Below are 230,686 nucleotides of genomic sequence, written 5' to 3' on the forward strand. Positions count from 1 at the left end.
TCTAGCTCAGCAACAATACCTAAAATGTTATAGTTGACGCCAACTTTATAATCGATATAGCTATCGTCTTCACCTGGCCCACCTGCAACTACAAGTAAAGAATCTTTGTTTTTGAGTTTGTTATAACCAACTGAAGCAAGTCCAGTAAATCCTGTATCTGCAATTGGTGCTGAATAACCAACGTTGAAATACCAGAACTCATCAGAGTGGCCCCAGTAATCATCTGAATAGCTTACGCCCACACTAAGTGCATCACCTTTAAACAAAGAGTCTGCAAACGTTAATTTTCCGTAAAATTCGGTGAAGTCGAAGCCAGTATCACCATTGTATGGGTTAGTAAATTTTGAGTCAGAACCAATATAGCCATAATGAATTACACCCACATCATACGTTGGTGCAAGCGTATCAGACAATTTTAATGTATTTGTATAACCTAAAGAGATATCGGTTTCAGTTGAAACGCCAGGTGTATTAAAGTCTACGCTTGACCCCCAAAGCGCAACATAAGCACCTGACTTATGAGAAAAGGTGAACCCACCTTGAATAGCTGGGTTATTTGACGATTGGGTAACACCACGGAAACGGTAGTCTGTGGTCGCTGCCACACTACCTGTTGCCGTGATTCCATAAAAAGATGGAGCATCTTCAGCCATAGCCATAGTTGACCCTGCTGCAAAGATACCAAGAGTTACTGCCTTAAGTGCAAATTTCATCATTTTGATCTCCCCCACAATGAACGCACGATTTATAGGAATTAAACAAATTGTGTTACTTGAGCTTTAGCAATTGCTGTGCCAAGTACGAATTTGCTATCAGTTCTCTTCATTAATTTTGAGATCAAACTCACTTTATTATAAAATTTCTGGGTAATTTTTATAAAAATATATCCATAAAAAACATAGCGATAAAATAAAATTCTTATGCGATAAAAAATACTAAACATACGAAAACCCCTTATCGGAAATTAATGAGCGAGGCGTGAAGTATTCATTTGTTGCACATAAATTTTCTATTTAATCTTAGAGGCGAGATATAAAAAGTATGTAAATTTCTGGAAGACAATGCTTGTAATGATCTGTGATTGCGCATTTCTACTCATTGGATTTGTTTATTTATTACTTGTTTAAAGTAGATGTACTATTTTGGGTCTTTTTTAAGCAATAATATGGATAAAAAGAGTAGTGCACAAAATACAAGCAATTTATTGCACTAAATTTGATCAATCTAAACATATTTTGTTATCCGCCTGTAGTGATCTATTTTTGTACATTCCATTTTTAAAATAACGTTATATAGTAACAATTTAAAGGGTATAAAAATAAAAGTGATGAAAAAAGAAACTTAAAATAAGATTAAAAAGTAAACATATCCAACAAAAAAGAGTAAAAAATGAACACAAGAATCAACTATTTTTTGAACTTTAAATACAAAATAAATGGTAAAAATCCACTAAAAATTAAATTACTTTTTTTATTTTAAACAATAGATTAAGTATAAAAGACGAATTATAAATTTATTAAACAACCCCTACCACATTAATCAAATCCTGCATAGCATATATAAAATAAAATGAACAAAAATATATCTTTTTTACAGATTACTTATACAATTGATGGAAATCCTAGGCCCTGAACAATAACAAGGCACAGGATTTATCGTTTTTATGAGGTTCTTTAAATATGCTAAAAGCACAAAAACTTACATTAGCAGTTCTCATTTCTGCGGCAATAATTTCCTCAGCTCAGGCAAGCGAGCAAAGTGAGGCAAAAGGATTTGTTGAAGATGCGAACGGTTCTATTCTCTTCCGTACAGGTTACATCAACCGTGACAAAAAACAGGGCGCAAAAGATACTAGCTCATTTGCTCAATCAGCAATTGTAAGTATTGATTCTGGCTTTACCCCTGGTATTATTGGTTTCGGTGTTGGCGCTGTGGGTGATGGTTCATTTAAGATCGGTGAAAATAAAAATGCCGGTAACCAAATGATCCCATTACATAATGATGGCTCCGCTTATGATCACTGGGCTCGTGGTGGTGGTAGCGTTAAAGCACGTTTCTCGAATACAACAGTACGTTACGGTACTCAAGTACTCGACCTACCTGTTCTTGCAAGTAATACTGGACGTATGGTTCCTGAATATTTTACAGGTACTTTATTAACTAGCCATGAAATCAAGAATCTTGAAGTTGTTGCTGGTAAATTTACTAAAAACCAAATGTCTGATCAAATCAATACCGATGCTGACGTAAATGGTAAGGGTCTTGATCGTGCAATTGTGTGGGGTGCTAAATACAAGTTTGATGATAATTTAAATGCATCTTACTATGGTTTAGACAGCAAGAATAAGCTTGATCGCCATTATGTAAATGTGAACTTTAAACAGCCATTGGCGAATGACAGTTCATTAACATATGATTTCAGCGGTTATCATACTAAGTTTGATGAAGGTGCTTTTACTTATTCTCAAACTACTGATGATCTATCTAATCGTCAAAATAACATTTGGGCTATCTCTACGGCTTATAATACGGGCCCACATAACATCATGGTTGCTTACCAACAAAACAGCGGTAATGTTGGTTATGACTATGGTCAAAATGCTGACGGCTTCCAAAGTATCTATTTGCCAAACTCTTACATGTCTGACTTCATCGGTAATGATGAAAAATCTGCACAAATCCAGTACAGTCTCGATTTTGGTAAATTAGGTGTATTACCTGGTCTAAACTGGACAACTGCATTTGTATATGGTTGGGACATCAAAGTTAAAAATGTAACTGATGATGCTCAAGAACGTGAGTTCTTTAACCAAGTGAAATACACAGTTCAAAGTGGTTTCGCTAAAGATGCAAGCCTCCGTATCCGTAACTCGTATTATCGTGCAAGCGACTCATACCAAGGTGCGTACATTGGTGATACCAATGAATGGCGTTTATTCCTTGATATTCCTGTGAAATTATTCTAATTCACAAATCTATCAAGCATAAAAAAACCTACGTCTGGTAACAGATGTAGGTTTTTTATTAAGCTCAAAATATCAATTGAGACATTCTGAGCTTATAAATTAAAGCTTATTTAGCAGCTTCAATTGCTTTTAATACTTCGGCTTTAGCAACATCAGCACCTTCCCAACCACTGATTTTTACCCACTTACCTGGTTCTAAATCTTTATAGTGACTGAAGAAATGCTCAACTTGGCTAATCAATAACGGAGGAAGATCTGTATATTCCTTCACGTCTTTATAAAGTGGAGATAATTTTTCGTGTGGAACAGCGATTAATTTCGCATCAATACCACCGTCATCTTCCATATTTAATTTGCCCACTGGACGGCAACGAATGACTGAACCAGCAGCAACAGGATGAGGAGTTACAACAAGTACGTCTAATGGGTCGCCATCTTCAGACAAAGTATTTGGAACATAACCATAGTTCGCTGGATAGAACATTGCTGTACCCATGAAACGGTCTACGAACAATGCATCAGAATCTTTATCGATTTCATATTTAATTGGTGCTGCATTTGCAGGAATTTCAATAATGACATAGATGTCATTTGGCGCATCTTTACCTGCTGGGATATTGCTGTAACTCATATCAATACTCTTTCGTTATGAAGTCAGATGTAAAATCCACTCGATTATAGCGTGGATATCATCAAAATGATGCCGATTATACAATGGGCACACGCGAAAGTTGATATGAATGATGACAGAATGACACTCAAGTCAGTTTAATCGTGACCACAAGTAAGAAGATTGGACACAATATAGATAAGAACCAAACAATCGAGCGCAAAGTTGCCCAATTACTTAAATAGCAAATACCATAAATAACTCTTAAAATAATATATGCCCAACCTAATCTCAGAATAAAATATTCCGGAACAACCATATATTCAGCCATTAAAATAGCAGTTAAGAATAAAGGTAGGCTTTCAAAGCTATTTTGTTGTACGGCATTAGCGCGAGCAGCAAGGCCTGTTGTTTTAGCCAAAAAAGCTCTTGGGTTTTGATTATCGACGGGCTGAAAACCACCTGTAAATTTTGCAATTACGGTAAATGCGTATGGCAGCAAACATGCCACTAAAATAATATAGATAATGCCGCTGATGCCCTGCATAGTGCCATCCATCACTGAAAATACTGTTGATCATGCTATCATAACATTGCGTTTTTACCTGAAATTTTATGCAATCACTTGTCATCACTGATTAATAGGGCCATGTATGCAACAACCTGATCAAAAAGAATTGTTTGAAGTCTTAGAGAAGCAAAAACAAAATCAACTTCAGGTAGACCGTATATTAAAAATCGTATTTCCTATTGTCGCTTTTTTATTGAGTGTGATTTGTGCAAATCTAAATTGGCAATCGACACTGGGCACCTTTATTATTTTAACAATTACTTTTATTGCAGTCGGTATTAAACGGCTTCCTTTATGGCATTGGTTAATTGTGATTACCCTATATTGCCTAGCAGATAATTATTTAAGTTATGGTCAGCTCGATTTAACTCATTTGCGTTTGCAATTGGGCACAATGCTAGTTTTTGTTGGGATGGTAGGAATTGGTCGTCCTTACATAGACCGCTGGTTTATGAAAAGCCACAACAAAATGTAAAAACAAAAAAAGCGCCCTAAGGCGCTTTTTTATTAACTTTTTAGGCTGGCTTACGTAAGTCCTTACGTAAGATTTTGCCTACGTTTGATTTAGGTAATTCATCCATAAACTCAACATAACGAGGGCGTTTATAACCTGTTAAGTTTTCTTTAGCAAAGTTCAAAATTTCTTCAGTCGTTAAGCTTTGATCTTTTTTCACGATAAAGAGTTTTGGCACTTCACCTGATTTTTCATCAGGAACACCAATTGCTGCAACTTCCAATACTTTTGGATGTTTAGCAATAACTTCTTCGATTTCGCTTGGATAAACGTTAAAGCCAGAAACCAAAATCATATCTTTTTTACGGTCTACAATTTTAGTATATCCACGGCTATCCATAACGCCGATATCACCGGTACGGAAGAAACCGTCTGCAGTCATGACTTTCGCAGTCTCATCAGGACGCTTCCAATAGCCTTTCATGACTTGAGGACCACGAATAGAGATTTCACCTTGCTCACCTAAGGCAACTTCTTTACCGTCATCATCTAAAATAGCAACTTCAGTTAAAGGTAACGGAATACCAATAGTGCCGCTAAATTCAGTAGATGCAGGAGGGTTTGCAGTCGCTACCGGAGAAGTCTCAGACAAACCATAACCTTCAATAATGGTTGTACCAGTAATCTTCTTCCACGCTTCTGCTGTAGAAGGTAGAACTGCCATACCACCGCCCATCGCCATTTTTAAATTGCTATGGTCAAGTTGTTTAAATTCTTCATTGTTTACTAAAGCATTAAATAATGTATTTACTGCTGGGAAGAATGATGGCTGATATTTACGTAATTCATTAATTACCGCTGGTAAATCACGTGGGTTCGGAATCAAGATATTTGCCTGACCTTTATACATACCGTACATCGCGCAAACCATGAACGCAAAAATATGATAAAGCGGTAATGCGCAAACAATACGGTCGCCTTTAGCACCATCATTTGCACCAAATTTACTTTGGAAGATACCATCACACTGTAAAAGGTTGGCAACCAAATTAAGATGTGTTAATTCCGCACCTTTTGAAACACCTGTAGTACCACCCGTATATTGAAGCACGGCAGTATCACTTAAAGTTAAATTTGGACGCTTATAATTACTCGGACTTACTTTATTTAATGCTGTATTAAATTTAACGTACCCTGGAATATTCCAAGCAGGAATTTGCTTACGTACTTTACGTAATACAAAATTTACTAATGTACCTTTAAGCGTACCAAGCATATCTCCTACTGTCGCAACTACAACATGCTTCACAGGAGTTTTACCTAAAATGCTTTGGTAAACACTGGCAAAGTTTTCGATAATCACGAGTACTTCTGAACCCGAGTCATTTAATTGATGCTCAAGCTCACGCGCAGTATAAAGTGGGTTTACATTCACTAATACTAAGCCTGCACGTAACACAGCTAATGCAACTACAGGATATTGCAATACGTTTGGCATCATCACTGCCACACGAGTTCCCTTTGCTAACCCCAAATTTTGCAAATAGGTCGCGAACTTACGGCTTGCAAGTTCCAACTCGTTAAATGACATCGCTTTATCCATAAAGATAAAGGCATCACGAGAACCAAATTTTTGGAAATTACTCTCAAAAATATCAACAAGAGAGGTATTTTCCGCAGGCAATGCTACTGTTTCTGGAATCCCTGTTTTTTGGTATTCTGCAAACCAAATCTTTTCCATAATGCCATTATCTCCGATTCGTAATCCTTAGTAATAACTGTTATTCAATGCCCCAGCTATTCTTTAGCTTCTTGGTGCCAGAACATATTTAAAACTTATTGGCACATTCATGACACTTTCGAACAAGATTATGAGACAGAAGTTTTGACAATTTGACCCTGTCAAATTTTTTGCATGGAGTACAAATTGCGTACTCCAAATTGCTGTCCTTTTAATCATTATCCAATACCAATAAGTTCAGTTCATTGCTTGAACTTATTGCCATATATAGCGTATTTATGTTGCCCGACGCTAGCTTTATCTCTGAATCAACAGTTTATTTGCTTTTTGATATCCACGTGGTAAGAGGTGCCCTTTTGAAGCTCGTTTACCCATGTATTTCTGTAGATCATCACCTTTTAGTTTTAGATGTTGTTGACCTGCAACCACCTGAATTATTTCATCTAAGTTCAGGGTTGTCATGGATAAAATCTGCTCTTTCGCTTCAAGTTGTATCAACTTATTACCTTTACCCTTATTTAAATTTGGCAGTTCTGATAAATCAATAATCAAGAGTCTACCTGCTGAGCTGAGTACAGCCAAATGTGTCATATTTTGGGCGGAGATTAATGGTAGAGCTTTTGATTTTTCAGGTACCGATAAGAAGCTTTTTCCTGCCTTGGCATTAGTATCTAACTGTTTGACTTGAGTTTTAAAACCATAACCTGATGAGCTAGCAGCAATAAGTTCTGACTCTTCATCATCTAAATAGACCTGAATAAACGCGACTCCACTTGCAGGAGCAAGCTTCGAACTTAATGGCTCGCCTAAGCCTCTTGCTGATGGCAGACTGCTAATAGGCAAGGCATAACTACGCCCTGTCTCATCGAGGAAATAAATTCGTTGATTAGTTTTTCCCACCGCATGACTTAAATATTGGTCACCAGCACGATAGTTTAAATTCTCTGCATCAACATCCGCACCTTTTGCAGCACGAATCCATCCCGCCTCAGATAAAACTACCGTTACTGCTTCAGCCGGCATTAAATCTTGTTCTCTAATTTGAATAGCTTCAGCACGTGCAACAATTGGAGAACGGCGTTCGTCGCCAAACTTTTTCGCATCTTCTTTTAATTCGCCAATAATCAGGTTTTTTAAAGATTCTGGGTTTTCTAATTGTTCACGAATAATCGCTGCTTTTGCTGAGAGCTCATCCTGTTCTTGACGGATTTCCATCTCCTCAAGTTTTGCTAAATGACGTAACTTGAGTTCTAAAATTGCTTCTGCCTGTATCTCATCAATTTTGAAATGGTCCATCAATACAGGTTTAGGCTGATCTTCTTCACGAATAATACGGATAACCGTATCAATATCGAGATAAGCAATTAAAAGGCCTGCCAAAATATGTAGACGTTTTTCAATTCGGTTTAAATGATATTCCAAACGGCGAGTAACCGTTTTTTTACGGATCTCAATCCACTCAAGCAAGATACGTCGAATAGACTTAACCTGAGGACGACCGTCTTCACCAATCATGTTTAAATTAACGCGATAGCTTGATTCTAAATCGGTAGTCGCAAATAAGTGGCTCATCACCGCTTCAGCATCAATACGGTTAGAACGAAGTACAATCACGAGTCGTGTTGGGTTTTCATGATCCGACTCGTCACGCACATCCACCACTAATGGTAGCTTCTTAGCCTGCATTTGGTCGGCAATTTGAGTGATCACCTTAGAACCCGATACTTGATACGGCAATTCGGTAATCACGATTTCATTTTTTTCGATGGTATAAACCGCTCGCATACGGTAACTACCACGTCCAGTCGTCTGGATTTTGAGTAATTCTTCTGGCGGAGTAATAATTTCAGCTTTTGTTGGTAAATCCGGCGCTGGAATATATTCAGCCAATTTCTCGTCTGATGTTTGCGGATTACGAATTAAGGCAATTGTTCCTTTAATCACTTCACGCAAATTATGTGGCGGAATATCAGTCGCCATACCAACCGCAATACCAGTTGTACCATTCAGCAGAATATTAGGAACTCGTGCTGGCAAGGTAATCGGTTCTTTTAATGAACCGTCAAAGTTATCTTGCCATTCACTCGTGCCTTGTCCTAACTCACTTAGTAATAACTCACTGTAGGCAGAAAGTTTTGCCTCAGTATAACGCATCGCAGCAAACGATTTAGGATCATCTGGCGAACCCCAGTTCCCTTGACCTTCAATTAAAGGATAGCGATAACTAAATGGCTGAGCCATCAACACCATGGCTTCATAACATGCTGAATCACCATGCGGATGATATTTACCTAGTACGTCACCTACAGTACGGGCCGATTTTTTTGGCTTACCACTACTTTTTAAGCCCAACTCGCTCATGGCGTAGACAATACGGCGCTGTACAGGTTTTAAGCCGTCACTGATATGCGGCAATGCACGGTCCATAATGACGTACATGGCATAATTCAGGTAAGCCTGTTCAGTAAATTCGGCTACAGAGCGGTTTTCTGTCGCTTGATGCGCAAGGCTGGTCATAGTCAGCTTATCTTCCAAATCAGTCGTTATTTTAAATGAGTCTTATGCTAAGTGGGCTATGTTACAGACACAAGAGGGACTCTGTCACCTGAGCGTCAAATTATGTCTCATCTCTCTATATTTTTAGTTACTTGCTATAAAGTTAGGCAAAACTAGAGGCCTATCGACTCTAGTCTTTTACCTTGTGTTTCTTCACCTAATATTAAAATTACAGCTGCAACCAAAAGTAAAACAATAGTAAACATTATAAAAACATGGCTAAACCCATTTTTGGAAACCATCATATGAGTGACGACTATTGGCGCCAAAATTCCACCTAAACGGCCCATTGCCGATGCCCAGCCCGAACCAAAAGCTCGAATGTTGGCTGGATATTGCTCTGGTGTATAGGTATATAACACTCCCCATGCACCCAAATTAAAGAAAGACATGAGACAACCCCAAAACATAATGCTATTTACACTATCGGCTTGTCCAAAGAAATATGCAGACAACGCACAAAAACCGATAAATGCAGCGAGTGTAATTTTTCTACCTAATCGCTCTACAAACCATGCCGCTGCCAAGTAGCCTGGTAGCTGCGCCAAAATCATAAGCAAAACATATTCAAAAGATTTAACGATGTCATAGCCCTGTTTCACTAATAAACTTGGCAGCCACGTAAAGATACCGTAGTAGGAATACACAATTCCAAACCAGATGAGCCAAAGCATTAAGCTTCTGCGAGCGAATTGACCACTCCAAAGTTGTTTAAAAGAGACTTTTTGTCGCATGGCTACAGGCACGACTTCAATATGGTGAACAATTTGAACGCCTGCTTGAGCTTCTAATTTTTGAACCAATGCATGTGCTTCTTCAACACGTCCACGGTTAATCAGGTAAGGTATCGATTCAGGGAGTTTTTTCCAAATTACTAAAATATAAATCAGTGGGAGGCCACCCATAAGAAATGCAATGTGCCAACCAAATTTAGGAATAATAAAATAAGAAATGAGTGCAGCAACTAACCAGCCCAAACCCCAAAAACTTTCGAGTAGGACGATAAAACGACCACGTACATGGGCAGGTATATATTCACTCACCAATGTCACTGCAACGGGTAACTGTCCACCAAGCCCAAGACCAACAATAAAACGGAAAATTAATAACCACTTCAAATCTGGAGCAAAAGCACATAAGGCAGTCGCAATACTATAGATGGCCATGGTAACTGCAAATATTGTCTTACGGCCAAAGCGATCTGCTAAAGCTCCTGAGCAAACAGCTCCAATAGCCATTCCTACAAAACCAATACTCACAATCCAACCGCTTTCGGCTGGTGTTAATGCCCAGTCTTTAACAAGCGTTGTCATGATAAAAGCAATGATACCGGTGTCCATCGCATCAAACATCCAACCTAAACCAACCACCCACAGTAATGTGTAGTGAAATTTGCCAATTGGAAGATTTTGTATACGTGAAACCAGATCCATAGGAAAAACTCTACTGGAAAAAATAAGTGAGCAAGACAATATATTTAATTGTTATATCATGCTCACATCGAATTCTGCATGATTAATGTTCGTCAGTTGAAGAAGCCGATTCTGCATCATCATCTTTATAAATAAATTTAGGCATTTCTAAGCCAAAATAGATTGCAATCAGACGTAAGGTAAAGCCAAAAATTAAAGTTGAAATAACGGTTAACTCTAGGCTTAATCCTAAATCCTGACAAACCCAGTAACAGATAACTGCCACAAAAGAGATACTCGCATAGAGTTCACGGCGGAAAACGAACGGGACATCGTTACATAAAATATCACGTAAAATACCGCCAGATACTCCAGTCAACACTCCAGCTACTGCCGATACGACAAAACCATGTCCCATTTGTAAGGCAATCTGGCAACCAATGATCGTAAAACCAATCAAGCCTAAAGCATCGAGCACCAAAAAGATGTTATGTAAATGACGCATCCATTTGGCAATAATAATCGTGACAAATGCAGCACAGCAGGTCAGAACCAAATATTCTGGATGTTTTACCCAAGTTAAAGGATAGTGACCAAGTAATACATCGCGCACAGAACCACCACCCAAAGCAGTTACACAGGCAATCAGTACGACACCGAACCAGTCCATACTCCGTCGACCAGCAGACAATGCTCCTGTCATAGCTTCTGCAGTAATCGCAATAATATAAATAACGGTGAGTAACATCGCCCTTTCCCTCAGGCCAAACAGTGGGCGTATTTTAAGATAAACTTACAGAAATTGTGCACAGCATTGCTTAAATTTTTTTCCTGAACCACATATACAAGGTTGTTTCATGGTGACCTGCATATCGACCGTTGGGTCGAGGAAAAACCATTTTTGCTGGTGATAAACAAAATGTGAAACCTCATGATGAATTTGGGCTTTTTGTCCATCATGATAATGAGCCTTGAATTCAACCTGTGCATGGGTTTTATCTAATTTTTCGTTGGCGTTAACCACCTCTAAACCCAACCACTGATTTTGTTTGCTCCACTCTGCGATAGCATCTTTATCAAGTGCTGTTTGCTGACCTAAAGCGGTCGTTTGCACAATATAATCAATTTGCTGTAATGCAAAAGCGCTATAACGTGAACGCATAAGCTGCTCTGCCGTTAGTGCTTTGGCTGTGCCTAAATGTAAAGGCTCACAACATTCTATATAGCGGCCTTTTCCACATGGACAAGTTTGTTGGGTCATTTGGTGTGTCTCAAATAAAAAATAGCTCAGAGTTGAGCTATTTTATGATGTTTCTAGACTTAAAACGTCATTTAATCTTTTGATTCATCTTGCTCGATAGAAACAATATGAACTTTCTCAATTTTATGACCTTCCATCGTAATCACTTCAAAGCGATAACCGTCTGCCTCAACAGCTTCACCATTTTCCGGTAAACGGCCTAAATGGAATAACAAGTAGCCCGATAAAGTTGAATACTGTTCACTTTCGTCAACGAGATCACGACCTAATAAAAGTGATACATGGCGAATATCAGTTGAGCCTTCAAGCATTAATGAACCATCTGCCAAGCTTTCAGCAGCAGCGTCTAACTCATCTTCATCTGGGAATTCACCAGCAATCGCTTCTAAAATATCAATTGGTGTTGCGATACCTTCGATGGAACCATATTCATTTAATACGATAGCCATTTGTAAAGGTGCTTGACGCAATTGCTCCATCACCATAAGCACTTGAGCATTTTCATGCACAATCACAGGTTCACGTAGATGCTTTTGGAAATCAATTACACCTGTCTCAATAAAGTTATTTAAAACTTTATGCGTAAGCGCGATACCTTCAATATTATCAAGCTCACCACGTGCAACGATCAAACGAGAATGTGTCATTGACATTAAACGTTCTTTTAAAACTTCAGGTTCATCGTTTAAGTCAATCCACTCAAGTTCAGGGCGTGGAGTCATAACAGATTTTACAGGACGCTCTGATAAACCAAGCACACCTTGTACAAGCACACTGTGATAAGCGCCATTTTCTTCGTCAAAAACTTCATCAGCAAAAGCTTGCGTCGCTAATACATCTTCTTTATCAGAAGATTGAGTATCTGAAGAACTACTATTTTTACTGCCTAACATACGTAAAACCGCAGAGGCAGTACGATAACGCAAGTCTGTAGTGGTAACTAGCTTTTCCTGATTGCGACGCATGCTCTGATTGATAACTTCTACCAAAACCGAGAAGCCAATTGCAGCATATAAATAGCCCTTCGGAATATGGAAACCAAAGCCTTCCACCACCAAAGAGAAACCGATCATCATCAAGAAGCCAAGACATAGAATGACAACTGTTGGATGTTTATTAACAAAGTCCATGAGTGGTTTTGATGCCCACAACATGATTCCGACAGCAATAACAACCGCAACCATCATCACTGACAGCTCTTTTACCATACCTACAGCTGTAATCACACTGTCTAACGAGAATACAGCATCAAGCACAACAATCTGGACAATAACCATCCAGAATGCAGCATGAACAGGATTATCTTCTTTATGGAGTTGTTTTCCTTCCATCCGTTCATGCAATTCCATGGTGCCTTTAAATAATAAGAACACACCACCGAATAACAAAATCAAATCACGACCAGAGAATGGATGATCAAAAATATGGAAGAGTGGTTCAGTCAGTGTCACGACCCAAGCAATCGAGGCTAAGAGTACAAGGCGCATTCCTAACGCGAGCACCAAACCAACTATACGTGCTTTAGCTCGTTGCTCTGGCGGCAATTTCTCAGCCAAAATCGCGATAAAAACGAGGTTATCGATCCCCAATACAATTTCAAGAACGATTAAAGTTGCTAAACCCACCCAAGCAGAGGGATCAGACATCCATTCAAAGATCATTGATCCTGCTCCTGTGTTGTTTGGATTTTATCTTTATTTGGCAACACAACAGGCGCGCCTATACAAAGGGGGGAAAATGTTTTTTTAAGACAAGAAATTAAAACGGAGCGACTACAACCACTACCCATATTTGTTCATATGTTGTTAAACGAATTTTTAGTATAGGCAAGATTTAACATAAATTCATCATTTTTATTTATTCATGACTAGCATTCACCAAACCCATACAAAACATGAATCTTTCTTATAAATCTGCTTATAAAGTTGTCATATCTTTTGCTTACTGTAGACAAGAAATATGAACGTGATAAGGTAAAAATAAAACAATGAATAGCGTATTAACAATGGCAGTAAATGATTCACCAATAACAGCTGTAAAAACAAAACAACCTCTTATTGCATTATATTGTGGTTCACGTGCAGGAAATAATCCAATCTACCGAGAAAAAGCAATTGAACTCGCTCATGGAATCGCTGAACAAGGCTTTGGATTAGTCTATGGCGGTGCCAGTATCGGTTTAATGGGACAAGTCGCAGAGAGCGTTCTCGCAAACGGCGGAGAAGCTGTCGGTGTGATCCCTGAATTTATGCTTGATTATGAAGTCGCACATGCAGGCCTAACTGAATTACATGTCGTAGAAACCATGCATGAACGTAAAGCCATGATGGCAGAACGTGCAAGTGCATTTATTGCGTTGCCGGGTGGTTTAGGAACATTTGAAGAAATATTGGAAATAGCCACTTGGGGCCAACTCAACCAACATCAAAAGCCCATGATTTTATATAACGTAAATGGCTTTTATAACGCACTTATTGCCCAATTAGACCATGCAGTTCAAGAAGGTTTCCTTCCCCTTCAACATCGAGCTAAATTAATTGTATGTGATGATGTTGATCAAATTTATAACGTCATTAAAAACTTAAAAATGCCAAAAAGATTTGTTGTCTAGTTGTCCACCTATTCTATTTAAAAAAGCGGTTCTGCCGCTTTTTTTGTTTTAACTATTTTCACCTCTACCTTCAAAAGAACTTAGATTTAGTAAAGGGGTATTCAACATTGGCTTACTTCTTTTAAATTCAATTTGTTTTACACTAGATCAAAACGTTAATTTTCAAATGTTATGAATGCCACGCCGACACACCAAGCTTTGCAACCCGAATATCGACTACTCGTTCTTTTGGTTTCTATTGGCTTTTTTATGCAGGCCTTGGACACAACCATTGTAAATACTGCTATTCCTGCGATGGCTCATCATCTAAATGAAGATCCTTTACGCATGCACAGCGTAGTGGTGGCCTATGTATTATCGGTTGCTGCCTGTATTCCTCTAAGTGGCTGGTTGGCAGACCGCTTTGGTGTCAGAAATATTTTCTTGTCGGCAATCGTAATTTTTACTCTGGCTTCTTTAGGTTGTGGTCTTTCTCAGAGTCTCAATCAGCTGTTATTTTTCCGGGTCATCCAAGGCATAGGCGGCGCCTTATTACTCCCTGTTGGCCGATTATCACTTTTAAAAATTATTCCTCGAACTCAGTTCTTAGCTGCGATGAGCTTAATGAGCCTTGCGGGTTTACTCGGGCCTTTGGCTGGTCCAACTTTGGGCGGATGGTTGGTTGAAGTTGCAACTTGGCACTGGATTTTTCTTATCAATATTCCTATGGGCATACTTGGCATATTAATGACACTAAAAGTCATGCCAAATGTAAAAGAACCTTCAGTCAAAACATTCGATTTGGGTGGCTTCATCTTATTAGTCGTGGCTATGATTGGATGGTCTTTAGGGATCGAACATCTAGCCTCACCTGAATATTCAAAATGGTTTAGTATTTCATTATTAGTCATCGGAATAATCGCAACACTATGGTATGCCTATCATTCACATACTCATCAAAATGCATTATTTCGTAGCCGACTCTTTAGAAACAAAATTTACGCAATTGGTATTTTAGGTAATTTCTTTGCCCGCTTTGGTGGTAACGCTTTACCTTTTGTTTTACCACTCATGCTACAAGTTGCTTTTGGTTTTGAACCATTTATTGCAGGTTTAATGATGATTCCCTTAGTCTTGGGCTCATTATTTTCAAAGCCAATTGTCAGGCCTATTATTCAAAAAATTGGCTACCGACGTTTTTTACTCATTAACACCACATTAGTTGGGCTGTGTATTGCCTCTTTTGCAATCATGACCGTCGATACTCCAACTTGGTTTAGAGCCTTGCACTTTTTCTTGTTTGGCACATTAAATTCACTGCAATTTGTTGGCATGAATACATTAACCTTGAAAGACTTACCTCAACAAGATGCGAGTAGCGGTAATAGTTTCTTGTCGATGATCATGATGCTATCAATGAGTATTGGTGTGGCGCTAGCAGGCACACTCATCAATATCTTTACTAATTATTATGGTGCAGACCACGTGACAACAGCGTTTCATGTCACTCTCATTTGTCTCGGTTGTATCAATGTCATTACTGCATTTATTTTCTGGCAAATTCCAAAGGATACGCCTGTATAAGCAGTTGCATTTTTAGCATGGTTTCTCGCTCGCGAATCACGCTATGATGACGACTTCAAATTTTAACGAGTTTTGAATGAGCAAACTGGCTAAAACTTTTTTCACATCACGGCACAATACCCTAATCGGAATTGGCTTAGCTTGTGTTATGGGAGTCTTAGCTTATTTTGGTCTGTTCTATCAACAAAAAGCTGTTGCGCAGGATTATCCGGTGCAAGGGTTCGATGTTTCTCATCATCAAGGTGATATTAACTGGAAAAAAATATCACCGGAAAAATTCCAATTCGTCTATTTAAAAGCGACTGAAGGCGGCGATTACAAAGATTCAAAATTTCAGGAAAATTGGCTCAAAGCACGTGAACATGGGTTTCATGTAGGCGCTTATCACTTTTATCGTCTATGCCGTGATGGTAAAACGCAAGCAGATAACTTTATTGCGGCTGTACCCAACAAAGCCGATGCCCTTCCTCCTGTTATCGATCTAGAATATGACGGTAACTGTATTAATGCGCACACCAAAGAACAATTACTTAAAGAAATAGGCATCATGCATGACCGCCTAAAACAGCATTATGGCAAACAGCCTATCTTTTATATTTCCAAAACTTTTTACCACATTGTATTAATAGGAAGTTTCCCTGATACACCGCTTTGGGTCAGAGATTACGAAGGAAAACCTGAGCTAAAAGACAAAAGAAAATGGCTCTTTTGGCAGCATAGTAATCAAGGTAAAATTGAAGGCATGACAAAACCAGTAGACTTAAATGTTTATAAGGGTTCAGTCAAAGAATGGCATCATTTTTTACAGCAGCAAGGCATCGTGAAAGCACAATAATATGCGCAAAATCATTCATATCGATATGGATGCCTTCTATGCATCGGTCGAATTGCGAGAGCGTCCTGATCTAAAGCATCTTCCCGTCGTTATTTCTTCGCATCATCCGCGAGCTGTGATTGCTGCTGCCTCCTACCCTGCCCGTGAATTTGGTTTGCGTTCTGCCATGTCGATGAGTCAGGCAAGAAAACTATGTCCTCAAGTTGTCATTATTGAACCAAATTTTGAAAAATACCGTACGGTTTCCGCTCAAATTCACTCGATCTTTCAGCAATATACGCTACTTATTGAACCTTTATCTTTGGATGAAGCTTATTTAGATGTCACTGAAAACCTAAAACAGATTGCGAGTGCAACTGAAGTTGCCATGCATATTCGGGAAGATATTTTTAGATTAACTGGGCTTACTGCATCGGCTGGTGTAGCACCAAATAAGTTTTTGGCAAAAATTGCTTCGGATTGGAACAAACCTAATGGTTTATGTGTAATCAAACCTTCGCAAGTTGCTACTTTTATTCAAGACCTTCCGCTTAAAAAGATTCCTGGTGTGGGCAAAGTCACTCAGGAAAAATTACAACAGCTTCAGCTACATACCTTAGGTGATTTACAGAAAATTGAAGAAGCTGTTTTGGTTCACCACTTCGGTAAATATGGACAACAACTCTATCTATATGCTCAGGGCATTGACCATAGACCTGTTCAAGCTGAAAGAGCTCGCCAACAAATTTCGAAAGAGACAACTTTTGACAGTGATTTTACTTTGGCTCAATGTCAGCCCTATTGGCAGGGATTAGCCGAAAAAGTGTGGCAAACACTAGAGAAAAAACAGCTCAATGCACGTGGTGTGAATATCAAACTTAAACTCAAGAATTTTCAGACTCTACAACATAGTAAAAGCTTTAAAAGACCGATCCAGTCGCTACAGGACTTAATCCAAGTTTTATTTTTATTATTAAATGAAATGCAGATTCCTGAACATTTTCAGTTTCGCTTAATTGGTATAGGAGTTTATCAATTACAAACCCAAGCGGATGACTTCCAGCTTAGCCTCTGGTAATTGACTACTTTTCACTCAAAAGAGCAACTTTTAAACAAAATAGACTCCCTTTTACTGAAACTTTAGAGTAACCTAATCCACGCATATTCATTACCCATGTATTTGCAACATGCCAAAGCAACCTTTACTTTCGGCATATCGTCCTGTGATTGGCGTGACGACCAAATCCGAATATTGCAGGGCTCTTCTGATACATGGCTTAGATATCCCTTCCTCACAATAATCTACTGAAATTCTTTTCTACTTGCTTGCACCGACCTAGCAACTCTTCATAAAATCAAAACTATTAAATAAAGCCACCTTAGAGCATTTTTATGACGGTAAAGCGTTTACACGTTACTTCACGCTATTGCGAAGTTGCGATTTCAGGTAATTTAGTACACCTAGCTGGGCAACTCGCCGATGATACAAGCGCAGATGTCACAGGGCAGACTCAACAAACTTTAAATAATATTGATCGTCTATTAGCAGAAGCTGGAACAGATAAAACCCATATCCTTTCTGTCATGATTTTCCTAAAAGATATTGAAAAAGATTATGCAGCTATGAATGCGGTTTGGGATGTATGGATTAGCGAAGGGAACCCACCAGCACGTACATGTGTAGAATCAAAACTCTATGCACCAGATGTACTTGTAGAAATGACGGTTGTTGCGGTACTTCCATAATTTTTATAATTATAAATCTATGTAAAATTGAGCAATATCTTGGGTGATATTGCTCAATTTTTTAGTAATTTTAAAATTTTGAATTTCAGCATTTTATTCAAATCTTCTTAAATGAGCTCTCAGATCAATTCTGCTAATGTCGAATTTTTAAGGCTTCACAAAAGCGTTTGACATTCTTTCTAGCTGGGGTGTCGCATGTAAAGTTGCTAATTCTGATTCAGGACTCAATAAGTCTCTTCTTAAGTCATGATAATCAGGCACACTACTATAATGAAGCACACGATAGCCAGCCAATTGTAATAGGCGACGCTCATATTGTTGATGCGCTCGACGTAAACCGTTTTCCCCTAGAACAACAACTACAACTACCTGATAATTTTGATCAAGCACAACAAAATCAGCTGACATATTTTGATATTTACGACGTGTATGCGCGTATTTTGTAGTTAAAAGTGCATCAAAAGATACATGCGCTAATACTGTAAATTTGGGCAAAACAGTTTGTAATCTGGTTAAGGTCATTTGCTCATGGCTAGTTAACACTGCACGGCGCTTTAAAGCACTATCATGTTGATGCCTTCGTGACAGACTTTTCACTGCCATAACAACAACTAAAAATAATAATAAGATCGTAATTAAATAATACATGGGCCTAATCCTTTAAGTTTTTTATAATGATTTTGCTAGATCACACTTTGTTTTAATTGATAACGACACAGCCGTTTTTTAAAAGGTTCACTTAGTAATTTCACTTGTAGTTATCAAGCTTGGCTTAAATTTAGCCACCCTCACAATATTTATAATCATAGAATCAATAACAATCAAGTGCAGCTCGTCAGATTTTGGCTATTTATCATTATTCGTTACGTTTTTTGTACTTTAAATCCTCAAAAATCTCATTATACGATTTAAATAGAGTCATAAAAAACAAAACAGGCTCTATTTAAGAGCCTGTTTTATCATTATCCACGAACTTTAGATTTAGGTTTACTTTTCCCACCAAACGGTCTTTTTTCTCCTGTTTCACGAGGAGGTAAACCATTATGTTGCGTTAGAACCTGTCCTTTTTGTGGACGCTTTTGATTCGAATGATTATTCGTTTGCTGATTATTTCGTTTAACCGAATCGCCTGCTGTAGACGAATTTTTCTTACGAGCAGACTTATATTCCCCTTCTGTGCCTTTTGGCTGATAAGTCGGAATTAAATGCTGCTTCGAATTACCAATTAAATCTGCGCGCCCCATCTCTTTTAGGGCCTCACGAAGTAATGGCCAGTTGTTTGGATCATGGTAACGCAAGAAAGCTTTATGCAGACGACGGCGTTTTTCACCTTTTACAATATCAACTTTTTCAGTATATCGAGCTACTTTAGCAAGCGGGTTTTTACCCGAATAATACATGGTTGTTGCAGTTGCCATTGGTGATGGATAGAAAGTCTGTACCTGATCAGCACGGAAACCGTTCTTTTTCAACCAAATTGCAAGGTGCATCATGTCATAATCTGAAGTACCCGGATGCGCAGCAATAAAGTAAGGAATTAAATATTGCTCTTTTCCTGCTTCTTTACTGAAACGGTCAAACATTTGCTTGAAACGATCATACGTACCAATACCTGGTTTCATCATTTTAGATAACGGGCCTTGTTCGGTATGTTCAGGAGCAATTTTTAAATAACCACCAACATGGTGTTGTACTAGCTCTTTGACATATTCAGGGTTGAGTACCGCAAGGTCATAGCGCAGACCAGAACCAATTAGAATCTTCTTCACACCTTTAATAGCGCGCGCTTTACGGTAAAGCTGCACTAATGGCGCGTGATCGGTATGTAAGTTTTGACAAACACCCGGATAAACACAAGAAGGTTTACGACAGTTTTTCTCAATTTCAGGATCTTTACAGTGCAAACGGTACATGTTTGCTGTTGGGCCACCTAAATCTGAAATAATGCCTGTGAAGTTTGGTGCTGTATCACGGATTTTTTCAATCTCACGTAAGATCGAATCTTCCGAACGGTTTTGAATAATACGCCCTTCATGTTCTGTAATTGAACAGAATGTACAACCACCAAAACAGCCACGCATAATGTTGACCGAGAATTTGATCATATCAAATGCAGGGAAACGCGCATCACCATAAGTAGGATGTGGCAAACGTGCATATGGAAGATCAAACACATAATCCATTTCCTCTGTAGTTAGAGGAATTGGAGGTGGGTTAATCCACACATCTCGTTCACCATGGCGTTGCACCAACGCACGAGCATTACCTGGATTAGTTTCAAGGTGCAAAATACGGTTTGCATGCGCGTAAAGCACGTGATCATTCGCCACTTCTTCAAAAGAAGGTAAACGAATTACCGCTAACTCGCGTGGAGGTAACTTGTGTTTAATTGCTTTTGACGGTGCTAGCTTTAATTGAACGATTTGAGTGTCGTCATCTAGTTTGTCGCCTTCACGCACAATCGGATTTGCAACAATCTCTTTTTGGAAATTTTGATACTGAGCTAAAGAGTTACCCTTTTCTTTTTCAACCTCACAGCCATCAATATCTTCTGTCATGACATATGGGTTAATAATTGGATCAACACGCCCAACCGTATCTACATCATTACTCGCAACTTCAACAAACTTTGCTTTTGATGCTTTGTTATGTTTATTAATAATAAATGCCGTACCACGAACATCAGTAATCTCGTGGATTTTTTCACCTTTCGCCAAACGATGCATCACATCAATAATGGCACGCTCACCATTACCGTACATGAGCAAATCGGCTTTTGAGTCCATCAAAATCGAACGACGGACTTTATCTGACCAATAATCGTAGTGTGCGATACGGCGTAAACTGCCTTCAATACCACCCAATAACACTGGTACGTCTGGGAATGCTTCTCGACAACGTTGGCAATAAACTGTTGCTGCGCGGTCAGGACGTTTATTCGGTTCATTGTTTGGAGAATATGCATCATCCGAACGAATTTTACGATCTGCCGTATAACGGTTAATCATCGAATCCATATTACCTGCGGTTACACCCCAAGCAATCGTTGGCTTACCTAAAACGCGGAAGCTTTCAACATTGGTCCAGTCTGGCTGCGCAATAATTCCGACACGGAAACCTTGTGCCTCAAGCACACGTCCAATCACACCCGATACAAATGATGGGTGGTCGATATAAGCATCACCACAGACTAAAATAAAGTCACACGCATCCCAGCCGAGTTGGTCCATTTCTTCTCGTGACATCGGCAAAAATGGCGCTGGTTCAAAACACGACGCCCAATATTTGTCGTAATCAAACAGCGCTTTGGGCGCAGTTTGCATGGTGTAGGCAGTAGACATGGCTTGCGAATCTCGGCTAGCAGATGAAGGAGAGACATCTAAAGATGAAAGCCGATCATTTTAACATGAATTTCATTCATTTTCCCTGTTTATAAAACATGCGAAAACAACGATATAGAAATTAATTTGATTAAACTTTACTCAATATTTTATTCTTGTAATAAATACGGCGGACCAAAATCCGCCGCAGTTTTAATTTTTATTTATAAAGCTTAGAACAAAGCTTTTGGCAAACGAATTTGAATAATCTCGTTATCGTCAGCCAGTTTTGCGTTACGTCCTGTCGAACCAGGGAAGTTATTATCATTGAAAACCGTCAACGTTGTACCGTTTTCAATAATTACATCTTCAATGGTTTCAAATGGGAAAGCAAAAACCTGTCCCGTACCAATATCACCCTCTCTAGCTACGCCATACAACATATTCGGGTTAGCAATTTTAATTAAATCAACCAAATCTTCACGGCCGACTAGCTGGCCTGACTCATTTAATTTGATACGAATTAATTTTTTATAGCCGCCTAAATTATTCTGAGTTGCATCACGTTCAATAATAATGCCTTCTTTATCATTAAAGAGTTGGAAGTCACCAATATTGGTTGCCTTACTATCTAACTGGAACCAATAATATTTTCCTGTATACGCTTTTTTCTTCACATCAAATTGAGAAATCAATAATTGTCTTTCTGTTTCTCGAATTGATTTAATTGGCTTTTCTATAAGAGGGTAAAGATACTGCCCATCTGGCGAAATCGCCATTCCTTCAAAACCACCACTTTGTTGAACTAGAGGTTCTACAAAATTAATTTGCGCTTTATTAAACTGATTTTGTGGTGAACGTAATTCTTGAGTCGGATTTAACGGATTTGGCAGAGCAATCGGTGCATCTAATAACACGCCATCTGCTGAGAAATGGAGTAAATATGGACCAAATTCATCTCCAATCCAGTAGGTCCCGTCACTAGTACGCTGCATCGACTCTGGGTCAAAATCAGCACCCGTTAATAAACGCTCAGGTGTATTACCATTGATGATATTAAATGGAATTAATTTATTCGGATCACGCAGTTGGATAAAGCTTTGTACAGTAACTTGGCTCGTGCCTTTAGCTTTAGTTTTGAAATCAGGCTTTATTTTATAAATACGAAGTAAAAAGTCTGCTGAATTATCTTGAGTTCCAAAACCATTATCGGCCATTGCCATATAACTGCCATCTTCATTTTTTAATGCAGCAGAAAACCCCTGTACAGGCTGACCTTTAAATGGAGGATAAATTCCATTTGCACCTTTTACATAGGCACCAGAGTCTGGACCAGCAGCATAAGTTTCTACAGGTAACTTAGCAAAAGAAATTAAGGTTGGTTCGGTAACGTTTTCAGAGGGTGAAGTTTGTTCTTGGTCGTTATCATCATTACATGCTGCCAATCCTAAACTGGCGCAGCATAATAATACTGCTAAAGTTTTTTTGCTCATGGTTTTATACAGTTGGTAAAAAATTAAGCAAATTTAATCAAGCTTATATGAAGTTTTTACTTCAAAAAGATGAAATCTTTATGGCGAAAATATGACAAGACTAACTATTTAATACAACCTCAAAAATTCGACCTCTTCGCTAAGAACTGATTAAAGTTTTGTTGGCTGATATTCTCCAGCAATTGCTGCTTTTAAAAATTTTTGGAAAGTTGGACATTCCATATGATTTTCAGCAGGACATACAGCAGCATGTTCTAATCCTTGGCTGATAAAATGCAATCGTTTTGCCATTTGCTCTAATTGTTCAGCTTTATCTTTTAATTTTTGCCGATCAAGTTCAGGCTTACCATCTTGTCCAAACATTGCAGCAATCTCATTTAAAGAAAAACCCGCAGCACGACCTAAAGAGATTAATGCCAATTGATCAATGACCTGCTTGCCATATTGTCGACGTAAGCCTTGCCGCCCTATCGATTTAATTAATCCCTTCTCTTCATAAAAGCGTAGCGTTGCAGTTGTGACTTTTGCCTTTTTAGCAACTTCACCGATATCCATAATAGCCTCTTGACTTCAAGTGAACTTGAACTTGCACAATAAATTTATCACGTTTCATACGTATAAAAGCAAGGTGTAAAAATGCATACCTCTACGTTGTTCTTTCAAGCTTTATGTCTTGGTATTGGTGCAACCGTCGTTATGGATATATGGCTATTAATATTAAAGATGTTCAAAATTCCGACCTTAAATTTTGCCTTCCTCGGCCGCTGGGTTGGTTGGATATTTCAAGGGAAACTCATCCATCAATCTATTGCAAAAAGCCCACAAATTAAGGGTGAATATTTATTGGGTTGGATTGCTCACTATAGTGTTGGGATTATCTTTGCATTGAGTTTTCTTTTCATTATTGGTTCAACTTGGCTTAGCCAACCTCATTTTTATTCAGCACTAATGTTTGGTGTAGTCACCGTCCTCATTCCATTTTTTATTATGCAACCTGCGATGGGTAGTGGCTTTGCTTCATCAAAAACACCCCATCCTTTTTTGAACTGTCTAAAAAGTTTAATGAACCATAGTGTTTTTGGTTGTGGCTTATATCTCACTGCAAAACTATTTCAAATTTAAATAAAAAGGAGACTGCTCATGAAGACTGTTGCCATCATTTACCATAGCCGCCAAGGTCATACGCAATTTATTGCTCAGCAAATTCAAACTGGTATTTTGAGCCATAAAAATATGAAAGCAGATTTACTCAATACTGAAGATATTATCAACAGCCCAGAAATTCTCATCCAATATGACGGCTTAATTTGGGGCTCCCCCACTTATTTAGGTGGTGTATCTTCCAAGTTAAAACAACTCATGGATGCAACTGGTCCATTATGGAAAAAACAAAGTTTTAAAGGAAAATTAGCGGCTGGATTTACCGTTTCATCTCTACCTGCTGGTGATAAACAATCCACACTAATTTCAATTTTTACCTTTTGTATGCAACATGGCATGTTATGGGTCGGTAATCCAATCATGCCTGAACAGCACCAAGGCATTCCTTATACGCAAGCAGCCAATCGTCTCGGTTCATGGTCAGGCTTAATGGCTCAAGCTGAACATGGCAGTAATGCAGATGGTTTTGATGAAGGAGATATTAAAACTGCTCAACAATTTGGAGAAAATTTTGCATTGACCTTAAATGCTTATCAAGGAATATAAGGCCATGAAAGCACAGAAACTTTTATTCCTCTTAATTTTATCAGGAATGATGTCTTTTATAGTTTCAGGTATTTCAACTTTCAAGGCTGTAGGGCTAAATCATCACTTTGTTTCATTATGGTTATCGGCTTGGATCATTGCATGGATATTAGCTTTCCCAAGTGTATTGATTTGTGCTCCTATAGCCCAGAAATTAGTCGACATCATATTTAAGAAAGTTGAAAAAATACGCCTGTAAGTTAAAACGTACAAAACTTGCGGTGATTTGCGGATATTCAGCTTTAGTATTTTTTCATAGTATATAAATCATAGAGAGACAGGATGTCTCATTGAAGAAGAATAAGAACGCAGGAAGCGGTAGTTGACAGGAGTTAGCTACATAAAGCTGAATACGAAGAAACCTCGACAGGATGTCGGGGTTTTTTCATTTTAATTATACAAAATTCTTACTTTCTAGATGTGCTGAGCAACAGAACTTATATTGATCCGATAAGTACGGCTGAATACCATCATTTCATTTGAAATTTGATTATTGGTTTTGTATTTTGCTTACCTCATCTTTAGCTCAAGATCATTTTGAACCATCAGAATTACACCGCCTTAGCCTCAAATTTTTTATTATTGCATTGATGACAATAATGACAGGGTGTACAAGCTTAGGGCCGAATAGTGGTTCATTTTCTTGGCGCTCAAATAAACTCTCGTCTGGCTTACAAAAAGCTTATTCTGTTCCAGCGAGCACAGCCAATCGGCTATCTCCAATGATTATTCAAAGTGCTGACCAATATAATGTCCCCCCTCTTTTACTCGCAGCAGTCATCAGGCAAGAGTCTAGTTACAATAGTAATGCTCGCTCTCCTACTGGCGCCGTCGGTTTAACTCAAATTATTCCAAGTTATTGGCAACAAACTTGTGCGGGGAATTTATATGATGAAACCACTAATATTCAATGTGGTGCTTATATCTTAAATCACTATTATCAGTCAGCTGATAGTTGGTTCAAGGCAACAGCTTATTATAATGTGGGACCAACTGGATATGAGCGAAGCTTCTGGACACGACACAAAGCAAAAAAATATGCTCGATCTGTGAAACGTCATCAGAAAACTTTAAAAAGTGCATTATAAATTAAGATCAAATAAAAAAAGCCCATCTATTAATGGGCTTTTTTACATAGTTAATTTTATTCGTCAAATAAACCTTCAAATAAAACAGAAGATAAATATCGTTCCCCGCTATCAGGAAGAATAACAACTATTGTTTTACCAGCGTTTTCAGGACGCTCTGCAATTTTAGCTGCAGCAGCCAAGGCAGCTCCACTTGAGATACCTACCAAAATACCTTCTTGAGTTGCACAGTTTCTCGCCCATTGAATTGCTTCTTCACTACTCACTGGTAAGACTTCATCAACCAAATCTAAATCAAGATTTTTTGGAATAAAGTTTGCACCAATCCCCTGAATTTTATGGGGTGCAGGCGTAATACTTTCACCATTTTTAGTTTGAGTAATAATTGGAGACTCAGCAGGTTCAACTGCTACTGAGTACAATGGCTTATTTTGGACCTGTTCAAAATAACGAGAAATACCCGTTATCGTACCTCCAGTACCTACGCCAGCAACTAAAATATCAACCTGCCCACCTGTTGCTTGCCAAATTTCTGGGCCAGTTGTGTCCACATGAATTTGTGGATTGGCTGGGTTTTCGAATTGTTGAGGTAAAAAATAAACATCTGGCTGCTCAGTTGCTAATCGTACCGCTTCATCAACCGCACCTTTCATCCCTTTCGCCGGTTCAGTTAGAACTAAATTAGCACCTAAAGCTTTTAATACTTTTCTGCGTTCAAGACTCATACTGGCTGGCATAGTCAAAGTAATTGGATAACCCTTCGCCGCCGCAACAAAAGCCAATGCAATCCCTGTATTACCACTAGTTGGTTCAACTATATGCATGCCTTCTTTCAACACACCTCTTTTTTCTGCATCTGCAATAAGTGCAGCCCCAATACGGCATTTCACAGAAAAGGCAGGATTACGACTTTCTACTTTCGCTAATACAGTTGCACCAGTTTTAATTAAACGGTTGATGCGAACTAAAGGAGTATTACCAATAGCTTCTGCATTATTTGAATAAACTGCGATACCTAAATTATTGGGTGTTGGGAATTGTTGATCGGTAGACATGTTATATCCTTATTAGACTTGATATGAATTTCTTCCATTATAATCATATAAAGAATTATAGGTATAAATTCCGCACATAAAGAAACACCCCCATTCGTTAGAACGGGGGTGTTTGGAATAATGAGCTGGCGATGACTTACTCTCACATGGGTAACCCCACACTACCATCAGCGCTAAGAGGTTTCACTTCTGAGTTCGGGAAGGGATCAGGTGGTTCACTCTTGCTATGGTCGCCAGCACAACTGGTATGGATACTTGCTTCGTTTTATTCACTGTGTGATACGTTGCGTTTTCCAAATCTTGACAGATGGGCTGATTGAATCTGATTTTTCGTTGTTCATTTTAGCTAGTAGTATAACTAAATCAAGTTGCTTTGCATGTTTATGAATCGATTGATGCTTCATATACAACTGCTTGGGTGTTGTATAGTCAAGCCTCACGAGCAATTAGTATTGGTCAGCTTCACATATCACTATGCTTCCACATCCAACCTATCAACGTCCTAGTCTCGAACGGCTCTTTAGAGGAATAAATTCCTAGGGAAATCTTATCTTGAGGTAGGCTTCCCGCTTAGATGCTTTCAGCGGTTATCCCTTCCGAACATAGCTACCCGGCGATGCGACTGGCGTCACAACCGGTACACCAGAGGTTCGTCCACTCTGGTCCTCTCGTACTAGGAGCAGATCCTCTCAAATTTCCAGCGCCCACGGTAGATAGGGACCGAACTGTCTCACGACGTTCTAAACCCAGCTCGCGTACCTCTTTAAATGGCGAACAGCCATACCCTTGGGACCTGCTTCAGCCCCAGGATGAGATGAGCCGACATCGAGGTGCCAAACACCGCCGTCGATATGAACTCTTGGGCGGTATCAGCCTGTTATCCCCAGAGTACCTTTTATCCGTTGAGCGATGGCCCTTCCATACAGAACCACCGGATCACTAAGACCTACTTTCGTACCTGCTCGACTTGTGGGTCTCGCAGTTAAGCGCGCTTTTGCCTTTATACTCTACGCGTGATTTCCGACCACGCTGAGCGCACCTTCGTACTCCTCCGTTACTCTTTAGGAGGAGACCGCCCCAGTCAAACTACCCACCAGACACGGTCCTCGTCCCGGATAACGGGACAGAGTTAGAACCTCAACATTACCAGGGTGGTATTTCAAGGACGGCTCCATTGGAACTAGCGTTCCAACTTCAAAGCCTCCCACCTATCCTACACAAGTAAGGTCAAAGTTCAGTGTCAAGCTGCAGTAAAGGTTCACGGGGTCTTTCCGTCTAGCCGCGGGTACACTGCATCTTCACAGCGATTTCGATTTCACTGAGCCTCTGCTGGAGACAGCGCCGCCATCATTATGCCATTCGTGCAGGTCGGAACTTACCCGACAAGGAATTTCGCTACCTTAGGACCGTTATAGTTACGGCCGCCGTTTACTGGGGCTTCGATCAAGAGCTTCGCTTACGCTAACCCCATCAATTAACCTTCCAGCACCGGGCAGGCATCACACCCTATACGTCCACTTTCGTGTTTGCAGAGTGCTATGTTTTTAATAAACAGTTGCAGCGGCCTGGTTTCTGCGGCTGTCGTCAGCTCAGGAAGCAAGTTCCATCACCAACAACAGCGTACCTTCTCCCGAAGTTACGGTACCATTTTGCCTAGTTCCTTCAGCAGAGTTCTCTCAAGCGCCTTGGTCTACTCGACCTGACCACCTGTGTCGGTTTCGGGTACGATTCCTGTGTAACTGAAGCTTAGAGACTTTTCCTGGAAGCATGGTATCAGCCACTTCACTGTACAAGTACAGCTTGCTATCGGATCTCAGTATAGAGTACCCCGGATTTGCCTAAGATACATACCTACATCCTTCCACCTGGACAACCAACGCCAGGCTGACTTAACCTTCTCCGTCCTCTCATCGCATTACACAGAAGTATTGGAATATTAACCAATTTCCCATCGACTACGCCTTTCGGCCTCGCCTTAGGGGTCGACTCACCCAGCCCCGATTAACGTTGGACTGGAACCCTTGGTCTTTCGGCGAACGGGTTTTTCACCCGTTTTGTCGTTACTCACGTCAGCATTCGCACTTCTGATACCTCCAGCATACTTCTCAATACACCTTCATCGGCTTACAGAACGCTCCCCTACCACTTGACTAATGTCAAATCCGCAGCTTCGGCACATAATTTTAGCCCCGTTACATCTTCCGCGCAGGCCGACTCGACTAGTGAGCTATTACGCTTTCTTTAAAGGGTGGCTGCTTCTAAGCCAACCTCCTAGCTGTCTATGCCTTCCCACATCGTTTCCCACTTAACTATGATTTTGGGGCCTTAGCTGGCGGTCTGGATTGTTTTCCTCTTGACTACGGACGTTAGCACCCGCAGTCTGTCTCCCGGATAGTACTCATAGGTATTCGGAGTTTGCATCGGTTTGGTAAGTCGGGATGACCCCCTAGCCGAAACAGTGCTCTACCCCCTATGGTATTCGTCCGAGGCGCTACCTAAATAGCTTTCGGGGAGAACCAGCTATCACCAGGCTTGATTAGCCTTTCACCCCTATCCACAAGTCATCCCCTGGCTTTTCAACGACAGTGGGTTCGGTCCTCCAGTTAGTGTTACCCAACCTTCAACCTGCTCATGGATAGATCGCCTGGTTTCGGGTCTATACCCAGCAACTAAACGCCCTATTAAGACTCGATTTCTCTACGGCTCCCCTATACGGTTAACCTCGCTACTGAATATAAGTCGCTGACCCATTATACAAAAGGTACGCAGTCACACCACGAAGGTGCTCCCACTGCTTGTATGCATGCGGTTTCAGGATCTATTTCACTCCCCTCACAGGGGTTCTTTTCGCCTTTCCCTCACGGTACTGGTTCACTATCGGTCAGTCAGGAGTATTTAGCCTTGGAGGATGGTCCCCCCATATTCAGACAAGGTTTCACGTGCCTCGCCCTACTCGTCATCATTATGTGTGCCCTTTCGTGTACGGGAATATCACCCTCTACGTTCGCACTTCCCAGAGCGTTCCACTAAAACACACATAACTTAATGGGCTGATCCCCGTTCGCTCGCCGCTACTGAGGGAATCTCAATTGATTTCTTTTCCTAAGGGTACTGAGATGTTTCACTTCCCCTCGTTCGCCTTGCAACACTATGTATTCATGTTGCAATACCTACCTTAAAGTAGGTGGGTTCCCCCATTCAGAAATCTCCGGATCAAAGGATATTTGCCGCCTCCCCGGAGCTTTTCGCAGGCTATCACGTCTTTCATCGCCTCTGACTGCCAAGGCATCCACCACATGCACTTAATTACTTGACTATACAACCCCAAACAGTCGTCAACACCTACAAGTGAGTGTTGTCCGTGCGATTCTTCATCGCTACTATCTGTTGTCTGTGTACTTAAACACTGTACAGCTTCAATCTAAATTCATATACCAAAACGCTTGATTCAGTTAATTTGCTAGTTCTCAATTCATCTAGATTAATTGCTTAATCTAAACTCTTGAGTGAACAATTTATTTCAGACTCAATTTTGCCAATCTGTTAATGAATAAACATGCCTTCGTCAGGTCATGCTTAATACCGTGATACTTAAATCACAGAAGTTAATAAACCAAGATCTAAATCTCTATTTACTAATTTCTGTAATCCGAACTTCTCTTAAGTTCTGGTGGAGACTAGGAGAGTCGAACTCCTGACCTCCTGCGTGCAAAGCAGGCGCTCTACCAACTAAGCTAAGTCCCCAGCTTACATCATCAGTCATGTATCTTTTATCTATAACTTCAACCAGTCAAAGTCATGGTGGGTCTGACAAGACTTGAACTTGTGACCCCACGCTTATCAAGCGTGTGCTCTAACCAACTGAGCTACAGACCCTCAGATACATCTATGAAGAACAACTTGTTGTGGATTCTTACCAATCGTCAATCTTTCGTTAAGGAGGTGATCCAGCCGCAGGTTCCCCTACGGCTACCTTGTTACGACTTCACCCCAGTCATCGGCCACACCGTGGTAACCGCCCTCTTTGCAGTTAGGCTAGCTACTTCTGGTGCAACAAACTCCCATGGTGTGACGGGCGGTGTGTACAAGGCCCGGGAACGTATTCACCGCGGCATTCTGATCCGCGATTACTAGCGATTCCGACTTCATGGAGTCGAGTTGCAGACTCCAATCCGGACTACGATCGGCTTTTTGAGATTAGCATCCTATCGCTAGGTAGCAACCCTTTGTACCGACCATTGTAGCACGTGTGTAGCCCTGGCCGTAAGGGCCATGATGACTTGACGTCGTCCCCGCCTTCCTCCAGTTTGTCACTGGCAGTATCCTTAAAGTTCCCGACATTACTCGCTGGCAAATAAGGAAAAGGGTTGCGCTCGTTGCGGGACTTAACCCAACATCTCACGACACGAGCTGACGACAGCCATGCAGCACCTGTATGTAAGTTCCCGAAGGCACCAATCCATCTCTGGAAAGTTCTTACTATGTCAAGGCCAGGTAAGGTTCTTCGCGTTGCATCGAATTAAACCACATGCTCCACCGCTTGTGCGGGCCCCCGTCAATTCATTTGAGTTTTAGTCTTGCGACCGTACTCCCCAGGCGGTCTACTTATCGCGTTAGCTGCGCCACTAAAGCCTCAAAGGCCCCAACGGCTAGTAGACATCGTTTACGGCATGGACTACCAGGGTATCTAATCCTGTTTGCTCCCCATGCTTTCGCACCTCAGCGTCAGTGTTAGGCCAGATGGCTGCCTTCGCCATCGGTATTCCTCCAGATCTCTACGCATTTCACCGCTACACCTGGAATTCTACCATCCTCTCCCACACTCTAGCTAACCAGTATCGAATGCAATTCCCAAGTTAAGCTCGGGGATTTCACATTTGACTTAATTAGCCGCCTACGCGCGCTTTACGCCCAGTAAATCCGATTAACGCTTGCACCCTCTGTATTACCGCGGCTGCTGGCACAGAGTTAGCCGGTGCTTATTCTGCGAGTAACGTCCACTATCTCTAGGTATTAACTAAAGTAGCCTCCTCCTCGCTTAAAGTGCTTTACAACCATAAGGCCTTCTTCACACACGCGGCATGGCTGGATCAGGCTTGCGCCCATTGTCCAATATTCCCCACTGCTGCCTCCCGTAGGAGTCTGGGCCGTGTCTCAGTCCCAGTGTGGCGGATCATCCTCTCAGACCCGCTACAGATCGTCGCCTTGGTAGGCCTTTACCCCACCAACTAGCTAATCCGACTTAGGCTCATCTATTAGCGCAAGGTCCGAAGATCCCCTGCTTTCTCCCGTAGGACGTATGCGGTATTAGCATTCCTTTCGAAATGTTGTCCCCCACTAATAGGCAGATTCCTAAGCATTACTCACCCGTCCGCCGCTAAGATCAGTAGCAAGCTACCTCTCTCCGCTCGACTTGCATGTGTTAAGCCTGCCGCCAGCGTTCAATCTGAGCCATGATCAAACTCTTCAGTTAAAATCATTTTGCACCTTATTAAAGACAAGGTGCCAATTCTGGCTCATCAATTACTGACTTAAATTTCGCTCAAATAAACTTCGAGTAATTTAAACCAATCAATTAATGAAAATTATTTCGATTAATCAATCAGTAAAAATCCACACAAGTTGTTCTTCAATTCTCTTAATGATCTTCTTCCTGGTTCGTCACCAGCAAGCTAGGTCGGCTATATTACTCTTAATCTCTTAAAAGTCAACAGGTAATTTCGATATTTTTAAAACTCATCTCTCAAACCAACTCACCATCAAATTCATCACTTAAAGCAATCAACTTAATCACAAGTAACTGTTTTTCAACAAGTTTCTATCTGCATCACCGCCGATGGATGTGCATTATAGACCATCTCATCCCCTTTGCAAGCGAAAATTAAAAATTAATGACTTGAGCGTTTACTTTTAAACCACAATATACATTAAGCTATTGTTTTATATTAATAATTATTTTATTTTTTTATTTTTGACTTAAATAAGCCAGTATCATGCTCGATAATTCTCGCTTAAGTTGTTGTTCTGAGATAAGAAAATTGTTCTGGCTTACATAACGCATCATCGTAAAAAGCGTACTATTAATAATTACAAAGGATTTATACTTTACCTGTTCGAAGTCCCACTGATGAGGATTTCTACTGAATGTATATAGCCCTACTTCAAAAAAATGCTTTTCTAAAATCTGAGCAGCTTGCGAATGACTATAGTCATGCCAGTGTTTCAGCACTTCTATAAAAAAACCATGATCGGCTTTTAATGCATTAAATCCCAACTCTATTGCTAAGGGAATGAGCAGTTCTAAAGGAATATTTCCCTGTCGCACAACTAATTCTTTAAGTTGTTGCCCCATCAATTCGCTTTTACGGCGCAATAGTTCTTCTATGATTTGATCTTTATTCTCAAAGTATTGGTAAATCGACCCAACACTTACGCCAGATTTCTCTGCAATTTTAGGCGTCGTCGTATGTAGTAATCCATACTGGGCGATACACTGCTGTGTCGCCTCTAAAATATGGTCAACAATAATTTTTGAACGCTTTTGCTGTGGGGCTTTTCTCATCGTTTTTTATTCGTTAAATGCGAATTGAATGCGAATAATTATTCATATTAGCCTATTTATTATTCAGTTCAATAAGTAAGTAACGATATGCAAATGATTAGCCCGACTCGACTTGCTTCTTTTAATGACATGCAAGACAGTAATTTCTTTACTCAGTTTTTAAATATCTGTTGCGGAAAACCTGTACAACCAAACTATAAAGAATATGTGTCTTTACAACATGCTCTTTGTGAAGGGGACGTTGAAATGGATAAGGTGATTGATTGGGTTATGGAAGATCCCAAAGGTCACCGAATGATTTTTGAGAAGATATTATTTCAAGGCCGCGATAACCTATCTGAGCCGCTACCTACTGAGTTAGAAAATTTCTTTAATTACATTGAGCAAAAGCCTGAATGGTTAGATCAGCGTCAAATTGATGAGGCTGTTAAATTTACTCATCATTTAGGAATAAATAATGGTTTTATTCTTAGAGATTTATCCTTAATGGCGGGATATTTATATCCGGGGTTTAATCAGCCACTAATTTTAACGGGTGCATTAAAGAAACAAGCGGGTACTCGTTTAGCAGAAACCACAAAATGGTGGGTTGATATTACTGAACCTCAAGGACTTGACCGTCTAAGTTCAGGTTTTACGTCAACGATTTATGTTCGCTTTATTCATGCACTCGTTCGCCGACAATTAAAAAAGTCTGATCGTTGGGATAGTGAGGTTTGGGGAATTCCTCTTAATCAATTTGATTTAGCAATGACTAATTTGGCTTTTAGCAGTGTAGTTTTACTTGGTATTAGAGCTTTAGGTGTATGGCCGACCAAACAAAAAGCCAAGAGTTTTTTACATTTTTGGCGTTATATTGGCTGGTTAATGGGTATTGATGAAAAATGGCTTATTCAATCTGAATCTGAGGGTTGGAGGTTACTTTACTGGATGCAGTTTGCTCACCCTCGCTCCGATCACAGCAGTGTTGAGTTAGGATCAAGCTTATCCAAAGAGCCTTTTGAGAGAAAATATCTGCATTTACGCCCTCTGCAGCAGAAGCTTGCTTATCGACAACATTTAGAACTTACCCAATTTTTTATTGGCAAGAAGAGAATGAAACTACTCGGATTGCCTCAGCAGTCTGCCTCATGGTTTGCTTATTATCTAATTGTGCGTAATTCACTACTTTATAATGGTGCAAAGCTTTCACCAAAAGTTGAAAAGTTTTTATCTAAATCAGGCCGTAATATACAAAAACTTGGCTTAACGCTTTATCAGAATCAAGGTAAGGCAAAAACCTTAGCGAGTATGCATCAATAACTTTTAAAACTTAAAAACAAAAATGGAAGCCCGTTAATTAGACTTCCATTTTCAAATATTAAGGAACTTATTGAGCTGATGAACTGTGCATTTCAGCGTGATTCATTTGCTCGTGTGACTCCGTCATCTGCTTCTTTTTTTGACTTGGCATGTAGTCAGGCTCATTATTGATGGCCAAGTAAAAAATAATCATAAACAATACACTCAAGATAGAAGCCACAATAAGTAACTTCCATCCCCACCAAGACTGTTCAGGTGATAATTTATCAGTCATTTCATTTCTCTCTTTAAATTAATATTTTCAGTTCATTCGCTACGGCTTATTAAAACTTCATGCTCATACGAACCCAGTAATTTCTTCCGATATTGTTGAACTGCTCTTCGCTCGCAAATCCAAACCCTGCACTACCTGCTTTATTTAAGTGTTCGGTATAGGTCTTATCTAATACGTTATCGATGCCAACAGAGACATCGATATCTTTACGAAGGTTGTAACTTCCGTTTAGAGAAAGAGTCGAGAAACCTTTACTTGGTTTTAAGTCATATCCTACGATATTACCCTGATGTAGACTCACGCGGTTTTGCTCAGCAACCGCTCGCCACAACAGACCAAAATTATATTTGTCGGCCACATAGCGAATATTTAAGCGACCTTCTAAAGGTGAAATTTGAGGTAGTGGTTTGTCATCTGTGGTGTTTTTACCCCATGCATACATCGCACTCAAATCTGCCTGAATACGGTCAGTGAATTGATATCCAATACCCGCTTCCGCACCTGCGATGGTTGCATCGACATTCTTGGCACCCGCAGTAATATCATGACTCATCTCATGCGCACCCATTCCTGTACTTGGGTGATGGTGATAACTCATTAAAATGTAGTCATCTACTAAACCTGCATAAGCAGAAGCCCATGTGTTTAAAGCGCCATGTTGTTGCTGGAAGCCCATATCCAACTGTAATGTTTTCTCAGGATTCACACCGTTAAAAGTATTGGTTGAGCCCGAATTACCATGTTTAGGCGAGAAAAGTTCCCAATAATCAGGCATACGCTCTACATAACCTAAACCAATATAGCTTTTTAGGTCATGCTCAGGATGTTGATTTTCCCAACGGACAAATGCACTCGGTAAAGTCTTTTCAAGTTTAGTATTAAAGCCTTTTGTTTGAGAATCAGCGCGCTCATCTTCAACTGTGACGCGATCTAAACGTGCACCTGCAACCATTTTGTTGAAATCGTTCCATTGATAGCCGAGTTCGCCAAAAGCACCGTATGATTGAAAACGCATATCTTGACGATATGGAATATTCATAGAAGGCATTGTTGGCGATGACATGCTACCGCCATGTTTATTAAACTGAGAGTCAACGCCTGTGATCAAACTCCATTTATTCCATTCAGAAGTCATTGCCAAACGTGAGTTTAATGTGCGGCGTGTCACTTGCATTGCCATTGGATTCGGCATCAGCATGGTCATACCACCATGATTCATTTCAACTAATGGCGGTGTGCGCAAACTAAAGTTATCCATAATATGGTCGTTATAGCTGTAGTTCACCTGCCCTTCAATTTTCTTAATGACGTCAGTGATATTTTTCTTTTCAAACCGCAGACCTAAGCTTTCTCGCGCAAATTGAGATCCATCCATTGAACGTCCAGCATAAAGCGATTCACCATCAGATTTTCCACCAGTGAGTTCGACCCACGTGTTTTCATCTGGAGTAAAGCCAAGTGCTACATCAGCATTCCACTTTTTCCATGCTGACGGCACGGTATTGCCGTCACCATCTTGATAACTATTCGATTCTGAACGATTGGCATTTAAACGGATATATTTCTTTTCATCACCAATTGCCGCCTCAACGTTATGGTCAATACGTCCATATGAACCTAATAAGACACTTGCTTGCCCACGATAAGGTTTTTCAGAGGTAAGTTTCTCAGGCTGACGTTCAAAAAGGATTGTTGCTGCCGAACCTGTATTGGCATATTGAACCGTTTGTGGACCTTTAATCACAGAAATACGATCATAACTTTCTGGTGAAATATAAGAAGTTGGAGCATCCATACGGTTTGGACAAGCACCTAAGTTCTCAGTTCCATCTGTCAAAATTTTGATGCGTGACCCAAACATACCTCGGAATGTCACATCACCATTCGTTCCCCCACTTTGTATTGAGTTAAAACCCATAATACTTTGTAGATAGTCTGCACCATCTGTAGCAGGCACTGGCTGAATCGGTTGCTTTGGGTCTGCATGTACAATCAAGCCATTTGCATCGTTGCCTTGTTGTGCTGTAACAACAATAGGTGCTAATGAGTGAAGCGCTTTGGTATCGGCATCATTTTTTTCTGAATTAGCAAAAACTAGCCCCGAATGAGAGACAGCAAGCATCGCAACCCATAAAGGTTGTAGTAAAAATTTAGAATGTGGCATTTTTATACGCTCTAAAACATAAATAAAGTGATATCGAAGTCAGTTAAGACCCCAACAAAAAATTGCTTTTATTTATGCAAATAGAGGTGGTGCACGCCCTTGCGGGAGTAGAAAAAGTCGCTGTAGTACAAAGTAGATATGTCTAAATGCTTGTTGATAAGCGACTAAGCGGACTTGTATGCGGACTAAAACTTCTTTTACGCCAAATTCAGGTGGCAAAACCAGATTGGCATAGACGGTACAATATTGACACTGGTGATTTGCATCATGATGATCATGTTGCCCAGAGCCTTGTGCCTGTTCAATATGATGTTCATGATGTGAATGCATGGCATGTGACATGGTTTCCATCTGTGCTTTAGGTTTAAGCAAAGCGAGGGTAATAGTTTCACAGACCGGAGCAATTTGATACTGCTTCGGTAATAGCGGCTGTAGAAATACCGCGACCTGTAAAAATACTGCTGCACATGCAAGCAGTAAACCACTACGAAAAACCAAAAATCACATCCACACTACATTAATGTTTCAAGAATAGAAATTTTTAACGTTTTACTGCAACTTTTTCACGCTCACGTTGACGAACAACTTTTTCGACTTTTTCTCGAGCACGCTGACGTTTAAGTGGCGACAAATAATCCACAAATAATTTGCCATTTAAGTGATCCATTTCATGTTGGATACAAACAGCGAGAAGTCCATCAGCTTCTAACTCAAATGCTTGACCTTCAAGGCTAATTGCCTCAATTTTCACACGTGACGGGCGCTCAACTTTGTCGTATATTTGTGGCACCGATAGGCAGCCTTCTTCGTACTGCTGCTTATCTTCTGTCAGTGGAGTTATTTTGGGGTTAATGAAAACCATAGGGTCATCTTTAGATTCAGACAAATCTATGACGATAAGCTGAATATGACGATCGACCTGAGAAGCTGCTAAACCAATACCTGGTGCCGCATACATGGTTTCAAGCATATCTGCTGCAAGTTGACGAATTTCATCAGTAACTTCTTCAACAGGCTTAGCAATGGTACGAAGACGGGGATCAGGAAAACTTAAAATAGGTAATAAGGCCATACTGACGTCCTCACTTATGCCATTGATTGAAAAACCAAATGAAGGAAATACTTCATCGAAAAATTGTGTGTTAGCCGCCTATTATAACGCATCTGCACGCATAATTTTTAGGAATTATCATAATGAAAAAGGTTTTTGACGGCATGGTTCAATTTCATGCTTTGGGGATTAAAAAGCATTTACTTGCTTTGGCACTTTTTACAGGGGTTGCATTCAGTACGTTAGCAGAGACTTATGCTGCTAGTCCGAACCATAATCCACCCTCTCTTAAAAGTAATGCACCACATGTCTACGTTGTAAAACGAGGAGATACGCTATGGGATATTTCCGGTCACTTTCTGAGTAAACCTTGGCGCTGGCCTGAAATTTGGGCAAATAATCAGCATGTCAAAAATCCACACTGGATTTATCCTGGTGATCGATTACTGCTGTGTAGTTTAGATGGCCGTCCATTGGTTGGAAAAGATGAAGGAAATGGCTGTGTCGGCATTATTCGCCGTTACACAGGCCAAATGACAAATTTACAACCTCAAGTTCGTGTGGAGTCACTTAACAATAACGTACCTGTTATTCCTCTTGAGCATATCAAACAATGGTTAGAACACAGCACTATTCTACCTATCGATGCAATTCAACACACTCCTTATGTAGTCGGTACTGCCGATCAACGTGTACTGGCGGCAAAAGGTCAAACTATTTATGCGCGCGGACAAGGTTTAATTGATGGTCAACGTTATGCAGTTTATCGTGAAGGTGAACCTTATTATTTCACCGATAATAAAGGCAAAAAGCACAGTCTAGGTATTGAGCTACAACAAGTTGCCTCAGGGATTGCTATCTCTTCTGAAAAAGACATTACCACGCTTGAGTTAACTGATAGCTACAATTCTGAAGTACGTCGTGGTGATCGGGTGATGCCAGAAGAAGAAGCAACCTTACCTACTTTGTTTTATCCGGTGGATGCCACTCAGGTGACGGACGGCGGCAAAATTATTCGTGTAATGGGCTCAATTGGTACTGCTGCCAAAAATAGTGTGGTGACTTTAGACCGCGGTACGGCACAAGGTATTCAAGTAGGACAAGTTTTTGATATTACACAACAAGGTGAAACCATTCGAGATCCTAAAACCAAAGAACCAATACAGTTACCAGGACAACAAATTGGTAGTCTGATGGTCTTTAGAACTTTTGATCAGTTGAGTTATGCCTACGTATTAGAAAGCGATTTACCAGTTAAAGTTGGTTCAAGCATTCAGCCACCCCGCTTTAATGATTAATGCTGGATGTACCTTTTACAATGCTTACTCAACTTTCTTCACACCATTACCACACGCTTAAAGTGTGGTATTTGGTGCAACACTCTTTAGTCAGCTTTAAAAAAATTGTCGATTATTTTGGTAGCTGTGAAAAGGCGATCCAACCTGCTGGATTATCTCAATGGCGCAATCTCGGGTTACATGCTAATCATTTAAAACGCGTAGATGAATTTCAAACTGCTCAGGGTCAAGCTCAGTTTGAAAAATTAACTGAGCAGATCCGGCAATATACCGACTTTATTTTAACGGCAGATGACTCAGGCTATCCCACTCAGTTATTACCTTATACAGATCACCCACCTATCATTTTTGGAAAAGGTCAGGCACAAGCCTTATTACAACCACAAATTGCGATTGTAGGTAGCCGAAAACCAAGCCCACATGGTCGTCAGGTTGCTTATGATTTTGCCTATTACTTAAGTGAAAAAGGTTTTTATGTGAGTAGTGGCTTGGCATATGGCATTGATGAAGCTGCTCACCAAGGAGCATCAGCACATCAACGTACAATTGCAGTAACAGGAACTGGTTTAGACAGTACCTACCCTGCTCAAAATAAAAAACTTGCAGAACATATTTTGGCTCAAAACGGCGCGATTATTACTGAGTTTTTGCCTGGGACACCTCCACTACAACAGCATTTCCCACGTAGAAACCGAATTGTTAGCGGTTTGAGTTTAGGCGTGTTAGTGGTAGAAGCTACCTTAAAAAGTGGTTCTCTCATCACTGCGAACAAAGCTGCCGAACAAGGTAAGACTGTATTTGCCATTCCTGGTCATATTTACAGTGAGTTTCATCAAGGTTGCCATCAACTTATTCGTGAGGGAGCAATTTTAGTCGATCATCCTGAACAAATTATTGAAGACCTTGCTTTACCCACTCAGTGGCAAAGTCAGCAACAAAACTCCACCGAGGAGGCTGTAGTTTCTAGTACCCCAGAAATTCCTGAGCATTTAATTAACCTTTATCAATCTTTAGACTGGGTCGGACAAAATATTGATCAGCTTGTCTTACATCACTCTCAGCCTGTTGCAGAACTCACCTCTTCACTGATGGAACTAGAACTACTTGGTTTATGTATGCAACAATCAGGATTGTATTTACGTTGTCGTTCTTAGTATTGGAGCGCACAATAGCAATTCTGTCTGATTGAAAGGAAGAGTATTACCATGATTACCACCTCAGTTACCGAAGCAGCCGAATGTTTACAACAAGGTCAAGTTTTGGCATATCCAACTGAGGCAGTTTGGGGGCTAGGTTGCGACCCTTTTAATGAGCAAGCTTTTCAAAAGATTCTTGAACTAAAGCAAAGGCCTATTGAAAAGGGTGTAATTTTATTAGCAGGTCATATTAGCCAAGTCGAGCACCTACTAACTTCTCTACCTCAAACAACCCAACAAGAAATTATTGATTGTTGGACTAATCATCAACCTTCAGAAAGAGCAACAACTTGGCTATTACCTGCTGGCGAACATATTCCTTCATGGATTAAAGGTGAGCATTCTCTTGTCGCTGTTCGAGTCACTACACATCCTTTATGTGTGGCATTATGCAATGCTTTTCATGGCTTTATTGTCTCGACTAGTGCGAACCCAAGTGGACAAGAACCTGCACACTCATTACAGGATGCCTGCCAATACTTTGGTTCACAATTAAACTATCTGAATGGTGACTTAGGCCAGAGCCAACAACCAAGCCGAATCATTAACGCTCTTACCAGAGAGATTATTCGCGCCTAATTTCAAACAAAAAAAAGCTCAGTTATATAGGGATAACTGAGCATAAAAAAGGATGGGTATATACCACATCCAGAGGGTTTGGATATCTGTGGAACGAAAGGTAATTTACAAAGAAAAGAGCGCCTTTCGTAGTGGCCGCTATTATGTGGTAAGAGGTTCAATGAGAGAAATATATTATTTCTCTAAAAAAAGCATGAAAAGTGTAGGGAATTTACGGTTTTTTGCCTATAAATTAAAATTATATTAATATTTTTACTCGGCTTTTTTAATATTTATATTACAACCTATTTTTATAAACTATTTATAAATCATATAGAAAAACTTTAACTAAGAAAAAATTGGCATATTTTTATGAGTTTTTTTCAAAATATGCCATAGTTTTTTTACTGACTTTAGTTTTGTTCTTGCATTAATTCGCTCTTTTTAGGACTCACCTTCTTCTGAGCCATAATGATACCAATTAAAATAACAATCCCACCTAACGTGTGATAAATGGTCCACTGCTCAGACAACCAGACACTTGCAATAACTGCTGTAAAGACAGGTACCAAGTTCATAAAAATACTGGTTCTATTAGGACCGAGTTGTTGAACAGCTAACATCCAAACTAACGGCGCAATGAGTGAAGCAAATACTCCTGCATAAATAGCACTTGGTGCATTTTCAACATTTAAAGCATCAAGTCCAAACCAGAGAATTAAAGGAATATGAAATATGACAGAAAACCCAATCTGAACATATAAGCTTGTCATAATTGGTAGAGGCAGCTGCCATTTTTTAAGGAATACTCCATAAAATGCATAGAAGAATACGGCAATAATCATCAATGCATCACCAAGGTGTCCGCCACCACTTAAAAGCTTATTAATATTTCCTTGGGACATGACATATAACAAACCTGCAAAAGATAGAATACTGCCAAAAACTGCAAAGCGATTAGGCACATCTTTTAAAATGGCAAGCGAAACAAAGATCGTAAAGATGGGAATAAATGCATTCACAATCCCCATATTGGTTGCACTCGTATAATGGGCAGCCGTATAAGCTAAGCCTTGATAAAGTACCATCCCAAATGCACTTAACACAGCAAGCTTAGGTAAATATGGTATTACTAGTCGTCTTTGTCTCCACACAGACATAAACATAAATGGAGTCAAAATAATAAAAGCGATTAACCACCGATAAAAGCTAATGCTTACCGGAGAGATATAATCCGAGACATAGCGGGTGACTACAATATTTAAAGACCAAATCAATACTGCCAAAATGGGAAAAATAAACGCCCATTTGTGATATTTCATGACCTGACTCATAGCAATACACCATCTACAAAAGATGGTTTTATTTTGAAGAATGTCTTAATAAATTGAAATATCGTATTTCCGACATTGATATCGAACTTAAGACATCATCTTTTTTAGAATAATGTCCAAGCTTTCATGGCATGTTCTACAACTTTATGTAATTGATCAGTACTGGCACCGTCTCTTGCCTGAATGGTAAGGCCTTGAATGACAGTGGCATAAAAGTCCGTCATTTCTTGTAGAGGAGCATTAGATAGCAAATCACCCTGCTCAACACCTTGTTTGAGACGCTCCAATAATTTTTCTTTGGTTTTTATGCGCTTGTCTAATAGGTTCTGCTGCACATCTTGAGTTGCATCAGAACAATTCATGGCAGCAACCACCAACATACAACCAGCTGGTTTATTGGGTTGAACCAGTCGTTTTACGTTGTCATAAAGATATAACTCAAACGCAATTTTTGCAGTTTTTGCTTCTAAAAAGATGGTCTCAATAGGGCAGGCTTCATGAGCCAAATAGTAATCAATACTTTTATAAAACAGCCCTGCCTTATCACCAAAAGCACTATATAGGCTAGGTGCTGTAATTTCCAAAGCTTGCGTTAAATCACTAATAGACGTTGCTTCATAGCCATGCTCCCAAAAGAGCAACATTGCTTTTTGCAAAACCTCTTGTTCATCAAAGCATTTAGGACGTCCGCGCTTTTTTTTCAGCGTATCTTCTGTAACAGCTAAATTCGTTTCATGCCTATTTGTCATAAAGATCACATCTATTTTTATAACAATCGTTATTAAATTAATTGACGTTCGATTTTTTATCAACTATTTTATTTTCATAATGATCGTTAGTTAATTAATAAATTGCCTTTCTTTACTCCAAATTTAGCCAAGTAAGGATTTCCTATGGACCAATCGTCTATCTCTAAAGCGCGACCCACGACCTCCACTCAAGGAAGCTGGTTTGCCATTTTGGCCGTTTCTATCGCAGCATTTGCCTTAGTTACAAGTGAATTTTTACCCGTTGGCGTTTTAAATAGTGTCGCAACAGATTTAAATATTTCTGTAGGTACAGCAGGCCTGATTATTACCGTACCCGGCATTATGGCAGCAATTGCAGCCCCTCTATTGCCTGTATCAGTAAAACAACTTGATCGGCGTTATGTGCTTATCTTGCTGACAGCTATTATGGTTATTGCCAATACCATTACCGCATTTGCTGAAAACTTTCATATTTTATTGTTAAGTCGCTTAATTTTAGGTATTTCAATTGGTGGTTTCTGGGCGACCGCCATTGCTCTAAGTGGAAAATTAGCTCCCTCACACCTTCCTATTGCTAAAGCAACTGCGGTCGTGATGGCAGGTGTGACTTTTGCTACAGTTCTAGGTGTACCAATTGGAACTTGGTTAAGCGAGTTTTATGGCTGGCGTAGTGCTTTTGGAATTACTGCAGGCATTGGTTTAGTTGTTTTAATCTTACAATTAATCTTTTTACCTAAACTTGTACCAGATTCGGCAATTCACATGAAAGATTTGCCAGCACTATTACGTACTCCTAAAGCACGTAGTGGCATGTTGATTGTTTTATTGATCGGACTCGCTCACTTTTGTGCCTATAGCTATTTAGCACCTTTCTTTAAAAATGTTGCTGGTTTTAATGGGACAACCATTAGTTCATTATTATTGCTCTATGGAATTGCTGGTATTTTCGGAAATGCTTTTGCCGGATATAGTGGCAATCTAAATGTCCGTTATACATTAGCTTTTGTGGGTACATGCTTTGCAATCGTATTCTTTGGATTTCCTCTTTTTGCGATTCATGAGTTTGGTGCTATTGTCTTAACCGCGTTATGGGGATTTGCATTTGGTGCCTTCCCTACCTCAGCGAATATTTGGATGTTTGTACATGCGCCAAATGCAGTTGAAAAAGGTATGCCGCTTTTTGTAGGTATGTTTCAGGTGATGATTGCGACAGGTTCATTATTAGGTGGATATGTAGTTGATCATTTCAATGAAAATACTTTAATTTATGGTGTATTAAGCTTCGTTGCCCTAGCTTTACTGAGTACATTTACCTTAGCGAAAGGTCTTAATAACCCTAAAGCTACTTGTGAAAATTAAAATATGAGTCAGAGCATATAGATGAACAATGAGGACCAGCAATTTTCATTATTACACAGTATAGAAGTTCATGAATTTCTATACCAAAAAGAAGATATTGTTCGTCCTCATGCATCTCTTTGGGGAGATTTTAATTTCAGTTTAAATGGCATATTAGAAATGGAGATTGAAGAACAGCTATATCTTTCTCCACCTAGCTATGGTCTTTGGATTCCCCCTCAAACTGTTCATCAGTCCACCCATATCGACCATGAAATTCATTATATCTGTATTCGACTGCACCCTCGCCTATGCTCTATTTTAGGAAATAGCTGTCGATGCTTTAGTATTCAGCCTTTTTTTCGCACTTTAGTTCTACAAATTCTCGAACAGCAAAAACAAACTGGAAAACCTGAATATTTAGAACATCTTTTACAAGTTTTATTCGATCAACTTAAACAAGCCCCTGCATATTCACATTATTTACCGCAAACACGGCATCCTGTTTTAGTGCCTATTTTAGAAAAACTTTCAGATCCATTACTTTTTAATCACTCTTTACAGCAGTTGCTTCAGAACTTTTCGGTCAGTGATCGTCACTTATTACGTTTGAGTCAACAAGAGCTTCAACTTTCGTTGTCCGAATGGAGAAATCGGGCCAAAATTGTTTATGCCATTCATCAGATTCGTCAAGGGACGCCTATCAAGCGTTTAGCATATGATTTAGGTTATCAACATAGCTCAAGTTTTATTGAATTTTTTAAACGTTACACTGGGCAAACACCGATCCAAATCAGAAATAACTAGAATTCAGCTTATCTTTAAAAACTTTTTCTTTTTTGAACACGAATATTATTGCACTACCCCTCAATAGCAGTTAAAACAAATGCGTTACTTGATATCAATTACAATCTTTAGGAAAGACTCATGACACAATCTGTATATCACATTCCAGTAAAAGCAATTTCAGGCGAAACGGTTGATCTTGAACAATATAAAGGTAAAGTTCTACTTATCGTAAATACTGCTTCTAAATGTGGTTTAACTCCACAATACGAAGGCTTAGAAAAACTTTACCAAGCAAAAAAAGACCAAGGTCTTGAAATTTTAGGTTTCCCAGCAAACAACTTTAAAGAGCAAGAACCAGGTTCTGATGAAGAAATTCAACAGTTCTGTTCATTAAATTATGATGTTCATTTCCCTTTATTTTCTAAGGTTTCTGTAGTCGGCGAAGATAAGCACCCACTTTACCAAACTTTGACAGCAGCTCAACCAGAACGTACTGGTGAAGGTCCTTTCCGTGAGCGTTTAGAAGGCTTAGGTATTCCAACCAACCCTGCTCCAGAAGTTTTATGGAACTTCGAAAAGTTTTTAATTAATAAAAATGGCGAAGTCGTAGCTCGCTTTGCTCCAAACCTAACAGCAGACGATGAACAAATCGTTAAAGCAGTTGAAGCAGAGTTAGCAAAATAATATTTTAAAATGTGCGAAAGGGCGTTTTATACGCTCTTTTTTATGCTCTCCTCAAAGTGTTGTTCGTTTGCAAAAATACAATCTTTCTTCATATTTTATGCCTATAGTATCTATTTGCTTTATTTGATGTTGTTTGTAGTTATGAAAAAAGTTTTACAGGGCGCATTTCTTCCTTTTGTAATTTTTGCCTCAGGCATGCTTTTACTCGGGTGCGATCAGGCACAAGACCATGCTACCGAACAAGAAAAGACTGAAATAACTGAACAGGCATCTGACCAGAACATTGAACAACAAGCAGCAGAAATTGCACCCAACAAAGCCGAACTTAAAAGCGGCAATATTTTTTATATGGTCCGCGACGCTGCTAATTTACAGCTTAAAGCTGGTGACTATGTTGAACAGCTTAAAGATACCCAGCTTGATGTTGAACAAGCCATCCAAGATAAGAATCAGAATGAACTAAAAACTACTGTCACTACGTTAAAACAGCAACTAGAAGGTTTAAATCAAGCACTTTTGACTTTAGATATCAAAAGTCAGGAAATTGAGAATATTCGCCAAAGTTTATTACATGCCAACCAACAAGCTCTTAGCATGCCATTACTCAATGGGAAATTAGATCAAATCAATTTTGACCAAATTGAAAAACAGCTTAATACCATTCAAATGGATATGGTGAAGCTTGCTGCCATGATTATGGCAGGAGATGAAAAGTCAGATTCAAAAACTGAATCTTAAAAAAACAACTTATAAAAAAAGCCACCTTACGGTGGCTTTTTCAATCTCAAACCGGCAATTATAGTGCGCGGTTTTTGATTTTACGGATAGTTTCAAGCTGTGCAGCTGTTTCTGCCAAGGCAGCCAACGCAGCAGCTGAGTCCAAATCACTCTTTTGGTTTGCAAGCAATTGTTCAGCATTTTTACGTGCTTCTAAAATTGCCGCTTCATCCAAGTTGTCTGCACGGATTGCAGTATCTGCAAGAACCGTTACAACATGAGGTTGAACTTCTAAAACACCGCCAGATACATAGACGATTTCTTCTGTACCATTTTCCAACTGAACACGAATCGGGCCCGGTTGAAGCAAGGTTACAAGTGGAGCATGTCCTGGCAAAATACCAAGCTCACCACCAGCACCTTTCGCGATTAACATCGTTACTGCGCCAGAGTAAATAGACTCTTTAACACTTACGACATCACATTGCATAGTCGCCATGAGATGATCTCCTTAAATTAGAGTTTCTCAGCTTTAGCAATCACTTCGTCAATACCACCAACCATATAGAACGCTTGTTCTGGGATGTGATCGTATTCACCAGCTAATAGACCTTTAAAGCCACGAATCGTTTCTTTAAGCGGTACTAATTTACCAGGAGCACCAGTAAACACTTCAGCTACGTGGAATGGTTGAGAGAAGAAACGTTGGATTTTACGCGCACGGTAAACAACCAATTTATCTTCTTCAGCTAATTCATCCATACCCAAGATTGCGATGATGTCTTTAAGCTCTTTATAACGTTGCAATACGTTTTGTACTGCACGCGCAATTTCATAGTGCTCTTGACCAACAACTAATGGGTCTAACTGACGTGAAGTTGAGTCAAGTGGATCGATCGCTGGATAGATACCAGAAGATGCGATGTCACGGCTCAATACTACTGTTGCATCTAAGTGAGCAAATGTAGTTGCAGGAGATGGATCTGTTAAGTCATCGGCAGGTACATATACTGCTTGGATCGATGTGATCGAACCAGATTTAGTAGATGTAATACGCTCTTGAAGAACACCCATTTCTTCTGCAAGTGTAGGTTGGTAACCTACCGCAGACGGCATACGACCTAACAATGCTGATACTTCAGTACCTGCAAGTGTATAACGGTAGATGTTGTCGACGAATAATAATACGTCACGACCTTTACCATTTTCGTCTTTTTGATCACGGAAGTATTCAGCCATAGTCAAACCAGTTAACGCTACGCGTAAACGGTTACCTGGTGGCTCGTTCATCTGACCGTAGACCATTGCTACTTTGTCAAGAACGTTAGAATCTTTCATTTCGTGATAGAAGTCGTTACCTTCACGAGTACGCTCACCAACACCAGCAAACACAGATAAACCTGAGTGAGCTTTCGCGATGTTGTTGATCAACTCCATCATGTTAACGGTTTTACCAACACCAGCACCACCGAATAGACCAACTTTACCACCTTTTGCGAACGGGCAAAGTAAGTCAATTACTTTAATACCAGTTTCTAAAAGATCAGTAGAAGCTGCTTGTTCAGCATAAGAAGGTGCTTGACGGTGAATCGGCAAACGCTCTTCAGTCGCTACAGGACCTGCTTCATCAATTGGGCGACCCAAAACGTCCATAATACGACCAAGCGTAGCTGGACCTACTGGAACAGAAATCGGTGCATTTGTGCTAGTTACATTAAGGCCACGTTTAAGACCTTCTGTAGAACCCATTGCGATGGTACGAACAACACCATCGCCAAGCTGTTGCTGAACTTCTAATGTAGTTTCAGTACCGTCAACTTGGAGAGCGTCATAGATCTTAGGAACGCTATTGCGCTCAAACTCGACGTCGATAACCGCGCCGATGATCTGAATGATACGACCGCTACTCATTGCTGTCTCCTCAATTCAAACTTAATAATGTTAAACGGCAGCGGCACCGCCAACGATCTCGGAAATTTCCTGAGTAATCGCGGCTTGACGCAGCTTGTTGTAAATGAGTTGTAGGTCTTTAATCAATTGTCCTGCGTTGTCTGTCGCTGCTTTCATCGCGACCATACGAGCTGACTGCTCACATGCAACGTTTTCAATCACACCTTGATAAACCATAGACTCGATATAGCGAACCAACAAACCATTTAACAATTCTTCTGCTTCTGGTTCGTAGATATAGTCCCAACCATAAGTACGGTTGAGATCATCGCCTTCTTCTGCTGGTGCTAAAGGAACAAGTTGTTCTACCTTAGGCTGCTGAGTCATTGCATTAACGAAGCCATTTGATACGAGATAGATACGATCTAATTCGCCTTTATCAAATGCATCAAGCATAACTTGGACTGAGCCAGTTAACTGTTCCAAACTCGGCGCATCGCCAAGTTGGGTAGTTGCACCGAGCACTTTACCGCCGTAATTCTTAAAAAACGAAACCGCTTTTTGACCAATTAAAGCAAATTCAACTTCAATTGACTGCTGTTGTTGTGCTTTGACATGCTGCACAACTTTCTTGAACAAGTTAATGTTCAAGCCACCTGCCAAACCACGATCTGAAGACACTACGATATAGCCAACACGCTTAACTGGGCGGTCAACCATATAACGGTGTTTGTATTCAGGGTTTGCTTGTACCAAGTGAGCAATTACACGGCGCATATTATCGGCATACGGACGGCCCTGAGCCATGCGCTCTTGCGCACGACGCATTTTAGAAGCAGCTACCATTTGCATCGCGCGAGTAATCTTTTGCGTGCTCTTGATACTAGCTACTTTGGCGCGAATTTCTTTTAAATTTGCCATACGCTTAACCTAGTATTCGAAAGCTCTTTCGAGCTTCCGAAGGTTGATCCGTGAACCAAACTTAACTAAAACTAAACTTAGTAAGTTTGAGTCGCTTTAAAGCTTTCAATACCTGCTTTGATTGCTGCTTCGATGTCTTTGTTGTAATCACCAGTTTCATCGATTTGTTTCATCAACGGAGCATATTCTGAGCGGAAGTAAGAAATTAACGCAGCATCAAAGTCTACGATTTTCTTAACTTCTACGTCAGCCATGTAGCCTTCGTTAGATGCATAAACAGAAACAGCTTGGTCAGCAATTGAGTAAGGAGCATATTGTTTTTGCTTCATTAACTCAGTTACACGTTGACCATGTTCAAGTTGCTTACGAGTTGCTTCGTCAAGGTCAGAAGCGAACTGAGCAAACGCAGCCAATTCACGGTATTGTGCTAAAGCAGTACGGATACCACCAGACAATTTTTTGATGATCTTAGTTTGAGCAGAACCACCAACACGAGATACAGAGATACCCGCGTTCACAGCAGGACGAATACCTGCGTTGAATAATGATGTTTCTAAGAAGATCTGACCGTCAGTAATCGAAATTACGTTCGTTGGTACGAATGCAGATACGTCACCTGCTTGAGTTTCAATAATTGGCAATGCAGTTAAAGAACCAGTTTGACCAGTTACTGCACCATTAGTGAATTTCTCAACGTAGTCAGCAGATACACGAGAAGCACGTTCAAGAAGACGTGAGTGAAGATAGAATACGTCACCTGGATACGCTTCACGACCTGGTGGACGACGTAAAAGTAATGAAATTTGACGGTAAGCAACAGCTTGCTTAGACAAATCATCATAAATAATAAGAGCGTCTTCACCGCGGTCACGGAAGTACTCACCCATTGTACAGCCAGAGTACGGAGCTAAGTACTGCATTGCAGCAGGATCAGCAGCCGCAGCAGCGACAACAGTTGTATACGCCATAGCGCCAGTTTCTTCTAGCTTACGTACAACGTTTGCAATTGTTGATTGTTTTTGACCAATCGCAACGTATACACATTTAATGCCAGAGTTTTTCTGAGCGATAATCGCATCGATCGCCATCGCTGTTTTACCAGTTTGACGGTCACCGATGATCAACTCACGTTGGCCACGACCAACAGGAATCATTGTATCAACTGATTTATAACCAGTTTGAACAGGCTCATCTACAGATTGACGCCAAATTACGCCTGGTGCTACTTTTTCAACAGCATCAGTTAATTTCGCATCAATTGGGCCTTTACCATCAATTGGGTTACCCAAAGCGTCGACAACACGGCCAAGAAGTTCAGGACCAACTGGAACTTCTAATACACGACCTGTACAACGAGCTTTTTGACCTTCTTGAAGGCTTAGGTAGTTACCTAAAACAACGGCACCCACTGAATCCTGTTCTAGGTTCAGTGCCATACCAAATAAGCCGCCGTCGAATTCGATCATTTCACCGTACATTGCATCAGCAAGACCGTGAATGCGCACGATACCGTCGGATACCATAACAATGGTACCTTCGTTTTTAGCGGTCGCGCTGGTGTCCAGATCTCCGATACGCTGTTTAATGAGCGCACTGATCTCGGATGGATTCAGTTGTTGCATTGCGCTATTCCTCAATCTTTTATTAGTTCAGTCTTCATCATTTGCATTATGCAAGAAGACGAGTACGCATTTTTTCAAGCTTGTTAAGCGCAGAATCATCTATCACTTGATCGCCTGCACGAATTACAACACCTGCAATAAGCTCAGGTTTAACTTCAACTGAAACAGTTACTGTACTGTTAAAACGCTTTTCTAAAGCAGATTTCAACAGTTGCTCTTGTTCAGCAGTTAACGGGAAAGCCGATTCAATCACGACATCCACATTGTTGTTATTCTGTGATTTAAGCTGTTCATATTCTGCTTCAATTTCAGGTAACAGCATTAAACGATCGTTATCTGCAAGAAGTGTCAAAAAGTTAGACACTGCTTGAGATTGATCTTCACCTAAAACTTTAGCAAAAAGCTTCACTTGCTCCGCAGGAGTAAGTTCAGGGCGATTTAAATAAGCGGAAAATGCTTCGTCTTGCACCGCAGCACTGAGCACTTGTAACGCATTCGACCAATTGTCTGTTGCACCTTGCTCAGAAGCATAAGCAAATGCTGCTTTGGCATACGGACGTGCCAACGTCAAGAGTTCAGCCATAATTCGCCTCGCTTAAAGTTTAGCAGCCAGCTGAGACAGCATGGCGTTATGAGCTTCTGCATCAACTTGCTGGTTCAGGATTTTTTCTGCACCAGTTACTGCCAAAGCAGCTACTTGTTGACGTAATTCTTCGCGAGCAGAATTGATTTCTTGATCAACAGCTTCTTTAGCCTGTTGACGAATACGCTCACCTTCAGCCGCAGCTTGAGTACGAGCTTCTTCGATCAATTGCGCTGCACGACGGTTCGCTTGTTCGATCAATTGAGCCGCTTGTGCTTTAGCTGCATCAAGTTCTTGCTTAACTTGCGCTTGTGCATCGGCAAGGTCAGCTTTCGCTTTTTCTGCTGCATTTAAGCCATCAGCGATTTTACGCTGACGCTCACTAATCGCATTGATTAGTGGTGGCCAAACAAACTTCATGCAGAATGCAACAAAGAATGCAAACGCAATCGCTTGACCAATCAATGTGAGGTTGATATTCATTGCAATTCCTCAAATAGTGGATTTAGGAATTAAGATGATTAACCTACAAATGGATTAGCGAAGATGAAGAACAAGCCAATACCAACACCGATCATAGGCACAGCATCAAGAAGACCCGCGATTAAGAACATACGAGTTTGAAGTTGTGGAGCCAATTCTGGTTGACGAGCAACAGCTTCTAAAAAGCGACCACCCAAAAGACCAAAACCAATCGCAGTACCCAAAGCACCGAAAGCGATCAAGATAGCAGATGCAATTGCAACTAGACCTAAAGTGAGTTCCATGAAAAATTCCTCAGAGGTTAGGTTATTACCAAATTAAATTAAAAAAATTCAGCCCAACCATCATTTGATAGTTAGGCAATACCATTAATGTTTTTCGCTTGCCATGCTCAAGTAAACGATGGTAAGCATCATAAAGATGAATGCCTGCAACGTGATTACAAGAATGTGGAAGATCGCCCAAGGCACAGACAACGCCCATTGAATCCAGAACGGCAATAAAGCAATTAGGATAAAGATCAACTCACCGGCATACATGTTACCGAATAGTCGGAGAGCTAATGAAATCGGACGAGCAAGGAATGTTACCAATTCCAAAATCAAGTTCACTGGAATAAGCAACGCTTTTGCAACTGGATTACTTGGGTTAAATGGGTTAAGTGCCAACTCGCCAACGAAACCACCAACACCCTTTTCGCGGATGCTGTAGAACAAGATAAGTACAAATACAGATAAAGACATACCTAAAGTAATGTTTGGATCTGTAGATGGAACGATCTTGAAGTAAACGTGGTGAGGGTCCATACCAAATACGTTTGCACCTACAAACGCTGCAACTTGAGGAATCCAGTCAACTGGGATCAAGTCCATTAAGTTCATGAGGAAAATCCACACGAAAATAGTGAGTGCAAGCGGAGCGATTAAACGTGATTTGCCATGAAAAGTATCACGGACACTTGAGTCAACAAACTCAATGATCATTTCGATTGCTGACTGGAATTTAGTTGGAACACCTGCATTTGCAGCTTTCGCAACGATCCAGAACATCAAACAGAAAATCACACCAAGGCCAATTGACCAACCCATTGAATCCAAGTGAATTGCAGTGAACCCCATCGAATGAGCTTCTTCAGCAGTCTCAGCCAATTTCCATGTACCGTCTGGCATTTTGCCATAGGTCATATTGGTCAAGTGATGCTTGATATACTCTGTCGAAGTGAGGGCATGTTCTTCAGCAGCCATAAATCACACCTGGTCAATGTCAATTACTAAAAAGAAGGGAAACGAACATCGGCGTACTGTCGATATCTCGCCACCCTCCAAAAAATCTTCAATTCTTCTTGTTTCTACACCCGTTTTTGTAGACGTGACACCCAAAACGGAGCGACCCACGACATTGCCTGAACGAGAATAAAACCAAACAGCAATGCTAACGGTGATAAAGGTTTAACATTGCTCAAAATCAAAATAAATCCAACGATCATGATTGCAAATTTGCCTAACATGCCCCTATACATGTTAGACAGCACTTGTTTTGATGCTCGTGCACCTGCTGTTCTGAAGGATTGCCACGAAAAATAACCCGTAGCAAGCCAGCAGACCAACGCACCAAGTGCCGCACTTAATGCTGCTGTCATGTCTTTTATGCTCCACGCCACAAGTGCGGAAACAGGGATCATACATGCTTGTAAGAAGACCAAAGCTTTTGCTAATCGTCGGTCAATCAAGCGACTAGTTTGGCTCATTATTTATCCACTCACAGCATAAATGCTTGACAAGTTTAGCTGATGATCGCTTTTAATCGCAGGCATTATAGAGTTACACCCCTGAACATGCAATCTTTTCCCGACTTTAGTCGGGGTTTTTCATGACAGGTGGTGCTGACGCTACAGTCAGCCTTTGTTTACTTTTTATCTTACTTTTGCGTACTTAATACACATTTATCTGTTTTTATAGCCAGTTTCTTCCATGCAGTGACGAAATCATCCTCATTATTCATGCTCTCGTCTACTGGTTGAAAAGTAATGTTACCTAATTTTTGATATTGACTCTTAGTGGTAAAACTCTCTGCCAACAAACACATCTGATTTTTTGGTCGACTATCATTAAGATACTTAATTTGAGCTGCTGTTGGTGCAACGTGAGGATCATCTGTTAAAGCACCAGCGAACTTTAAGTTTAGTGAGCGTTCTAAATATTGATAGGCATCATGATATGCCCAATACGGTTTGCCATTACTTGAACTATCGTAAGCTTGTGCTGCCTGGAACATTTTACGAGCGAACACATTGGCGTTATTCCAATACTTTGCCTTATTTTCAGGGTGTTGCTGAGAGCGCAAAGCAGCAATAAAGAAACCAATTCGAACTGCATTGTTGGGCTCTAACCATACATGTGTATCTACTGTATTAGGTAAAGCTGCACCGCGTGTACTTCGCTGGGGTAAAACAGAAACAATGCCACTATCTAATAGTGCAATCGCCTTTTTATTATTACCTAATAATTTATTTAAGGGCGCTTCATGCGCTTTACCCAACCAAATCACCAAAGATGCATCATTAATTGCTTTACGATGCGCTGGGGTTAATTGTACGTCATGCCCCGTTTGTCCCTTTAATAAGAGTTGTGGTTCTTCAACCCCTTGAGTGACTTCTTTTGCAATCAGATAAATCGGGTGTGTAGAAACCACCAAACCCTGACTCCACCCTAACGTACTCAAAAGTGAGAACATACTGAAAACAAAAAAACGGAACATGACAGACCATCAATTTAAATTAGCTCGAAGCATGTTATAATATAACAAAGTTACAAAAATACCTAAGATTAATCGAATGAAGCATCGCTTCATGCTAATATTCCGTTAAAAATTCGAGGTTATCCTTATGAGTTCCTGCTCGCATGAACATCATGATTCTTTGCATGGTGTGCATGATCACCATAATGTCGCAAGCCGTTTAGCTGAAGCAGAAAGTTTATGTTCTGCGACTGGCGCACGCCTTACACCTTTGCGCAAAGAAGTTCTGGAACTCATTTTAAATGCGTCGGGTCCAATGGGTGCCTATGACTTATTGGCACGTATAAAAAGTCAAACCGATCGCCCTGCTGCGCCTCCAACTGTATATAGAACTTTAGATTTCTTATTAGAAAAAGGCCTCATTCACCGCCTAACTTCTATTAATGCGTATATTCCTTGCTGCCACCCGCGTGAAGGCCATCAAGCAGCATTCCTGATTTGTACCGAATGTCATATGGTTAAAGAAGCTTCTTCTCAAGGCCTCACACACCAGCTTGACCAGCTTGCAGCTTCAGATGACTTCGTGGCTCAACACAGCATTATTGAAATTTCGGGGAAATGCCAACAGTGCCGCACAACTCCTTAAATCCTGTATTAATTCAGCTTGAGCAGGTTTCTGTTCATCGTGATGATCGGGATATATTAAAGAAAGTTGATTTTGCCCTACATCAAAATGAAATTGTGTCTTTAATTGGACCCAATGGTGCAGGCAAATCAACACTGATTAAAGTTCTACTCGGTATTCTTCAGCCAAGTAGCGGACGTGTTATTAATCATAAAAAACTTAAAATGGCTTATGTGCCACAAAAGTTTAATCCTTCACACAGCCTTCCTTTACGTGTTCAGGACCTTCTTGATTTAGAAAAATGCAGCCCTGCCCTGCGTCAGGAAATTATTCAAGACACAGGTATTTCAAAGTTACAACAATCAAAAGTACAACAACTTTCAGGTGGAGAACGCCAAAGAGTACTATTGGCTCGTGCACTGCTTCGTCAGCCAGATATTTTAGTTCTTGATGAACCCATGCAAGGCCTAGATATTCAGTCAGAAGCAGAACTTTATGATTATGTTCGTAGCCTACCAGAACGATATGGTTGCGCGATCTTAATTGTTTCTCATGACTTACAATGGGTGATGCAAGGAACACACCGTGTGGTGTGTTTAAATAAACATATTTGCTGTAGCGGGCTGCCCGAAAATATCCAACAACATCCTGAATATCAGGCAATATTTGGAACTCAAAGGGTTTTCTATCAACATCATCATGACCATTGTGCTCACGGTGATGCTGCACACCCCTGCCCTCATAATGACCGTCCTCATATTCACCCAGAACCGGAAGCTTAAGCCATGATGGAATGGTTACAATTATTGTTACCCGCATGGATTATGGGATCTCTGCTAGTATTTTTAACTGCACCTCTGGGTTGTTTAATGCTTTGGAGACGCATGTCTTTTTTTGCTGACACGATGGCGCACGGAACACTACTTGGGGTTGCTATTGCGGGAGCTTTAAGTCTTCCATTATGGCTTGGTGTTGCAGGTACAGCGGTTTTACTGGTAGGCGTTTTATGGGCTTTACATGACAACCGTTTACCCAATGATGCTCTGCTAGCCTTATGTTCAGCAACATTACTCTGTAGTGGCCTGTTGTTTATTCAACATGTTCCAAGTTTAAGACCCGAGCTTTTAAGTTATTTGTTTGGCGATTTACTTAGTATTGATTGGCCAGATCTTCCTGTTTTCACTTTAATTATTGCAATATCACTCGCAATTCTTTACCGCTTTTGGCAGCCACAAATACAGTTTGCAATTGATCCGGATATCGCAATTAGTGAAGGGGTGAATGCAAACTGGCAACGCCTTATTTTTATGCTGTTATTAGCTTTATTTACAGTTTTAGCTTTGCGTGCTGTAGGTTCTTTGCTAATGGGTGCATTACTAGTAATACCAGCTTTAAGCGCTCGTCTATTGGCAAACTCACCAAAGCAAATGGTTATTTGGGCATTCGTGTTAGCCCAGCTTGGTGTTAGTGTCGGCTTATGGTCAAGTGCAGCACTTAATATCTCTACAGGTCTTAGTATTGTTTTATGTATGGCATTAAGTTTTGCCGTTATTTTTATAACTCAAAAACTAAAAAATCAGACACAGGCGTCCTAAACTAGGCCGCCTGATGCACTGTGCTCAATAATAAAGCCGCACAGCTAAACATCACAGCAAAGCCCCGATTTAAATATTTTTGCTGTCTAGGGGATCGAAGTAATCTTAAAACCTTGGATGCCAGCCCCGTATATCCAGCCATTACAATCAAATCGATCGTAATCATAGCGGCCGCCATAATTAGATATTGTATCCATTGGGGCTTACTCAAATCTAAGAACTGCGGCAGAACTGCCAATAAAAATACGATCGCCTTAGGATTGCTAATATTAACCACAAAACCATTTAATAGCAGAGCTAAAGCAGACTTATCTTTTTTTTCTTGTTGAATTTCTATATCTTTTATAGGTGCTATCCACTGCAGATAGGCCAAATACAATAAATAGGCTACACCGAACCACTTAACGACCTGAAAAGCTAAAGGAGTCGTTGCAAATAAGACCCCGACACCTGCTGCCACCACCATAATTTGAAGCACCAAGGCAACTTGTAAGCCGATTGCATTCCAGTAACCATGTCTAAAACCATAGTTTAGACCACTCGACATTGAGGCAATAGCTCCCGCACCCGGAGAGATACTAATGACCCAACAGGCCAACATATAGGCAAACCAAACTTGCAAAGACATAGTAAAAATAGACAATAAAAGTGGAATTATACTGTTTTATAAAACTATATTGATGAGAATTCAAACAATAAAATCAAGAAATAGACTACTAACCGCTCTTCGCATCAGGCACAATAATTAAAGCTCATACTAAATTATAATTGAGGAGATACCTTCCAATGACTGCTCAATCTGTCATTTTGCCGTTGCCATCAGATCATGCCCGATTTATTGTTCTTCGTTTAAAAGACTTATCAATTGATGAATTAAAAGAACAACTCGAAGCGTTGTTTGAAACACGCGACCGTCTCATTACTCAGCATTCAGACGCGCAAATTAAAACAGCAGTCGCTTTTGGTCCAGAACTTTGGAAGCAACTTTACAGTCAATCTCCTGCTGGCTTTAAACAACTTGAACCAGAAAACGGCGCATTCAACATGCCAGCTGTTCCCGCTGATGTCCTCATCCATATTGCTAGTATGCGTTCTGATATTTGTTTTGCATTAAGCCAAGCATTTTTTGAAGGTATTAAAGATAAAGTTGAAGTTCTTGATGAGCGTGTTTGCTTCCGTTATTTCGATGGTCGCGATATTACTGGCTTTATAGATGGTACTGAAAACCCTCAATTTCCAGATGACCGCGCGGAAACAGCCCTACTCCCAGAAAGTGCTGGAGTATTTGCAGATGGTAGTTTCATATTTGCACAGCGCTATGCACACGACTTAGAAAAATGGAAAAAACTAAAAGTTGATGCTCAAGAAAATGTCATGGGTCGTACTAAGCTTGAGTCAATTGAACTTGATGATGACGTTAAACCAGAAAATGCCCATGTTGCCCGTACTGTCGTTGAAGATGACGAAGGCGAAGAAATGGAAATCTTGCGTCATAGTCTGCCTTATGGCGACGGCCGAGGCGATCAAGGCTTATTCTTCATTGCTTATACTAAAGACCTGAGCATTATTGATGCCATGTTAAAGCGTATGTTTGGTACAAGTGGAGATGGTATCCATGACCGCTTATTGCATTTCGTGACACCACTAGACGGCGCATATTACTTTGCACCAAGTGAAGAATTACTAGAAGAAGTTTTAGAAGACTAAAATAAAAAAGAGGAGCTTAAGCTCCTCTTTTTACGTTCTTAATCTTAGAAAGGAATACGCTTATATTTACGGTATTCTGGCTTCCAGAATGATTGATCTATTTTTTGCTGTAGCAAATCATCACTAATCGTTACTGCCACGCCATCTGCCATTGCAGCTTTGGCAACTTCAAATGCAATCACTTTAGAGACTTGCTGAATTTCACCCAAAGGTGGCAATAAATCAGCTTGCGGATCTTTTAGTAATGGCGAGCAATTCGCTAAAGCACTACTTGAAGCCATTAACATATTTTCAGTAACGCGTTTAGCACCCGATGCCACCACACCCAGCCCAATGCCCGGGAAAATGTACGAGTTATTACACTGAGAAATATTATAAAGCTTGCCGTGATGATTCACAGGAGCAAACGGGCTACCTGTTGCAATTAACGCTCTACCTTCAGTCCACTCTACAATATCTGCTGGCACAGCCTCAACACGTGAAGTTGGGTTAGACAATGGCATGACAATTGGGCGTTCACAATTCGCCGCCATGGTCTTAATGATTTCTTCTGTGAACAAGCCTGGCTGACCAGAAACGCCAATTAACACTGTAGGCTTCGCATTTTTAACAACATCAAGTAGTGAAATCACTTCTTCAATATTGCCCCACTGATCAACCACCTCAGCTTTTTGTGCTAACTTACGTTGGAAGTCGAGCAAGTTTGGCTGATTCTCAGTGATCAAACCAAAACGGTCTACCATATAAACGCGAGCACGCGCTTCAGAATCAGTCAGACCTTCAGCAACCATTTGAGCAATAATTTGTTCCGCAATACCGCATCCCGCAGAACCCGCGCCTAAGAAAGCAATTGTTTGATCTTTTAATTGCTTGCCTGCTGCACGACTTGCAGCAATCAAACTACCTACAGATACCGCTGCTGTTCCTTGAATATCATCGTTAAAACAACAAATTTTATCTCGATACTTTTCTAAAAGCGGCATCGCATTTTTTTGTGCGAAATCTTCAAACTGAATTAACGCTTTTGGCCAACGACGCTTCACAGCCTCAATCACCATATCGACAAATGCGTAATATTCATCGCCACTAATACGTGGCTGACGCCAACCCATATAGATCGGATCATTTAACAATTGTGGATTATTCGTCCCTACATCAATTGTGATTGGTAATGTATAAGCTGGACTAATCCCACCACAAGCGGTGTAAAGTGAAAGTTTTCCAATAGGAATCCCCATTCCGCCAATACCTTGGTCACCAAGACCTAGGATACGTTCACCATCAGTAATCACGATGACTTTTACATTATTTTTATTTACGTTCTGCAAAATATCATCAATCACATCACGATCTGGATATGAAATAAAAACACCACGATGACGACGATAGATATCAGAGAAACGCTGACATGCCTCACCCACTGTTGGGGTATAAATAATCGGCATCATTTCTTCAAGATGATTTTCGATTAAATGATAGAACAAGGTTTCGTTGGTATCTTGGATATTACGCAAATAGATATGTCGATTGATATCATCAGTAAAAGCGCAATATTGTTGATAAGAGCGCTGGCTCTGCTCTTCAATAGTTTCAATAATATGGGGGAGTAAACCGTGTAAGTTAAAGTTACTTCTTTCTTCTTCAGTGAAAGCCGAACCTTTATTTAAGAGTGGTAACTCTAAAAGTGTAAAACCTGCATATGGAATATAAAGGGGATGTTTACTTGGGTGTCCTGATATCATTGCCTATCTCATTTTCCAGCTTAGAGTAGAGAAAAACACGTTTTGTATGGTCTCTAAAACTCTTTGTGCGTATAAGCTTAAGCCTAATTCGATCAAAATAGATATTTTAAACCGTGATGTTAAAATTAAACACTATTTAGTTACAACATGTTTAAAAATAATTAATAGAAATCAGTATTTTAATATTTTTATAATTTTAAAAACCTCTTTTATTTTCTCAATTTTAAAAGCCATAATTATATGAGTTAGTGGCAACAGGTATTTCCTCAGGAAATAATATTAAATTAAACACTTAATTTACTCATCAAAACTACCCAAAAGGCTTGTAATTCTTTATTTTCAGAATAGTAAGGCGATTCATCAACCAACATTCATTTAAAAAATAATCATCAGTAATTTGCATAAAGAATTATTGGAATATCAAATCCCCTCCCCTAAGTCATCGGAAATTTGCTATATTTGACGTTTTTCTGCGACATCTATTTTCGATTGATATGAATACGGCAATACAAGCAGCTCTCGACCATGCAGTGCAAACTCTTCAACAAGAAGGGGTGCTTCCTTCCGACTGGAAAAACACAAGCAATTTAACACGCACCAAAGACCGAAGCCATGGCGACTTTGCTTCTAATATTGCCATGATCGGCTCGAAAGCTGCTGGTATGAAACCACGTGATTTAGCCGAGAAAGTTCTAGCTGCATTACCAGAAGTGGCAGATATCAGTAAAGCTGAAATCGCAGGACCCGGATTTATTAACTTCTTTTTAAATGCAGACCAGCGTTTTGCTATTCTTGATCAAATTCAAGCACAAAAAGAAATTTTTGGTCGTAGCCAAGCAAATGCAGCGAAAAAGATTCAAGTCGAATTTGTTTCTGCAAACCCTACGTCTAGCCTACACGTAGGTCATGGACGTGGTGCGGCATACGGTATGACTGTTGCTAATTTACTTGAAGCAACGGGTGCTAAAGTTGACCGTGAGTACTACGTGAATGATGCTGGTCGTCAAATGGATATTTTGGCGACTTCTACTTATTTACGTTATTTGGAACTACTTGGACAAGACCTTGTATTCCCTAAAAATGCATATCAAGGCGATTACGTTAAAGAAATCGCACAAGGCATTATTGATAAAGATGGCGACGCTTACGTTCGTGAAGTTGCGAATGTTTATAAAGATGTACCAGAAGATGTGCAATATGCTGAAGAGCTAGATAGCGAAGGTAACAAAGTTGTGTTATCTGGTGATAAAGAAAAGCATATTGATGGCCTTATTGCCAACTCACAACAATTGTTAGGTGAAGGTTACCGCGTATTCCACCAAGCTGCTCTTCATGCCATTTTAGATGACATTAAAGATGACCTTGCTGACTTTGGTGTAACGTTCAACCAATGGTTTAGTGAAGCATCTCTTAGTGCAAAAATTGATGAAGCTTTAGAAACACTTGATCAACGTGGCTTCCTTTATGAAAAAGATGGCAACATCTGGTTCAAGTCGACTGAATTTGGTGATGAAAAAGACCGTGTTGTTAAGCGTCGTAATGGCCAAACGACTTACTTTGCATCTGACATTGCATACCACTTAAATAAACTACAACGTGGTTATACTGACCTAATCGATATTTGGGGTTCTGACCACCACGGCTATATTTCTCGCGTAAAAGCGGCGATTGATGCAATGGGTTACGACTCTAAAAAACTGACTGTTCTTTTAGTTCAGTTCGTAAGTTTATGGCGTGGCGGCGAGATGGTTCAAATGTCTTCTCGTTCAGGTCAATTCGTGACTTTACGTGACTTACGTAAAGAAGTGGGCAATGACGCAGCTCGTTTCTACTACGTAATGCGTAAGAGTGAACAACACATCGACTTTGACCTTGACCTTGCTGTTTCACAAAGTAAAGACAATGCTGTGTACTATATTCAATATGCACACGCACGTATTTGTCGTATGTTAGAAAAAGCAGCAAGCACAGATTTACAATTCGATGTAAACGCTGCTCGTCCACATGCAGCTCGCTTGTCTCTTGATGCAGAAACTGAGATTCTTGCTAAACTGGCAGCATACCCAGACGCGGTATTACGTGCTGCAAATGCATATGAACCTCATCAGGTTGGTAACTACTTAAAAGAGTTAGCTGCCCTGTTCCATGGTTGGTACAATGAACATAAAGTATTAAGCGATGATGCAGAGCTTACACAAGCCCGTTTATTGCTTTCAATCAATGTACAACAAGTGCTTCGTAATGGTTTAGAATTACTTGGTGTATCTGCACCAGAATCTATGTAATAAATATATTGCATGACAGCAAATTAAAGGTCATGCAATATATAGTAAGCGGTGGTTTGTATAGCTAAAATATCAATACAAACCACTGTTTTTAGCATCGTAAGACGAGACTCAAACTCGAATTAAAAAACAATCAAAATACAGAGGAATAATCCACGTGTTTGGCAAAACGCAACGCGGTGTATCTGAAAGACCTAATAAGCCTAAAAAGCCCCTAATTCCCAAATGGTTAGGGACACTTGTCGCTATTTTGGCGGTCTTATGTATCGCTGTAATGCTTATGCTTTGGAAACCTTGGCAACCTGTTCCTGCGAAAAATCAGATTACTTCTGAACATTATCAAGAAGAAGATACTAATAAAGACTATCGCTTCTACGACCTATTGCCTCAACAACAGGTTACTCCTATTCCTGAACAAGCGATCCCTGAAAGCAAAAATCAAGGCACTGCTATGATCGTTGAGGCACCAAGTACCACTCAACCAGCGGCCTCTGAAAGTGTAGGAATTGACCCGAATCAGTCAGCTACAACTCCTCAGCAACCTACATATATTTTACAAGTTCGTAGTTATAACGATCCTGATCAGGCTGATGCCCGCCGTGCAGAAATCATTTTAAATGGCTTATCTGCGGACGTAGTCAAAAGTACTGAAAACGGACAAACATGGTATCGCGTTATTTCCGGACCGTATGATACTCAAGACGCTGCCTTGGCTGCTCAGCAGACCTTACAACACAGTGGTATTGACTCAATCGTGATCAAACGCAAGTAAAGTGAAAATAAAGAAGGAACAAATATTTGTTCCTTTTCTTTTAAATATCAGCACAATTCCTTTCATTAGAACCAATTCCCTTTTGTCTCGCTTTTTGAAACGCAGGTCTTTGCTGAATACGGTGTAAAAAAGCTTGAATATGAGGGTATTTACCCTGTAAGCGAGATTGTAAAGCTTCCAAAGGAAAGCTCATTTGAATATCAGCGAATGAAAAATCACCTGCAAAATATTCATGCTCTGCCAAATAGTTTTCTAAAAAACTAATATGATCTTTCATACGTGGGCGAACAAAATTTGCCTTCACCCCTTCCGTGATTTTTTTAGCTACTGGTTGAATTAACCATGGCACATGCTTATTTACACTATTCATGACTAATAACGGCATAAGTGAACCTTCTGCATAGTGCATCCAATAAATATACTGCTGTAAATCTTGTGGCTCTGTAGGTTTAAATTGTTGCTTCTGATCATAACGCTGCTGTAAATATTCTAAAATCACAGCTGATTCTGCGATGACTTGTTCATCATCAGTCAAAATCGGAGCTTTACCTAAAGGATGAATACATTTCAATGTTTCTGGAGCGGAATAGTTAGGTAGACGTTGATAATAATGAATATCATAATCTAATCCCAACTCTTCTAAAGCCCATAGAATTCGAAACGATCGCGAACATTCCAGGTGGTGTACACTAATCATGTTATTGCCTGCTTTTATTTTTCTTTTTTACATAAAAAACAGCATGTGAACATGCTGTTTTATTCCATTTGTGGGATGGATATAAAATCATCCACCTCAACAAAATAGCATTTTTACGCTGTAACAAGCACAGTATGAATGTCTAAACTACGTAACAAAGTTTTAGTGACTGGGGTTTTACCGCATACCGCTAAGATTTTTTGTTGAAGCTCTTCGTTTGGCAAGTCTTTAAAAACAATACGACGTTCTATATGTTCTTCATGTTCTCTATTGGTATGAAAATCAATTTCAACCGAAAACTCACCAAAGTCATAACCTTTATGCTTCGCATACATTCTTAAAGTAATGAGTGTACAAGCTGCCAAACTTCCAGTAAGCAAATCATAAGGCGCTGGGCCTTGATCTTGCCCTTCTAACTTTTCTGGCTCATCACAAAAATATTGGTGACGACCACTGGTGATTTCGCCCTTCCATTGTTCAGCAAGGGGCTTTGCTTTACTGCTTGCGATTACTGCTGTCATTTTGATGCTCTCATTTGATCAGGAAGAACAGGGGCTTCTAAACGTGCACCAACATAATCTGGAATTTCACCAAAACGTGCATCATGGTTAATCCATTGCTCACGCGCTTCTTTTAAATCATCCATAGTACGTGCAACAAAATTCCACCAGAGTAAAATTGGCGTTTCAAACGGTTCACCACCAATCAAAAGAATACGATTACCTTTTTTTACTTCAATCTCAATTTCACTCAGTCCAGTATCTAATACCACCATGTTGTCAGCAGTTAACTCATGGCCATTTACACGAGCACTACCCTCAAGCGCCATAAAACCATATTCATAATTAGGATTTAATGGAATGCGGGTTTTCGTATCTTCGGTAGCAATGAGGTCAACACCCACTAACGGCGTATGTACCAAGACTGGAGAAGTAGTTGCCAAATATTCACCCACAAGCACGGTAAACTCTAGACCGTCTTTCTCAACAACAGGCAGTTCAGGATAATGTTCAAATTTCGGATCCATGTTGCGCTTAGCATCTGGTAAGGCAATCCAGAGCTGAGCAGCGTGCATTTGAGTTTCTGTATGAGGTGCAACTTCTGTATGTGAAATTCCGTGACCTGCCGTCATTAAATTAACTTGTTTAGGTCGAATCAGTTGTTTTGAACCTAAGCTATCGGTATGCATCATGGTGCCTTCAATCATCCACGTGAAGGTTTGCAAACCAATATGAGGATGAGGACCAACATCTAAACCATCACCCGCCGGAAAAGTTACTGGGCCCGCATGATCTAGGAAACACCAAGCACCAATCATTCGTTTTTGTCGGCTAGGTAAAGCCCGCTTAATGACTGTCCCCTGTCCAATTTCAGCAGAGCGAATTGGAAATTCCTGAATAAACTGATTGGCAAATTTTTCGCAATCCTTTGAATCAGAAATATCGTAATCATTATTATTGCTCATGATATTACTCTCTTTTACCTATGCTTTTGCAATGAGTCGTTGTAATGATCTTAACAATACACTCATTATTCAATATAGTCTTTTAGTAATACACAGGGTGCCATGAATGAGACAATCATTTGTTAATTACATAACATTAAAGCTGCATTGAGCAGCTTAAGATGATTGAGTTTTAACGAGCTGTTTCAGGTTTTTCATAAATTGACCAAATTGTGGGAGAAACTCTTGAAATAGTGGGTGGTCACGGTTTTCAAGCATAACCTCACTAAAAAGTTTTAGCCCAACTCCAAAAGATTTTGTAGTTTCATCATCAAAAAAATCTGCTTTTTTTAAGCGTTCAACAATTTCAAAAATATCGTCATGATTTCCCGCATAGAATTCAAGGCGTTCAGTATAAGTTGAAGCTTCTCCTTTTGCATTTTTTAAGTGTTGTACCGTGACATGATATTGATGTTGTTTCATATATAAATTCTCTCTTAAAATTAATAACTTTGAAAAATTTCAACTTGTTTAGGGTCGATTTATAGGCGCCCAATAGCAACAGCAACCTGATCAATTTTTTCGGCAATTTGATAAATCTGCTCTTGCTGTAAACCTGCCGAGTTCAACTTCAACCGTAAGGCTGTTTTTAGGTTTTCCATTGCACGGTGAATTTCGATTAATTCATCATTACTGTGGATTTCTCGTCTTAAACGTAGTTTTTCTAATAACTCTTTCAACTTGTCTTGTTGTTCAGTTAAATAAGCCTTCCCAAATTCCGTGATTTGATATTGCTTACGCTCTACATCCAGCAAATTAATCAAATTCATTTCTTCAAGACTGGTTAATGTTGGATAAATTGTTCCTGCGCTTGGCGTATAGCCATCGCCTACCAAATCACTTATTTCTTTAATAATTTCATAACCATGCTTTGGGTTTTGCTGAATGAGATGAAGCACCAAAAGTTTCATGCGTCCAGCTTCAAAAAGTCTCCCACGGCGTCCCGAACGATGATGTTCAGCATGATGCTGTTCTGATTGTTGTTTCATCTTTTAATATCCAAAATGATCAATTTATAATTATTAAGATATATCTTAATATATCTTTAATCAAGTAAAAGTAATAAGCTTTGATCTATTGCTTTGATAGTTATCAAAATTAATTTTTAGCTTTAAAATCTAAGTAATAAAAAAGGACGCTAATGCGTCCTTTTTTAACAACAACTAGAGGAAAATTATTCCCACTCAATCGTTGCTGGTGGTTTAGATGACACGTCGTATACAACACGTGATACATCTTTAATTTCATTCATAATACGCGTTGAGATTTTATCAACCAATTCGTATGGTAAATGTGCAAAACGAGCTGTCATAAAGTCAACCGTTTCAACTGCACGAAGCGCAATTACCCATGCATAACGACGACCATCACCTACTACACCAACTGACTTAACAGGTTGGAATACGGCAAACGCTTGAGCAGTTTTATCATACCAACCGCTGTCACGAAGCTCTTGCATGAAGATGTCATCAGCAAGACGAAGAATATCAGCATATTCTTTCTTCACTTCACCCAAAATACGAACACCTAAACCAGGGCCCGGGAATGGATGACGGTAAATCATGCTATGTGGCAAACCAAGTGTAGTACCTAACTTACGAACTTCGTCTTTGAACAAGTCACGTAAAGGCTCTACCAATTCAAATGCTAAATCTTCTGGTAAACCACCCACGTTGTGGTGTGATTTAATTACGTGTGCTTTACCTTGTTTGCTTGCAGCAGATTCGATTACGTCTGGGTAAATCGTACCTTGTGCCAAGAATTTCACGCCATCAAGTTTACGTGCTTCTTCAGCAAATACCTCAATGAATTCACGACCAATGATTTTACGTTTTTTCTCTGGATCAACTTCACCAGCCAATGCAGTTAAGAAACGTTGTTCAGCATCTGCACGAATAACACGGATACCCATGTTTTCAGCAAACATTTGCATCACTTGGTCACCTTCGTTTAAACGAAGTAAACCGTTATCAACAAATACACATGTTAGCTGGTCGCCAATTGCTTTGTGTAAAAGCGCAGCAACGACAGATGAGTCAACACCACCTGAAAGGCCTAAAAGAACTTTTTCATTACCGATTTGTTCACGTAATTGTTCTACACGTAAATCGATGATGTGTTCAGGTGTCCAAAGGCCACCACATCCACAAATTTTATGAACGAAGTTTGCAAGTAACTCTTCACCTTTTGCCGTGTGTGTTACTTCTGGGTGGAATTGCACGCCATAGAAACGACGCGCTTCATCACTTACAGCAGCAACTGGACAGCTTGGTGTGCTTGCAGTAATGGTAAAGCCTTCTGGAATCTGGCTAACTTTGTCACCATGACTCATCCAAACATGAAGTTGGTTTTCACGGTCTTGTAAGTTACCAATCAGTTGGTCGCGTTTAACGATATCAACTTCGGCATAACCAAACTCATGTACAGTACCTGGCTCAACTTTACCGCCTAACTGTTCAGACATGGTTTGCAAGCCATAGCAAATACCCAATACTGGAACGCCTAACTCAAACACTACTTGTGGTGCGCGAGGGCTGCCTTCTTCATGCACACTCTCAGGTCCACCTGACAAAATAATGCCATTTGGCTTAAAAGCGCGAATGTCTTCTTCAGACATATCAAAAGCATACATTTCAGAGTAAACACCAGCTTCACGTACACGACGTGCAATGAGCTGACTATATTGAGAGCCGAAATCCAGAATCAGGATACGATCTTCAGTAATTTGAGTATTGGTAGTCATGACAAACCACTAAATGGCAAAAGAATTAAGCGCGCCATTTTAACATTTTTCGCGCTTCGGCGCACCGCAAATCATCATATATCTTATTTTTTTCATATCAGAATCATTTCTATAATTGGATTGTTTGATATAAATCAAAATTTACTTATATTTATCAACTGTATGGGTTACGCTTAAAAACTCCATGTGTATTGATAAATTCATCACATTCTATGCAACATCACCTTGAATTTGATGTTAAGATGAGCCGATAAAACAGGCATTACCATGGAAAGGTAAATACCATAAGCGATATTTGTCTGTGCTTAAACAATTATCCATTTTTATGGCTTGTTGCCCCCTATCAAAATCAATAGAAATCTAAGGAACAACAATGCTTCAAACTATGATTGCAGATTTCCAGCAACATTTTTGGTTGTATGTCTCTATTCCTTTTATGAGTGGTTTAATTGGCTATATCACCAAGGTGGTTGCCATCCAGATGATGTTTTCACCACTTGAATTTAAAGGTATTAAACCATTTTTGGGTTGGCAAGGCATCGTGCCTCGCAAAGCCGAGAAAATGGCAACCATTGCTGTTGAGCTCATGACAGCAAAGCTCATTAAGCCTGAAGAAATTTTTGCACGCCTAGATCCTAAACGTATTGCCAAAGAAATAGAAAAACCCCTACTTGCAGCGGCTGAAGATATTACCCGTGACGTTGCTCAAGAGTATCAGCCTGGTTTATGGGAGGGCATGCCAGAATTTGCTCGCCAAAGACTCATCCGTCGTGTGCAATCCAAAGCACCAGAAATTGTTGAACACATCATGAGCGAAGTACAACGTGATGTGAATCGATACTTTGATATTAAACATCTTGTTATCAGCAACTTGCTTAAAGATAAACGTTTGCTCAACAATATTTTTAAACGTGTAGGGAAACAAGAATTTAAATTTTTCAGTAATGTAGGCTTTGTATTTGGCTTCGGTATTGGTGTAATTCAGATGCTGTGCTGGATTGTCACTCAAGGAAAATATCCTTGGATGCTACCTTTATTTGGTGGTTTTGTGGGTTTCTTCAGTGACTGGATTGCACTGCAAATGATGTTTAGACCACTTTATCCTAAAAAGATATTGGGTTACACATGGCAAGGTCTGTTTATTAAACGTCAAAATGAAGTTGCAGCTGACTATGCAGCTTTAATTTCTAAGCAGCTTTTAACTTCACGTCACATGATGGAAGAGTTATTTTCTGGTACACATTCTGCACGTGTTATTGATCTGGTTAACCGCCATGTCAAACAAGAAATTGATATGCAAGCTGGGGTTATTCGTCCGTTAGTTGTATATGCAATTGGCGGAGAAAAATATCAGAATATGAAATCACAAGTTGCTGAACGTATTATGCAACAGCTTCCAGAGACGATGAAATATGTAGAGTCTTATGCAGAAGATGCAATGAATATTCGTAGCACACTCATTGAGCGTATGCAAAAATTAACACCTTCTGAATTTGAAGGGATGTTACGTCCTGCATTTAAAGAAGATGAGTGGGCCTTGATTGCAGTCGGCGCAGTTCTTGGTTTCGTGGTTGGGGAATTGCAAATCCAATTTATGCTTTAATTTCTAAATAAAGAAATAAAAAACCGGATGAATTGCTCATCCGGTTTTCTTTTGTCTTATATCTTATTTTTCGATTGCATGATCCAGACTAATACGGCCAGCACCATGAAGCATTAGGAAGAATAAACCACCTGCCATTGCTAAGTTTTTCATAAAATGGATGCCATTATTGTATTGTGCTGCTGCGTCAGCCCCACCTTGGTGGAACAAGAATGCAGTTAAAATACTAAAGATACCAAGACCGAAAGCTGCAAAGCGCGCTTGGAAACCAAATAACAAGGCTAAACCACCACCAAACTCAACCAAGATAACTAATGGGAGAATTCCACCTGGTACACCCATTGCTTCCATATATCCTGCAGTTGCTGCATAACCGGTAATTTTCCCCCAACCAGCAACAAGGAAGATATAAGCCATAAGAAGACGAGCAATAAGGCTAATAAAACTGTCCGCGCCTGATTGTGTTACGATATTTTTGACCACTACATTTGGATTAAACATTTTGCCACCTTTATTTAAATGCTTATTTATTGATGAGCTCATTCTAGGTTTGGGACATTGATAATTAAATACTCAAAATCCATATATATCGTTGCACAAACAGGATGATCAATTTGTATATTTTTGATGTTTTATACTGACTTTCTATAGGGTCACTGCTAGGATTTGAGCACGGTTTACCACTTAATCATCTCATGGAACTTCTTGATTTTATTCTACACGTTGATCAACATCTCGCCGAGTTTATTACAAATTACGGGACGTGGATTTATGGCATTTTATTTTTAATTATCTTTGTCGAAACCGGTTTAGTGGTTATGCCGTTTTTACCGGGAGATAGTCTACTATTTGCAGCTGGTGCTTTAGCAGCATCTACAGGTGCGATGGATCCATGGTTATTGGGTGCTCTACTCTTCATTGCTGCCGTTTTAGGCGATACAGTGAACTACCATATTGGTCGTTTTATCGGTCCACGTGTATTTGAAATGAATTCACGATTCATTAATAAGCAGCATTTAATTAAAACCCAAGAATTCTTTGCTCGTCATGGTGGCAAAACAATTATTTTTGCTCGCTTTGTTCCATTTGCCCGTACTTTTGCCCCTTTTGTTGCGGGTGCTGGTAGCATGAACTATAAGTTTTTCTTAACTTATAATGTGATTGGCGCATTTTGTTGGGTCGCTTCTTTTGTGGCGTTAGGCTATCTATTTGGAAATATGCCAATCGTTAAAGACAACTTCACTCATCTTATTTTTGGCATCATTATTATTAGTGTTTTACCGGGCATCATCGGCTTTATACGTGAAAAACTAAAAAGCCGGAAAACCAATACTTAAGGCTTAATTTAGAAGAAACGGAATACCACTGGAAGCATACATAAAATAAGCAACATAGCCGATCCTTTATATAAATGATCGGCTTTTATTTTTTGTACTGGGCCCGTTAATAGTGCACGTCCAAAAATCATCCAGAAACTCGCAGCTGGAATGAGCGTCAATGTAAAAATACCAAATACCATTAGACAATTTTCAGGCGAATTCCATGTTTCGGCAGGGAAAATACCTGCAGCAAAAAGTAAAGATTTCGGATTTTTTAAGGTTGAGAAGAATAATTGACGTGGGCGAATGTTACGGTGAGTTTGACTAAATTGTTGTAAATGGGTGGTTTTCCATAATCGGAATGCCATCCAGAACACATACGCCACACTTGTAATATGTAAAATGAGCAATAACGCCGGCCAAACTGGTGCTGCCAAATGAATAAACACAGCCCAAAAGCTAATACCGTAGGCATAGCCTAACCATTCCATAGGAATAAGCCAAAATGCTTTAGATAAACCTTGAGAATGAGCAGCGGTTGCAAGTAAAGCATTTGTCGGCCCAGGAATGAGCAAAACAGCCAACATTGCCAATACAAAAAACCAACTCTCAATCATAAAGTTTCCATAATATCCAAGATGGGGCCACCTTAAACGAAACAGGCAAAATATAGCAAGTTTATAAGGCTTTTTGATTACAGAAAATACAGAATTTTGGAAGCTTAAAAATTGATAAACCACTTATTTATATTAATTTTATTATGAAACATTTTGCTAAACTTTATTCATCACAACATGCCTTAGTTAGCATATTGTGATGTAAAGTTGACTATTAATTGGTCTTTTTACGGACAATAATTGGACAATTCTTGAACTGAGCAGCCTGAACAATCGCTTCTTGTTGGCCTAAAACACGTGAAAGTTCGGTATTTTTCGTTGAAGAAGACTGTCCCATGTTTACAGAAATAGATGGGCCGAATCCCCAACCACCTCGTCCCCAGCCACCACCGAGTCCAAGACCAACACCCATACCTGTACTTTTTGGAGTTTGCACGCCATTGTCGATATATTGCTGAATACGGTTATATTCACTTTGTAGCTGTTGGCAGCTCAAAGATTGATATTGTGTTGGAGACACATAAGTCGGTTTTACCGTTGTAGCACAAGCGCCAAGGAGTAAAGTGGCTGCCACCAAAGGCGCAATATATAAGCCTTTCATCATTTTTCTCTTATCGTTTTGGCTCAATCTCACCAAACAATGTCTCATAAGCTTGAGTCAATTTATGTTCGGGTGCCAAATGGGCCAAAGGTAAATTTTTCTGATGCGATTCTTTCATCAAAATCGAAGGCGGTAACATGCTATTGAGTACAGGCAACCCTTCATCTTTTAACTGCTGAACCACTTCCCGAGGTAATTTTGCTTGGGATTGGAATTGATTCACCACAATTCCTTCAATTTCCAAGCGATCATTATGATCATCTTGCGTTTCGAGAACATTTTCAATCAATGTTTGTAACGCACGCTTTGAAAAAACATCACAGTCGAAAGGAATAAGTACTTTATCTGCCGCAATCAGAGCAGAAAGAGTAAAAAAGTTAAATGCTGGTGGTGTGTCTATATAGATACGGTCATATCGCCCAACTAAGTTTTGGATCGAATCACGTAATTTATAAATTTTATGTTTACTTTCAAGCGCATGTTCAAGCGCGCCAAGTGTAGGGCTAGCTGGGAGCACATCTAATTTTGCAAAAGGAGTTGAATGAACAAAACTGTCGAGATCTTTATTTCTTGGAGCTTTTAAAATTGAACCTAATGCGTTACCGATTAAACCCTTTTGTTGATTGTTGCCCAACACATCATCAAAGAAATTTTCGATATTTGGCTCTAAAATTGATTTTTCAGCAGAATAGGTTGCTTCGTCACCTAAAAGATACTGACTAGAATTGGCTTGAGGATCAAGATCGATCACCAATGTTCTTAAGCCATGTTTGGCACTAATTGCAGCCAAATTTACAGTAATACTTGATTTCCCTACACCGCCTTTTTGGTTAAACACCACACGAGTTAACATGTTTCCCTCTGCATATTATTTTACTGTACGCAGTTTAACCTAGAGCTTAATCAAAAAGGCAAAGAATGTAGAACAATTAAGCAAAAACAGGTTTCACAATCACTAAGATAATAATAGCAATAAATGCAATCGCACTAATGACTAAACCTGCACGGCGCTGTGCCAACAAAAGAGTGTCATCTTTTTTAAAGGCTTTCATCAGGGAAGATAACAACACTAAAAATAGAATAATTTTAGCGTAAAACCACGGTTGTACTTGAAAGTCTTTCATGACTAACAAAATTGCACCCGTAATGAAAACCACGGTAAATGACAAATGTTGTAAGGCAACTAATACTTTACGCCCTGCTGGATTGGGTTGTTCACCTTGAACACCTATAAACAGAGTTGAAGCGCGTAAAACAAAGACCATAAGTGCGGCAGCTACCGCAGTCATATGAATAATTTTAGTGAGTAAATGTGCATCCATGAAATTAACCCTTAGCTTTTAGGTGCATGTGCACATTCTGGGCTAGCAGGTGCTTGACCTTGCCACTCACTTGGCAAATAAGCATGAATCGCTAAAGCATGAATTTGGCCCGGATTCATCAAATCAGAAGCTAAGGCGTATACTTTTTGATGACGTTGAACTAAACGCAATCCATTAAATTCGTCGCTCACTATAATCACTTTAAAATGAGATTCCTTACCTGGAAAATAACCACCGTGCCCGGCAGACTCATTGAGCACTTCCAAATGGCTAGGTGCAAGTGTTTGTAACCGTTCAATCAACTGTTGTTCAAGGCTCATAGCTTTTCCTTTTACGATTATTCGTATATTTGAACCTAGTATACCTTGTCTACACACAAACAAAAGTTGCTCTTGTATGCTTTGACTTCAAACAAAATGTCTATTTATTCGGCAACTTAACAACAAAAATACCGCTAAATGCTCATTTCTGTTTTTATTTTATGCAATCAGCATAATTATTTGCATAAAGTTGTTGACCCTTGTTTTGCTTAATGTATTATAAGCGGCACGCGGGAATAGCTCAGTTGGTAGAGCATAACCTTGCCAAGGTTGGGGTCGCGAGTTCGAGTCTCGTTTCCCGCTCCAAATTGGTTTTTTTTGAGAAAGTTTTAGTAAAAACTGCTTATATATGCGGGAATAGCTCAGTTGGTAGAGCATAACCTTGCCAAGGTTGGGGTCGCGAGTTCGAGTCTCGTTTCCCGCTCCAAATTTAAAAGGCCCTAGTCGAAAGACTGGGGCTTTTTTCTTTTTATCGACCCATGATTTTACGTTCTATCGATTCACAGCATATTCTGAGGATAGCTCAGCTCAAGGCCGAGTATTTCATCGATAGACTCAGATTTTTAAACCACTAATTGTATCGAGTTAATCTAATTATATTTGCAGAGTACTGGCGTTATGCGATGCGTAGATATGCATGGCACTAATTGAAAACAATCCAGATCCAATTTTTCTTGGGCAAGAAGCTGCTGTAAACAGATTGAAAAGATAAAGTTATGATCATAGACATAGCTTTGGAAATAATATTCTTTTGTCTTTTGAATATCACGAGTTGAATCGAGAAACTCTATATGTTCAGCTAACACATGAAAGTTGAGCTTCTTTAAATGACGACTCATTCCTTCACCAGTACATTTAATATAGGATTCTTTTAAGGTCCATATTTGAAAAAACCGTTGATATACAGTGGATGGATCAATTCTTTCATTTTCCTGAATCCATTCAATTTCACTTGGCGCTAACACGCTATCGACACGCATCCAATCGAACTCACGATCTACCCGTTCAACATCGACTCCTATTTCTCCTTCTTCAGTCACCACAAGAACAATAACATCTGCTGAATGACTAAGATTGAAATAAACAGCTTTATTGCCTTGTATAAAAGGTTTGCCGTTAGGTTGTAATTGAATGTTGACCTCATGGGGTGAAATACCCAACTTATCTGCTAAAACAGACTTCGTTAACACACGAGAAATTAAGAAAAGACGTGCAGCCTGAGGACGATATTGATCATATCTCAACTTTTCTGCCGTATTGAGAAAGCTGAGATAATGACTCAATATTAAGTGGTTTTGTGGCACCCGTGAAACTGGGCAGACATAAACCTGTACTTTGGAAATATCAGACATCACTGAGCTGTGCTGTGGTGCTGATGTATTTGGTTAGAACTGATGTGAGGTAATCATAAACCGCTTCTACATGGGTAACGTGCGGATTATGGCCTGCGCCAGTAATGATATGTACAGGGATATTAGGATTTATTGTAGTAACAATTGGATCCTTCTCTCCAACAATGATTTCAACTTTAGAACCAAGTTCGTTTAACAAAGCTGTTTGAGATACTCTCTGCTGAGGTAAACTAATACGATGCATATACTCACTAATATGCTTGGCTACCGACACCCGGTGTAATGAATCCATCGCATAACCAACAGATAGATTTTTTTGTCCATCTGGATGCAGATTTTTAGCAATTTTATCTTTCGATACAAAACGGAAAATTAGATTAGAGATCGTTTGTATTTGAAATATTTTTGCGGCCTGTGCCTGCACGAAATAAGGCGATATAAGGATAAGACGTGCAACTTTATTTGGATATTTCTGTGCAAGACTCAATGCAAATAAACATCCTAACGAGTGAGCAATAACAACACTATTTGGTGCTAAAAACTTTGCAGCATTATCAATAAACTGATGATTATTATCTTTCATCACCTCATAACTACCTGAACGCCCAAGTCCAGGTAGGTCCATCATAGCGACCTGATCATAGGTGATTTTATTAATTATTGGGAGCCAACATGTGCTATCGAATGGAATACCATGTAAAAATAATGCAGAAGATTTTTCTGAACCAACTGGTTGTTTAGTATAGATTTCTGTCCAATATCGATTCTGATAGCTGAAACAGCTAGGTGTTGGTGCTTGCATACGACCAAAACGTGTAAGCACTAGACGATCAATCCAACGAGAAAAATAAGCACTGGTATTGATTAGGTCTGCGATACCCATCTTAACAGCCATCTTTTCTGTTTCAGCGACATGATAGTTTTCATTAGAAATGAAAGCGAGCTGCTCTTTTGAGCCACCAAGCAATGCCTCAGGTAATTTCTCGAGCAGAACTTTAGGTATTTGCAAATGTGGTGCGCTAACCCCTAAGTGCTCAGCAGCTAGGTTAACTAGACGATGACATTTAGGTGTCGCAGGATCAAGTAACACATACTCCTGAGCAATAGTCTCAGGAAAAGATATAGTTCGGATGAGAAAGCTCACGATATATTGCATATTGCAGAGTGGTAGGAATGTATCACTCCCACCAGGCAGCGCCAGCAGACGTCCTTGATATAACTTATCAATCATTTCGGCAATACCAATATATTGCATATCACCATAAGTATAAAAACCATCAATGACTGTCGCCGGATTTATTGCGGTCCATGGCACATTTAAACGCTTACATGTCTCAATAAAAGCCTGATGCCCTAAAATTTTCGAAGCTTCGTAACCACCATATTTATAATACAAATTATCAGCAGACTCTTGCGGTGGAGTAGCGACTCGATATCCACCAATCCAGATAAATCGCTCAAGCTGCTTCAATGTCGCAGCCCATTCAATCAGAGCAAGTCCTGATTTTACATTCGTACGCTGAGCTTCAGCTTTGCTAATGCCCCAATTAAATGATGCTGCAAGATGATAAACAACATGGATCTTTGTTTGAGCATCCGTTAGTAGAGAGTCCAACTTAAAGTCATGACTTAAATCATACTCAACAAAAGAAATAGATGGATCTGTCAGCCCTTGTGTTGCAATGAAACCTAATAGCTTTTCTTTCTTAGTTGCCGCATTGCGTAGTGCAGCAATCACCTGATGACCTTCTCGTAGAAGTTCAACGATCAATCTGCTGCCAATAAAACCTGCTGCACCTGTTACTAATATGGTCTTCCGTGAAAAATTATCTTTTTTTGCATTATTTAAATTATTCATAAATCACCTTAATTAGGGACTGCAAACTCCAGCATTATTTTTGGAGCGAATTATCTTAAAAGTTATATCGAACCTGGGCATACACCAGACTGTTATCTCTAAATTGTCCTAACACCGTATCATTTCTGCCCCAGAATCGATCGCCACCTGCATTCAATTGCCAATGATCATTAAGGTTGTAATTAATACGAACTCTCAACATCTCATTAGGCTCTGGTGCAAAATAGAAACCTGTTACTTCTAACTTTAGATTGTCATTCAGGAGGTTAAGCGCATAGCGCAGCATAGCTCCATACTGATCGCGCTCATATTGGTTACTGATGGTTTGCTGATAACGGTAAACTGTTCTCAATAATGGATTTGTTAGACTATCAGCAGATCTTAAGTCCTCCGTATGTTTATAGACAGCTACTAAACTCACGGTGGAATTCTTCAATGCTAATTCTGGACCGATGACTACATTCAGATTATTTTTTTTGTGCGTAAGATCTTCACTACCTTCTGAATCAGTTTGGGTATAGGCCGCTTCACCTCGCCACACAAGATCGTTATGGTTATAACTGAAATCAAATCCATAAACAGACATAGGATTATTTTTCAGTTGCAATATGGCCTCTCCTGTTGGAGACGCTGAAAGAACTGACAGATCGGGCATATGATCCAAACCCGAGAAATATGATGCACCAACATCTAAACCATCTACAGAATAATCCCAGCGCATTGCAAATGCAGGACGACTCTTACGGTCTATGTCATATTGAACACCAGCAATCTGACGCAATGGAATCACATCTGAACGACTACGCGGATACCACAATGCAGTCCATTTATTGGTTCCAGATTCAGGAATATATGTCAATTTGATTGCATCATTTCCAAGACGTTGATCTGTTTCATCTGGTACTAGGCGCGTATAGTCACGGGGCGATAGATTATCTGTTGGATTAATCCCATCAGCTCTCCCCCACACGACAATCTGGCGACCAACATCTAGATAGAACGTCTGATCCCAGTTGTAAGAGGCGTACAACTCACGTAAGTTGCGATTCACCTTACTCACCTGATCTGGGTTTACAGTATGGTCCGTTTCGTCTCCAATATTTATGCCGTAATGGATCTTAAACTCAGGGTTAAACTTGAGCGTACCATTGGACCAGAAACTTGCTTGCCCAATGTTTTTTAACGAACTTAAATCACGATCTGATGACCAGACATCGAGTCTGGCTGAGTTCTGGCTCACAAAACTCATTTCGCTGTCATCTGCATAAGCATGCTGCAGTAGCATAAAGCTACTGCAGCATGCAAATACCCAATAGGCACCTTGCGTCATTTTTCAAGACTCTGAGGTGAGAAAAGCTTATCCGATAAGGTTTTTTCTGCGACAAAATCATTGACGATCACTTGTGTCATATGCTGAGTTTGCAGATTCTTCGCCATAGATTTCATGGCTTGCCATCTTGGTTTCACTTTGCCGTAAGGACGGATATCCGTGAACTCAATATGCTTTAACGGCTTGCCTGCTGTATCCCAAATGTCGATGGTTGCTGTAACAAAGTTGTCTTTGAGTATGCACATGCGACGTTTGCTATAACCAAAGTCACTCTTCACCGTATTATTAATTGGCGTTGCTTCGATCATGTAGCAATCTTTGCCATTAAATTTGCTATCTGCAAGTTTCGTGTACTTCCAGTCACTTAGCTTATAGCCAAGTACATCACCATAACTAAAGTCCGTACCAATAAAAGCATCCCCCTTATTCGCTGAGGCAAGACGACGTACTTTTTTCAATGCAGGCAAATAGACAAACATGCTATCACTGCCTTTTGAGTTCTCAATCAATAGCGTCGTGGTTCCCTGTACATCTGCAGGCGAGATGAACTCGGTCAAACGCATATTGTTCTGAGTATTTCCAGCAAGCTTGGTCATATTTTTAGTCAAGCGCACACGTTGCTCACCATTTTTAGAAGTCAAAATAAATTTGGCACTAGCACTTGAGGTCAGAAATTTAGAGGCATCATCACTACGATTAACAATGTCTTGAACTTCATCTGCATGAGATGTTTTAGGTAATGAAAAGGTGAGCGCAGTACCTAACAAAAGGCTTGTCACGACAGTTTGTGCAACAGGGATGCTTTTCTTATTTGAGGAAAAGATGAAACGAGGTTTTAATATTAAAATCATTGTAGGTACCATAATTAAGGTTGCAAACACACTGAATAGCATCGCAATCGCAATAAACATCGCCAGCCATTGATGTACGTGGAAGCCTTGCGACAACGACAATACGCCATACCCGCCAGCGACCGCAGTCGCGACAAAAAGAGAAGCTTTACCAGCAGTACTTAATGTTTTACGAATAGCATCTTTGATATCTCCACCTTCTTCGCGCAAGATTTCACGCAAACGATAGAGGAAATAAATTGCGTAATCCGCACCAATACCTACAGCCATGGCCGAGATAAGGGAATTTGGAATATTGAGCGGAATGTCGAGCCAGCCCATCACACCAAAGATGGCAAGAATTGAGAACAAAAGTGGTGTCAGAACAATCAGTCCAGCTGAAATCGAACGGAAGACCAGTGCTGAAATAAAGAATACGGCAAATGAAATTTGTAGAATGTTCATAAGCTTGCCGTGAACCATTGTCTCAGTCAAAGCAATGGTTTGCGTCACGTCACCACCAAAACTCACTACAGCCTTGTCACCCAATTGAGCCGCCATATACGTTTTTAGCGACTCAAGGATTTCTTTGATACGGTGGTTGCTGCCCGTTTTCATAAGAATCGTGATCTTGGCATAGCGCTGAGTAGTATCAATGTAGGATTCAAAATCAGTCGGCTCACCAGACATTGAATACAACAGCAGATATTGAGCAACAACATCTTTGGTTGCAGGAACCTGAAATGCCTGTGGCTGATCGGCATTCATTGCCTGATTCATCCTTTTGATATAGTCCACGATAGAGATTGTTTTACCAACCTCTGGAATTGAATTCGCGAACTTCTCTGTATTATCAATCGCTTTTAGGATCTCTGGGTTTTCAATACCGTCACGGACCTTCGTATCGACCATAATATAAAGGCTGTTTGTGCCACCAAGTGACTGATTCAAGAACCTGTCATCCTGCTGCATCGGTAGGTCACGAGAGAAGAAATTCCGACTATCGTTATCTACCACAATACGGCTCGTGCCGATCGCAAGAAAGACGCCAATTCCCGCAATCGCAGTCATTAATATCATTCGTGGACGAACTGACAAAATGGCATCGCCAATACGATTTGGAATCCAATCCCAGATCGGTAGCCCTTTGCGTTTGACCTTCGTAACCGAAGGCGGTGGCAACATTGAGCGTAGTGCTGGAATAAAAGTCATCTCAATGATCAGCGTACTGATGATCCCGATTCCAGTAAAAATACCGAATGAACGAATAGTCGGAATATTGAAGGTCAACAGAGAGAAGAATCCAGCCGCCGCAATTCCGCCAGCCAGCACCATAACTGGACCAACACGAACTAAAGACTGCACCACAGCTTCGCTATTGGCAGCTTTAGGTTCCATCCCTTGAGCAATCAGACGATCAAAATCTTCATAGTAGCGTTTGAGCAACTGCACGGCATGCCCTGCTGCAATAGCCAGAATCAAAATTGGTGTAGGCGAGTTAAAGATATCCATCGGCTGTTTGAACAGCCCCATCATGCCCATACCCCATGCCACAGCCAACAAAGCTGTAACGAGTGGCAGAATCAAGCCCTGCTTACTGCGGAATGCTTCAAAGTGCAACAATCCAATCACCAATACGGCAATCGGGAACAAAATATTGATACGCTTAGAGTAATCTTCAGCTTTATCCAGATAGACAGGATTACCGCCGACACTGAGCGTCATATCTTTAGATTGTTCGCTTTCTACAATTTTGTTGATCGGAGCCATCATCTTCTGGAAGCCCTCTGGACTTTCCTCAAGCTCAAGCAAAATTGCAGCAGTTCTTTGATCTTTAGACACCACTGAATTCATATAAGTTGGATTCATTGCCAACACTTTTTTCAGTTGATCGATATCATCCTGAGTGACTGAACTGGTCGGCAATAATTTTTTGGCATCAAACCCTTCCGAATTAGCCATGATCCCTTTCGCTTGACGTGCAGCCAAACTCATCATAGTTGATCGAACAACGCCGGGGGCGTTGTCCACTTCTTCGGTAATACGTTTGACTTTTTCCAACACTTGCGGCTGATAAATATCACCTTGCTTCGGTGTAATACCGATCACAACCATATATTTGGAGCCGAATTTTTTTTCGATCAGCTTGGTCGAGGTGATATAAGGATGCCCATTCGGTGCAAGTGCGCCTGGATCAATAATAATTTTTACGCCAGATGCAAGATATGCCAAAGCAATCGTCAAGAGCATGACCACTGTCAGTACAATACGGCGATGTCTAAGAATCCATCGCGCATATTGCTCCATCACTAGATGAGTCTTTTGAAGTGGTTTTTCGATCTCTTGCGATGACTCTTTGATCTCCTGCAATGGTTTTTTGATCTCTGGCGATGGTTCTTCAATCTTCTCCGATGTTTTTTCGACCTCTACCGATGGCTCTTCAATCTCTTGCGTTTGCGTACTCACTGCCTCATAGGTTCCACCCTTCTGAGCTAGCGCCTGAAGATTAGCAAGATCTTTCTTGAACTGGGCAAGAACCATTTTTTTTAGCAGTGCATTAGGAAATACACCAAAAAAGCCGCCCGGCTCTGCCTCAAACAACCATTCAATCCATGTACCTTCTGGATGCTGTTTGAAGCGATAAGTACCTTTGTAATAAAACGGTCCTTCTAACACTTGGAAGGCATACAATTCGTTCGGTACCAGATGTGTAATTTCACCTTTAAAGGCTAACTCACGACTAGCAAAGCTCAAATTGAGTTCATACTTGCTGCCCACACGCGGAGTAGTGTCTAGTAGCTCTGAATGCTTACATGACAATTGCCAGCTTGCATCATTGCCTGGGTTTGCAAGATATTTAAAAACCTTATCAATCTCGGCCGGTATAAGGAAAGCATGTTCTATGGTCACCATAGTGGTTCTACCTTCTTGTATTTCTTATGCAGGAATTGGGTACATCTGATCAATTGCTTTGGCCACAGCCGCAACGTTCTCAGCGAACATAATCGATGAATGGTCACCAGGTAGATCCACTTGTGTAAGCGTATCTTTGATCAAATGATCCCAGCCGAGACTTTCCCCAAAATCTTCAGACTCATCTTTGGCTTTAACCAAGAGGATCGGAAAATCTTCAGGCTCAGGGAAATAGGTCTGAAGTGCGACGCCATTCGCCAAATAGGTATCAAAGTAAAGTCGGAAATCTGATGGATTAGCATCCAGAGGTATGACATTGATGGCCTTAGCTTCTTTAAGCACATGATCAAACATGTGATCTGGACTCAATTCACGCAAGTATTGCGCTGATATCGTCAGCTTTTTGCCATAAGGCACAGCCAAATCACGAGCAAACCAAGACAAAAGCATGGCATCATCAGCATCTTCAGGCACATTCTCTGGAATTGGAGCACGTGTATCGATCATGACAATCCCTGTGACCTGCTGCCCCATTTGACGCAACTGACGACTGATCTCGTATGCAATCGCACCGCCAAAACACCAACCACCGAGGAAATAAGGCCCTTGAGGCTGCATTTTTTGCATTTCAGCAATATAGAGTGTCGCCATTTCTTCAATCGCCACTTCAGCAGCATCTGCTTCAATCAGACCCGGAGATTGAATAGCACGTAAAGTACGGTTCGGGTTGAGATGACGCGAGAGTTCCATATAACAGAAGGTACTGCCACCAATCGGATGGAAGAGCCATAGCGGCTGCTCATAAGTTCCGCGGCGCAGCTCGATTACGATTGAAGGTTTGATTTCTTTATTTTCACGGATGATCTCCCCCAAACTCTCAACAGTTGAGTACTGTGCAAGTAAAGCAACTGATAATTCGGTACCAAATACCTTCTTGAGATGATTGACAAGTTTCACAGCCAGTAATGAATGCCCACCTAATTCAAAGAAATCATCATGTATACCAACTCGCTTGACTGACAAAATCTGCTCAAAGGTAGTACATAACTCGATTTCAATCGAATCGCGTGGAGCAACATAATCGTTGCTCTGCTCAAACACTGGCTCAGGGAATGCTTTACGATCTAACTTATTGTTAGCCGTCATTGGAAACTCATCCAATCGGATAAACGTACTTGGCACCATATAAGCCGGAAGATGGATTTGCAGAGTCTTTTTTAAACCAGCCATTTCAATATCATGTCCAGTCACATAAGCCACCAGTTTCTGATCATTGTCGGCTGTGGTCTTAACCAAGACTACTGCATCTGTAATACCATCGATCTGTTTGAGGACATTCTCGATTTCGCCTAGCTCAATACGGAATCCACGGATTTTGACCTGAAAATCCAGACGTCCATGATGAGTCAAACGCCCATCCATTCGCAGACAGACTTTATCTCCGGTGCGATAGAGTCGACCAGCATTTGGTAGGGATGGTAAAGTTCTAAATTGTGCATCTGTCAACTCAGGTCGATGCCAGTAATCGACTGCAAGACCATCGCCTCCAATCCAGAGCTCTCCCATAACGCCTCGTGGAACCAATCGCTGCTGTTCATCAAGAACATAAAGCTGGGTGTTCGCCATTGGTTCGCCTAAATCAATATATTTGGCATCGGTGATGTGAGCTGCACTGGACCACACAGTTGTCTCGGTCGGGCCATAGACATTCCAAAGGCAGCTGACTTTGCTCAGTAGTTTTTCTGCGAGTACAGGATCTAGCGCTTCGCCTCCGCTAAGTGCAGTTAGATGTGGGATACCTTTCCACTCACTGTCCAAGAGCATTTTCCAAGAGGACGGCGTTGCCTGCATAACATTGATCGACTTCGCCTGCATATACTCAACCAGCAGGTTCCCATCTAGAGATATCTCACGTGGGCACACATGTACCACACCGCCGTACATTAGTGGAATCAATAGTTCAACAACAGAAATATCAAACGCATAAGTCGTGATCGCTAATAACTGCATATCAGCAGTTGCGTGAAGCCTATCGTTCACAGACAACAAGAAATTAGCTATTGAAGGATGCCCAATACGCACGCCTTTAGGCTTACCTGTCGAACCTGAGGTGTACATCACATAAGCGGTATCACCAAAGGCAAGCGTCTCACGTACTTGCTCAAGGGGAATAACACCAGCTTGATTGATATCTAGACGTGGTACAGAGACTGTAAGAGCATCCATCAAGTCAGTTTGAGTCAAGATGACTTTAGGTTCAGCATCTTCTACGATGTTATGCAAACGTTCTCTTGGGAAACTAGGATCCAACGGTACATATGCTGCTCCTGCCGCCCAGATTCCGAGGACTGCCGCGGGCAATAGCACGGTGCGGTCTACCATCAGACCTACACGATCCCCATTAGTAATGCCATGTGCACGTAAATATTCAGCAATCCCAGCAATATGCTGACCTAACTCATGATAGCTGACAGCATGATCTCTAGAGGTCATAGCATGATTGTCACCACGCTCATCGATCTGCTTTAGAATCATTCCCAGTAGATCATGTCGAGGATAATCAGTCACCTGACCACGTAGATAGCCTAGCTGAATACCATTCGCATAATCAGGTGCGATATCTAACTCAACGATCTTACGTTCAGGATGAGCCACCATTTCCGATAGTACAACTTGCAGTAGTTGCACCATATTCTCGGCAGACTCCGCAGAAAATATTTCAGAGTTGTATTTCAGTACACCAACCAGCTCACCCTGATATGCACCGCCCATTTCTAGCATAATATCTAGTTGGCCTTCTTGTTGGCGAACTGGAAAGCTTCCTAGCGTCAAGTCTTGACCAGCTAAAGTAGCTAGATTCTGGATTGGTAAGAGTAATTCTTTAAACTCATCCAAACCACCTAGACGTTCCCAGAACATTCCAACTTGAGCCAATGGATTAATACTGCCATCACGCTTTGGTGAAACAGCTTCAACCACTCTGGAAAAAGCAACTTTTTGATGCTTGAGGCTCTGTTTTAATTGTTCCTGCACCTGCTGTGTAAATTGACGTAAAGTCTGATCAGCATCGATGTCTATGTTAAGAGCAATTGTATTAACAAACTGTCCTAGTGCATTGCGCAAAGAGCGTTCAAGTCGACCTGCTACTGCTGTGGCAACGACTAGATTATTTTCATTCGATAGTTTGTTCAGCAGGATATAGAAGCCCGATAATACAAGACCGAACAAGGTAATTTCATAATCTTTCGCCAAGTTTACAAGACCAGACGATACTGACTCAGGTACACGGAAAATTACCGAGCTACCTTTATGTTGTTGCACAGCTGGACGTGGATAATCAAGTGGAATGCTATGCACATGTGGAGCATGCTTTAACGCATTTTTCCAAAACAGTAAGCTTTCATCAGCATCACCGATCACGTTGCTCTTCTGCTTATCTGCATATTGAGCGAACTCGATTCCGTTCACTACATTTGACTCTGTTACCAGTCCAAAACGCTTGCAGACATCACGCAGCAATAGACCAATCGACCAGAAATCCATTAAGGCATGATGAATCACAACTGCAATCACATAGTGATTCTGACCACGCTCATAACAATGGATACGCCACAAAGGTGGCTGAGTTAGGTCAAATGGTTGCTTGGTATCCTGTTCGACTAATTTCGTCAAATCAGAAGCTTCAACATGACGAGCATCAGAGAGAATGATATTAGGATATACACGATCCCAGATGATTTGCTCGATACCCTGATCATTAGCAGGCATGCTTACACGTAGTAACGGATAATCATGTAACACTGCTTCCAAAATCTCCATCGGCTTATTGCCTAATGGCTGGTTGACCTTCACATCAAAAGCCACCACCATATTGTAGGCACTGCAAGTTGGCTCAAGACGCTGGATATACCAAATACCAAGTTGTTCTGCAGAGATCGCATGACGCGACAGAATTTTTGGTTCTAGGCTCGCAATGTTATTCATGAAGCAACTCCCTGTTGCAACTCAGAAACCAGATATTCAGCCAATGCATTGATTGTTGGATAATCCCATAGCAGTGTCGGCTCAAGTTCCAGTTTTGTCAGATCTTCCAAATCCCCAGACACAGACAAAGCAACGATCGAATCAAGACCATAACTGGTAAATTTTTGCTCTGGATCAATCGTCTCAGGCTCTACACGCATCTCTTTAGCTACTAGCGTACGAATGATCGCGCTCCAGTAAACTTTATCCTTATTCATGGGGTAATCTCCTCTTTAACTGGTTTGGCATCACGCGGTGCCAATGCGAAATCGATAACAGATAACATGTGGTTGGTTGAAATTCGGTCTAGCAAATCTGCTAATGTGCTTTCACGTAATGACGTAATAGGAGGAGATGTCTGCCCTTCAGCAGCATTTAGGAAAATGATCAACCATGCTCCATCCTTTAAAACAGTCCTTAAGCCATGACGGTTGAAGACCCAGAAACCCAGCACAGCAATGCGGGCAAACAGTTCTGCGTAGCCTCGAGCGAGACTAAAACGCAAAGTTTCAAACTCTTTGCTTTGCTCAGAGTTTGAAAAGTAATTCTGAATTTTTTGATCTAATGTACGCTGTTCAACCAGAAACCGGTCTGCATGCTCACGTAGCGTAGATAGCATTTCAGTAGACAACCCTACTGTGGCTTCGGCATCGTTGAGCACTTCAATGATTGTCTCCAGCGACTCCATCACCAAATCGCCATCTCGGTTGAAAATCTCAAGCCCACGGAAATCAATAGCGTCTGTCTCCATTTGTAAGTCATACAACTGGCGATAACGTGCTTTGGCTTCGGCTTGGTTGAGATGGTCGGCTTTTTTGCTACGACCTTTATGGGCTGATTTGAGCTGAAAACTCAGACTGTCTAGACAAACGGTGCTACTTCCGTCAAACACACTAACAATCAGATGGTCTCTGAATGCTTTCTGGTACATTCCATCTGCATATGCATTTCTTAAGAAGAAACGTGACCCAAGCACTGAAGAAGTGATCTTGGCAAGTGACTCTACATACTCAGGCACCAGTACCTTGACGATTGGCGACCATGTACTGAACTGATTAATACAAACGTGTAATCCGCGCGCGCCAACGAGTGATAACACCTCCGCTGCTAAAAGGTAGGCATAGGCTGTAGCGAGCTGCTCACGTACCAACGGAATACTGATTACTTTTTTGTTATATAACTCACGTTCAATGGCAAACTCAGTCGCGATGCGTAGCATCGTATCGCCAGCCCCCAGCGAGAAACTACTGCAATATGCACGCGTTACCTGTAGGGTTTTGAGTCCAAGTTCCAACCCTTCGCCCTCTTCACCGATCAAAGCATCTTTGTGAATTTCAGCGTTGTTAAAGCCAATACCACTAATATCTAAACCACGCATACCCACTGTTGGCAGGCGGTTCAGACTATAGGTTCCTTTAGAAGCCATATGACGCTTATCAAGCCAGAATGCGCTCAAACTACGTGGTCCACGATCATTGGATGTTTTAGCGATCAGGCTTAAAGAGTCTCCTAAAGTGGCGCGGTTGATTGACCATTTTTCGCCATTTAAGATGTATTTACTCTCGGCAGACTGGGCTGTCACTTCACTAGATAATAGGTCAGCACCATGCGCTTTTTCGCTATAAGCCAATGCTGGAGCAGCACCACTTAAAATTCGACTAGCAATGTTTTGGCATTGATTCACATTACCGCCGATCCACACAATCACAGACCAAGCATTCGTGCTATAGGTCGAATTGATGGTTAGATCTCGTCGTGCCAACACACGATGCAGATATAGCAACTCTTCACCAATTTCCATACGCCCCCCGAGCTCTGAAGGCACATAGAAACGGTTCATACCCACCGCGTTCAGAAAATCAACAGCACGCTGAGGATATTGCTCCTTCTCATCACGCTCGATGGCAGCGGACCAAGAAAAATCGTTGTTGTTATCATGTACGGAGCCTAAAATTTGCTCCAGACGAGCAGCAGACTGAAACTGCCGCAAATTGGATGTAAGTGACATGGATTTTCACTCAAATGATTAAAGGGTAAGGGTTAAAACAAAGCACTTTTCAGACGATTAAAAATCAGCGCGCGTACTTCACGTTCCTTGATCATTGAGTTGAGAAGATTGGAGCTATAACGAATCAGCTGCCCCCGCTGCTCACGATCACGGATGACTTCTAAGCCGTTTTTGACATAGTTTCGAGCAATCACTGTTCTACGGTTTGGATGGGTTAAACAAACCAATTGACCGCGTTCGATTTGCTCTTTAATTTTTCTTCTTCTAATTTTGCCGCTAGTAGTTTTGTTAATTCGGCCTTGATGCAGTAAATAGACGCCTTCTACAGGTAAGCCAATATCAGCTGTCACTTGTTCCTTGACCTGAGTTCTAATGGCTTCAAAATTGAGAGTCTTGTCTAGTGATTTCTTCTTGATCTCAAGTACAACCGTAACACCCTCAGAATCAGCAACATTCACTGCTGCAACACAGCCTTTACGAACAGCAGGATGTGCCATTTCAACAGAGCACTCGATATCTTGCGGGTAATAGTTCTTGCCACGGATGATAATCACATCCTTAAGGCGGCCAGTTACATATAGATCTCCGTCTTTGACAAAGCCCATATCACCCGTTCTCAAGTAGTGCACTTGACTCGGCTGACCCGCGTCATCAATGATAGTTGCCGCAAAAGTTTCCTGATTGACCTCTGGCTTCTGCCAGTAACCTGCTGTAACGCTCTCACCTGCTAGCCAGATTTCACCAACTTCATGAGCCGCTACTTCTTTACGGGTATGCGGATTGACAATACGGCAATCAATATGTGCCGAGATCTTGCCACAGCTCACCACTTGCACGGCGGTCTGATCTTGACTGGCCTGTATCAGATTGGCATTTAACTTGTCACGATCGATTGAAATTGCATTGAGAGGACCAGTCACACCACTAACTAAAAGCGTAACTTCTGCCAGTCCATAGCATGGCAAGAAAGTATCTAGTTTCAGTTCCGACTGGGTATTGAACTTTTCCATGAAGCGTTGCATGACGTGAGCCTTGATCGGCTCAGCACCATTAAACAGCACCCGTAAACGGCTCAGATCAAGCGATGCAGCCTGCTCATCAGAGATGCGATGGAGACATAATTCATAAGCAAAGTTTGGTCCACCAGTAATTGTGACACCTTTTTCACTGATAAATTGCAGCCATTTTAGAGGCTTACGAATAAAGTCTAGCGGTGACATGACATAGCAAGTCAGGCCCACATACACAGTTTGCAAAACTGAACCAATCAACCCCATATCGTGGTAAACAGGTAGCCATGTAAGACCAATATCTTCAGGTTGTGTGCCAAAAGCTTCAGCAATCATGACTTCATTTGCCATAATATTCTTATGGGTAACAATTACCCCTTTAGGCCAACCTGTTGATCCCGAAGTGTATTGCAGGAAGCAGATATCTTTTTCAGTAATGAGCGGGAAATCTTTTTGTACCAAATCACGCTGTAGCTCAGCATCAACGGCATGTAATATTAAGCTTTCATTTTGAGCTTTTAATGTGATCAGACCTGATAGCTCAAGAATCTTTTTGGTGGTGAGTACTATTTTTGGCTCACAGTCATTCATAATATTCAAAATATTAGAAAAACCATTACGATTAAAAGGTAGGCTGACGGGTACCGCGATAATTTTAGCTTTTAGACAGGCAAAGAACGATACGATAAAGTCCAACCCAGGCTCAAACAGCAATACAGCGCGATCACCACTGTCTACAAGATTCATTAATACCTGAGCTTGATGTTGAACCCGAGCGTTCAAATCTTTATACGTAAGAGACTGAATACCACCCGATTGACGCCCTAAATACTCGAAAGCAACCTTACTTCCATTTAAATTTGCGTGGGATTCCAATGTTGCAATGATATTATCCGTATCCATTACAGCCATAACTTACTCCGATTAATTATAATGCACCCTTAAAATTCGCTAATTTAGAAATTACATTTCTCGTCGGGGCTTTTAATAAAAATGAATATACTTTTTGTTTAAAATATAAATTCACATTATATTTTATGGTTGGGCATCATTTATTACACCTGTAAGTGCTTACAGGTTGGTCTATATTTATAAAAATCGAGAAGCTAGACACCTTTTATAAATCCTTTTACTTATTTCTATTTTTTGCAATTAGATTAAATATTAAAATTATTTTCATCTTTACTTTTTTAGTAGTTGAAAAAGTGTCTAAAAGTTTTAAATACATCAGCGAATTCTTAGCTCGTATAATTCTTTTATTGATATTTTAGTTTTTGAGATTTAATTTCTTATAGCAATAAGCTATTTAAGTATAGATTAACAATCCACCCATATTATTCATTTAAAAATAAATCATATTTCAACATTATAATTTCTCACAACCATATATACTTTTATAAATCAACATAATTAATTTTAACTTTCGTCATAAGATCATGAATACTAAAATAATATGAAATTAAATTTTTCCAGTTGGTTTAATTTTAAAATAAAACTCAGATAAATAGCTTTTATAATAAGCTATAGTAATGATTGATTTAAAATATAAATATTACAAGCATTTACTTTATTCAGATGTATTGTTTATACGTATACTTTATAAAAGTCCTAACATCACAGCTCGGATAGCTGCTGAAATTTTATTATTCACATTTAACTTCTGCATTGAATTTCCGAGGTGAAAATTTACTGTTCTTTCAGTCACCCCTAGAATCTGGGCAATTTCTGCAGACGTTTTACCCTCAGCAGTCCAACGCAGTGCCTCTTTTTCTCGGTTCGTTAAATAAAGATTAAACTGAGCGAATTCCACCTCATTTACAACTTTAGCAATGCTAGAATGTACTGTTTGAGACAACCAATACATATTTGTATATTGTGCCTTTTGCTCTTTTTCCGACAATTGGTCATTGGATCTTGCGAGTGTTAACATCCCTCTGGTTCCAATAAAGTCGCGACTTGACTGAGCCCAACCGATATTAAGGCCATAAGAGCGCGCCTCCTCCCAGAAATCTTTTTCTTCTTGTGTCTTTGCAGATTGGCTCGACCAGACAAGAGGTTGAAGTGATACCATACAGTGCTGCACAGTTGGATCTATCTTCACATATTGCTGTTCCACATAACGCTTTTGCCATGCTTCTGGATAATTATTCAACATAATCGTTTTTGGTTCAGCAATAGATAATGGCGACTGCATACCATAAGCACAATAATCAAATCCAAGCTTTGAAGCTGTAGATTTAACGATTTCAAACAGCTGGTATTCATTTTTTACGATCAGAAATTCTGATAATAAATCCTCTTGCCAATTTTCCATTTACTCTCATTAGACTCCATTCACAAATCATTTTTTGTTCAGTTGCATATTGTGAATTCAAACAATCCAATTGAAGCGTAGGTCTCTTCGTTTACCTTTATTTCAACAAAGCTTTTAGATACCTAATTTTATTTATCTGATTTCTCAATTTCAGATTTTGAATTCATCATCTAATTAACAACTCTTTTAAGCCAGATATGGTTGCAAATTATTCAGACAAACTAAATTTGTGAGAGCTTCTAAGGTTGTTATATTCCATGTGCGGATTATGCTTGAAAAATTAAATTTTACAGGATGCATTTTATTCCAAAAAATAAGTATTTTAAAAAAGATCAGAAGATCTATTAATTATTATTAATATTCAGTTTTCATTAATTTAATTAAACAATATTTTCTATCAACTATCTAGCCGGTATAATTTTACTAATTATTATGTAAAGAAACTAAATACACCTTTAATAATTTAATAAATCAAGCAATTACATTACAACTCACCTTGCTTAGGATTATTATTTTAACAATGAGACTTGATGTACACTAAAAAATCTATAACAACACCAATCTACTTAGCATTTTTTAAAAGGCAGTTTGCATATTAAAACTACAAAATTCTCGTTTTTTCATAAGTAAGCCTTAAAGGCTGAATAACTCTCTAGTAAGAACAGCTTAACGGTGTATGCCATACAATTACATTTAACCTGTTAAACATAACAGTATTTTATTGGCAATAATTTATGTTATTTATCCATTGAACCCCAATTCAAGTCACTTGAACAGGTAGCATGGTCACCATCCCCCCTCATTTCTCAATATCAGCAGATGGTTTTATTCGAATGAATGAAAACCAGCTCATGAACTATCCGCTCCAACACCTCATATCTATTGTTGAATCAACACAAATTGAAGATTCTCAAATTCTCTATTATGGTTTTACTGAATGGGCAACATCACTGACCCCAGCTTTAAGTACGGGATGGGATTGGGAATTCATTGAGTACAATGGCATCACGAGTATAAAAAGAATTGGACTGCCTCGAAGCAATATTATGCTTGTTGATGTATCTGGTACAGATATTGGATTTGAAGTTACTGAAACACTAATTGAAAAGAAAATCGATACTTTGTTCTGGGAACAGTTCATTTATGCTCAAATCAATACAACCCAAACAATGGCTAAATTAACTCCATATTTCTCTTAGAAACCTGTAAATTCTTACAGTTACCTCTTCCTCACCTGTTAAGTAAAGTCACTTGAAAAATAAGTGGAAGCACTTGTAATGAATGTTATTGCTGGATTTCAAAATAATTTTTCAGAAGGCCTATATACTAAATTTAAAAATTACCGCTATAGGGTATTTGTTGAATATTTAGGTTGGGAGTTGAACTGTCCTAATAATGAAGAACTAGATCAGTTTGACAAAGTCGATACCGCCTATGTCGTCGCTCAAGATAGAGAATCTAATATTATTGGTTGTGCCAGATTACTACCAACTACTCAACCTTATTTACTTGGTGAGATATTTCCTCAATTACTTAATGGAATGCCTATTCCTTGCTCACCAGAAATTTGGGAGTTATCAAGATTCTCAGCAGTAGATTTCTCAAATCCGCCATCTTCAGCTAGTCAAGCTGTGTCATCGCCCGTCTCTATTGCAATTCTGCAAGAATCTATCAACTTTGCAAGGGAACAAGGCGCAAAACAACTCATTACCACCTCTCCTCTGGGGGTAGAGCGGTTATTACGTGCTGCGGGTTTTCGTGCTCATCGTGCAGGCCCACCCATGGTTATTGATGGCTATGCGATGTTTGCATGCTTGATTGATGTGTAGTTCATAATCAATTAGGTACACATTGAACAGCTGGAGCGAGAAAAAAGTAGCACTTGCACCTCTTTTTTCGCTTCAAATGTACTAAAAGCACTACCCGAAAAATTAGTTTGACTCATAAAAATTTTTTTAATTGTATTTCTTATAATCATTAACTGCCTGATCTAAAGCCTGAATTCCCTCATCAATTTTATCGGCAGTAATAGATCCAATGCCTAACCTTAAAAAATGTTGATGGTGATCTGTACTTAGAAAAAATGGCTGACCGGCCTCTATAAAAACTCCTACATTAGCTGCGTATTGGGCTAAAACAGTACAATTGATATCACTTTGGGTATCAATCCAACATGCCGAGCCACCATTTAATGCGTAAACGTTCCATGTAGGAAAGTGATGGTGTAATGCTGATATTAACTGCTCACCACGATATTTATGGAGCTGAAACTGACGACGTAACATGCCATGGTAATAACCTTGATCAATAAAAAAGGCAAATACTCTTTGATTAAAAACATTGGGGTGCCGAAGCATTAGACGACGCAAATGACGCAACTCATTAATGAGTTCTGGGGCTGCTACGATGTATCCTAAGCGTAAACCTGGTGCTAGAGGCTTAGATAAGCTCCCGATATAAACCACTCTCCCATGCCGATCTAAACTTTTTAATGCAGGGATCGTAGTATTTTGAACCAAAACCTGTGCATCGTATTCATCTTCTATAATGATACTATCTTGCTGCTCCGCCAGTTCTAAAAGCTTTTTACGGCGTGAAGGAGACATGGTGATGCCTGTTGGGCATTGTCGCCCTGGCGTCACATAAAAATAATCACAGCCCACAGCATTTGTTAGAGTAACGCCTTCATGATCGACCGCTAATGGTACAATATTTGGTGTATGCAACATAAAAATATTTCGTGCATCAGGATAGCCAGGGTTTTCTACACCAACACTTTGTTGTTCTTTAAGTAGTAGTGCTGCCAACATATACAATGCATGCTGGCTTCCTACCGTAAGTAATATTTCATTTTCTTTGGCCATAATTCCACGGGTCGGTAAAATATGTTGCCGTATTGCATTTATAAGAAAAGTATCATCACCTTGTTGTGTAATATCCCTTGCCCATATCGATGCATCTTTAGCTGATAAAGCTTTAACAGCACACTCACGCCAAGATGAAGCCGGGAAGCTTTCAAAGTCAGGCTGACCATATATAAACGGGTATGGGTAACTCATCCAATCCGCGGGTTTATTAATATGCCTTTGTGCTGATGGGCAAAGACGAAAGCGTGAAACCCATTCTGTAGATTTTGATGTCGTTTTTATCGTTTTGCTTTCACTACTATCAATTTGGAAGCTGGGATGCACAAAGTGTCCACTACGTTGCCTAGACTCTAAAATACGTTCAGCTACGAGTTGTTGATATGCAATAGTCACAGTATTACGACCAACTCCAAGTTGATCTGCCAAATAACGACTTGATGGAACAGCCATATCTGGCTTGAGATAACCTTGTACTAATGCAGTAAACATCATACGGCAAATTCGTCCCTGCAAATTGAGTCCACTTTGCTCAGTCTCTGCAAATAATACGTTCCATATACCTGGTACTACTGGACTTGTTACAAACTGATCTCTTTCCATAGTGCATTTCTCGACCTATTTTGAAGCCCAAATGCTTAACATGGTGCATTTTGCTTCTGAAGACCTATGATTTACCGAAATCTGGCATCACAAATACAAATGCAAGACCCATTCCAATATATGAAAAACATAAAAAATTAATAAATTTTAAATATTTAAATTAATTTAAATCTGGCTCCATCAAAACATTAAATCTGGTACTACGGCTAATTGCTCTATTTCCGTACAGTTTAATCATCAAAAAAGATTCGTATGTATTTGGAGTTAAAAAGATGAACCAAGCTCAACTTTTGCAACTAATCACTGACTTTTCTACAGCATGGAATAAACACGATGTAGAGCAACTCATGGACTGTATGCATCCTGATTGTTGTTTTGAAACAGTTGCAGGTGATGAGGTATACGGTACACGTATTCAAGGGCATGAAGCTGTTCGTCAAGCATTTGAAAATACTTTTAAAAGTTTTCCTGATGCACAGTGGCTTAATGGTAAACACTGGTTGAGCGAAGATGCGCTATACGGAATTTCTGAAACAACATTTACAGCATCAACCCCTGAAGGTGGAAAGATTGAAGCCAACATGGTTGATGTTTTCACCTTTAAAGATGGAAAAATTTTAGTCAAAAATGCATTCCGTAAAAATCGCCCCGTGCAAGCAGCCGCTTAAGGAGCCTGCCCATGAATCAATCATTACAACAATTAACTTCTTTAGACAAAATAGTTGATCCAATATCTGAACCTATTCATCGTGGCTTTAAAACCTACAACGCTAAATTTGATCCGTTGACAGATAAGATCGTAACTGGCAACGAACAATACGCACCAACCTACTGGGTTGCAACGGCTGGAACACCTCCCGATGATGATGGCCCATTACCAGGTGATACAGAGGCCGACATTGTCATTATTGGTGGCGGTTTTACTGGTCTTTCAACTGCGTTAACTCTTACAGAACAATTTGGCACTGCGCCATTAGTTCTTGAAGCAAATCGTAGTGCATGGGGTTGTACAAGCCGAAATGGTGGACAAGGTCAAAATGCTTCTGGTCGGTTATATCGTTCACAGTGGATCGAAAAATGGGGACTAGATATAGCCAAACGTTTAGATGCAGAAATCCGCGAAGGTTTTGATTATTTTAAACATCTGGTAACTGGTATTGAATGTGATGCACAAGATGGTGGGCATTTATATATTGCTCATCGTGCAAAAAAACTGGCGTTTTTAGAAAACGAAGGCAAAGTCATGAAAGATGTGTTTGGTTATAACACTCGTATGCTAAGCCGCGAACAACTTCACGAAGAATTTGTTGGAGACCAAGAAGCTGCCGGTGCGTTACTCGAACCTGATGGTATTGGTGTACATCCTTTAAAATTGGCTTTTGGATATTTAAAAAGAGCGCGTGCTGCCGGCGCGAAAGTACATACCTCAAGTCCTGTATTAGATTGGGAAACACGTAATGGTATTCACTATCTACGTACCCCCCATGGCACGGTCAAAGCTAAACGAGTCGCTGTAGCAACAGGTGGTTATACACCTAATGGTTTGCATCCAAGCTTGTCTGGCAAAATCATGCCAATTTTATCTAATTCTATTGTCACCCGTCCGTTAACAGCTGCTGAGCTTAAAGAAGCAGGCCTACATAGTACAACGTTCATTACAGATACTCGCACTTTACGCCATTATTACCGCTTATTGCCTGATGGTTCAGTACAGTGTGGCAGCAGAAGTGCTTTAACAGGAGCCGATGCAAATAACCCTATACATCTAGAGCGTTTAAAAGAAGGACTCTATCGCAAATTCCCAAGCTTGCGTGGTATACCAATTGCATATTCATGGTGGGGTTGGGTCGATGTCAGTCATGACATGATGCCACGAATTGTACAGCCTAATCCTGATGAAACTATCTATTATGCAATTGGCTATGGCGGCAATGGTGTATCTTTTTCAGCAATGGCAGGACGTCGTCTTGCAGAACGAGTAATGGGCATTCAACGCCCACAATTTGATCTACCTATTTATCAGTCACCATTACCTTCACATTTATTTCGACCTTTTAGACGGTTGGGGCAAGCCTTGTTGTACCGCTGGTATTACTTAAAAGACGAAATGCTTTAAGTGTTATTCAACGATCAGCCTAACGATACGGTTATAAAAATTATGAGGGGAGTTAGCCATGTATGATTCAGATTCAAACCAAGATTTAAAAAGTAGCTTGAAGCCACGCCATGTCCAGATGATGGCACTTGGTGGTGTCATTGGTATGGGGCTATTTGTCGGTAGCTCAGTAGTGATTCAATCTGCCGGCCCTGCAGCCATTCTTTCATTTCTCATCACAGGTACCTTAATCATTTTAGTGATGCGTATGCTGGGGGAGTTAGCCACTGCTTCACCGGTAACAGGTTCCTTTTATGCTTATGCTCGCTACGCTTTTCAAGATTCACCATTTTTATCTCGCCTCGCTGGATTTATGACAGGCTGGATGTATTGGTATTTTTGGGTGATCGTGATTGCCCTTGAGGCAATTGTTGGGGCTAAACTTCTCGCTTACTGGTTACCTGATATTCCCCAATGGATCGTGAGTCTGGTTCTGCTCGTTCTATTAACCGCAACCAATTTGTTCTCTGTCAAATCTTTTGGTGAATTTGAATTTTGGTTTTCATCTATCAAGGTTGCAGCAATTGGGGTATTTATTTTCCTTTGTTCATTATATTTATTTGGTTTCTGGCCAAACCATCAAGCTTCAGGACTAGGTGAATTATTAAACCATGGTGGCTTTATGCCAAATGGTTGGGTTCCTGTGTTATCAGGTGCAGTTGCGGCTACTGGTTTTTATTTTGGTGCTGAAATCGTCACAATTGCTGCAGCAGAAACAAAAAATCCAGAGCAATCTGTTGCTAAGGCAACTCAATCTGTCATCACTCGTGTATTGCTCTTTTATGTTTGCTCAATCTTTTTAGTCGTATGCCTTGTGCCGTGGAGCAGCCCCGATATCGCAACACCTTATGTAAGTGCACTTAAAGTACTCAATATCCCTTTTGTTGCAGATATTATGAATGCTGTCATTTTAGTTGCGGTTCTGAGTTGTCTAAATTCAGGAGTTTATGCTGCAAGCCGTATGTTGTTTGCTTTAACCAAAAATGGTGATGCCCCTCGTGCCTTAACTAAATTGTCTAAAAATGGAGTCCCTGTTCGTGCCATCTTATTCAGCACACTATTTGGTTATATTTCCATTTTAGCTTCGTATTTTTCACCTGAGGGTATCTTTCCTTTCTTGGTCGAGTCCTATGGTACGGTAGCTTTATTTGTTTATATCATCATTGCCCTTTCTCAAATCCGTTTACGTCGTCACCTAGAACGTGTTGCCCCTGAACGAATTAAAGTTCGTATGTGGTGTTTCCCATACCTCAGTTATGTTGCCATTATTGGTATGGTTTGTATCTTTGCCGCAATGTCCCTCATTCCAAGTTTACAAAAAGCGTTCTGGTTCGGTATTGCTAGTGCTGCGATTTTATTCTGCATTTTTATGATTCGTGACTATGTGGAACTACTTAAATTACGTAATCAACATCCCAAGTTAGATACTCTCGTTCCTGCGAAGCATAACAAAATCTAACCTCCTCTCGTTTACACGACCTGTCTTTTAGATAGGTCGTAAATCTCTTTTCAGGAATAAGCACATGTTGTTGAAAGATAAACTCGCTGCTTTTGCAGTGGTGTTCATCTGGGGTATTAACTTTTATTTTATGAAAGTTGGTGTGAGTGAAATTAGCCCCATGATGTTGGGATGTTTACGCTATATTTTAGTTCTAATCCCCGCTCTACTTTTTATTCGTATTCCACAAGTCGGATGGAAATGGCTCTTGGCATATGGGTTTATTAGCAACTTTTCTCAATTTGCCTTTATGTTTAGTGCTATTGCCACAGGTATGCCTACTGGGCTAGTTGCTTTAGTTGTTCAATCACAAGCCTTTTTTACAGTGATGATTGCTGTATTTCTTCTTAAGGAGCAAGCATCTTGGAATCAATGGCTAGCAATCGTTATCGCATCATTAGGACTATTACTGATTGCATTAGGTCAACAGCATAGTCATATCCCTTTATTAGGCTTGATACTCGTTTTATGTTCAGCATTCTCTTGGGCATGTGGAAATATTGTTATAAAACGAATGGGGTCCATTAATCCAATCGGGTTAGTCGTTTGGGGAAATATTCTTACTCCTCTTTGGTTTTTATTATTCGCTATCCAAGATACAGGTTGGCAAGGTGTCGTTGTAGACTGGCACGCCTTAACATGGCGTGGTTTGGGAGCTGCTGCTTTCTTAGCTTATTTCGCAACTATTATTGGATATGGTTTATGGATTTATTTGCTGACACGTTATCCAGCAGCCAAGATTAGCCCACTTTCGTTATGGGTTCCTGTCATTAGTATGATTTTTGCCAATATTTTTTTAGATGAACATTTAAATAACTGGCAATGGCTTGGTTCTGTTGTTGTGATGCTAGGTTTAATGGTTCATCTACTTGGACAAAAAATCAAAACGCATTTGATTGGAAAAAAGCCACTTCACCCCTGATACAATATATTCGTACAAAAACCAATCTCATCTCTACAACAGCTATATATCGTCATTATCTTAATTTTAAGCTTACCTCAATAAAGGCCTAAGAAAAACTTAGGCCTTTATTCTCCAAATAGCTCAAGAATGATCTGAAGCATTCGTATTAAGATTTAAATTTTTAGGGTTTGTATGATGCGTATCTACTACAAAGCTTTTATCACAAGGCATAAATGACGTCGATATAATTGCGACTACAGCCATACTTCCAATATAAAGCATAATTAGATATGGATTACCCTGCCCGACACTCAACAATTTAGTAGCAATCATCGGTGCCAAACCACCACCTAATACACCAGCCAACTGTACCGAAATCGAGATTCCGCTATATCGAATTTCTGCCGGAAATTGACGGGCAAAAAGCTGAGCTTGTGGTGCGTACATAATTGGGAACACAACGCCAATTGCTAAAACAATTGCTGTCCACACTAATACTGGATCTTTTGTATTGAGCATGGTAAAAAATGGATAGCAGTAAAGCGCCAGTATGCATAGGCCAAACATAAACATATTGCGTTGGCCGACTTTATCTGACAAATGTCCACATAACGGCGTCATAAATAAAATCACGGCTGCGCCGCAAATGGTGGCAAATAAAATGTCTTGGCGTGGAATTCCAAGTTGTGCAGTGGTATAAGCCAATGTAAATGTTGAGGCAATATAGAACCATGCATTCTCAGCTGCGCGAGCCAAAATAATGGTGATGAGTTGCTTTGGATGGTTTTTAAAAACCTGTAAAGCAGGAACTTTGACTTCTTCAGACTGTTGTTTTACTTTTTCGAAATCTGGTGACTCTGGCACTTTTACTCGAATATACCAACCTACTGCCAGTAAAATAATACTGGCAAGAAATGGTAAACGCCAACCCCAGCTAAACAGTGCTTCTTCAGGTAATAACGACACCAGACCCAACGCGATTGAGGCTAGCATTAAGCCACCACCTGTACTGGCTTGAGGCAAACTTCCCCAGAACCCTTTACCGCCTTCGGGAGCATGTTCAACGGCCATCAGTACAGCACCGCCCCATTCACCGCCCATTGCCATACCTTGAATGAATCGCAAGACAACCAAACCAATCGCGGCCCAATATCCAATTGATTCATAAGTCGGTAATAAGCCAATCAGTACGGTTGGGATCCCCATGAGCATCAAGGTCAGTAGCAACATCGATTTACGGCCAATCTTGTCACCAAAATGACCAAAGACTAAGCCGCCTAATGGTCTTCCAATAAATCCAACGGCATAGGTTGCGAATGCGGCAAGCACGCCGGTAAGTGCGTCTAGATTTGGGAAAAATAGCTTATTAAAAATGAGCGCTGCTGCCGCACCGTAAATAAAAAAGTCATACCACTCAATGGTGGTGCCGACCATGCTAGAGATACCTGCTAATCGATGTGACGACTTTTTAGTATTTGAACCGTTTCCATGTATTGATTGCATCGTAATATCCTTTTTAGATTTTCTTGTTTTATCTTTTTTATGCTTATGACCAACCCTGACCATAAGCATTTTCAGGTCTCGCTTTTTCTCCTTAAGCTTTTTATATTTTTGTAATTCGGTTTAGCTCAATTTTTCTAAAATTGGCTCAAATTTCGAATTACGTTCTTGCCACTGTGGTTGTTTGTCTTTATCGACAATGAGAGCGCGGACACCTTCAATAAAGTCACCGTGCTCAAACCAGATATCCTGTAAATCACGTTCAAGCTGCATGCACTGAGGTAAAGAGAGCCCTCGACCTAAATGTTGCAGTTTTAAACTGGTTTGCTTGGCAATAAATGAGCGTTGCTGCAGAATGCTGAGCATCTTGTTTGCCCAAGTCTTTAAGCTTTCATCTTGTTCATTTTCAAGACTTTGCTCGATTTCATCTAAATGCTGATATCCGAAGTGTTTACGGATACCTTCCGCCAATTGTTTGAGTTCACTTTCGGCAGGGCGAGTAATAAATCGGGTAATGATGCGTTCAATTCCCTCTTTGCTTAAACTTGGCGCGTCAACGAGAGCATCTTGCAAAGCTTGTAACTGCTCGCTTGGCACATGGTAGTCAATTAAATCGAGGTAAAGCGCATCACTACTGCTGATCTGCTCACCCGTAATGGCCATATAAACACCAATATCATCAAGGCGAGAAAGGAAATGAGTTGCACCAACATCTGGGAAAAAGCCAATCGCTGTTTCAGGCATGGCAAATCTGGATTTTTCACTGCTCACCACAATGTGGCAAGCCTGAGCCAAGCCAAAACCACCACCTAATACATAGCCATCAAGCACAACAATGATTGGCTTTTCATATTCACGCAGTATATTTAGCATTTTATATTCGGCACTAAAGTAGCCCTTGTAATCGGCCGTGCCATTTTTATAACTGTCATAGAGATAGCGAATATCTCCACCTGCACAGAAGGCTTTTGGGCTATTTGACTTAATTAACACTGCCTGAACAGCAGCATCATTTCGCCATAGTTCCAATTGGGCACCAATACTTTTAATCATATCTAGCGATAATGCATTGAGATGAGTCACACGGTCTAAGGTAATCATGCCCAACTTACCTTGTTGCTCAATCATTAAGTGATTTTCTGTATTCATTTTATTGATCTCTTACTGATTTTTAAAATTTGGTTTTCGTTTTTCAACGAACGCCTGCATTCCTTCTTTTTGGTCAAATGTTGCAAATATTGAATGGAACATACGTCTTTCAAAACGTAAGCCTTCAGTGAGGTTCACCTCAAAAGCGCGGTTAATGGTTTCTTTAAGCATCATGTTTGCAGTTAAAGAGCGTGCTGCGATTTTTTCAGCGGCTTGCAAGGTTTGTTCAAGTAATTGTTCTTTAGTAAACACACGTGCAACCAAACCACTTTGCTCTGCTTCTACAGCACCCATTTGACGAGCGGTAAGGCACATTTCCATTGCTTTGGCTTTACCAATCGCATGGGTTAAGCGTTGTGTGCCACCAATACCCGGAATCACCCCTAAAGTGATTTCGGGTAAACCAAACTTGGCGTTATCAGCACAATAAATAAAATCACACATCAGCGCCAACTCACAGCCACCACCCAATGCATAGCCACTCACCGCTGCAATTAGAGGTTTACGGCGCTGTGCAATACGGTCTGCAAGATGAAAAAAGTCATCTAAATAAATATCAGGAAATGCCAAATCAGCCATTTCTTTAATGTCAGCTCCTGCGGCAAAAGCTTTTTCTGAGCCTGTCAATACGATGCAGCCAATTTCACGATCTTTTTCGAGCTGATCTAATGCCTGATTAATTTCACTAATTAATTCACTGTTTAAGGCATTGAGCGCTTGAGGGCGATTTAATGTAATCAGTCCAACCCCATTACGCTTTTCTAATAAAATACTTTGCCACTGCATTACTTATTCCTTGTTCTGATTTTATAGACTACGTGCAATCACTAAACGCTGGATATCACTCGTACCTTCGTAAATTTGACAAATACGCGCATCACGATAAATACGTTCAATTGGGAAATCTCTGAGATAGCCATAGCCACCAAACACTTGTAGCGCACTCGAGCACACACGCTCAGTCATTTCTGAAGCAAATAACTTAGCCATTGAAGCTTCGTTGAGACACGGTTGACCTGCTTCTTTTAAACGCGCAGCGTAGTGAACCAGTTGTCTCGCTGCTTCAATTTCAGTTGCCATACTAGCAAGGCGAAACGCGATGGTTTGATGCTCAAAAATTGGTTTTCCAAAAGTAATACGCTCTTTGGCATAGCGAGTTGCTTCTTCGAGTGCCGCACGTGCTAGACCGACTGCTTGCGCCGCAATACCAATACGGCCACCTTCTAAATTGGCAAGAGCGATTTTCAGGCCTTCGCCTTCTTTACCCAGCATTAAGCTTTTATGGATGCGCACATCGGTCAGAGCAATCTGGCAGGTATCTGAAGCATGCAGACCCAGTTTTTCTTCAACACGAATCACTTCATAGCCCGGTGTTTCGCGTGGGACTAAAAAGGCACTAATACCTTTTTTGCCCGCGCTCGGATCGGTCACGGCAAACACAATAATGACACCTGCATTATCACCAGAGGTAATAAACTGCTTTGCACCATTTAAAACATAATCGTCGCCATCTTTCACTGCTCGGGTTTTTATGGCTCCCGCATCTGAGCCAGTATGTGGTTCAGTTAAGGCGAAAGCGCCGATCATTTCACCTTGCGCCAAAGGTTTTAAAAAGCGCTCTTTTTGCTCGTCAGTACCAAATTTTAAAATAGGCACACAGCCAACCGAGTTATGTACGCTCATGATGGTTGAGGTTGCGCCATCTGCTGCCGCAACTTCTTCAAGAGCCAGTACATATGCCAAGTTACCCGTGTCAGAACCACCCCATTGCTCTGGAACAAGCATTCCCATAAAACCGAGTTGCCCCATTTGAGCCAAGGTTTCTTTCGGGAATGTCCCGTCTCGATCCCAATCGCTAGCATGAGGCTTAATTTGTTCTTGGGCGAAACTTTTCGCCATATCACGAATGAGTAATTGTTCTTCGGTAAATTGCATTATTATTTCCTTTACCCTGCTTTAGCTTGTTGTTTAGCAATTTCTTGATTACGCAATAAAAAGCGCTGAATTTTGCCACTTGGAGTTTTAGGTAATTCACTCACAAATTCAACTAAACGTGGGTAAGCATGTGCAGAAAGTCGTCTTTTAACAAACTGGCTGAGTTGTTCAGCAAGTGTATCGGAAGGTTGAGCATCCGCAGCTAAAATTACGAATGCCTTAACCACTTCGGTACGGTCCGGATCAGGCACACCAATCACTGCTGCTTCAATCACAGCATCGTGTTCGAGTAGTGCGCTTTCTACATCGAAAGGCCCAATACGATAGCCCGATGTAGTGATTACATCATCACTACGACCAACAAAGCTCATGCTGCCATCGGCATGAAGCTCAGCAGTGTCGCCAGTTAAATAGTAATGACCAACGAAAGGCGATTTTCGGCTTTCTTTATAGCCGCCGAACCACATCATTGGAGACTGACTAATGTCGACTGCTAAAATTCCCGGTGTATCTGGCGGAAGTTCTTCACCTTGTTCATTGACAATAGCAACGCGATAGCCCGGACTTGCGAAACCTGCTGAACCAGCATGAATTTCATGTTTCAAGCCATGATGATTACACACCACCATGCCCACTTCAGTTTGCCCATAGTGGTCATAAATCGGAGCATCAAGCACTTGTTTAAACCAGCGTATTACTTCTGGATTCAGTGGTTCACCGGCACTGCTCACTACACGGAACTGCCCTTTTAACGGCGCCATTTGTGCTGGATCAGCCGCCATCATCATACGGTAAGCCGTTGGTGCACCTGCCAAGTTGTTAACTTTATAATCTTTCACAATTTGGCATAGGCTATCTGTGCTGAAACCACCTTCATAGAACAAAGTAGCGTGACCCAAGAATAACGGCCCAGTAATCGCGTAGTAGAGTCCATACGCCCAACCCGGATCAGCAATATTCCAGAATGAATCTTCTTCGGTTAAACCAATGGCATCTTGCATATATCGACCAAAGGCAATTAGTGCTTTTAATGGCACTTCCAATGGTTTAGCTGGACCTGTAGTGCCTGAAGTAAACATCAATAAGAAAGTATCTTGGATACTACGCATAACCAGATCGCATTGATCGGACTGCTGTTTTACTTCATTCCAAAAGTTAAAATCACCTGCTTTAAGCGGAGTACCTTGTGCATCGGCCACCGTCACAATTGCAGGGCAATTTTCAATTTCATCAAGCTTGCTACGGTTGCCCGTATCGGTCACCACCAGCTTACTTTGTGCAAGCTGAATACGGTGCTCAATCGCTTTTGGGCCAAATGCAGTAAATAGTGGTTGATAGACAGCACCAATTCGCCAAGCTGCAAAAATAGTCACGATCAATTCGGGTGTTCTTGGTAATAGACCTGAAATACGGTCGCCAGCTTTTACACCTTGTGATTTTAGAAAGTTGGCAAACTGACTTGACCACTCTTTTAATTCACGGAAGGTATATTGCTCTTTTCGTCCATCTTTTCCTTGCCAATACAGTGCAATTTTGTCGCCATCTGCGTGTCGATCACAGCATTCATAACAAGCATTTAAGGCATCAAGTGAACCTGATAACATCTGTTTTGCAGTGCTTTCCAAATCGAAAGTCTGTGCAGCATTTTGATAATCCATCATATCTTTTCCCTCAGTCCGGATTTGTTGTTATTCACGACAGGGTTTAATGTGTTTAAAGCCATCCTTTGGCTTTACCGTTATGCCTCTTGTGGCAGGTATTGCTGAATAATGCTCGAAAAGTCGAGATTGGCATTACCACGCATGCACATTTGCTGATACAGCTGTTGCACCATGCCACCTAATACGACTGGCTGTTTGACTTGGCCTGCCGCTTCTACTGCAAGACCCAAATCTTTTAGCATCAGCTGAGTTGCAAAGCCATCTTGGTAACCTCGAGATGCTGGCGCATTTTCATTAATATGTGGCCATGGGTTACATACATCCGAACTCCAACAACGACCGCTTGAAGTGTTAATGACGCCTGCCAATGCTTGTGGGTCAATACCTAGCTTCACACCCAGCGCCATACCTTCGGCAACAGCAGCCATTGAAATACCCAAAATCAGGTTATTGCAGATTTTGGCAATTTGACCTGCACCGACATCACCACAATGAACTATGTTTTTGCCCATGTGGCTAAGCACAGGTTTTACTTCGTTAAAGGTTTGATCATCGGCACCCACCATAAAGGTTAAGGTTCCTGCTTGAGCACCAATGGTTCCACCAGAGACGGGTGAATCACAGATTTTAATATTTTTACTATGCGCAACAGCAGCAATGTCTTTAATGGTTTGTGGGTCAATGGTACTGCTATCAATGCATAAGCTACCTGCTTTTAGCACTTCTAAAACACCATTTTCACCCAAGTAAACTTCTTTAACATGCTTGGCCGCAGGCAACATGCTAATGACCACATCAGCTTGTTTTGCTGCTGCCTGCGGGCTGTCGCAGACCACACCACCTGCCTCGGCAAAGTGCTGAATCGCAACTTCACTGAGGTCATATCCATAAACATTGAGTCCGGCTTTAAGTAGGTTATGAGCCATTCTGCCGCCCATATTGCCTAGACCGATAAAGGCGATATTCATCCGTGATCCCCTTAACGTAAACTAATTGTTGTATTTACACCGCCAACTTCATGGCTATCTTCAAACCAGCGACTGGTAATAGTTTTAGTTTGAGTGTAGAACTGCACAGCCTGTTTGCCGTATGGTCCCAAATCACCCAGTTTTGAACCTCTTGAACCCGTAAAGCTAAAGAAAGGCACTGGCACAGGAATTGGAATATTGATACCGACTTGACCAATATCAATGAGGTTTTGGAAAGTACGTGCAATCGCACCGCTTTGGGTAAATAGACCTACACCGTTACCAAATGGGTTGGCGTTGATAAGCGCAATCGCTTCATCAAGGGTATCTACACAAATAATTGAAAGAACTGGACCAAAGATTTCTTCTTTATAAATACGCATGTCGGTATTTACGCCACTAAAAATCGTTGCCCCCACGAAGTTACCTGACTCATAACCTTGTACTTGAACATCGCGACCATCGAGTAGCAACTCTGCCCCTTGCTCAACACCGCTATTAATTAAATCAAGCACACGCGCTTTAGCACGTTTTGAAATGACTGGGCCAATGTCAGTATTTGGCTCATGGCCTGCGTTTACTTTTAAGGTTTTCGCTTTTTCGACTAGCTCTTGAATCCACTTTTTGCTGTCACCCACCATCACTGCAACCGACAATGCCATACAACGTTGCCCTGCTGCACCAAACGCTGCGCCGACTAGAGCATTTAAGGTTTGTTCTTTATTGGCATCAGGCATGACCACAACATGATTTTTTGCACCCATCATCGACTGGACGCGTTTACCATGTTGGCCTGCAAGGTTATAAACATGTGTTCCAACTGCAGTTGAACCTACAAATGAAATCGCTTTAATGTCTTTATGTGTGCACAAACGGTCAACCACTTCTTTGCCACCATGCACAACGTTAAGTACACCTGCTGGAACACCTGCTTGAATCGCAAGCTCAACCAGCATCATGGTTGATAACGGGTCTTGTTCTGATGGTTTTAAAACAAATGTATTGCCACACACGATTGCCATTGGGAACATCCAAAGTGGAATCATGGCTGGGAAATTAAACGGCGTAATACCTGCACAAACACCCAAAGGTTGCTGCAATGTGTAAGTGTCTACACCACGTGCAACACCTTCAACATATTCACCCATTTGCAAAGTGCCGACCGAACAGGCATGTTCAACCACTTCTAGACCACGTTGAATATCGCCTTCAGCGTCTGCCAAGGTTTTACCTTGTTCAGCCGTTAGTACTTGCGCAATTTCTTTCATGTTGGCACGGATTAAGTCTTGTAACTTGAGCATGATGCGCATACGTGCCTGAATTGGAGTCTGACGCCAAGAAGCAAAAGCATCTTGTGCAGCTTGAATAGCAGCGTCAACTTCTTTAACCGTTGCAAATGGTACACGACCAATCACTTCCTGAGTCGCAGGGTTAATAATGTCTTGCCATTCCTCTGTTTCAGATTCGATAAAATTTCCGTTAATGAGTAATTTAGCGGTTTCCAATTCGATTTTTTGGATTGTGTTCATAACCTCTCCGTAGGCCATATTTTTATTGTGTTCAATTATTAGAAAATACTTATCTATGTATTTTCTTTATTCCAGTTTCAATTGAGACTAGCAAAGAAAACTTTGACCACCAACGGAAATTCATGCACGATTGTTGTGCAAATATGCACAAGGATGACAACAAAAATGAAAGTGGATTGGGATCATCTACATTTTTTTCTGGTTTTAGCTCGGACTAAAACCTTGACCAATGCTGCACGTATTATTGGTGTCGAGCACAGTACGGTGGCTAGACGGATTCAGGCCCTAGAACTTGCTTTGGGTACAACGCTGTTTAAGCGTGAAGCGACGGGTTATGAGCTGACACTCGAAGGAATGGCACTGGTTCCTCGAGTTGAGCAAATGGAACAAGCTTTCTTACAAATTGAAAAACCACATCAACCTTTGCAAGGTCGTGTGCGAATTGGCACACCTGAAGGCTTTGGTACTGCGTTTTTAGCTCGCTTACTGGCTGAGTTCTCGATTCAATACCCACTACTCACCATCGACTTAATTCCAGTGCCAAAAATGATTAAGCTTTCACACCGTGAGGCAGATATTGTGGTGTCAATTGATCGTCCTACGTCTGGCCCTTACATCATTACGCGATTATCAGATTATTGTTTAAAAATTTATGGTAGCAAAAACTATCTGGCCCAAAACCCGCCTATTCGAGCCTTAGAAGATTTAACCCAACATCGATTTGTGAACTATATTGATGATCTGGTGTATAGCCCCGAGTTGTACTGTTTAGAACGACTCCCTTTAAAACTGAATGCTAACTTCCGTAGCAGCAGTATTTTGGCCCAGCAAATTGCGGTGAGTGCTGGCGCAGGACTTGCGATTTTGCCCAAGTTTTTGGCAGATGATAAACCGGAACTTGAAGAGGTGCTAGAGCAACAAGTTCGCTTTACCCATACGTTTTGGATGCTGACTTTTGTTGATTTACAACATGAACCGCGCATTAAATTGGTTTGGGATTATCTACGCAAACAAGCCGATAAATATCAACATTTGTTGATTGATTAAAGAACCTAAATAAAAAAGCCAATCATGATCGATTGGCTTTTTTAAAATCATTTATAGTTCATCAAACAAGTTCTTGGTCTAATTTTTTGATGCGTGGCTTATAGAACACAAAATACGTCACGCTTAAAACCACCAACCATAGTGGACTCACGTATACCGCTTTTAATGTATCTGGCTCGAGTGCCAAAATCACCAAAGTGAACAGGAAAAATGCAATGACAACATACGCCATCAACACCCCACCCGGCATTTTAAAGGTCGATTTAGCATGTAACTCTGGACTTAACTTACGGTAACGTAAATAGCATGCCATGATCAGAAGCCATACACTAATAAAGAGAATCACACAGAGTGAACTTGCCAAAGTAAATGCTTCCATCGTGTTTGGAACAAAGTACTGAAGCACTGCCCCACCCATAATGAAAATACATGAGAAGATTAAACCATTTGAAGGTACGGCACGTTTTGATAAACGCCCCAATGCACTCGGTGCCTGTCCATCTTTTGATAAACCGAACAGCATCCGACTGGTTGAAAACACACCGCTGTTCATTGAAGACATCACTGAAGACAGTACGACCAAGTTCATGATGATGGCTGAAACAGGAATACCTGCATTTAAGAACAACTCAACAAATGGACTTTTATCTGCACGAATGTGATCCCAAGGTGTTACTGACATCACCACAAAGAGTGCCAACACATAGAAAAGGATAATACGTACAGGAATCGCGTTAATTGCCTTCGGTAAATTCTTCTCTGGATCTTTCGTTTCAGCAGCAGTTGTACCAATCAATTCAACACCAATGAAAGCAAACACGGCAATCTGGAAACCTGCCAAAAATCCGCTTACGCCTTTTGGAAATATGCCGCCATGCGACCACACATTACTTACACTCACAACCTCACCATGCGGAGCTTGAAAATGAGTGAGGAGCATGTAACCACCGACTCCAATCAGGCCAATAATGGCCAAAATCTTAATGAGTGCGAACCAGAATTCAACTTCACCAAATAGCTTAACGGTAAGAAGGTTAAGCCCTAAAATGAATAGTACACAGCCTGAACTAATCATGGCTTGTTGCATGGGTGAGAAACTGGCGCCTTCGGGCAGCCAGAAACTTAAATAGTTAATGACCGCAGACAAATCAGCAATACCGACCAGTACCCAGCCTAACCAATAGGTCCAGCCGATATAGTAGCCAGCCCATGGTCCAATCAAATCATAAGCCATATCGACAAATGATTTGTAATGTAAGTTGGCAAGCAGTAGTTCACCCAATGCACGCATCAGAAAAAAGAACATGCCACCAATTATCATGTAGATAATGAGGATTGAAGGACCTGCGAGGGAGATGGTTTTGCCCGAGCCCATAAATAAGCCGGTTCCAATTGCACCGCCAATTGCAATCATTTGTAGATGGCGATTATTTAATTTCCGTTGTAAATGATCAGGGGAGCTTGCCTCATCAGAATGATGAACCATTGTCATATTAGAAGTCCTTTTTATATTTTGCTTAACTTAAATCAGCAACCTATAGGGAGAAAAACGAACCGTATATCGTGGGTTGCTGAGTCTATACCTCAGGACAAGATGTTCAAGTATATTTTTTCCTTAATTGATAAATCGTTTGTCCTGATTTTTTTAAGTCACATTATTTATGTACTGCCTTCACGGCAATTTTAATTAATCAATCTGGGTTTCCAGATTAGCCGAAGTGTAGCATGTGATCCTGCTATATGTACTTTTTCAATACTCTCCAAACTGCTCTATTGATCCAAAAATAAACAATATTATTCCGATAAAAAATCTAATAAAAATAAAAAAAGCCAATCATGATTGATTGGCTTTTTAATAAAACTTAATGATCGTTGACGAGTTCACGTCCTAGTTTTTTCATGCGTGGTTTATAGAGCACATGATAGGTAACACCTAAAATGACCAGCCATACTGGACTGACATATAGAGCTTTCAATGTATCTGGCTCTAATGCCAAGATGACTAAAGTGAAAAGCATAAATGCCAAAACAACATAACTCATCCAAACGCCACCTGGCATTTTGAATGTTGATTTTTCATGTAATTCAGGACGTAATTTACGGTAGCGTAAATAGCACACCATGATAAGACTCCAGACACTAATGAATAGAATCACACAAAGTGAACTTGCCAAAGTAAATGCTTCCATCGTGTTTGGAACAAAGTACTGAAGCACCGCTCCGCCCATAATGAAAGTACAAGAGAAAATCAAACCATTTGAAGGGACTGCGCGTTTTGATAAACGACCAAATGCACCCGGTGCCTGACCATCTTTTGATAATCCAAACAACATACGACTGGTTGAAAACACACCGCTGTTCATTGAAGACATCACCGAAGAAAGTACAACTAAGTTCATGATGATGGCTGAAACCGGAATACCCGCATTTAAGAACAACTCAACAAACGGACTTTTGTCTGCACGAATGTGATCCCACGGTGTTACCGACATCACAATAAACAGTGCCAATACATAGAACAAAATAATACGTACTGGAATCGCGTTAATTGCTTTCGGTAAGTTCTTTTGTGGGTCCTTCGTTTCAGCAGCCGTTGTACCTACAAGTTCCACCCCGACAAAAGCAAATACAGCAATCTGGAATCCTGCCAAGAAGCCTTCTGTACCTTTCGGGAATAAACCGCCATGCGACCAGACATTACTGATACTTGCAACAGCGCCTTGCGGAGCTTGGAAATGGCTGAAAATCATGTAGCCACCCACTCCGATCAGACCAATAATCGCTAAGATCTTAATCAGCGCAAACCAGAATTCGATTTCACCAAATAGGCGTACTGTCAGTAGATTAAGGCCCATCACAAACAACACACAACCTGCACTAATCATGGCTTGCTGTATTGGTGAGAAACTTGCACCGTCAGGTAGCCAGAAACCTAAATAGTTAATGACTGCTGAAAGGTCCGCAATACCCACCAGCACCCAACCTAACCAATAAGTCCAGCCCAAATAATAACCAGCCCAAGGACCAATCAGGTCATGAGCCATATCAACAAAAGATTTGTAATGCAGATTTGCAAGGAGCAACTCGCCCATTGCACGCATTAAGAAAAAGAACATTCCTCCAATAATCATATAGATCAAAAGGATTGAAGGACCTGCGAGGGAGATAGTTTTGCCCGAACCCATAAATAGGCCGGTTCCAATTGCACCGCCAATAGCAATCAGTTGTAAATGACGGTTAGACAGTTTTCGTTGCAGATGATCAGGAGAATTTTCCGTATCTGAATGACGAGCCGTTGTCATATTAAAATTCCTTTTTGAATTCCTTTGTTAAGATCAGCAACCTACGGCGAAAATTGAACCGTATGCCATAGGTCACTGAATCTGTTCACCAAAAATGACTGGTTAAACCGTATCTATCTTCCTTCTGTTAGATACATCATCATTTTTGGAGTAAAAACGAATTACTTTTGTGCTGCCGTCACGGCAATTTCAATTAACCAATCTGGATTGACCAAATCGGCCTGAATTGTGGCACGCGATGGAGCAACACACCCTTTTAACCAGTCAACCCAAATTGCATTTACGGTTGAAAAGTCAGAAAGATTTTTCAAATAGAGCTGTGCAGAGAGCAAGCGAGATTTGTCGGTATTGGCTAATGCCAAAAGTTCATCAATCGTTGCAAGAATTTCACGAGTTTGGCCTGCCACGTCTTGCTCGGTATTTTTAGGCACCTGACCTGATAGATAAACCACTTTGTTAAAAACAGTCACGGCACTCATGACTTCGTTAGTATTGATCTTTTGTATATCTGAATTCGACATTCGGATTTCCTTATACCTGATTAATAAATTGAACACGGGCGGTGACAGCACACATCAGTTCATAGCCCACCGTACCGGAAGAAACTGCGACATCATCAATAGGTAAAACAACACCTGTACTTGATTGGCCCCAGAGCACCACTTCGCTACCAACTTTGGCATTTTCAATGCCCGTTAAATCGACTGCCAACATATCCATACTGACACGACCAATTGTGCGAGTGCGGACTGAGTCCACTAAAACAGGCGTACCTGTTGGTGAAATACGTTGATAACCATCAGCATAGCCGCAAGCAACAATCCCAATCGTCATGGGCTGCTCTGCGACAAAGTTTGAGCCATAACCTACGCTTTCATTCGGCTCTAAATACTGAACGGAAATAATTTCACTGCGTAAGCTCATGGTGGGTTGCAAGCCCCAATCAGCAATACTATGCGTCGGGTAGTCTGGCGAGCTGCCATAGAGCATAATGCCGCTACGGGCATAATCTGATTTGAGCTGGTCTTGATAACGCAGAATTGCCGCACTATTACTTACCGATCTTTCACCCGGTAAATCTTTAATAATTTCTTCAAATGCAGTAATTTGATAATCAATGCCCTGCTGTCCGAAACGATCGCCATCTGCATCTGAAAAATGCATCATGTGCGTAATCTTGGACACATTTGCCAAGTTATTTAAACGTTCCCAAGCCTGAACATAGTGTTGTGGTTTAAAACCAAGACGGTTCATACCACTGTTCATTTTTAGGCAAACATCAAATTGAGCAGGATAAGGATGTTTTTGAACCCACTCTATTTGCGCTTCACTATGAATAGTGAAACTGAGTTGATATTGCACACAATCAAATAAATCTTGAGGAGAGAAAATTCCTTCGAGCAATAAAATTGGACCTGTCCAACCTAAAGCACGAATGCGTTTTGCTTCATCAAGATCAAGTAAGGCAAAGCCATCTGCTGCTTTAAACGCTTCATAAACACGTTCAATTCCGTGTCCATAAGCATTGGCTTTTACAACGGCAAAGACCTTACTGTTTGGCATAGCCTTGCGTACCACCGCCAAGTTGTTTTGTAAGGCTTGACGGTGGATGACTGCGGTAATAGGACGAGGCATGATTACTTTCCTAACGTCCGTTATGCAGCATGCGCGTGTGAATAACGCTGAATTGAAAGGCCATCGGTACTGATATCAGTCTTGTGATTCAATACGATGTCACTGATTAATTTTCCTGAACCACACGCCATCGTCCAGCCTAGAGTACCGTGACCTGTATTCAAGAACAGATTTTTAAAGCGAGTTGCGCCAATAATCGGTGTACTGTCTGGTGTCATTGGACGTAAACCCGTCCAGAAAGATGCCTGTGCCATATCGCCGCCCGGGAACAAGTCCTGAGTAACCATTTGCAAGGTTGCACGGCGGTCTTCGTTCAGACCTAAATTGAAACCGCTTAACTCTGCCATTCCACCTACGCGAATACGTTGGTCAAAACGAGTAATCGCAATTTTGTAGGTTTCATCAAGCACTGTAGATTGTGGAGCAAAAGCAGGGTCAATAATAGGAATCGTCAACGAATAACCTTTGACAGGATATACAGGTAACTGTAGATCGAGTGGTTTCAAGAAATCACGTGAATAACTACCAAACGCTAGAACATATCGATCTGCGGTTAAGACCTTACCATTGACCTGAACGCCCTTAATTTCATCGCCTTCAACAATCAATTTTTCTACGTTCTGGTTAAACTGGAAGTTAACACCCAACTCTTTAGCAATTTGAGCTAAAGCATTGGTAAATAAATAACAGTCACCTGTTTCATCATTTGGTAAATGTAAACCACCAACCAGTTTATCTTGTGCATTTGCCAAAGCTGGCTCTACACGACCAAGCTCATTGCCATTTAATAATTCGTAACTTACGCCGCATTCTTGTAGCACACTAATGTCGCGTTGAACCGCTTCCATTTGCGCTTCTTTACGGAATAACTGCAACGTGCCTTTTGCACGGTTTTCGTAATTAATGCCTGTATCTTTTCTAAGTTCACGTAAGCAATCACGGCTGTATTCAGCCACACGCATCATACGTTCTTTGTTCACAGCATAACTTTGTGGATTACAGTTTTTTAGCATTTGCGCCATCCACTGTAACTGCCACATGCTGCCATCTAAATTAATCGCAAGCGGTGCGTGATGTTGGAACATCCACTTCACAGCTTTAAAAGGGATTCCTGGTGCTGCCCAAGGGGTCGAATACCCTGGCGAAATTTGACCTGCATTACCAAAGCTTGTTTCTTCAGCAGGACCTGACTGACGGTCAAGAACAGTGACCTCAGCTCCTTGTTGAGCTAGATAATAGGCACTTGCCACTCCAATAACGCCGCTACCTAAAACAATTACGCGCATTTCCATTCCCTCACGCACACCAGTTTATTTAACTAGTATATTTCTGCTTCAATAGTTTATTTCACTGTTTTTCAGGCTATAATCTAGGTAAATTTATGTTTTTCTCGCGAGAATTTAAAAAAAAGAGGAAATATCTATGCGCCCCTTAGATCGTATAGATCGCATGATTCTGGACATTTTGCAGCGTGAAGGACGAATTGCGATTAGTGAATTGGCATCGAGAGTTAACCTGTCGACCACCCCCTGTTCGGAGCGTGTAAAACGCCTTGAACGCGATGGCATTATCATGGGTTATTACGCACGGCTAAACCCAGCCTTTGTGGACCGTAACCTGCTGGTCTTTTTAGAAATTAAGTTATCTGCCAAATCTGGCGATGTGTTTGATCAGGTAGCCAGAGACTTAGTCGAAATTCCTGAAGTGCTTGAATGTCACCTTATTTCAGGCGAATTTGACTACCTCGTAAAAGCGCGTTTAAAAGAAATGAGTGCATATCGCCGCTTATTAGGGGATCTGCTAAAGAAACTCCCCGCTTCGGCATCGTCACACAGTTATGTGGTCATGGAAGAAGTGAAAGAAACTTTATATTTAGATGTAAGCAAGTAAAGCGAAGCTCCATTGAACTCGCTTTACTCACGTTTTAAAAATTAGAAATATTTTAAAATCGAAATATGTTTGTTTTGATGTTTGAACTTCGAGAACCATTTAACCGCTGGGTAGAGTGCAAAAGACAACACAATCGTGATTAACCATAGCATCCACACATGATTGACCGACAAATAGTTTCCGTAGTTAGCTCCCCACACACTGAGTGCAAACACATACATGAGTTTCAACACATATAAATGCAGTAAGTAAAAGAACATAGGCACCGAGCCAAACACCACCAAGGGTTTTAGGAATGAATATTGCTGCATACGCTCAAAAGCCACCAGCACAATCAAGCCAATTCCAACATTCAGCAAAATAAATAATAAAGACGGTGGATACTTAGTGAGGTTAAAAAAGCTCATAAGGCTAAGTTGTAATGACTCAAAATGTTGCCACGGCTGGTCGCCATAGACATTGATAAAACGCAGTAAAACAAACAATCCAATACTTACTAAACCAAGGCTAAGTAAAGTGCGGCTTCTTTGCTTTGCTGAATATTTTGAACTAAAGAACTGACCTAGCGCATAGCCCAATAAAATCACGCCAATCCAAGGTAAAACTGGATAGCTTGTGCGAAGCTTAATACCCGCAAATTCAATCCAGCCACGTTCATGTAAAACGAACCATATATTCTGTAGGATGCCTTGTGAGAAATGTACTGAATCTAATAAATTGTGCCCAAAAATAATAACCAAACCTGCGCCCGCAAGAACAGGCAAAGGCAAACTTACACAGCACGCTAGCACCACCATGCTAATACCAATCGCCCAGATCACCTGTAAATAAATGACTTCGGGTGGAAAAGTTGCTGTCCATGCAAAGTTCACCAGCGTGAGCTCTAGTGCAATCAAAAATAAGCCGCGCTTTAATAAAAAAGCACGTGTTTGCTGTAAATCTTGTTTTTTTGATTGAAATAAAAATGCAGAAATACCCGTTAAAAGTACAAAAACTGGAGCGCAAATATGGGCCAATAATCGACTGCCAAATAAAGCGGGTTCTGTTACTGTTACGTCCATTGGATCGGTAACCTGTTTATGTAAATAGAAAGTTTCTCTTACATGGTCGAGCAACATAATAATGATGACCAGACCGCGTAAAGCATCAATCGACTGTAAACGTTCAATATTTTTTTCTATAGACATAGCGGTAATCAACAAAATAATGTAACGTTATACTATTACATTTAATTCCTTTTGTCTTTTTATGGCTGATTATTTATGCGACACAAATTAGGATTGCTGTCTTCGTTAGGTCTATCATTTATATCGACACTCACTTGGGGAGAGGACACGTCAACGGTACTAGAAACCATACGTGTTCAGGCCGAAAGCACCCGAGAAGATGTGAGCCAAAATAGCTCGGCAACTAAATTTACTCACGATGTTTTAGATGTCCCTTTTAACCGTGCTTATCTTTCTAAACAAATAATGGAACAACAAGACGTTCAACGGATTGATGATGCATTAACTTTAGTGAGCGGAGTTTTTCATCAAAACAATTATGGGGGCGGCTTTTGGGATAACTACTCTTTCCGAGGTTTTAGTGGCGACCCAAATTTAGGTGCCTCTATGATTCGAAACGGTCTGAGTGTTAACCGAGGAATTAGTGCTCCAAAAGATGTAGTAAATATTGAATCTTTAGAGTTTTTAAAAGGACCAATGGCGGCGCTATATGGCCGCGGCGAAACAGGAGGTTTACTTAACCTCAATAGTAAAAAACCACAATGGGAAAGTGAAAGTGAACTTAACCTACGTGCCAATACCCAAGAACAATATCGAATCAGTCTGGAACATACTGCGCCTATAAATGATGAACTGGCCTATCGTGTAGCAGTGGCTCACGAAGATAATCAAAGCTTTCGTGATCATGTCAGTAGTCAACGTTGGTTCTTTTCACCACAGCTCACATGGAAAATTTCAGACCAAACGCAACTCGACTTTGATAGTGAATTTACTGAGCACAAAGGAACCTTTGACCGTGGTGTAAGTACAGTCAATCATGAGTTTGTGATGGACCCGAAAACATTTACAGGTGAACCTGACGATGGCGATTTGAAAATAAAAGATTACTTTTACCAATTACGTCTTAGTCACGAGTTTAACCCTGACTGGAAACTAAACAGTGCAGTCAGCTATAAAGACGCCAGAATGGTCGGCTTTGCAACTGAACCACGACGTATGCAAGCCGATAGTCGTACTTTAGAGCGTCAACGTCGCTATCGTGACTATACAAGTGAAGATGTTCTGGCTCAGACAGAGTTACTTGGCAAGGTTAATACGTCTTGGGGACGTCATGAAATTTTACTTTCAACCGAGCTTGGTCAACTCGACTATAAGCAAAACCAGCTTCGTCGCAATCACAGCACAAGCTCAACAAACACAATTGATATCTACCAACCTGAATACGGCAAATATTTACCTAGCTTAGATCCATTTACCAACACCAAAGAGCGCCAACGCTATTTTGCACTCAATATTCAAGATCAGATCTTTTTCAATGACCAATGGAGTGTACTATTTGGCAACCGTTTTGATCAGGTCGAACAAGACTTTAAAAACCATATAAAACAAACCGAAAATAATCAGACGCTTCACCAAAATAGTCCGCGTTTTGGAGTAAATTTTAAAGCCTCTGACCAATGGGCGTTTTATACCAATTATGGCCGCTCATTTGCCATGAATAGTGGTATGAACCGAAATGGCCAGACTTTTGCTCCTGAAAAAGGCGAAAGCTACGAGGTCGGCACCAAATATAAAATGAATGACCAAAGTGTGCTTAGTCTCGCTTTGTTTAAAATGAAAAAGCAGAATGTACTGACGACAGATCCAATCGACAGTAACTTTCAAACCGCAGCAGGTGAAGTGAGCAGTAAAGGAATTGAGTTTGACTTAAATAGCCAGATCACTGACCGTTGGTTCATCAATGCCAACTATAGCTATACCGATGCTCAAATTGAAAAAGACCAAGACTTGGCAAAAGGCGCTCGTCTAAGCAATGTTCCAAAACACCAAGGCGCTGTAAGTACCAATTATGAGTTTCTACAAGAAGGTGCAAGAAAAGCAGGTGTAGGTGCCAATCTTACCTATGTCGGTGAGCGCAGTGGACATAACCTAGACAATGGCTTTAATTTACCAAGTTATACGCTGGTCAATTTAAATGGTTACTATGCCCCTTCAGACCGCTTACGCTATCAGCTCAATGTAAATAACCTGTTTGATAAAACCTACTATGTCTCAAGCTATAGCGATTTATGGGTTCAACCAGGTGAGCCACTAAATGCTTCAATCTCGGCACAGTGGAAGTTTTAATTTATCTATAAAATAAAAAAAGCCCGAAAACTTTCGGGCTTTTCATTAGAACATACCATTTTCATTGACGAGTGGGTCGGGCTGTACTTGGCCAATATCCCAAAACTCAGCAATTTTACCCTTTTCAAAACGGCAAATATGAACCACAGCCAAGGTGGTTAACCCATTCATTTGCATTTCAAGTTTTGAATGCACAGCAACCAAATCACCCTCTTCAATAACATGTTGAACATCAAAGACTTTGTTGGGAGTTTCAATTGCACTTTCACGCATCCCTTCCTTCAAAGAAGTCGCATCACCCGCATAATAAGGGTTGTGATGCTTGAAGTTCGGCGCGGTGTAATTGCTGTAAGCTTCATCGACTTCACCAGCTGCAGCTAACTCTAAAAACCGTACAGCAACTTGTTTTTGAGATAAGTTCATGATTATCTCCTACTCTTTATTTTAGACCTTACTGCAATAGGTCATCTTCTTCGTCTTCCTCGAAGACATAGGCCATACAGCCCCATCCATCATATTCGCCCTGAAATTTCTCAGCGATGCTGGCAAACCATTGTTCCAAGTCAACAATATCTGAGTACTCAGGTTCCATATTGACAAAGATGGTAATCACCCATTCATTTGGCTCAACAGAGTCATCTTGAAAAAGTGAAACTTTTTGTTCTTGGTAAAGCAAATAGAGTGCACATTGCTCTGCATTTTTCTGATCTTGAAAAGCGATAGAAAATTCAATTTCATGCAGCTCGGTTAAATCATCCCCATCTTCAGCCATTTGCCAAAGTACGTTGCCGTTATCGTCATCTGGAAATTGTTCGTAGTCACGAGTCATAAAGTGATCCTTGTTGTTGTCGCAGTATTAATATTATTCGACATCAAGAATACCCGACTTTTATTGCAATTTGGGTATATATTCCGTTCCCAATTGCATCAAATTAATTTTTTAAGTGTATAAAATTTAGAAAGGCACTTGCGACTCAATCACCACATCCGTTCCATTTAATGGATGCTGAAAAGCCAAATATGCGGCATGTAAGGCCATGCGGTTTAAGTGAAAACGTTTAGGTTCAGGATGATATAACTTGTCCCCCATAATCGGATGACCAATGTGCATCATGTGCACACGTAACTGATGCGAACGTCCTGTGACTGGTTCAAGTAACACTCGGCTTTGATCTGTTTTTTCATCATAAACCAAGGGCTGAAACAAGGTTTTGGCGTGTTTACCTAATTCAAAATGTACAATTTGTCTTGGGCGATTTTCCCAGTCGGTAATGAGCGGAACTTCAACACTACCCTCTTCTGCGACTTGACCTTGCACCAAAGCAATATAATGTTTTTTGACTGTTCTGGCCTGAAACATTTTACTTACAGCAACTTCTGCATCACGATGCTTGGCAAACATAAGTAAGCCCGACGTCGCCATATCTAAACGATGCGTCACTTTAGCCAAAGGGAACTTTTCTAGCACCCTTAAATAAGCACTGTCATGATGCTCAGGTAAACGGCCCATGACCGACAACAAACCCGCAGGTTTATCAACCACAATTAAATCGTCATCTTCAAATAAAATTGAAAGAGGATCTTGTGGTGGAGCGTAAACAAAGTTGTCGTTTAAAGGCATGGTCGTAGAAACAGCAATGGAGCATGGCGGCAAATCATAAAGAAATTTCAGACCTACCGCAAAACAATCTATAACGCTCTACTCATGTTCCACGTGAAACTCGAAAAATTTTTATCGTTTTTTATTCATTTCAGCTAAAAGATCGAGCTGAATTTCTTGAATATGCGCAAGTCTTTCCCACTGATGGGATAAAAGATGGTCCATTTTTTCATGCAAATGGCGAATCTCAAGTTCGGCTTTTAAATTAATTTGATAATCATGTTGAGAACGTAAACGGTCTTTTGCTTCTTGGCGGTTTTGACTCATCATAATAATAGGCGCCTGAATTGCAGCTAAACATGACAATACTAGATTAAGCAAAATAAAGGGATAAGGGTCGACGGGACGGACCACCATCACAACCGTGTTTAGAATAATCCAACCTGTCAAGAATAGAGTAAAGCAAATGAGAAAAGCCCAGCTACCACCAAATGTCGCAATCTTATCTGCTAACTTTTCTCCAAATGTCCAATTCTGATCAAAGTCGGATTCGGTATTTCGGCTAATCAGCTCATGGCGTTGCATACTGCCGATCACTTCATTTTCTAAATTAGATAACTCACCCTTTTCCGAGCGTAATAGCGACTGCACATATTTAATTCGATAATCTGCCAGATCGGCCCGACAAATAAAACTTGAGTAATTCCAATCTGGATAGTCTTTTAAAATTTCGTCGCTAATCACATTACGGATGACTTCACCAGACACTAGATCTTTTAAGGGAAAATTTTTCCTACAAACGGCGCACTGCCGACACTGATTTTTATTTTCCATATTATTCAGCTCTTTATTATGATATTAAGATTATTATATAAACAATTTTGGCTGATCACATCGTAAATAAAAATAGTAATCTAACCTAAAATCTGTAAAGTCGCTGGTACGATTTTTCGATGGGCAGGAATTACAGGTAGCATATACAATCGCCCAAGCCAATTTTTAATATGCACTATTGTAGTTACGGTAAGCACTTGGGTATCTTCATTTTTATAAATAGATAAAGTCACATTTAAGTGCTTGTCATCATCTCCGATCACTAACTCATTTTCGGTACGCTGCAAAAAAGTAAAAATTCCAATTCGGTCGCCTGCGACATATTCATTTTCTTTTTTATGAGTATCAATCTGCTTAAAACTTCCTAAATCTTTAAGCCCAATCTTTGAAGTAATTTTATTACGCATATTCATGCTCCACTCTACCCACTGCGGAGTGTGCTGGAATAGCTTAATAAGTTGCTGAAATACATTTAGGTCGGGCTGACCAAGCACAATACTCCACGAGTCGTGGAAGTAAGCATTATTCAATTGAGATGAGATTTGACTGTCGGTAGGTAAAGCAGAAAGATAAGGCTTATTCATGAATTATATTCTTGTAAAGTATCGTTTTTATTATAGAGAATTTTTTAGGGTGTCAAGGGAAAACATCTATGGTTTACTTCAACAATCATAACTTTGTAAGTTATAACCTTGTGCCTATAAACTTTTGATCTATAGCGTCCTAAGCCGAATCGAGACCTTTTGGGTGAGTACACACTAACGTTATACGTTTTGGTGCATGCTACTCTTTTCGATCCCTATCACACCCTTGAGATATAGTTTAGCCAGCACCCTGTGGGATTGTTTTTCTAAGAAAAGCTAATTTTTAATATTTTTGGGAATTTTTACAATATTAATCCAATTTAAAAGAATTTATTCCCATTTACCCATAATTAGTTAAATTTAAATTCCATTTTATTTGTATTTTTCGGTTTATTTTACCAAGCAAAAAATTTGTAAGCCAAATTGGAAGTTCTTTCAACAGCCTATATTTAGCCGAATAACTCATGTAAAGCTGACTCCCTAATCCCCGCTTTTAAGCATTTTTATTATTTGCGTACTATTCTCAGAGATAACTTTTGCGCTTGAATACATTATAAAAACATATTATAAATTATTCCTAACCAAATGATTGGTTTTTTGGAACTTTATAATGAACAATAATATTATAATTTTTGGTTATGGAACGGGTATCTCCAAAGCTATAGCACATAAATTTGGTAAAGAAGGCTATAAAATCGGTTTAGTGGCACGAAATGCCCAAAAACTTGAAAAGGCGATTCTAGAGCTTAAAACTCAAGGTATTGAAGCTTATGCTTTTGCATGTGATTTAGCGGTTCTTGAAGATATACCAAGTCTTATCAAACGTATTAAAGATCAATTCGGAGAGATTAAAAATATTCATTGGAATGCTTTCCATGATATTGAAGGCAATCTCTTAGAAACCCCTCCACTAGAGCTCACCAAAAGCTTTCATATTCGTGTTTCGAGCTATATTGCGACGGTACAAGCTTGCTTAGGCGATTTAGAGAAGAATCACGGTAGCATTTTATCGACAAACGGAATTTTTGCTTTCGATGCGGTTGGTATCGACTTGGTTGCCAAAGAATATTCATCCTTAGCAACCACCGCTGCCGCTCAATACAAAACCACCAATTTACTTGCTCATAGTCTAGCGGACTCAAATGTTTATGTGAGCCAAGTGATTGTGAATGGTTTCGTTGATGGTACATCTGGAGCACAAGATAAGACCTACACGGTACATCCTGAAACGATTGCAGAGCAGTTCTGGTACTTACACCAGCATAAACAAGAAACTGTTTCTCTTTGTGGTGAAGCCATTCAAGCTGCTTAAACAATTTCTTATGATAGAAGAAGCGTAATCAATTACGCTTCTCTGAATTTTTAATTTTATGTTTCTATGTCACAGAAGTATTTAATTACTTTTCATACTCTGATGGATCAATTTTGTATTTTTTAAAGAGAATAGAACGTACGGAGTCATTTATACTGTCATCATATTTAATGATTAAATAAATATCCTTCTTAGTTAAGGGAATAGTTTTTAAAATATCACTTAGCTCTGTACTTCTAATAGATCGTACTTCACTTGGTTGTTTGGATATTTCAGGATCTTGCTCTTCAAAATTAAAATCTACACCTTGTAAATTAAAATAAACCATAACTCTTCTATTTAAAGAATCACTATCATCATATAAAACAGTTCCTGCTGGAAGGATTGTATATTCTGAATAATTATCACCATTTGAAGAAATTTTTAGAGGCCTCTCTAAAATATGTATCTTAGGCATTTCTCTAGAGCTCCACAGATAAAAATTTAAAACTAATTGAACTAAAAACAAAATTCCTAATATGATTATTACCAGATTTTTTTTCATATATCCCTACTTTTTAAGATGATATGTATTTTTAATATCTACTTTTACATCAGGAGACTTCATTAAATAATCATTTAAATTATCGGGTAAAAATAGGTATTTTGGCATTTCATATTTACTTGCCTTAAATGCTAGCTTTACTGTAGTGGATAGTACTTTCTCAGCATTTACAAACATATGGCCTGATTTCGCCATACTTGGAATTGCTTTTTTCGTTGCTTCTAAACTTTGAGTAGTGCAATTAGGGGCCAAAGCAAAATAGTCCTGAGATAAAGCATAACTTTTATAGTATTTTTCATTTCGTCTTAATGTGGCTGTTTTCAATAAATTATTATAATAATTTAATACCAGCATAGCCTGACTATCAAAGATTTTATAGCCATAAGCATGGGTTGTCCTCGTTTTTGAAGTTCCTACCCCTTGGCTATTTTCATCAGCAATATAAGCGTCAAAGCTACTCCAAATCCTTAATATCCCTTCCCCGCGGGGACTATTAGCACCCTCTAAAGTAAAAATACCAAAGCTTTCAGGTTTCGTCTTACCATACCTACCAAAATCATAGATATAATCCTTACCTTTTAACTTAATATAAACAGCAGTATGGCCATATGGCGACTCTCTATCACCTTCTCCATAAGCACTCCCTACTAATAGATGTAACTCAGCTTCTGGTTTCAAAGGAACTTTCTGGGTCGGTGGATTAGCTGTATTTGTTGTAGTACTTGTTGTTGAATTATTCCCCATTTACCAAATCTTCCTGTTCGAACCAATTAACAACTAATTCATCATTTTCAGCAGATTTTATGGTTTTCGTCATTCCTTTCTCATTAGTAAAACCATAAGATTTTATTCCCGTTCTTTTATTCAAAATTGAATAAGGTATTCCCTCTAATGGTTCATTCTTAGAAGAATCTATAGCTTGGAAATTACGATGCTCGGTTTTAATTCGCAAATCGGGCAATCCAGGAACATTAGCATTCGCACTCCCACCTCCCATAAACAAATGCTGTCCAGCCTTCACTTCAAACTTACCGCCTGTGGTCATAAAAATGCCCGAACCAGTAATTTTGACTTGAGAGCCGCCTGCGGTGAGTACAATTTCTTTGGCTGCTGTCGCTTCGATTTTATCTTCGGTCGAAATCACCTGCACAGCTTTACGGGCAATCAAATCTGCTCCGTCACCTTGAGCCTGTATCTCAACTTTGCCTTTGCCTGCATAAAGCCTCGCTCCTTCTTGAGCCGCAAAAAGGCTAATTTTATTTTGGGCATGCGCGATTAAATTCTTTTGGGTAGACAGGTTAATACTGTCTCCAGCAGTTTGGTTGAGCTGCCCATCTGCACTTAGGTGAATGTCTTCATTACTGCTTAGCGCGACGCTATTTGGGCTTGCCAGCAGCATAATCGCTTCTTTAAACGTTTTAGCTTTTGCGTTGTCTTGCTGCTCAAGTTTTTCGATAAAAGATTTTAGGTTTTCTAAATTTTCTAACGGATCAGTTTGCTGGTTTTTAGCAACTTCACTGAGTGCCTTGGCATTGTTGAGGCCACCTTCTATTTGTTGTTTGGCCTCATTTGCATCAAGGTGTACGCCTTGAGCTTGGTCTTGTTTATGAGTGCTAACGAGTAAGCCACTGCCAGCTCTTACCGCACCCCACTGGTCTGTTCTGAGTTCAAAACCTTCACCTCGGCCATCACTTTCCGCCTTGTCTTTTGGATGGCTTAAGTTACCGAGATTTAATTGGCTTGCGGCATGGCTACTTTGTAGCTGAGCACTGATTTGCCCTGTGGTGTCATCAAAACGTAGCTGGTTAAAACCTTTGCCATCCACTTCTTCTGAACGAATGCCACTGAGTTTCTTGGTATCAGGTAACTGACCTTTTTGGTCGAATTGCGTTGGGTGACGTTCAGCTTCGTGAATACGGCCCACCACAAATGGGCGGTCAATATTGCCGTCAAAGAAGTCGATGACCACGATCTCACCGACACGTGGCAAGAAGCGTGCGCCATAACCTGCACCCGCCCATGGGGTCAGCACATCGACCCAAGCGGAGTCGGTGTCATTGTCGTTACTTCCAGCACCACCGTCATGGCTATGGTCGTCAGTTCGGGTAAACAGGAAACGGACTTTAATACGTCCCCATTGATCGACATGAATGCTTTCGCCTTCTAACCCAACTACTCTAGCGCGCTGCGGGTGAGCAGCTGGTCGGTGCTCTAGCGGATTATATTCAGGCACAGCTTTAATGTTGCGACGAACCACGTTCAGCTCAGCATAGTGACGCTGCTCAGGATTTTGGCTGTCGAGTTGAGCTGCCTTGAGCTTGTCTTTTGGTAATAAGCGCTCAAGTTGCTGTTGTAATTCTTTCGGTAAATTATTCTGGTTGTAGTAGTGCTTGCTTAAGATTAAGAACTCTTTATCTGCACTGTCATGTTGGTCGAGTTCAGGATGGTCATTGAGTTCAAACCAGTAACCCACTTGTGCATCACGAACATTACCTGAAACGGTAAACTGCTTAGAACTCAGGTGATGATAAGCATTGATGTGCTGGTTAAGCTGTTCAATCTGGCTATTACCTGAAGCAGTAGCTTGATCTTCACCGTTTAAGTCCTGCATCCAAGCAGGGCTAACATGCCATGCATCTTCAAGATTTAGGCTAGCATTGTCATAGTGTTCGCTGTGCTTTTGGGTGCCTTGTACGCTACCACTGCCTTCTTCTTGTTGAAGGGCATCAGCTTGCCAGCGTTGCACATGAACCGAAGTCGGCTGTAAGCTTCGCTCAGCTTTGACTTGAGTAATGGTATCGAACTGTTCTGTCGCACTGCTGCGTTGGTAGCGTAGGTTACGACGTTCAAGCGCTTGATAATTTTGGTTATCGTCAATTAAACGTAAGACTTGTGGCTGAATGGAAGCATTCGGGTCAGCGACAAAAAGCTGTGATTCATCAACCAGCCAGTTAATTCCTTCACTACGCCACAAGCGGGTTAAAAAGTCATAATCGCTTTCGTTTGACTGCATCACAAATGGACGCACATCGTATTCTTTCGTTAAGCCTGCTGTGTCGAGCGTTAAACTTGAGGCAAATAAGGGGCTTTTGCCCTGCCATTCTTTAAACAAAATTTCGCTAATGTCCCGCACGCTTTTATTCATAAACACGCGGCTATTGCGGCGTTTATGCCAGAGTGCAGTTGGGTCTTTTAAGGTTAAGTTATATATGGTGAGTGAGCCGTCGCTTTGCCCTTGGCTTGCTTCGGTAATAATTCCTGTAGTTCTAAAAAACTGGCCTGTATCCGTCACCTGATCGACGGCAACCTGACAGCCAATAAATTGTTTTAATGCAATATGTGCGTTTGTCGACAGACACAGTAACTCAGCAACGCTACCTTGGTTGAGCGTATGCTCGCCCTCAATACGTTGTAAGAAGACTTGCTGATTTAAAGACTGATTTGAGAATTGGATATGAACAGCGCGATTTTGTGAAACAAGGCCTAAACGCTCCAATATACTCGACACACTCATCTGCATTTTTATTATCAATCAAACTTATATTTAGACCGCATTTTAATTAAAAAAAGACTAATCTGTCTATCTATACTCATTTTCAAAATGTAACTAGTCTAAATATGCAGTTTTAGGTTAATTTCTTATTAAATAGGTATTTAAACCTTAAAATCAGATCATTTTAAAGCGCTATAAACCAACCAAATATATTTAATATTTTTCTTTTACATTCAACCAGATATTAAAGAAAAATACTCAAATTAATAAAATTCAGGATGAGATATGAAAATACAAAAGTCTGCTTTTTATATATTTACGGTGATTTTCTCTCTTCATTCTTCAGCATTTGCTGAACCAAGTGTGGCCGATATTCAATATCGTGCAGAGCAAGGGCAATCCGTTGCTCAATATCATTTGGGGATGATGCTTTTAAGTGGCGAACAAGGCGTTGTTAAAAATTATGAACAAGCGTTTAAATGGCTAACTGCGGCTGACCAAAATGGAAGCGTTGGGGCAAAATATAGTTTAGGGATGATGTATTACACAGGCACAGGGGTAGAAAAAGATGCCAAGCGCGCTTTTGATTATTTTACTAAGGCTGCGGCCAAGGACCATGCGAAAGCGCAATATAACTTAGGGGTGCTATATGACAGAGGTGAAGGAACTGCGCAAGATTATAGAAAGGCGTTTGAATGGTTCAGTCGTGCTGCCAAGCAAGGCTACCCACCCGCAGAATATAATTTAGCTCATCTATATAAAAAAGGTCACGGCGTTTCACAAAGTGATGAGCAAGCGCTTAAGTGGTACACCAAAGCGGCTGAGCACAATGAAAGCGATGCTCAGTACAACTTGGCCCAGATGTATTTAAACGGTGAAGGCACGCCGAAAAACCTACAACTGGCAAAGAAATGGTTTCAGCAAGCTGCCGATGCAGGCGATGTAGATGCTAAAGAAATGCTTAAAAGTTTAGAATAGGCAGCCACCCCTATAATAGTTCTATTTATAAGATACCAAATCCTATTATTAATAAGATTATTTTATTATTTATTTTTTCTAATTAAATTTAAATATTAATTCTATTATTTTAAAAATACATTTAGATTTATTATTAAATCAAAAATATTTTAAATATTAAATTGACGTAATTAAAATCACCGATTATTATCTCGTTGCTGGCCTACATTGCCAGTCGGTTTTGACAGACCGCTGATCCACCACGGATTATAGTTCTGCTATAATTCGCTGGACCCTTGCGTCCCCCTTCTTTGCGGTAGGACGGTTGGGGGACGCCCCGTGCGTGCTGGTTCTATGGATCCCAGTCTGTCAACCCCTTTCCGTTCTACCACCATAAATTAATTCGCGGTAATCTGGTGGTAGGACTCCATAAATTATAAGGAGTTGACCATGACATTTTTCAAACTTATTCCCTCTCCTGCTTAATCATTTTATTTATTTAAAATTTAGGTTTTCTATTGCCTAATTTTTTAAATTCATAAACTATTTTTTATTTTAAAAATTTAATTATTTTATTTTCCTATATACATGGGAGGGTTAACTATTACCCAAAAATTATTTTAATCCTTAAAACAAATTATATTTTTATTCTACTCATAGATATAAATTATTATGAGAATAATATGACAATTTATAAATCTATTTTGGCTTTAAATTTGGTTCTAAGCAGCTACGGTTTTTCAGTTTGCAAAGTCCTGTTCTCCCACGGGACTTTGCCCCTACTTTTTTCAGCGTCATGCAGCGGTGTGACAAAAGTAGTCTGGGTTAAGCGTTTGGCTTAGCCCCTTTATCTCTGTGCTGCAATGGTTTATTACTTTAAATCAGCGCAAAAGATTAAAGTCTGTTGCAGCACAGAGGCCTAAAGAAGAATATTTTTAAGAAATTTGAATTCTTATAGTTTAGATATTTCTATACTCAGCTCGTTTTTAACGATAAAGTCATGTTTAATAAGTAGTATTTTTTTCACTAATATCATAGAGCTAATAAAAATGAGTTTTTATACAGAACTACAAGTCCGTTATACAGATTTTGACACGATTGATTTATCTACTGAAAAGCAGAATATCCTAGAAATATTAACTGAAGATTCAATCCACGAAGATGTTTATAATGCTTTAGTAGATGCCTTTTCTAATGGTCAGGCAGGCCTTAATGTCGATCCAGTTTATTGCCTAGAACTCATAGAAAAAATTACCGCTCTATTTCCAAATGCAAATTTTGAATGTCGAGGACTAGGAGAAGAGTACTTCTATACGTGGATCCTCTGTGTTGAAAATGGCCAGATTATTTTTAGTAGCAAGCCTTGGGAAACTGAAAATCCTTTTATATAAGAATAACCCTACCCATTTTTGTACGTTTTAACCTACAAACTTTTAGGGATTTTGCGGATTGGCGATGCCCTGCTTTTTTCCTATGATGAGTTCATACAGGAACAGGATGTTCCAGAACATAAAACAACAATAATAGGTTCAAGCACCAGGAGCGTGAGATACGACAGGAGTCATATCTAGCAACCAAATACGAAAAAGCTCGACAGGATGTCGGGCTTTTTTTATTGCCATTTAAAAATAACCTAAAAGAAAATTCTTATACTGTTTTATTCACAACATACCTTTGAACTACTTGATTGAGAGTAATTTCAGAATGAAGACGACCATTGTTTGCTTGAATAGTTTTTGCAGAAGCTAAATTAGATTTATAACAATGTATATGTAACTCCGTTAGGCCTAGCTTCCATGCCTCCTCAATTGTAAGCTCTAACAATTTCGAGCCAAAATTCTGTCCACGTTTAGAAGGACGAATACCTAAACCAATATGTCCACCACAATATTCAATCTGTTCATTGAGTTTAAGTCGCAAGTTAGACGCGCCAATAATTTCATTACCTTCTACTAACCAATATGTAATGTTGGGAACATGCCCTTCTTCTAGGGATTCCCCTTTTTCATAATCTCTCAGTTTATTCAAAAATGATTCAAAATTTGTATGGTCAAACTCCGTTGTCAAAGGGTGACGATCTTCATCTGCTAATTCATTAATATAGTTGTTATAGCTCTCTTTAAATCTTAAATGAGGTTTTACCAACATAACGGTCATTTATTTATTACTCCCGATAAAATTGTTCTTTTTACAATCAAACTTAAACATAACATATTGTTATCAATAGCAACTCTTATTCTTCTTAACATCTTAAATGATTAGATATAAAAGTAAGCCCCCTCTATTTACCTCCCGTGGTAACTACAAAATGCCCTACACCATGTTTCAATGTACGTTTTAACCTACAAACTTTTAGGGATTTTGCGGATTGGCGACACCCTCCTTCTTTACTATTATGAACTCATGCAGGAACAGGATGTTCCGGAACATAAAACAACAATAATAGGTTCAAGCACCAGGAGCGTGAGATACGACAGGAGTCATATCTAGTACCCAAATACGAAAAAGCCCAACAGGATGTTGGGCTTTTTTTATTGCTGTTTAAAATATGTTTAGGCTAAACCTATAGAGGACTATGCGCCTGTTCTTGCTTTTTATGGCGTATCCAACGTACCGCTAAAATAACCGCAATCAGCACCACAACTGCAACAAGCGCAGGCACTAACAAAGCTGAAACCGAAAGTAAGATCGCTCCAATCCATTCACCTGTCGCAACAACAAAATTACCCAAGCCACCCGTAGTTGCAGTTGAAACACCACGTGCAGCAACGGTACTCATTTGCACCACACCAGCCGTACCACCGCCCACAATAATCGCTGCTGCCCAACTGGCAAACTGAGACATTTCTCCACTACTCACCGCCATTGTCGCTAATGTACCCGCAATCATCGCCGCAGGAGTTGCAACTGTGTCTAAGGCATTATCGACCCACGGAATATAGTAAGCTGCGACTTCACACACCGTTGCCACGCCTAAAGCCAAACACACCGATGGCAGAGCTAACCATTCAAAACCTTTCGATGGCTCAAACCATCCCATCATGGTTGCAACGCTCATGACCAGTAGCGGCACAAACACGCGAAAACCGCAGGCAGCGCTCAGGCCCACGCCAATACATAAACCTAATATTGTTTCCATAACGGTTTCCTTTTCATGCCCATCACGGGTCTTGTTATGTAAGTCTTATTTTTAAATTAACAAAAAGCCCCATCGGGTGACAGGGCTTTTTGTTAAATGCGAACGCAAATATTATTTCATTCTTAACGTTTAAATTGCGTGCAGTAGCATTTCGTGCAAGGTGGTAAAGGGTCTGTGTTAATTTCTAAAAACACTCTATGACCGCACTGAGCACAGAAATAGAAGCCTGTTCCGGGTTTTTCGCCAGCTGTTACCATGATTACATTCCTATAATCGTATATATATTAAACAGGAATATAACCCACTTAAAGTGAATGTCAATTGTCCATTTCGCCCGATGATGATGGCATAAATGCAAAAAATGTTATTTGTACGATTTATCTTACATAGATTTAGGGATTTAGCGGATTGGTTATCCTCTACTTTTTTTCTATGATGAACTCATACAGGAACAGGATGTTCCGGAACATAAAACAACAATAATAGGTTCATGCATCAGGATCGTGAGATACGACAGGAGTCATATCTAGCAACCAAATACGAAAAAGCCCGACAGGATGTCGGGCTTTTTTATTTCTCTCTTTACATAGATCTTTCCTGAAGCCAATGATCAAATCTATCTCTCTGATTTTTATATAGTATTTTTTTGTATTTTTCTTTATCATTTTTATAAAGAATATGCCGAATTTCAGTAAATGGATTAATCACATGAGGATCGTTCTCTTCTTGCTCTAGATATTCTTTATATTGTTCAACATCATTGAACTCTTTTTCAAAAATTTCTTTAAAATCTTTAATCTTCAAAGTCCCATTAGAATATTCAACTATTTCTGCTACAAACCCATCAATTTTATGAGGTTGAAAGTTAAATTCACTAAATTTATCTTCAACAATAGCTAAGAATGTAAAAGCATCTAGTTCTTCGGTTATAGATATGGTTTGGTCTAATTTGTCTCTTGCTTCAGCTTGTTGATCATCTGTCTTAATTTTAATATTGTAAAATTCTCTATCAGCTAGCTCGAATAGTGCAGCTAAAGTGTTAATTCTTCTTTTCATTGATATTGGAATGGACTTTTTATATTTTATTTTATGATCTAAAACGCTCCATGCATCTTGAATTATTGTACGAATCTGTACTTCAAATCTTAGATTAGAATATCTTTTATATTCTTTCATCTCAACTCTTGGACTTTTTAATTTCAGATCTACATGCAATCCTTTATATCCAAATGAATCTTCACGAGCTTCCATAGCAGAAATTTTATCCGTCACTTCTATAACTTCAAACTCTTTAGCTAAAGCATCCTTAATTTTAGAAACATCTGTTTCATATAGTGAAACTATTCTTAAACCAATTAAATCTGTAATATGATCTTTTATTTCATAAGGCGTGTTTTGTTCTTCTAAAACAGTTTGATACTTCAAAGAAAACTTCTTTACACATTCTTCTCTTGACTTAACCCGACCACTTACCGCTGCTATAGGAAACTCATCTATTAATAAAGCATTGATAATTGCTATAAAAGCATTTTTAGCTTGGTTTAGTAACGTAGAATTTTCATTCCAATAATCCCTAAAAATAACTTTTTCTTTTTCAAAATCTAATGAAGCCACAATATATTCCTAAAAAAACCCCATTATCAAAATAAGATCTTTTAGAATAAATTTCAATCAGTTATAGACTAAATAATTAAGTCGCTTAAATTCCTAAAAAGTCTTCCACAATTTTATTCTGTACGATTTAACCTACAAGCTTTTAGGGATTTAGCGGATTGGCTGTCCCCTGCTTTTTTTCTAATATGTACTCATACAGGAACAGGATGTTCCAGAACATAAAACAACAATAATAGGTTCATGCATCAGGATCGTGAGATACGACAGGAGTCATATCTAGCAACCAAATACGAAAAAGCCCGACAGGATGTCGGGCTTTTTTATGGTTTTTAATTTATACAGCACCTGTATCCCAGTTATAGAAAACGTCGTATTCATCTGTATATTTACTTATCGTGTTTTGTATTACTCTACTAATTTCTTCATTAATATTTTCATTACTTCGAGTAAATATAAGAGTTCTTTCTATTATTAGTTCACCTTTATCAATCCTAAATTTATTTTTTGATATTTTCTCAGGCTTACCAATAATTGTTAGAATTGCTCCTATAGCATGACTACCTAATCTGCAAAATATAGCTGAAGTCGAAGTTGTTTTCTCAAATTCGAATATACGATTACTGTCTACCTCATACTCGACTCTAAAATCACACTTATTTGTTTTAGTAATTATAGTATGGAACTGTTCAATTTCTTCTCTATAATTATATAACTCCTGAATAGAAATAAATATTTCATCATAAATTTTGCTTTGAAAACATATTTGTAATGCCTTATTCAATAGATCATCAAATATAATTAACTCTCTTTTTACAAATTTAGTTTTCAAATCAAAGAATAAAGGCTCAAAATTTTCTACTTCTAACTCCATAATAATCTTTTGATTATCTCTGCTCATCAGATCAATTAGACCTAAAGCATCTTTTAATTTTTTTAGTTCAAATCTCCTATTCTCCCCCAATGTAAAACTATAATTAGATTTATTTGCATATGGTTCACACGTCATATCGAAGAATTCACCAATAATCCGAAATTTTGCAAATTTTCTATATTCCTTAAAACTAAAAGGTGAATTATAAAAATCAATATTAAATACTAAACCACTTGATAAGCTATCTTCTTTGAATCTAATTTTTCCTTTTTTAGGTGGCAACACTCCCAAACTTAGTTTTGCTTTAGGTATTTCAAAATTTGAATTTTTCGATGGGATACCAAATCGTTTTTCAATATTAACTAAGTTTTGAACATCTAACTCCTCTTCTAATCCTAAAGAAACATCAATGATTTTCTGTATACCCTCTTCACCTTCAAGAGAGAATTGAACTGTTCCATATCCATCTTCGAAACCACACTCTTGTAAATATTTATTTTTACTAGCTATGTAATCAGAATAGTTTTCACCTATATATTTCAACAGATTTTGTTTTAGATTTTCACCATCTAATTTTTCAAGTCTGTGTTGCTCACTATAAGTAAGTGTCATTTTTTTCTTGCTTAAATTTTTATGCTCTTGAGTTTGTTCTATTTGATGAATCTTTTTAAGAATTCTATAAACTAGCTCATTATCTACATGTAGAAGAAATGCATTTTGTACTTCATTTTTATTATCAAACTCTAAAAAACAGTAAAATGTTGGCATTGAAGCTGTTGCCATTTGTCTTAAATTTGACAAAGTAATTTGCAACTTTCTATTCCTATTATCAGTCGCTTTTACTTGGACTTTGCAATCAAAAGCAGGCTTATGTAATTTTAAAACTGATAAATCATTAGTTATAGGAAATTGAACATAAAAGTCCCAGCCTGTTCGATCAATTATTGATGGATTCGCAATTAAACCTACTTGATTACACCAAACTGAAAAAGTACTTTCACCCAACTGCCCTAAATCTCTCATATATACTCAAAACTCTTAAATTAAAAGACCCCACTTTAAAGTAGGGTCTTTTTTAAACAGAATCAATTACTTTTAGCTAAAGTATCAAGCCACTTGGCCTTCTAAAAAGTCTTGCGCAAAACGCTGTAATACACCACCCGCTTCATATACAGAAACTTCTTCTTCTGTATCTAAACGGCAAGTCACTGGTACTTCAACAATCTCTTCTTTACCATCCGCTGTGGCGCGTTCAATCACTAAAGTTAAAGTCGAACGCGGCGCAATATTACCAATCACGCTATAAAGCTCTGTACCATCTAGCTTTAAAGTCTTACGGTTTACACCCGGTTTAAACTCAAGTGGTAACACGCCCATACCCACCAAGTTAGTACGGTGAATACGCTCAAAACCTTCTGCCACAATCGCTTCAACACCTGCAAGGCGTACACCTTTTGCAGCCCAGTCACGGCTTGAACCCTGACCGTAGTCAGCACCCGCAATAATGATTAACGGTTGCTTACGGTTCATGTAGGTTTCAATTGCTTCCCACATACGCATCACTTCGCCTTCTGGCTCTACACGCGCTTTTGAACCTTGCTTAATGGTGCCGTCTGAGCGAACCACCATTTCGTTATACAGTTTCGGATTGGCAAATGTTGCACGTTGTGCAGTCAAGTGGTCACCACGGTGCGTTGCATATGAGTTGAAGTCTTCTTCTGGTACACCCATTTTATGAAGATATTCACCCGCAGCCGAGTCCATCAAAATCGCATTTGAAGGCGACAAATGGTCGGTAGTGATGTTATCACCCAAAATCGCAAGCGGACGCATGTTCGCTAAAGTACGTGGTGCAGCCAACGCCCCTTCCCAATATGGTGGACGGCGGATGTAAGTACTTTGCGGACGCCAGTCGTAAAGTGGGCTCTTCGCTTGTTCAACTTCGCCCAAGTCAAACATTGGAATGTAGACTTTACGGAACTGTTCAGGTTTCACGGCTTCTTTAACTAACGCATCAATTTCAGCGTCAGATGGCCAGATGTCTTTCAGGTAAATCGGGTTACCTTCTTTGTCATGACCTAACGCATCTTTTTCGATGTCAAAACGAATCGTACCTGCAATTGCATACGCCACGACAAGCGGTGGAGATGCCAAGAACGCTTGTTTTGCATAAGGATGGATACGACCATCGAAGTTACGGTTACCAGACAGTACTGCGGTTGCGTACAAGTCGCGGTCAATAATTTCTTGCTGAATGACTGGATCTAACGCACCAGACATACCGTTACAGGTCGTACAAGCGTAAGCCACAATACCAAAGCCAAGTTGCTCTAAGTCTTTTAGAACACCCGCTTCTTCAAGGTAAAGTGCAGCCGCTTTTGAACCCGGTGCAAACGATGATTTCACCCAAGGTTTACGAACTAAACCTAGCTCATTTGCCTTACGTGCCAACAAACCTGCCGCCACAGTGTTACGTGGGTTAGAAGTGTTGGTACATGAAGTAATTGCAGCAATAATGATTGCGCCATCTGGCATTAAGCCATCAGAACGGTTTTCAACAACACCTGCAATGCCTTTTTCTTTTAGGTCCGCAGTTGAAACACGTGCATGTGGGTTTGATGGACCAGCAATGTTACGTGTGACTGTCGATAGATCAAAACGTAGTACACGTGGGTACTCTGCTTTGGTCATGTCAGATGCCCAAAGGCCGATTTCTTTTGCGTACTGTTCAACCAATGCCACTTGAGTATCTTCACGGCCTGTTAGGCGTAAGTAATCAATCGTGTTTTGATCGATGTAGAACATCGCAGCAGTAGCACCATACTCTGGTGTCATGTTCGAAATAGTTGCACGGTCGCCCACAGACATACTGTCAGCGCCTTCACCAAAGAACTCAAGGTAAGCACCCACCACGCGCTCTTTACGCAAGAACTCTGTTAGAGCAAGTACGATATCTGTTGCAGTAATGCCTGCCTGACGCTGACCTACAAACTCAACACCAATAATGTCTGGCAGACGCATCCAAGATGCACGGCCTAACATTACGTTTTCAGCTTCTAAGCCACCCACGCCCACAGAAATTACGCCCAAAGCATCTGTATGTGGCGTGTGTGAGTCTGTACCCACACATGTGTCTGGGAATGCTACGCCATCACGCGCTTGAATCACCGGAGACATTTTCTCTAGGTTAATTTGGTGCATAATGCCGTTCCCCGCAGGGATCACATCGACATTTTTAAATGCGGTTTTAGTCCACTCAATAAAGTGGAAACGGTCTTCGTTACGACGGTCTTCAACAGCACGGTTTTTTGCAAAAGCGTCTGGGTCAGCACCACCGTATTCCACTGCTAAAGAGTGGTCGACAATAAGCTGAGTCGGCACAACTGGGTTAACTTTAGATGGGTCGCCGCCTTTGTCAGCAATCGCATCACGTAAACCTGCAAGGTCAACCAGTGCAGTTTGACCCAAGATGTCATGACACACCACGCGCGCAGGATACCAAGGAAAGTCCAAGTCCTGACGGCGTTCAATTAGCTGCGTTAAATAAGCAGTTAAATTCTCGGCATCGGCACGGCGTACCAATTGCTCAGCGAGTACTTTAGAGGTGTAAGGCAGTTTTTCGTATGCGCCTGGCTGAATATCTTCAACGGCTTCACGCACGTCGTAATATTCAAGCTGGGTGCCTGCCAGCGGTTTACGGTATTTTGTGTTCATTAACCACGCTCCGCCAATGGTTTAAATTCGAGGTTTTCAGGGCCTGTGTAGTTCGCGCTTGGACGAATGATTTTGCCGTCTTGACGTTGTTCAATCACGTGCGCTGACCAACCTGCTGTACGTGCAATTACGAACAATGGTGTGAACATGGCAGTTGGAACGCCCATCAAGTGATAGCTCACTGCACTGAACCAGTCGAGGTTCGGGAACATGTTTTTCACTTCTTTCATCACTGCTTCTAAACGCTCAGCGATGAGGTACATTTTGGTGTTCTCTTGTGCTTGTGCTAAGTCATGCGCAACTTTCTTAATGACTTCGTTACGTGGGTCAGAAACTGTATAGACAGGGTGACCAAAACCGATCACAACTTCTTTATTTTCAACACGTTTACGGATGTCAGCTTCTGCTTCGTCTGCGTTGTCGTAACGCTGTTGAATCACGAATGCAACTTCGTTTGCACCACCGTGCTTAGGTCCGCGAAGCGCACCAATACCGCCTGTAATTGCCGAGTACATGTCAGAACCTGTACCTGCAACCACACGTGACGTAAATGTTGATGCGTTGAACTCGTGCTCAGCATACAAAATCAGAGAGGTATGCATTGCTTGAATCCATTCTTCAGATGGTTTTTCGCCATGAAGTAAATGTAAGAAATGCGCTGCAATTGAGTCGTCATCAGTTTCAACTTCAATACGACGACCGTTATTGCTGAAGTGATACCAATAAAGCAGCATTGAACCTAGGCTTGCCATTAATTTATCAGCAATGTCTTTTGCGCCAGCTTCGTTGTGGTCTTCGTGTTCTGGCGTTAAGCAACCTAACACTGACACACCTGTACGCATCACATCCATTGGGTGTGCAGACGGTGGTAATTGTTCAAGTGCAGTTTTAAGTGCTGCTGGTAAGCCACGAAGTGCTTTTAATTTTGCTTTATACGCTTTGAGTTCAGCTTTGTTTGGTAATTTGCCATGTACGAGCAAGTGAGCAACTTCTTCAAACTGGCTACCTGCCGCAAGATCAAGAATGTCATAGCCACGATAGTGCAAGTCGTTACCGCTACGTCCTACGGTACACAGTGCTGTGTTGCCTGCAACTTGTCCGCTAAGTGCAACTGATTTTTTTGGTTTGAAGCCTGTTGTTGTTTCATTTGAGCTCATAGAATCATCCTTTATATCAACCAGAATTTGTTGTTTGTTCAATTTTTACTTGGGTAAAAACGCGACAGCTTCTTGCCGAGTTCTCATCCATTTTTTGGATTAACCTGCCGTTCGCCTTACTTTTCACGGATGAAAAGTAAGCAAAAATCCTTGTTGGTCTGACGATATATCCCTATATCGCAGTCCAACGTAGCGGCATCCATGCCGCCCTCACGATAGCCAAGACCATCGCTTCCCCTTCTTTTAAAAGAAGGTTGGTTTATTTCTTTTTAGCAAATGCGTTGTCTAAGTAGTCTTCAAACGCATAGTAGTTAATGCGTTCATATAACTCTTTACGCGTTTGCATAATATCAATCACGTTCTTTTGAGTACCTTCTTTACGTAAGGTTTCATACACAGTTTCGGCTGCTTTGTTCATAGCACGGAAAGCAGAAAGCGGATAAAGCGCAAGGCTTACATCGGCAGATGCTAACTCTTCAGTGGTAAACAGTGGTGTAGAACCGAACTCTGTGATGTTTGCCAAAATTGGTGCACCAGTCTTCTGAGCAAATTGCTTGTACATATCAAGCTCAGTAATTGCTTCAGGGAACAACATGTCTGCGCCCGCTTCAATGTAGGCACCTGCACGGTCAATGGCAGCTTGTAAGCCATCTACAGCCAATGCATCGGTACGTGCCATAATCACGAAGCTGTCATCACCACGCGCATCAACCGCAGCTTTAATACGGTCAACCATTTCTTCTTGAGTCACAATGGCTTTGTTCGGACGGTGACCACAACGTTTTGCACCCACTTGGTCTTCAATGTGCATTGCCGCAGCACCAAACTTGATGAGTGCTTTTGTAGTACGAGCAATGTTAAATGCAGAAGCACCAAAACCTGTGTCAGCATCAACCAATAATGGAAGATCACATACATCTGTAATACGACGTACGTCTGTCAACACATCATCCAGGTTACTGATTCCCAAATCAGGTAAGCCTAAAGAACCAGCTGCTACACCACCACCTGATAAGTAAATCGCTTTATAACCTGCACGTTTTGCCAAAAGTGCATGATTGGCATTGATGGTTCCAACCACTTGTAATGGCTTTTCTTGGGCTACTGCATCGCGAAATAGCTGACCTGCGGATTGTTTAGCCATTGTTATGTTCTCCTTGTGCTTGTAGCAGTGTTTGCTCAATAATTTTGTAAGAAGCATTGATATGTCGATGCATAAGCAGCTCGGCAAGTTCACCATCGCCTTCTGCAATTGCATCTAAAATACGGATGTGTTCGTCCCAAGCTTTGCTCGGTCGATCGGGTGTGTTTGAAAACTGAATTCGGTACATACGGATGAGGTGATAAAGCTCATCACATAGCATTTTTTCTAGCGTTTTATTGCCACTACTTTTGATAATGCAGTAGTGAAAATCGTCCTGCCCTTCTTGCAAGTAATATCCCTTACCTGCTTTAAAGTTTTCATCTTCAGCATGCATACGCAAAACATCACGTAGCGCCAAAATTTGCTTTTTATCAATATGCTGTGCCGCAAGTTTGCAAGCCAAACCTTCTAAAGACGCACGAATCTGGTAAAGCTCTTTAAACTGTTGCAGTGAGAGCGAAACCACGCGCGCACCCACATGAGCAGTGCGCTCAACCAAACGTTGCCCTTCAAGACGATGAATCGCTTCACGTAAAGGTCCACGGCTAATGCCGTAAGTACGTGCCAGCTCAGGCTCAGAAATCTTGCTACCTGCCGGAATTTGACCCAAAACAATCGCCGTCTGTATTTGTTTAAATACATTCTCGGTCAGTGTTCTTCCCTGACTTTGTAATGGCTCTGGTGCGAAGGTCAAATCTTGCATATTGTCGACAATTTTTAATCAATTATGAGTTTTATAGCGGTATGAATGAAAAAAATCAAGGTGATTGTTGACACTTTACAGAACGCATCAGGTCAATTTTTATAGCCTGACCGCTTATATCACCTTATATTTAAAGTATTAAACCACTTGCCATTTGATATTTATAAAACAATAACTTAGTTTCAATTTATCTATGGTTTTATAACTCTTTCTTAGTTACTTTTTAGTCATTAAACTTTTGTTTCAAACTTTAGTCTACAACCAATGTATTACAGCAAGATTGTAGACAATCTGCTTGAATGAAAGCATGAGTTATAAATTAGTATCTATTTACCGTAATTTCTTTTAAATCTTTTTATCATTTTCATCCAGAAAATATCGATATTAGTGAAATTATCAGGTGCTTCACGGTAGCTTTATTGATACATTATTGAGCATCGACATAGTTGTGGCGTATTTTTCGAGACAGAAAAAACCCAGCACTATGCATATTGTTGAATGAAAGGACTTTTTTGATGTTTCAACATATCCCCCCATACGCAGGCGATCCAATTCTCTCTTTAATGGAACAGTTCAATGCTGATACTCGTTCTGGAAAAGTGAACTTGAGTATTGGTCTTTATTATAACGAAGACAGCATTGTTCCTCAGTTAGAGACCATTATCGAGGCGCAAAAGCGTATTGAGCCTAAGAACGGTAAAACCAAACTTTATTTGCCAATGGAAGGCTTCAAACCTTACCGTGAAGCAATTCAAGCACTCTTATTTGGTTCAAACAGCCAAGCAGTTAAAGCTGGCCGTGCTGTAACCATCCAAACGCTTGGTGGTTCAGGTGCATTGAAAGTTGGTGCAGATTTCTTAAAAACTTATTTCCCAAATTCAGACGTTTGGGTAAGCCAACCAACTTGGGACAACCACGTTGCGATTTTCAATGGCGCTGGCATCAAGACTCATTTCTACCCATATTTCGATAACGAAACACGTGGTGTAGATTTTGACGGTATGCTTTCTACACTTAAAACTTTGCCTGAGCAAAGCATTGTGTTGTTGCACCCATGCTGCCACAACCCAACTGGTGCTGACTTAAACCCAGCTCAATGGGACCAAGTAATTGCAGTATTAAAAGACCGTAACCTTATTCCATTCCTAGACATCGCTTACCAAGGTTTTGGTGACGGTATGGAAGAAGATGCGTATGCAATCCGTGCTTTAGACCAAGCGGGTCTAAACTTCATTGTGAGCAACTCGTTCTCTAAAATCTTCTCTTTATATGGCGAGCGTGTTGGCGGCTTAACTTTCGTATGTGACGATGCAGAAGCAGCTCAGTGCACATTCGGTCAGTTAAAAGCGACGGTACGCCGTATTTACTCTAGCCCTCCTACTACAGGTGCTTGGTTAGTTGATGAAGTGTTAAATGACGCTGAACTTAACCAACAATGGCAAGGCGAAGTTAAAGAGATGCGTGAGCGTATTATTAAAATGCGTAGTATCTTGAAAGACGAACTTACTAAAGCATTACCAGACCGTGACTTTAGCTACCTTGTAAACCAAAAAGGTATGTTCAGTTACACAGGTTTAACTGCTGAGCAAGTTGATATCTTGCGTGAAGAATATGCAATCTACTTAGTACGTAGTGGTCGTATTTGTGTAGCAGGCTTAAACATGAACAATGTTTACACTGTTGCTAAAGCGATGGCTGAAGTGCTTGCTAAATCAGTAGAAGCAGCATAAATCATCTATTAAAAAAGGCGCTTCGGCGCCTTTTTTTATGTCTCAATATTACGATTTAGCCTTGCCCCAATACTTCAGTTTTGAGGTATGCCCAATCCCCACATTAAAGCTATTGGTTGGGTCAAGTTTTTGATAGAAATTGGCTAATGCAGGTTTGGCAATGTAAAGGTGCCCAACATTATGCTCTGCCGGATATTCAGCACGGCGCGCGTCCAACAACTTCCACATTTGATGTTCCATTTCTAACGGATCATTACCCTTTTTAAGAATATAGTCCTGATGAAACACATGACAAAAGAAATGCCCATAATAGAGTTTATGGAGGATTTTATTTTCCATCTCGGCCGGCAGTTGCTCTACCCACTCACGGTCATTACGACGTAACGCAATATCAAGCGCCACAATATCTTCAACTTCACTACGATGCGTATCACGATAACGAATTGCCGCCCCTGCAATCGCAAAACGGTGTAAGAAGGCCTTTCGCCCTTCTTCTTCGCTACATACGAAATAGCTGCCTGACTGATGTACTGCAAAATATTCTTTTAAAAACTGCTCGGTCTGTACTTTTGAATTATTTTCAACACGCAGCACTAAATGGTGCTCATAACGATCTCGATATTCGGTCATGCGCTTAGGCAAATGACTCGGTAAAAAGAAGGTAATGGCCTGTAAAATATGATCCGTTAAGCCTTTAATTTTAAATCGTTCTAAGAAGCCATCGACTTTATCTTTCATCGCAAAAGCTTTTGGAACATTGGCTGTACCAAACTTTTCAATAAATAAGAAGGTGTCTTTTCCGTACTTTTCACCAATTAAATAAGCATCTCGGTGAATATATTCGCCCGCAATTGGCAGGCTTGGTAGTGAGGTGAGTAAGTAACGGCGAATCGCTGTTAAATCATCGGCATCATTAGTCCCAATATAAAAGACATTGCTCTCTACTTTTTCATAAGTATCAAGACGTACAGCAAACACACAGACTTTACCAGCCGAACCCGATGCCTCAAACAAACGTGACGGGTCTGCATTAAAACGAGCGGGTGTATCTTCATCGACTTGCGTCACATCGTGGGCATAACGATGGTCAGACGCCTGTTTTTCACTGTCATCTAAAATATCTATAGCTTGGTATTGTTGCTTCTCTAAACGAGTCAGAATTTCTTCAGGAGTCGAGCCTAAATTTACGCCTAAATGATTTACCAGTTCTAACTGACCAGTAGCGTTTACCTGAGCATATAACGCCAGTTCAGTATACGCAGGGCCACGGCGTACCAATGCACCGCCAGAGTTATTACAGACACCGCCAAGTACCGATGCCCCAATACAAGATGAACCAATCACTGAATGCGGTTCACGGTCATAACCCTTTAAAATTTGCTCTAAATTATCTAAGGTCGCACCCGGTAAACAAATGACTTGCTTACCGTCATGAATGACCTGAATGCCCTTTAATCGGCGCGTACTCATGACCAAAACAGGGCGGTCATAATCATCACCATACGGGGTTGAACCACCGGTCAATCCCGTATTGGCCGCCTGCATAATCACAATACAGTCTGCCTCAATTGCAGCTTGGAGCACCTGCCATTGCTCTAGCAAGGTCCCTGGTACCACCACTGCAAGTACTTTCCCCTCACCAAAACGACGACCTTGGCGGTACTGACGCGTGCTTTGGTCATCGGTCAAAACATAAGAACGCCCTACAATATTTTGTAAGCGATCAATCACTGCCTGAGGGGAAAATGTTTGCATGATGGTTTCCTTTTGGTCATCCATTTATCAAATTAGACCAACACGACGGGATCTTACCGTTTGTAATTTATAATTTAATTAGCTCATTCCCTAATGTGAATCAGCCCTGTATTTACTATCGTGGTTGGCGGCCTGGATGCCGCCGTTTCGATGCGGTAGCAAGGACGTACCGTCATCGAAACTAAAGTTTTTGGTTACTTTTTTAAAAAAGTAACGGCAATTAGCTACTTACATTGAACTTTTCCCGATAAGGCTCCGTCGTGCCAATATCATCAAAGTTAATACGGAAACGTTAGAGCTTCATCGCCTGTACTAAACAATCAGCATTAATATCCGAAATCGACTTAGCACCTGTCAGCGTCATCGCAACACGCATTTCCTTATCAATTAAATCAAGCAAGTTCGACACCCCTTGCCCACCTGCTGCTGCCAAGGCATAAACAAATGCACGGCCAAGTAAAACCGTATCGGCACCGAGCGCTAACATACGCACCACATCTAAACCATTACGAATGCCTGAGTCAGCCAAAATCGCTAAATCACCTTTCACTGCATCAGCAATTGCAGGCAATGCACGAGCAGAAGACATCACGCCATCTAACTGACGACCACCGTGATTTGATACCACAATCCCATCTGCACCAAAACGCACCGCATCTTTGGCATCTTCAGGATCTAAAATGCCCTTAATCACCATTGGGCCATCCCAAAATTCACGAATCCACTCAAGGTCTTTCCATGAAATAGATGGGTCGAAGTTCGAACCTAACCAACCAATATAATCTTCAAGCCCAGTCGGTTTGCCTAAATATTTAGAGATATTCCCGAGGTCATGCGGACGGCCCATTAAGCCAACATTCCATGACCAATGGGGGTGGAACATAGACTGCATATAACGGCGCATCGCTGCATTTGGTCCACTCATACCCGAATGAGCATCACGGTAACGCGCTCCTGGCACAGGCATATCTACGGTAAATACCAGTGTTGAGCAGCCTGCTGCTTTTGCACGTTCCAAAGCATTACGCATAAAACCACGGTCACGTAATACATAAAGCTGGAACCACATTGGGCGGTTAATTGCAGGTGCAACTTCTTCAATCGGACAAACAGAAACCGTTGAAAGCGTAAATGGAATGCCCTTTTTGTCGGCTGCCATCGCCGCTTGAACTTCGCCACGGCGCGCATACATACCTGTTAAGCCTACAGGTGCCAAAGCAACTGGCATCGACAAGGTTTCATTAAACAGTTTTGTCTCTAGACTTAACGCTGACATGTCATTAAGCACACGTTGACGCAATGCAATTTCTGACAAATCTTGTACGTTACGCTTTAAGGTATATTCCGAATACGCTCCACCATCAATGTAGTGAAATAAAAATGGAGGTAAGCGACGTTGTGCCGCAGCACGATAATCATTGCCAGAAGAAATAATCATTTTGAATCAACTCTATTTAAACGATTTGCACGTTTCTGGCGAGCTTCATCTTCATCCAGAGAACGCACATGATTAATCACAAATTCAATATGACCGCAGACAGCTTGGCGTGCGGCCTCGGGATCTTTACGATCAATAGCATCCATTACCTGAAAATGCTGCTCGCTCAGCAAGTCACCATTTACGGGGTCGTTATAAACTTTCTTACGCCCTAACAAGACGTTGTATTGCAACAAATCAAACAAGCTACGCATCATCTGAATCAGCACCACATTGTGAGATGCTTCAGCAATCGCTAAGTGAAATTCAGCGTCTGCCACAGCAGCCTGCGCCGAGTCACCCGCATTTTGATGGCGACTAATTTCATTAAAATAATGATGAATTTTCGCGCGATCTTCAGGCGTTGAGCGTAATGCGGCATACCAAGCTGTGCCACCCTCAAGCAATAACCGCGCCTCTTGCACATCAAAACGGTACAGCGGATCTTCTTCAATCAGGTTACTAATCGGGTTCACAATCAGTTGCTGTGGCCACTGTTCAGGTAACTGCTGAATATAAGTCCCATCGCCACGGCGGCTACTGAGCACCCCTTGACTATTGAGCTGTTGAATTGCTTCACGCAAAGACGGACGAGAAACTCCTAAGCTAGTTGCAAGCTGGCGTTCGGCAGGCAAACGGTCACCTTTTTTCATGTGACGCTCTTCAATTAATGCCTGCAATTTCATGACCACTTGATCGGAGATTCTCATCGCGTTTCCTTCACTGGAGTTATGGAATCATCCACGGAACAAGATAAGCCTGAACCGTAATAATGATGCCAACAAAGACAGTGAATATGATGCTATGTTTTACCGTGAAACGGAACAAGTCAGACTCTTTTCCAACTAAGCCCACCGCTGCACAAGCAATGGCAATCGACTGCGGAGAAATCATTTTACCTGTTACACCACCGCTGGTATTAGCAGCCACCAATAACACTTCCGGAATACCAATTTGCTGCGCTGTAGTTGCCTGTAATGCCGAGAACAAAGCGTTTGAAGAGGTATCTGAACCCGTAAGGAATACACCAAGCCAGCCCAAAAATGGCGAGAAGAAAGTAAACGCATGACCCGTATGCGATAGAGCCAAAGCCAAAGTTGCAGATAAACCTGAATAGTTCGCAATAAAAGCAAACGCTAAGACCATACCAATGGAGTAAATCGGTGTTTTCAACTCATTGAGTGTTTCACCAAAGGTTGTAAGTGCCTCACTTGCTTTCATTTTTAAGAAAATAGCAGTGATGATTGCGGCAATAAAAATTGCAGTACCTGTTGCAGAGAACCAGTCAAACTTATAAATCGCTTCATATGGTTTCATCTCTGCCACAATTGGCGGCATTTTTTCGACCAATTTATGCAAATACGGTACTTCAAGTTTAAAAATCCAATGTTCAAGAGCACCATCTTTTGCAAATAATGCTTTAAATGGCTTAACACTCCAGATCGTCACCATCACGGTTAAGATTGCAAATGGAGACCATGCCTTCACAATTTTGCCAATGCTATAACGTTGAACTGTAGTAGGTTGCTGAGTCAAAGTTTGCCCAGCTTCAGGTTCAAAACGGAAAATATGTTTTGGTTTCCAAACACGGAATAACAAAGTCAGGCTGACCAAAGACGCAATTGCTGCGGTAATGTCTGGTAACTCAGGACCAATGAAGTTAGATGTAAGATACTGGGCAATCGCAAAAGCGCCACCACCGACTAACACCGCAGGCCAAGTTTCTTTAACACCACGCCAGCCATCCATAATCGCCATAATCCAAAACAGCACAATAATGACTAAAAATGGCAACTGACGACCAACCATCTGGCTAATTTCCATAGTGTCTACGCCTGACACCTGCCCCGCCACAATAATTGGAATACCCATTGCACCAAAAGCCACTGGCGCTGTATTTACAATCAAGCATAAACCAGCAGCGTAAAGTGGCTTAAAGCCTAAACCTACAAGGAGTGCAGCGGTAATTGCTACAGGAGCACCAAAACCCGCTGCTCCTTCAAGGAAAGTACCAAATGCAAAACCAACCAATAACATTTGTAGACGTTGGTCTTCGGTAATTGACAAAATACTTGAACGAATAACTTCAAACTGGCCTGTTTTTACCGAAATTTTGTATAGAAAAACTGCCCCAATAATGATCCATGAAATTGGCCATAGACCGTAGAAGAAACCGTAAATGATTGACGCAAAGGCCATTTGGCCCGGCATTTGATAGAAAAAGAGCGCAATCAATAATGCAATAATGACTGTGCCCGTACCCGCGATACTGCCTTTTAAACGAAAAACTGCTAATGCTAAAAAGAAGAAAATAATCGGGATTAATGCAACCGCACTGGACAGCCAAATATTATTTAAAGGGTCATAAAGTTGTTGCCACATATTGAGCATTGTCATCTCCTTGAAATGCCGGGGCGAATTTTTGTACCTTAAATTCTTAAACATTCAACACAATTGGTATGACCAATTAAAAATTAAGTGCAAATGTTGTTCCTTAAACCACAGGAGACATCATAAATGCAGATATTAGCAAGATCAATCATTAAATAGTCACCATAATTGGTAAGACCAATAGTACTAAGTAAAATCAAGCTCTTTCTAATTTAGAAATTTTCTTATTAGACTAAAGTCTTAAAAATACTTTCTTATAAACTTAAATATGACTTACAGAAATGAAGTGAAAAATTTGAATATAAAAACTATAAACATACCTGTTTCATGATCTATGTATAATGTGCACACAACTCAAACCACTTGTATTGAATTGAATAATGACTACTTTAACGTGTTTTAAAGCTTATGATATCCGAGGTAAACTCGGCACCGAATTGAATGAAGAAATCGCCTTTAAAATTGGCCGCGCATATGGACAAATCTATAAACCAAAGACCGTGGTTGTAGGTTGTGATGTTCGTCTAAGCAGTGAATCTTTAAAACAAGCGACCATCCGCGGTTTAAATGATGCGGGTGTGAATGTGCTTGATTTAGGTATGACGGGTACTGAAGAAGTCTATTTCGCCGCTTTCCATTTAGATGTACAAGGTGGTATTGAAGTAACTGCGAGTCATAACCCAATGGACTATAACGGTATGAAATTGGTTCGAGAAAATGCTCGTCCAATTAGTGCTGATACCGGTTTAAAAGAAATTCAGGCTTTAGCAGAAACCAATAACTTTGAAGAAGTTAGTCAAAAAGGTACAACGCAAAGTTATAACATTTTACCTGAGTTCGTTGATCACTTAATCACCTACATTGAACCTGCAAAAATCCGCCCCCTTAAATTGGTGGTAAACGCAGGTAATGGGGCTGCGGGTCATGTCATTGATGCCATTGAAGAAAAATTTAAAACGCTTAACGTACCTATTGAATTTATTAAAATTCACCATGAAGCAGATGGTACTTTCCCAAATGGGATTCCCAACCCAATTTTAATTGAAAACCGTGACAGTACCCGTAATGCTGTAATTGAGCATAAAGCAGATATGGGAATTGCCTGGGACGGCGACTTTGACCGCTGCTTCTTATTTGATGAAAAAGGTCAGTTCATTGAAGGCTACTATATTGTTGGTCTATTGGCTCAAGCTTTCTTGATTAAGCAATCAGGCGAGAAAATTGTGCATGACCCGCGTTTAGTGTGGAACACATTTGATATCGTAGATGAATACAAAGGTGTCGCTGTACAGTCAAAATCTGGTCATGCGTTCATTAAAGATGTGATGCGTGAACACAATGCGGTATATGGCGGCGAAATGAGTGCCCATCACTATTTCCGTGACTTTGCTTACTGCGACAGCGGTATGATTCCTTGGTTACTCACTATTGCCCTACTTTCTGAAACAGGACAATCACTTTCAACCTTAGTTGAAAACATGATTACCAAGTTCCCTTGCAGTGGTGAAATCAACTTTAAAGTAGCTGATACACAGATCACTATTCAAAAGATTTTTGATTTTTATGCCGATCAAAATCCACAAATTGACCGTACCGATGGTGTAAGCCTCGACTTTGGCGCATGGCGTTTTAACGTCCGTGCTTCAAATACTGAACCGTTATTACGTCTCAATATTGAAAGTCGTGCAGACCGTCAAGCTCAGCCAATGCAGCGTTATGTAGATGAGTTGACTAGGTTGATTCAGTCTTAGTTTAAGTCATACAAATAGAATAGGAGGACACTATAGTCCTCCTATTTTTTATCACTTCTAAAACATCCCATAAGTAAGATTAGTGCCATCCAATACATCATGATTCAGGTGCTTATACTATTTTTGATCAACCACAATACAGCCACAAAAAAGGCTTCTCGTCATATTATGAGAAGCCTTTTTAAATAGGTTAGAATATTGATATATCATTTATCATAATAATCCAATATTCATCTTTATTATTTATTCACTTTTCCCTAACAAAATTTTCAACAAACCACGTGTCGAGGCATCAAATGCTGATAAATCGCTTTGCTTACGATTTAAAATTGGTAAAAGCTGATCAGCAATTTGCTTCCCTTTTTCAACTCCCCATTGATCGAATGGGTTAATGTTCCATATCACTGACTGGACAAATACTTTATGCTCATACAGAGCAATGAGCATACCTAAGCTATAAGGGTTAAGCTCTTGAAGTAACAATGTTGAGCTTGGCTGATTACCTTCATACTGTTTATAAATTGGCAAAGTTTCTAACTCAGCAGTATTCAGCGCCTGATTACCAAATGCAAGTAATCTCGACTGAGCCAAACAGTTGGACAAAGCTAAATGATGCTGCTCAACCAATGCTTCAGCACTATCAGCATATGTAAAATGGTCTGCATTATATCGGTGGATTGGAGCAATAAAATCACAAGTTACCGAGAATGATCCTTGGTGTAATAACTGGTAAAATGCGTGCTGTGCATTTGGACCAACTTCACCCCAAACTATAGGACATGTATCTAATTCAACTTTTTGACCATCACGTTGTACTGATTTACCGTTAGACTCCATTTCAAGCTGCTGCAAATAAGCAGCAAAATATTTCAAACGGCCATCGTAAGGTAAAACTGCATGAGTTTGCATATTTAAGAAATTATTATTCCAGATCCCCAATAATGCCATTAGAACTGGTATATTCCGCTCAAATGGTGCTTGTTGGAAATGTTCATCAACAGCGTGAGCACCAGCTAAAAGCTGTTTAAAACCATCTACACCGATCAATAAAGCAATTGGTAACCCAATACAAGACCATAGTGAGTAACGCCCTCCTACCCAGTCCCACAGCAATAACTGGTTTTCAGGAGCAATTCCCCATTCGGTCATTTTATTAGCTTTGGTCGATACTCCAATAAAATGACTCTTCAATACACGAGTACATTCCCCTAATGCTTTTTCTAACCACTGACGAGCTGTATGTGCATTTGATAACGTGTCAATCGTACCAAATGACTTAGAGGAAATAATAAATAATGTTGTTTCTGGGCGTAGTCTATGTAGCTTTTCAGAAAGCTGACTACCATCCATTGTTGAAACAAAATGTACATTTAAAGGCTTTTCTGTTTGCACTTTAAAGTCAGACAATGCATGAGTTACCATAAGTGGCCCCAAGTCGGACCCACCTACTCCAATATTTACTACATCCTGAATAACTTCACCAGTTGCACCACGATATTGTCCAGCATGGATTTTTTCAACCAACGCATACATTCGTTCAAGCTGTAAATGAACTTGTTTGGTCAGTTCAGGAAACTGTGCATGTCCCTCTGGTAAACGTAATGCCCAATGCATCGCTGCACGTTGCTCTGTACAGTTTACTTTTTCTTGTGAAAATAAACGTTCAATCCATGGTTTTAATTGCTTGGCATTAGCCAAAGTCACCAACTGATCTAAAACAGTTTGATTTACACGATGTTTACTATAATCAAAAAGAAGTTGATCAAAATGAACGGAATACTTCTGAAAACGTTCTGGCTCCGCAGCAAACAACTCATTTAAGTGAAGATGTTCATACTGTTTCCCTAATAACTTTAACTGTGACATCAGCATTGAGCTTGGCAGCTTTTCTTTTGGGAATTGCTCTATATTTTTACTCATAAACGACCTACTCCTTCATATGCAAAACCTCGGGCCTTGACATATGCAGGGTCATAAATATTACGCCCATCCAAAATGAGTGGATGTTTCATGTTTTGTTGTAACCGTTTAAAATCTGGCCCCCAATATTGCTTCCATGCCGTCACTAAACAAAGCGCATGAGCGCCATTAACTGCATCATATTGATCAGCGCATAATATTAAATCATCACGTTTGCCATATTTTTTTTCAATTTCATTTAACGCTAGTGGGTCATGTAAACGCACTCTTACCCCCTGCGCCCACAACGCCGTTAACAAGACATGAATTGGCGAATTATGTGTACTTGAGGTATTTTCCTTAAAGGCCGCCCCCCAAATTGCAACGGTTTTTCCATTTAAATCACAATGATAATAATTCCATAACTTGCGGAATAAAATTTCTTTTTGTTGCTCATTAATTTCCCAAACCTGTTCTAACAGTCGACTTTTTATCCCAGTTTTTGATACAGTACTCGATAAAGTCAGAATATCATGAGAAAAGTTTTCGCCACCAAACCCCGCACCAGCGGATAAATACGCTGCACCAATACGTGTATCTGCTGCAATACCATGTTTAACATTGGCAATATCAATACCCAATTTTTCCGCAACTACAGCCAAGTCATTCATATAACTAACGCGCGTTGCCAACATGCCCGAAATGCTCAGCTTGGTAAACTCCGCGTCTAGTATTGGCATAAAAAGATATTGATAACTAAAACGGAAAAACGGTCGTAATAATTCGCGCATAATATCGCATGCATATTCAGTTTCTGCGCCAACGATTACATGTTTTACATTAAGGACACTATTGATAGCATTGCCTTCCTGGATTACATCAGGAAAATACACCCACTCATCTTTTGGTAAATACTGTTTAAGTTTTTGGGTTCCTTGTAAGCCAAAAGTTGAACCATTAATCATTAAACGAGGATGAATAATTGGACGCTGGCTAAGTTTTTCTACTGTATTTAAAGCAAGCTGCAATTGCGTTGGACTATAACAGAATAAATAAACTTCAGCGTCTAACGGAATTGCTGAAAAAGAACATTCTTCTAAAAAACCAGCTTGGCGTTGTTTATCTAAATAGGAATTTACTTCTTTATCTTGAAACGTCAAGATACAAGCTTGTTCCTCACAGGCAGGGCTGGTACACCAAAATACCTGATTACCATACTCAGCCAACAATGCTGCCATTACTCCGGCATGTAAAGTTGCACCAAAAACCGCAATTTTCATTTTATACCTACAATCTCTTATTGTTCTAACTCAGCAATCATCGTTTTAAATGCTTGTCCTAATTGCGGGTGTTCAACCCCATAGTGCAACACAGCCTTTAAATAGCCTAACTTACTACCACAGTCAAAAGTTTGACCTTGCATACAATAAGCTTCTACATGGTCTGTTTGCTGTAATAAAGCAATCGCATCAGTCAATTGAATTTCATTGCCAGCACCTTTAGGGGTTTGTTCTAAAAGTTGCATAATTTTTGCGGGTAAAATATAGCGTCCAACTACTGATAAATTTGACGGTGCGGTGCCTATAGCAGGCTTTTCTACAATGCCTTGCATGACGATACTTTCACCAGCAGCAGGTGAATGTGACACATCGACGATACCATACTGATCAACCAAATGTTCTGGCACAGCTTCAACCATAATTTGGGCAGCATTTACTGTTTCGTAACGCTCTATCATACGAGCCAAATCATTTTTTTCAGATTTATTTTTAACCAACACATCAGGTAAAAGTACAGCAAAATCATTATCACCTACTATACTCTTAGCACAGAGTACCGCATGCCCCAAGCCTAAAGGCTTTGGTTGACGTACACTCACAATACTGACATCTTTAGGTAAAATATCAGTAATTTCTTTAAGCAAATCATATTTTTGTTTTTGTTCTAATGTTGTTTCCAATTCAAAGTCATGATCAAAATAATCTTCAATAGCAACCTTCGCAGAATGAGTCACAAAAATAATTTGCTTTATACCTGCTTCAACTGCCTCACGTACCACATACTCAATGGCAGGGCGGTCAACAACTGTAACCATTTCTTTGGGAATCGATTTACTCGCTGGTAAAAACCGGGTACCTAAACCCGCAACTGGCAAAACTGCTTTTTTAATCATTGAACTGTTACCAACTATATTTAATTACAAAAATTTATTTATCGCGTGAACCAGTGAAACGACTTGCTCCTACAGCTTGATCTGGAGCATTAATTCCTTCTTTTTTTAGCATGACTTCTGCTGTTTTAAACATAATTTTAAAATCGAGCCAAAGGCTTTGTGTATTGACATACTGCACATCTAGATCGAACTTTTCTTCCCAACTCAAATTATTACGTCCACTTACCTGCGCTAGACCAGTCATACCCGGTCGAACTTCATGACGACGCATCTGCTCTGGCGTGTAATACTCCAAAAAATCTGGCAACTGTGGACGTGGCCCTACAATGCTCATATCACCTTTAAGCACATTAATTAGCTGAGGCATTTCATCGAGTGTGGTAGAACGCAACTTTTGCCCAAAAGGGGTAATTCGCTCTTCATCTGGTAAAATATTGCCATGTTGATCAACCGCATCCTTCATAGAGCGGAATTTAATCATTTTAAATAATTTACCATCTTTGCCCGGACGTTCTTGTAAGAAAAAGACAGGGGAACCTAGGTTTTTCCTAACTTTATAAATTACAATCAAAAAAACAGGCATTAGAAGAATTAAGGCAGATAGGGCAATCATGATATCTACAAGCCTTTTTAACATCTGAATATACCTACGAATTTCATTTTAAATGCTTCATTATTTAGAAAATTGATTTAAACATTTTGCGTTAAGCCTACTACGCCCCATATCATAAATCCATCCCCATTTATTGAAGTATTGTATCGCGCTTTTTAAGTGTGCTTTAAGTAATTGTTTGTTTTTATATGATGCTTGTTCGTGAACATGCACTACTTGTACTAATGGATAGTACACAGCACCAAATTGGTCTGCACAACGACGAGATAAATCCACATCTTCCATATACATAAAAAAACGTTCATCAAAACCATTAATTGCTAAAAGTTTCGCCGCATCAAATAACATAAAACAACCTGAAAGATAAGGCACAAAATATGGCTGATTAAGTGAATAATCTTTTAACAAATATTGTTGATCAAGCTTTTTGGCAAAAGATGGGGAAAAACGACGGGCAAACAGGTTCAAGGGAGTTGGTATTAACCGCGCACCATGTTGGTCTTCACCAGTATCATAGACAATTTTTGGTAAAAACAAACCTTCAGGTCGGCTTTGAGCAAAGTCTAGCAATTGGGCAAATTGCTCAGCATCAAAGTAAATATCAGGGTTACAAATGAGAAAATAATCGCTTTTTGGCGCATATTTACGAATGGCGACATTATGCCCATAACCAAAACCAAAGTTACCCTCTGATTTTTCATAAACAACTTTAGGATGTTGAAATGTTGCAGCCCAGTTACTTGAATGATTATCTACCAAAATAACTTTTTCAATGCTTGGAGTGGCAAATAAACTGTCGAGTGTTGCTTTTAACTCAGCATAGCTATGTTTATATAAAACGATCGAAGCAATGGTCTTAGGCATGTTATCTACCATTACATACTTCCTTTACCCATTTTTTTTGTTACTGCATCTCTGAATGCCTGAAAGAATATCTTCACATTATTTAATCTTGGTGACACAAATAAACATAAAAAACCAAAGTACATAAAGGTTTTAGGTATTTGCACAATACGCCAATTTGCCTGTAAATTTGAATATAGAATCAAGAAAAATGCATTTCTAATAATAAAATACTTTCTAAAATCAGAATGAATATTAACGTGTTTATTTGAAAAAGGAACTTTTATTGAACGATCACCAATCGAATGTTTCATAACAACATGATTCGCCACAAAGCAGTGATACCCCATTTTCTTGGCACGCAACCCCCATTCCAAATCAACATAATCAATAAATAACTCTTCCATCATCAATCCAACTGTTTTAAAAGCATCAACATGGATGAGTGTACCGGACGAGATAATGTAATCTGCTGAAGTATATAATTCCTCTTCTTTAGGAATTATTCTATTAACCTTCAAACCATTAAACTGAATTACTGGGGCCATCGTATTAGTTTTAATATCGATATAAGAGGGGCCAACTGCTGCAATTTTTTTTCCTTCGCTCCGTAATATTTTATCGACACTAACTAAAGAGTTGACAAAGCCTTCTGGTACAGATGAATCCTGATCAAATATAATGACATATTCAGAATCAATTTCTATTGCTTTTTTAATACCTGCATTATGTGCAGTGGCAATACCTAAGTTATCTTTTAAATCAATATAGATAATATTTTCTTCAGAAAACTCATCGTTACCATATTGCTTTAAAGAGTATGGAGTATTATCAACTAAAATAATTTTGTCGATTTGCCCACTTAGCTGGCCTATAAAGTTATTAAGATGCGTCAGATCAGGATTAAATAAAACTATTATTGCACTATTCATAAAAAAACTCTAAATTAGTAAAAGAATGAAATGGATTATTAATCAAAGTAAACTACGCATATAATAAAAGAGGTGATCTCCTATCCATGGATAACTATACCACAAACCCATAAAATCACCTTCTGTTCCACTCAAACTAATATAGTCTCTAATAACCAACCTATACCCATAGAATACAAAATATAAAATTAAAATAATTCTGAAAAAATTACCAATCCTATATGAAGAAAGGAACAATAAATACCCAGGAAGAACCATAATTAAAAGACCAAAAAGCCTTAAAGGTAATTCAGGTATAAAAAATAATGCTGAAAATAATATTGCCCCATTTATCTGAAATGCTTTCCAAGATTCAAGATACTCATTCTTAGCAAAGAAAAAACAAGATAAAATTAAACTTGGTATTAAAAACTTAAATCCGGCAAGAGAATTCGCCCTATCCCCCACTTGGAGATAATAACTAAGTTTATAGAAAAACTCTGCACCAAAAGATAATGCTGATAAGAAATTTACAATACCAAAGAACAAAATTGCCATTATACCACCAAGGATTGCAACATTTATTGTAAATCGCTTTCCCTTTTTCATTATTAAGACATATAAAGGAAATAATATAATTGAGGTAGTATGAGAAAAACAGGCTAATATAAAAAAAACTAAAGTTTGTCTTTTTTTCTTATCGAGAAGAAAAGTTATAGCATATAAAAGAAAGATTAATGCAAAAATCTGTCTAACATATTGTAATGTAATTAAAAATTGAAACAACCCAATAGACATCGCGACACAGAAGGACTTTTTGTCTGAAGGTATTCTCTTTAAGCCTAAAGTTTCAAGCCAAATATAAAATAAAACAAGGACACTAAAGCAAATAACAAACATTAATTGGGTTTGGTTAAATGGTGCACCATTTATATACGTTAAAGTTTTTAAATAGAAACCTAAAAAGTACTCATAATTATCTGCAAACACATTGTCAAAAAAAGATTTACTGTGCACCAAATCCTGATATACAGGCCAATAATTATTAGAAAAATCATCAGATGGGTTATAAGTTGCATAATTTTTTGAGGCTGCCATCACAGCACAACTAAATACTGCACCTAATGAATACAGACTCCTTATGACTAATGTTTTACCTATTCCTAAAGACAATGTGATTAAACAATAAATAAAACCAAGAACAGGAGAAAAACCAATTAAAAAAAAAGCAATGATAAAAATCATTACACTTGCTAAATAAAAAATAGCATTTCTAATATCATATCGCAATTCAGCATACATAATCAGATACCAATAATTTCCTTAAAAGCTTATCTTTCCAAATTCATTAGAATACTCTGTATTTGCCCTTTCCAAAGAAACCTATCTGAATCTTTTAAAACTTCTATTCGATTAATACTTGAGGTTTTAAACCATGAAATAATATCACTAATGACAATAGGTTCTTCATTTGGAGTAGCTTTATATACATAAGAAAGGTTCTCCAACCCATCATCTATTTCCGAATAAATAACAGGTAAACCTTTTGCAATATACTCTCTATTTTTTAAAGAATTTAAGTAGTAAATATTACTTCTATGTCGCCCTAAACTTCCTACACCAATATGGCTTATAGCATATATAGCTTTTAACTCCTCCCCACTTTTATGCCCATGAAAAGTTACTTTATCTTTTAAACTATATTCACTTACCATACTTTGCAGTGATAACGAAACTTCATTATCTCCACCAACCACGTGAAAATGCACATTATCTTCACCATGATTTTTTAGTGCCAAGATAAACCGGTCTATTCCATGCCAAAAACTAATAGAAGATACACTAATAAAATGAATTACATCTCTACTTGGTTCTTCAAAATATATTTGCTCTGAAGAATCAATACCATTGGATATTTTTATACAATCAATACCATATATTTTCTTATCACTTGAAAAGGTTACAACTTTATCAATATATTTATATAGTTTTCTAATGACTAAAAAACACTCTATCCAAAATCCAATTTTTGCTTTGATCGTTTGTAATTCACCATAATATGGATAAGTTGGCAACTCTAATAAAATAGATTTGAATTTTTGTCGAATATTTTTTAAAAAGGATAAAAATTTCGGAGTAAAATAGAACTTCCGTATATAGAGGATCTCATAACTCTCTTGTTCAAGAATATATTTCTCAACTTTTTTTAATATTTCATCAGTTTTCTTAAAAACACCAGATTCTTGAATTGAAAACTGGTGCTCTCCAATTTTATAAAAGTCTCCTGAACAACCCGCTAGTTCTGTTGCATACCCACAGTCTTGAAAGGCTTTAGTTTGTGCATGTATCTTTTTAGCCAATCCATCACTTGAATTAGCTAAATCTACCGCATTGGTTAAAAAGAAGACCTTCTTCATTGTTTATTTCTTAAATTCCTTTGCAACCTGATCTTTATCACTCACCAACACTTCATCAACTTCCGTTAAAGGCCATTCAATTGCAAGTGTCGGGTCATTCCAAATAATGGCCCCTTCACTTTCTTTGTTGTAGTAGTTTGTGGTTTTATACAAGAACTGTGTATTATCTTCTAAAGAGATAAAACCATGGGCAAATCCTTCAGGAATCCAAAACATAGTTTTGTTCTCTGCACTGAGTTCTACCCCAACCCATTCACCATAGGTTTTTGAGTCTGGGCGAATATCTACAGCCACATCCCAAACGCGACCCTGTACAACACGTACCAGTTTTCCTTGTGCATAAGGTGCGTTTTGATAGTGTAAACCACGCAACACACCTTTTTGTGACAATGAATGGTTATCTTGCACAAAAGTTGGAACCGGTAAATTTAAATCTTCAAGCGCTTGAGCAAAGCGTTGTTGATTAAAACTTTCCATAAACCAACCACGGTCATCACCAAAAACACTTGGATGAAGAATCAAAAGCCCTTCAATTTTAGTCGTTTCAACCTTCATTTGATTCTTCCCAAACTTTTTTCAAATATTGGCCATATTCAGTTTTTTTCAATGCTTCCGCACTATCTAAAAGCTGTTCTTTACTAATCCAGCCTTGGTGGAAGCCAATTTCTTCCAGACATGCCACTTTAAAAGACTGACGCTTTTCAATGGTATAAATGAAATGACCCGCTTCAAGCAAAGATTCATGTGTGCCTGTATCTAACCATGCAAAACCACGGCCAAGTAATTCAACATTCAGTGAACCATCTTGTAAGTAAGCGTTATTAATATCTGTAATTTCCAGCTCACCACGTGCAGATGGTTTCACCTGTTTTGCAAACTCAACGACACGGTTATCATAGAAATATAAACCTGTTACTGCATAAGGCGATTTTGGTTGGGTTGGCTTTTCTTCAATACTTAGCACTTTACCAGTCTTATCAAATTCAACAACACCAAAACGCTCGGGATCTGTCACATGATAACCAAATACCGTTGCTCCATATTCACGTGCAGAAGCAGCCTCTAATTGATGACTGAAGTGCTGACCATGGTAAATATTATCTCCCAAGATCAAGCAAACATTGTCTTGCCCAATAAACTCTTCACCAATTAAGAAAGCTTGGGCCAAACCATCTGGAGAAGGTTGCACTTTATAGCTGAGTTCAATACCAAATTGCGAACCATCACCCAAAAGTTTTTCAAAGTTTGGTAAGTCTTCCGGAGTTGAAATAATCAATACTTCACGAATACCCGCGAGCATAAGTACTGAAAGCGGATAGTAAATCATTGGTTTATCATAAATCGGCAAAAGCTGTTTTGAAACACCTTTAGTAATTGGGTGCAAGCGTGTACCTGAACCGCCCGCTAAAATAATACCTTTACGTTTTAAGCTCATTTGTTTAAAAGCTCCATTAATGCGCGTTTAACACCTTCTTGCCAGACTGGTAGAGTCAATCCAAAAGTGCGTTGTATTTTCTGATTATCTAATCGTGAATTGTGTGGTCGTGTTGCAGGCGTTGGGTAAGCACTTGTTGGGATCGGGTTAACCTTTTGTATCGCCAACTCTTGCCCCAAAGTACGTGCTTGTGTAAATGCATAGTTTGCGTAGCCAAACCAAGAAGTCTCACCACTTGCCACCAAGTGATAAATACCAACTTTGTTTGCGTCTGCCACAGTTTGTGGAATAGCCTGCGCGGTGATGTCTGCAATCAATTCAGCTGAAGTTGGTGCACCAATCTGATCATCGATAATTGACAATTCTTCGCGTTGTTGAGCTAGGCTTAACATGGTTTTCAAAAAATTTTTCGCTCTTGAAGCATATACCCACGAAGTTCTGAATATTAAATAGCGACAGCCACTATCAACAATCGCTTGCTCACCCAAAGCTTTGGTTTTCCCATAAATATTTAATGGCGCAATTACATCAGTTTCAACAAAGGCTGTTGTTCCCATACCTTCAAAAACATAGTCTGTTGAGTAATGCACCAATAAAGCATTCGTTTTCAAACAGGCTTCAGCTGCAGCTTTTACAGTTTGATGATTGACGATATCAGCTTGTTCTTGCTCAGTTTCCGCCAAATCGACAGCCGTATAAGCAGAAGCATTGACCACAACATCCGGTTGTACTGCCAAAATCGTGTCATAAATCGCCTGTGGTTGGGTCATATCACCAGACAAGCCGTTTAAACCATGGCGGTCTAAAGCAATGATATCCCCTAAAGGTGCAAGCGCACGTTGCAACTCCCACCCCACTTGTCCATTTTTACCAAGCAATAAGATTTTCATAGCTATCCTTGATATTGCTTGTTTAACCAAGACTGATATTCACCACTTTGTACGTGCTCAACCCACTCTTTGTTATTTAAATACCATTCAACAGTTTTACGTAAACCAGTTTCAAATGACTCTTCCGGTACCCAGTTGAGTTCTTCTTTGATTTTGGTTGCATCAATTGCATAACGCACGTCATGGCCTGGACGGTCTTTCACGTACGTAATCAGATCTTTATACTGTGCTACACCTTCCGGTTTATTTGGTGCAAGTTCTTCAAGCAGATCACAAATCGCGTATACAACATCAAGGTTAGCTTTTTCGTTATGTCCACCAATGTTGTATGTTTCACCTACCACACCTTGAGTCACTACCGTATAAAGCGCACGCGCATGGTCTTCTACAAATAACCAGTCACGAATTTGCTGACCATTGCCATAAACTGGTAATGGTTTTGCTTGTAACGCATTTAAGATCATTAGTGGAATAAGCTTTTCCGGGAAATGAAATGGGCCATAATTATTTGAGCAGTTAGTCACTAATACAGGTAAACCATAAGTACGATTCCATGCACGTACCAAATGGTCTGAACTTGCTTTACTTGCTGAATATGGTGAGCTTGGTGAATACGATGTAGTTTCGGTAAATAAATCCGTTGTGCCTTCTAGGTCACCATAAACTTCATCAGTTGAAATATGGTGAAAACGGAAAGCTGCTTTCTTTTCATCGCTTAGACCTAACCAATAAGCACGGCTAGCTTCTAACATTTGATAAGTACCAATCACATTGGTTTCAATAAACGCATAAGGACCAGTAATAGAACGATCTACATGTGACTCTGCCGCAAGATGCATAACTGCATCTGGCTGGAATGTTTCAAACAACTTATCTAAAGCAGCTCGATCACAAATGTCTGTTTGAGAAAACTGATAACGTGGATTATCTGCCACAGAAATTAAAGATTCTAAATTTCCTGCATAAGTCAGTTTATCAACATTTAATACTTCATTTTCTGTATTCTGGATAATATGACGAACAACCGCTGAACCAATAAAACCAGCGCCACCAGTAATTAAAATTTTCATACAACTACCTAAGTATAATTAATTTTCACCAAATAAATCACGAGTATAAACTTTGTCAATGACGTCTTCGAGTTCACTCACCATACGGTTTGCAATAATCACATCCGACTCTTGCTTAAAGCTATCAAAATCGCTCAACACACGTGAGTTAAAAAATGTTGACTCATTTAAACTTGGCTCAAACACGACGACTTCAACACCTTTGGCTTTAAGGCGCTTCATCACACCTTGAATCGCAGATTGTCTAAAGTTATCTGAACCCTGTTTCATTACTAAACGATACACACCAACCACTTTGGGTTTTCTTGCCAAAATTTGCTCGGCAATAAAATCTTTTCGTGTTGTATTTGACTGTATAATTGCTCCGATCAAATTTTGCGGGACATCTTGATAATTGGCTAGCAATTGCTTTGTGTCTTTTGGTAAACAGTATCCACCATAGCCAAACGATGGATTGTTATAATGCGCCCCAATACGTGGATCTAATCCTACAGCCTGAATAATATCTTTTGAGTTTAGTCCACGTGATGCACAATATGAGTCTAATTCATTAAAATAGGCAACACGCATTGCCAAATAAGTATTTGAGAAAAGCTTTACAGCTTCAGCTTCCGTTGCATCCATTTGTAGTACATCTACATCAGGTCTTAAACTAGCATTTTTAAATAATTGTCCAACTAATGCACCAACTTCCGAGGTATTACCCACCACGATCCTTGACGGATACAAGTTGTCGTATAATGCCTTGCCTTCACGTAAAAATTCCGGAGAAAAAACAACTTTCAATGCTGAAAAAGTCTCCTTCATACGCTCAGTAAAACCGACAGGAATTGTAGACTTCACCACAATAATCGCATCGCTTTTTAGTTGGTTTAAATCTTCAAGCACAGATTCAATCGAACTCGTATCGAAATAATTGCTTGCTTCATCGTAATTGGTCGGTGTAGCAATAATAATGACTTCCGCATCCACATATGCAGAATGTTTATCTAATGTTGCTTTAAAGTTTGAATTATCAATCAAATATTCTTGAATAAGGTCATCATGAATAGGAGATATGCCTTGATTAAGTTTATCAATTTTTGTGGCATCAATATCGAGGGCCGTCACTTCATGCTGTTTAGAAAACAGCATCGCATTCGATAAGCCCACGTAACCTGTACCAACTACTGTTATTTTCATATAAAACCTATTAAAACCATGATAAGTACATTACAAAAATTTTATGAAAAAATTAATGAACACTATAAGCTTTCCGCGCCTTCAAAATAGCCCTTACCACAAATGTAAAAATTAAAATCCAAATGCCATTAAGATAAAATGAAAATTTACCTTGTGATAATGAAGTAAATACTGCAAGAGAAACCACTAATGTTGTCCATACATAGAGCTTAAGACGTGGAAGTGGTTTCCATACCCGTATTGAGAACTCTGTCCTCAAGATAAAGAAAACAAAAAATGCAATACTTGTACTTATTGCAGCACCTATCGCCCCATAATGTGGAATAAACTGGTAGTTACAAAATAAATTTACACCCAATGCGACCAATGCAGCTAACATAGCGTAGCCTGTTTTACGCATAACACTAATTCCGATAACGGTAGTTTCAGATAGTGTATAAAGTAATGGAGCACCCAAACATGAAACAACAATATATTTCACAGCGGAATATTGTTTTGGTAAAATATAATCAAGTATCCAAGACAACATGCCAGCAGCAGAAAACATAAAAATGACTGCCAACAGAATATATTCTGTAACTTTATTAACTTTTTCTATATTTTCATTATCACGCACCCATTTATAAACGATAGGTGCCCATACTGTAGAAAAAATACTTTGCAAAATGGTTGCCGCCGAGGCAAAACTAACAGCAACAGAATAAATACCTAACTCTGTATATGTAGAATATTTTTTTAAAAAAATCTTATCCATTGCCGTCAACCCCCAGAATGCAACACTTCCTAAAATTAGAGGCATCCCAAAGATCAGCATTTCTCTGACCTTGTTAAAATTAATTTGGCATGTAAATGCCATAAGCCATTCTTTGTATGTATTAATAGTTAGAATAATTAAAACCAAAACAATGGATAGTGTATTTGCCAACACCAACTCCATTAGATTAAATCTTGGGTAAAATAAAATATAAAATCCAATAATTACCAAAAATAATAGTTTTGGCAAAACCTGACTCATTGAATAGGCTAAACCCTTTTCTTGCATTCGAAGAATCAAAGATAAAAAGCGAGATACAAATGAACTAATGATACATACCAGTACTAACCAGCTCAAAACTGCACTCTTCACTTCAAAAAGAAGACTAGAAATCAGTGTTGGAAAAATAAGAAATACAATACTTATCAAAAAAAGCAAACTCAAACCAGGAAGCAATGCAAATTTAAATAAAGCAGGTGTATCATCAACCTCATGAAACTCTCGCACATAAGCCTGATCAAGTCCTAAACTAAATAATAGTACGCAAAAACTGATCATCACCTGAAGCATAGAAATCCGACCTATATCTTCTGGTGTAAAATACCAAACCGTAATAGGTAATGTGATAAACCCTAGCGCCGCAGCTCCTAAAGGACCAATAGCAAATTGAGCTATTTTTTTTATGTTCATGACTTAGAGCTCAAGGCTGTAGCAATAAGGCTCTTTGTCATATCCGTAACAACTTGCTCTGACCATATTGACATGAGTACTTTTCTATTTATATGGATATCCTCAACTGACAATCCTTCGGATAGCAAACTCTTATCCTCCTCTAAAGTTTGAATAGAAAAAAGAATCGCCCCATGATTTTTTAAGAACGTATAAACAGGATTTTCTTCTCTCAAAAACACTTTAGCACCTAAATAAAGCATAATTAAGATATTACCTAAAGCTTGCTGACGAACATGATTCATGATCACAAAACCACAGTTTATGAGAATACCGACATATTGTTGTATTGGCATATAATCAACAACTGGCAAAAACTTATCACCAAAAATTTCACGACCTGTTTCTATTATTATTTGTTGATAAGAATTCTCTCCATAACTAAGTGGGCAGACAATTTTTCCATTTGGGTTTATTTTTTCATAATTTCTGACTAGCTTAAATGCTTCTAAATGATTGTTTGTATAAGTTGCACTATTACCAACTAATAAATCTTTGTTTTGAACAATCTTGTCCTCATACCCTTTAATGTAATTAGCTTCCAAACTCCCATAATTAAATGGAATATATTTCGGAAAATTAAACAGATTTTTTAAATTGTTTTTTACTATATAATATTCCGACTCTAAAACTGGAGAAAAATAATTAATCCGTTGCATTACTTTTGTTTTTTTTGGCAACAACAATGTCCTAACTCTTCTTTTTAAACTATGAAAAAGCCTCTTAATAAAAAATATATTTATTCTATTTTTTGGAACTAGTTTAATCGTATCCTTCAATAGAAGTTGCTTAGGAATAAGATCATAATAATCGAACCCCCAACCTAGCCAAACAATAGGGATGTTATCAGGTACAGACAAAAGGAATGTATACCAAACATCGACCAATGCATGAACTACTATAAGATCATAATCATTAGGATTAACCTTATTAATAATAGGGTCTTTTTTATTTACAACACTACAAGGGCTTTTTACAAATTTTAATTCTCCCTGACCATATACAAATAAAGAAGTACTCTCAGGTGCAACTTTTTCAAAGCTTTGTATACCAATATCTACAAACTTATCATCCAAAGATAAATGAAGTATTTTTATACCAACCATTACTAACTATCTCGAAATTTTGTGCTTATGAAGCTATAACTGAAGATCATTCTATTATTCTTAATAGCCTTGCAGGATTACCAGCCATCATTTGTGCATCTAGCACATGTTTAGTAACAACAGCTCCCATCCCCACCATTGCACCATCTGCAATACGTATTTTTTCTCGCACAGTAGCATTTGCCCCAATTTCAACCATGTTACCAATAGTCACATCACCAGAAATTGAAGTATTTGGTGCTATTGTCACAAAGTCACCTAAGGTTACCCCATGCGATAGAACAGCATTCGTATTCACTATACAATGCCGCCCTACTTGCACATCAACAGTTAATATACTCCCAGCACAAATCATCACGCCTTCTTGAATATTAATATTATCACCAACAATAGCTGTAGGATCGATTAATGTTGCAAAAAAAAAGCCTGTATTAGTGAAATATGTTTCTAAGATCTTTTTCCTTGCTCTTGGTGAACCAATTGCAATAATAAATTCACAGTCACTATATTGCTGACAAGTATCTAAAAAACCTAACACTGGGAGATTAGAAATTAAAGTACCTTGCTTTTCAGGAGTATTATCTAAAAACCCTTTAACTAGGCGGCCACATCTTTTTGCTAACCATGCAACCTCTTTTCCATGACCACCAGCACCAATAATCACAATCTCTTTCATATTGAACCTTATTTTATGCTTTTTATTACATTAGCAATATACTCACAAACCTCAGGTTGAAGATGCGGGTACATAGGCAAACATAAAACCTTATCAGATAACTCTTTTGCGATTGGTGTTTCTGCGTAATAAGCCTGATAAACTGGAAACTCACTAATCAACGGATAAAAATATTTTCGAGCATAGATATTATTCTCTTTTAATTTTTCACAAAGTGCATCTCTATCTAGAGCAAAACCATCTTCTACAATAATCGGAAAATATGCATAGTTATCTTCATCAACCGATGGTCTCTCTAAACATTTAATTCCCTCTACACCATCCAATAAAGATCGGTATAGCTCATATACTGTTTTTCTAGCGGTCAATGTTTCTTTTAATGATTTTAACTGTAACAAACCTAAAGCAGAATGAATTTCACTTAACTTCCCATTCAGTCCAACACTATCAACTACTGTTTCATTGACAATACCAAAGTTTTTTAGCTGATCAATTTTTACTTTAGTTTCTAAGTCATGACAAATAATGGCACCACCTTCAAAGGTATTAAACACTTTTGTTGCATGGAAACTAACGACACTTAAGTCACCATAACTCAACACACTTTTACCATGTGCTTTAACACCAAAAGCATGAGCAGCATCGTAAATGAGTTTTAATTGATACTTTTCTGCAATCGCTTGTAAACCATACACATCACATGGAATACCATAACAATGAACTGGTAAAATTGCTGCCGTTTTTTCAGTAATAGCTCGCTCTACGTTTTTAGGGTCTAAATTTGATGTTATCGGATTAATATCAACAAATACAGGGGTATAGTTATTCCATACAATAGAATGTGCTGTTGCAACAAAGCTATAAGGCGTAGTAATAATCTCACCACCTTTAGGCAATCCCAAACTTTGAATTGCTGCCATTAAAGCAATAGTTCCATTATTAAACAATGAAACATATTCTACACCTAAAAACTTACTCAGCTCTTGCTCAAGGCGCTGATGAACTGGACCACCATTTGTTAATATCTTGTTGTCCCATATTTCTTTTAAATACGGAATAAAATCATCCAATTCTGGCAAAACTGGTTGTGTTACATAAATCGGGGTTTTCATACAGATGTTTCACCAATTATATTATTAAATACGGATTTACTCGAAGGAATAATTTAAATCTAGAACTACTTCAATAACTAGCCACATCCTTTTTATTTGTGACATTATTAGACATCCTCTCAGTATGTATTTTCAGAAATGCCACTGCTTTTTGATAGAAAATAATATTTTATCTGTTATTGTGTGCCAAATGCCCGTCACAACCGAATATTACTCTTACCTTTATCTAAAACATATTTCAAATCATATAGCACGTGCTTCTCTTTACCTAAAGCATGAAACTCTTCCACACTCATAGATTTAAATTGGTTATGTGCTACAGCAATAACGATCGCATCATACAAGCCTTGTTGCAGTTCTTTAATTGGTCCTAAACCATATTCGTGTTGTACTTCTGTATCATCTACCCAAGGGTCATAGATGTCTAAGTCTAAATCATACTCTTTAAGGGCTTTAATAAAGTCGACAATTTTTGTATTACGGATATCTGGACAGTTTTCTTTAAAGCTAAGCCCCATCACCAAAATGCGTGCCCCAACAACTTGGATACGTTGCTTCACCATTTCTTTAATGAGCTGAGTTGCTACATATTCACCCATACGATCATTTAAACGACGGGCAGCCAAAATAATTTCTGGATGTAACCCAATCGATTGAGCTTTATGGGTCAGATAATATGGATCTACACCAATACAGTGCCCACCGACTAATCCTGGACGATAAGGTAAAAAGTTCCACTTCGTACCTGCCGCCTTGAGCACATCTTCCGTATCGATATTTAATTTATTAAAAATAAGCGCTAATTCATTAATCAGAGCAATATTTACATCACGCTGGGTGTTTTCAATGACCTTAGCAGCTTCTGCCACCTTAATACTAGGTGCTTTATGTGTCCCCGCTTCAATAATCAAGTTATAAACGTCATCAACATAATCCGCCACTTCAGGGGTTGAACCTGAGGTGATTTTTAAAATATTAGTTACACGGTGCTGTTTGTCACCAGGATTGATACGCTCGGGGCTATAACCTGAAAAAAAGTCTTGGTTAAATTTTAAACCTGAAACTTTTTCTAAAACAGGAATACATACTTCTTCTGTTGCACCCGGATACACAGTAGATTCATATACGACTATGTCACCCTTTTTAAGCACCTGACCAATACTGGTCGATGCTTTAATTAAAGGTGTTAAATCTGGTTGTTTAAAGTCATCAATTGGTGTTGGAACAGTCACAATAAAAAAATTACAACCTTTTAAATCATTAAGGTCAGCACTATAAGTCAATTGAACTGCTTGCTTCAGCTCCTCTGAAGAGACTTCTAAGGTATGATCTTGACCACTCTTAAGCTCATCTATACGTTTTTGATAGATATCAAAACCGACAACAGATACTTTTTTCCCAAACTCAACTGCCAACGGCAGGCCAACATAGCCTAACCCAATAATTGCTATTTTTAAATTGGCAATTTGCATACAAACGAGCCTTTTCCTTAGAGTTTATATCTAATAAATCATGCTTTTGGCACTAACTGTGCTGCGTACTATATCAGATTTTCATTTACCGCCGTATGCCAATTGTATAAATGTGTTTACAACATTTATAAACAACCTTTTCCCTCTTAGCCAAAATTATACAATTTTAATATTTCTGCACTGTGACTACTGCTTAAAAGCCCGCCCCAGATAAACTAAACATACAAAGCCCTGTGATTTTTTCGGTGTTTTTTCATTCCTTTTCAGCTAGAATCATTTCAGCCTGCGTTTAATAGACACTTGTCACTAAGCAGTAGCCAATATCAATTAAAGATAAATACACAAAGGGTTGCGTGTGAAGTATTGCCAGTTTTTTTCTGTTCTTGCCTTAAGTTTGAGTGCCGCTAGCTGTGCAGTCACTTCAGGTTTACAAACTTACGATATTCCAAATGAAGGTGTTTATAGAACCGACCTTGGAACTACGGTTAATGTTGTTAAAATTTCTCAAGAAACACTACCAGCCATCCAGCCCGCTCAAATTGATTACCAACGTGATTATTCAAAATTATTTAAAAATCAGCAGTCTATTTACCGCCTAAGCCCTGGAGATGTTCTTTCTATTCAACTTTGGGCTTATCCTGAAATTACCCCACCTGTAAATAACATTAGTAATGAGCAATCAATTCAAGCCAATGGCTATCCAATTGATCAAAACGGTTACATCCAATTTCCTCTAGTGGGGCGTTATAAAGCTGCTGGTAAGTCACTCGCTCAAGTCAACCGTGAACTTCGTAGTCAACTTTCTCGCTTCTTAAAAAACCCTGATGTGATAGTTCGCGTATTGTCTTATGAGGGTCAACGCTTCTCTGTGCAAGGCAGTGTCACTAAAGGTGGTCAGTTTTATTTAAGTGATCAACCAGTAAGTGTCTATTCAGCTCTTGGTATGGCGGGTGGTGTCACCACTACAGGTGATAACACTTATATTCAACTGATTCGTAATGGTCAAACATACAACCTAAACACAATTGATTTAGAAAAAGCTGGCTATTCATTACATAAACTCTTGATTCAACCCAATGACACGATTTATGTGAGCACACGCGAAAACCAGAAAATCTATGTCATGGGTGAGTCAGGTAAAAACCAAGCGTTACCTATGCGCGATCAGGGCATGACCTTAACCGATGCTTTAGGTGAAAGTTTAGGGATTAACCCGAACTCGGCAAGTGCCAGTCGTATTTATGTGGTACGTACAAACCCAAATGATCACACAACAGAAATTTATCATTTAAATTTAATGAGTATTGGTGACTTTGGTTTAGCCAATCAGTTTAGACTACGTAGTAATGATATTGTCTATGTTGATGCGACTGGCTTAACTCGCTGGCAGCGTGTGATTAACCAGATTATTCCATTCTCAAATGCTTTATATAATATAGACCGCTTGGGCCAATAATATTATGCAAATTAAAAATATTTTGGTTGTTTGCATTGGAAATATCTGCCGTAGCCCTATGGCAGAATATTTTTTAAAACAGAAATATCCCCAATTAAATATTGAGTCTGCTGGCATTTCAGGGCTCGTGGGGCATAAGGCAGACAATAAAGCACAACTTTGTATGCAGCGCTTAGGTATCGACATGCAACCACATGTGGCACGTAAGCTTAGCGCTGAACATATTAAAAAAGCCGACCTTATTTTGGTCATGAGTAACAACCAGCAAAAGCATATTGAGCAAGCTTGGCCCTTTGCAAAAGGTAAAACCTACCGCTTAGGGCATTGGCAAAACAAAAACGTGCCAGACCCATATCAGCACGATCAAGCTGTTTTTGATGAAACCTGCCAACTCATACAGCAATGTGTTGCTGACTGGAAACCTTATATTTAACGCCAAGATTTTAAGCTTATGAACCAAAATACAAACATTGAAGATACAATTGATTTAAAAGAATTGTTTTTTTCACTCATTGCTCAATGGAAGCTGATCGCGCTCTGTATTATTTTGAGCCTTGTATGCGCCCTGCTCTATTTACGTGTAACACCAGATACCTATTCGGTTGATGCTTTGGTTCAGGTGGAAGATAGTAAAGGGGCCTCTGCAGCACTTTTAGGCGATTTGTCACAAATGATTGAGCAAAAATCGCCTGCTCAAGCAGAAATTGAAATTTTAAAATCACGTCTGGTTTTGGGCTCTGTAATTAAAGAGCTACATCTGAATATACAAGTTTCCAGTACAGAAGATACGCTCACTCACCGATTATTAAGCGACACGGAATATAAAACCGAGTACACAAAAAAATCGGTTTTATTTCAAGATGACCTTAAAAGTTTTGAAGTGCGTGAATTTGAAGTTCCGAATTATTATCTAGACAAAAACTTACTTCTTAATTTTGATAAACAATCTTTAACTTTAACTGACCCAGAAACTGAAGAGGTAATATTAACAGTTCCGTTGAACCGGGCTAACCATGTTACTGGGCCACATGGACTCTGGAAGGTTGCAATTTTTACCAAAGATCAACTCGATGCGACCTATAATATTACTAATTTGTCCTTACCTGCTGCTGTAAATGCACTTAGCGTAAATTATTCTGTCGCAGAACGTGGCAAACTTACAGGTGTTTTAGGTCTAAATTATCAAGGCCAAGATAAAGAACATATTACTAAAGTTTTAAATGCAATTTTAGCAACTTATAGTGCACAAAATATTGAACGCCGTTCGGCTGAGTCTGCTCAAACTTTAAAGTTTTTGGATGAACAATTACCAGACCTTAAAAAACAACTGGATGATGCAGAACGTCAATTTAATAAGTTCCGTCAACAATACAACACAGTTGATGTCACTAAAGAGTCTGAGTTGTACTTAACTCAAAGTATTACTTTAGAGACCAAAAAGGCTGAGCTTGAGCAAAAGCAAGCTGAGATGGCGGCAAAATATACTGCTGAACACCCTGCAATGCGTGAAATTAATGGACAGCTCGCTGCTATTAATAAACAAATTGGTGAGTTAAATAGCACCTTAAAACAACTACCTGATGTGCAACGTCAATATTTACAATTATATCGTGAGGTAGAGGTAAAAACACAGCTCTACACAGCGCTTCTCAACTCGTACCAACAACTTCGTATCGCCAAAGCAGGTGAAATAGGCAACGTACGTATTGTTGACACTGCAGTCGAGCCAGTTAAGCCAATTAAACCAAGAAAACTGTTAGTTCTTATTTTATCTTTATTTGTGGGCGGTTTTATTGGAACACTAGTCGCCCTACTACGTAATATGTTACGTACAGGCATTAAAGATTCTGGGCAAATTGAAAATGAGTTGGATTTACCAGTCTATGCAACCGTACCACGTTCTCCAATTCAAGAAAGTCGTATCAAGATTTTAAAGAAAAAGAAGAGTATTCCTATTCTTGCAGTTAAAAATAGTGATGATATTGCAATTGAAAGCTTACGTAGTATCCGCACCGCGATTCACTTTGCATTAGCAAATGCAAAAAACAATATCATTATGATTGCTGGCCCTTCACCAGAAGTTGGTAAATCGTTTATTTCAACCAACCTTGCAACTATTTTTGCTCAAAGCGACAAGCGTGTATTACTCATTGATGCCGATATGCGCCGTGGTTATATGCATAAATACTTCGATGTAGATGTTAAGCCAGGTCTTTCTGAGTTATTGAGTGGACAAGCTGATCTACAAAAAGTTTTGCATAAAACTCAAGTTGCTAACCTTGATGTGATTACTCGCGGTAAGAGTCCAACAAATCCTTCAGAGATTTTAAGCTCTAACCAATTTAAAGAACTACTTGAACAACTACAAAGTCAGTATGACCACATCATTATCGATACTCCACCAGTACTTGCAGTAACCGATGGTATTATTATTTCGCAATATACTGGTGTGAACTTAATTGTTGCGCGTTATGCTAAGTCGCAAATGAAAGAACTTGAATTAACGCTTAATCGCTTTGAACAAGCAGGTGTTAAAGTCAACGGCTTTATCCTTAACGATATTCAACGTGCGAGCGCGGGTTATGGTTATGGCTATAACTATGCCTATGCTTATAAAGCACAAAAAGAAGATTAACCGAAAAGTGATAAGAGAACCGGATCAAATGATCCGGTTTTTTTATTTAAGATTTTTTAAGTTTATTCCAACTAAAACTAACTAAAATATATAAAAAACCACTCGTTTTTTTTCTTAAACATTCTATGCTTAAGCATGCTAAGATCAAAAGCAGCTTTTTTAGACTCAAATGATTATTTTTGGAACCTTTTATGAGTAAAGCCTTACCCATTGCTGTCGCTGTAGTTTTAGGCGGTGCTGCACTTGTACCAGTTTATTATGCAAGCCAACATCCGACCACAGAAGTCGGAAGCAAAGCAAATAAAAATGCCTCTCCAATTGAAAAAATCAGTTATGTTCTTGGGTACGAAGTTGCTCAGCAAACTCCACCTGAACTTGACACAAAATCATTTGTGAAAGGGATTCATGATGCTCGTAATAAGCAACCAAGTGCTTATACTCAAGAAGAGTTAAAAGCTGCTGTTGCTGCTTATGAAAAAGAATTGCAGCAAAAAATGCAACAACAAGATAAACCACAGCAAGCCGCTGGTGCAGCGTCTGAATCTGCAGATGTTCAATTCCTTGCAGAAAATAAAACAAAAGCTGGTGTAAAAACTACAGCGTCTGGTTTGCAATACATCATTACTAAAGAAGGCACAGGTAAACAACCAACTGCGCAGTCTATGGTTAAAGTACATTACGAAGGCCGATTAATTAATGGTCAAGTATTTGATAGTTCGTATAAGCGCGGTGAGCCTGTTGAGTTTCCTCTCAATCAGGTTATTCCAGGCTGGACTGAAGGACTTCAGCTCATGAAAGAAGGTGGTAAAGCGACGTTCTTCATTCCATCTAATCTTGCTTATGGTCCTCAGGAACTTCCTGGTATTCCAGCAAACAGTACGCTGATTTTTGATGTAGAACTCATTTCAGTGAAATAAAAACATTCAGGAGAGTAAAACAGTACTCTCCTTTTTTTTGGAAAACGGCATGAAAAAAATTGGTTTAATTATTGCAACATCAACGATAAGTTTATCTGTTTTTGCTGCTGCACCTATTACAAATAAAAGCCCGGCGAAAGAACAATTTAGCTATAGCTATGGCTATTTAATGGGCCGTAATAATACTGATGCTTTAACAGATCTAAATCTTGATATTTTTTATCAGGGTTTACAAGAAGGTGCTCAGAACAAAACCGCACGCTTAACTGACGAAGAAATGGCGAAAGCGATTAATGATTATAAAAAAACTTTAGAAGCTAAGCAGCTTGTTGAATTTCAAAAAATAGGACAACAAAATGCTCAAGCAGGTGCTGCATTTCTTGCTGATAATGCAAAAAAATCGGGCGTAATCACGACTAAATCAGGCCTCCAATACCAAGTATTAAAAGAAGGTACAGGTAAAAAACCGAAAGCTGTATCACGTGTTAAAGTGAATTATGAAGGTCGTTTACTCGACGGAACTGTATTTGACAGCTCAATCGCACGTAATCATCCAGTTGAATTTCAGCTTAGCCAAGTGATTGCAGGCTGGACTGAAGGTCTACAAACCATGAAAGAAGGCGGTAAAACTCGTTTCTTTATCCCTGCAAATCTCGCTTACGGTGAAGTCGGTGCAGGTGACACGATTGGTCCAAATAGCACTTTAATTTTCGATATCGAATTGCTACAAGTTTTGCCAAAATAAATGTATTAGTATAAAAAAAGCGATCATTTAAGATCGCTTTTTTTATTTTTAGTGTTTTAAATCTCTAGGTCGAAAACCCGTAAAGATTAAACCGATCAGGTAAGCAATGATTCCAACTACGCATAGCCCTACGACTTCGGCAACACGTAACCACTGTGAAAGCTCTCCGTTATACCAATTGAGCCCAAACCAAAGCGCTGCAATCATGGCAAGGTTCGCTAAACCATATTGAAGTCCTAATTTCTTCCAATGCGGACCAAATCGGAAAATATTACGCTTATGCAAATAGAAGTAGAGTAAACCAGCATTTACTAACGCTGAACCTGAAGATGCTAGTGCAAGTGCCATATGTTCTGCATGCCAATCAATAAGCTTAAAGAAACCAATAAATACAACGTTTAAAATTGCATTAGCTGCGACCGACATTAAGCCTACGCGCACTGGTGTTTTTGTGTCTTGTTGTGCATAGAAACCAGGTGCAAATACTTTAATAAGCATGAAAGAAATTACACCAGCACTCATACATTGCAATGCTAGAGCTGTCATTTGTGTATCACGTAGATCAAACTCACCACGCTGGAATAATGCTTGAATAATCGGTGTTGAAAGCATAAATAAAGCAATACTTGCCGGCAACCCTACCAATACAATGACTTTTGCAGCCCAGTCGATCATGCCGCGGAACTTTGCTTGATCCTGCTCTGCATGACGGGCAGAAAGCGAAGGCAAAATTACTGTACCAATCGCAACCCCAATTAAACCTAAAGGTAGCTCAGTCATGCGTTCAGCACTGTAGAGCCAAGACACTGAACCATCTTGCATGAATGATGCCCAAATCGTATTTAACAGTAGGTTAATCTGAGTCACAGATACACCAAATAATGCTGGAAGCATTAATTTTAAAATACGCTCTACACCCTCATGTTTAAAATCAACTTTAGGTGGAATCAGTAGGTTTTTACGCCACAATTCAGGAATTTGTATTGCTAACTGTAATACCCCAGCCGCAACAACTGACCAGCCTAATGCTTTGATTGGCTCAGCCATATACGGCGTAAGCCACCACGCTCCTGCGATCATCGCTACATTTAACAAAACTGGTGAAAAAGCTGGTGAAGCAAATGAGCCATAACTATTTAAGATGCTGCTAGCAAAAGCCGTGAGCGACATAAACATTAGATATGGAATAGTCAAACGGAACATGCTGACGGCTAAATCGAACTTTTCTGGATCACTGTGGAAGCCCGGTGCGTACATATAGATGATTGCAGGTGCTAAAACCATAGCCACAAAAGTGAGTAAGGTCATAACTGTTAGCAAACAGCCAAATACCCGACTAATTAAAATCTGTACTTCAGCGTGTGCTCGACCCGTTTTATATTCAGTTAAGACTGGGATAAAGGCCTGAGAAAAGGCGCCTTCGGCAAATAGTCGTCGAAAGAAGTTGGGAATACGAAAAGCGACGACGAAGGTATCAAAATCTTTACCTGCACCAAACACGTTGAGCAATACGACGTCACGCACGAGCCCTAACACTCGTGACAACATCGTCATTGCACTGACAATAAAAGTCGATCGCCACAATGCCATCGCACTCACCTACAGCTATATTCGAAAGACGCTATTGTAATGAAACTAGAAAATCTTTTCGTTGTGAAATGATGAATGAACTCAAGTTTTTTTCTGTGCTAACAGTTGTCTAAAGTGTTGCCATTTAAAATAAGGCCCCGGATCGGTTTTTCGGCTCGGTGCAATGTCTGAATGCCCTGCAATATGGTTTTTAATTTCAGGATAAGCCTGACGGATAGTGGTAACAACGTCAGTTAGCACTTCATATTGTACGTCTTCAAAAGGTAAATCATCACTTCCTTCAAGTTCTATACCAATTGAATAATCGTTGCATTCTACTTTGGCTAAATAACTTGAACGCCCTGCATGCCATGCTCTCTCGTTAAAGTTAACAAACTGTAGAACTTCACCTGTTCGTAAAATTAACAGATGTGTAGAAACTTGCATGCCTTCAATAGTCTGAAAATAAGGATGAACTGACCAATCTAACTTGTTTTGAAAAAACTGCTCAATATAGCCACCTCCAAATTGAGACGGCGGCAAACTAATATTATGAACCACAATCATTTGAATTTCGGTGCCAGTCGGACGCTGGTTAAAATTTGGAGAAGGGATTTGTCTCGCCCCTTTTAATTGTCCATCTATAACTTCATACGGTGTGATTTGCTTCATTGAGACGCCAATAAATTGCTTGCCAATTGTTTTAGTTTAAAACAGTTATGCGCTTTTCAAAGCAGTAAATGCGATTGTTTATCGCGATTAATCTCATAAAATAGCTTATTTTTCAGGTCGACGATGCTAATATATCGCAAGTTTTAGGGTCATCGACAAAATGGAAACCGTATGAGCATACCTCAGTCTTTGCTTGAACAATCAATTCAAATCAATATTCAACAAGCATTACAAGAAGATATTGGGGACGGTGACATTACCGCTATGCTCACACCTGAAGATGAGCAAGCCACGGCAACCATTATTAGCCGCGAAGATATGGTCTTAGCTGGACAACCGTGGGTTAATGCGCTCATCTCAGCTTATGACAATACTGTTCAGGTGACTTGGCTAAAACAAGAAGGTGAACGTGTTGCTGCAAACGAAGCCTTTTTAAAGCTTGCTGGTTCTGCACGTAGCTTACTGACTGTAGAGCGCCCTGCTTTAAACTTTATTCAAACTTTGTCTGCTGTTGCAACAAAAACTGCTGAATATGTTCAACATCTTGAAGGTTTAAATACAAAACTTCTCGATACACGTAAAACTCTACCAGGCTTACGTATTGCACAAAAATATGCGGTTGCTATCGGGGGCGGACAAAACCATCGTCTTGGCTTATTTGATGCGTTCTTAATTAAAGAAAACCATATTATGGCAGCGGGTGGTATTGCTCAAGCAATCACCAAAGCACATCAAATTGCACCGGGCAAACCTGTTGAAGTCGAAGTTGAAACTTGGGATGAATTAAACCAAGCACTTGAAGCTGGGGCGGACATTGTCATGCTCGATAACTTCAGTCAACAGCAAATGATTGATGCCGTAAAACATGTGGCGGGCCGCTGTAAACTCGAAGCATCTGGCAATATCACTATTGAAAACTTGCGTGAAGTTGCCACCACTGGCGTTGACTATATTTCTATGGGCGTCCTAACTAAAGACGTTAGAGCTGTTGATTTATCTATGCGTTTTAATGCTTAGATAAAATCTGCGTCATTATTGGTATTTTTTTGCGACTTGGTCATGTCTGCCGCTTGTGTTTTTTGCCACGCTGACTGAGTCGCTTGTGCCCCACTATCGCGTGGATCGGCAGCCATTAGAACAAATGTCACTACTGCTAATAATACAATAAAACCTTGTAGCATAAATTTTCCCCATTACTTTAAAAATTCAGGGTTTCAAGGTAAAAGATAAATATGACCAGGCTTAGGAGATTCTGTTACAAAAGGTAAGTCTTTATTTTTATTATTCATCTATAAAGCAGAATGTGACCTTTAAAAATTTTATAGAATGGTCAAACCTAATATTTATGGCAGTCACAGGTGCCATCCTTTAGTTATATTTCCCAACATTAGATTGTGCGAGATGTCATCTACAACCTGCCCAAAATCTATGAATATATTGTTTTTGCAATAAATTAGATATATGCAGAAAGAGAACAGGTTTTGTAGATGACAAATGCTTTTGGTTACTTTGGGCGAAACCAAAGTAACAAATTAGCTACTTCCACTGGATGAATAAACGATAAGACTCCGTCGTGATAGCTAATTTAAAATAATTATCAATCTAAGACTTCAGCTTAATCGTTCATCTATTACAGCAACTTAAGACTCTACATAACCCATATACGGATCAGAAATTGAATCCTCTTGAGTTTCTATACGTCCTGCAAAACGACGACTAAACGTAGCGTCATCAGCTAAGGTCACCGTGAAATCATACCAACCACCAAATTCAGACATATCCCAAACCAGTTCTTTTTCAGAACTATTGGTTTCAATAGTCCATGTCTTGTTTGGAAGATAAGCATTTGCTTTGACTGAGAGCTTGACTGACTTATTACCATCATGACGCACTTTTAAATACAAATTCGCATCACACTCTTCCACACACACTCTAATTTCCGGTAATGCTTGAGTTTGGTTAACTTGACTCAAATCGCCTTTAAACGCGCGATGGAACCCATTTGGTCCAAGCACCCACAAATCGTACTGCCCATTTGTAGCATTCCATATATCATCGAGCTGTTTACCCGCCTCAACCATATAACGACGTGGAATTGCTGTTAGATCTAGTCGGTTATAGACATGGAAAACGGCTGCTTGTTTACCTGTATTAGAGAACATCAGCTTAATCGTTTTTTGAGTGGTATCGACTTTGGCACTGGTGTGCAAAATATATGGCAAAGCACGTGATGGCCTAATTCCCATTTCCTGCTGAGGAAATTGCTGCTGGCTCGGAACAGGAACTTGTGGCAATAAAGCTTGGGCAACACGAATCGCATCAGCTTCGGCTTTAGTTTTCTTCCCATCTAGTTCAGCAACAGGTAGAAGGTTCGGTGTTTTAAAATTAAATGCCGTCGTTAAATCACCACATACAGCACGGCGGTAAGGGCTAATGTTAGGTTCTTGCACACCAAAGCGTTTTTCCAAGAACTGTAAAATAGAGGTATGGTCAAAGACTTGAGAATTTACCCATCCTCCACGGCTCCACGGCGAAATCACATACATTGGAACGCGTACGCCTGGTCCATACACTCGACCATCTGGCTTAGGTTGAGATTTTGAAGTCGCTACTGCTGGATGGTTAAAGTACTCATAAGACACTTGCTGATCGTTTAAAGTCGTTTTTCCATATACAACACCATTTACATCTTTAGACGGTGCACTTGGTGAAGGGGCATGGTCAAAGAAACCGTCATTTTCATCGAAATTCACCAATAAAACGGTTTGGCTCCACAGCTCAGGGTTTTCAGTTAATGCATTTAATACTTCCTGAATATACCAAGCGCCTTGTACAGGACTAGATGGCCCCGGATGTTCACTGTAAGTTGCAGGAGCAACTAACCAACTCACTTGCGGTAATTTACCTTGTGCAATATCAGCTTTAAAAGTTCCTAAAAAACCACCGTCCGGCATGGTATTGGCAATACCTTTGTAAAGTGGTTGAGTCGCATCAATCTTTTCATCGTATGCTGGACACGTTAGCGTGTCGTTACTGACAGGTTGACCAGATTGCTCATTTGCACGGCGATACTGTTTGAAACCAGCTAACGGGTTATCGGTAAAGTTATCTGGCATATTTTGATAAACTTTCCATGTTACGCCAGCTTGCTGTAAGCGCTCAGGATACGTCGTCCATTCATAACCTTCTGTTGATGCCCCAATCCCATCAAATTCATTTACAACACTCGCGACACCTGCACCTGTAGGACCATTCGTTCCAGTCCAAATAAACTTACGGTTTGGGTTGGTCCCTGCATGCATGGCACAATGGTAAGCATCACAAATGGTAAAAGCATTCGCTAAAGCAAACTGATATTCGACTTCTTGTTTTTTATAGTAGCCCATCGACTGTGGTTTTTTATAAGCGACCCAATCACTCATACGGCCATTGTCCCAAGCTGCTTGGCCATCAGACCATGAGTGAGGTGTACCTGAAACACGCTGAGCATTTCCTAAACGACTATCTAAATGGTAAGGCAATACCTTCTTTTTATTCGCATCATATTGTTCCCAAACCTTTCGGCTTTCCGTCATTGGAATCGTAAAACGATCACCAAAACCACGTACACCTTTTAATGTTCCGAAATAATTATCGAAAGAACGGTTTTCCTGAGTCAAAATCACGATGTGTTTAACATCTTGAATAGTTCCACTTTCAACTTTGGCATCAATAGCTAAGGCTTTTTGAATACTCAGCGGGAAACTCGCTAAAGCAGCGGTCCCAAACATGGTTTTTGTAGAGTTTAAAAGAAATTCGCGACGATTCATTAGTTCTATCCTAGTTCTTATTATGGTGCACAGTGCATTTTGCAATTACTGGTGGGCGGTGTTGTTGGCGATGAATTATCTGAGTCGTTATCATCGTTACAAGCACTGAGCATGAGTGCTAAAGAGGTAATTAATAAAAGTGAAAGTTTTCGCATTGGTTTTTTCCAAACGGTTTAAATGCGAACTACTAATAAAGCGTAAAAGTGACAAGCAAGTGATGTTTTTATGTCGGTTTGATGAAGGCATAAAAAAACGCATCCGAAGATGCGTTTTTCAGAAAGCGTAAAATTACCAGCCTAAAGCTTCTTGTTGCTTTTTAATGAGCTCGGCAATTCCTTTTTCAGCCATTTCTAACATGGCATTGCTTTGAGCGCGGGTAAACGGTTTATCTTCGGCAGTACCTTGAATTTCGATAAACTCGCCAGCTTGTGTCATTACTACATTTAAGTCAGTTTGACAGTTCGAGTCTTCTTCATAGCAAAGATCAAGCAACACTTCATCTTGATACATACCGACAGAAATCGCAGCAACTAACCCTTTAAGCGGATCATGCTTAATTTTCTTTTGAGACAATAAAACGTTCATCGCATCAACCAATGCTACAGCAGCACCAGTGATTGAAGCAGTACGCGTACCACCATCAGCCTGAATCACGTCACAGTCGATGGTAATCGTGTTTTCACCAAGCTTTTTCAAATCAACCATCGCACGTAAGCTACGGCCAATCAAACGTTGGATTTCTTGAGTACGACCAGTTTGTTTACCACGAGCCGCTTCACGGTCACAACGTGAATGTGTTGAACGCGGTAGCATGCCATATTCTGCCGTTACCCAGCCTTGGCCTTGGCCTTTTAAAAAGCGTGGCACTGAGTTATCAATGCTTGCAGTACAAAGGACTTTGGTGTGACCAAATTCGACCAGCACAGAACCTTCAGCATAACGGGTGTAGTTTCGTGTAATTTTCACTTCACGTAATTGGTCTAATGCACGTTGGTCAATACGCATAATCCTTCCTAACTTCTCTTAAATACAAACTTGGGCATAGTATAGCAAAGGATTTTGACAGGTTGAGTTTATTCCCTACTTTCAAATGTAAGTCTGCAAGTTTCATAACTCAAAAATAAAAATAGCCCCTAAAAAAGAGCTATTTTTAATTAACTGAGATTACGCAAATTTGAATTTTGCTTTTAACTTTTCTAATGTCTGCATTACTTTTCCAGTGGTATGGTTTGGCAGTGAACATTTCGCTAAACGTACCCATACACTCCAGAACTGGCGCATAAAGTTCGCCTCGTTGTAGTTAATGCCGTATTCTGCACAGAGTGCCTTAATCTTTGGCGCTACTTCTTTATAGCGGTTAGCTGGCATATCTGGAAATAAATGGTGTTCAATTTGATGGCTTAAGTTACCACTCATAAAATGCAGCCATTCTGTACCACTAAAGTTACTTGAACCACGAATCTGGCGTAAGTACCACTCGGCCTTAGTTTCGGTATCAGTATTATCAGGCTCAAACGTTTCTGCATCTTCAGTAAAGTGACCATTAAAAATCACCGCAGATGACCACAAGTTACGAATAATATTCGCAACTACATTTCCTGCAAAAACTGGTAAAAACATAGGGCCAGAGATCACAGGGAAAAACACATAGTCTTTTAAAACTTGGCGTGTGGCTTTTTTACGGACTTTAGCCGAATCTTTCCAAACCTGTTTCCAGCTCTTGGTTTTATAAACTAATGCATCTTCAAGATGTAAGTTTTGCACGCCTACATACCACTCAAAGAAAAACATTAACTGTAGACCTAGAGGAATATTAAACAGGTGGCGGGGTTCCCACTTCTGTTGATCACTTACTCGCAAAATACCATAACCGACATCATGGTCTTTACCGACAATATTGGTATAGGTGTGGTGCACATAGTTATGTGTTTCACGCCAGTCATCACCAGAGGCAATGGTATCCCAATCGTAAGTATTACCGTTCAGGCTTGGTTCATTTAACCAGTCAAACTGACCGTGCATGACGTTATGACCAAGTTCCATATTTTCTACAATTTTAGAAATACCTAATAAGCCTGTGCCTAGTAGCCAGACTGGCGGAATCCAACCACCAAACATCAACATGCCACGTGAAGCGATTTCGGTATATCGAACAAAATCACGTACTTTGTAGATATATTTTGCATCTTGCTCACCAAGACTTTGCATAACGTCTTGACGAATCTGCTCAACACGGCGGCCAAACTCTTCAGTCTGTTCAGGTGTTAAATGAGCAGATTTAGAAACAGTAGAAAATTCTAATGCCATATTCATAGGGTTAATCCTCTTTAATTCTTTTTATAGATCAATTGTGACTGGGCTTAATGCCTGGCTCACGCATAGTTTAATTGGGCGGTTCGGTTGATCTTCAATTTCACCAGTTAACAGGTTTTGAGTAACTCCGCTTACCTTGGTACAGCTGCATTTATTACAGACACCCATACGGCAACCATGTTGTGGGCGTAAACCAGCTTGCTCTGCACTGCTCAGTAAATTTGTTTCAGCTAAAAACTCGTGTTGAGCACGGCGGAAAATAACAGGCTGTGCTGCATGTGTACCAGTCACTTGAAGTGGCTGAAAATACTCTTGATGAAGCTGCGACTGAGCACCTTTTTGTGCATAAATTTCATTGGCTTGCTGCATCATGCCATGATGACCACAAACATAAGTTGCTGTCTGCTCGAAATCTGGAACCAGCTTTTGCAGTAAACTTTCAGTTAAATGCTGCTTTTGCTCGGTGGTATTAAAAAAATGATATTGAAGCTGTGGGTACTGTTCTGCCAAAGCTTTTAATTCGGCATGAAAAATTTCCGCACGATTAAAATAAATGACATGAATTTGTTCAAGTTGCTGTTTTAAAGCTTGCTGCAAGAGTGAATAAATTGCAGTTATACCGCTTCCTGACGCAATCAAAATCGCAGGATGCTGACCTTGGTGCAAAATAAAATCACCTTGTGGTTGTGAAATCTCAACACACTCACCCACATGTAATAGTTGAGCTGCACGAGACACCAAACCTTGTACTTTAATACCTAAAGCGATTTCACCCTGAGTAGTCACTTCAATAATTGAATAACTACGCTGTTGGTAAACGCCATCGATGAGCAAAGTCAGCAGAATACTTTGACCTGCGCGGACCTGATCGAAATTAAAATTACGATTCGGTTTAAGTCTAATGAGCACCATATCGGTATGAAGTGGCTGAACTACAGTAACTTCTGCAAGTACCCTTTTCCACGCCCAAGTCACGTTAATTTTCTGCAAGACAAAATCAACGAAATCTTCTCGAACCCAATGTGGCTGATAGCTAAGTGTTGCGTTCATACGTTCCTCTTTTGTTTCTGGCTATTTATTTGAGTGAACACATGTTCGTATAGTGAACATATGTACACTATATTTATAACTGTTCACTCAGTCAACACTTGTTCACTATTTTTTTTATGAAAGTTTGCTCTTTTTTGTTAGACTTTGGCTCATGGTTTAAATAGGTTCTTTTAATGTCGATACGGGATGAACGAAAACAGCAAAGTCGTCAGGCACTTCTCGATGCAGCCTTGCATCTAAGCACGTCTGGGCGTTCGTTCAGTAGTATCAGTTTGCGTGAAGTTGCACGTGAAGTAGGTTTAGTACCGACAGCGTTCTACCGCCATTTTCAGGACATGGATGAACTCGGCAAAGAACTGGTCGATCAAGTTGCCCTACATTTAAAAAGTGTTTTACATCAACTTGGTCAAAGTTATTTACAACATAAATCTGCTAAAACCCAAACCAGTATTGAGCTATTTGTGCAGGCGGTGAATCATAGCCCTAAGCAATGGCAATTTATGATTGCTGAACGTTGGGGAGGCTCAGAAACAGTCCGTGCAGCAATTGCCAGAGAAATTGAATTTCTGATTGAAGATCTAACAACTGATCTTACTAAACTCGAAAATTTTAAACATATTCAAAATCCTCAAGACCTAAATGTCTTATCTACCATTTTGACTAATATGTCATTTACATGGGCAATGACGTGGCTCAACCTATCGAAACAATATCAAGGTGAACAGCTCAAGCTGCAACAAACTGCCTTTATTGAAAATGCCTCTACACAAGTTCGCTTACTCTTTAGAGGGATTGCAAACTGGGAACGATAGAAGCGGCAAATGACAAAAAACAGGTTATGTGGTAATACGTAAAGAGAGAAAGAAAAAGGCTAAAAATTTCGAGAAAAGTCTTTTTCTTTTTTACAGGAAGTAAACTATTAGTTAGGCCAAACTGGTGTGGGAATACCTATGAATCTTGATCGTCATACACAGTTTTTGATGCGTAAAGAAAAAATTCTGAGCGTGGCAGAAAAGTTGTTATTAGAAAACAATCAGGAAATTACTCTAGATGAGTTAGTGGCCGAGCTAGATATTGCTAAAGGCACCCTTTATAAGCATTTTAGAAGTAAAAATGAGCTTCTACTTGAGCTCATTATTCAAAATGAAAAGCAAATTTTAGAAATTTCTAAAAAATATAATACAGATTTCAAAGAGTATGCTCCTCATTACATGCTTCACCATTTGCTTGCACCAGGGAAAACGATTCTATTGCATCAACTTGAAGAAAATCTGACGATGACAGAGTCTAAGTTGAAGAATCTTTTCGAAGAGCTTTATGAAATTCGCCAACAGCGTATTTTGGCAATTAAAGATATTACTGAAAATTATTTAAAATCATTGAATTATGATATGTCGATTCGTGACTATTTGTCTTATATCTGGTCACTGACTTATGGTGCATCACTGCTTTTAAATTCTACGTATTACCAGCGTTCGATTGGTTCTCGCCAAAAATTAATTAATTTATATATTAATCAGGCATTATCACTGCCGACTCAAACAGCTAATTTTGATGTTTTAAATTTTCAGATTGAAGATGAAAATCAGCAAAATTAATTGAATTATTTCGTGATAATTAACGATAAATTAAATATAAAAATGGGCTTCACATGAAGCCCATTTTGAAGTAAAGCCTAAACAACTTATTTTGCTTTACGTTCTTTCTCAATTAAATAATTAAGAACTTGAGTAACTTTACCATCTTCACCCTGCACAACATATTTACCATTCACGACAACTGCAGGTACGCCTGTTAATTGGTACTGTTGAGCAAGTTTATTTGACTCGGCAACTTTCGCAGTTACTGCAAACGAGTTGTAAGTACTATTAAATTTCTGCTCAGGTACACCATAACGAGTAAAGAATTTCGCAGCAGAAGCTTGATCAAAAATTTGTTGACCGTTCACCTGAATCGCATGGAATAGTGGTAAATGCGTGCGTTTACGTACACCTAATGCCTCAGATGTATAATACGTACGCGCCCCTTGTTCCCACATTTTATTCATTGCAGCAGGTGTACGTACAAAACGTACATCTTTAGGAATCTGTTTTAACCACGTTTGCATATGCGGTTCAAGTTTAAAACAGTGTGGACATCCATACCAAAAGAACTCTCGAACTTCGATTTTCCCCGGAACTTCCACTTTGCCTGGATTGGCAATCACGGTGTAGTCTTTACCAGCAACAAAATCTGCTGCCATTGCACCACCCGATACGGCCATAATTGCTGCACTCAAACCACCCAAAACCAATTTTTTCATTGCTACAGCTTTTCCTCTAAGTTGTTATGCATTAGCTTATGCCCTAAATATAAAACAAATATGCTAAATTCGTTTTGCTTCTGTGAAGTTTTTTATTGGGTTTATCGCTTTTTTCCCAATAATCGCTACACTAACGGCGAACTACATCCAAAAAGATAACTCAAGTTTAGAGGTAGCACCATGTCGCAATTGAATGTTGATTTACAGGAAATCGCAAAGTTTGAAGCACTTGCTGCCAAATGGTGGGATCAACATTCTGAATTTCGCCCACTTCACCAGATCAATCCACTACGTCTTAACTGGATTGATGAACGTGCAGGCGGTCTCGCTGGTAAAAAAGTACTTGATGTCGGCTGTGGTGGCGGTATCTTGGCCGAAAGCATGGCACGTCGTGGCGCAGATGTATTAGGTATCGATATGGGTGAAGCACCTCTAGCTGTCGGCCGTTTACATGCTCAGCAAGAAAATGTTCAAAATATTGAATATCGTCAAATTCCTGTAGAGGAATTAGCACAAGAACAGGCTGGTCAATATGACGTGGTGACTTGTATGGAAATGATGGAACACGTTCCAGATCCAGCATCTATTGTAAAAGCTTGTCAGGCTCTGGTTAAACCGGGCGGCCATGTATTCTTCTCGACCATTAACCGTAACCCAAAATCTTATTTATTTGCCATTATTGGTGCAGAGTACGTCCTACGCATGTTGCCAAAAGGTACGCATGATTATCATAAATTTATTCGACCATCTGAAATGGCACATGATATTCGTAATGCAGGTCTTACGTTAAAAGAAATGACTGGACTACATTACAACCCACTGACCAAGCATTACTGGTTAGCGCCAAATGTTGACGTTAACTATATGGTGCATACGATTAATACAGGTGCATGATGAAAGCTGTTTTATTTGATTTAGACGGTACGCTTATCGATACAGCTGCGGATTTCATTCGTATTATTCAGCAAATGTGCCGTGATGCAAGACGTCCTGTTGTAGAAGCCGATCTTATTCGCACTCAGGTGTCTGAAGGTGCACGTGCGATGGTGAAATTGGTCTATCCAGAGCTGGATGTGGCCAATCCAATTTTCTTGGCACATCGTCAAAACTTTTTAGATCTGTACGGCAATAATATTGTGGTTGATACAGATCTGTTTGACGGCATGTATCCACTCTTAGAAGAGTTAGAAGCTGCACAAATCCCGTGGGGAATTGTGACCAACAAACCACGCGGATTAAGTGAATCTCTTTTAGAAAAGTTAAATCTAACAGAACGCTGTGCGGTTCTGGTATGCCCTGAAGATGTCAGTAAAACCAAACCAGATCCTGAACCAATGTATTTGGCCGCTAAACAATTAAACATCCCAGCAGATCAAATTATTTATGTAGGCGACCACCCACGTGATATTGATGCTGGTCGCAATGCCGACATGTATACCATCTTGGCAGCTTATGGCTATTTACCTATCGAACACCGTGATGATTTAGCATCATGGCAGGCCGATTCGATTGTAAATACAGTGACAGAATTACACGATATGTTACGTCAAAAGCTTCCTGCTCTACAGGAAAATCAGCGTATGATAAGTTAACGTCAGAGTTTTATAGACTTTTTTAACGGCTATTTGTTTTATCAATATAAAAAGAAGGAGGTTTACCAATGAAATATTCAGAATACCAACCTCGTCCGGATCTACTCAAAGATCGAATTATTTTAATTACCGGTGCTGGTGATGGAATTGGGCGAGCTGCGGCTCTAAGTTATGCCCTACATGGTGCAACCGTTGTCCTACATGGTAGAACCTTAAATAAACTTGAAGTTATTTATGATGAAATTGAGAGTCTAGGTGCACCGCAACCTGCGATTTTACCACTACAGCTTTCAAGTGCCTCTGACCGTGATTACGACTTTTTAGTCGATACGCTCGAAAAGCAGTTTGGGCGTCTAGACGGTATTTTGCATAATGCGGGTATTTTAGGTGAACGTGTAGAGCTAGCACATTACCCTACAGAAGTATGGGATGACGTGATGGCAGTTAACCTACGTGCTCCGTTTGCCCTCACTCAAGCTCTATTACCACTTTTGCAAAAGTCAGAAAACGCCTCTGTCGTATTTACCAGCTCAGGTGTAGGCCGTGAAGCACGAGCTTTATGGGGCGCATATTCTGTCTCCAAAATTGCAATTGAAGCAGTGAGTAAAATTTTTGCAGCGGAAAATACTTATCCAAATATTCGCTTTAATTGCATTAACCCAGGCGCAACACGTACTGCAATGCGTGCGAAAGCCTACCCACAAGAAGATCCGAAGACACTACCTACACCTGAGTCAATCTTGCCTGCTTACCTCTATTTAATGGGTGAAGACAGCTTGGCACTCAATGGTCAAAGTATTGATGCACAGGATTAAAAAGTTAAAGATGAAAAGCTAAATTAAATTACGGCCAATCATCAAATCTGGCTTGCCTATACCTGAAAAGATATACAAGCCTTTTTTATTATTGATAAAAACCCTTGATCTATCCGTAATTTTAATTGAACCATTAAATGATCTTCACAGTTTCTCTGCATTTTGCGCGTAGAGTATTCAACATGAGAGACATCAGATGTAAACGAGGATGCATCATGAAAAAGTTGTTCACCATCTTAGCCCTTTGCATAACCGTACTAACCACCAGTATGGCGAGCTTTGCTGATCCTCCTTTTGACCGAGGCCATGGCCCCAAAGGTCCTAAAGGTGGAGGTCCACGTGGTGAGTGGAATGATCGTGGGCCAGGATTTGGACGTGATCATGATGATGATCGTATCCGTGACGAACGCCGTATGCGCGAAGAGCGTGGCTTTGAACGCTTAAAACAACATCGCTGGCAGCCTGGCTATGTTATGCCACAGCACTATCGTGGTAATGGCTATAAAGTCGACTATAAAGACAGTAACTTGCCAAAACCAGGCCGTAATCAGCAGTGGTATAAAATCAACAATGACTATATTTTAGTCGACACAGATTCTAATAGCATTGTGAGTATTCGTGGTTTTTAAGGCGATAGACCCTCGCTATCGCTGAATAAAAAGGATAAAGCCTCTCGGTTTTATCCTTTTTTATTTTTTATATTCTTAAATGATGAATTTTCTTAATTTCTTCTTATTTCATAGAGAGTTTTCACATTTATTCTTCTTGGCCTCCACGATTTATCTGCAATTGTTCACTAATCTTTAATTATTGAAATTCAGCTCATCATTCGAGGTTTACAATGAAAAAATTAACAACAGCGATTGTTCTTTCTCTTAGTGGTTTAGTTGCAACAACAGCCATGGCAGCACCAAACGATCATAATCATCATGGCAATTACCAAAACCATGAAGTAAAAACAGTTAAAGTGATTAAAAAAGATGATCATCACAATGCATGGCGAGTAGGTCAGGTTGTACCGCATGAGTATCGACATTCACGTTACGTGATCGACTATCGTCAACATCAAAAATTGACTAAACCAGGTCGTTACCAAAAATGGTATAAAGTGAATGGTAATTATGTACTGGTGAATGAACAAAGTCATAAAATCATTAGAGTGGTTTACTAATTTAAAACTTTTTAAGCACCCAAATTTCAATTTGGGTGTTTTTTTATCTAAAACATGCGGCTTTAATCTTTTTTGTTTAGAATCATCTTTATATCTTTTTGCTGTTGATTCGAGATCGGTATGTCAAGTAAGCCTGTAAGTAAGTCACATAATAACACCCAGCATTATGTACACTGGTTTCGACACTCAGCACCCTACATTAATGCTCACCGCGATAAAACTTTTGTATTGATGTTTGGTGGTGAAGCAGTCCGTCATCCTAATTTCGAACATATCATTCACGACATTGCTTTATTGCATTCTCTTGGTATTCGCTTAATTCTCGTGTACGGCGCACGTCCGCAAATTAATCAAAATCTTAAAGAAAAAGGAATCGAAACTCCTTTTTATGACAACAGCCGTATTACCACACGTGAATCTTTAAGCTGTGTCATGAGTGCTGTAGGTTCTATTCGCCTAGAAATCGAAGCATTGCTTTCTATGGGCTTAGCAAACTCGCCAATGTACGGCGCTCGCATAGATGTGGTATCAGGTAATTTTGTGACTGCCAAGCCTTATGGCATTCGTGATGGCATGGATTTCCAGCTTACAGGTGAAGTTCGTTCTATTGATACAGATGCGATTGATCGACACCTCGATAATCATAATATTGTACTGCTAGGGCCAACAGGTTACTCCACTACAGGTGAGGTGTTTAACTTGCGAGCAGAAGAAGTTGCGACCAAAACTGCAACTTATTTAAAAGCAGATAAACTCATTTTTCTAGGTGAGCAACAAGGATTGCTGAATGAAGATGAGCAAATATTACGTGAATTAAGCCCACATCAACTGGACTACTATATTCAACAATACCAAACCATTAGCCCAACACTCACCTTGCATTTGCAACAGGCAAAAAAAGCATCTTTATCAGGCGTACACCGCGTTCATCTTATTTCTTATGCCTATGATGGCGCCCTTCTCGAAGAGTTATTTACTCGAGATGGTATCGGTACCATGATTACCGATGCGCATTATGAAGAAGTTCGCATGGCCAACATTCAAGATGTGGGCGGTTTAATGAATTTATTACGTCCATTAGAAGAAGAAGGTATCTTAGTTTATCGTTCGCGTGAACGTTTAGAGCAAGAGATTAGCCAGTTCGCTGTTATTGAGCGCGATGGTACGATTCTAGCGTGTGCTGCACTTTATCCAATTCCAACCGAATTTAATGAAACACGTTCAGCAGAAATTGCCTGCGTCGCAGTACACCCAAGTTATCGTAAATCGAACCGTGGTAGCCAGATTTTGCAATTCCTTGAAGAAAAGGCAAAAGAACAAGGTATTCGTCAATTATTTGTTTTAACCACCCGTACCGCCCACTGGTTCTTAGAGCACGGTTTCCATCAGGTGAGTGTTGATGACTTACCAAATGCTCGTCAGGCACTCTATAACTATCAAAGAAATTCTTTAGTCTTTAAGAAACTGCTTCCTTAGCCTTTGCTAATTTTAAGATATTCTTATTTCAGATAAGCTTAGTTCAAAAAGTACAACCGTAAACACGATTAATTTATGGTTGTACTTTTTTTAAATCTAAATTTTTTAAGGTTTTAATATTTTTTATTTTATTTACATCAACTTAATCAAAATTCATTAAATATATTTCTAATAGATAAATCTTTTTTTCGCATAAGTTTATAGCCTATTGTGTTTAGCTTTTTTTTGCATAAATAAAGACCGAATACTTATTTTTTCTGAAATAAAAATCCATTTAGGGTATCTGCTCATCCAATTATTTTTTTCTTTTTCTCTTTCGGGGAGCACGAAATCTCATGGCACTTTTCAACACCACTTCATGGGCAAAATATTCAGTCATCGCGGCCAGCCTTGCAGGAGTGATGATGTTAAGTGGTTGTGCCAAAAAAGAGGAACAAGCCACCACAACCTTAAATATCGGCTATCAAAAATATGGGATTCTTCCTATTTTAAAGGCTCGTGGTGACTTAGAAAAAGCATTAAAAGAACAAGGCGTGCAAGTGAAATGGGTTGAGTTCCCTGCTGGCCCTCAATTGCTTGAAGGCTTAAACGTAGGAAGTGTTTCACTCGGTGAAGCAGGTGAAGCACCACCGATCTTTGCTCAGGCTGCCAATCCAAATTTAGTCTATGTCGCAAACCAACCTGCTGCGCCAAAAGCTGAAGCACTATTGGTACAAAAAGACTCTCCAATCCAATCTATTAAAGATTTAAAAGGCAAACGTGTTGCTCTTAACAAAGGCTCGAATGTTCATTACCTATTGTTAAAAGTTTTAGAAGCCAACAACTTAAGCTTAAGTGATATTCAACCAGTTTATTTACCGCCATCAGACGCTCGTGCTGCCTTTGAAAAAGGTGCTGTCGATGCATGGGTGATTTGGGACCCGTTCTTTGCAGCAGCTGAACATCAAATTCAGGCCCGAGTTTTAGCAACAGGCGAAAACTTGGTGAGTAATCATCAGTTCTATTTAGCTGACCGTAAATTTGCAGAAAATAATCCGAAAGTACTCAACACTGTTGTACAGACACTTAACCAGACCACTGAGTGGGTAAGTTCACATCAGGATGAAGCTGCCAAATTACTCGAAAAACCTACCGCACTTGAGTTTGATGTACTCAAAACTTCCATTTCACGTATGGGTTTTGGAGTTCAGCCAATCTCTGACAAGGTGGCACAAGAACAACAACAAGTAGCTAATGCTTTTTATGCGCAAAAGCTCATTCCTAACAAGCTCACCATTCAAGATGCCATTTTAAAACTGAAATAAACCCAGCTTGGGCACGGCTTAAATAATCATATAAATGCTGTGCCTGACCTCAAGGGGAACAAGGATATCAATATGCAACATCAGTCATTATTTATTAAGAGTCAGTGGACACAATTAATTAAGCGCCTCAGTGCAGTCACTGTATTAGGCTTAACAATCGCAGCGCCAGCTTGGGCAATTGACCCAACTGTCAAAGAACTTCGTATTGGTTTTCAAAAAAGCTCGATTAACTTTGCAATTGCCAAACAGCAAAAGCTATTTGAGCAAGAATTCCCAAATGCCAAAGTTACTTGGAATGAGTTCCCTGCCGGTCCACAAATTTTAGAAGCTTTGGCTGTCGGTTCGCTTGATGTAGGCGTTACTGGAGATACACCTCCTGTCTATGCTCAAGCGGCTGGAAAGCCTTTATATTACATTGCTTATGAAGCTGCTAAGCCATTGGCATCGGCAATTTTAGTTCCAAAAAACTCGCAACTAAAACAGCTTAAAGACCTTAAAGGCAAACGCATTGCGCTGCAAAAAGGTTCAAGCTCACATTACTTACTTGTACAAGCCGTACGTAAAGCAGGCCTAAACTGGAGCGATATTACCCCCATCTGGCTTACCCCTGCCGATGCTCGCGCAGCATTTCAAAAAGGTGCCGTTGATGCATGGGCAATTTGGGATCCTTACTTCGCTTCAGCACAACTAGAAGACCAAGCTCGTGTTCTTGCATCGGGTAAAGGCTTAAGCCCGAACTATACATTTTATTTAGCAGCTCCAAATTTTGTTAAACAACATCCGAAAGCTGTTTCAGGGCTCATCAAACAAATCAATCAAGCCGATAAATGGGTTCAAAGCCATCAAGCAGAAACGGCAGGTGCGATTGGTCAAAGTACAGGTCTTAAACCTGCAACCAGTGATTTATTTATTAAACGCCGTCCGCGCCCCTCATCGGCAGCTCCACTCAGCAGCAAAGTGATTGCTGAGCAGCAGCAACTCGCAGACATTTTTACTCAACAAGGCATCATTCCAAAGCCAATCAGCATTAAACAAGCTGTTTGGGGTGCCAAGTAATTTCAATAGACATATAGGTAATGCACATGAAAATTTTCTGGTTTATTCCTACCCACGGTGATAGTCGCTATTTAGGTACAAGTAAAGGCGCTCGTCAGGTTGACCATGCCTATATGAAGCAAATTGCTGTGGCAGTAGATAATTTAGGTTACGAAGGTGTACTTATTCCAACAGGTCGTTCATGTGAAGATCCTTGGATTACGGCGGCTAGCCTAATTGATGCAACTCAACACCTTAAATTTTTAGTTGCATTACGACCAGGGGTAACAACACCAGCTTTGGCAGCACGTATGGCTGCAACGTTTGACCGTTTGTCGAATGGCCGTGTGTTACTCAACTTAGTGACTGGCGGTGATGAGGCTGAATTACGCGGAGATGGTTTATATGAAGATCACTCAACGCGTTATCAAACTGCCAATGAATATGTAAAAATTTGGCGTGAAATTTTGACGCGTTCACATACGGGTGAAGCTTTTACATTCCACGGTGAACGCTTACAAGTGGATGATGCAAAACTACTTTACCCACCTGTTCAAAAGCCTTATCCACCACTTTGGTTTGGTGGTTCTTCAGACGTCGCTGTCGATTTGGCTGCTGAGCAAGTAGACACTTACCTCACTTGGGGTGAACCACCAGAGGCAGTTAAACAAAAGATCGAACATGTTCGTGCTAAAGCTGAGGCTAAAGGCCGCAAATTAACTTATGGCATTCGCTTACATGTGATTGTTCGTGAAACCAACGAACAAGCTTGGGCAGCAGCGAACGAGCTTATCCAATATCTTGATGATGCGACTATTGCTGCGGCACAGAAAAAATTTGCACAAATGGACTCTGTAGGCCAACAACGTATGGCGGCTCTCCATGGTGGTAATCGAGACAAACTAGAAGTATCTCCAAACCTTTGGGCGGGTATTGGTTTAGTTCGTGGTGGTGCAGGTACAGCACTTGTAGGCGATCCTGAAACAGTTGCTGCTCGTATTCAGGAATATGCTGATTTAGGTATTGATACTTTCATTTTCTCAGGCTATCCACACCTTGAAGAATCAATTCGTTTTGCAGAGTTAGTATTCCCGTTATTACCAATTGAAACTCGCGCTAAACTTGCTCAGCCAAATTTAACCGGTCCATTCGGTGAAATTATTGCCAACAATTATGTTCCAGACGAGAAGAAGCAAAATAGTTCCGTCAAGGAGCCTGCATGAGCAAAGCTGAAAGTGTTGTTTCACGTGGAACAAAACAAATTGGGCAGCGTTTGCTGCCTTGGATTTTCCCTATTCTTCTATTGGTTGTTTGGCAAATTGCCTCAAGTTCGGGTCTTTTAGAAAGCCGTATTTTACCCGCACCTACTGCTGTAGTTTCCGCTTTTTGGCATCTACTGGTGAGTGGCGAACTCTGGCAGCACGTTAAAGTCAGTGCTGGTCGTGCACTGCTTGGCCTTCTGATAGGCGGCGGTTTAGGTTTGTTATTAGGCCTACTCAACGGGTCTTCGCGTTTCGCCTCTACCCTGCTCGATACGACCTTACAAATGATTCGTAACATCCCAGCCTTAGCACTTATCCCACTCGTCATCTTGTGGTTCGGTATTGATGAAACAGCGAAATTATTTTTAGTCGCAGTAGGTGTTTTCTTCCCGATTTATATTAATACCTATCACGGTATTCGATCAGTTGACCCTCAATTGATTGAGATGGGTAAAAGCTACGGACTTTCACGTTGGCAGCTCTACAAAGAAATTATTTTGCCAGGTGCGATGCCTTCTATTTTAGTTGGTCTACGCTTTGCTTTGGGTTTGGTTTGGGTATTACTCATTGTTGCTGAAACCATTTCAGCTCAAGCAGGTATCGGTTATATGACCATGAATGCACGTGAGTTTTTACAAACGGATGTAGTTCTGGTTGGTATTCTTCTGTACGCCTTACTAGGCAAACTGGCAGATGTTTTAGCACAGCTTTTGGAACGCTATTTACTACGTTGGCACTCTGGATATCAGAAATAAGGGAGCTTAGAACATGACAAATCTGAATTTAAATATTAATCAGAATGAAGTGCAGCTCATTCCGGAAGAACCAATAGAATCTCAAGAACCGATATTGGGTGCAGAGATTCTGATTGAGCAACTTTATAAATTCTATGGCGAGGTAAAGGTCCTCGAAGATCTTGACCTACACATCCAGCCGGGTGAGTTTTTAGCAATTGTTGGCCGAAGTGGTTGTGGCAAAAGTACGTTACTCCGTTTAATTGCTCAACTTGAAAAAGCCAGCTTTGGGGAAATCAAATTTAAATCTGCCCGACATTTACGTGAAGGCATTACGAACGATGATATTCGAGTAATGTTCCAAGATCCTCGTTTACTTCCTTGGAGAAATATTCTTCAAAATGTTCAACTTGGGCTACCAAAATCGCAACATGCTTTAGCAGAAGAATTACTAGAAAAAGTCGGTTTAAAAGAGAAATCAGGACAATGGCCTTCCCAGCTTTCAGGTGGTCAACGTCAGCGTACTGCCCTAGCCCGTGCACTATCACATACGCCGCGCATATTGTTGCTAGACGAACCTTTGGGTGCATTAGATGCGTTAACTCGGCTTGAGATGCAAAGCTTGATTGAACGCTTGTGGAAGGAGCAAGGCTTTACTGCAATTTTAGTCACACACGATGTGAGTGAAGCAGTGCAATTAGCTGACCGCATTATTTTATTAGATAAGGGTCAGATTGCTCAAAGTTTCCAAGTTAATTTGCCGCGCCCGCGTAAAAAAAGTATTACTTTTGCTCAACTTGAGCAACAAGTACTCGATGCGGTTTTGGCAACTTAAGGTTGTGATGAGTAATGAGAGTATCTCAGCCGAAAAATGCCCAATTTACGAGCAATAAAACTGCTGTTTTATTGCTCTTTTTTAGGGCGAAAGTTAAAAAATATTTTTAAGAATAACAATAAACTAGGGAATCTCTCTATTTTTTGCACAATAGTATATCTATTACACAAATAACTAGCTGTTTTTTGATTAAAAAAGCAAGACACCTGTGCACAAATCAAACAATTTCCCTTACAATGGGAATATTATTTTTTTAATTATGCAGCAGATGGAACAAAAAAAGAGTACCCAAAAGCGCAATCAGCTTCTTGCTGCGGCCCTTGACGTATTTTCAGTCTATGGGTTCAGTGGAGCAAGTCTGGATGAAATTGCCCAACTCGCCGACATGCATAAGTCGAATATTTTCTATTACTATGAAAATAAAGAGTCTTTATATGTAGAAGTGCTCACAACCGTTTTACAAAAATGGTTGGCCCCCTTACAAACTTTAGAAGCTGAATTAGAACCAGCCGAAGCCTTATCTCACTATTTAATTCAAAAAATCGAACTGTCTCGTAGCCAACCGAAAGCATCTAGATTGTTTGCACTAGAAATTATTCAAGGCGCTCCACATATTTTGCCTATACTGAAAGGGCCTTTGAAAAAGCTATTTAAACGCAAAGCTAAAGTCATTCAGACTTGGCAAGAAGAAGGAAAGATTTCCCCAGATATCGACCCAGAATTATTAATCTTAAATATTTGGGGCCTTACGCAAAACTATGCAGATTTTGCAACTCAAATGGAAATGGTGACTGGTAAAACGCTTCGTAACCGCAGTATGTTTCAGCGTTCGATTGAGCATACGGTACATATGATGCTCTACGGCGTATTACCTCGTTAAAACAAAAAAAGATCGGCAAATTTGCCGATCTTTTTTTAGAAATGGTTTTGATAAAGGGCTAGGAGTTTCTGAGCACCTAACAATAAATTTTCTTCCCAATCCAGATGCGCAGTGTCATCTGCCCCATCAGTAATATACTTCACCGAGATTAATCGTACACCTAACTTGTGGCACACTTTAGCTAAAGCATAGCCTTCCATATCAACCACATCACAAGCTACTTTTGGCTGACCCGTTTCAAATGAATCACCAGTTCCACATACTGCTTTTGGTAAATCAGCAAAATGTGGTTGAAGATGAATCTCTGCCGCCAAATGATCATCTAACGGCGTTACACCTACTTCAAATCCTAACGGTGAAACATCCATATCCCGTTGTACAAAAGTTTTTACTTCGACCAAATCATGTCGATTAAATGCAGAGCTTCCCGCTGTACCTAAATTAATTAGAGTTTTGCATCCTGTTTTTTGAATAACTTCAAATGCTTTAAAGGCAGCATTAATCTTACCAATACCACTGTAATGGACTTTAACACCTGCTTGTTCAAATAAACCCTTAGATTCATTAGGAAGCGCCATAATTAAAGCAATATCAGTGTTCATTTAAAAAGCTCAAATCAAAATTAAATAAGTTAGAAAATAAGTATAAATCAGGTGCAAAAGCTTTTTGCACCTTTTCATCATTACTGCACTTTTTGTTGTAAAGCGATTAAGCAGGGAGAAAAAAACAGTTGACCACTATATGCTCCTGCAAGCGTTTTCTTCATTACTATGCCCCACATTGCCAATAATAAAAGACTCAATGCCACAGCAACGTATTGTAAAAATACAACTTCAACCTGATGTCCTAAGTTAAATAGTGCGAGAATAAATACACCGAATGGAAAGGTTAGGCCCCACCAGCCCAAGTTAAATGGAATACCTGTCTTTGCGTGACGGAGCGTTGTTAAAATCGCAAGACCAAGCCACCATAACCCAAAACCTAAAAGCACGAGACTACCTACAACTCCTAAAGCTTGAAAGACATTAGTAAATTGGTCAAATCCTACATTTGGCGCCACTCTTTGTGCCTGTTGCCCTAATAACAATAAACCTAATGCACCTGTACCAATCGGGCCTAAAGAGAGCCAGCTAGAAATAGCGACTTCTTTTTCAGGTAACTGATGCAAAGCCATACGCAACATTAAAATTGTCAGAATAGCGAATGCTGGTAAAACAGAGATTCCCCAAAGTACATAGCCAGCCATTAATAAATGAAAGCTGTGCACATCTGCTGGTAAATGTGCAACCAACATGCCCGCAGAACTTGCTGCGACTTCACAAGCAACCACAGGTAAAAGCCAAATTGCAGTCATGGTATGTAGCTGATGGTTCTGACGACTAAACATACAAAATGGCACGATCCACGCAATTGCCAGTGCTAAAAAGACATCGATGTACCATAAAGCTTGAGCAATATGTATTGCCACTTCACCGTAAAGCCCGAAACCGAAGCTTAAAAAACCATTTAATATCGTTGCGAGCCCCATTGGGATAGCCCCTAAAAACAAGCTCATATTTGGATGATTAAATATTTGCTTCGCTTCATGAGGGAAAAGAAACCACCGCAATAAATAAAGAACTGAAAAAACGCTAAATAAAACAATATTAAATTGCCATAACCAAGTTGCTAGCGTGAATAAAAATGATTGAGCAAATGGCAGCTGAATTAAAATCATACTCACCACGCCAGTACCCATAGTCGCTGTAAACCAATTTGGGGTAAAATGTCGTATAACATCTTTGCTTTGATTTAATTGGTAAAAGGGTTTTTTCATCTTAGTTCTCTAATCAAAGAGTGGATAAAGATATAGTAGAGCAAACCATTAATAAGAAAAATTGATTTATTTTTATTTAATTCATCAATATTTTAAATATATAAATATTCATATTGAAAAATAACTGAGTAAAAACACAACAACAAGACGAATCTGTGAGATTATGGCAATATATAGCCCTTGCAAAAATAGCCATATTTTAAGTTCATGAAACTGCTTCGTCTCAATGCGTTATCGCCCAATTTTCAGTTACCTCAAACAGCGGTAACTATTGGTAATTTTGATGGTGTCCATTTAGGCCACCAAGCGATGATTGCTCAACTCAAAAACATTGCTGCAGCACAAGGCTTAAAAACACTGGTCATGATTTTTGAGCCACAACCTCTTGAGTTCTTTAAAGGTTACGATGCACCTCCTCGTATTAATTCATTACGGGAAAAAGTTGAATACCTAGCTGAGCTTGGCGTTGACTATATTGCGGTTGCTAAATTTGATGAACATTTCCGTAGCATGAGCGCATCTGCCTTCGCAGATTTATTAAAAAACAAATTAAATGCCCAGTCATTAGTTTTAGGGGATGACTTTCATTTCGGTAAAGACCGCCAAGGCAACAGTGAATTTTTAAAAGATTATGGCTTCCAAGTCACAAATTTACATACCATTGAACTTGAAGGTGAACGCGTCAGTTCAACCCGTATTCGCCAAGTACTTCAAGTGGGTAATCTTGCTTTAGCAGCTAAATTATTAGGCCGTCCGTACAGTATTACTGGACGTGTCCAATATGGCGACCAAATTGGACGAACTCTTGATTTTCCAACCATTAATGTTCGTCTCAACCGCCACAAACCTTGTTTAAACGGTATTTATGGCGTTGAAGTCATTTGCGAAACAACTTCTCTCACTGAAAAAGTGCGCCAAGAAACACCAGAGAAACCGGGAATTGCCGGATATCATGAAAACAGCCTCTATGGCGCAGGTCATGTCGGTACACGTCCCGCCATTCAGCAAGAACATCCAGAATGGAGATTAGAAGTACATTTCCCTGATGTTTCTGCTAATCTGTATGGCTTATTTATGCGGGTGACTTTTCTTCACTATCTTCATGGTGAATTGAACTACCCTTCGCTTGAAGCACTTAAGGCTGGAATTGATAATGACGTGCAACAGTTACGACAATACCGTAACGACACGACACAATTTCCTTTTTAATTCGAATTTTGATTGTAAAACATGTCAGCTCCCAAGCTGATTAAACTGGAAGAAAACTTGCATGAGCGATAAGCAAACTCCTGAGAATGCAGTGGACTACAAAGCCACGCTAAACCTGCCGGATACTCAATTTGCAATGAAAGCAAATTTGGCAGTACGTGAAGTGAAATGGTTAGAAGAGTGGTATACCGACAACATTTATCAGCAGATTCGTGCATCGCGTATTGGCAAGAAAAAATATATTTTGCATGATGGCCCTCCATATGCGAACGGTACAATTCACTTAGGTCACGCAGTTAATAAAGTACTCAAAGACGTTATTGTAAAAAGCCGTACGCTTTCAGGTTTTGATGCACCATATGTTCCGGGTTGGGACTGTCATGGCTTGCCAATCGAACTAAAAGTCGAAGAGAAAGTAGGTAAAGTGGGCGAAAAAGTTGACGCAGCAACTTTCCGTAAACTTTGCCGTGAATATGCGCTAAAACAAATTGATTTACAGCGTACTGACTTTAAACGTCTTGGTATTTTAGGTGATTGGGATAATCCTTATCTCACCATGAATTACAAACAAGAAGCCGATATCGTTCGTGCTCTAGGTCTCATCCAGAAAAATGGCCATATCCAACCAGGCTTAAAGCCAGTGAACTGGTGTATGGACTGTGGTTCAGCTCTTGCTGAAGCAGAAGTTGAATACGAAGATAAAAAATCTGACGCAATTGACGTTGGTTTTGGCGTTGTCGATCTCAAAGATTTAAGTGCCCGCTTAAAGTTAGAAGTTCAAGATCCAACAGATATCGTGATCTGGACCACTACACCTTGGACATTACCAGCTAACCAAGCCGTTGCGTTGCATGCCGAAATTGAATATCAATTGGTACAAGTGACAACTGAGCGCGGTAAGCAAAACTTCATTCTTGCTAAAGACCTAGTTGCTTCAGCGATTGAGCGTTACAAGCTTGAAAACCCAGTTGTTTTAGCTGATTTTACTGGTTCGGCTCTTGAAAACCTTACCCTGCAACATCCTCTACTTACTGATCGTCAAGTTCCGGTTATTTTAGGTGAGCACGTTATTGCAACAAGCGGTACAGGTGCCGTACATACAGCACCTGGCCATGGTGCAGACGACTATAAAGTAGGTCTTCAATACAACCTTAAAGTAGACAATCCAGTGGGCGGTAACGGTGTTTATCTTCCAACTGCTCCAATCTATGCTGGTGAGCACATCTATAAAGCCAATCCAAAGATTATTGAAGCTTTGGGTGCTGTAGGCCGTTTATGGGCTCATCAGCCAATTAAACACAGTTACCCACACTGCTGGCGCCATAAGACTCCAATTATTTTCCGTGCTACACCACAATGGTTCATTAGCATGGATCAAAAAGGTTTACGTGAAGGTGCGCTTAATGCCATTGAAAATGATATCGAGTTTGTACCGAACTGGGGTAAAAACCGTATTGAATCAATGATCGAAGGTCGTCCGGACTGGTGTATTTCACGTCAACGTACTTGGGGTGTTCCAATTCCATTCTTCGTTCATAAAGACACGAACGAATTACACCCACGCACACCTGAACTCATCGAAGAAGTTGCTCAACTGATCGAAGAAGAAGGTATCGAAGCATGGTTCAAACGTGAAGCGAAAGACTTCATCGGTGAAGATGCTGAACAATATAACGCTGTTCGCGATACACTCGATGTATGGTTCGACTCTGGTACAACGCATTACGCTGTACTTGAGCAACGTGATGAATTAGAAAGCCCTGCTGACTTATATTTAGAGGGTTCAGACCAACACCGTGGCTGGTTCCAATCTTCTTTATTAACATCTATGGCAATTCACAATCGTGCGCCATATAAAGCCTTGTTAACTCATGGTTTTACAGTGGACGAAAACGGTCGTAAATTGTCGAAATCTTTAGGCAACTATATCCCGCTTGAAGAAATCATCAAACAGCTTGGTGCAGATGGTTTACGACTATATGTAGCGTCTAGCGACTACCGTTATGAAATCGCAGCATCGAAAGAAATCTTTAGCCGTGTAAGTGATAGCTATCGCCGTATTCGTAATACCCTACGCTTCTTGCTTGCGAACCTAAATGGTTTCAAACCAAGTACTGATGCTCTGGATGTAGATGACCTTATCGCTCTAGATCAATACATCTTACAGCGTGCGAATGAAGTACAACAAACCATTATCACTGCCTATGAAGAAATGAACTTCCATGTGGTGTGTAGTGCGTTAACAAGCTTCTGTATTAATGACTTAGGTGGTTTCTACCTAGATATTATCAAAGACCGTCAATACACCACTAAAGCGGATTCTCAGGCACGTCGTTCTGCTCAAACAGCGCTTTATCATATTGTCCAAGCATTTATCCGTTGGATGAGCCCAATCTTAAGCTTTACGGCTCAAGAAGCTTGGCCATTGATTCCAGAACAAACTGAAAAGTATGTATTTACATCAGAATGGTATAACTTGCCTGTTTCATCAAAGGCAAACTTGCTTTCTGAAGAAGATTGGCAAACATTGATTAGCGTAAAATCTGCAGTAAATAAACAGATTGAAGCAGCGCGTAACGCTAAACTTGTCGGCAGTAATCTTTCAGCCAAAGTTGAACTTTGGGCAAGTGAATCATTACAAACAGTTTTAAACCAACTGGCTGATGAACTCCGTTTTGTTCTTATTACTTCGCAAGTAGTAGTACATCCATTTGCTGAGCAAGGTGAAGCAACTGAAATGGAAGGCTTACGTGTACAAATATCTGCAGCTGAAGGTGAAAAATGTGCACGTTGCTGGCACGTCCTTCCAGATGTAAATACACATGCCGATCATCCTGGTTTATGTGGTCGTTGTATTGTGAACGTCACTGGTCGTGGCGAAGTGAGAAAATATGCCTAATTCACAAGCTAAAAAAGGCTTATTCCAGTTTTATCCACATAATCTGATTTGGCTTGGACTTTCAGTCCTTGCCATTGTATTGGATCAATGGACAAAATGGATTGCGAGTACACATCTAAACTATGCAGATCCTGTACCTGTACTTCCATTTTTAAACTGGACACTATTACATAACTATGGTGCAGCTTTTAGCTTTTTATCTGATGCAGGAGGATGGCAGCGCTATTTCTTCACATCTTTGGCGGGCTTAGTTTCAGTACTTTTTGTATTTTGGTTAATGCGTATGCCTAAAAAAATGGTGGTGCTACCTGTAGCCATCGCTTTAATTTTAGGTGGAGCTTTAGGCAATTTAATTGACCGTATTACCCTAGGTTATGTGGTCGATTTCATTCATGTTTATTACCAAAATCATCACTTTCCAGCTTTTAATATTGCGGACAGTGCCATCACTCTAGGTACGATTTTGCTACTCATTGATACATTCTTCCTTGAGAAGCAACGTAACCAAAATTCGGATGCATAATATGACCGAAATTATTCACCCTAACGAAGAAATTCGTATCCAAGAAGGCTCTAAAGTCGACCTACACTTTTCTGTAGCTATCGAAAATGGTGTAGAAATTGACAATACACGTAGCCGTGAAGAGCCAGTTAGTCTGACTATTGGTGACGGAAACCTTTTACCAGGTTTCGAAAAAGCATTATTCGGTTTACGTGCTGGTGACCGCCGTACAGTACACCTTCCACCAGAAGAGGCTTTTGGTCCGTGGAATCCAGAAAATGTTCAAACTTTCGATACAGTTAAGTTTGAACAACGCCCTATTCCTGGTCACATGATCGAATTTGAAGATAAGGCAAAAACCACCTTATTCGGTGTAGTAAAATCAGTTAATGATGACATTACAGAAATTGATTTTAATCACCCATTAGCTGGGAAAAATATTACCTTTGAAGTAGAAATATTTAAGGTTACTCCTGAAGGCCAACAAGGCATTAAGCTAATGTAAATAAAAAAGCCCTCTAAATGAGGGCTTTTTTATGATTCAATTTTTATTAGTGACATAAGAATCCTTACAAATTCTATATTCTCTCCTACCTATAGAATGAATTAAGTTATAAAGATAAAAATTCTTAGGAAAATTACATGCTGGTCTATATTATCGTAGGAAGTGTTCGTGAAGGACGTACAGCAATTAAAGTTGCCAATTGGCTAGAATCCACAATTCCATCATTTAATCTAGAAGATTTTCAGACAGAAATAATTGATTTAAAAGAGTGGAATTTACCGTTATTTTCAGGCTCTCACCCACCTGCTACTGGGGTTTATGATCAACCTAAACAACAAGAATGGGCAGACAAAATTGCTCAAGCAGACGCATTTATCTTCATTAGCCCAGAATACAACCATGGTTACAGCCCAGCTTTAAAAAATGCACTTGATTATGTCGGCAAGGAGTGGGGTGGTAAACCTGCTGCATTTATTGGCTATGGTTCAACAAATGGCTCTCGTTCTATTAGTCAAATACGTCAAGTCACCTCAAGTTTAAGTATTATTGACCCGAATGCTGTAATAGAGATAAGAGATATATTTAAACGTAATAAAGATGAAAAATTCGAAGCTAATGAGTTTGAAGTAAAAGGTCTTCAATCCATTCTTGAGAAACTACAGAAATATCATTTGTCTTAATTGAACAAAAGGCCTCTTTTCTAAACAAAAGAGGCCTTTAATTTTATAAACTCTTTAAATACTCCACTACATTAGTATTACCAGCCATTTCTGCAAGCTCTAATGCTGTGTATTCACTTTTGTAAGCGACATGCGCACCTTTTTCAATTAAGAGTTGAACTATCTCTAAATGATCATTTTCAGCAGCTGCTTGTAGAGCACTATATCCCTCATCATCTATCTGATTAGGATTTTCTCCCTCTATTAGTAATTCTTTTACTTGATCGATATCACCTAGAGATGCCCAATAAATCAATGCAGGCAAAGATAGCTCTTCATCATCTTCAGGTATTGGAGAGAAAGAATTGATTTTCATGGACGTACCCAAAAATAATAGAGTTCGTCATTATATTCATAGAATACAGCAAGAATACAAATCTAATTTTGGACCTATCTTTTATTAAAAATTAAATTCCGCACATAAAGAAACACCCCCATTCGTTAGAACGGGGGTGTTTAGAATAATGAGCTGGCGATGACTTACTCTCACATGGGTAACCCCACACTACCATCAGCGCTAAGAGGTTTCACTTCTGAGTTCGGGAAGGGATCAGGTGGTTCACTCTTGCTATGGTCGCCAGCACAACTGGTATGGATACTTGCTTCGTTTTATTCACTGTGTGATACGTTGCGTTTTCCAAATCTTGACAGATGGGCTGATTGAATCTGATTTTTCGTTGTTCATTTTAGCTAGTAGTATAACTAAATCAAGTTGCTTTGCATGTTTATGAATCGATTGATGCTTCATATACAACTGCTTGGGTGTTGTATAGTCAAGCCTCACGAGCAATTAGTATTGGTCAGCTTCACATATCACTATGCTTCCACATCCAACCTATCAACGTCCTAGTCTCGAACGGCTCTTTAGAGGAATAAATTCCTAGGGAAATCTTATCTTGAGGTAGGCTTCCCGCTTAGATGCTTTCAGCGGTTATCCCTTCCGAACATAGCTACCCGGCGATGCGACTGGCGTCACAACCGGTACACCAGAGGTTCGTCCACTCTGGTCCTCTCGTACTAGGAGCAGATCCTCTCAAATTTCCAGCGCCCACGGTAGATAGGGACCGAACTGTCTCACGACGTTCTAAACCCAGCTCGCGTACCTCTTTAAATGGCGAACAGCCATACCCTTGGGACCTGCTTCAGCCCCAGGATGAGATGAGCCGACATCGAGGTGCCAAACACCGCCGTCGATATGAACTCTTGGGCGGTATCAGCCTGTTATCCCCAGAGTACCTTTTATCCGTTGAGCGATGGCCCTTCCATACAGAACCACCGGATCACTAAGACCTACTTTCGTACCTGCTCGACTTGTGGGTCTCGCAGTTAAGCGCGCTTTTGCCTTTATACTCTACGCGTGATTTCCGACCACGCTGAGCGCACCTTCGTACTCCTCCGTTACTCTTTAGGAGGAGACCGCCCCAGTCAAACTACCCACCAGACACGGTCCTCGTCCCGGATAACGGGACAGAGTTAGAACCTCAACATTACCAGGGTGGTATTTCAAGGACGGCTCCATTGGAACTAGCGTTCCAACTTCAAAGCCTCCCACCTATCCTACACAAGTAAGGTCAAAGTTCAGTGTCAAGCTGCAGTAAAGGTTCACGGGGTCTTTCCGTCTAGCCGCGGGTACACTGCATCTTCACAGCGATTTCGATTTCACTGAGCCTCTGCTGGAGACAGCGCCGCCATCATTATGCCATTCGTGCAGGTCGGAACTTACCCGACAAGGAATTTCGCTACCTTAGGACCGTTATAGTTACGGCCGCCGTTTACTGGGGCTTCGATCAAGAGCTTCGCTTACGCTAACCCCATCAATTAACCTTCCAGCACCGGGCAGGCATCACACCCTATACGTCCACTTTCGTGTTTGCAGAGTGCTATGTTTTTAATAAACAGTTGCAGCGGCCTGGTTTCTGCGGCTGTCGTCAGCTCAGGAAGCAAGTTCCATCACCAACAACAGCGTACCTTCTCCCGAAGTTACGGTACCATTTTGCCTAGTTCCTTCAGCAGAGTTCTCTCAAGCGCCTTGGTCTACTCGACCTGACCACCTGTGTCGGTTTCGGGTACGATTCCTGTGTAACTGAAGCTTAGAGACTTTTCCTGGAAGCATGGTATCAGCCACTTCACTGTACAAGTACAGCTTGCTATCGGATCTCAGTATAGAGTACCCCGGATTTGCCTAAGATACATACCTACATCCTTCCACCTGGACAACCAACGCCAGGCTGACTTAACCTTCTCCGTCCTCTCATCGCATTACACAGAAGTATTGGAATATTAACCAATTTCCCATCGACTACGCCTTTCGGCCTCGCCTTAGGGGTCGACTCACCCAGCCCCGATTAACGTTGGACTGGAACCCTTGGTCTTTCGGCGAACGGGTTTTTCACCCGTTTTGTCGTTACTCACGTCAGCATTCGCACTTCTGATACCTCCAGCATACTTCTCAATACACCTTCATCGGCTTACAGAACGCTCCCCTACCACTTGACTAATGTCAAATCCGCAGCTTCGGCACATAGTTTTAGCCCCGTTACATCTTCCGCGCAGGCCGACTCGACTAGTGAGCTATTACGCTTTCTTTAAAGGGTGGCTGCTTCTAAGCCAACCTCCTAGCTGTCTATGCCTTCCCACATCGTTTCCCACTTAACTATGATTTTGGGGCCTTAGCTGGCGGTCTGGATTGTTTTCCTCTTGACTACGGACGTTAGCACCCGCAGTCTGTCTCCCGGATAGTACTCATAGGTATTCGGAGTTTGCATCGGTTTGGTAAGTCGGGATGACCCCCTAGCCGAAACAGTGCTCTACCCCCTATGGTATTCGTCCGAGGCGCTACCTAAATAGCTTTCGGGGAGAACCAGCTATCACCAGGCTTGATTAGCCTTTCACCCCTATCCACAAGTCATCCCCTGGCTTTTCAACGACAGTGGGTTCGGTCCTCCAGTTAGTGTTACCCAACCTTCAACCTGCTCATGGATAGATCGCCTGGTTTCGGGTCTATACCCAGCAACTAAACGCCCTATTAAGACTCGATTTCTCTACGGCTCCCCTATACGGTTAACCTCGCTACTGAATATAAGTCGCTGACCCATTATACAAAAGGTACGCAGTCACACCACGAAGGTGCTCCCACTGCTTGTATGCATGCGGTTTCAGGATCTATTTCACTCCCCTCACAGGGGTTCTTTTCGCCTTTCCCTCACGGTACTGGTTCACTATCGGTCAGTCAGGAGTATTTAGCCTTGGAGGATGGTCCCCCCATATTCAGACAAGGTTTCACGTGCCTCGCCCTACTCGTCATCATTATGTGTGCCCTTTCGTGTACGGGAATATCACCCTCTACGTTCGCACTTCCCAGAGCGTTCCACTAAAACACACATAACTTAATGGGCTGATCCCCGTTCGCTCGCCGCTACTGAGGGAATCTCAATTGATTTCTTTTCCTAAGGGTACTGAGATGTTTCACTTCCCCTCGTTCGCCTTGCAACACTATGTATTCATGTTGCAATACCTACCTTAAAGTAGGTGGGTTCCCCCATTCAGAAATCTCCGGATCAAAGGATATTTGCCGCCTCCCCGGAGCTTTTCGCAGGCTATCACGTCTTTCATCGCCTCTGACTGCCAAGGCATCCACCACATGCACTTAATTACTTGACTATACAACCCCAAACAGTCGTCAACACCTACAAGTGAGTGTTGTCCGTGCGATTCTTCATCGCTACTATCTGTTGTCTGTGTACTTAAACACTGTACAGCTTCAATCTAAATTCATATACCAAAACGCTTGATTCAGTTAATTTGCTAGTTCTCAATTCATCTAGATTAATTGCTTAATCTAAACTCTTGAGTGAACAATTTATTTCAGACTCAATTTTGCCAATCTGTTAATGAATAAACATGCCTTCGTCAGGTCATGCTTAATACCGTGATACTTAAATCACAGAAGTTAATAAACCAAGATCTAAATCTCTATTTACTAATTTCTGTAATCCGAACTTCTCTTAAGTTCTGGTGGAGACTAGGAGAGTCGAACTCCTGACCTCCTGCGTGCAAAGCAGGCGCTCTACCAACTAAGCTAAGTCCCCAGCTTACATCATCAGTCATGTATCTTTTATCTATAACTTCAACCAGTCAAAGTCATGGTGGGTCTGACAAGACTTGAACTTGTGACCCCACGCTTATCAAGCGTGTGCTCTAACCAACTGAGCTACAGACCCTCAGATACATCTATGAAGAACAACTTGTTGTGGATTCTTACCAATCGTCAATCTTTCGTTAAGGAGGTGATCCAGCCGCAGGTTCCCCTACGGCTACCTTGTTACGACTTCACCCCAGTCATCGGCCACACCGTGGTAACCGCCCTCTTTGCAGTTAGGCTAGCTACTTCTGGTGCAACAAACTCCCATGGTGTGACGGGCGGTGTGTACAAGGCCCGGGAACGTATTCACCGCGGCATTCTGATCCGCGATTACTAGCGATTCCGACTTCATGGAGTCGAGTTGCAGACTCCAATCCGGACTACGATCGGCTTTTTGAGATTAGCATCCTATCGCTAGGTAGCAACCCTTTGTACCGACCATTGTAGCACGTGTGTAGCCCTGGCCGTAAGGGCCATGATGACTTGACGTCGTCCCCGCCTTCCTCCAGTTTGTCACTGGCAGTATCCTTAAAGTTCCCGACATTACTCGCTGGCAAATAAGGAAAAGGGTTGCGCTCGTTGCGGGACTTAACCCAACATCTCACGACACGAGCTGACGACAGCCATGCAGCACCTGTATGTAAGTTCCCGAAGGCACCAATCCATCTCTGGAAAGTTCTTACTATGTCAAGGCCAGGTAAGGTTCTTCGCGTTGCATCGAATTAAACCACATGCTCCACCGCTTGTGCGGGCCCCCGTCAATTCATTTGAGTTTTAGTCTTGCGACCGTACTCCCCAGGCGGTCTACTTATCGCGTTAGCTGCGCCACTAAAGCCTCAAAGGCCCCAACGGCTAGTAGACATCGTTTACGGCATGGACTACCAGGGTATCTAATCCTGTTTGCTCCCCATGCTTTCGCACCTCAGCGTCAGTGTTAGGCCAGATGGCTGCCTTCGCCATCGGTATTCCTCCAGATCTCTACGCATTTCACCGCTACACCTGGAATTCTACCATCCTCTCCCACACTCTAGCTAACCAGTATCGAATGCAATTCCCAAGTTAAGCTCGGGGATTTCACATTTGACTTAATTAGCCGCCTACGCGCGCTTTACGCCCAGTAAATCCGATTAACGCTTGCACCCTCTGTATTACCGCGGCTGCTGGCACAGAGTTAGCCGGTGCTTATTCTGCGAGTAACGTCCACTATCTCTAGGTATTAACTAAAGTAGCCTCCTCCTCGCTTAAAGTGCTTTACAACCATAAGGCCTTCTTCACACACGCGGCATGGCTGGATCAGGCTTGCGCCCATTGTCCAATATTCCCCACTGCTGCCTCCCGTAGGAGTCTGGGCCGTGTCTCAGTCCCAGTGTGGCGGATCATCCTCTCAGACCCGCTACAGATCGTCGCCTTGGTAGGCCTTTACCCCACCAACTAGCTAATCCGACTTAGGCTCATCTATTAGCGCAAGGTCCGAAGATCCCCTGCTTTCTCCCGTAGGACGTATGCGGTATTAGCATTCCTTTCGAAATGTTGTCCCCCACTAATAGGCAGATTCCTAAGCATTACTCACCCGTCCGCCGCTAAGATCAGTAGCAAGCTACCTCTCTCCGCTCGACTTGCATGTGTTAAGCCTGCCGCCAGCGTTCAATCTGAGCCATGATCAAACTCTTCAGTTAAAATCATTTTGCACCTTATTAAAGACAAGGTGCCAATTCTGGCTCATCAATTACTGACTTAAATTTCGCTCAAATAAACTTCGAGTAATTTAAACCAATCAATTAATGAAAATTATTTCGATTAATCAATCAGTAAAAATCCACACAAGTTGTTCTTCAATTCTCTTAATGATTTTCCTGCTCTTCGTCAGAGACAGAATTCAACGCAATACTAAGCTTTCATCTTAACCCTGTAAGCTAAGATATTCTCGTGTATCGCGTCGGGATGAGTGCATTATAGGGGAAAAAAACTGGTACGCAAGCACTTTTATAAATATGCACGTTCGACCGGTTCTTTTTCAGCCAAAAAAAAATCTCAAAAATAAACAAATATATGATTTATATGGTTAATTTATTTTTGAAGAGTTTTAAACTTTATATCTACTATCTTTATAGCCTGTTTTGGTACGTTTTGATGCATGCCATAGTTTGATGTAGGGACCTGAACAATACGGTCAACCACATCCATTCCTTTAATTACTTTTCCAAAAACTGCGTAACCCGCATTACCCGCAGAACGATTTAAAAAATTATTATCTGCAACGTTTATGAAAAACTGACTAGTAGCTGAGTTAGGATTTGCAGTACGAGCCATAGCCAACGTTCCGCGTGTGTTAGCAATTCCATTTCCAGCTTCATTTTTGATAGGCGCTCGCGTAGTCTTTTCCTGCATATTTGCAGCAAGTCCACCGCCCTGCACCATAAAACCAGGAATTACGCGGTGAAATATCGTATCTTTATAAAAGCCTGACTTTATATAGTCTTTAAAATTCTTCACACTGTTTGGTGCTTTATCATCATAAAGTTGTATTTCAATATTGCCTAAATTTGTTTGCATTTCAACTAAAGTGTCAGCCCAGACTGAATGGCTGCTTATACCCAAACAACATAACATTAATAATTTTTTCATATCTTCCTACAATAAAATGCAAAACTTAATGAAGGATAAATTTAATCATCTATATAAAAGAATTCTAGTGAGTATTTATTATCTTTTATTTAGTACTTTACATTTTAGATTTGAGTATTAGTCCACGTTCCACGTGAAACATGGACTAAGCTTTTATTTAACTATTTTTATCCCAGAACTTTCTGAAGTTTTTACTAATCTCGATAGTATATCTTTTTGCCTTTTTAGAAATAGGTGTCAAATTTATAAAACCATGGGTTTGATCCGGATATTCTTCATAATGCATTTTGACGCCATTTTGTCTTAGCTTATAGCTATAAATTTTCGCTTCATCATGCAATACGTCATGGCCAGCAGTAATCACGAAAGCTGGCGGGCTCTTTTTCAAATTACCATAGGTTGGAGAAATAATCGGATCGTCTAATTCTACATTATGCTGAGTTGCATAATATTGGGTAACATAATTGATATCATTATCTGTTAAAACCAATCCTTCATTATAGGCATAGAAAGAAGGATGTCGGCTTTTAAAATCAACTGTAGGGTAAATGAGAAGCTGTGCTTGTGGAGCATAAGGTTTGTTTACTGATCTTTGAGCCACAACCGTACTGATATTGCCACCTGCGCTATCCCCTGCTACAGCAATACGATTTTTTAATATTTTTAGTTGTCTGCGATTTTGATATACCCAAGCTAATGCATCTTCACATGATTGGATTAAATGTTGAGGTGAGACCTCAGGTGCAAGTGGATAATCAATACTGAGTACTTGTACTTTTGCATATTTTGCCAATATACGACAAACCTCATCATGAGTATCTAAACCACCTACAACGAACCCTCCCCCGTGATAGAAAACAATCAGAGGTAATTTTTTATTCGGTGACGGATGATAGTGTCTTGCGAAAACAGTTCCACTTTGAAGCGGCAAACGAATGTCTTCCACTGAATCAATTTCAGTTGATTTCTGGCGTATAGCCAACATTTGTGTATCAAACTGCCGTCTAGACTCAATAGGATCTGAACCAATGAAACCAATACGTCCCTGTTTAATTTGTACGGCCATCATACATTTAGTAAACGAATCGAGCTCCGGGTATTGGTAGGCATATCCAAGGATTTTGGCAAGTGATTCTTGAGCTAATCGAGGTAACTTATCAAGAGCTCGAGCAGCAGGCCCTTGGCCCTTATCTAGCAATGTTTGAATTTTTTGATTAAATGCTGTCATGCCTATCTCCATGAATTCCTCTTATCCTTCATATTTTCTACAGAATTCTTTGTTGTTTGACTATATTCGCATACAACTCATGTAATCAAGATACAAAGGTAAAAACCAATCTACGCTAATCTGATTTATAGCAAATGTCATTAACAAATCTGTCGTTTAAAACAGGACTTTTTTGCCAATTATTGTTAACAGACAAAAGGAGATTGTGCTATGTCAGCAAAACTAGTTGTTACTTTATTAGCAACCAGTCTTTTAACTGTAGGTTGTGTTGCTTATACAGATGATCCTTATTACCGCGGTGGTTATGGTTACCATGATCATGATGATGACCGCTATGATGGACGTCGCTATAGTGACTGGGAACGAAAACGTTGGGAAGAGCGTAAGAGAATATACGAACAACAACGTAAGGATGCTCGCGAACAGGATAGAAATCGTCGTGAGTGGGAAAAAAGACACCGTGAATGGGAGAAGAAAAGATTAGAAGATCGTGATCACAATCATAGAGATTATCATGATGATGACTAAAATCTATTAGAATATGGAAGCCCCAAAGAAAAAATCTCTTGGGGCTTTTTGTTGAGAAATCCACATTCTCTTGACTATAGAATAATGAGTAGCAGCTCATTTCATATATAAATCGGCATCTTGAATATATGTACTCTATAATCTTTTAACTGTTCTTATCGCTAAGAATTACTGAGCAGTTGCAGAACCTGAAACAGAACCAGAAGCACCAGCATCAACTTGACCTGGTTGTGCTTGACCAGAAACACCAGCATCTACACCAACACCAGCTTGTACGCCAGATGGGCTAGCGCTAGTTTGAGCTGAACCTGATGCATTTAAGCCAGCTTCAGATGCACAACCAACAGCTGTAAAAGCAACACCAGCAAGTACTACAGAGATAAGACCTAATTTTTTCATAATCACTTTCCTTTCATTACGACAAACATTTAAATGCAAAGTTCATCTTCGCGCTGCCTATAATTCACAATTTTTTTTCTGGCGTGCGTATCATTGGTTGTCTTTTGTAGTAATAGAAGTACAAATTGTGCAATTTTTTATTAAAACCTCTTCCTTAGCCTCACCTCTACCTTTTATATAGAAGCTACAACTTAAGCTTTTGTTTATTTTTATCAATTTCTAATTTTTATCTTAGCCTTTTACTCTCGTTAAAAATTTTCTCTTCATAGAAATGCTATATAAGGTGCGTAGAATGTTACAGAGTCTTTTTACTTGAAAATGCCTTATTTCATAAAAAAAGCCGAGGATAGACCACGGCTTTTTAGAAAATTTATGGTGTTTCGACTTTAATTATGGCCATTGCATCTCGCCTTTTACAACTTTTGCGCCTAGTTCTAGGCTATCCACACTCTTTAATGTTGGATATTGTTTCTGCATGAGCTGACTTAGCTCACTCGCATTTTTACTTACTTTGACCGCTTTCTCATAGCTCTTGAGATAGTCGATAGAGAAGTTAACCGCATCCAAACCTTGTGGAGCTCCCTCAACCATATGAGCTGGAACAACTGTTTGAGGTTGGAGTGATTTAATACTTTCTAAAGCTTGAATCACTTCATTGCGATCTTTAACTTTTGGCGTATCTGCCATCCATAAATGAATACCTGAAGAGACAGGAATACCGCCTACAACTGCTTTTGAAGAAGGAATCCATAAATAAGTAAGTTCTTTCTTACCTTTAATCTCGATTGACTCATTCTCTAGTTTTAAAGTTTTAGCGGTATAAGCTTGAGGCACAATAATTTGGCTAGGCGCATTTGCACCCATTTGTGGGCCCCAGTATTTCACTTTAAGCGCTTGAGTATCTTGGATATGTTTAACAGTTTCTGGCGTAGCGATGATTTGTACATTTGGGAAGTATTGTTTAAATACATCTAAGCCAAAGTAATAGTCCGGATCGCCATAACTTACGAAAATTGTCTTTAGTGTTTTACCGCTATCGAGAATATCTGCAGCAATACGTAATGCTTCAGATTTTGAGAATTGCGCATTAACCAATAGAACTTCTTTATCGCCTTCAATTAAAGTAGAAGTCACACCAAAATGTTCGGGTTTAGCCAAGAAACTTTGGATTTTCAAATCTTGCGCAAAAGCTGAGGAAGTTACTGTTAAAGCGGTAGCAGTTGCTAGGACTGAAGCAGTTAATTTAAAAAATTTCATTATGTATTCTCCAAATTCATGAGAAATACTTTAAATTGCAATTCTTGTAAGATAAATGCACTAAATTAAGATAAACTGTTGCATATATTGTAACAATGATAAAGTATATGGACACATTAAAAGCCATACACGTCTTTGTTTCTATTGCTCAACATGGCAATTTAACCAAAGCCGCCGAACATCTAAATTATTCCCGTGCGATGGTTTCTCGCTATCTTGAGCACCTTGAGCACACCTTCTCAACTCGACTATTTCAAAGAAATACACGAAAAATATCTCTCACTCCAGCAGGCGAAAAAGCCCTACTCTACTGCGAGAATATTTTACAACAACAGCAACTTTTACAAGAGTTAGCCGCACCCGAACAACATAACGGTACGATTCGCTTTACCTGCGGCTTGTTTTTATTTCAACTAGGGGTTGGGGAATGTATTCGCCAATTTAAACAGCAACATCCACATATTCAATTTGATGTATATCTGACTGAAAATACGATGGACTTAATTGATGCTCAGGTCGATTTAGCCTTACGTATAACGCAAAAAGTTGCCGATGGTTTAATTGCACGACCTGTTTGTCAAATCGAGTCTGTATTCTGTGCTCATCCTGATTATTTAAAGCAACACAGCCCCCTCTCCCATCCAAGGCAACTTATTCAACATGAATGTTTAGCTCACCATAGCCAACATCAATTTTGGACACTTTTTGATACTGAACAGCAACCTCAAAACTATCCTTTGAACGTCACCTTTAAAAGTAATGATGTAAATGCTGTTTATGACATGTGTGTACATGCTCAAGGTGTAGCAATGTTACCGACTTTATTAGTTAAAAAAGATTTAAAAGAAAAACGATTGGTGCCTTTATTTAAAAACTTTTCGGCTCCCGAATTAAGTTTGTCGGTGGTATATGCTTCAAGACAACATTTGCCCAAAATAACCCAGGAATTTATTGCTTTTATGATCGAAAATTTAAATTTTTACTTAAAACCGCAAAATTAAAAGTTTTAAATTGCCGTGTACGCTTGAATTTTTAGGCAATGCCCATACTTCATCCCTATTAATGAATTACAGCATATGCATGGCAGTTCAGGTTTTACCCAGTAAATGCTGATGCCAAAAGGACTGTACATGTTTAAAAACCCATTTAAACGGAGATCATCAATGGCTAATGAGCAAAATGAGCAAGCTCAAGACATTCAACACGAGCAAGCAGAGCAATCTAATGAGCAAACTCAGGCTGAAGGTGTAGAGCAAGCAAACGACGTTACCGTTGAATCTTTACAAGCGCAAATCACCAAATTAGAAGAAAGCCTAAAACTTGAAAAAGCACGTACTGCGAATGCAGTTTACGAAGCACAAAAAAGTGTAGAGCGTATTCAACGTGAGTCTGACAAGCATAAAGAGACTGTGCTTGAAAAATTTGCAAAAGAGTTACTAGATTCTGTTGATAATTTAGAACGTGCAATTCAAGCGGCTGGTGATGAAGAAACGCCAGTACTTGAAGGTATTAAACTGACCTTGAAGTCGCTGTTAACCACACTTGAAAAATTTGGTGTTGTAGAAGCTGATACGAAAAATGGCTTCAATGCGGATTTACATCAAGCTGTAGGTATTGACCCAAATGCTAAAGCGAATGAAATCGGTAGCGTTTTACAAAAGGGCTATACGTTAAATGGTCGCTTATTGCGCCCTGCTATGGTTATGGTTGGTCAATAAATAATTTTTTGAGAGTTTTTAGATTTTTTTTCGCTAAAACGCTTGAAAAAAATAGATTCACTCTCATATCGGATAACAAGCAAAAACATTGCAAAAGAATTTTTGAGGAAAACGTCACATGGCAAAAATTATTGGTATTGACTTAGGTACTACCAACTCATGCGTTGCTGTACTTGAAGGCGATAAAGTAAAAGTAATCGAAAACGCTGAAGGCGCACGTACAACTCCATCGATCATTGCTTATAAAGATGGCGAGATCTTAGTAGGTCAAAGTGCTAAGCGTCAGGCAGTAACTAACCCGAAAAATACATTATTCGCTATCAAGCGTTTAATCGGTCGTCGTTATGAAGATCAAGCGGTACAAAAAGATATCGGTCTTGTACCTTATAAAATCATCAAAGCAGACAATGGCGATGCTTGGGTTGAAGTAAACGATAAAAAATTAGCGCCTCAACAGGTTTCTGCTGAAATCTTGAAAAAGATGAAGAAAACTGCAGAAGACTATTTAGGTGAAACAGTTACTGAAGCAGTTATTACTGTTCCTGCTTACTTTAACGATGCTCAACGTCAAGCAACTAAAGATGCGGGTAAAATCGCTGGTTTAGACGTTAAACGTATCATTAACGAACCAACTGCTGCTGCGCTTGCGTTCGGTATGGACAAAAAAGAAGGCGACCGTAAAGTTGCAGTTTACGACTTAGGTGGTGGTACTTTTGACGTATCAATCATTGAAATCGCAGACCTTGATGGCGACCAACAAATCGAAGTGTTATCAACAAACGGTGATACTTTCCTTGGTGGTGAAGACTTTGATAACGCATTAATTGAATTCTTAGTTGAAGAATTTAAGAAAGAACAAAGTGTGAACTTGAAAAATGATCCACTTGCGTTACAACGTTTGAAAGAAGCTGCTGAAAAAGCAAAAATCGAGCTTTCTTCATCAAATGCAACTGAAATCAACCTTCCATACATCACTGCTGATGCAACTGGTCCAAAACACTTAGTGATCAATGTAACACGTGCGAAACTTGAAGGTTTAGTTGCTGATTTAGTTGCTCGTACAATTGAGCCTTGTAAAATCGCGCTTAAAGATGCTGGTCTTTCGACTTCTGACATCTCTGACGTGATCTTGGTTGGTGGTCAGTCTCGTATGCCACTTGTACAACAAAAAGTACAAGAATTCTTTGGCAAAGAGCCACGTAAAGACGTGAACCCTGACGAAGCAGTTGCTATCGGTGCTGCGATTCAAGGCGCGGTATTGTCTGGTGACAAAACTGACGTTCTTTTATTAGACGTAACACCATTAACTTTAGGTATTGAAACAATGGGTGGTGTATTAACACCAATCATTGAGAAAAACACGACGATTCCTGCGAAGAAATCACAAGTGTTCTCTACTGCTGCTGACAACCAGCCTGCTGTAGACATTTCAGTTTACCAAGGTGAACGTAAGATGGCTCAACAAAACAAATTGTTGGGTAACTTCCAATTAGGCGATATTCCACCTGCTCCACGTGGTGTGCCACAAATTGAAGTATCTTTCGACATCAATGCTGATGGTATCTTGAAAGTATCTGCTAAAGATAAGAGCACTGGTAAAGAGCAATCGATCCAGATTAAAGCGAACTCAGGTTTGTCTGATGCTGAAATCGAAGCAATGATTAAAGATGCTGAAGCGAATGCTGAAGAAGATCGTAAGTTTGAAGAACTTGCAAAAGCTCGTAACGAAGCTGATGCATTAATTTCAAGCTCGAACAAAGCTGTTAAAGATCTTGGTGATAAAGTTACTGAAGATGAAAAAACAGCTGTAAGCACTGCCGTTTCTGAACTTGAAGCAGCAACAAAAGAAAATGATGTAGAAGATATCAAAGCGAAAACTGAAGCTTTACAAAACATCTTGATGCCTATCACTCAACGTGCTTATGAACAAGCGCAACAAGCTGGTGGTGCTGAAGGCTTTGATCCAAATGCATTCCAAGGTGGTGATGCGGGTCAACAAAAAGCAGATGATGGCGTTGTAGATGCTGAATTCACAGAAGTAAAAGATGACAAAAAATAATTTGTCGCTTTAAAAAAGACCGCGCGAAAGCGCGGTTTTTTATTGTTTACAAAAAGTAACAATAAGTTTTTTAATGATATTATTCAAATGCTTCTGTCAGAAAGATCAATGATAAAAACTAAATATTTAATTTTAAATAATATTTTTTGCTAAAAAATCACTGTTATTTACTACATTAATTATTTAATTATTGCCAAGTCTGAGAACATCTTTTTTAATTTTTCGACCAATATCACAAACCTCACCTAATCTATTGAGATTTTTATCGTTTTGACGAATTAAATTAAGTAGCTAACAATAAGATTTATTTATATTTTTTATTTTGCCATGAAAAAATTTCTATGGTGGGGATTGAGCTTATGCTTATGCATGGGCTTACAAACAACACTTTTTGCTCAAAGCAATCTGCCAATTCATTCATCTCATCAGCCTTTAAAATACCGAATTGCTTTTATTGATCCGCGGTTTCAACTTACTAAAGAACAACTAGTTGAGGTAAGTCGGCAAGCTGCTGAAATCTGGCAAAAAGAAACTGGAAAGACCTATTTTATTTATGATTCACAGGCTCAATTGTCAATTAACTTAATCTATGATGATCATCAAATGCTTAAGGATGAACAACAAAACAATTTGGATGCACTTTTGCAAAAGCAGGAAGCTTGGCGTATTAAAAATGAAGAAATTGTTCTAAACAAACAGCAAGTTACTCAACTATCAAGTGATTTAAACAAGAAAAAGGTCAGTCTAAAAGTTGAGTTTGAACAATATCAACAAGATGTAACGCGCTTTAATCAAGGAGAACATCAATACTCTAATGCCAATAATTTAAAAGAATGGCAAAAACAACTAGAGCAAAAATCGGAAGAGTTACAAAATGAATCCAATAGTCTAAATTTTAAAATTCAATCACTTAACTTAAAAATTAAAGAGCTAAATCGAGAGCAAAGTGATTTAAGCGCTTTAAAAACACAATTCAAACTAAAGCAGAAAACGAGTATTCAACCCTTCCATAAAGGTTTATTCAGTCAAAACCAAATTCAGATTTACGGTTATGCTTCTTTAAATGACTTACGCTTGACCCTTGCTCATGAACTTGGGCATGCTTTAGGGCTAAAACATACGACTGATCCTAAATCTTTAATGTATCCCTATTTAAAAGAGCAAGATATTCATAACTTTAAATTGACAGATTCAGATTTAGATTTATTAGGTTCAATTTATAGACCAAATTAAGGAAAAATCGTTAAAGTTAACTGATTAAAAAAAACTAAATAAAACCCAATATATTAAATTTTTCCTAAAAAATAATTTGGCATTTGGTAAAAAATAATGAGACTAAAGTCTCATTTATTTTCCTATTTTGTACGTTTTTTGATTGATTTTTCATTTTATATTCTTATAATACGTTTTTTTTAAAATCTCCCCCCTTCGATTATGCGTTTAACATCTTTGTTATTAGGCGTAGCCTTTGCTTTTTCTAATTTTCAGGCTAATGCTAATCTTGCCACTCCAACTCATACTCAAATTCAGCAAAAAGCAGGTCAACATTTGACTTACAAAATTGCTGATATTGATCCACGTTTTGGTTTAAGCCAAGACCAATTAATTCAAATTAGTCAACAAGCTGCGGACATTTGGAAGCAAGGTACTGGACAGGATTATTTTACTTATGATCCAAATGCAAAGTTAGAAATTCGTTTAGTTTACGATAATAGTCAAAGCCGTTCTGAACAGCGTCAAAAAATTGCAGCTCAGTTCCAACAAGAACAGCAACGTGTAATTGATGAACAGCAACAAATTAAGCAATTGAAGCAAACCCTTGGTCAAACTCAAGCCGACCTTGAAAATAAGAAGCAGATTTTGAATGGCAAATTGAAAAATCTTGACCAACTAATGATGGAGCTTAACCAAGGCAAATTAGCACCTGAATACAGCGCTAAATCTTTGGCTAAAACTCAGAAAGATTTGCAAAAACAAACTGTTGCTTTAAAGAAAGAAATTGCTGCATATAATCAGCAAGCTAAAGACTTAAATGTCAAAGTGACTCATTTTAATCAGATTAATAATGAGTTTAATAATTCATTGAACCAATTTAAGCAAAATACTCAAGCGGATGTCTTTAAAAAAGGTATCTATAACGGCAAACAAATTGTGATTTATGAGTTTAAGTCTATTGATGATTTACGCTTAACGATTGCTCATGAGTTAGGACATGCACTTGGTTTAAAACATAGCGATCAACCAAATGCATTGATGTACTCAGTACGTAAAGATGGTGACAAAAAAATCACTGGACTTACTGATGCTGACCGTGATCTATTAAGTGCTTTACCTCAATAATTAAGAGCTTGATATAAAATGATGTATCTATTTCTATGTAGATACATCGAAATTGGTATCAAAGTCATGTTATTGTGGTCATAAGAGCTAACGAAAATAGAATGGAGATCAAGATGAGTTATTATCATATCCTGATTGAAGTAAATGATCATATCAGCACAATTGAACAGACTCGCGACATTGAACTGTTTGATATTATTGAAATTAAACCATACCTCCATTCTATTTTAATTCCCTTTTTCAATGAGCATGAAATCGAGCTTGAGGATGAAAATATCGAATATAAAGATATTCTCCATCTTGAAGTAAAACAGACTCTGTTACCGATTGAACATTTAATTGAAGAAGAGCAAAAGCAATTACCAAGTGATACTGATGTCACGATCACTGCGTATGAAATCTTTAATGATCGTGATTTAAGCCAAGATGTTACGTCAGTTATTTTTGATATTTTGGAAGCAGTTAAATTAGAGTGATTATCTTATATATGTACCTATAAAAAAGGTCTGCATGAGCAGACCTTTTTTATTATTTCCAGTTTATTGCATCATTTTTTGAGCTTGTTCTTGACGGAATGCACGTAAAATTTGCTGCCCTGCCCGTCCTGTTGGATTTAAACCTAAACGAGTCTGCTCCTGACGAATAGCTACGCGGGTTTTATCTCCAATAAGACCGTCAACTGCACCAATATCATAGCCACGATTAATCAAAAACTGTTGGATTTCACGACGTTCTGCACGTGAAGTTCCCGGATCATCAGTTGGCCAAGATGCAACAAATGGCCCAGCACCTTTTAAACGATCAGATAAATGTGCAATCGCAAGTCCATAGCTTTCCGCAGCGTTATAGCTGTAGATAGCATCAAAATTCTTAAATACTAAAAATACTGGACCATTTACACCTGCAGGTGCCATTAAACCCGCTGAAGTATTGCCAGATAAAGCCCCTTGAACAAGTGGAGAACCATCAATTCGGGTCACCCCTCGTGCACTCCAGCTACTTAAAGCTTTCTTTGAACGTCGCCCTTCTCCATCAATTGACATACCTTGGGGAACTTTGACTTCAAAACCCCACGGCATTCCTGCTTGCCAACCTGCTTTATTTAAGAAATTAGCAGTTGAAGCCAGTGCATCAGCTGTACTCGACACTAAATCTCGACGACCATCTCCATCAAAATCAACAGCTAAACGTTCATAAGTAGATGGCATAAATTGAGTATGACCAAATGCCCCAGCCCATGAACCTTTCAATTGATCTTCGGTTAAATCACCACGTTGTAAAATACGCATAGTGGCAAAAAACTCAGTGCGGAAATAACTTTGTCGACGCCCTTCACAACTTAAAGTCCCGAGTGCTTGTAATAAAGGATATTTTCCAGAAATATTACCAAAATTACTTTCCACCCCCCACACTGCCACGATTGTTTCTGGCGGCACACCGTAGGTTTGAGAAGCACGGTTTAAAACATCTCGATGTTGCGCCAGTTTTTGTTTACCAAGCTCAACGCGCTCTTCATCAACTAGACCAGAAAGATAATCCCAAATTGGTGTCGAAAATTCTGGTTGATAGTTTAATTTATCAATAACTGAATAATCTGGGGTCAAGTTTTGGGTATAACGATCATAAGTTGTACCAGATACTCCAGCAGCAATTGCTTGAGAACGTAAATTTGCCAAACAGCTTTGGAAATTATTATTAGGCGTATAATCTTCGCTCGTCACTACTGGAACAGTAGCACTGCTAGATATTGTAGAACCATTAATTACGAGCTCTGCTTGAGCCTGAGTCATCGCTAAAAATACAGAGCCAACAATACAAGAAAAACGTCGCATATTATCCTAGTTCGATTTTTAAATTTAAATTTGTAAGTACCATACCATTATGAGTCCAAAATTTCAGAGAGAAAACGTAAATTTGAATTCATAATCTCTACTTTAAATTCATTTCGTATGCTTTAAATTCAAATTTTCTACTTTATTTTTGAATTTAAAATTCTTTAGATCCAAATTATTAGTTTTGAATTCAAAACCAATCCTCAAGTTTAAATTCAAAAGCGCATCTTTAAATTTAAACTACAAACCCCTCTTTATTGTGGATAACTTTATCCACAACAGAGCAAAAAACACTTCTATTTCTTAATCCTATTCTATATCTCCTTATTATTTATTACAGGCTAGAGCCTATCACCACAGAAATCCGTATTTTTTAAATTTAAAGATCAACCAAAATTTTTAAATTCAAACCCCACACCAATAGACTTCTATTTTTTGAATTTAAAAATACACCTCCAACTCTCTCATTTAAATTTAAAAATACTTTTGTGGATAACTAATTTTAAATTCAAAAACAACCAAGGCTGCCTTTTGTGATTTTAAATTCAAATTACAGTAGCTTTTTTAAATTCAAAAGTTCCAATTAAAGTTATCCACAATCCTAAAATATGTATGTTCTATTATTTTTTAAATTTAAAAGATAAAAAAAGCGATCCGAAGATCGCTTTTTAGAGAATTAAAAATACTTTTAGAGGGTCATATCTGCTGTTAAAGCGAGTGGTTCTGGCAAAATTTCTGCCAATTGACGGCATAAATTCGTCAATTCATTACTATCCACAGGCATTAAAGTGATATGGCCTAATTTGCGGCCAGCACGTTCTGACTTGTTATAAAGATGCAGATGAGCACCATTTAAGGCAAGTACATCCTCAGTTTTAGGATGTTGACCAATAATATTGATCATAACTGTTGGGCGAACAACTTCTGTTGAGCCTAATGGTAATCCTGCAACAGCTCGAATATGGTTTTCAAACTGAGAACAAACTGCGCCTTCAATTGACCAGTGGCCTGAGTTATGCACACGCGGTGCCATCTCATTTGCACACAAACCTTGTTCTGTTACAAATAGCTCGAGAGTCAGCACACCAACATAGTTAAGGTGATTCAACAAACGAGTAATGTAGTCTTGAGCAACGGGTTGCAAAGCTTCACTATTCGGTGCAGGAACAATTGAATGCGATAAAATACCATTATGATGATGGTTTTCAGCCAATGGCCAAGTTTTTACTTCACCATTTTGGCCACGTACCGCAATAATTGAAACTTCGCGAGAGAATTTAACAAAGCTTTCAGCAACTAGACTTTTTGCAGGACCAAGTTCAGCCCAAGCAGTATCAATCTGGTCTTCTGAACGAAGTACAAACTGACCTTTGCCATCATATCCACCAGTTGCAGTCTTAAGCACGATCGGCAAACCAAGCTCAACAACAGCCTTTTTCAAGCTTTCTAAGCTATCTACAGCACGATACGGCGCAACAGGAATTGTAAGCTCATCAAACAATGCTTTTTCTGACAAACGATTTTGCGCAGTTGCTAAAGCAACACGGGGAGGATGCAATGTTTTGGTTTGTGTCAAAACATCAACATCTTCAACTGGCGTATTTTCAAACTCAAGACTGAAAACATCAGCACTTTCAATAAACTGCTTTAAACCTTGCTCATCTTGGCTAGAAAAGACCTGGCCTAAAACACCTGCAGGACAATCTGTATTTGCTTCAAAAAAAGTACATTGAATATTTAATGGTAACGCTGCTTGAGCCATCATCCGGCCCAGTTGCCCACCACCAAAAATACCGATAGTTTTATCCATCTCAGCCTCTTACACCTGACCCGGAATATTTTTGCTTGCCACTTTATCAGTTTGCGCAGCACGGAAATCAGCAACATTTTTTGCGATTTCAGGACGAGTTAAACCTAAGATTTGTGCAGCCATAATTGCTGCATTCGTCGCACCAGCTGGACCAATCGCCAAAGTACCAACTGCAATACCTGCTGGCATTTGTACAATTGAAAGCAAAGAGTCTACGCCATTTAAAATTGATGATTTAACTGGCACACCTAAAACAGGTAAATCAGTTTTTGCGGCACACATTCCAGGTAAATGCGCTGCACCGCCTGCACCAGCAATAATCACTTGAATACCGCGATCACGTGCAGTTTCTGCATATTCAAATAAACGATCTGGAGTACGATGAGCAGATACCACTTCCGCTTCAAATGGGACACCAAGCTGTTTAAGCATATTGGCTGTGTTTTCGAGAGTTGCCCAATCAGATTGAGAACCCATAATAATTCCAACGAGAGGTTGAGCGTCTTGTGCTGCGGCCGCATTCATTGCTAATGTTCCAGAGACAAAAGTAAAAGAAGATAAATCTCGACGAGAGCCAAGTTTTAAATGGTTCGGAAGCCCGTTATTATAGACTGATTTTTCATCTCACGAAAATTTAACTGACCAGCTCTGTGAATATTTTTAATTTGATAGAAAAATGGCATGGTTTAACAGTGACACATTCTCAATTTTTATTAATATTAATTAATTAGATATCTGAAAGATAAGCAGGTATTTGAAAAATCAATAGCTTGTATAGAACCAATTATTCAATACAAGCTACCATAGATTACTGGCTTCTAAATACGAAATAAACACAACCAAATAGGCATAACATCGCCCATAAGTAATCGAGTTTAAAGGGTTGCTTAAACAAGAAAATCATAAAAGGTACAAACACGACCAATGTAACCACTTCCTGAGTGATCTTCATTTCACCGAGTAACCAGCCTTGCGCGCTTAACATACGAGTGGCTGGAATCATAAAACTGTATTCAAGTAAGGCAATAATCCAACCGAATAGAATCGCTTGCCAAAGTGGAGCGTGGTGCAAAAATTTAAGATGCCCATACCATGCAAGTGTCATAAAGCAGTTAGAAATAATTAATAGCGTAAAAGCTAAAACCGTTGGGCTCAAAGGCACATCCTTCATCATCACGATGATTTAAGTATTTTAACGATACAAAACATTATAAAAGATAAAACTGTAATTCAGCTTAAATCTAAAAAATAAAGCTGTAGTTTTATTAGGGTCTCAAACACATAGAACAACAACGATTTTTGACTATCTTTTCGAGTTTAGCCTTGCTATCTTTGCTGGCAAATTTATCAATAATGCACACATAGCAATTCATTTTAATGTTGTGTACAAAAGCAGTGGAGAAGGCGAGCAATGCATCTGCATATCTTGGGTATTTGTGGCACTTTTATGGGCTCTTTAGCACTTTTGGCTCGTGATTTAGGACATAAGGTAACTGGTTCCGATTTAAACGTTTACCCACCGATGTCTACCCAGTTAGAAAATGCAGGCATTACACTCATGCAAGGCTATGACCGTAGTCATTTACAGCCTCATCCGGACTTGGTTATTGTCGGCAATGCCATGAAACGTGGTATTGATGCTGTTGAATATATGCTAAACGAAGGCCTGCCATATATTTCTGGTCCACAGTTCCTTGCCGATCATGTTTTACAAGGTAAACATGTACTTGGTGTAGCAGGTACTCACGGAAAAACAACAACTACAAGTATGTTGGCTTGGGTACTTGATCAGGCTGGTTTAAATCCGGGCTTTTTAATTGGCGGTGTTCCACTTGGTTTTAGTGAAAGTGCTCGTTTAGGCGGTGGCAAATACTTCTGCGTTGAAGCCGATGAATATGACTCTGCTTTCTTTGATAAACGTTCTAAGTTTGTTCACTATCACCCAAAGACGGCGATTTTAAATAACCTTGAATTTGACCATGCCGATATTTTTGATGACCTAGCAGCAATTCAAAAGCAGTTCCATCATCTTGTGCGTACCATTCCAAGTGAAGGCCGTATTATTGCGCCAATTACTGAAACTCATATTGATGAAGTGCTTGAAATGGGTTGCTGGACACCAGTAATTCGTACAAGTCTAGAAGCGAATGAAAAAGCTGCATTGTCTGCCGAATTAATCTCAATTGATGGCAGCCATTTTAAAGTACTCGAAAATGGCAATGCCGTTGGTGAAGTCAAATGGACCATGACAGGGCAACATAGTGTAGCGAATGCTTTGGCAACCATTGCAGCTGCTCAACATGTAGGTGTTGCACTTGAAACGGCTTGTGAAGCTTTGTCTAACTTTGGCGGTGTAAAACGTCGTATGGAGTTACTCGGTACAGTGAATGGTATTGAGGTTTATGATGACTTCGCTCACCATCCAACAGCAATTGACACGACTTTAGATGGCGCACGTAAACGCTTAGGTGAACGCCGTTTATGGGCCATTATTGAACCACGTTCAAACACAATGCGTATGGGCAGTCATAAAGATGGCTTAGCACATTCAGCACGCTTAGCAGACGAAGTGATCTGGTATCAGCCAGAAGGCTTAGATTGGGATTTACAACCCGTGATTGAAGCTGCTTCCAACCATGCTCAAGTGAGCCGTTCACTTGATGAAATTATTGAGCGTATTGTCAATGAAGCAGGTGAGGGCGATGCCGTTGTGATTATGTCTAATGGTGGCTTCGGTGGCTTACATCAAAAATTAATGAGCGCATTAAAAGCAAAAGCTGCTTAAATTTCGCTTTAGATGATTCAATAAAAAATGGGTTTCAAATTGAAACCCATTTTTTTATCAGTGACTTTTAAAGCTTTTCTGGCTCTATATTGGCCATAAATTTATTAGAAACCATTAAACGTAAACTATAGACAATGCCCATCGCAAAAACGCTATATCCCACGTTATTACAAATAAAGGGAATACATAAAATAATGAGCGCTGTGATTGGATAAAACCATTTCGTGATTCCAGATAAGCATTGGAACTCATAAAGTATCCAAATACAGGTGGTATAAAGCACTACACTCACCGCAACAACTATTCCCATATATAAATCAGAAATATGCGCATGATGGGTTGTAACATCCACGGCAGCAGCAAGCGCAGCACCTACCGCAGCAATACTGACAAAGACAAAATAATGACCGTATCCCCAAACAAATGGGCGCACACCTTTAACATGATGGTGTTGTTCGCTACGGTCAAAATAAGCCCACCACATTGCGAACATCAACATCAATCCACCGACCATCAAGAAAATGGCAGGGATATTCATTGACTGAGCAGCTAAAGCATCACGTATGGCATTAAAACTACCGACAATCGACTCACCCAACACAATAATTGTGAGTAGGGCATAACGTTCTACAATATGATGAGGATGCCACGGCGTTGGAGAATATTTTTCTGCATAGATTGGAACAAATAATTCCACTACAACCAGAAATAAAAATAGAGGTATTGAAAGTACATGAGCAAAGTTAGCGACAAGCCAGCCAATTTGTACTAAGACTATACCTATTGCATAGCGATAAGCCGTAACTCGCCTTTCAGGATCATGTTTTGCTGCTCTGAGCCACTGAGTCACCAAGGCCATGCGCATGATCACATAACCGATAATGATTACATCAAAATCCTGACTACGAAACACATCAGGGATACCCGCTGCCATCACCAATGACCCTACAATCTGTATAAAGGTAAGACATCGATACAATGCATCATCGTTATCGTAAGCCGAGGCAAACCATGAAAAATTCATCCATGCCCACCACAGCGCAAAAAATACCATCAGGTAGCTTGGTAATGCATGCCAGAGGTGATTTTCAATAATTGCATGATGTAACTGCTGACCCGCTGTTGCAATCGCGACCACAAAAATTAAATCGAACAATAATTCGAGTGGAGTCGCTGCTCTATGCTGCTGATCAGGATCTCTTGGGGATAGGGGCCTCAAGCTTAATTTTTTCTGTTTTTCTTGAGTAGTCATAAAATAACGTTCTCGAATAAAGTGCCAACACGTTAACACTTTAATATTAACGCCCAGAACACGCATTAAAAAATATCTAGACCTGCTGTTTAATCTT

Annotated in this window: 202 protein-coding genes, 6 tRNA genes, 6 rRNA genes and 4 pseudogenes (1 of these 218 cut by a window edge); 78 read left to right on the forward strand and 140 right to left on the reverse strand. The window is 39.8% G+C overall.

Annotation, left to right across the window (positions count from 1 at the left end; translation table 11 throughout):
* Both H7R46_RS17535 and H7R46_RS17540 read right to left on the reverse strand, forming a co-directional pair.
* Positions 1-716, reverse strand: partial view of a TorF family putative porin gene (locus H7R46_RS17535; RefSeq protein WP_002121202.1) — the 5' portion only. The gene continues 97 nt to the left of window position 1, outside the view; 716 of the gene's 813 nt are visible here — the first part of the coding sequence; its start codon is at positions 714-716; its stop codon lies off the left edge, out of view.
* 38 nt (positions 717-754) lie between these two features.
* Complete coding sequence (locus H7R46_RS17540; RefSeq protein ID WP_002121272.1) at positions 755-943, reverse strand: hypothetical protein; 189 nt, start codon at positions 941-943, stop codon at positions 755-757.
* 736 nt (positions 944-1,679) lie between these two features.
* Here H7R46_RS17540 and H7R46_RS17545 point away from each other — a divergent pair.
* The gene (locus H7R46_RS17545) at positions 1,680-2,966 is read left to right on the forward strand and encodes an OprD family outer membrane porin (protein WP_002121245.1); all 1,287 of its coding nucleotides are present in this window, start codon (positions 1,680-1,682) and stop codon (positions 2,964-2,966) included.
* 106 nt (positions 2,967-3,072) lie between these two features.
* Here H7R46_RS17545 and ppa read toward each other — a convergent pair whose 3' ends face one another.
* Positions 3,073-3,597 (reverse strand): inorganic diphosphatase, encoded by a 525-nt coding sequence (gene ppa, locus H7R46_RS17550; RefSeq protein WP_002121243.1) that lies wholly within the window; start codon positions 3,595-3,597, stop codon positions 3,073-3,075.
* A gap of 127 nt (positions 3,598-3,724) precedes the next feature.
* Positions 3,725-4,123, reverse strand: coding sequence for an MAPEG family protein (locus tag H7R46_RS17555; protein WP_002121258.1), 399 nt, complete (start codon positions 4,121-4,123; stop codon positions 3,725-3,727).
* 106 nt (positions 4,124-4,229) lie between these two features.
* Between H7R46_RS17555 and H7R46_RS17560 the strand changes: the two genes are divergently transcribed.
* On the forward strand, positions 4,230-4,622 hold the full coding sequence (locus tag H7R46_RS17560) for a hypothetical protein (protein ID WP_002121260.1): 393 nt from the start codon (positions 4,230-4,232) through the stop codon (positions 4,620-4,622).
* 40 nt (positions 4,623-4,662) lie between these two features.
* On the opposite strand, the gene H7R46_RS17565 is transcribed toward H7R46_RS17560, so the two are convergent.
* From H7R46_RS17565 to H7R46_RS17590, 6 genes are all read right to left on the reverse strand, one after another.
* The gene (locus H7R46_RS17565) at positions 4,663-6,342 is read right to left on the reverse strand and encodes a long-chain-fatty-acid--CoA ligase (protein ID WP_002121274.1); all 1,680 of its coding nucleotides are present in this window, start codon (positions 6,340-6,342) and stop codon (positions 4,663-4,665) included.
* Positions 6,343-6,639: 297 nt separating this feature from the next.
* Entirely contained in the window at positions 6,640-8,859 is a 2,220-nt protein-coding gene (gene parC, locus H7R46_RS17570; RefSeq protein ID WP_057070642.1) for a DNA topoisomerase IV subunit A, read from the reverse strand.
* Positions 8,860-9,011: 152 nt separating this feature from the next.
* The gene (locus H7R46_RS17575) at positions 9,012-10,331 is read right to left on the reverse strand and encodes an MFS transporter (protein WP_032037750.1); all 1,320 of its coding nucleotides are present in this window, start codon (positions 10,329-10,331) and stop codon (positions 9,012-9,014) included.
* Positions 10,332-10,413: 82 nt separating this feature from the next.
* Positions 10,414-11,058 carry a trimeric intracellular cation channel family protein gene (locus H7R46_RS17580; RefSeq protein WP_002121256.1) on the reverse strand — a complete coding sequence of 215 codons (645 nt, stop codon included), beginning with the start codon at positions 11,056-11,058 and terminating at the stop codon, positions 10,414-10,416.
* Positions 11,059-11,103: 45 nt separating this feature from the next.
* Positions 11,104-11,571 (reverse strand): YchJ family protein, encoded by a 468-nt coding sequence (locus tag H7R46_RS17585; RefSeq protein ID WP_005065674.1) that lies wholly within the window; start codon positions 11,569-11,571, stop codon positions 11,104-11,106.
* Between the two features lie 71 nt (positions 11,572-11,642).
* Positions 11,643-13,232 (reverse strand): TerC family protein, encoded by a 1,590-nt coding sequence (locus tag H7R46_RS17590; RefSeq protein ID WP_086260985.1) that lies wholly within the window; start codon positions 13,230-13,232, stop codon positions 11,643-11,645.
* A gap of 326 nt (positions 13,233-13,558) precedes the next feature.
* On the opposite strand from H7R46_RS17590, the gene H7R46_RS17595 reads away from it, so the two are divergent.
* From H7R46_RS17595 to dinB, 4 genes are all read left to right on the forward strand, one after another.
* Positions 13,559-14,182 carry a TIGR00730 family Rossman fold protein gene (locus tag H7R46_RS17595; RefSeq protein ID WP_002062375.1) on the forward strand — a complete coding sequence of 208 codons (624 nt, stop codon included), beginning with the start codon at positions 13,559-13,561 and terminating at the stop codon, positions 14,180-14,182.
* A gap of 171 nt (positions 14,183-14,353) precedes the next feature.
* Positions 14,354-15,745 carry a multidrug transporter subunit MdtD gene (mdtD, locus tag H7R46_RS17600; RefSeq protein WP_086260986.1) on the forward strand — a complete coding sequence of 464 codons (1,392 nt, stop codon included), beginning with the start codon at positions 14,354-14,356 and terminating at the stop codon, positions 15,743-15,745.
* Positions 15,746-15,821: 76 nt separating this feature from the next.
* Positions 15,822-16,580, forward strand: a complete 759-nt coding sequence (locus tag H7R46_RS17605; protein WP_086260987.1) for a GH25 family lysozyme — start codon at positions 15,822-15,824, stop codon at positions 16,578-16,580.
* A gap of 1 nt (position 16,581) precedes the next feature.
* Positions 16,582-17,637, forward strand: coding sequence for a DNA polymerase IV (dinB, locus tag H7R46_RS17610; protein WP_086260988.1), 1,056 nt, complete (start codon positions 16,582-16,584; stop codon positions 17,635-17,637).
* A 4-nt stretch (positions 17,638-17,641) separates the two neighbouring features.
* Here dinB and H7R46_RS17615 read toward each other — a convergent pair whose 3' ends face one another.
* Positions 17,642-17,758 (reverse strand): hypothetical protein, encoded by a 117-nt coding sequence (locus tag H7R46_RS17615; protein ID WP_002121660.1) that lies wholly within the window; start codon positions 17,756-17,758, stop codon positions 17,642-17,644.
* A 193-nt stretch (positions 17,759-17,951) separates the two neighbouring features.
* Between H7R46_RS17615 and H7R46_RS17620 the strand changes: the two genes are divergently transcribed.
* Complete coding sequence (locus H7R46_RS17620) at positions 17,952-18,305, forward strand: RidA family protein (RefSeq protein WP_086260989.1); 354 nt, start codon at positions 17,952-17,954, stop codon at positions 18,303-18,305.
* Positions 18,306-18,452: 147 nt separating this feature from the next.
* Here H7R46_RS17620 and H7R46_RS17625 read toward each other — a convergent pair whose 3' ends face one another.
* From H7R46_RS17625 to H7R46_RS17640, 4 genes are all read right to left on the reverse strand, one after another.
* Complete coding sequence (locus H7R46_RS17625) at positions 18,453-18,953, reverse strand: DUF2726 domain-containing protein (RefSeq protein WP_017385843.1); 501 nt, start codon at positions 18,951-18,953, stop codon at positions 18,453-18,455.
* 314 nt (positions 18,954-19,267) lie between these two features.
* Positions 19,268-21,646, reverse strand: coding sequence for a YgiQ family radical SAM protein (locus H7R46_RS17630; RefSeq protein WP_086260990.1), 2,379 nt, complete (start codon positions 21,644-21,646; stop codon positions 19,268-19,270).
* A 212-nt stretch (positions 21,647-21,858) separates the two neighbouring features.
* Positions 21,859-23,118 (reverse strand): esterase-like activity of phytase family protein, encoded by a 1,260-nt coding sequence (locus H7R46_RS17635; RefSeq protein WP_086260991.1) that lies wholly within the window; start codon positions 23,116-23,118, stop codon positions 21,859-21,861.
* Between the two features lie 150 nt (positions 23,119-23,268).
* Positions 23,269-23,673, reverse strand: a complete 405-nt coding sequence (locus tag H7R46_RS17640) for a helix-turn-helix domain-containing protein (protein WP_032005802.1) — start codon at positions 23,671-23,673, stop codon at positions 23,269-23,271.
* A gap of 81 nt (positions 23,674-23,754) precedes the next feature.
* Between H7R46_RS17640 and H7R46_RS17645 the strand changes: the two genes are divergently transcribed.
* The 4 genes from H7R46_RS17645 to H7R46_RS17660 all read left to right on the forward strand — a co-directional run bounded on the left by H7R46_RS17645 (position 23,755) and on the right by H7R46_RS17660 (position 25,952).
* Positions 23,755-24,240, forward strand: coding sequence for a DUF2938 domain-containing protein (locus H7R46_RS17645; protein ID WP_086260992.1), 486 nt, complete (start codon positions 23,755-23,757; stop codon positions 24,238-24,240).
* A gap of 18 nt (positions 24,241-24,258) precedes the next feature.
* Complete coding sequence (locus H7R46_RS17650) at positions 24,259-24,825, forward strand: flavodoxin family protein (protein ID WP_068930539.1); 567 nt, start codon at positions 24,259-24,261, stop codon at positions 24,823-24,825.
* A gap of 4 nt (positions 24,826-24,829) precedes the next feature.
* The gene (locus H7R46_RS17655; RefSeq protein ID WP_063099666.1) at positions 24,830-25,063 is read left to right on the forward strand and encodes a DUF2798 domain-containing protein; all 234 of its coding nucleotides are present in this window, start codon (positions 24,830-24,832) and stop codon (positions 25,061-25,063) included.
* A gap of 280 nt (positions 25,064-25,343) precedes the next feature.
* Entirely contained in the window at positions 25,344-25,952 is a 609-nt protein-coding gene (locus H7R46_RS17660; RefSeq protein WP_014208138.1) for a lytic transglycosylase domain-containing protein, read from the forward strand.
* A 56-nt stretch (positions 25,953-26,008) separates the two neighbouring features.
* On the opposite strand, the gene cysK is transcribed toward H7R46_RS17660, so the two are convergent.
* The 7 genes and pseudogenes from cysK to H7R46_RS17695 all read right to left on the reverse strand — a co-directional run bounded on the left by cysK (position 26,009) and on the right by H7R46_RS17695 (position 33,569).
* Positions 26,009-27,007, reverse strand: coding sequence for a cysteine synthase A (cysK, locus tag H7R46_RS17665; protein WP_032037780.1), 999 nt, complete (start codon positions 27,005-27,007; stop codon positions 26,009-26,011).
* A gap of 123 nt (positions 27,008-27,130) precedes the next feature.
* Positions 27,131-27,245, reverse strand: a 5S ribosomal RNA gene (gene rrf, locus H7R46_RS17670).
* Between the two features lie 187 nt (positions 27,246-27,432).
* Positions 27,433-30,323 (reverse strand): 23S ribosomal RNA (locus H7R46_RS17675).
* A 352-nt stretch (positions 30,324-30,675) separates the two neighbouring features.
* Positions 30,676-30,751, reverse strand: a tRNA-Ala gene (locus H7R46_RS17680).
* A gap of 55 nt (positions 30,752-30,806) precedes the next feature.
* A tRNA-Ile gene (locus H7R46_RS17685) sits at positions 30,807-30,883 on the reverse strand.
* Between the two features lie 59 nt (positions 30,884-30,942).
* Positions 30,943-32,480, reverse strand: a 16S ribosomal RNA gene (locus H7R46_RS17690).
* Together the 16S, 23S and 5S rRNA genes with 2 tRNA genes alongside form the textbook arrangement of a ribosomal RNA operon.
* A gap of 518 nt (positions 32,481-32,998) precedes the next feature.
* Positions 32,999-33,569: pseudogene (locus H7R46_RS17695) on the reverse strand (TetR/AcrR family transcriptional regulator).
* 87 nt (positions 33,570-33,656) lie between these two features.
* On the opposite strand from H7R46_RS17695, the gene H7R46_RS17700 reads away from it, so the two are divergent.
* Positions 33,657-34,871, forward strand: a complete 1,215-nt coding sequence (locus H7R46_RS17700; RefSeq protein ID WP_086260873.1) for an oxygenase MpaB family protein — start codon at positions 33,657-33,659, stop codon at positions 34,869-34,871.
* A gap of 67 nt (positions 34,872-34,938) precedes the next feature.
* On the opposite strand, the gene H7R46_RS17705 is transcribed toward H7R46_RS17700, so the two are convergent.
* The 4 genes from H7R46_RS17705 to def all read right to left on the reverse strand — a co-directional run bounded on the left by H7R46_RS17705 (position 34,939) and on the right by def (position 38,381).
* Positions 34,939-35,145 (reverse strand): hypothetical protein, encoded by a 207-nt coding sequence (locus tag H7R46_RS17705; protein ID WP_039766350.1) that lies wholly within the window; start codon positions 35,143-35,145, stop codon positions 34,939-34,941.
* Between the two features lie 49 nt (positions 35,146-35,194).
* Positions 35,195-37,309 (reverse strand): TonB-dependent copper receptor, encoded by a 2,115-nt coding sequence (locus H7R46_RS17710; RefSeq protein ID WP_086260872.1) that lies wholly within the window; start codon positions 37,307-37,309, stop codon positions 35,195-35,197.
* A 72-nt stretch (positions 37,310-37,381) separates the two neighbouring features.
* The gene (locus tag H7R46_RS17715; RefSeq protein ID WP_086260871.1) at positions 37,382-37,807 is read right to left on the reverse strand and encodes a DUF2946 family protein; all 426 of its coding nucleotides are present in this window, start codon (positions 37,805-37,807) and stop codon (positions 37,382-37,384) included.
* Positions 37,808-37,850: 43 nt separating this feature from the next.
* A complete protein-coding gene (gene def, locus H7R46_RS17720; RefSeq protein WP_086260870.1) occupies positions 37,851-38,381 on the reverse strand; it encodes a peptide deformylase in 531 nt (176 codons plus the stop codon).
* 122 nt (positions 38,382-38,503) lie between these two features.
* Between def and H7R46_RS17725 the strand changes: the two genes are divergently transcribed.
* Genes H7R46_RS17725 through H7R46_RS17735 form a run of 3 tightly spaced genes read left to right on the forward strand, consistent with a single transcriptional unit; the run spans position 38,504 to position 41,433 of the window.
* Positions 38,504-39,658 carry a LysM peptidoglycan-binding domain-containing protein gene (locus tag H7R46_RS17725; protein ID WP_086260869.1) on the forward strand — a complete coding sequence of 385 codons (1,155 nt, stop codon included), beginning with the start codon at positions 38,504-38,506 and terminating at the stop codon, positions 39,656-39,658.
* 20 nt (positions 39,659-39,678) lie between these two features.
* Positions 39,679-40,812 carry a DNA-processing protein DprA gene (gene dprA / locus H7R46_RS17730; RefSeq protein WP_086260876.1) on the forward strand — a complete coding sequence of 378 codons (1,134 nt, stop codon included), beginning with the start codon at positions 39,679-39,681 and terminating at the stop codon, positions 40,810-40,812.
* Positions 40,813-40,863: 51 nt separating this feature from the next.
* On the forward strand, positions 40,864-41,433 hold the full coding sequence (locus tag H7R46_RS17735; RefSeq protein ID WP_002114056.1) for an L-threonylcarbamoyladenylate synthase: 570 nt from the start codon (positions 40,864-40,866) through the stop codon (positions 41,431-41,433).
* A gap of 392 nt (positions 41,434-41,825) precedes the next feature.
* Here H7R46_RS17735 and H7R46_RS17740 read toward each other — a convergent pair whose 3' ends face one another.
* Both H7R46_RS17740 and H7R46_RS17745 read right to left on the reverse strand, forming a co-directional pair.
* Positions 41,826-42,746, reverse strand: coding sequence for a DMT family transporter (locus H7R46_RS17740; RefSeq protein ID WP_002114137.1), 921 nt, complete (start codon positions 42,744-42,746; stop codon positions 41,826-41,828).
* A gap of 104 nt (positions 42,747-42,850) precedes the next feature.
* A complete protein-coding gene (locus H7R46_RS17745; protein ID WP_079380979.1) occupies positions 42,851-43,504 on the reverse strand; it encodes a TetR/AcrR family transcriptional regulator in 654 nt (217 codons plus the stop codon).
* 135 nt (positions 43,505-43,639) lie between these two features.
* Between H7R46_RS17745 and H7R46_RS17750 the strand changes: the two genes are divergently transcribed.
* From H7R46_RS17750 to H7R46_RS17765, 4 genes are all read left to right on the forward strand, one after another.
* On the forward strand, positions 43,640-44,854 hold the full coding sequence (locus H7R46_RS17750) for an MFS transporter (RefSeq protein WP_086260868.1): 1,215 nt from the start codon (positions 43,640-43,642) through the stop codon (positions 44,852-44,854).
* 21 nt (positions 44,855-44,875) lie between these two features.
* Complete coding sequence (locus H7R46_RS17755; protein WP_002114047.1) at positions 44,876-45,640, forward strand: AraC family transcriptional regulator; 765 nt, start codon at positions 44,876-44,878, stop codon at positions 45,638-45,640.
* A 120-nt stretch (positions 45,641-45,760) separates the two neighbouring features.
* Positions 45,761-46,306 carry a glutathione peroxidase gene (locus H7R46_RS17760; protein WP_005072014.1) on the forward strand — a complete coding sequence of 182 codons (546 nt, stop codon included), beginning with the start codon at positions 45,761-45,763 and terminating at the stop codon, positions 46,304-46,306.
* Between the two features lie 141 nt (positions 46,307-46,447).
* Complete coding sequence (locus tag H7R46_RS17765) at positions 46,448-47,044, forward strand: hypothetical protein (RefSeq protein ID WP_078221356.1); 597 nt, start codon at positions 46,448-46,450, stop codon at positions 47,042-47,044.
* Positions 47,045-47,102: 58 nt separating this feature from the next.
* Here the strand turns inward: H7R46_RS17765 and H7R46_RS17770 are convergent, their stop codons facing one another.
* From H7R46_RS17770 to H7R46_RS17815, 10 genes are all read right to left on the reverse strand, one after another.
* Complete coding sequence (locus H7R46_RS17770) at positions 47,103-47,522, reverse strand: F0F1 ATP synthase subunit epsilon (RefSeq protein WP_002114076.1); 420 nt, start codon at positions 47,520-47,522, stop codon at positions 47,103-47,105.
* Positions 47,523-47,539: 17 nt separating this feature from the next.
* Complete coding sequence (gene atpD / locus H7R46_RS17775) at positions 47,540-48,934, reverse strand: F0F1 ATP synthase subunit beta (RefSeq protein ID WP_002114045.1); 1,395 nt, start codon at positions 48,932-48,934, stop codon at positions 47,540-47,542.
* 30 nt (positions 48,935-48,964) lie between these two features.
* Entirely contained in the window at positions 48,965-49,834 is an 870-nt protein-coding gene (gene atpG / locus H7R46_RS17780) for a F0F1 ATP synthase subunit gamma (RefSeq protein ID WP_002114131.1), read from the reverse strand.
* Positions 49,835-49,911: 77 nt separating this feature from the next.
* Complete coding sequence (gene atpA, locus H7R46_RS17785) at positions 49,912-51,456, reverse strand: F0F1 ATP synthase subunit alpha (RefSeq protein ID WP_002114049.1); 1,545 nt, start codon at positions 51,454-51,456, stop codon at positions 49,912-49,914.
* Positions 51,457-51,502: 46 nt separating this feature from the next.
* Complete coding sequence (locus H7R46_RS17790) at positions 51,503-52,039, reverse strand: F0F1 ATP synthase subunit delta (protein ID WP_002114070.1); 537 nt, start codon at positions 52,037-52,039, stop codon at positions 51,503-51,505.
* A gap of 12 nt (positions 52,040-52,051) precedes the next feature.
* Positions 52,052-52,522 (reverse strand): F0F1 ATP synthase subunit B, encoded by a 471-nt coding sequence (locus H7R46_RS17795; RefSeq protein WP_001024691.1) that lies wholly within the window; start codon positions 52,520-52,522, stop codon positions 52,052-52,054.
* Positions 52,523-52,560: 38 nt separating this feature from the next.
* A complete protein-coding gene (gene atpE, locus H7R46_RS17800; RefSeq protein WP_000424060.1) occupies positions 52,561-52,806 on the reverse strand; it encodes a F0F1 ATP synthase subunit C in 246 nt (81 codons plus the stop codon).
* Positions 52,807-52,890: 84 nt separating this feature from the next.
* Positions 52,891-53,766 carry a F0F1 ATP synthase subunit A gene (gene atpB / locus H7R46_RS17805; RefSeq protein ID WP_002114072.1) on the reverse strand — a complete coding sequence of 292 codons (876 nt, stop codon included), beginning with the start codon at positions 53,764-53,766 and terminating at the stop codon, positions 52,891-52,893.
* A gap of 104 nt (positions 53,767-53,870) precedes the next feature.
* Positions 53,871-54,269 carry an ATP synthase subunit I gene (locus H7R46_RS17810; RefSeq protein WP_005072004.1) on the reverse strand — a complete coding sequence of 133 codons (399 nt, stop codon included), beginning with the start codon at positions 54,267-54,269 and terminating at the stop codon, positions 53,871-53,873.
* Between the two features lie 170 nt (positions 54,270-54,439).
* Positions 54,440-55,279, reverse strand: coding sequence for a metal ABC transporter solute-binding protein, Zn/Mn family (locus H7R46_RS17815; protein ID WP_002114115.1), 840 nt, complete (start codon positions 55,277-55,279; stop codon positions 54,440-54,442).
* Positions 55,280-55,406: 127 nt separating this feature from the next.
* Here H7R46_RS17815 and H7R46_RS17820 point away from each other — a divergent pair, with 127 nt between their 5' ends.
* The 3 genes from H7R46_RS17820 to znuB are packed head-to-tail and all read left to right on the forward strand — an operon-like array spanning position 55,407 to position 57,478.
* Positions 55,407-55,904, forward strand: a complete 498-nt coding sequence (locus H7R46_RS17820; protein ID WP_002114130.1) for a transcriptional repressor — start codon at positions 55,407-55,409, stop codon at positions 55,902-55,904.
* A complete protein-coding gene (gene znuC, locus H7R46_RS17825) occupies positions 55,877-56,665 on the forward strand; it encodes a zinc ABC transporter ATP-binding protein ZnuC (RefSeq protein ID WP_014208124.1) in 789 nt (262 codons plus the stop codon). The genes H7R46_RS17820 and znuC overlap by 28 nt, the downstream gene beginning before the upstream one ends.
* 3 nt (positions 56,666-56,668) lie before the next feature.
* On the forward strand, positions 56,669-57,478 hold the full coding sequence (gene znuB / locus H7R46_RS17830) for a zinc ABC transporter permease subunit ZnuB (protein ID WP_017401863.1): 810 nt from the start codon (positions 56,669-56,671) through the stop codon (positions 57,476-57,478).
* A gap of 1 nt (position 57,479) precedes the next feature.
* On the opposite strand, the gene H7R46_RS17835 is transcribed toward znuB, so the two are convergent.
* Positions 57,480-58,106 carry a LysE family transporter gene (locus tag H7R46_RS17835; protein WP_086260867.1) on the reverse strand — a complete coding sequence of 209 codons (627 nt, stop codon included), beginning with the start codon at positions 58,104-58,106 and terminating at the stop codon, positions 57,480-57,482.
* A gap of 158 nt (positions 58,107-58,264) precedes the next feature.
* Between H7R46_RS17835 and H7R46_RS17840 the strand changes: the two genes are divergently transcribed.
* Entirely contained in the window at positions 58,265-59,185 is a 921-nt protein-coding gene (locus H7R46_RS17840) for a Dyp-type peroxidase (RefSeq protein WP_014208122.1), read from the forward strand.
* 44 nt (positions 59,186-59,229) lie between these two features.
* Here H7R46_RS17840 and H7R46_RS17845 read toward each other — a convergent pair whose 3' ends face one another.
* Complete coding sequence (locus H7R46_RS17845; RefSeq protein WP_005079543.1) at positions 59,230-60,927, reverse strand: NAD-dependent malic enzyme; 1,698 nt, start codon at positions 60,925-60,927, stop codon at positions 59,230-59,232.
* A 494-nt stretch (positions 60,928-61,421) separates the two neighbouring features.
* On the opposite strand from H7R46_RS17845, the gene argS reads away from it, so the two are divergent.
* On the forward strand, positions 61,422-63,212 hold the full coding sequence (argS, locus tag H7R46_RS17850; protein WP_086260866.1) for an arginine--tRNA ligase: 1,791 nt from the start codon (positions 61,422-61,424) through the stop codon (positions 63,210-63,212).
* A 157-nt stretch (positions 63,213-63,369) separates the two neighbouring features.
* Positions 63,370-63,984, forward strand: a complete 615-nt coding sequence (locus H7R46_RS17855) for an SPOR domain-containing protein (RefSeq protein WP_005804763.1) — start codon at positions 63,370-63,372, stop codon at positions 63,982-63,984.
* Between the two features lie 40 nt (positions 63,985-64,024).
* On the opposite strand, the gene H7R46_RS17860 is transcribed toward H7R46_RS17855, so the two are convergent.
* The 6 genes from H7R46_RS17860 to guaA all read right to left on the reverse strand — a co-directional run bounded on the left by H7R46_RS17860 (position 64,025) and on the right by guaA (position 68,928).
* Positions 64,025-64,681 (reverse strand): glutathione S-transferase family protein, encoded by a 657-nt coding sequence (locus tag H7R46_RS17860; RefSeq protein ID WP_182924226.1) that lies wholly within the window; start codon positions 64,679-64,681, stop codon positions 64,025-64,027.
* Positions 64,682-64,794: 113 nt separating this feature from the next.
* Positions 64,795-65,202 (reverse strand): OsmC family protein, encoded by a 408-nt coding sequence (locus H7R46_RS17865; RefSeq protein WP_002114081.1) that lies wholly within the window; start codon positions 65,200-65,202, stop codon positions 64,795-64,797.
* Positions 65,199-66,146, reverse strand: coding sequence for a pirin family protein (locus tag H7R46_RS17870; RefSeq protein ID WP_086260864.1), 948 nt, complete (start codon positions 66,144-66,146; stop codon positions 65,199-65,201). Before H7R46_RS17870 ends, H7R46_RS17865 begins: the two co-directional genes overlap by 4 nt.
* A gap of 156 nt (positions 66,147-66,302) precedes the next feature.
* Entirely contained in the window at positions 66,303-66,608 is a 306-nt protein-coding gene (locus tag H7R46_RS17875; RefSeq protein ID WP_002114086.1) for a DUF3861 domain-containing protein, read from the reverse strand.
* A 59-nt stretch (positions 66,609-66,667) separates the two neighbouring features.
* Positions 66,668-67,174 carry a PadR family transcriptional regulator gene (locus tag H7R46_RS17880; RefSeq protein WP_086260863.1) on the reverse strand — a complete coding sequence of 169 codons (507 nt, stop codon included), beginning with the start codon at positions 67,172-67,174 and terminating at the stop codon, positions 66,668-66,670.
* A gap of 185 nt (positions 67,175-67,359) precedes the next feature.
* Positions 67,360-68,928, reverse strand: coding sequence for a glutamine-hydrolyzing GMP synthase (gene guaA / locus H7R46_RS17885; protein WP_002114136.1), 1,569 nt, complete (start codon positions 68,926-68,928; stop codon positions 67,360-67,362).
* Between the two features lie 385 nt (positions 68,929-69,313).
* Between guaA and H7R46_RS17890 the strand changes: the two genes are divergently transcribed.
* Positions 69,314-70,531 carry a DUF445 domain-containing protein gene (locus H7R46_RS17890; protein ID WP_014208114.1) on the forward strand — a complete coding sequence of 406 codons (1,218 nt, stop codon included), beginning with the start codon at positions 69,314-69,316 and terminating at the stop codon, positions 70,529-70,531.
* Positions 70,532-70,594: 63 nt separating this feature from the next.
* Here the strand turns inward: H7R46_RS17890 and H7R46_RS17895 are convergent, their stop codons facing one another.
* A complete protein-coding gene (locus H7R46_RS17895; protein WP_002114126.1) occupies positions 70,595-71,032 on the reverse strand; it encodes a DoxX family protein in 438 nt (145 codons plus the stop codon).
* A 194-nt stretch (positions 71,033-71,226) separates the two neighbouring features.
* Here H7R46_RS17895 and H7R46_RS17900 point away from each other — a divergent pair, with 194 nt between their 5' ends.
* Positions 71,227-71,868 (forward strand): DedA family protein, encoded by a 642-nt coding sequence (locus H7R46_RS17900; protein WP_086260862.1) that lies wholly within the window; start codon positions 71,227-71,229, stop codon positions 71,866-71,868.
* Positions 71,869-71,876: 8 nt separating this feature from the next.
* On the opposite strand, the gene H7R46_RS17905 is transcribed toward H7R46_RS17900, so the two are convergent.
* The 5 genes from H7R46_RS17905 to H7R46_RS17925 form a co-directional block, all read right to left on the reverse strand.
* Positions 71,877-72,467: a LysE family translocator gene (locus tag H7R46_RS17905; protein ID WP_069141660.1), complete on the reverse strand. Its 591-nt coding sequence runs from the start codon at positions 72,465-72,467 to the stop codon at positions 71,877-71,879.
* 214 nt (positions 72,468-72,681) lie between these two features.
* On the reverse strand, positions 72,682-73,068 hold the full coding sequence (locus H7R46_RS17910) for a hypothetical protein (protein WP_002114091.1): 387 nt from the start codon (positions 73,066-73,068) through the stop codon (positions 72,682-72,684).
* Positions 73,069-73,078: 10 nt separating this feature from the next.
* Positions 73,079-73,921, reverse strand: a complete 843-nt coding sequence (locus H7R46_RS17915) for a ParA family protein (protein ID WP_005071966.1) — start codon at positions 73,919-73,921, stop codon at positions 73,079-73,081.
* A 76-nt stretch (positions 73,922-73,997) separates the two neighbouring features.
* On the reverse strand, positions 73,998-74,390 hold the full coding sequence (locus H7R46_RS17920) for a SirB2 family protein (RefSeq protein ID WP_005071964.1): 393 nt from the start codon (positions 74,388-74,390) through the stop codon (positions 73,998-74,000).
* A gap of 11 nt (positions 74,391-74,401) precedes the next feature.
* On the reverse strand, positions 74,402-74,710 hold the full coding sequence (locus H7R46_RS17925) for a BolA family protein (RefSeq protein ID WP_032038538.1): 309 nt from the start codon (positions 74,708-74,710) through the stop codon (positions 74,402-74,404).
* Between the two features lie 230 nt (positions 74,711-74,940).
* Here H7R46_RS17925 and H7R46_RS17930 point away from each other — a divergent pair.
* Positions 74,941-75,016: transfer RNA gene (locus tag H7R46_RS17930), tRNA-Gly, on the forward strand.
* Between the two features lie 45 nt (positions 75,017-75,061).
* Positions 75,062-75,137 (forward strand) — tRNA-Gly (locus H7R46_RS17935).
* 163 nt (positions 75,138-75,300) lie between these two features.
* Here the strand turns inward: H7R46_RS17935 and H7R46_RS17940 are convergent.
* The 9 genes from H7R46_RS17940 to abaR all read right to left on the reverse strand — a co-directional run bounded on the left by H7R46_RS17940 (position 75,301) and on the right by abaR (position 92,348).
* Positions 75,301-76,062: a 4'-phosphopantetheinyl transferase family protein gene (locus tag H7R46_RS17940; protein WP_182924227.1), complete on the reverse strand. Its 762-nt coding sequence runs from the start codon at positions 76,060-76,062 to the stop codon at positions 75,301-75,303.
* Entirely contained in the window at positions 76,055-77,920 is a 1,866-nt protein-coding gene (locus tag H7R46_RS17945; protein WP_086260861.1) for an alpha/beta fold hydrolase, read from the reverse strand. The genes H7R46_RS17940 and H7R46_RS17945 overlap by 8 nt, the downstream gene beginning before the upstream one ends.
* 55 nt (positions 77,921-77,975) lie before the next feature.
* The gene (locus H7R46_RS17950) at positions 77,976-79,250 is read right to left on the reverse strand and encodes a porin (RefSeq protein ID WP_086260860.1); all 1,275 of its coding nucleotides are present in this window, start codon (positions 79,248-79,250) and stop codon (positions 77,976-77,978) included.
* Entirely contained in the window at positions 79,247-82,993 is a 3,747-nt protein-coding gene (locus H7R46_RS17955; protein WP_182924228.1) for an outer membrane lipoprotein-sorting protein, read from the reverse strand. Before H7R46_RS17955 ends, H7R46_RS17950 begins: the two co-directional genes overlap by 4 nt.
* Before the next feature lie 24 nt (positions 82,994-83,017).
* On the reverse strand, positions 83,018-86,977 hold the full coding sequence (locus tag H7R46_RS17960; RefSeq protein ID WP_086260858.1) for a non-ribosomal peptide synthetase: 3,960 nt from the start codon (positions 86,975-86,977) through the stop codon (positions 83,018-83,020).
* A complete protein-coding gene (locus H7R46_RS17965) occupies positions 86,974-87,234 on the reverse strand; it encodes an acyl carrier protein (protein WP_002118032.1) in 261 nt (86 codons plus the stop codon). The genes H7R46_RS17960 and H7R46_RS17965 overlap by 4 nt, the downstream gene beginning before the upstream one ends.
* On the reverse strand, positions 87,231-89,006 hold the full coding sequence (locus H7R46_RS17970; protein ID WP_086260874.1) for an acyl-CoA dehydrogenase family protein: 1,776 nt from the start codon (positions 89,004-89,006) through the stop codon (positions 87,231-87,233). Before H7R46_RS17970 ends, H7R46_RS17965 begins: the two co-directional genes overlap by 4 nt.
* Before the next feature lie 50 nt (positions 89,007-89,056).
* On the reverse strand, positions 89,057-90,946 hold the full coding sequence (locus tag H7R46_RS17975) for a fatty acyl-AMP ligase (RefSeq protein WP_086260857.1): 1,890 nt from the start codon (positions 90,944-90,946) through the stop codon (positions 89,057-89,059).
* 685 nt (positions 90,947-91,631) lie between these two features.
* Positions 91,632-92,348 (reverse strand): LuxR family transcriptional regulator AbaR, encoded by a 717-nt coding sequence (gene abaR, locus H7R46_RS17980; protein ID WP_086260856.1) that lies wholly within the window; start codon positions 92,346-92,348, stop codon positions 91,632-91,634.
* Positions 92,349-93,130: 782 nt separating this feature from the next.
* Between abaR and H7R46_RS17985 the strand changes: the two genes are divergently transcribed.
* Positions 93,131-93,547, forward strand: coding sequence for a DUF4902 domain-containing protein (locus H7R46_RS17985; protein WP_005079551.1), 417 nt, complete (start codon positions 93,131-93,133; stop codon positions 93,545-93,547).
* A gap of 63 nt (positions 93,548-93,610) precedes the next feature.
* On the forward strand, positions 93,611-94,177 hold the full coding sequence (gene abaI, locus H7R46_RS17990) for an acyl-homoserine-lactone synthase AbaI (RefSeq protein WP_005804777.1): 567 nt from the start codon (positions 93,611-93,613) through the stop codon (positions 94,175-94,177).
* Between the two features lie 126 nt (positions 94,178-94,303).
* Here abaI and H7R46_RS17995 read toward each other — a convergent pair whose 3' ends face one another.
* The gene (locus tag H7R46_RS17995; RefSeq protein ID WP_005804778.1) at positions 94,304-95,815 is read right to left on the reverse strand and encodes a PLP-dependent aminotransferase family protein; all 1,512 of its coding nucleotides are present in this window, start codon (positions 95,813-95,815) and stop codon (positions 94,304-94,306) included.
* 272 nt (positions 95,816-96,087) lie between these two features.
* Between H7R46_RS17995 and H7R46_RS18000 the strand changes: the two genes are divergently transcribed.
* From H7R46_RS18000 to H7R46_RS18015, 4 genes are all read left to right on the forward strand, one after another.
* On the forward strand, positions 96,088-96,483 hold the full coding sequence (locus tag H7R46_RS18000; protein ID WP_005804779.1) for a nuclear transport factor 2 family protein: 396 nt from the start codon (positions 96,088-96,090) through the stop codon (positions 96,481-96,483).
* A gap of 11 nt (positions 96,484-96,494) precedes the next feature.
* Positions 96,495-97,931: an NAD(P)/FAD-dependent oxidoreductase gene (locus H7R46_RS18005; protein ID WP_182924229.1), complete on the forward strand. Its 1,437-nt coding sequence runs from the start codon at positions 96,495-96,497 to the stop codon at positions 97,929-97,931.
* 58 nt (positions 97,932-97,989) lie between these two features.
* Entirely contained in the window at positions 97,990-99,429 is a 1,440-nt protein-coding gene (locus H7R46_RS18010) for an amino acid permease (protein ID WP_005071933.1), read from the forward strand.
* A 64-nt stretch (positions 99,430-99,493) separates the two neighbouring features.
* Complete coding sequence (locus tag H7R46_RS18015; protein ID WP_005071928.1) at positions 99,494-100,390, forward strand: EamA family transporter; 897 nt, start codon at positions 99,494-99,496, stop codon at positions 100,388-100,390.
* A 123-nt stretch (positions 100,391-100,513) separates the two neighbouring features.
* On the opposite strand, the gene H7R46_RS18020 is transcribed toward H7R46_RS18015, so the two are convergent.
* The 7 genes from H7R46_RS18020 to H7R46_RS18050 form a co-directional block, all read right to left on the reverse strand.
* Positions 100,514-101,875, reverse strand: coding sequence for an MFS transporter (locus tag H7R46_RS18020; RefSeq protein WP_002118019.1), 1,362 nt, complete (start codon positions 101,873-101,875; stop codon positions 100,514-100,516).
* A 120-nt stretch (positions 101,876-101,995) separates the two neighbouring features.
* On the reverse strand, positions 101,996-103,021 hold the full coding sequence (locus H7R46_RS18025) for an enoyl-CoA hydratase/isomerase family protein (protein ID WP_086260854.1): 1,026 nt from the start codon (positions 103,019-103,021) through the stop codon (positions 101,996-101,998).
* Positions 103,022-103,033: 12 nt separating this feature from the next.
* Positions 103,034-103,807 (reverse strand): enoyl-CoA hydratase, encoded by a 774-nt coding sequence (locus tag H7R46_RS18030; RefSeq protein WP_086260853.1) that lies wholly within the window; start codon positions 103,805-103,807, stop codon positions 103,034-103,036.
* A 21-nt stretch (positions 103,808-103,828) separates the two neighbouring features.
* Entirely contained in the window at positions 103,829-104,956 is a 1,128-nt protein-coding gene (locus tag H7R46_RS18035; RefSeq protein ID WP_086260852.1) for an acyl-CoA dehydrogenase family protein, read from the reverse strand.
* Positions 104,957-104,967: 11 nt separating this feature from the next.
* Positions 104,968-106,617: an AMP-binding protein gene (locus H7R46_RS18040; protein WP_086260851.1), complete on the reverse strand. Its 1,650-nt coding sequence runs from the start codon at positions 106,615-106,617 to the stop codon at positions 104,968-104,970.
* A 77-nt stretch (positions 106,618-106,694) separates the two neighbouring features.
* On the reverse strand, positions 106,695-107,585 hold the full coding sequence (gene mmsB, locus H7R46_RS18045) for a 3-hydroxyisobutyrate dehydrogenase (protein WP_057077404.1): 891 nt from the start codon (positions 107,583-107,585) through the stop codon (positions 106,695-106,697).
* Positions 107,586-107,596: 11 nt separating this feature from the next.
* Positions 107,597-109,114 carry a CoA-acylating methylmalonate-semialdehyde dehydrogenase gene (locus tag H7R46_RS18050; protein ID WP_057077405.1) on the reverse strand — a complete coding sequence of 506 codons (1,518 nt, stop codon included), beginning with the start codon at positions 109,112-109,114 and terminating at the stop codon, positions 107,597-107,599.
* Between the two features lie 165 nt (positions 109,115-109,279).
* Here H7R46_RS18050 and H7R46_RS18055 point away from each other — a divergent pair, with 165 nt between their 5' ends.
* Positions 109,280-110,161, forward strand: a complete 882-nt coding sequence (locus H7R46_RS18055; RefSeq protein WP_002118070.1) for a LysR family transcriptional regulator — start codon at positions 109,280-109,282, stop codon at positions 110,159-110,161.
* 61 nt (positions 110,162-110,222) lie between these two features.
* On the opposite strand, the gene H7R46_RS18060 is transcribed toward H7R46_RS18055, so the two are convergent.
* The 5 genes from H7R46_RS18060 to H7R46_RS18080 all read right to left on the reverse strand — a co-directional run bounded on the left by H7R46_RS18060 (position 110,223) and on the right by H7R46_RS18080 (position 116,384).
* Positions 110,223-111,653 (reverse strand): amino acid permease, encoded by a 1,431-nt coding sequence (locus tag H7R46_RS18060; protein ID WP_032063564.1) that lies wholly within the window; start codon positions 111,651-111,653, stop codon positions 110,223-110,225.
* A 370-nt stretch (positions 111,654-112,023) separates the two neighbouring features.
* Positions 112,024-113,463: an amino acid permease gene (locus H7R46_RS18065; RefSeq protein ID WP_002118023.1), complete on the reverse strand. Its 1,440-nt coding sequence runs from the start codon at positions 113,461-113,463 to the stop codon at positions 112,024-112,026.
* Between the two features lie 161 nt (positions 113,464-113,624).
* Positions 113,625-113,984 (reverse strand): RidA family protein, encoded by a 360-nt coding sequence (locus H7R46_RS18070; RefSeq protein WP_000071347.1) that lies wholly within the window; start codon positions 113,982-113,984, stop codon positions 113,625-113,627.
* A 10-nt stretch (positions 113,985-113,994) separates the two neighbouring features.
* Positions 113,995-115,098: an alanine racemase gene (gene alr, locus H7R46_RS18075; RefSeq protein ID WP_086260850.1), complete on the reverse strand. Its 1,104-nt coding sequence runs from the start codon at positions 115,096-115,098 to the stop codon at positions 113,995-113,997.
* Positions 115,099-115,118: 20 nt separating this feature from the next.
* Complete coding sequence (locus H7R46_RS18080) at positions 115,119-116,384, reverse strand: D-amino acid dehydrogenase (protein WP_086260849.1); 1,266 nt, start codon at positions 116,382-116,384, stop codon at positions 115,119-115,121.
* A 136-nt stretch (positions 116,385-116,520) separates the two neighbouring features.
* On the opposite strand from H7R46_RS18080, the gene H7R46_RS18085 reads away from it, so the two are divergent.
* A complete protein-coding gene (locus H7R46_RS18085) occupies positions 116,521-116,988 on the forward strand; it encodes an Lrp/AsnC ligand binding domain-containing protein (protein ID WP_005804788.1) in 468 nt (155 codons plus the stop codon).
* A gap of 41 nt (positions 116,989-117,029) precedes the next feature.
* On the opposite strand, the gene H7R46_RS18090 is transcribed toward H7R46_RS18085, so the two are convergent.
* Positions 117,030-118,175, reverse strand: coding sequence for a DUF1624 domain-containing protein (locus tag H7R46_RS18090; RefSeq protein WP_086260848.1), 1,146 nt, complete (start codon positions 118,173-118,175; stop codon positions 117,030-117,032).
* 75 nt (positions 118,176-118,250) lie between these two features.
* Between H7R46_RS18090 and H7R46_RS18095 the strand changes: the two genes are divergently transcribed.
* Positions 118,251-120,341: a TonB-dependent receptor gene (locus tag H7R46_RS18095; RefSeq protein WP_213034484.1), complete on the forward strand. Its 2,091-nt coding sequence runs from the start codon at positions 118,251-118,253 to the stop codon at positions 120,339-120,341.
* A gap of 45 nt (positions 120,342-120,386) precedes the next feature.
* Here H7R46_RS18095 and H7R46_RS18100 read toward each other — a convergent pair whose 3' ends face one another.
* From H7R46_RS18100 to H7R46_RS18120, 5 genes are all read right to left on the reverse strand, one after another.
* A complete protein-coding gene (locus H7R46_RS18100) occupies positions 120,387-120,764 on the reverse strand; it encodes a nuclear transport factor 2 family protein (RefSeq protein ID WP_086260846.1) in 378 nt (125 codons plus the stop codon).
* 28 nt (positions 120,765-120,792) lie between these two features.
* On the reverse strand, positions 120,793-121,170 hold the full coding sequence (locus tag H7R46_RS18105) for a ribonuclease E inhibitor RraB (protein ID WP_017399750.1): 378 nt from the start codon (positions 121,168-121,170) through the stop codon (positions 120,793-120,795).
* A 126-nt stretch (positions 121,171-121,296) separates the two neighbouring features.
* The gene (locus H7R46_RS18110) at positions 121,297-121,962 is read right to left on the reverse strand and encodes an RluA family pseudouridine synthase (protein ID WP_068550909.1); all 666 of its coding nucleotides are present in this window, start codon (positions 121,960-121,962) and stop codon (positions 121,297-121,299) included.
* Positions 121,963-122,073: 111 nt separating this feature from the next.
* Positions 122,074-122,775 carry a DUF1003 domain-containing protein gene (locus H7R46_RS18115; protein ID WP_139841321.1) on the reverse strand — a complete coding sequence of 234 codons (702 nt, stop codon included), beginning with the start codon at positions 122,773-122,775 and terminating at the stop codon, positions 122,074-122,076.
* Positions 122,776-122,855: 80 nt separating this feature from the next.
* Positions 122,856-123,359 carry a DUF2867 domain-containing protein gene (locus H7R46_RS18120; protein WP_086260844.1) on the reverse strand — a complete coding sequence of 168 codons (504 nt, stop codon included), beginning with the start codon at positions 123,357-123,359 and terminating at the stop codon, positions 122,856-122,858.
* Between the two features lie 610 nt (positions 123,360-123,969).
* On the opposite strand from H7R46_RS18120, the gene H7R46_RS18125 reads away from it, so the two are divergent.
* On the forward strand, positions 123,970-124,671 hold the full coding sequence (locus H7R46_RS18125; RefSeq protein WP_086260843.1) for an SDR family NAD(P)-dependent oxidoreductase: 702 nt from the start codon (positions 123,970-123,972) through the stop codon (positions 124,669-124,671).
* Between the two features lie 85 nt (positions 124,672-124,756).
* Here the strand turns inward: H7R46_RS18125 and H7R46_RS18130 are convergent, their stop codons facing one another.
* The 3 genes from H7R46_RS18130 to H7R46_RS18140 are packed head-to-tail and all read right to left on the reverse strand — an operon-like array spanning position 124,757 to position 128,735.
* Positions 124,757-125,215 (reverse strand): hypothetical protein, encoded by a 459-nt coding sequence (locus H7R46_RS18130; protein WP_000739925.1) that lies wholly within the window; start codon positions 125,213-125,215, stop codon positions 124,757-124,759.
* Positions 125,216-125,221: 6 nt separating this feature from the next.
* Positions 125,222-125,959: a hypothetical protein gene (locus H7R46_RS18135; RefSeq protein ID WP_086260842.1), complete on the reverse strand. Its 738-nt coding sequence runs from the start codon at positions 125,957-125,959 to the stop codon at positions 125,222-125,224.
* Positions 125,949-128,735, reverse strand: coding sequence for a type VI secretion system Vgr family protein (locus H7R46_RS18140; protein WP_086260841.1), 2,787 nt, complete (start codon positions 128,733-128,735; stop codon positions 125,949-125,951). Before H7R46_RS18140 ends, H7R46_RS18135 begins: the two co-directional genes overlap by 11 nt.
* Before the next feature lie 258 nt (positions 128,736-128,993).
* On the opposite strand from H7R46_RS18140, the gene H7R46_RS18145 reads away from it, so the two are divergent.
* From H7R46_RS18145 to H7R46_RS18150, 3 genes and pseudogenes are all read left to right on the forward strand, one after another.
* Positions 128,994-129,686 carry a tetratricopeptide repeat protein gene (locus H7R46_RS18145; protein WP_086260840.1) on the forward strand — a complete coding sequence of 231 codons (693 nt, stop codon included), beginning with the start codon at positions 128,994-128,996 and terminating at the stop codon, positions 129,684-129,686.
* A 715-nt stretch (positions 129,687-130,401) separates the two neighbouring features.
* A pseudogene (locus H7R46_RS19525) lies at positions 130,402-130,494 on the forward strand (hypothetical protein); the annotation flags it as partial.
* Positions 130,495-130,714: 220 nt separating this feature from the next.
* Entirely contained in the window at positions 130,715-131,056 is a 342-nt protein-coding gene (locus tag H7R46_RS18150; RefSeq protein WP_000011816.1) for a hypothetical protein, read from the forward strand.
* 256 nt (positions 131,057-131,312) lie between these two features.
* Here H7R46_RS18150 and H7R46_RS18155 read toward each other — a convergent pair whose 3' ends face one another.
* The 9 genes from H7R46_RS18155 to H7R46_RS18195 form a co-directional block, all read right to left on the reverse strand.
* Positions 131,313-131,822, reverse strand: coding sequence for a GNAT family N-acetyltransferase (locus H7R46_RS18155; RefSeq protein WP_086260839.1), 510 nt, complete (start codon positions 131,820-131,822; stop codon positions 131,313-131,315).
* Between the two features lie 406 nt (positions 131,823-132,228).
* Positions 132,229-132,804, reverse strand: a complete 576-nt coding sequence (locus H7R46_RS18160) for a DUF4126 domain-containing protein (protein WP_086260838.1) — start codon at positions 132,802-132,804, stop codon at positions 132,229-132,231.
* Between the two features lie 122 nt (positions 132,805-132,926).
* Complete coding sequence (locus H7R46_RS18165; protein ID WP_001983336.1) at positions 132,927-133,061, reverse strand: zinc ribbon-containing protein; 135 nt, start codon at positions 133,059-133,061, stop codon at positions 132,927-132,929.
* A 325-nt stretch (positions 133,062-133,386) separates the two neighbouring features.
* Positions 133,387-134,418, reverse strand: a complete 1,032-nt coding sequence (locus H7R46_RS18170; RefSeq protein ID WP_086260837.1) for a GTP pyrophosphokinase family protein — start codon at positions 134,416-134,418, stop codon at positions 133,387-133,389.
* A gap of 334 nt (positions 134,419-134,752) precedes the next feature.
* Positions 134,753-136,312 (reverse strand): DUF4365 domain-containing protein, encoded by a 1,560-nt coding sequence (locus H7R46_RS18175; protein ID WP_086260836.1) that lies wholly within the window; start codon positions 136,310-136,312, stop codon positions 134,753-134,755.
* An 84-nt stretch (positions 136,313-136,396) separates the two neighbouring features.
* On the reverse strand, positions 136,397-139,003 hold the full coding sequence (gene acnD / locus H7R46_RS18180; protein ID WP_086260835.1) for a Fe/S-dependent 2-methylisocitrate dehydratase AcnD: 2,607 nt from the start codon (positions 139,001-139,003) through the stop codon (positions 136,397-136,399).
* Positions 139,003-140,160, reverse strand: a complete 1,158-nt coding sequence (gene prpC, locus H7R46_RS18185; protein WP_002120737.1) for a 2-methylcitrate synthase — start codon at positions 140,158-140,160, stop codon at positions 139,003-139,005. The genes acnD and prpC overlap by 1 nt, the downstream gene beginning before the upstream one ends.
* Before the next feature lie 259 nt (positions 140,161-140,419).
* Positions 140,420-141,304, reverse strand: coding sequence for a methylisocitrate lyase (prpB, locus tag H7R46_RS18190; protein WP_005071840.1), 885 nt, complete (start codon positions 141,302-141,304; stop codon positions 140,420-140,422).
* Positions 141,297-142,007: a GntR family transcriptional regulator gene (locus tag H7R46_RS18195; protein ID WP_001153627.1), complete on the reverse strand. Its 711-nt coding sequence runs from the start codon at positions 142,005-142,007 to the stop codon at positions 141,297-141,299. The genes prpB and H7R46_RS18195 overlap by 8 nt, the downstream gene beginning before the upstream one ends.
* A gap of 45 nt (positions 142,008-142,052) precedes the next feature.
* Here H7R46_RS18195 and H7R46_RS18200 point away from each other — a divergent pair.
* Positions 142,053-142,187, forward strand: a pseudogene (locus H7R46_RS18200) (hypothetical protein).
* A 335-nt stretch (positions 142,188-142,522) separates the two neighbouring features.
* On the forward strand, positions 142,523-143,737 hold the full coding sequence (locus H7R46_RS18205) for an aromatic amino acid transaminase (protein WP_086260834.1): 1,215 nt from the start codon (positions 142,523-142,525) through the stop codon (positions 143,735-143,737).
* Positions 143,738-143,785: 48 nt separating this feature from the next.
* Here H7R46_RS18205 and dld read toward each other — a convergent pair whose 3' ends face one another.
* The 4 genes from dld to lldP form a co-directional block, all read right to left on the reverse strand.
* The gene (gene dld / locus H7R46_RS18210) at positions 143,786-145,492 is read right to left on the reverse strand and encodes a D-lactate dehydrogenase (protein WP_182924230.1); all 1,707 of its coding nucleotides are present in this window, start codon (positions 145,490-145,492) and stop codon (positions 143,786-143,788) included.
* Positions 145,493-145,784: 292 nt separating this feature from the next.
* A complete protein-coding gene (gene lldD / locus H7R46_RS18215) occupies positions 145,785-146,930 on the reverse strand; it encodes an FMN-dependent L-lactate dehydrogenase LldD (protein ID WP_002050500.1) in 1,146 nt (381 codons plus the stop codon).
* Positions 146,927-147,679 (reverse strand): transcriptional regulator LldR, encoded by a 753-nt coding sequence (lldR, locus tag H7R46_RS18220; RefSeq protein ID WP_002120807.1) that lies wholly within the window; start codon positions 147,677-147,679, stop codon positions 146,927-146,929. The genes lldD and lldR overlap by 4 nt, the downstream gene beginning before the upstream one ends.
* 19 nt (positions 147,680-147,698) lie before the next feature.
* On the reverse strand, positions 147,699-149,366 hold the full coding sequence (gene lldP / locus H7R46_RS18225; RefSeq protein WP_170814181.1) for an L-lactate permease: 1,668 nt from the start codon (positions 149,364-149,366) through the stop codon (positions 147,699-147,701).
* A 374-nt stretch (positions 149,367-149,740) separates the two neighbouring features.
* Between lldP and H7R46_RS18230 the strand changes: the two genes are divergently transcribed.
* A complete protein-coding gene (locus H7R46_RS18230) occupies positions 149,741-151,111 on the forward strand; it encodes a phosphomannomutase (RefSeq protein ID WP_086260832.1) in 1,371 nt (456 codons plus the stop codon).
* A 243-nt stretch (positions 151,112-151,354) separates the two neighbouring features.
* Here the strand turns inward: H7R46_RS18230 and pgi are convergent, their stop codons facing one another.
* The 18 genes from pgi to tviB form a co-directional block, all read right to left on the reverse strand.
* Positions 151,355-153,031: a glucose-6-phosphate isomerase gene (gene pgi / locus H7R46_RS18235; RefSeq protein WP_005071823.1), complete on the reverse strand. Its 1,677-nt coding sequence runs from the start codon at positions 153,029-153,031 to the stop codon at positions 151,355-151,357.
* Entirely contained in the window at positions 153,028-154,290 is a 1,263-nt protein-coding gene (locus H7R46_RS18240; protein WP_002120822.1) for a nucleotide sugar dehydrogenase, read from the reverse strand. Before H7R46_RS18240 ends, pgi begins: the two co-directional genes overlap by 4 nt.
* A 17-nt stretch (positions 154,291-154,307) precedes the next feature.
* Positions 154,308-155,183: a UTP--glucose-1-phosphate uridylyltransferase GalU gene (gene galU, locus H7R46_RS18245; protein ID WP_086260831.1), complete on the reverse strand. Its 876-nt coding sequence runs from the start codon at positions 155,181-155,183 to the stop codon at positions 154,308-154,310.
* A gap of 34 nt (positions 155,184-155,217) precedes the next feature.
* Positions 155,218-155,820 (reverse strand): sugar transferase, encoded by a 603-nt coding sequence (locus tag H7R46_RS18250; RefSeq protein WP_032052780.1) that lies wholly within the window; start codon positions 155,818-155,820, stop codon positions 155,218-155,220.
* 36 nt (positions 155,821-155,856) lie between these two features.
* Positions 155,857-156,672 carry a glycosyltransferase gene (locus tag H7R46_RS18255; RefSeq protein WP_005079614.1) on the reverse strand — a complete coding sequence of 272 codons (816 nt, stop codon included), beginning with the start codon at positions 156,670-156,672 and terminating at the stop codon, positions 155,857-155,859.
* Complete coding sequence (locus tag H7R46_RS18260; RefSeq protein WP_032007150.1) at positions 156,672-157,571, reverse strand: glycosyltransferase family 2 protein; 900 nt, start codon at positions 157,569-157,571, stop codon at positions 156,672-156,674. The genes H7R46_RS18255 and H7R46_RS18260 overlap by 1 nt, the downstream gene beginning before the upstream one ends.
* A gap of 42 nt (positions 157,572-157,613) precedes the next feature.
* Positions 157,614-158,852, reverse strand: coding sequence for an EpsG family protein (locus H7R46_RS18265; RefSeq protein ID WP_032052782.1), 1,239 nt, complete (start codon positions 158,850-158,852; stop codon positions 157,614-157,616).
* 29 nt (positions 158,853-158,881) lie between these two features.
* A complete protein-coding gene (locus H7R46_RS18270; protein ID WP_032052783.1) occupies positions 158,882-159,967 on the reverse strand; it encodes a glycosyltransferase in 1,086 nt (361 codons plus the stop codon).
* 3 nt (positions 159,968-159,970) lie between these two features.
* Positions 159,971-160,522 (reverse strand): dTDP-4-dehydrorhamnose 3,5-epimerase, encoded by a 552-nt coding sequence (rfbC, locus tag H7R46_RS18275; RefSeq protein ID WP_005079622.1) that lies wholly within the window; start codon positions 160,520-160,522, stop codon positions 159,971-159,973.
* The gene (gene rfbA / locus H7R46_RS18280) at positions 160,512-161,402 is read right to left on the reverse strand and encodes a glucose-1-phosphate thymidylyltransferase RfbA (RefSeq protein WP_005079624.1); all 891 of its coding nucleotides are present in this window, start codon (positions 161,400-161,402) and stop codon (positions 160,512-160,514) included. The genes rfbC and rfbA overlap by 11 nt, the downstream gene beginning before the upstream one ends.
* The gene (rfbD, locus tag H7R46_RS18285) at positions 161,399-162,292 is read right to left on the reverse strand and encodes a dTDP-4-dehydrorhamnose reductase (RefSeq protein WP_005079627.1); all 894 of its coding nucleotides are present in this window, start codon (positions 162,290-162,292) and stop codon (positions 161,399-161,401) included. Before rfbD ends, rfbA begins: the two co-directional genes overlap by 4 nt.
* 2 nt (positions 162,293-162,294) lie before the next feature.
* Entirely contained in the window at positions 162,295-163,362 is a 1,068-nt protein-coding gene (gene rfbB / locus H7R46_RS18290) for a dTDP-glucose 4,6-dehydratase (protein WP_005079630.1), read from the reverse strand.
* An 18-nt stretch (positions 163,363-163,380) separates the two neighbouring features.
* Complete coding sequence (locus H7R46_RS18295; protein WP_032052785.1) at positions 163,381-164,544, reverse strand: nucleotide sugar dehydrogenase; 1,164 nt, start codon at positions 164,542-164,544, stop codon at positions 163,381-163,383.
* A gap of 52 nt (positions 164,545-164,596) precedes the next feature.
* Positions 164,597-165,988 carry an oligosaccharide flippase family protein gene (locus H7R46_RS18300; RefSeq protein ID WP_032052786.1) on the reverse strand — a complete coding sequence of 464 codons (1,392 nt, stop codon included), beginning with the start codon at positions 165,986-165,988 and terminating at the stop codon, positions 164,597-164,599.
* Positions 165,985-167,133: a TDP-N-acetylfucosamine:lipid II N-acetylfucosaminyltransferase gene (locus tag H7R46_RS18305; RefSeq protein WP_050675392.1), complete on the reverse strand. Its 1,149-nt coding sequence runs from the start codon at positions 167,131-167,133 to the stop codon at positions 165,985-165,987. The genes H7R46_RS18300 and H7R46_RS18305 overlap by 4 nt, the downstream gene beginning before the upstream one ends.
* A gap of 46 nt (positions 167,134-167,179) precedes the next feature.
* Entirely contained in the window at positions 167,180-167,809 is a 630-nt protein-coding gene (locus H7R46_RS18310; protein WP_032052788.1) for an acetyltransferase, read from the reverse strand.
* A gap of 8 nt (positions 167,810-167,817) precedes the next feature.
* On the reverse strand, positions 167,818-168,921 hold the full coding sequence (locus tag H7R46_RS18315; protein WP_050675393.1) for a DegT/DnrJ/EryC1/StrS family aminotransferase: 1,104 nt from the start codon (positions 168,919-168,921) through the stop codon (positions 167,818-167,820).
* A gap of 197 nt (positions 168,922-169,118) precedes the next feature.
* Positions 169,119-170,393 carry a Vi polysaccharide biosynthesis UDP-N-acetylglucosamine C-6 dehydrogenase TviB gene (gene tviB, locus H7R46_RS18320; protein ID WP_032052790.1) on the reverse strand — a complete coding sequence of 425 codons (1,275 nt, stop codon included), beginning with the start codon at positions 170,391-170,393 and terminating at the stop codon, positions 169,119-169,121.
* Between the two features lie 355 nt (positions 170,394-170,748).
* On the opposite strand from tviB, the gene H7R46_RS18325 reads away from it, so the two are divergent.
* The 5 genes from H7R46_RS18325 to H7R46_RS18345 all read left to right on the forward strand — a co-directional run bounded on the left by H7R46_RS18325 (position 170,749) and on the right by H7R46_RS18345 (position 176,146).
* Entirely contained in the window at positions 170,749-171,849 is a 1,101-nt protein-coding gene (locus H7R46_RS18325) for a polysaccharide biosynthesis/export family protein (RefSeq protein ID WP_044425153.1), read from the forward strand.
* Between the two features lie 4 nt (positions 171,850-171,853).
* Positions 171,854-172,282, forward strand: coding sequence for a low molecular weight protein-tyrosine-phosphatase (locus H7R46_RS18330; protein WP_032012578.1), 429 nt, complete (start codon positions 171,854-171,856; stop codon positions 172,280-172,282).
* A gap of 18 nt (positions 172,283-172,300) precedes the next feature.
* Complete coding sequence (locus H7R46_RS18335; protein WP_086260830.1) at positions 172,301-174,484, forward strand: polysaccharide biosynthesis tyrosine autokinase; 2,184 nt, start codon at positions 172,301-172,303, stop codon at positions 174,482-174,484.
* A 191-nt stretch (positions 174,485-174,675) separates the two neighbouring features.
* Positions 174,676-175,401 carry an FKBP-type peptidyl-prolyl cis-trans isomerase gene (locus H7R46_RS18340; RefSeq protein ID WP_009387700.1) on the forward strand — a complete coding sequence of 242 codons (726 nt, stop codon included), beginning with the start codon at positions 174,676-174,678 and terminating at the stop codon, positions 175,399-175,401.
* Between the two features lie 49 nt (positions 175,402-175,450).
* Positions 175,451-176,146, forward strand: a complete 696-nt coding sequence (locus H7R46_RS18345) for an FKBP-type peptidyl-prolyl cis-trans isomerase (RefSeq protein ID WP_017400304.1) — start codon at positions 175,451-175,453, stop codon at positions 176,144-176,146.
* A 48-nt stretch (positions 176,147-176,194) separates the two neighbouring features.
* On the opposite strand, the gene murJ is transcribed toward H7R46_RS18345, so the two are convergent.
* Positions 176,195-177,745: a murein biosynthesis integral membrane protein MurJ gene (murJ, locus tag H7R46_RS18350; RefSeq protein ID WP_170825815.1), complete on the reverse strand. Its 1,551-nt coding sequence runs from the start codon at positions 177,743-177,745 to the stop codon at positions 176,195-176,197.
* A 72-nt stretch (positions 177,746-177,817) separates the two neighbouring features.
* The gene (gene ampD / locus H7R46_RS18355) at positions 177,818-178,387 is read right to left on the reverse strand and encodes a 1,6-anhydro-N-acetylmuramyl-L-alanine amidase AmpD (protein WP_086260828.1); all 570 of its coding nucleotides are present in this window, start codon (positions 178,385-178,387) and stop codon (positions 177,818-177,820) included.
* Between the two features lie 171 nt (positions 178,388-178,558).
* On the opposite strand from ampD, the gene nadC reads away from it, so the two are divergent.
* Positions 178,559-179,404 (forward strand): carboxylating nicotinate-nucleotide diphosphorylase, encoded by an 846-nt coding sequence (gene nadC, locus H7R46_RS18360; protein ID WP_032005758.1) that lies wholly within the window; start codon positions 178,559-178,561, stop codon positions 179,402-179,404.
* Here the strand turns inward: nadC and H7R46_RS18365 are convergent.
* From H7R46_RS18365 to H7R46_RS18385, 6 genes are all read right to left on the reverse strand, one after another.
* Complete coding sequence (locus H7R46_RS18365; protein ID WP_000938939.1) at positions 179,401-179,568, reverse strand: hypothetical protein; 168 nt, start codon at positions 179,566-179,568, stop codon at positions 179,401-179,403. The genes nadC and H7R46_RS18365 overlap by 4 nt on opposite strands.
* Positions 179,569-180,027: 459 nt before the next feature.
* Entirely contained in the window at positions 180,028-182,196 is a 2,169-nt protein-coding gene (locus tag H7R46_RS18370; RefSeq protein ID WP_086260827.1) for a phosphocholine-specific phospholipase C, read from the reverse strand.
* Positions 182,197-182,216: 20 nt separating this feature from the next.
* Positions 182,217-182,351 (reverse strand): hypothetical protein, encoded by a 135-nt coding sequence (locus tag H7R46_RS19435; RefSeq protein ID WP_255787789.1) that lies wholly within the window; start codon positions 182,349-182,351, stop codon positions 182,217-182,219.
* A gap of 133 nt (positions 182,352-182,484) precedes the next feature.
* Entirely contained in the window at positions 182,485-183,201 is a 717-nt protein-coding gene (rph, locus tag H7R46_RS18375) for a ribonuclease PH (protein ID WP_002120794.1), read from the reverse strand.
* Positions 183,202-183,360: 159 nt separating this feature from the next.
* Positions 183,361-184,503, reverse strand: a complete 1,143-nt coding sequence (locus tag H7R46_RS18380; RefSeq protein ID WP_081312884.1) for a fatty acid desaturase family protein — start codon at positions 184,501-184,503, stop codon at positions 183,361-183,363.
* A 30-nt stretch (positions 184,504-184,533) separates the two neighbouring features.
* Entirely contained in the window at positions 184,534-185,559 is a 1,026-nt protein-coding gene (locus H7R46_RS18385) for a ferredoxin reductase (protein WP_086260826.1), read from the reverse strand.
* Positions 185,560-185,732: 173 nt separating this feature from the next.
* Between H7R46_RS18385 and H7R46_RS18390 the strand changes: the two genes are divergently transcribed.
* Both H7R46_RS18390 and H7R46_RS18395 read left to right on the forward strand, forming a co-directional pair.
* A complete protein-coding gene (locus H7R46_RS18390; RefSeq protein WP_002120796.1) occupies positions 185,733-186,371 on the forward strand; it encodes a TetR family transcriptional regulator in 639 nt (212 codons plus the stop codon).
* A gap of 138 nt (positions 186,372-186,509) precedes the next feature.
* Positions 186,510-187,157 (forward strand): TetR/AcrR family transcriptional regulator, encoded by a 648-nt coding sequence (locus tag H7R46_RS18395; RefSeq protein WP_086260825.1) that lies wholly within the window; start codon positions 186,510-186,512, stop codon positions 187,155-187,157.
* Positions 187,158-187,243: 86 nt separating this feature from the next.
* Here H7R46_RS18395 and H7R46_RS18400 read toward each other — a convergent pair whose 3' ends face one another.
* A complete protein-coding gene (locus H7R46_RS18400; protein ID WP_005804825.1) occupies positions 187,244-187,861 on the reverse strand; it encodes a thiol:disulfide interchange protein DsbA/DsbL in 618 nt (205 codons plus the stop codon).
* Positions 187,862-188,041: 180 nt separating this feature from the next.
* Between H7R46_RS18400 and ubiG the strand changes: the two genes are divergently transcribed.
* The 12 genes from ubiG (at position 188,042) to H7R46_RS18460 (ending at position 198,965) form a co-directional block, all read left to right on the forward strand.
* The gene (ubiG, locus tag H7R46_RS18405; protein WP_005804826.1) at positions 188,042-188,755 is read left to right on the forward strand and encodes a bifunctional 2-polyprenyl-6-hydroxyphenol methylase/3-demethylubiquinol 3-O-methyltransferase UbiG; all 714 of its coding nucleotides are present in this window, start codon (positions 188,042-188,044) and stop codon (positions 188,753-188,755) included.
* Positions 188,752-189,453: an HAD family hydrolase gene (locus tag H7R46_RS18410; RefSeq protein ID WP_086260824.1), complete on the forward strand. Its 702-nt coding sequence runs from the start codon at positions 188,752-188,754 to the stop codon at positions 189,451-189,453. The genes ubiG and H7R46_RS18410 overlap by 4 nt, the downstream gene beginning before the upstream one ends.
* Before the next feature lie 68 nt (positions 189,454-189,521).
* Positions 189,522-190,268, forward strand: a complete 747-nt coding sequence (locus tag H7R46_RS18415; RefSeq protein ID WP_002120710.1) for a YciK family oxidoreductase — start codon at positions 189,522-189,524, stop codon at positions 190,266-190,268.
* Between the two features lie 215 nt (positions 190,269-190,483).
* Positions 190,484-190,897, forward strand: a complete 414-nt coding sequence (locus H7R46_RS18420) for an RcnB family protein (protein WP_005071792.1) — start codon at positions 190,484-190,486, stop codon at positions 190,895-190,897.
* Positions 190,898-191,109: 212 nt separating this feature from the next.
* Positions 191,110-191,439 carry an RcnB family protein gene (locus tag H7R46_RS18425; RefSeq protein ID WP_005804830.1) on the forward strand — a complete coding sequence of 110 codons (330 nt, stop codon included), beginning with the start codon at positions 191,110-191,112 and terminating at the stop codon, positions 191,437-191,439.
* 120 nt (positions 191,440-191,559) lie between these two features.
* Positions 191,560-192,915 (forward strand): amino-acid N-acetyltransferase, encoded by a 1,356-nt coding sequence (argA, locus tag H7R46_RS18430; protein WP_016802669.1) that lies wholly within the window; start codon positions 191,560-191,562, stop codon positions 192,913-192,915.
* Positions 192,916-193,250: 335 nt separating this feature from the next.
* A complete protein-coding gene (locus H7R46_RS18435) occupies positions 193,251-194,219 on the forward strand; it encodes a sulfonate ABC transporter substrate-binding protein (protein WP_032052800.1) in 969 nt (322 codons plus the stop codon).
* 72 nt (positions 194,220-194,291) lie between these two features.
* Entirely contained in the window at positions 194,292-195,275 is a 984-nt protein-coding gene (locus tag H7R46_RS18440; RefSeq protein WP_086260823.1) for a sulfonate ABC transporter substrate-binding protein, read from the forward strand.
* Between the two features lie 26 nt (positions 195,276-195,301).
* Positions 195,302-196,477: an FMNH2-dependent alkanesulfonate monooxygenase gene (ssuD, locus tag H7R46_RS18445; RefSeq protein WP_005071784.1), complete on the forward strand. Its 1,176-nt coding sequence runs from the start codon at positions 195,302-195,304 to the stop codon at positions 196,475-196,477.
* A complete protein-coding gene (gene ssuC, locus H7R46_RS18450) occupies positions 196,474-197,271 on the forward strand; it encodes an aliphatic sulfonate ABC transporter permease SsuC (RefSeq protein ID WP_002120785.1) in 798 nt (265 codons plus the stop codon). Before ssuD ends, ssuC begins: the two co-directional genes overlap by 4 nt.
* Before the next feature lie 13 nt (positions 197,272-197,284).
* A complete protein-coding gene (locus tag H7R46_RS18455) occupies positions 197,285-198,085 on the forward strand; it encodes an ABC transporter ATP-binding protein (RefSeq protein WP_086260822.1) in 801 nt (266 codons plus the stop codon).
* Positions 198,086-198,344: 259 nt separating this feature from the next.
* Positions 198,345-198,965, forward strand: coding sequence for a TetR/AcrR family transcriptional regulator (locus H7R46_RS18460; RefSeq protein ID WP_005071782.1), 621 nt, complete (start codon positions 198,345-198,347; stop codon positions 198,963-198,965).
* A gap of 35 nt (positions 198,966-199,000) precedes the next feature.
* Here H7R46_RS18460 and H7R46_RS18465 read toward each other — a convergent pair whose 3' ends face one another.
* Together H7R46_RS18465 and H7R46_RS18470 are read right to left on the reverse strand one after the other, a co-directional pair.
* Entirely contained in the window at positions 199,001-199,567 is a 567-nt protein-coding gene (locus tag H7R46_RS18465; protein WP_063097849.1) for a 5'-nucleosidase, read from the reverse strand.
* A gap of 80 nt (positions 199,568-199,647) precedes the next feature.
* A complete protein-coding gene (locus H7R46_RS18470; protein WP_086260821.1) occupies positions 199,648-200,781 on the reverse strand; it encodes a TDT family transporter in 1,134 nt (377 codons plus the stop codon).
* A 207-nt stretch (positions 200,782-200,988) separates the two neighbouring features.
* On the opposite strand from H7R46_RS18470, the gene ribF reads away from it, so the two are divergent.
* The 5 genes from ribF (at position 200,989) to H7R46_RS18495 (ending at position 206,576) form a co-directional block, all read left to right on the forward strand.
* A complete protein-coding gene (ribF, locus tag H7R46_RS18475) occupies positions 200,989-201,990 on the forward strand; it encodes a bifunctional riboflavin kinase/FAD synthetase (RefSeq protein ID WP_002120723.1) in 1,002 nt (333 codons plus the stop codon).
* Between the two features lie 61 nt (positions 201,991-202,051).
* Positions 202,052-204,889 (forward strand): isoleucine--tRNA ligase, encoded by a 2,838-nt coding sequence (gene ileS, locus H7R46_RS18480; protein ID WP_086260820.1) that lies wholly within the window; start codon positions 202,052-202,054, stop codon positions 204,887-204,889.
* Positions 204,882-205,412, forward strand: a complete 531-nt coding sequence (gene lspA / locus H7R46_RS18485) for a signal peptidase II (protein ID WP_005804840.1) — start codon at positions 204,882-204,884, stop codon at positions 205,410-205,412. The genes ileS and lspA overlap by 8 nt, the downstream gene beginning before the upstream one ends.
* A gap of 1 nt (position 205,413) precedes the next feature.
* Positions 205,414-205,896 carry an FKBP-type peptidyl-prolyl cis-trans isomerase gene (locus H7R46_RS18490; protein ID WP_078225530.1) on the forward strand — a complete coding sequence of 161 codons (483 nt, stop codon included), beginning with the start codon at positions 205,414-205,416 and terminating at the stop codon, positions 205,894-205,896.
* Between the two features lie 137 nt (positions 205,897-206,033).
* Positions 206,034-206,576 carry an NADPH-dependent FMN reductase gene (locus H7R46_RS18495; protein ID WP_016802658.1) on the forward strand — a complete coding sequence of 181 codons (543 nt, stop codon included), beginning with the start codon at positions 206,034-206,036 and terminating at the stop codon, positions 206,574-206,576.
* A 43-nt stretch (positions 206,577-206,619) separates the two neighbouring features.
* Here the strand turns inward: H7R46_RS18495 and H7R46_RS18500 are convergent, their stop codons facing one another.
* The 8 genes from H7R46_RS18500 to H7R46_RS18535 form a co-directional block, all read right to left on the reverse strand.
* A complete protein-coding gene (locus H7R46_RS18500; RefSeq protein ID WP_002120691.1) occupies positions 206,620-206,931 on the reverse strand; it encodes an ankyrin repeat domain-containing protein in 312 nt (103 codons plus the stop codon).
* Between the two features lie 151 nt (positions 206,932-207,082).
* Positions 207,083-207,197: ribosomal RNA gene (rrf, locus tag H7R46_RS18505) — 5S ribosomal RNA — on the reverse strand.
* Positions 207,198-207,384: 187 nt separating this feature from the next.
* Positions 207,385-210,275 (reverse strand): 23S ribosomal RNA (locus H7R46_RS18510).
* A 352-nt stretch (positions 210,276-210,627) separates the two neighbouring features.
* Positions 210,628-210,703, reverse strand: a tRNA-Ala gene (locus H7R46_RS18515).
* A 55-nt stretch (positions 210,704-210,758) separates the two neighbouring features.
* A tRNA-Ile gene (locus tag H7R46_RS18520) sits at positions 210,759-210,835 on the reverse strand.
* 59 nt (positions 210,836-210,894) lie between these two features.
* Positions 210,895-212,432, reverse strand: a 16S ribosomal RNA gene (locus H7R46_RS18525).
* A 391-nt stretch (positions 212,433-212,823) separates the two neighbouring features.
* Positions 212,824-213,381 (reverse strand): peptidylprolyl isomerase, encoded by a 558-nt coding sequence (locus H7R46_RS18530; RefSeq protein WP_182924231.1) that lies wholly within the window; start codon positions 213,379-213,381, stop codon positions 212,824-212,826.
* A 157-nt stretch (positions 213,382-213,538) separates the two neighbouring features.
* Positions 213,539-214,609, reverse strand: coding sequence for an alpha/beta hydrolase (locus H7R46_RS18535; RefSeq protein WP_182924232.1), 1,071 nt, complete (start codon positions 214,607-214,609; stop codon positions 213,539-213,541).
* A gap of 210 nt (positions 214,610-214,819) precedes the next feature.
* Here H7R46_RS18535 and H7R46_RS18540 point away from each other — a divergent pair, with 210 nt between their 5' ends.
* Positions 214,820-215,137 (forward strand): hypothetical protein, encoded by a 318-nt coding sequence (locus tag H7R46_RS18540; protein ID WP_032006006.1) that lies wholly within the window; start codon positions 214,820-214,822, stop codon positions 215,135-215,137.
* A 168-nt stretch (positions 215,138-215,305) separates the two neighbouring features.
* On the opposite strand, the gene H7R46_RS18545 is transcribed toward H7R46_RS18540, so the two are convergent.
* Both H7R46_RS18545 and H7R46_RS18550 read right to left on the reverse strand, forming a co-directional pair.
* On the reverse strand, positions 215,306-215,536 hold the full coding sequence (locus H7R46_RS18545; protein ID WP_000733015.1) for a hypothetical protein: 231 nt from the start codon (positions 215,534-215,536) through the stop codon (positions 215,306-215,308).
* Between the two features lie 390 nt (positions 215,537-215,926).
* Positions 215,927-216,793 (reverse strand): MBL fold metallo-hydrolase, encoded by an 867-nt coding sequence (locus H7R46_RS18550; RefSeq protein ID WP_069122178.1) that lies wholly within the window; start codon positions 216,791-216,793, stop codon positions 215,927-215,929.
* Between the two features lie 107 nt (positions 216,794-216,900).
* Here H7R46_RS18550 and H7R46_RS18555 point away from each other — a divergent pair, with 107 nt between their 5' ends.
* From H7R46_RS18555 to H7R46_RS18580, 6 genes and pseudogenes are all read left to right on the forward strand, one after another.
* Positions 216,901-217,794: a LysR family transcriptional regulator gene (locus H7R46_RS18555; RefSeq protein WP_044102926.1), complete on the forward strand. Its 894-nt coding sequence runs from the start codon at positions 216,901-216,903 to the stop codon at positions 217,792-217,794.
* A 162-nt stretch (positions 217,795-217,956) separates the two neighbouring features.
* A complete protein-coding gene (grpE, locus tag H7R46_RS18560) occupies positions 217,957-218,511 on the forward strand; it encodes a nucleotide exchange factor GrpE (RefSeq protein ID WP_002115470.1) in 555 nt (184 codons plus the stop codon).
* 118 nt (positions 218,512-218,629) lie between these two features.
* Complete coding sequence (dnaK, locus tag H7R46_RS18565; RefSeq protein ID WP_002115449.1) at positions 218,630-220,570, forward strand: molecular chaperone DnaK; 1,941 nt, start codon at positions 218,630-218,632, stop codon at positions 220,568-220,570.
* A gap of 327 nt (positions 220,571-220,897) precedes the next feature.
* Positions 220,898-221,803, forward strand: a complete 906-nt coding sequence (locus H7R46_RS18570; RefSeq protein ID WP_005072548.1) for a matrixin family metalloprotease — start codon at positions 220,898-220,900, stop codon at positions 221,801-221,803.
* 96 nt (positions 221,804-221,899) lie between these two features.
* Positions 221,900-222,910: pseudogene (locus H7R46_RS18575) on the forward strand (M57 family metalloprotease).
* A gap of 101 nt (positions 222,911-223,011) precedes the next feature.
* The gene (locus H7R46_RS18580) at positions 223,012-223,386 is read left to right on the forward strand and encodes a hypothetical protein (protein ID WP_014207668.1); all 375 of its coding nucleotides are present in this window, start codon (positions 223,012-223,014) and stop codon (positions 223,384-223,386) included.
* A gap of 63 nt (positions 223,387-223,449) precedes the next feature.
* Here H7R46_RS18580 and H7R46_RS18585 read toward each other — a convergent pair whose 3' ends face one another.
* The 4 genes from H7R46_RS18585 to H7R46_RS18600 all read right to left on the reverse strand — a co-directional run bounded on the left by H7R46_RS18585 (position 223,450) and on the right by H7R46_RS18600 (position 227,723).
* The gene (locus H7R46_RS18585; protein WP_197976143.1) at positions 223,450-224,742 is read right to left on the reverse strand and encodes a lytic murein transglycosylase; all 1,293 of its coding nucleotides are present in this window, start codon (positions 224,740-224,742) and stop codon (positions 223,450-223,452) included.
* 688 nt (positions 224,743-225,430) lie between these two features.
* Positions 225,431-226,552, reverse strand: coding sequence for a 5-(carboxyamino)imidazole ribonucleotide synthase (locus tag H7R46_RS18590; protein WP_086260968.1), 1,122 nt, complete (start codon positions 226,550-226,552; stop codon positions 225,431-225,433).
* Positions 226,553-226,561: 9 nt separating this feature from the next.
* On the reverse strand, positions 226,562-227,077 hold the full coding sequence (gene purE / locus H7R46_RS18595; RefSeq protein WP_002115451.1) for a 5-(carboxyamino)imidazole ribonucleotide mutase: 516 nt from the start codon (positions 227,075-227,077) through the stop codon (positions 226,562-226,564).
* A gap of 283 nt (positions 227,078-227,360) precedes the next feature.
* Positions 227,361-227,723 (reverse strand): DMT family protein, encoded by a 363-nt coding sequence (locus H7R46_RS18600; protein ID WP_075384089.1) that lies wholly within the window; start codon positions 227,721-227,723, stop codon positions 227,361-227,363.
* A gap of 240 nt (positions 227,724-227,963) precedes the next feature.
* Between H7R46_RS18600 and mpl the strand changes: the two genes are divergently transcribed.
* Positions 227,964-229,337, forward strand: coding sequence for a UDP-N-acetylmuramate:L-alanyl-gamma-D-glutamyl-meso-diaminopimelate ligase (gene mpl / locus H7R46_RS18605; RefSeq protein ID WP_086260967.1), 1,374 nt, complete (start codon positions 227,964-227,966; stop codon positions 229,335-229,337).
* A gap of 67 nt (positions 229,338-229,404) precedes the next feature.
* Here mpl and H7R46_RS18610 read toward each other — a convergent pair whose 3' ends face one another.
* On the reverse strand, positions 229,405-230,655 hold the full coding sequence (locus tag H7R46_RS18610) for a low temperature requirement protein A (RefSeq protein ID WP_086260966.1): 1,251 nt from the start codon (positions 230,653-230,655) through the stop codon (positions 229,405-229,407).
* Positions 230,656-230,686 lie beyond the last annotated feature (31 nt).

The organism is Acinetobacter sp. BEC1-S18-ESBL-01 (assembly GCF_014169935.1).
In the GTDB taxonomy this organism is placed as follows: Bacteria; Pseudomonadota; Gammaproteobacteria; order Pseudomonadales; family Moraxellaceae; genus Acinetobacter; species Acinetobacter pittii.

Excerpts from the sequence above, each read along its gene's own strand:
- H7R46_RS17540 (WP_002121272.1), bottom strand. The coding sequence starts at position 943 with ATGTTTAGTATTTTTTATCGCATAAGAATTTTATTTTATCGCTATGTT.
- H7R46_RS17545 (WP_002121245.1), top strand. The coding sequence starts at position 1,680 with ATGCTAAAAGCACAAAAACTTACATTAGCAGTTCTCATTTCTGCGGCA.
- ppa (WP_002121243.1), bottom strand. The coding sequence starts at position 3,597 with ATGAGTTACAGCAATATCCCAGCAGGTAAAGATGCGCCAAATGACATC.
- H7R46_RS17555 (WP_002121258.1), bottom strand. The coding sequence starts at position 4,123 with ATGCAGGGCATCAGCGGCATTATCTATATTATTTTAGTGGCATGTTTG.
- H7R46_RS17560 (WP_002121260.1), top strand. The coding sequence starts at position 4,230 with ATGCAACAACCTGATCAAAAAGAATTGTTTGAAGTCTTAGAGAAGCAA.
- H7R46_RS17565 (WP_002121274.1), bottom strand. The coding sequence starts at position 6,342 with ATGGAAAAGATTTGGTTTGCAGAATACCAAAAAACAGGGATTCCAGAA.
- parC (WP_057070642.1), bottom strand. The coding sequence starts at position 8,859 with ATGACCAGCCTTGCGCATCAAGCGACAGAAAACCGCTCTGTAGCCGAA.
- H7R46_RS17575 (WP_032037750.1), bottom strand. The coding sequence starts at position 10,331 with ATGGATCTGGTTTCACGTATACAAAATCTTCCAATTGGCAAATTTCAC.
- H7R46_RS17580 (WP_002121256.1), bottom strand. The coding sequence starts at position 11,058 with ATGTTACTCACCGTTATTTATATTATTGCGATTACTGCAGAAGCTATG.
- H7R46_RS17585 (WP_005065674.1), bottom strand. The coding sequence starts at position 11,571 with ATGACCCAACAAACTTGTCCATGTGGAAAAGGCCGCTATATAGAATGT.
- H7R46_RS17590 (WP_086260985.1), bottom strand. The coding sequence starts at position 13,232 with ATGATCTTTGAATGGATGTCTGATCCCTCTGCTTGGGTGGGTTTAGCA.
- H7R46_RS17595 (WP_002062375.1), top strand. The coding sequence starts at position 13,559 with ATGAATAGCGTATTAACAATGGCAGTAAATGATTCACCAATAACAGCT.
- mdtD (WP_086260986.1), top strand. The coding sequence starts at position 14,354 with ATGAATGCCACGCCGACACACCAAGCTTTGCAACCCGAATATCGACTA.
- H7R46_RS17605 (WP_086260987.1), top strand. The coding sequence starts at position 15,822 with ATGAGCAAACTGGCTAAAACTTTTTTCACATCACGGCACAATACCCTA.
- dinB (WP_086260988.1), top strand. The coding sequence starts at position 16,582 with ATGCGCAAAATCATTCATATCGATATGGATGCCTTCTATGCATCGGTC.
- H7R46_RS17620 (WP_086260989.1), top strand. The coding sequence starts at position 17,952 with ATGACGGTAAAGCGTTTACACGTTACTTCACGCTATTGCGAAGTTGCG.
- H7R46_RS17625 (WP_017385843.1), bottom strand. The coding sequence starts at position 18,953 with ATGTATTATTTAATTACGATCTTATTATTATTTTTAGTTGTTGTTATG.
- H7R46_RS17630 (WP_086260990.1), bottom strand. The coding sequence starts at position 21,646 with ATGTCTACTGCCTACACCATGCAAACTGCGCCCAAAGCGCTGTTTGAT.
- H7R46_RS17635 (WP_086260991.1), bottom strand. The coding sequence starts at position 23,118 with ATGAGCAAAAAAACTTTAGCAGTATTATTATGCTGCGCCAGTTTAGGA.
- H7R46_RS17640 (WP_032005802.1), bottom strand. The coding sequence starts at position 23,673 with ATGGATATCGGTGAAGTTGCTAAAAAGGCAAAAGTCACAACTGCAACG.
- H7R46_RS17645 (WP_086260992.1), top strand. The coding sequence starts at position 23,755 with ATGCATACCTCTACGTTGTTCTTTCAAGCTTTATGTCTTGGTATTGGT.
- H7R46_RS17650 (WP_068930539.1), top strand. The coding sequence starts at position 24,259 with ATGAAGACTGTTGCCATCATTTACCATAGCCGCCAAGGTCATACGCAA.
- H7R46_RS17655 (WP_063099666.1), top strand. The coding sequence starts at position 24,830 with ATGAAAGCACAGAAACTTTTATTCCTCTTAATTTTATCAGGAATGATG.
- cysK (WP_032037780.1), bottom strand. The coding sequence starts at position 27,007 with ATGTCTACCGATCAACAATTCCCAACACCCAATAATTTAGGTATCGCA.
- H7R46_RS17700 (WP_086260873.1), top strand. The coding sequence starts at position 33,657 with ATGCAAATGATTAGCCCGACTCGACTTGCTTCTTTTAATGACATGCAA.
- H7R46_RS17705 (WP_039766350.1), bottom strand. The coding sequence starts at position 35,145 with ATGACTGATAAATTATCACCTGAACAGTCTTGGTGGGGATGGAAGTTA.
- H7R46_RS17710 (WP_086260872.1), bottom strand. The coding sequence starts at position 37,309 with ATGCCACATTCTAAATTTTTACTACAACCTTTATGGGTTGCGATGCTT.
- def (WP_086260870.1), bottom strand. The coding sequence starts at position 38,381 with ATGGCCTTATTACCTATTTTAAGTTTTCCTGATCCCCGTCTTCGTACC.
- H7R46_RS17725 (WP_086260869.1), top strand. The coding sequence starts at position 38,504 with ATGAAAAAGGTTTTTGACGGCATGGTTCAATTTCATGCTTTGGGGATT.
- dprA (WP_086260876.1), top strand. The coding sequence starts at position 39,679 with ATGCTTACTCAACTTTCTTCACACCATTACCACACGCTTAAAGTGTGG.
- H7R46_RS17735 (WP_002114056.1), top strand. The coding sequence starts at position 40,864 with ATGATTACCACCTCAGTTACCGAAGCAGCCGAATGTTTACAACAAGGT.
- H7R46_RS17740 (WP_002114137.1), bottom strand. The coding sequence starts at position 42,746 with ATGAGTCAGGTCATGAAATATCACAAATGGGCGTTTATTTTTCCCATT.
- H7R46_RS17750 (WP_086260868.1), top strand. The coding sequence starts at position 43,640 with ATGGACCAATCGTCTATCTCTAAAGCGCGACCCACGACCTCCACTCAA.
- H7R46_RS17755 (WP_002114047.1), top strand. The coding sequence starts at position 44,876 with ATGAACAATGAGGACCAGCAATTTTCATTATTACACAGTATAGAAGTT.
- H7R46_RS17760 (WP_005072014.1), top strand. The coding sequence starts at position 45,761 with ATGACACAATCTGTATATCACATTCCAGTAAAAGCAATTTCAGGCGAA.
- H7R46_RS17765 (WP_078221356.1), top strand. The coding sequence starts at position 46,448 with ATGAAAAAAGTTTTACAGGGCGCATTTCTTCCTTTTGTAATTTTTGCC.
- H7R46_RS17770 (WP_002114076.1), bottom strand. The coding sequence starts at position 47,522 with ATGGCGACTATGCAATGTGATGTCGTAAGTGTTAAAGAGTCTATTTAC.
- atpD (WP_002114045.1), bottom strand. The coding sequence starts at position 48,934 with ATGAGTAGCGGTCGTATCATTCAGATCATCGGCGCGGTTATCGACGTC.
- atpG (WP_002114131.1), bottom strand. The coding sequence starts at position 49,834 with ATGGCAAATTTAAAAGAAATTCGCGCCAAAGTAGCTAGTATCAAGAGC.
- atpA (WP_002114049.1), bottom strand. The coding sequence starts at position 51,456 with ATGCAACAACTGAATCCATCCGAGATCAGTGCGCTCATTAAACAGCGT.
- H7R46_RS17790 (WP_002114070.1), bottom strand. The coding sequence starts at position 52,039 with ATGGCTGAACTCTTGACGTTGGCACGTCCGTATGCCAAAGCAGCATTT.
- H7R46_RS17795 (WP_001024691.1), bottom strand. The coding sequence starts at position 52,522 with ATGAATATCAACCTCACATTGATTGGTCAAGCGATTGCGTTTGCATTC.
- atpE (WP_000424060.1), bottom strand. The coding sequence starts at position 52,806 with ATGGAACTCACTTTAGGTCTAGTTGCAATTGCATCTGCTATCTTGATC.
- atpB (WP_002114072.1), bottom strand. The coding sequence starts at position 53,766 with ATGGCTGCTGAAGAACATGCCCTCACTTCGACAGAGTATATCAAGCAT.
- H7R46_RS17810 (WP_005072004.1), bottom strand. The coding sequence starts at position 54,269 with ATGAGCCAAACTAGTCGCTTGATTGACCGACGATTAGCAAAAGCTTTG.
- H7R46_RS17815 (WP_002114115.1), bottom strand. The coding sequence starts at position 55,279 with ATGTTCCGTTTTTTTGTTTTCAGTATGTTCTCACTTTTGAGTACGTTA.
- H7R46_RS17820 (WP_002114130.1), top strand. The coding sequence starts at position 55,407 with ATGAGTTCCTGCTCGCATGAACATCATGATTCTTTGCATGGTGTGCAT.
- znuC (WP_014208124.1), top strand. The coding sequence starts at position 55,877 with ATGCCAACAGTGCCGCACAACTCCTTAAATCCTGTATTAATTCAGCTT.
- znuB (WP_017401863.1), top strand. The coding sequence starts at position 56,669 with ATGATGGAATGGTTACAATTATTGTTACCCGCATGGATTATGGGATCT.
- H7R46_RS17835 (WP_086260867.1), bottom strand. The coding sequence starts at position 58,106 with ATGTCTTTGCAAGTTTGGTTTGCCTATATGTTGGCCTGTTGGGTCATT.
- H7R46_RS17840 (WP_014208122.1), top strand. The coding sequence starts at position 58,265 with ATGACTGCTCAATCTGTCATTTTGCCGTTGCCATCAGATCATGCCCGA.
- H7R46_RS17845 (WP_005079543.1), bottom strand. The coding sequence starts at position 60,927 with ATGATATCAGGACACCCAAGTAAACATCCCCTTTATATTCCATATGCA.
- argS (WP_086260866.1), top strand. The coding sequence starts at position 61,422 with ATGAATACGGCAATACAAGCAGCTCTCGACCATGCAGTGCAAACTCTT.
- H7R46_RS17860 (WP_182924226.1), bottom strand. The coding sequence starts at position 64,681 with ATGATTAGTGTACACCACCTGGAATGTTCGCGATCGTTTCGAATTCTA.
- H7R46_RS17865 (WP_002114081.1), bottom strand. The coding sequence starts at position 65,202 with ATGACAGCAGTAATCGCAAGCAGTAAAGCAAAGCCCCTTGCTGAACAA.
- H7R46_RS17870 (WP_086260864.1), bottom strand. The coding sequence starts at position 66,146 with ATGAGCAATAATAATGATTACGATATTTCTGATTCAAAGGATTGCGAA.
- H7R46_RS17875 (WP_002114086.1), bottom strand. The coding sequence starts at position 66,608 with ATGAAACAACATCAATATCATGTCACGGTACAACACTTAAAAAATGCA.
- H7R46_RS17880 (WP_086260863.1), bottom strand. The coding sequence starts at position 67,174 with ATGAAACAACAATCAGAACAGCATCATGCTGAACATCATCGTTCGGGA.
- guaA (WP_002114136.1), bottom strand. The coding sequence starts at position 68,928 with ATGACTACCAATACTCAAATTACTGAAGATCGTATCCTGATTCTGGAT.
- H7R46_RS17890 (WP_014208114.1), top strand. The coding sequence starts at position 69,314 with ATGATTGCAGATTTCCAGCAACATTTTTGGTTGTATGTCTCTATTCCT.
- H7R46_RS17895 (WP_002114126.1), bottom strand. The coding sequence starts at position 71,032 with ATGTTTAATCCAAATGTAGTGGTCAAAAATATCGTAACACAATCAGGC.
- H7R46_RS17900 (WP_086260862.1), top strand. The coding sequence starts at position 71,227 with ATGGAACTTCTTGATTTTATTCTACACGTTGATCAACATCTCGCCGAG.
- H7R46_RS17905 (WP_069141660.1), bottom strand. The coding sequence starts at position 72,467 with ATGATTGAGAGTTGGTTTTTTGTATTGGCAATGTTGGCTGTTTTGCTC.
- H7R46_RS17910 (WP_002114091.1), bottom strand. The coding sequence starts at position 73,068 with ATGAAAGGCTTATATATTGCGCCTTTGGTGGCAGCCACTTTACTCCTT.
- H7R46_RS17915 (WP_005071966.1), bottom strand. The coding sequence starts at position 73,921 with ATGTTAACTCGTGTGGTGTTTAACCAAAAAGGCGGTGTAGGGAAATCA.
- H7R46_RS17920 (WP_005071964.1), bottom strand. The coding sequence starts at position 74,390 with ATGGATGCACATTTACTCACTAAAATTATTCATATGACTGCGGTAGCT.
- H7R46_RS17925 (WP_032038538.1), bottom strand. The coding sequence starts at position 74,710 with ATGAGCCTTGAACAACAGTTGATTGAACGGTTACAAACACTTGCACCT.
- H7R46_RS17940 (WP_182924227.1), bottom strand. The coding sequence starts at position 76,062 with ATGTCTGATATTTCCAAAGTACAGGTTTATGTCTGCCCAGTTTCACGG.
- H7R46_RS17945 (WP_086260861.1), bottom strand. The coding sequence starts at position 77,920 with ATGAATAATTTAAATAATGCAAAAAAAGATAATTTTTCACGGAAGACC.
- H7R46_RS17950 (WP_086260860.1), bottom strand. The coding sequence starts at position 79,250 with ATGACGCAAGGTGCCTATTGGGTATTTGCATGCTGCAGTAGCTTTATG.
- H7R46_RS17955 (WP_182924228.1), bottom strand. The coding sequence starts at position 82,993 with ATGGTGACCATAGAACATGCTTTCCTTATACCGGCCGAGATTGATAAG.
- H7R46_RS17960 (WP_086260858.1), bottom strand. The coding sequence starts at position 86,977 with ATGAATAACATTGCGAGCCTAGAACCAAAAATTCTGTCGCGTCATGCG.
- H7R46_RS17965 (WP_002118032.1), bottom strand. The coding sequence starts at position 87,234 with ATGAATAAGGATAAAGTTTACTGGAGCGCGATCATTCGTACGCTAGTA.
- H7R46_RS17975 (WP_086260857.1), bottom strand. The coding sequence starts at position 90,946 with ATGGCTGTAATGGATACGGATAATATCATTGCAACATTGGAATCCCAC.
- abaR (WP_086260856.1), bottom strand. The coding sequence starts at position 92,348 with ATGGAAAATTGGCAAGAGGATTTATTATCAGAATTTCTGATCGTAAAA.
- H7R46_RS17985 (WP_005079551.1), top strand. The coding sequence starts at position 93,131 with ATGGTCACCATCCCCCCTCATTTCTCAATATCAGCAGATGGTTTTATT.
- H7R46_RS17995 (WP_005804778.1), bottom strand. The coding sequence starts at position 95,815 with ATGGAAAGAGATCAGTTTGTAACAAGTCCAGTAGTACCAGGTATATGG.
- H7R46_RS18000 (WP_005804779.1), top strand. The coding sequence starts at position 96,088 with ATGAACCAAGCTCAACTTTTGCAACTAATCACTGACTTTTCTACAGCA.
- H7R46_RS18005 (WP_182924229.1), top strand. The coding sequence starts at position 96,495 with ATGAATCAATCATTACAACAATTAACTTCTTTAGACAAAATAGTTGAT.
- H7R46_RS18010 (WP_005071933.1), top strand. The coding sequence starts at position 97,990 with ATGTATGATTCAGATTCAAACCAAGATTTAAAAAGTAGCTTGAAGCCA.
- H7R46_RS18015 (WP_005071928.1), top strand. The coding sequence starts at position 99,494 with ATGTTGTTGAAAGATAAACTCGCTGCTTTTGCAGTGGTGTTCATCTGG.
- H7R46_RS18020 (WP_002118019.1), bottom strand. The coding sequence starts at position 101,875 with ATGCAATCAATACATGGAAACGGTTCAAATACTAAAAAGTCGTCACAT.
- H7R46_RS18025 (WP_086260854.1), bottom strand. The coding sequence starts at position 103,021 with ATGAATACAGAAAATCACTTAATGATTGAGCAACAAGGTAAGTTGGGC.
- H7R46_RS18030 (WP_086260853.1), bottom strand. The coding sequence starts at position 103,807 with ATGCAGTGGCAAAGTATTTTATTAGAAAAGCGTAATGGGGTTGGACTG.
- H7R46_RS18035 (WP_086260852.1), bottom strand. The coding sequence starts at position 104,956 with ATGCAATTTACCGAAGAACAATTACTCATTCGTGATATGGCGAAAAGT.
- H7R46_RS18040 (WP_086260851.1), bottom strand. The coding sequence starts at position 106,617 with ATGATGGATTATCAAAATGCTGCACAGACTTTCGATTTGGAAAGCACT.
- mmsB (WP_057077404.1), bottom strand. The coding sequence starts at position 107,585 with ATGAATATCGCCTTTATCGGTCTAGGCAATATGGGCGGCAGAATGGCT.
- H7R46_RS18050 (WP_057077405.1), bottom strand. The coding sequence starts at position 109,114 with ATGAACACAATCCAAAAAATCGAATTGGAAACCGCTAAATTACTCATT.
- H7R46_RS18055 (WP_002118070.1), top strand. The coding sequence starts at position 109,280 with ATGAAAGTGGATTGGGATCATCTACATTTTTTTCTGGTTTTAGCTCGG.
- H7R46_RS18060 (WP_032063564.1), bottom strand. The coding sequence starts at position 111,653 with ATGACAATGGTTCATCATTCTGATGAGGCAAGCTCCCCTGATCATTTA.
- H7R46_RS18065 (WP_002118023.1), bottom strand. The coding sequence starts at position 113,463 with ATGACAACGGCTCGTCATTCAGATACGGAAAATTCTCCTGATCATCTG.
- H7R46_RS18070 (WP_000071347.1), bottom strand. The coding sequence starts at position 113,984 with ATGTCGAATTCAGATATACAAAAGATCAATACTAACGAAGTCATGAGT.
- alr (WP_086260850.1), bottom strand. The coding sequence starts at position 115,098 with ATGCCTCGTCCTATTACCGCAGTCATCCACCGTCAAGCCTTACAAAAC.
- H7R46_RS18080 (WP_086260849.1), bottom strand. The coding sequence starts at position 116,384 with ATGCGCGTAATTGTTTTAGGTAGCGGCGTTATTGGAGTGGCAAGTGCC.
- H7R46_RS18085 (WP_005804788.1), top strand. The coding sequence starts at position 116,521 with ATGCGCCCCTTAGATCGTATAGATCGCATGATTCTGGACATTTTGCAG.
- H7R46_RS18090 (WP_086260848.1), bottom strand. The coding sequence starts at position 118,175 with ATGTCTATAGAAAAAAATATTGAACGTTTACAGTCGATTGATGCTTTA.
- H7R46_RS18095 (WP_213034484.1), top strand. The coding sequence starts at position 118,251 with ATGCGACACAAATTAGGATTGCTGTCTTCGTTAGGTCTATCATTTATA.
- H7R46_RS18100 (WP_086260846.1), bottom strand. The coding sequence starts at position 120,764 with ATGAACTTATCTCAAAAACAAGTTGCTGTACGGTTTTTAGAGTTAGCT.
- H7R46_RS18105 (WP_017399750.1), bottom strand. The coding sequence starts at position 121,170 with ATGACTCGTGACTACGAACAATTTCCAGATGACGATAACGGCAACGTA.
- H7R46_RS18110 (WP_068550909.1), bottom strand. The coding sequence starts at position 121,962 with ATGCCTTTAAACGACAACTTTGTTTACGCTCCACCACAAGATCCTCTT.
- H7R46_RS18115 (WP_139841321.1), bottom strand. The coding sequence starts at position 122,775 with ATGGAAAATAAAAATCAGTGTCGGCAGTGCGCCGTTTGTAGGAAAAAT.
- H7R46_RS18120 (WP_086260844.1), bottom strand. The coding sequence starts at position 123,359 with ATGAATAAGCCTTATCTTTCTGCTTTACCTACCGACAGTCAAATCTCA.
- H7R46_RS18125 (WP_086260843.1), top strand. The coding sequence starts at position 123,970 with ATGAACAATAATATTATAATTTTTGGTTATGGAACGGGTATCTCCAAA.
- H7R46_RS18130 (WP_000739925.1), bottom strand. The coding sequence starts at position 125,215 with ATGAAAAAAAATCTGGTAATAATCATATTAGGAATTTTGTTTTTAGTT.
- H7R46_RS18135 (WP_086260842.1), bottom strand. The coding sequence starts at position 125,959 with ATGGGGAATAATTCAACAACAAGTACTACAACAAATACAGCTAATCCA.
- H7R46_RS18140 (WP_086260841.1), bottom strand. The coding sequence starts at position 128,735 with ATGCAGATGAGTGTGTCGAGTATATTGGAGCGTTTAGGCCTTGTTTCA.
- H7R46_RS18145 (WP_086260840.1), top strand. The coding sequence starts at position 128,994 with ATGAAAATACAAAAGTCTGCTTTTTATATATTTACGGTGATTTTCTCT.
- H7R46_RS18150 (WP_000011816.1), top strand. The coding sequence starts at position 130,715 with ATGAGTTTTTATACAGAACTACAAGTCCGTTATACAGATTTTGACACG.
- H7R46_RS18155 (WP_086260839.1), bottom strand. The coding sequence starts at position 131,822 with ATGACCGTTATGTTGGTAAAACCTCATTTAAGATTTAAAGAGAGCTAT.
- H7R46_RS18160 (WP_086260838.1), bottom strand. The coding sequence starts at position 132,804 with ATGGAAACAATATTAGGTTTATGTATTGGCGTGGGCCTGAGCGCTGCC.
- H7R46_RS18165 (WP_001983336.1), bottom strand. The coding sequence starts at position 133,061 with ATGGTAACAGCTGGCGAAAAACCCGGAACAGGCTTCTATTTCTGTGCT.
- H7R46_RS18175 (WP_086260836.1), bottom strand. The coding sequence starts at position 136,312 with ATGAGAGATTTAGGGCAGTTGGGTGAAAGTACTTTTTCAGTTTGGTGT.
- acnD (WP_086260835.1), bottom strand. The coding sequence starts at position 139,003 with ATGAACACAAAATACCGTAAACCGCTGGCAGGCACCCAGCTTGAATAT.
- prpC (WP_002120737.1), bottom strand. The coding sequence starts at position 140,160 with ATGAGCTCAAATGAAACAACAACAGGCTTCAAACCAAAAAAATCAGTT.
- prpB (WP_005071840.1), bottom strand. The coding sequence starts at position 141,304 with ATGGCTAAACAATCCGCAGGTCAGCTATTTCGCGATGCAGTAGCCCAA.
- H7R46_RS18195 (WP_001153627.1), bottom strand. The coding sequence starts at position 142,007 with ATGCAAGATTTGACCTTCGCACCAGAGCCATTACAAAGTCAGGGAAGA.
- H7R46_RS18205 (WP_086260834.1), top strand. The coding sequence starts at position 142,523 with ATGTTTCAACATATCCCCCCATACGCAGGCGATCCAATTCTCTCTTTA.
- dld (WP_182924230.1), bottom strand. The coding sequence starts at position 145,492 with ATGCAAACATTTTCCCCTCAGGCAGTGATTGATCGCTTACAAAATATT.
- lldD (WP_002050500.1), bottom strand. The coding sequence starts at position 146,930 with ATGATTATTTCTTCTGGCAATGATTATCGTGCTGCGGCACAACGTCGC.
- lldR (WP_002120807.1), bottom strand. The coding sequence starts at position 147,679 with ATGAGAATCTCCGATCAAGTGGTCATGAAATTGCAGGCATTAATTGAA.
- lldP (WP_170814181.1), bottom strand. The coding sequence starts at position 149,366 with ATGACAATGCTCAATATGTGGCAACAACTTTATGACCCTTTAAATAAT.
- H7R46_RS18230 (WP_086260832.1), top strand. The coding sequence starts at position 149,741 with ATGACTACTTTAACGTGTTTTAAAGCTTATGATATCCGAGGTAAACTC.
- pgi (WP_005071823.1), bottom strand. The coding sequence starts at position 153,031 with ATGAGTAAAAATATAGAGCAATTCCCAAAAGAAAAGCTGCCAAGCTCA.
- H7R46_RS18240 (WP_002120822.1), bottom strand. The coding sequence starts at position 154,290 with ATGAAAATTGCGGTTTTTGGTGCAACTTTACATGCCGGAGTAATGGCA.
- galU (WP_086260831.1), bottom strand. The coding sequence starts at position 155,183 with ATGATTAAAAAAGCAGTTTTGCCAGTTGCGGGTTTAGGTACCCGGTTT.
- H7R46_RS18250 (WP_032052780.1), bottom strand. The coding sequence starts at position 155,820 with ATGTTAAAAAGGCTTGTAGATATCATGATTGCCCTATCTGCCTTAATT.
- H7R46_RS18255 (WP_005079614.1), bottom strand. The coding sequence starts at position 156,672 with ATGGTAGATAACATGCCTAAGACCATTGCTTCGATCGTTTTATATAAA.
- H7R46_RS18260 (WP_032007150.1), bottom strand. The coding sequence starts at position 157,571 with ATGAATAGTGCAATAATAGTTTTATTTAATCCTGATCTGACGCATCTT.
- H7R46_RS18265 (WP_032052782.1), bottom strand. The coding sequence starts at position 158,852 with ATGTATGCTGAATTGCGATATGATATTAGAAATGCTATTTTTTATTTA.
- H7R46_RS18270 (WP_032052783.1), bottom strand. The coding sequence starts at position 159,967 with ATGAAGAAGGTCTTCTTTTTAACCAATGCGGTAGATTTAGCTAATTCA.
- rfbC (WP_005079622.1), bottom strand. The coding sequence starts at position 160,522 with ATGAAGGTTGAAACGACTAAAATTGAAGGGCTTTTGATTCTTCATCCA.
- rfbA (WP_005079624.1), bottom strand. The coding sequence starts at position 161,402 with ATGAGCTTAAAACGTAAAGGTATTATTTTAGCGGGCGGTTCAGGTACA.
- rfbD (WP_005079627.1), bottom strand. The coding sequence starts at position 162,292 with ATGAAAATCTTATTGCTTGGTAAAAATGGACAAGTGGGGTGGGAGTTG.
- rfbB (WP_005079630.1), bottom strand. The coding sequence starts at position 163,362 with ATGAAAATTTTAATTACTGGTGGCGCTGGTTTTATTGGTTCAGCGGTT.
- H7R46_RS18295 (WP_032052785.1), bottom strand. The coding sequence starts at position 164,544 with ATGAAAATAACAGTAGTTGGTACAGGTTACGTGGGCTTATCGAATGCG.
- H7R46_RS18300 (WP_032052786.1), bottom strand. The coding sequence starts at position 165,988 with ATGAACATAAAAAAAATAGCTCAATTTGCTATTGGTCCTTTAGGAGCT.
- H7R46_RS18305 (WP_050675392.1), bottom strand. The coding sequence starts at position 167,133 with ATGGTTGGTATAAAAATACTTCATTTATCTTTGGATGATAAGTTTGTA.
- H7R46_RS18310 (WP_032052788.1), bottom strand. The coding sequence starts at position 167,809 with ATGAAAGAGATTGTGATTATTGGTGCTGGTGGTCATGGAAAAGAGGTT.
- H7R46_RS18315 (WP_050675393.1), bottom strand. The coding sequence starts at position 168,921 with ATGAAAACCCCGATTTATGTAACACAACCAGTTTTGCCAGAATTGGAT.
- tviB (WP_032052790.1), bottom strand. The coding sequence starts at position 170,393 with ATGCAAATTGCCAATTTAAAAATAGCAATTATTGGGTTAGGCTATGTT.
- H7R46_RS18330 (WP_032012578.1), top strand. The coding sequence starts at position 171,854 with ATGCAAATTAAAAATATTTTGGTTGTTTGCATTGGAAATATCTGCCGT.
- H7R46_RS18335 (WP_086260830.1), top strand. The coding sequence starts at position 172,301 with ATGAACCAAAATACAAACATTGAAGATACAATTGATTTAAAAGAATTG.
- H7R46_RS18340 (WP_009387700.1), top strand. The coding sequence starts at position 174,676 with ATGAGTAAAGCCTTACCCATTGCTGTCGCTGTAGTTTTAGGCGGTGCT.
- H7R46_RS18345 (WP_017400304.1), top strand. The coding sequence starts at position 175,451 with ATGAAAAAAATTGGTTTAATTATTGCAACATCAACGATAAGTTTATCT.
- ampD (WP_086260828.1), bottom strand. The coding sequence starts at position 178,387 with ATGAAGCAAATCACACCGTATGAAGTTATAGATGGACAATTAAAAGGG.
- nadC (WP_032005758.1), top strand. The coding sequence starts at position 178,559 with ATGAGCATACCTCAGTCTTTGCTTGAACAATCAATTCAAATCAATATT.
- H7R46_RS18365 (WP_000938939.1), bottom strand. The coding sequence starts at position 179,568 with ATGCTACAAGGTTTTATTGTATTATTAGCAGTAGTGACATTTGTTCTA.
- H7R46_RS18370 (WP_086260827.1), bottom strand. The coding sequence starts at position 182,196 with ATGAATCGTCGCGAATTTCTTTTAAACTCTACAAAAACCATGTTTGGG.
- H7R46_RS19435 (WP_255787789.1), bottom strand. The coding sequence starts at position 182,351 with ATGCGAAAACTTTCACTTTTATTAATTACCTCTTTAGCACTCATGCTC.
- rph (WP_002120794.1), bottom strand. The coding sequence starts at position 183,201 with ATGCGTATTGACCAACGTGCATTAGACCAATTACGTGAAGTGAAAATT.
- H7R46_RS18380 (WP_081312884.1), bottom strand. The coding sequence starts at position 184,503 with ATGGCATTAGAATTTTCTACTGTTTCTAAATCTGCTCATTTAACACCT.
- H7R46_RS18385 (WP_086260826.1), bottom strand. The coding sequence starts at position 185,559 with ATGAACGCAACACTTAGCTATCAGCCACATTGGGTTCGAGAAGATTTC.
- H7R46_RS18390 (WP_002120796.1), top strand. The coding sequence starts at position 185,733 with ATGTCGATACGGGATGAACGAAAACAGCAAAGTCGTCAGGCACTTCTC.
- H7R46_RS18395 (WP_086260825.1), top strand. The coding sequence starts at position 186,510 with ATGAATCTTGATCGTCATACACAGTTTTTGATGCGTAAAGAAAAAATT.
- H7R46_RS18400 (WP_005804825.1), bottom strand. The coding sequence starts at position 187,861 with ATGAAAAAATTGGTTTTGGGTGGTTTGAGTGCAGCAATTATGGCCGTA.
- ubiG (WP_005804826.1), top strand. The coding sequence starts at position 188,042 with ATGTCGCAATTGAATGTTGATTTACAGGAAATCGCAAAGTTTGAAGCA.
- H7R46_RS18410 (WP_086260824.1), top strand. The coding sequence starts at position 188,752 with ATGATGAAAGCTGTTTTATTTGATTTAGACGGTACGCTTATCGATACA.
- H7R46_RS18415 (WP_002120710.1), top strand. The coding sequence starts at position 189,522 with ATGAAATATTCAGAATACCAACCTCGTCCGGATCTACTCAAAGATCGA.
- H7R46_RS18420 (WP_005071792.1), top strand. The coding sequence starts at position 190,484 with ATGAAAAAGTTGTTCACCATCTTAGCCCTTTGCATAACCGTACTAACC.
- H7R46_RS18425 (WP_005804830.1), top strand. The coding sequence starts at position 191,110 with ATGAAAAAATTAACAACAGCGATTGTTCTTTCTCTTAGTGGTTTAGTT.
- argA (WP_016802669.1), top strand. The coding sequence starts at position 191,560 with ATGTCAAGTAAGCCTGTAAGTAAGTCACATAATAACACCCAGCATTAT.
- H7R46_RS18435 (WP_032052800.1), top strand. The coding sequence starts at position 193,251 with ATGGCACTTTTCAACACCACTTCATGGGCAAAATATTCAGTCATCGCG.
- H7R46_RS18440 (WP_086260823.1), top strand. The coding sequence starts at position 194,292 with ATGCAACATCAGTCATTATTTATTAAGAGTCAGTGGACACAATTAATT.
- ssuD (WP_005071784.1), top strand. The coding sequence starts at position 195,302 with ATGAAAATTTTCTGGTTTATTCCTACCCACGGTGATAGTCGCTATTTA.
- ssuC (WP_002120785.1), top strand. The coding sequence starts at position 196,474 with ATGAGCAAAGCTGAAAGTGTTGTTTCACGTGGAACAAAACAAATTGGG.
- H7R46_RS18455 (WP_086260822.1), top strand. The coding sequence starts at position 197,285 with ATGACAAATCTGAATTTAAATATTAATCAGAATGAAGTGCAGCTCATT.
- H7R46_RS18460 (WP_005071782.1), top strand. The coding sequence starts at position 198,345 with ATGCAGCAGATGGAACAAAAAAAGAGTACCCAAAAGCGCAATCAGCTT.
- H7R46_RS18465 (WP_063097849.1), bottom strand. The coding sequence starts at position 199,567 with ATGAACACTGATATTGCTTTAATTATGGCGCTTCCTAATGAATCTAAG.
- H7R46_RS18470 (WP_086260821.1), bottom strand. The coding sequence starts at position 200,781 with ATGAAAAAACCCTTTTACCAATTAAATCAAAGCAAAGATGTTATACGA.
- ribF (WP_002120723.1), top strand. The coding sequence starts at position 200,989 with ATGAAACTGCTTCGTCTCAATGCGTTATCGCCCAATTTTCAGTTACCT.
- ileS (WP_086260820.1), top strand. The coding sequence starts at position 202,052 with ATGAGCGATAAGCAAACTCCTGAGAATGCAGTGGACTACAAAGCCACG.
- lspA (WP_005804840.1), top strand. The coding sequence starts at position 204,882 with ATGCCTAATTCACAAGCTAAAAAAGGCTTATTCCAGTTTTATCCACAT.
- H7R46_RS18490 (WP_078225530.1), top strand. The coding sequence starts at position 205,414 with ATGACCGAAATTATTCACCCTAACGAAGAAATTCGTATCCAAGAAGGC.
- H7R46_RS18495 (WP_016802658.1), top strand. The coding sequence starts at position 206,034 with ATGCTGGTCTATATTATCGTAGGAAGTGTTCGTGAAGGACGTACAGCA.
- H7R46_RS18500 (WP_002120691.1), bottom strand. The coding sequence starts at position 206,931 with ATGAAAATCAATTCTTTCTCTCCAATACCTGAAGATGATGAAGAGCTA.
- H7R46_RS18530 (WP_182924231.1), bottom strand. The coding sequence starts at position 213,381 with ATGAAAAAATTATTAATGTTATGTTGTTTGGGTATAAGCAGCCATTCA.
- H7R46_RS18535 (WP_182924232.1), bottom strand. The coding sequence starts at position 214,609 with ATGACAGCATTTAATCAAAAAATTCAAACATTGCTAGATAAGGGCCAA.
- H7R46_RS18540 (WP_032006006.1), top strand. The coding sequence starts at position 214,820 with ATGTCAGCAAAACTAGTTGTTACTTTATTAGCAACCAGTCTTTTAACT.
- H7R46_RS18545 (WP_000733015.1), bottom strand. The coding sequence starts at position 215,536 with ATGAAAAAATTAGGTCTTATCTCTGTAGTACTTGCTGGTGTTGCTTTT.
- H7R46_RS18550 (WP_069122178.1), bottom strand. The coding sequence starts at position 216,793 with ATGAAATTTTTTAAATTAACTGCTTCAGTCCTAGCAACTGCTACCGCT.
- H7R46_RS18555 (WP_044102926.1), top strand. The coding sequence starts at position 216,901 with ATGGACACATTAAAAGCCATACACGTCTTTGTTTCTATTGCTCAACAT.
- grpE (WP_002115470.1), top strand. The coding sequence starts at position 217,957 with ATGGCTAATGAGCAAAATGAGCAAGCTCAAGACATTCAACACGAGCAA.
- dnaK (WP_002115449.1), top strand. The coding sequence starts at position 218,630 with ATGGCAAAAATTATTGGTATTGACTTAGGTACTACCAACTCATGCGTT.
- H7R46_RS18570 (WP_005072548.1), top strand. The coding sequence starts at position 220,898 with ATGAAAAAATTTCTATGGTGGGGATTGAGCTTATGCTTATGCATGGGC.
- H7R46_RS18580 (WP_014207668.1), top strand. The coding sequence starts at position 223,012 with ATGGAGATCAAGATGAGTTATTATCATATCCTGATTGAAGTAAATGAT.
- H7R46_RS18585 (WP_197976143.1), bottom strand. The coding sequence starts at position 224,742 with ATGCGACGTTTTTCTTGTATTGTTGGCTCTGTATTTTTAGCGATGACT.
- H7R46_RS18590 (WP_086260968.1), bottom strand. The coding sequence starts at position 226,552 with ATGGATAAAACTATCGGTATTTTTGGTGGTGGGCAACTGGGCCGGATG.
- purE (WP_002115451.1), bottom strand. The coding sequence starts at position 227,077 with ATGAATGCGGCCGCAGCACAAGACGCTCAACCTCTCGTTGGAATTATT.
- H7R46_RS18600 (WP_075384089.1), bottom strand. The coding sequence starts at position 227,723 with ATGAAGGATGTGCCTTTGAGCCCAACGGTTTTAGCTTTTACGCTATTA.
- mpl (WP_086260967.1), top strand. The coding sequence starts at position 227,964 with ATGCATCTGCATATCTTGGGTATTTGTGGCACTTTTATGGGCTCTTTA.
- H7R46_RS18610 (WP_086260966.1), bottom strand. The coding sequence starts at position 230,655 with ATGCGTGTTCTGGGCGTTAATATTAAAGTGTTAACGTGTTGGCACTTT.